This window comes from Pigmentiphaga litoralis (genome assembly GCF_013408655.1).
GTDB classification, from domain to species: Bacteria; Pseudomonadota; Gammaproteobacteria; order Burkholderiales; family Burkholderiaceae_B; genus Pigmentiphaga; species Pigmentiphaga litoralis_A.
The window spans coordinates 747,741-978,426 of record NZ_JACCBP010000002.1 but is presented as its reverse complement, the minus strand read 5'-3'; the positions used below and the strand labels follow the sequence as shown (position 1 = coordinate 978,426).

The window sequence follows — 230,686 nt, the reverse complement described above, 5'->3', positions numbered from 1 at the left end:
ACCAGGTCGTGCCGGTCAGCGCCGGATAGCCCTGCTCGGTAAAGGTCGGCAGTTGCGGAAAGTCGTCCGCGCGCTTGTCGGACGTGATCGCCAGCGCGCGCAGCTTGCCCGACTGGATGTAGGGCGTGGTGGTGCCGAAGGACATGAATGCCGCGGTGATATGCCCCGCCAGCAAGTCCGTCATGGCGGGGTTGCCGCCCTTGTAGTTGATGGTGACCATCTTGATGCCGGCCGTGGAGGCGAAGGCATCGCCGATCATGTAGCCGTGCGTGCCTTGGCCGGGTGATCCCCAGCTGATCTTGCCCGGGTTGGCCTTGGCGTAATCGACAAAACCCTTCAAGTCCCTGTAGGGCGAGTCCGGGGCCACTACCAGCACCGTGGGCGGACCGCCCAGAAAGGCAATGTGCGTGAAGTCCTTGATGGGATCGAAGGTGTTGTCGTTCACCATCGGCGCCACCACGTGCGACCCGATGCCCGACACCACCAGCGTGTAGCCATCAGGATCGGCCTTGGCCACCATTTGAGAGCCGATCACGCCCGCCACGCCCGACCGGTTCTCGACCACGAAGGTCTGCTTGAAGACCTCGGACAGACGTCGCGACACGATGCGCCCCAGCGTGTCCGACCCGCCGCCCGGGGCGTAGGGGACGATGACACGGACGGGCTTGGTGGGCCACGGCGGCTGGAGCGGCGGGGATGGCGGTGACTGCGCCGCTGCCATGCAAGCCGCGCTACAGGCGGCCACGGCGAATGCCAGCTTCGCACGGGAAGCAAGGGCCCAACGTTTCATCATGTCGTCTCCTGAGCCTGACACCCGCCTTGAAAAGCGGTGCGCCGGCCCGTCTGATTCGCCGTTCCTATATACGGAACGCCGTTCCTTGTTGTGAATTCAGCTTAGACGGCTAATGAAGTGACTGTCAATGCACGCAATCGAGGGCAAGTACGGTATCGTCCAAGTCTCGCAAATGCTCACAGCAATCAACACGACAGGAATCCTCGTGAATCGGTCACGCATCATCGTGACGGCGCTGCTGCTGGCCGCCCTTGGGGCGCTGCTGCCGCTTGCCGTTGCTGCTTACGCGTCGTGGGCGCGTGCGGTATCGCAGGAACAGAGCCTGCTCGATGGCTATGCGGCCCGGGCGCTGCGGAATGTGACCAACACGCTGGACCAGGGCCGGCGGGCGGTGACCGAAATGGAAAGCTGGCGCGGCACGCCCTGCTCCGCCGAGCACGTCGAACAGATGCGGCGTATCGCCATCAATTCCCGCTACACCGAACAGGTGGGCTATCTGGACAACGGGCAACCGCGATGCTCGTCCTGGGGCGTGTTCGCCAACGCCCCCGGCACGCCACGCGTTCAAGCTCCCGACGCCGAGCTTCCCGACGGCTTTCGCATCACGTTGCGGACCTATCCTGGAATCACGGGCGGCGACCCCGTCACGGTTCTGCAACGAAACAATATCTATGTCCTGATCAACACCAGCCGCCTTTCCGATGTCATCGTCGACGACCGTGTACAACTGGGCGTCGCCTACGGCGGCAAGGTCGTCAGTACACTGCGCGCCGCTGACACCGACTTCATTGCGGCCGTTGCGGCATCGACCACGCCCATCAACGACAGCCGCTACCTGTATGCCGTCGCCCGGCAAGACGCCTGGACCGCCGTGGTGCTGGAACCCCACGGCAACCTGCGCACCAGCCTGCTCAAGGAACTGCTGTGGCTGCTGCCTATCGGCATCATCATCAGCTGCGTGATCGTGGCGCTCGTCATCCGCCTGCTGCGCAAACGCCTGTCGCCGCTGGCCGAGCTGACCATCGCGGTCCAGCAACGCGAATTCGTGGTGTTTTATCAACCGATCATCAACCTGACGACAGGTGCCTGCATTGGAGCCGAAGCGCTCGTGCGCTGGCGCCGCCCCGACGGCACCATGGTGCCGCCGGACCTGTTCATTCCGCTGGCCGAAGAAAGCGGCCTGATCCTGCCGATCACGGATCAGGTTGTCGAAACCTGCGTGCGCGATCTGCGCGAACTGCTGGTAGTCGACCGATCGTTGCATGTCGCCATCAACTTGAGCGCGAAGGACATCACCACGGGACGCTTCTTGAGCGTGGTGCAGAAGGCGCTGGAAGGCACCGGTATCCACAATGAGCAGATCTGGCTGGAGGCGACTGAACGCGGCTTTATCGATATCGAGGCTGCCAGCACGAACCTGGCCAAGGCCCGCGCGCTGGGGTTCGGCATCGCCATTGACGATTTCGGAACGGGCTATTCCAGCCTGCAGTATCTGGAGCGGCTACCCACGGATGCACTCAAGATCGACAAGTGTTTTATTGCAGCGATCGGCCGGACCGTCGCGACGAGTTCGGTCATCTCGCACATTATCGACATGGCCAAGACGGTGGGCCTGAAGGTGGTGGCGGAAGGGGTGGAGACCGAAGCGCAGGCGGAGTACCTGAAGGCGCACGGCGTCGAGTTCGCGCAGGGGTGGCTGTATGCGAAGGCGATGCCGGTGGAGGATTTTCTGGCGTTCGTGCGGGTGGAGGCCTGGCGGGAGGTGAAGGGGGCGTAAGTTGCGTCTTCACACCGCAGGCGTCGGCAAGTCGAACGGCGCGGGGCATGCCCGCGCCGTCGTCGGTTCCAGATCAGAACTGATGCCGCAACGACGCTCCCCCCGCCACCGTCCGGGTTGCCTTGCCGAACTCGCCATACACATTCATGCCCAGCGACCATTTTTTGGCGAACGTGAAGTCCGCGCCCGCCGACACCCGGGCATGGTTCACGGCCGAAATCACTGCCGAGTGCGTGAAGTCGCCCGCCGCGAATCCGCTGAACGACGACCGCAGGTCCGGATTGCTTGACCGGTTGTGCACCCATGCCGCGGTCGTGCGCAAGGCCAGCGCCGTGTTGCCGTTGAACGCAAAGGTCTTGTCGACCGACATGCCCAACTCGGTCCGCACGTAATTGACCGACCGGCGTTCGTAGTCCAGCGCCAGGCCCGCCGCGTTGGCGCTGGTGGCGGTTTCGCTGTAGCCCGGCGTGATGACGCGCTGCAGTTGCAGGGCGGCGTACGGCGTGGCTGCGAACGTGGCGCTGCCCAGGCGGTAGCCCGTTTCCAGGCGGGTGGACAGGCTGTGTGCGTCGAACGACGCGCCATAGGACGACTGGGTGGCCGCCAGGGAGCGATCGGTTTTCATGCGGTACAGCGAGTACGACGCGGCGGCCGAAGCGTAGGCTGCGCCTGATCGGGTGATGCCGTAGCCGCCCAGTTGCAGCGCGTTGCTGCGCGCGCTGAATTGGTCGGACACGTTGGTGCGGCCTATGCTGCTGCCCAGCGCCAGCCCGACCGTGGTGTCGGCCGTGACCTTGCGGTCGTGGCCCAACGCGAGCCCCAGGCTGTTGGCGGACAGGTCGCCCGTGCTGCGCGAGGCGTCCAGTCCCATGCGGGTGTTGTCGCCGTAGACCTGCGCCCAGGTGGTGTTGCGTTCGTCCAGCCAGGTGCCATCGGCCCCCGCTTGCGCCTGCGGCCGGGCCGATGCGATCCGGCTGCCGGGTGCATCGCCGGCCTGCTGGAGCAGGACGCGGTTGAATGCCGTGGCCATGCGCTCGGCCGATACCGATACGGTCGATGCCGCGGCGCCGCTGACGTTCCAGTAGGCCTGGCTGAGCTGCGCGACGGTGGGCACGTCGACCAGCCGTGCGACCAGGGTGCGGAAGGTGGTGGCGCCCTGCGTTTGCGCTTGTGCGATCACGGCGCCAATCCGGTGGCCGTCGGCGTTCAGGCCTGCCGGATTGAAGTCTGCGGTGGACGACAGGGCGAGTTCACCGCCGGTCTGCAGGACAGCGAACTTCATGATGGCGGTGTCACCCCCCATCGCCAGACCTGACGTATCCACGCCGCCGGAGGCCTTCAGGAAGGTACCCAGGGCCATTTTGCCCGGGGCAATCAGGCCGGCGTTGGCCAATGACGGCCGCAGGCTGCCCAGCAGCGTGGCGGATCCGCTGACCTCGAAGCTGTCGACGCGGGCATTGGCATGGTCCACCTGCAAGGCCATCGTGCCGCTGGCCGACTGCGCAAGCGAACCGGTAATGCGGGTGACCGACCCGGCGGCGTTGCCGCTGGTCAGCACACCGTCATTGCGCAGCGTGCCGATGCCCAGATCCAGCGATGCCCCGGCGATCAACGTGCCGGTGCCTGTGTTGTGCACCAGGTTGCTGCCGTCGCTGGACAGCTTGATATTGCCTATCATCGTGCCGCTGTTGGTGATGGAGGTGTCGCCCGACAAGGTCCGCACGGCCATGCCGGCGGCGCCGTCGACCGTGCCGATGGTGCCGTTGTTGTGCACTTCGTTGAGAGGGCTTTCGAAGTCCAGCGCAGCGCCACCCACGCCGCCTATGGCCGAGACGCCAGCGGCGATCTCAACGATGGGATCGGTCGAGGATCCCGCCTTGATCGCACTGGCGCCCGCACCCGACACCAGGATGTTGGCGTTCTGGCTAATGTGCACGACACCGCTGGTGCCCTTGTTGCCGTTGTAGAACGTGGTGGTCGTGCCGTTGGTGATCGATCCCCCGCCACCACGTACCGACTGAGCCACCACGCCGTGGGCTCCGGCGCCGGTGGTGGTGATGGGCGCGTTGATCTTGATGGTTACGTCGCCAGAGTTGCCGTAGCCGTAGGTGAGCGCCGATGCAGTCACGGCATTGCCCGTGGACAGCACCGCCCCGCCACCGCCGCCCACGCTTTGCGCAAGAATGCCGAAGGCATTGATGCCCGACGTGGTGATGCTGGCGTTGCTGCTGACATATACCGTACTGGCGTTCGACCCTTGAGACGAGCCGCCCAGTGTCCCGGTCGATGTCGCGTAGGCCAGCCCGCCGCCCCCGCCGATGCTTTGCGCCACGATGCCGACAGACCCGTTGCCCTTGGTAGTGATGGTGGCGGCATTCGAGACAACGATCGCCGAGGCGCTGCCGCCGCTGGTCTCTCCCAATTTGACGTTGCTGACCCGTGTCAGGCTTGCGCCGCCGCCGCCCGCGATGCTTTGGGCCACGATGGCAGGCGACAGGTCTGCGTCGGTGGACACGCTGCCTGCCGACGTGGTGACCGTGACGGCGCCGCCTTTGCCGGAGCTGCCGAAGGCACTGCCCAGCCGCATGTCGCCGGTGAAGCCCCCCGCGCTGGCCGTGGACGCAGAAGACAATCCGCCCCCGCCCCCGATACTTTGCGCCAGCAATCCGATCGACTGCGCACCCCAGGTCTGGACCGCCTGCGCGCTGTTCAGGATGACGGTGCCGCCGTCGCCACCGGATCCGCCGGTTGCGCCCAGGGTGCCATTGAGGGCGCCGGCGCTGGCCGTTTTGGATCCCGTGCTGGCAAGTCCCGCCACGCCGCCTCCGCCGCCAATCGATTGCGCGACCACGCCCTGGGCGTTGATGCCGAAGGTCGACAACGAGGCGTCCGCCTTGTCCAGGCTGCCTTTGTTCAGGTTCACGGTGACGGCGTTGGCCGTGCCACCCGAGCCGCCGGAGCCGCCCACGTTCAGGCCTGCGCTGAGCGACTGGCGTGCGTCGCTTGTGGACACGGTGCTGCCGCTGGCGCCGCCGCCGCCGGCAATCGACTGCGCCAGGATGCCGGTCGACAGGTCGCCGTGGGTTTGCACGACAACAGCCGAACTGACCGTGACCGCGCTGGAATAGCCGCCATTGCCCGCGGTGCCGCCCAGACTGGCTGCCAGCGCGGTGCCGCCGTTGCCGCCGTTGGAATCGGCCGCCGTGTTCGCACTGCCGCCGATGCCGCCGCCCCCGCCGATCGATTGCGCGACGATGCCCTGCGAGTGAGTGCCCCGGGTCAGGATGCCCGCCCCGGTCAGGTCAACCGTGACTTTCAATGCCGGACCGCCGGTCGCGCCCGCGCCACCCAGGGCCAGGCTGAGGGCATTGTTGCCACCCGACTTTGCCGTGCTGCTGGCTGAGGTGGCCCGTCCGCCACCGCCCCCGATCGACTGGGCAAGAATGCCCGCGGCGTCGCTGCCGTCGGTCACGACGGATGCCGTGTACAGCAGGGTGCCTTTGGCGTCATTCACGGCGGCCCCGGTCTTGGCCGTCCCGGTCACGGTCACGTCGTTGCCGTAGCCGCCACCATGCCCCGCGCCGCCCAACGACAACGCCAATGCGGGTGTGCTGCCGCTGTCATTGCCCAGTTCCGTGGTCGACGTGGCCGACGCGCCCGAGCCCCCGCCACCGCCGATCGATTGCGCCAGGATGCCGGTCGCGCTGTTGCCATGCGTGACGACGGCATTGCTGAATTTGACCGTGACCAGTCCGCCGTTGCCACCCGACGCGCCGTTGCCACCGACGCCCAGGGAGACGGCCACGTCGTCATTGGATGCGCTGCTGGCGCTGGACCCCCCTGCGCCCCCGCCGCCGCCAATCGACTGCGCCAGGATGCCGTCGGCGCCAAAGCCTTTGGTGTCGATGGTGCCCGCGTGCGTGACCTTGACCGTGCCGCCGTCCAGCCAGCCCCCGCCTCCGGCGCCGCCCACGGCCATCGATACCGACGCCTTGCCGCCGTCTGCCGACGTACTGCTGGCCGATCCCGCCAGGCCGCCACCGCCTGCGACCGACTGGGCCAGGATGCCGTACGCCAATGCGCCCGTGGTGCTCAGGGCTGCCTTCGTATCGGTGTCCACGGTGACAGCACCGCCCGCCCCGCCACTGCCGCCTGTGCCGCCCAGGGCCAGGCTGACCGCATAGGCGCCGCTGTTGGCATTGGTGCTGCTCGACCCGCCGATGCCGCCCCCGCCCCCGATCGATTGCGCGATCAGGGCCGTGGCCTGGTCGCCGTGGGTCGTGATGCTCCCGACCTGGGAAACAGCCACCGTGCCGCCGGCGCCGCCGCCGCCGCCACTGCCGCCCAGTCCGGCCGACACCGCCACACCTTTGGCCGCGGTGGCCGAATTGGACCCGCCGGAGCCGCTGGACGCGGAATTGCTGCCCCCGTCATCACTCTTGCCCGCGGTGGCCGCCGTGGTGACCGACCCGCCCGCGCCGCCGCCGCCGCCCACGGATTGCGCCAGCACGCCGTACGACTGCGCACCAAACGTTTCGATGGTGCTGACGTTGCCGCTGGCGCAATGGCTGCCGGAGACCGTGGCGCAGACCTGCACCGCCCCGCCCGCGCCACCGCCCGTGCCGGCGCCGCCCAGCCCCAGCGCCGCCGACACGGACCCGCCATCACCCGTGGTGGACGAAGCCGACCCGCCGTTGCCGCCGCCCCCGCCCACCGACTGCGCAAAGATGCCGGCTGAACCGTGACCATAGGTCGTCAGGCTGCCTGCCGACGTGCTGACCTGCACGACCCCGGCCGCGCCCGCGCCGCCGCCCAGTCCACCCAATGACAGGGCAATGCTGGCTTTGCCCGCATCGGCATTCGCGCTGCTGGCGCCGCCATTGCCGCCGCCGCCGCCCACCGACTGGGCAAAGATCGCTGCCGACTGCGCCCCCGTGTCGGGCGCAGTCAGGGTGCCGGTGCGAATGCTGCCGCTGTTGCTGACCGTGACGTCGCCGCTATGGTTGCCGCCACCCCCCGCACCGCCCAGGCTCAGGCCCGCCGCGTAGCCGCCATCGGATCCCGCACCCGAGGCCTTGCCGCCATCCGACGCCGTGCCGGCGGCGGCCGAGTTGCTGGAATTGGACGGGCCCGACGTGCTGGATACCGCGCCCGTGGACGCATGCGTGCCGCCCGACGACTCGGCTTCTTCGGCCGACGCCGCCTTGGCCGCACTGGACGCCGCGCCGCCATTGCCCCCGCCCCCACCGACCGATTGCGCGAACACGCCTGCCGAGTGGCTGCCCGCGGTCGTGATGAGGTTGGTATTGATCACGTTGACCGCGCCGCCCGAACCGCCCCCGCCCCCGGTGCCGCCCAGGCCGACCGACACGGCCGCCTTGCCGCCGGCTTCCGACGTGCTGTGGGCCGACCCGCCATTGCCGCCCCCGCCGCCGATCGATTGCGCAATGACCCCCATGGACTGCGAGCCCAGCGTGCCGATATCGCCATCGTTGCGCACGGTCACTTGCGCCGCACCGCCGCCGGTCGCGCCCGAGCCACCCAGGCTGAGCGAGGCTGACGCATTGGCGCCGCTGGCGTTCGAACTGGTCGACCCGCCGTTGCCGCCGCCACCGCCGACCGACTGCGCAAACACGCCGTTCGACAGGTCACCGCTGGTGCGTACCGTGCCGCTGGTCGACACCGCAACCGCGTTGCCGGTGCCACCCATTCCGCCCGCGCCGCCGATACTCAGGGATGCCCCCGCACCGTTGTCACTCTTCTTTTCGGATGATCCTGCGCTATCGCTCTGCGTGAATTTCTTGGCCACTGTCAGTGTGGCGTTGCCGACTGTCTTGCCGACATAGCCGCTGAAGGCGGCCGCCCCCGCTTCCAGGACGGCGCCCGGTGCGCCTGCCGACGAGGTCGAGGCCGATCCGCCGCTGCCGCCACCCCCGCCAATGGCTTGGGCCACGATGGCAGTGGATTGCGCGCCATGGGTCGTCAACGTGTCATGCGTCGCCACGACCACCACCCCGGCGTTGCCACCGCCCGCGCCAAAACCGCCGATGGCCACCGCGCCGGCGTACTTGTTGCTGGTGGAACTGGCGCTGGAAGCCCCCCCGTTGCCGCCCCCGCCGCCGATCGATTGCGCCACGATGGCAGCGGACTGATCGCCCCAGGTGGTGACGCTACCGGGGCCGGGCATGGCCGTCGCCGCGCCCGTGGACGGCGCCTTGTCCGTACGCCCTTCCTTGTAGCCGCTGGTGATGAAATGACTGGCCGCGGCCGTCAGGTCCGTCCCGTAGGCGGTCCGCAGGTCGGAGTAATTGGCCAGGTATTGTGCGGCGTTGAAGCCATCGGGCGTGCGCCCTTCGTTGATGCCGGTGCTGACGTAATGGCTGAGGCCGGCTGCCGCATCGGCGCCGTAGGCCCGGATCAGGTCCGAATAGCTGGCGATGTATTCCAGGCCGTCAAAGCCGACCGCGACCGATCCGCCATTGCTGCCCGCACCGCCACCCCCGCCCACTGCCACCGACATCGACGCCGTGCCGGACACGGCATGGGCCATGGCCGATCCGCCATTGCCGCCGCTGCCGCCGATACTCTGCGCCAGGATGCCGATGGACTGATCGCTGTTGGAGGCCCCGGCCGCCGCAGCGGCCAGCGTGGTCTGCGTGCCGGTCGTGATGTTGCCGGTGGACAGCACCTGCACGGCCGACGCGTTGCCGCCTGCCGCGCCCTTGCCGCCCAGCGCCACGGACGCCGACGTGCTGCTGCCGGGTGCGGCCGAGGCGCTGAAGGCGGCGCTGTTGCCGCCGTTGCCGCCTCCGCCGCCCACAGATTGCGCAATGATGCCGAGCGACCGCGCGCCATCGGTCTGTACCGAGCCGCGATTGATGACGGTGACGGCCTGGCCTGCCTGACCCGTGCCCGCCGTGCCCCCCATGGTCGACGACGCACCCACCGACACCTTCGATTCCGGATTGCCGAGCGCAAGGCTGGCCGACATGGCCGATCCGCCATTGCCGCCGTTCCCGCCAATGGACTGCGCGACGATGCCGGTGGACTGATCCGCCCCGGTCCGGATGCCGCCCGTGGACGACACCTGTACCGTGCCGGCGGCGCTGCCCGTGCCCCCGGGGCCGCCCAAGGACAGGCCCAGGGCGACGATCGAACTGGCCGACAAGGACGCGCTGAAGCCGCCCGACCCGCCACTGCCCCCGATCGATTGCGCCAGGATGGCGGGCGACAAGGTGCCCCCGGTATCCAGGTTCTGGGCCGAGTCCACGACGACCGCGCCGCCGCGTCCCCCTGCGCCGCCCGCACCGCCCAGGCTGACCGCAGGCGCTGCCGCCAGGCCCGTGGCGGCCGCCACCGTCCACCCGCCCGTGCCCCCGCTGCCGCCAATGGACTGTGCAATCAGCGCCGATGACTGCGTGCCTGTCGTGGCAATGGTCTTGCTGCCTGTCGTGCTGACATTCACGACGTTGGCCGTACCGCCCTTGCCACCACCCCCACCCACCGATGCCGACATGCCGGCCACGCCGCCCAGGGCCGCCGACACCGCAAATCCGCCCGTGCCCCCGTTGCCGCCGATGCTTTGTGCGACCACCCCCGGGGACATGTCCCCGCTGACCTTCATTTCGCCCGAATTGACCGCGGTGACCGTGGACGCCGTGCCGCCGTTGCCGCCACCGCCGCCAATCGCGACCGACACGGCGCCACCGATAGAGGCCACGCCCGCCGCCGCAAAGCCACCCGACCCGCCGCCGCCGCCGATCGATTGCGCCAGGATGCCGGGCGCGTTGCCGGTTGGCGCATCGACAGAGATCGTCGCGTGGTTGTTGACAGAGACCGTTCCGCCGGCCGCGCCCGCGCCGCCGGCACCGCCCACGCCAATGCTGATCCCCAGAAAATCGCTGATCGATGCGGCATAGGCATAGCCGCCAGATCCGCCGCCACCCCCGATGGATTGCACCTGCAACGCCGCCGCGCCGCCGCCTTGCGTCGTCAGCGCGCCATAGTTGTTCACGGTCACGGTGCCGGCGTTGTTGCCCGAACCACCCGACCCGCCGATGGCCGCCGCGGCCGCGCCCATATAGCCCGCCGTCTTGGCGACCGAATAGCCCCCATGACCGCCGCCCCCGCCGATGGACTGGGCAAGAATGGCACTGGCGCCATAGCCGGTCGTGGTGATCGCGGCCGCGCCAAAAGTCGGGTCGTACAGGTTGCTGAAGTTGACGATCTGCACACTGCCGCCGGCGCCGCCGGTCGCGCCCGATCCGCCCACCGACACCGACGCGGAATAGCCGGTGGTCGCGGATACGGACACCGCCGCGCCGCCGTTGCCGCCGCCGCCGCCAATGGACTGCGCGGCGATGCCTTGCGAGCCGTCGCCGGCAGTGGTGATGCTGCCGCCCGGGTTGTAAATGGACACGGCGCCGCCGTGGGTGCCCGACCCGCCCGATCCGCCTACCGATACCGAGGCGGATGAGCCCACCGCCGCCAGGCTCAGGTCCATGCTGCTGCCGCCGCTGCCGCCCCCACCGCCGATCGACTGCACCAGCAAGCCCTGCGAATAGTTGCCCGTGGTGTGGATCGTGCCGCCATTGGTTCCGGCAAACACGGCGCCACCTGCGCCGCCCGCGCCCCCCTTGCCACCAAAGCCCATGGCCAGCGAGCCCAGCAGGCTGCCCGACAAGGCCGTGGCATACCCCCCGGCGCCGCCGCCACCGCCAATCGACTGGGCGACGATGCCGGGCGATGCCAGGCCGGCAGTCAGGATGTCCGAGTTGGGCGACCGTGCGGCCAGCGCAGGCTCGCCACTGCACGCGCTGAAGCCTGATGAATAGCCGCTGTAGGAATTGCAGTTGACGCCAACCGCGCCGCCCGATCCCCCGCCCCCGCCCGAGGCGCCAAAGGCCATTGCCCCCGACGCGCCCAGGATGGCGGTGGAAAACGCGACGGCGCCGCCGCCTGCGCCACCGCCGCCGCCGATCGATTGGGCCATGATGCCGGCCGACGCGATTTCAGCTGTCTTGATGTCGGCGGTATTGCTGACGATCACCCGGCCGCCCGTTCCGCCGGCCCCGCCTTCGCCGCCCAGCGCCAACGCCGACGTATTGCCGAAGATCGAATTGGTGTGCCCCCGGGCCTTGGCATACCCGCCGATGCCGCCTCCCCCGCCGATCGACTGGGCCAGGATGCCCACCGCGCCGCCCGCCGTCTCGTCACTGGCCGCCTCCGACGTGCACGCCAGGCCGGTGCAGACATCGCCGGTATTAATGACCGAGACGTGGCCGCCATTGCCGCCGTCGCCGCCGCTACCGCCGATGGCCGTGGTGTGTTTGCCCGACGATACCGCCATGCCGCCGCTGCCGCCCCCGCCGCCAATGGACTGGGTGAAGACGCCGATGCTCGACTCGCCATACACCTTGATCGACCCGCTGTTGGTAGCCGACGCGTTGTCGCCATGCCCCGCGGTGCCGCCCGCCGCGCCCAGCGCATTCAGGCCCGCGGCGGCGCCTGCATTGCCGCCGCCCCCACCCACGGACTGCACAGCCAGACCGATGCCCCCCGCCGGGGTGGCGGCGCCGGCCGACCCCACCTGCAGGGCGCCGCTGTTGTTGGCCCAGGTCCATCCCCCGTTGCCGCCGTAGCCGCCGCCCCCGCCATAGCCCTTGGTGTTGGTGCCCGCATCTCCACCGAATCCGCCAATCCCCTGGACCGCGATCGCGATGCCGCCCGCGGTCGTGATGTTGCCCGTGTTCGTGACCTTCGCTGCGCCACCCGTGCCGCCTGGCAATCCGCTGCCGCCCTTGGCCTTGCCGTTTGGCGCCGTGCCTCCTTCGCCGCCCTGGCCGCCCGCGCTCTGGGCGACGATCCCGAAGGCCGACGCTCCGCCCGTCACGTTGAACGACACATGATTGGTCACGGTCACCTCGCCCGCGTTGCCGGCAGCGCCGCCATCCCCGGCGCTGTAGTTGTCCCGGGCCCGCGTGTTGTCACCGCCCGCGCCGCCGTTGCCGCCATGGCTCAGGGCCACAATGCCGGTATTGGTGACCGTATAGCCCGCTGCCGGGGCAGTGGTGCCCGGGTTGACGACCAGGGTCACGTTGCCACCGGCTCCGCCAGCCATGCCGTAGAAGTCGCCTTTGCCGCATTCGCCTTGCGGATCGCCGCTGCCTCCGGCCCCGCCCGTGCCGCCGGTGCTGCCCGCCACGACGATCGTGCCGTTGAACGGATGGGTCGTCGGCGAATAGGTCACCGTCTGGTTGACCGTGCTGCCATTGGCGCCCGCGCTGCCCGGAATCGGGCCGTGATGGCACTTGCCGCCATGGCCGTCCGCATTCTGGCCCGCCGTCCCGGCCGCGCCGAACAGATAGGTGCTGCGGGTCGGCACGTAGTAATTCTGGCCGGTCGTGACGGATGTCGCACTGGCATCGAACGACGCCGTGCCCAAGGCCAGGCCCACCGCCCCCAGGGGCAGCAGTGCCGCCGCCAGCAGGCGTGCCCGTTTGCGCGCCGCGCCGCCACTGCTTTTGCCCGAGGCGCGCGCCAGTTCCGAGACGGCCTGCCACACGCCAAGGCTCACATTCCAGACAACACGGTAGGCATGGTTCATAAACGTCTCGGCAACTGAAGATAGGGAGGCTTGCACCCTACGCAACCGCTTCCGGCGTGTATGTCCCCAGAACAGGTGACATGGCAGTATTCGCAACAGCCCGGATAATCTTGCTCATCCTTATGTAGTTCCCTCGGGCATAATCGCGACGGCGGGTCATCGCCACTGGAACCCACCATGACGTCCCCCGACTCCCTGCCCTTCATCCACGTTGCCTTGGTAGAAGACGACATTTTCTTTTCGGATGCGCTGGTATCCGCATTGAACACGTCGCATGAAATCCGCTTGACCGGCTTGGCCCGGACGCGCGACGAAGGCTTACGCCTGCTCGACGGTCCGGCGGCCGATGTGCTGTTGGTCGACCTGGGGTTGCCCGACGGATCCGGCATCGACGTGATCCACGCCGCGGCGGGCAAGTGGCCAGACTGCGGCATCATGGTCAGCACCGTTTTCGGCGACGAAGCCCACGTGCTGCGATCCATCGAAGCCGGTGCGTCAGGCTACCTGCTCAAGGGCAACTCGCCGCAGAACATGGCCGATGCCATCCGCAGCCTGCAAAGCGGCGGCAGCCCGGTCAGCCCGCTGATCGCCCGGCAGATCCTGAGGCGGTTCCGGGGGCAGGATGCCGTGGCGCCGGTCCGAACCCCGGCCGTCCCGCTGCCGGCATCGGTGTTGCCGTATCCGCCCCCCGCCGCGGTCCCGGCCATGCCCTACCCCACGCTGTCCACACGTGAACACGAAGTGCTGGAGCTGATCACCAAGGGCTTCACCTACGGCGAGATCGCCGGGCTGATGCAGATTTCCAACCACACCGTCACCACCTTCGTGCGCCGTGTGTACGCCAAACTCAAGGTCAAATCCAAGGCCGAAGCGATCTACGAAGGGTACGCACAGGGCCTGCTCGGCGGCGCGGCGGGCAAGGCAAGCCGGCAAACGGCCGAATGACGCGCCTTGCCCTGCTGGCCGCGTGTTGCATCGTCGTGGCGCTGGGCCTGGGCAGCTTCGTGTCAGCGCAGGATCCGGCCGCCCCGCCGGGCAGCCTGCACCTGACCCAGGCCCAGAGACTGGATCAGCCCAGCACGGGATTTTCCCCGGCGCCCTACACCATCGACCCCGATCCGCGTTCGCCGGATGCGCCCGGCGGATCCTGGACCGACGTCAGCCTGCCCCACGCATCGCCCTATCTGCGCCTGAAACGCGCCATGCGGCCCAGCGAAAGCCTCACGCCCACCACACTCACCTGGTATCGCCTGCAGACGGGTCAGTTGGCCCAGATCAGCGGGCCGCGCTACCTGTACATTCCCCGATGGAAAGCCGCCGGACGCATCGCCGTGTATGCGGACGCGCGCCTGCTGTACCAATCCAACTCCAACCTGTACTCGACCCCGTCGAATGAACCCCTCTGGATCCCGCTGGACAACTACGGCGACGCGTCCCCGCCCACGACCGTCACCATCCGCATCCAGCACCTGCGCGGCCTGGACAGCGCCCTGTCCACGGTCTGGGTCGGCACCGCCGACGCGCTGAGCTGGCGCTACCAATGGCGCAGCTGGCTGCAGAACCGCCTGCCCCTGACCAGCAGCGCCGCCTTCCTGGCGATTGGCGTCTTCGTGCTGTTCGTGTGGCGGCGGCACCGGTCCGAAACGCTTTACCTGCTGTTCACTCTGACGTCGATCGCCGTCTACATCCGCTCGCTGCGTTACTACGTCGGCCCCGACTGGGTACCGCTGGACGACGCCTGGTTCAACTGGGCCGACGTCAATGCACGCTTCGTCATCATCTATCTGGCGCACCGGATCCTGGAACAACTGCACGGGCGAACCCGCCCCTGGTTGCAGCGCACCCTGATCGCATTCACCGCCGCCAGCAGCCTGCTGACCCTGCCCTTCTTTCTGTCGATGCCGCACGCAGGCATCGTCGCGCCCCTGATCTACCCGCCGCTGCTGGTCCTGGCGCTGCTCGTCTTCGGCATCGGCATGGGGGACGCCAGAAAGCGTCACTCGAAACGCGCCATGCTGGTGGCCGGCTGGGGCCTGCTTGGCGTCGTCTTTGGCGTGCATGACTGGATGATGCAGAACAACCTGGTCAACATCGAACACCTGCTGCTCGGGTCCTTCGTCAACGTCGGCGCGTGCCTGATCCTGATGTACCTGGTGTTCGAACGCTACATGGTCGCCATCGACGATGTCGCCCAGGCCAACGCGCGGCTCGAAAGCCGGCTGCACATCCGCGAAGCGGAGCTGACCGCCAGCCATCAACGCCTGCGCGACATCGAACAACGCGAAATGCTGAACGAAGAACGGCGCCGCATGACGCAAGACATGCACGACGGCCTGGGCGCCTCGTTGATCAGCGCATTGGGATCGGTGGAACGCGGGCAGCTGGATTCGTCCGACGTTGCCGAGATCCTGAAAGACTGCGTCGAAGACCTGAAGCTGTCGATCGATTCGCTGGAACCTGTCGAAGCCGACCTGCTGCTGTTGCTCGGCACCCTGCGCTTTCGCATCGGGCCTCGGCTCGACAACATGGGCATTGCGCTGCGCTGGGAAGTGAAGGACGTGCGCCCGCTGGATTGGCTGGAGCCCAGGATGTCGCTGCACATTCTGCGGATCCTGCAAGAGGCGTTCACCAATATCATCAAGCATGCCCACGCCACCGAGATTCGGGTGGTGACGGCCGAAACTGCGGATGGCGTCACGCTATCGATCATCGACAACGGGGTGGGCTTCGCGCTGGAGCCGGCACGCCTGGCGGGCGGCCGGGGATTGCAGAATCAGCTGCGGCGGGCCGAGGCGATCGGCGGGCGTGTCGAGTGGACGCCGGCGGATCGCGGAACGTGTTTTGTGTTGTGGTTGCCGACGGCGCGGGGATAATTTACTCATCCATCGCTAGTCCGGTCGGGCATAATCGCGGCAGCGGGTCCTCACACCGCAGGAACCCCAATGATGAACCGCCTCGCCGTGCTCGCAGCCCTGTTGATCGTCGCGGCGCTGGGTCTGGATAGATATGCGTCGGCGCCTGACCCGTTTTTGGAGCCAGGCAGTCTGAATGTGCGGCAAGCGCAGAAGCTGGACCAGCCCAGCATCGGGTTTTCGCCGGCACCTTACACGATTGACCCCCGTGCCGATCCGGGCGTCGCGATCGCACCCACTACGATTGAGCCGGACGTTCGTCTATCCGATTCGCTTCCAGCAGATGCCCCTCCTGGCGGTTGGACCGACGTCAACCTTCCCCATGCCTCCCCGTACTCGCGCTTGAAGCCGGCTCCGAGGCCCAATGAAAACCTCGCCTCCACCACCATCACCTGGTACCGCCTGCAGACCGCCCCGTTCACCCCGATCAAAGGCCCGCGCTACCTTTACATTCCCCGCTGGAAAGCCGCCGGTCGCATCGCCATCTACGCCGATTCGCGCCTGCTGTACCAATCCGACTTCAATCTGTCGACCCCACTGAATGCCCCCATCTGGATCCCGCTGGACAACTTCGGCGACGCATCACCCCCCGACACCGTCACCCTCCGCATCCAGCACCTGCGCAACCTCGACAGCGCCCTGTCCACTGTGTGGGTGGGTACTGCGGACGCCCTAAGGTGGCGCTATCAATGGCGCAACTGGCTGCAGAACCGCCTGCCGCTTGCCAGCAGCGTAGCCTTCTTGGCGATGGGTATCTTCGTGCTGTTCGTGTGGCGACGGAACCGGTCCGAAAAGCTGTATTTGCTGTTCGCCCTGATGTCGGTCGCCGTCTATGTCCGCTCGCTGCGCTACTACGTCGGCTCCGACTGGATTCCCCTGGACGACGCCTGGTTCACCTGGGCCGACGTCACCGCCCGCTTTGTCGTCGTTTTTCTGGCCCACCTGATCCTGGTGGAGTTGCATGGCCGACCCCGCCCCTTGTTGCAACGCACGTTGATCGTGACGACCGTTGCGAGCAGCTTGCTGACCCTGCCGTTCGTTCTAGCGATGCCTTACGTGGGCATTGTCGGACCCTTGATCTACCTGCCGTTGCTGCTGCTGGGGCTGCTTGTCTTCGGCACCGGCATATGGGACGCCAGATCGGGGCATTCCAACCCCGGCATGCTCGTCGCCGCCTGGGGCCTGCTGGGCGTCACGTTAGGCGTGCACGACTGGCTCATGCATAACAACCTTGTCGACATCGATCACTTGCTGCTTGGCGCCTTCGTCAACGTCGGAGCCTGTTTGATCCTGATGTATCTGGTGCTCCAACGCTATATGGCCGCAATCGACAACGTCGTCGAAGTCGATACCAGCGATGGCCAGCCGCGCCTGCGCGTCATCGAACAACGCGGATCGCCGAGCGATGGACGCCGCAGGAAGCGGGAGATGCGCCCTGGCCTGGACGCAGCCCGGACCAGCGCGGTGGGGCCGGTGGAATGCGGGCAACTGGATTCGGCGGATGTTGCCGACATCCTGAAGGAATGCGTCGAAGACCTGAAGCTATCGATCGATTCATCGGAGTCGGTAGACGCCGATCTGCTGCTGTTGCTCGACACACTGCGCTTTCGTCTCGGCCCCCGATTGGACAAGCTAGGCATTGCCTTGCGGTGGGAAGTGAAGGACGTGGGTTCACGGGATCGCCTGGCGCCGCGCGTGTCGCTGCATATTCTGCGGATCCTGCTAGAGGCGTTCACCAACATCATCAAGCATGCTCACGCCACCGAGATTTGTGTGGCGACAGCCGAGACCGCAGATGGCATCAGGCTGACCATCATCGACAACGGGGTGGGGTTCGCGCTGGCGCCAGCACGGCAGTCTGGCGGGAGCGGGCTGCAGAATCAGCTGCGGCGGGCTAAGGCGATCGGGGCGCGTGTCAGGTGGACGTCAGCGGGTCGGGGCACGTGTTTCTTATTGTGGTTGCCGACAGTGCGATAGTGGCCTGCAGGGTGACAACACGCCAAAATGGCGTTTCTTGTTATTAATGTCATCAGCGGCACCGTATGGCCCTGCTACAGGTCGACACTGACGAACGAACATTCGTTAGCCGCTCGCAAAGGTTTGAATGCTTCCATCCCAGGCTCCAGAAGCCACCAAGTTAATCGTCGGTACCCGTTCAGCCTGGCTGGCGGCCCGACTCACCGTCGACTTCAATGATCAGCAGTGGGTCGTGTACGGCTACACCGACGCGTCCAAGCTGGGCGACAGCCGGAAGTTCGCGGCCATGACGCTCAAGGATCGCAAGCAGCATCAACGTGACGCAGCCAAAAAGCTGCTGCCGGGGCTGCAAGGCGCCCTGGACATCGCCGCCGGGCGCCTGCAGGCATTCCTGGGGGCTGCCGACGCCGAAGGCCTGCTGGACCTGGCCGACGATCTGGAAGAGCACCTTGCCGACGGCGTCAACCTGGTAGACCTTCCCAGGATTCTTGAGCACGCCCTGTCGTCTCTGCGCGTCGAAAAAACGCGCGAGGCCATGGGCAACGCCATCCGCCAGGCCGTCCGGCTCGAAGACTATCCCGAATCCTTCCGCGCGCACGGGCGCAAACGCCGGCTGATTGCCGTGCTCGGCCCGACCAATTCCGGCAAAACCTACGACGCATTCAAACGCCTGGCGAAAGCCGACAGCGGCGTCTACCTCGGCCCGCTGCGGCTGCTGGCGCTGGAAGCGTTCAACCGCCTCAACGATGAATTCAAGGTGCCGACGTCCCTGCTGACCGGTGAAGACCGGCGCGATGTCGCGCGCTCCCGGGTGACGGCATCCACCATCGAAATGTTGAACCCCGATCGACAGGTCGACGTCGCCGTCATCGACGAAATCCAGATGCTGCTCGACCCCGACCGAGGATGGGCCTGGACCCAGGCCGTCATTGGCGCGAATGCCGGCGAAGTCTGGCTGCTCGGCGCGCTGTCCGCAGAGGCGGCCGTCAGGGCACTGGCATCCCGGCTCGGCCTGGAACTCGAAGTCCACTACAAAGAACGCAAACACCCGCTGACCGTCGCGCAGAACGCGCTGGCCGGCGACCCCATTGCGGGCCTGCGGCAAGCCCGTAAAGGCGACGCATGGGTCGTGTTTTCCAGGCGCAATGCCCTGACGCTGCGCGACGACTTCCTGGCGCGCGGCATGTCCGTCGCCTGCGTCTACGGGATGCTGAGCCCCGAAGTGCGTGAGCGCGAAGCCCAGCGCTTCGCCGACGGCGACGCCGACATCCTGGTCGCCACCGACGCCATCGGCATGGGCCTGAACCTGCCCATCCAGCGCGTCGTCTTCACGTCCGTCACCAAGTTCAACGGCGAAGACGTCCAGCGGCTCGACGTCGCCATGCTCCAGCAGATCGGCGGACGGGCCGGCCGCTACGGTCACCAGCCTCTGTCCAAGGGCAAGCAAACCAAGGACGGCATCGTCGTCGGCCTGACCCCCAACGAACATCGTGTCGTCGTCGAACTGATGCAGGCCCAGCAACCGCCCCTGCCCGCCCGCGGCTTCCTGATCGCGCCCAGCCAGGCCTATCTGGAACGGCTGTCCAAACTGGCCAATACGGAACGCCTCGAAGCCCTGCTCGCCGCCTACGAGCAGCACGCCGACCAGGGCGACGGCTTCTTCCGCGCCCACGTCCCGCAAGAAATGCTGGACCGCGCGTCCCTGCTCGATGCCATGCAAAATTTAACGCTGCAGACCAAGCACCTGCTGGCGATGGTGCCCTTGAGCTCGCAGCATGAGGTCCTGGGCGCGACGTGGACGGACTGGGTCCGCAAGGTCAATCGCGACGTGCCGGTCGGGCTGGAGTTTTTAAGGGGCTATCCGGAAAATGCCGCGCTGGACAAGGCGGAGATGGCCGTGCAGCAGTTGTGGGCGTACCTGTGGCTGTCGTATCGGCTGCCGGACAGCTTTCCGATGGCGGAGGACGCGCGGGAATTGCTGGAGCCGTGGGTGGAGGCGGTCGACTTGCACTTGCGCGGGCATGCGCGGCAGGGGGCGGCTCGGACGGCGGGTAAGGCGGCGTGGTATCGGCCTGCGCCGGTTCGGCGGCGGTTTTAACGCGTCGCCGCCTCTGGCGTCGGCAATGCAGGAACGGCAATGAAGGAACGGGCCATTCTTTTCAGCGGACCCATGGTTCGCGCGCTGCTGGCCGGCGCCAAGACACAGACGCGCCGCGTGGTAAAGCCGCAGCCGACGGGGTTCGTGAGTGAATGTGGTGTGCGGCTGCCGGACGGAACGCCTGATACCCGCATGTCGATCAACGATAGCGACCACCCGGCAGGACGAGTCATCACCTGCCCGTATGGCGTACCGGGAGATAGACTAAGGGTGCGCGAAACCTTTTTCGCCTACGGCCGCTGGGAAACACGCTACAGCAAGACACTGCAGCGCGACGAATGGCGCTTCGTCGACATGACGATCGAGACCGGCCGGTCCTACCACTACGCGGCGAGCGGTAATGACTTTCCGCTGTCGACGAGGCGCGATGCCGCGCCGGGCTGGCATAAGCGATCGGCGCTGTTCATGCCGCGCATGGCAAGCCGGATCACGTTGGAAATCGTCGCGACTCGCATCGAGCGGTTGAATGACTGTAGCGAGCAGGATGCCGTGGCCGAGGGGATCGGTGCAGATGCTGAGGTGTCAGGGGCCGGCCGCGAGGCGTTGGGAATAGGCGCCACTAGTGACAAGGAGGCTTCAGCAAGGGGCGCGGCAATCAATGCTGGCGGGCCGTCAGTCATCTTGGCTTACCGTAACGTTTGGGAGTCGATCAACGGCGCTGGCAGTTGGTCGTTGAATCCGTGGGTATGGGTCGTGGCGTTTCGCCAACTGGACCGGTGAGCCTTAAAGCCAGCCCCCGCCAGAAAACAAAAAAGCCCGCGTAGGCGGGCTTCATTGAACGCCAGAAACTGGCGATGGTACTGGCGGAGAGGGTGGGATTCGAACCCACGGTACGTTTGCACGTACGCCTGATTTCGAGTCAGGTACATTCGACCACTCTGCCACCTCTCCGTGCATCTTTCGACGCTCGCAACGGCCCGAGTGGTTGGGCAATCGCGACAGTCAAAAAGTATATCAGGAATTTCGTGGCAAGTGTTGGATGTGCCCCTCCGCGGGTGCCGACTACGTTATTTTTTTGAAGATCGTGACGCCCAGGACCAGGAAGATCACGAACAGGATCAGCGCGGCGAAGAACAGGAACTTGGCGATGGCGGCGGAACCCGCTGCGATGCCCGTGAAACCGAAAATACCGGCGATGATCGAAATGACTAAGAAGATGATGGCCCACTTCAACATGGCGTGCTCCTTCGGGTGATGAACGGGGTGTGTATGTGCCAGCAAAGCTTACACGCCCCCCAAAACCGTGTGTAACTTCTACGTTACGGGCGCGCAGCCACCTGAAGGCGTTCCAGGCCCCCCATGTATGGGCGCAAGGCCTCTGGAATCACGATCGAGCCGTCGGCCTGCTGATAATTCTCCAGCACAGCTACCAAAGCGCGCCCTACAGCAAGGCCGGAGCCGTTCAGCGTGTGCAGCAGTTCGGGCTTGCCCTTGCCGGCGCGGAAGCGCGCCTGCAGGCGGCGGGCCTGGAAGGCTTCACAATTGGAGACGGACGAAATCTCGCGATACGTATTTTGGGCAGGAAGCCACACTTCCAGGTCGTAGGTCTTGCTGGATCCGAAACCCATGTCGCCGGTGCACAGCAGCATGACGCGGTACGGCAGGCCAAGCAACTGCAGGACCTTTTCGGCGTGGCCGGCCATGGCTTCGAGCGCGTCGTACGACGTGTCGGGGTGAACGATCTGGACCATTTCGACCTTGTCGAACTGGTGCTGGCGGATCAGGCCTTTGGTGTCGCGGCCGCTGCTGCCGGCTTCGGAACGGAAGCACGGGGTGTGAGCGGTCAATTTGATCGGCAGGTCTTCGACCGGGACGATTTCGCCGCGGACGGTGTTGGTCAGGGTGATTTCCGACGTGGAGATCAGGTACAGGTCTTCGCGCGGGATGGCGTTGCCGTGTTCGTCCAGCGATTCGCCACCCTTGGTGACCCAGAACATATCGTCCTTGAACTTGGGCAATTGGCCGGTGCCGATCAGGGTGGCGGTGTTGACGATGTACGGGGTATAGCACTCGGTATAGCCGTGCTGCTCGGTCTGCAGGTCCAGCATGAACTGGGCGAGCGCGCGATGCAGCTTGGCGATGGGGCCGCGCATCAGGGTGAAGCGCGAGCCGGACAGTTTGACGGCGGTTTCGAAGTCGAGGCCCAGGGGTTCGCCCAGGGCGACGTGGTCTTTCGCTTCAAAGCCGAGCGGCGCGGGGTCGGCGCCGGTGGGGCTCCAGCGGCGCACTTCGACGTTGCCGTCTTCCGAATCGCCGGTCGGCACACTGGCGTGCGGGACGTTGGGCACGGCCAGCAACAGGTCCTGCAGGTCGCGCTGGATGATGGCGAGTTCGTCTTCCAGCGTCTTCAACCGCGCGGGCAGCGCTTGCGATTCGGCCATCAGCGCCGACGCGTCTTCGCCCTTGGATTTGGCCATACCGATCTGCTTGGCAAGCGCGTTGCGGCTGGCCTGCACGGTTTCGGTCTCGGTCTGGACTGCCTTGCGACGCGACTCCAGCGCATTGAAGCTGTCGATGTCGAGCGCGTAGCCCCGGTCATTGAGACGGGCGGCGACCGCCTGGATGTCTTTGCGCAGCAGGGCGATATCAAGCATGGGAAATGGGAGGTCTATATAGGAAGGTTGGATGCGGCAGGAAGGGGATGTTGAGTCCCCTGCCGTCAATCTTGCGATTTTACCGTTCAATCCGGCCGGATGCCCCTGACTAGGACGAATCGACCCATCCTAGCCGGCCAAGACGGCAGACTCGCCTTGGCAAAGTGACCTGGAGGACCGGGCGCAAATAATCGAACGGACCCAGGCGAGCTGCCCTGCCGGGCTCGGCCGACCTAACTCCGCCCCCCCTTGCCCGTCGGCGCCGCTCGTCGTTCCGGCTGGCCGGGCCCGGCCCTTCTGCGCCGCCCGTGGTCCCGACCGCCCGCCCCCTTTCCCTTCCTGCGTTGCTAGTGCGCGTGGTCAGCCGCGGCCATCGCCTTCAAGATAACTTCCTTGTTTCCCGATGCCGCCCTGCTACCCTCGCCGGACGACGACCACGCCGACGCCTTCGACGACGCGCCGCGCAACGGCGTCGCCCCGTACACCACCTTGCCGCCCACCAGCGTCATCACCGACCGGATCGCGTGGATCTGGTTGGCCGGCACCCGCAGGTACGACGCATCCAGCACCGCCACATCCGCCAGCATGCCGGGCTTGATCGCACCGCGGCGTTGTTCGTCGAACGAGATCCACGCAGCGTTGGCCGTGTACAGCTTCAAGGCCTCTTCGCGCGACAACTGCAGATCGGCCCGGCGTTGCACCATGCCGCCCACCGACCGGCCCGTCACGTGGTACTCGATGGCCCGCCAGACGTTGATCATGCCAATGCGCGTCGAGTCGGTGCCGCCCGCGACCATCATCCCCTTGTCCAGCGCCAGCCGGGTGGGGGGCGATGCCTCGGCAACCGCCTGGCCATTGGTGTCCTTGATGACCTGGGCTTCGAAGTACGGACCCATCTGCACTGAATACGAAATGCCCAGGCGGCGCATGCGGTCCAGCGTGGCGGCGGTGCCGGTGTTGATGTGGGTGATGGTCCAGCGCAAGTCGTTCAGCGGCGTCTTTTGCGCGACCTTTTCGAACTCGTTCAGGATCAGGTTGGCGGAGTCGTCGGTGTAGGCGTGGATTTCCAGCGGATAGCGGTTTTCGGCCGCCCAGGTAGCGACCTTGAATAGTTCGTCGCGCGCAACCTGCGGGGGTGAAAAGCCCGGCGCCTGGCGCACGCCGTCATTCATCCCGCCGACCACGGATTCGCCCAGGCCGACGAATCGCAGCATGTCGTCGCCCGATCGGGGCGGAATGTAGGCGAGCGTGGTCTTGAACCATTCCAGTTCGTTGTCGCGCTGGAAGGACGATGCGCGCCAGCCGACCCGCACGGTCAATGCCTTGTCTTGCCACAAGGCGTACAAGGGGTTGAAGGCGTTGCGGTCCCCGGCGGCCGGATCGATCAGGCCCGTGACGCCCAGGTGATTCATTTCCGAGAAGAACGCGCGCAGGCTATCCCGATAGTCGGTGGCCGACCGGGCGCCGATGCGCGCGAACAGCGCCGAAAACGGGCCGATGCCGCCCAGCAGCTTGCCGGTTGCCTTGCCCTGCGCGTCGCGTTCCACCGTCACGCCCGCCGGGACCTGGCCGTTGTTGTCCAGCTGGAGGACTTCGATGCCCTTGGCGTTGAGCAGCGCGTAGTCATACAGGTATTGCACGTAGGCCGGATTGTCGGGCAGTTGCGCGGTCAGGTCCGCCACGGTGGGCGCGCGGTGTTCGTCGAACTGGTCAGGGTGCCAGGCGCCGGTCACGGCCACCCACTTGCCCGCGCCGCGCGTGTTGGCTTCCTGCTTCAGCGATGCCAGTGCATCTGCCAGGGTGGTCTTGTCGTACCAGTAGCTTTCGAAGGTGAAGCTTTGCCCGCCGCGGATGGCGTGGATGTGGCTGTCGATCAGCCCCGGCACCACGGTGCGGCCGCCGACGTCGATGACTTCGGTGCGCGGACCTTTCAGTTTCAGGATGTCGGCACGGCTGCCCACAGCGGCAATGTCGGTGCCGCGAATGGCCAAGGCGGCGGCCGTGGGCCGGGCCGGGTCCATGGTCAGGACTTCGGCGTTGACAAGGATGCGGTCGGCCGGATCCGCGGCAAACGCCGGCACACCGAACAGGCAGGACAGAACAAGGGCGCCAGCGCGCGCGCGGAAAATAAAGGGGTGGTCCATGGTGTCTCGATCTCATGGCAGCGGGCGGCAGGTCGGATCGAAGGTGTCCGATTCCAGGCCGCCCGCTGGGGGACTAGGGGATGCCTATCTTGTCAGCACGCCCCGAACGCCAGAAGATGCCAATATTTGCTCAGCGATCGCTGCCAGGAATCACCTTGAAACTGCATCACCTGCGGGACGTCATTGCCGTGGCCGAAGCCGGCAGCCTGCGCGCCGCCTCGCGCAAGTCGGGCTTGTCGCAATCGACGATGACCAAGAGCATTCAATACCTGGAAAAGGAAATCGGCGCGCCGATCTTTGAACGACAGCAACGCGGCACCGTCCTGACCCCGCTGGGCGCCCTGTTCGTGCAACGGGCTCGCGTCGCCACTGGCGAACTGAGCCGCGCCCGCGAAGAGATCCAGCAGCACCTGGGTGGTGGGGATGGCCGGGTCGTGGCCTGCCTGTCCACCGTGCCGCACATGGCCCTGCTGCCCGAGGTGCTGCCGCAATTCCTGGAACGCTATCCGCGCGTGCAGTTATCGGTGGTGGAAGGCCTGGGTTTCAGCGCCGCAGAAACCGCCATGCGCGACGGCGAGATCGATTTTTATATTGGCCTGGGCCCCAGCCATTCCCTGCCCGGCGAGTTCGTGCTGGAAAAGCTGTTCGACAACGAACGCTGCGTGGTCTGCCGCAAGGGGCATCCGCAGGCCGAGGCCACCTCGTTGAAAGCGCTGATGGACGACCGCTGGTCCATGAGCAGCCCAGCCTTTGACGACGAAGAATTCGCCGCTCTCTTCCAGCGGCACGGTTTGCCGGTGCCGGCGTCGCGGACTTTTGGCGGCAGCATTCTGGGGCAGATCGTGTTCGTGCTGCACGCGGACATCCTGGCGATCGTGCCGCGCCAGTGGCTGGCGTTCGCGCCGCTGCAAGGCTGGATACAGGAAGTGCCGATCAAGGAAAAGATAGGCGCGCCGGCGATTGTGATGGTCCGGCGTGCCTCGTTGCCGTTGACGCCGGCGGCGGAATATTTTTGTGATCTGGTGCGGCGGGCAAGCCGGCATATGCCGGAGCAGCTGACGACGATGCCAGCGTTGGAAACGCGGGTCGGCTAGCAGTTAGCAGCGGCTGCGGCAGCCGCTGCGGTGGAGCCTGAATCAGGCGCGAGCTTCGCAAGACCAAGCCGCGATGTGACTGCATCCGGCGTCAATCGTCGCCCGCGTCCTCATCCATCTGCCGCAACCGCGCCAGCTTGTCCGCAATCTTCAGTTCCAAGCCTCTAGGCACCGGCTGATACCACCCCGGTTCCGGCATGCCTTCCGGCAAGTACGTCTCCCCCGCTGCATACGCTTCGGGCTCGTCGTGCGCATACCGGTACTCGTGCCCATACCCCAGTTCCTTCATCAACTTGGTCGGCGCGTTGCGCAGGTGCACGGGCACTTCGCGCGACTTGTCTTTCTTGATGGAGGCGCGGGCCTGGTTGTAGGCCATGTAGCCGGCGTTGCTCTTGGGCGCGATCGACAGGTAGATCACGGCCTGGGCCAGGGCCAATTCGCCTTCGGGCGAGCCGAGCCGCTCGAAGGTGGACGCGGCGTCATTGGCGATCTGCATGGCGCGCGGGTCGGCCAGGCCGATGTCTTCCCACGCCATCCGCACGATGCGGCGGGACAAATACTTGGCGTCGGCGCCGCCGTCCAGCATGCGGGTCAGCCAGTACAAGGCGGCATCGGGATGCGAGCCGCGTACGGACTTGTGCAGGGCCGAGATCTGGTCGTAGAAGTTGTCGCCCCCCTTGTCGAAGCGGCGGGCGTTCAGGGTCAGCGCGTTCTGCAGGAAGTCCGGGGTGACCAGATCGACGCCGGCCGCCCGGGCTGCGGTATCGGTCTGTTCGACCAGGTTCAGCAGGCGACGGGCATCCCCGTCGGCATAGCCGACCAGCGTGTCGATGGCAGCGTCTTCCAGCTTCAGGTGCGTCAACACCTTGTCTTGCGCGCGCTGCACGAGCAGGCGCAGTTCGTCGTCGGTCAGCACCTGCAGCACGTACACCTGCGCGCGAGACAGCAAGGCCGAGTTGACTTCGAAGGATGGGTTTTCGGTGGTCGCGCCAATGAAGGTGACGAGGCCGGATTCGACAAAGGGCAGCAGGCCGTCCTGCTGGCTTTTGTTGAAGCGGTGGATTTCGTCAACGAACAGGATGGTCTTTTTGCCGAGCGCGAGGTTGTGCTCGGCCCGTTCCATGGACGCGCGGATTTCCTTCACGCCGGAAAACACGGCCGACAAGGCGATGAATTCGTAGCCGAAGGCGGTGGCGGTCAGGCGCGCCAGCGTGGTCTTGCCGACGCCGGGCGGGCCCCACAGGATCATCGAATGCGGCTTGCCGGATTCAAAGGCCAGCCGCAGGGGCTTGCCCGGGCCGATCAGGTGCGACTGCCCGATCACCTCGTCCAGGGTGGAAGGCCGAAGCGCTTCGGCCAGGGGCGCGGTGGGCGCGGCGTCGAACAGGTCAGCCATGATGGTCAGCGGTCAGGGGCAATAGCAATGGATGGCGAAAGAGGGTCAATGATCGGCGTTTACCGAACGTGAAGGAAATCCAACGTCGGCAGGCTGCCGCCCATCAACGCGGCGCAGCTTGCCCGGGCTGCTGATTCATCTGGACCACATCCACGCCCTTGGGCGCCACGAAGCGGAAGCTGTCGGCGGACACGGCCGGGTTGCGGACCATGTTGGCGAACGTCACCTGGGTGGTCTGGCCGAAGGCGTCAAGCAGTTCAAGCTGGGCGGGCAAGCCATCACGAAAACCGATGTCGACGCGCGAAAACCCGGCGTCGGGCGACTTGGGGGTGGCGCGCAGCCATTCGACGCCCTCTTTCGCGGGCATCGGGGCGACGTTGAAGGATTGTTCCAGCGAACCCGATCCGAACAGGATGGAAGCCGGTGACGATCCGATCGCCTCACCCACGGCGCGCACGGTGACCTGCATCAGGTCGGGGTCATACTGATACAACTGCTTGCCATCCGAGACGATCAACTGCTCGTAGGGCTTCACGACCTGCCACTTGAACTTGCCCGGCCGCTGGAAGGAAAACGTGCCGGACTGGTTGGGCGCGCCCTGCCCCGTCGTGGCCTTGGTGGTCTGGGTAAAGCTGCCGGTGGCCGACTGGGTGCCGCTGACAAACGCGCGCAACTGCTCGGCGGCGGTGGCCGCCCACGCGCCGGCGGGCAGCATCAGGGCGCTGACCAGCAGGGGCAGCGCGGCCTTGCGCAGCGCCGGAAACCGCATGAAGGGGAAAGAAGCGGTAGCGGTCATAGACATCTCCATAAAAAAACGGCGCCGTAGCACCGCGTCCAACATCCGAAGGATTCGTGCGCGGCCTGCGAAGCGCTCGGGCGCTCGGCAGGCCGGACACAACGCCGGGCTTATTCGCCCTGCGTGGCAGGCACGAGGATCTCGCGGTTGCCGTTGGACTGCATGGAAGACACGATACCCGACTGTTCCATCTGTTCCAGCAGGCGCGCGGCACGGTTGTAACCGATACGCAAATGGCGCTGCACCAGCGAGATCGACGCGCGGCGGTGCTTGAGCACCACCTCGCAAGCCTGGTCATACATGGGGTCGGATTCCGCATCCGCCATCCCGGTGACGCTGCTGACGCCGTCGCCGGTGTCGCCTTCGCCTGAGCCATCCAGAATGCCGTCTTCGTAGTTCGGTTCGCCCTGCAGCTTGAGCTGCTCGACTACCCGGTGGACTTCCTCGTCGGTCACGAAGGCGCCGTGAACACGCGTTGGCAGACCGGAACCGGGCGGCATGTAGAGCATGTCGCCCTGGCCCAGCAGGGCTTCGGCGCCCATCTGATCCAGAATGGTCCGCGAGTCGATCTTGGACGACACCTGGAACGAGATCCGGGTGGGAATGTTGGCCTTGATCAGACCGGTAATCACGTCCACGCTGGGGCGCTGCGTGGCCAGGATCAGGTGGATGCCCGACGCCCGCGCCTTTTGCGCCAGACGGGCGATCAGTTCTTCGATCTTCTTGCCGACCACCATCATCAGGTCGGCCAGTTCGTCGATGACCACGACGACCATGGGCAGCGGCTTGAGCGGTTCAGGCGCGTCGGGCGTCAGCGAGAACGGATTCGGGATCGGCGCTTCCTTGCGGATGCCTTCAGCAATCTTGGCGTTGTAGCCCGCCATGTTCCGCACGCCCAGCTTGCTCATCAGGCGATAGCGCTTGTCCATCTCGCCCACACACCAGTTGAGTGCGTTGGCGGCCTGGCGCATGTCGGTCACGACCGGCGCCAGCAGATGGGGGATGCCCTCATAGACGCTCATTTCCAGCATCTTCGGGTCGATCAGGATCATCCGGACCTGGGTCGGATCGGCCTTGTACAGCAGCGACAGAATCATCGCGTTGATACCGACGGACTTGCCCGAACCGGTCGTGCCGGCCACCAGCAAGTGCGGCATCTTGGCCAGATCGGCCACCACCGGCTTGCCGGCAATGTCCTTGCCCAGCGCCATCGTCAGGTAGGACGCATTGTCGTGGAAGGCCTGCGACCCCAGGATTTCCGACAGCTTGACGGTCTGGCGGCGCATGTTCGGCAGTTCCAGGCCCATCAGGTTCTTGCCAGGAATGGTTTCCACCACCCGCACGCTGACCAGGCTCAATGAGCGCGCCAGGTCTTTCGCCAGGTTCAGGATCTGGCTGCCCTTGACGCCCACCGCCGGCTCGATTTCGTAGCGGGTCACGACCGGGCCGGCCTGCGCCGCCACAACCGATACCTGCACGCCAAAGTCGGCCAGCTTCTTTTCGATCAGGCGCGACGTGAATTCCAGGGTTTCGCTCGACACCGTTTCCTGCACGGGCGGCGGGGGATCGAGCAGGCTCAGCGCCGGCAGATCGCCACTGGCGCTTTCGTTGCGGTGGTCGACAAACAGCGTCTGCTGCTTTTCCTTTTCCACGCGCGGCGATTTCGGCACCACCGTCACGGCAGGTTCGATACGCACGGGCTGTTCGTGGACCAGCTTTTCCTGCTTGGCCACGACCACTTCGGTACGGGCTTGCAGGGCGACTTCACCGGCGCGGCGGTCTTCACGGGCCTGGACGGCGACCTTGGTGCGGCGGATGCTGGATTCGAGCAGGAAGCCGACGCGTTCGGCCAGGGCCAGCCACGAAAAGCCGAAGAACAGGCTGGCGCCGATGGCAAAACACACCAGCAGCAACAAGGTGGCGCCGGTATAGCCAAAGGCGTTGGCGGCGTAGCGAGCGATCGCTTCGCCGATCATGCCGCCGCTGCCGTGCGGCAAGGACGCACCAAAGGACTTGAGGCGCAGCGCTTCCAGTCCGACCGAGCCGAGCAGCATCGCGCCAAAACCGAAACCCTGTTCCCACTTCACGCGGACCGGGGCATCGCTTTCATTGGGGGTCTTGAGCAGGTGATTGGCCAGCCGCAGGTAACTGGCATAGACGCGTTGCAGCAGCAAGACGACCATCCACCAGGCGGACACGCCCAACAGGAACAAGGACAGATCCGCCAGCCAGGCGCCAAAGCGCCCGCCGCTGTTGAACACGCGGTCGGTGTTGACCGCGTGGGACCAGCCGGGATCGGCCGTGTGATAGGTAGCGAGGACCAGCGTCAGGTAGACCGCGAGCGCGGCGAACAGGATCCAGCGTGCCTCGCGAAACAGTCGAGACAGGCGACCCGGCAGCGCGCCGGTACTGGTGCTGGGGGGAGGAGACTTGCGGGAATTCCCGGCAGTTGCGGTACGAGCCATGGCGGTGATTATATGTGCGACGCAGCATGCCCGACGGAGCGGGCGCTATCGTCGTGATAGATAAACTCAAGCACAGTGCAACAAACCGCTACTTATAATCGATCTTTCCATTGCAATGCCTTGAATGTTCGGTTCGTGGTCCAATTTGAACGGAACAGACAGGAAAAAGACGTCAACTATGAACGAAACCAAACACGCTAAAGTCCTCATCCTCGGGTCGGGCCCCGCCGGTTACACCGCGGCCGTCTACGCGGCGCGCGCCAATCTGTCGCCGGTGCTGGTCACCGGAATGGAGCAAGGCGGCCAACTGATGACCACGACCGAGGTGGACAACTGGCCGGCCGACGTCAATGGCGTGCAGGGTCCTGAACTGATGCAGCGCTTTCTGGAGCATGCGGAACGGTTCAAGACCGAAATGGTGTTCGACCACATCCACACGGTCAAGCTGGATGCGCGCCCGTTCACCCTGGTGGGTGATTCGGGTACGTACACCACGGACGCGCTCATCATTGCCACGGGCGCCTCGGCAAAGTACCTGGGCTTGCCGTCCGAAGAAGCCTTCAAGGGCCGCGGCGTGTCGGGTTGCGCCACCTGCGACGGTTTCTTCTACAAGCAGCAGGACGTGGCGGTGATCGGCGGCGGCAACACCGCGGTCGAAGAAGCCCTGTATCTGGCCAACATCTGCCGCACCGTGACGCTGGTGCATCGCCGCGACAAGTTCCGCGCAGAGCCGATCCTGATCGACCGCCTGAACGAGAAGGCGGCCGAAGGCAAGATCATCTTCAAGCTGCACAGCGAGCTGGACGAAGTGCTGGGTGACACCACCGGCGTGACCGGCGCGCGCATCCGCAACAACCAGGCGGGCACGACCGAAGACTTGGCGCTGACCGGCGTCTTTATCGCGATCGGCCACCATCCGAACACCAGCATTTTCGAAGGCCAGCTGGAAATGAAAGACGGCTACATCATCACCCGTAGCGGTCTGCACGGATTGGCCACGATGACGTCCGTGCCCGGCGTGTTCGCCGCGGGCGACGTGCAGGACAACATCTACCGCCAGGCCATCACCAGCGCCGGCACGGGCTGCATGGCCGCGCTGGACGCCCAACGCTGGCTGGACGGCGAGGCGGTCTAAGCCGCGTTGTTTGCCCTGAACCCGGAGTTCGACCATGGCCACGAAACCTGGCCGCAAAAGCCTGGCTGACCTCAAGTCCCTGAAACAGGAGCTTGAGGAACAGCGGCGCGTGGACGAAGCCCGTGCGCGCGAAGCAGCGCGGGCGGCCGAGGAGGCCCGGAAGGCCGCGGCCGAATTCCGCAGCCTGGTCGGTGCGGTCAAACCGCTGAAGCTGGCGCCGCGGGTGGAAAAGCCCGTGGCGGCGCCCGCGCCCTTCCCGTTCAAGCGCTGGGAAGACGACAAGCAGGTGCTGAAGGAGTCAATCTCTGACGAGTACGGCGCCGACTGGCTGATCGAGACGGACGAGACGCTGTCCTACCGTCGCCAGGGTCTGGGCCACGACGTGGTGCGCAAGCTGCGCCGCGGGCAGTGGACGATCCAGTCGCAGCTGGACCTGCATGGCTACCGGGTGGACGAGGCGCGTGAAGCCCTGGCGGAATTTTTGCGCGGCTGCGTGAAGATGGAATTTCGCTGCGTGCGTGTGATTCACGGCAAGGGCTTGGGGTCCGTCAATCGGACCCCGGTGCTGAAAGAGAAGGTGCGGCGCTGGCTGGTGCAGAAGGAAGAGGTGCTGGCCTTTGTCGAAGCGCCGCCGAACGACGGCGGAGCGGGTGTCGTGCTGGTGTTGTTGAAGGGCGCTCGGGTGTGATGGCTGGGGCATGCCGGCTTTGGCCCTTTTTGCTGGTGTTGGCCCTTCCTGCCGGGATGCTTTGAGCCCGTCAGTCCCATAAGCAACATTCCAGGCTTGACCGACCGAAGGTGAACCTCCGCCCTGGATGGTTCTTTGGTCTTCCGGAGCTGCCATGCCCTGTGCGGCTTTTTTCCGCGCGGCTTTGTTTACGTCATCGTCATCAGGCTAGCATTGCCGCCGGCTGCGGCCGTGTTCGTGCTGACGGCGCGTTCCATCACCAACGATTCCAATGGCACCGACGGTGCGTCTTCCGTGATCGCGTAGACGGGCACGATGGCGCCGTCGCGCGCGGCCATGCGGGCCAGCAAGGTCAGCAGCGAGGTGTCGGTGCCCTGATGGATCGCTGATGCGATCGGCGGGCTGCCTGCGTCTTCAGCCCCTTCTTTTTGCAGCGTGATGTGAGCACGCACTTCCGGCGGCAGGCTCTGGTGCAGGCTGGCGGCGTTTGGGCTGCCTGCGTCCCAGACGGCTCGGGATCCGACTGCCAGTACGGAAACAGTTATTGCCAGGAGCGCAGTTGGTTCCATTGCGACGCACAGCACCGCTACGCGCGGCACAAGGCGATAGGTGTTGCGTTCGCCGGTCGGGCCGGCGAGGACGAACATGGCATCCATTGGCAGGTCGAGTGGCGTGGGCGTCCCGAAGCCTTGTTGAGCGCACCAGTGCCCGAGCGCGGCGGCAGGGCCTGACGCGACGGCGCTGCGACGCTCTGCGCGTGGTTCGGCGGCCTTGGGCGACGTGGCGTCCGCCTCTTCCTTAACCAGCCCCTGCAACGCCAGATCGATCGCGTTATCCGGCCTGTCCGCCAGCAGGCGCAGCAGGTACAGCGGTCCGCCCGCCTTGGGGCCGGTGCCCGACAGCCCTTCCCCGCCGAACGGCTGCACGCCCACCACCGCGCCCACCATGTTCCGGTTCACATAAAGATTGCCGACATGCGCCTGCCGCGCCACTTGCGCGATCGTCTCGTCGATGCGGGTATGCAGGCCCATGGTCAGCCCGTAGCCGGTCGCGGCGATGTCCCGCAGGACGGCATCCAGGTCCTCGCGCCGATAGCGGATGACGTGCAGCACCGGGCCGAACACCTCCTGCTTCAGTTCGCGCAAGGACGGCAGGGTGATCAGGGTGGGCGGGATGAAGGTGCCCTGCTCCATCGCGGCTTCCCGGGCGACGGCGTCGCCCCAGGCGGCCTGCACCACTTCGAACCCCTTGGCGCGCATGGCGTCGATGTGGTTCTGGATCGTGTCGCGGGCGCGGACATCGATCACGGGGCCGACGTCGGTGTGCAGCCTGGCGGGATTGCCCAGGCGCAACTCTTTCATGGCGCCTGTCAGCATGCCGATCAGGCGATCCGCCACGTCGTGCTGCACATACAGCACCCGCAATGCCGAGCACCGCTGCCCCGCGCTGTCGAAGGCGGACTGCACGATGTCCTGCACGGCCTGCTCGGCCAGGGCGGATGAATCCACGATCATCGCGTTTTGCCCGCCGGTCTCTGCCACCAGGGGAATGGGTTTGCCGCTGGCGCCCAGGCGGGTGGCCAAACTGCGCTGCAACTGCCGGGCGACGGCGGTCGACCCGGTAAACATCACAGCTTGCACGCGCGGATCGTCCACCAGCAAGGGGCCGAGCGCCTGGCCCGAGCCGGGCAGCATCTGCAACGCGGCGCGCGGAATGCCGGCATCCCACAACACGCGGACGGCTTCTGCCGCGATCAACGAAGTTTGTTCGGCCGGCTTGGCCAGCACGGTATTGCCCGCGGCCAGCGCCGCGGCGATCTGGCCGGTAAAGATGGCCAGGGGGAAATTCCACGGGCTGATGCAGACCACGGGTCCCAAAGGCCGGTGCGTGGCATTGTCGAACGTGGTGCTGACCTGCCAGGCGTAATAGCGCAGGAAGTCGACGGCTTCGCGCACTTCGGCGACGGCGGCGGCGTAGGTCTTGCCGGCCTCGCGCACCAGGATGCCGATCAGTCGTTCAGTGTCGGACTGCAGAGCGTCGGCTGCGCGTTCGAGGGCGAAGGCGCGTTCGATGGGCGGGACACTGGCCCAGGTCGGGGCGAAGTTGGCGGCGGCGGCCAAGGCGGCGTCGACGTCGGCGGGTGTTGCGTGGCGGACCTTGCCGACAAGGTCGTGATGATCGGCGGGGTTGATGACGTCGACGACGGATGCAGGCATATCACTCATGCCGCGTCGCGTATCGTCGGCGACTTGATCGAGGTCATCCACAAAGGTGCTTTCCAGGCTGCCTTTTGCCGGGTGCCGCGATGGCGCTGCCTCGTCATTCGCGTCATGTGATGCCAACATGGGTCCGGCGCATAGCGCATCAGCCGCGTGCTGGCGCAGCGTGCCAGCCAGATGCGCCAAGGTGTCATCGTTGGCGAGGTCGATACCCCGGGAATTGGCGCGCGCATGGCCGTACAGATGCGCAGGCAGCGGAATAACGGGGTGCGGCAACCCGGTGCGGCCCTCCTCCACCGTCATGGCGTCCACCTGCGCCACCGGGTCCTGCACCAGCGCGTCCAACGGAATGGACGGGTCCGCCACCTGATTCACGAACGACGAGTTCGCGCCGTTTTCCAGCAGGCGGCGCACCAGGTAGGCCAGCAGCGTTTCATGCGTGCCGACGGGCGCATAGATGCGGCAGGGTCGGGCCAGGGTGTCCGGCCCGGTGCCGACCACCTGGTCGTACAGGGATTCACCCATGCCGTGCAGGCACTGGAATTCGTATTGCCCGGGCTTCCAGGCTGCAGGATCTGCCAGCTCGTAAATGGCCGCCAGGGTATGCGCGTTGTGCGTGGCGAACTGCGGATAGATCTGGTCCGGCGCGGCCAGCAGCTTGCGGGCGCAGGCGATGTACGACAGGTCGGTATAGGGCTTGCGGGTGTACACGGGATAGTCGTCCAGCCCGTCGATCTGCGCGCGTTTGATTTCGCTGTCCCAATAGGCGCCCTTGACCAGCCGGACCATCAACCGGCGGCCGCTGCGACGGGCCAGGTCGACCAAGTAGTCCACTACGGCCGGGCATCGCTTCTGATAGGCCTGGATGACAAAGCCAATGCCCTGCCAGCCGCGCAACGACGGCTCGGCGCACAAGCGTTCCAGCAAGTCCAGCGACAGTTCCAGACGGTCGGCTTCTTCGGCGTCGATATTCAGGCCGATGTCGTACTGGCATGCCACTTCGGCCAGCTGCAGCACCGACGGATAGAGTTCGTCGTGCACCCGGTCGATCTGCGCGCGGCTGTAGCGCGGATGCAAGGCCGACAGCTTGATCGAAATGCCGGGTCCTTCCTGGATGCCGCGCCCGGCCGATGCCTTGCCGATCGCATGGATCGCCTGCGCGTAGTCCGCGAAGTAGCGGGCAGCGTCGGACGAGGTCAGTGCGGCCTCGCCCAACATGTCGTAGGAATAGCGGTAGCCGGCAGCCTCTCGATGACGGGCGTTGCGCAGCGCCTCGCCAATCGTCTCGCCGGTCACAAATTGCTCGCCCATCAGGCGCATTGCCACGTCCACGCCCTTGCGGATCAAGGGTTCGCCACCTTTGCGCATGACGTTGCTCAGCGTCGATCCCATCCCCGCTTCGTTATGCGTGGCGACCAGCTTGCCGGTCAGCATCAGACCCCAGGCCGCGGCGTTCACGAATACCGACGGGCTTTGGCCGACGTGGTCCTTCCAGTTGCCGCCGCGGACCTTGTCGCGGATCAGCGCGTCACGCGTGGCGCTGTCGGGAATACGCAGCAGCGCCTCGGCCAGGCACATCAGCGCCACCCCTTCTTGAGAGGACAGGGAAAATTCCTGCAGCAGCCCCTGCACGAGACCTGACTTGCCCGGCGCGGCGGGCTGGTCTCGCAGACCTTGGGCAATGCGGCGCGCCAGGGTCGTGATGCGTTCGGCAGACACCGGGCTAACGCGGGCAGCCGCCAGCAAAGGCGGCACGGCCTCGGGTTCGCTCAGGCGCCACGCCCGGGTGATGGCCTTGCGCAGCGAAGATCGGCGCGGCAAGGGCGTGATCGCATCGCTGCCGGCGGTATCGAGCGGGCCGCTGTCCGCAGCACGCGCGGCGATGGCAGGGGAAGCGATGGACTCGCCGGCATGCGCAGCATCGGCAGCGTCGATGCCTGGGTGGGTTGTGGCGGCGGCTGGGGCAAGCGGGGTGACAGACATCGCGGAGGTTCCGATCAAGGTGGGTCGTGGACTTTCGACAATGATGCCGGCCCTGCCGCTGAGTTATTTGCTATATTTTGGCGTCAAACTAGCGAAACATCATGCCGCCCGACAGCCAAGACCTCGACAAGACCGACCTGCAGATTCTGGCGCTGCTGCAGCAGGACGGTCGCATTGCCAACACCCGGCTGGCCGAGGCCGTGCACTTGTCCCCAACCGCCGTGCTGGCTCGCGTTCAGCGCCTGACCAAAGACAATCTGATATTGGGATACGAAGCGCGGCTCAACCCTCGCAAGTTGCGCGCCGGGCTGCTGGTGTTCGTGGAAGTGCTGCTGGATCGCACGACGCCCAACGTCTTCGACGAGTTCAAAGCCGCGGTGCAGGTGCGTACGGAAATCATGGAATGCCACATGGTGGCCGGGGGATTCGACTACCTGCTCAAGACCCGGCACGCCGACATGGACGGCTACCGCGACTTTGCCGGCAGGGTGTTATGGCAACTGCCCGGGGTGCGGGAGACGCGCAGCTACGCGGTGATGGAAGAAGTGAAACATTCGACCCACCTGGATCTGGCGCCGGCACGGCTGCAGCTCTGACGCAGGTGCGAGTCAAAGCGGTTGCGGTTGCGGTTGCGGTTGCAGTTTCAGTTGCCGTCGCTGCTGCCGTCGTCCCCTTGCCACGCGACGGCAATCAATGGCGGAGAAAAACTTCCTTCACGCTACCGGTTCGCCCGCCTCGTACACCAGAATCGCGGCCGCCAGATCCTCCAGCGCGGTGCCCACCGCCTTGTAAACAGTGATCTCGTCGTCGTGCTCGCGGCCGGGATGCGCGCCGCGGCACAGATCTTCCAGCGTCGCCCGCACGCCCTCTGGCGCAAACACCCCTGCAGCGATCGGCGACAGCACATCCCCGGCCTTGTCCAGCGCTTCACGCGTGTCCACGAACACCGACGTATCGGCAAACGTCGCGTCATCGCTCTCGCGCATCTGCGGCGTGAACCCGCCGATCAGATCCACATGGACACCGGGCTGCAGCCAGGCCCGACGCACCAGGGGCGCTTGCGACAAGGTGGCGCACGTGACGATGTCGGCGCGGCGCACGCCGGCTTCCAGGTCATCGATGGCCGTCGCCCTGAACCCGTCAGCGCGCAAACGCGCCGCCAGCGCCTCGGCCTTGTCCGCCCGGACATTCCAGACGTCGATCTCTGCAATGTCCCGGACCGCTGCATAGGCTGGCGCCAGCGCCGCGGCCACCTTGCCGGCGCCCACGATCAGCAGCCTGCGCGAATCCGCCCGCGCCAGCGACCGCGCGGCCAGTGCCGACGCCGCCGCCGTGCGCCGCACGGTGATCGCATCGCCATCGATCAACGCAACGGGCACGCCCGTGCGCGCATCGAACAGGGTATAGGTGGAATGCAGGCCCTGCAGGCCCCGTTCGCCATTGCCCGGAAAGATCGTGACATGCTTGATCCCCAGGTACCTGCCCGGCTGCCAGGCGGGCATGATCAGCAGACTGCCGGCATCGGGCGGCGTGTCGGACAGAATGTGGAAATGGCGGCGCGGAACAGTCACGTCCGCGCGGAACATGTCGTCCAGCGCGGCAATCAGTGCGGGGAATGGCAGGCGGCCAATCGTGGCCGCGCTATCCAGGATCTTCATGCGGTGTCCTTGCAAATAAGACGCTGCGGCAGGCGCCCCGTTACGGAGCCGTCGTGTCAGGCCATGTGCGGGTAGCGATAATCGGTCGCGGGAACCCAAGTCTCCTTGATCGTGCGGGGGGACGTCCAGCGTTGCAGGTTAAGGACAGACCCGGCCTTGTCATTGGTGCCGCTGCGCCGCGCGCCGCCAAAGGGCTGCTGCCCCACCACGGCGCCCGTCGGCTTGTCGTTGATGTAGAAGTTGCCGGCGCTGGCGCGCAGGTGGGCGCTCGCATACGCGATCGCCTGGCGGTCGGTGGCAAAGACGGCGCCCGTCAATGCATACGGGCTGGTGTCGTCCACCTCGGCAACCATGGTTTCCCAGGCCGTGTCGGGATAGACAATCAACGACAGCACCGGCCCGAAGATTTCTTCGCGCATCGTGACCGCCTTGGGATCGGACACCTCGATCACGGTGGGGGCAATGAAGTAGCCGTCACGGTCATTGCACTGGCCACCGGCCAGCACCTGGTGGCCCGCGGTCTGCGCGCCGGCAATGTAGCCCGACACCCGATCGAAGGCCTTAAGGTCGATGACCGCACCCATGAAGTTACCGAAATCCTCGACATCTCCCATCCGCAGCGTGGCCAGGTCGTCCAGCAAGCGTTCCTTGATCCGCGGCCACAAGGAGGCCGGCAGATAAGCGCGCGACGCCGCACTGCACTTCTGGCCTTGATATTCGAAGGCGCCGCGCAGCAGGGCCACGGCAACCGCCTCTGCGTCGGCCGACGCATGCGCCAGGATGAAGTCCTTGCCGCCGGTTTCTCCCACCAGCCTGGGATAGCTGCGGTACTGCGGCAGTCGGCGCGCCACCTGTTGCCATAGGGCATCGAAGACCTCGGTCGATCCCGTGAAGTGCAGACCGGCAAAGTCCCGGGACGCCAGCACCGTGTCGGACACGGCAGCCGCCGAGCCTGGAACGAAGTTGATGACGCCCGGCGGCAAGCCGGCTGCCTCGAGCAGTTCCATGAACAGATAGTTGCTGAGCGACGCGGTAAAGGCGGGCTTCCAGATCACCGTGTTGCCCAGCAAGGCCGGGGCGCAAGGCAGGTTGCCCGCGATCGCCGTGAAGTTGAATGGCGTGACGGCGTAGACAAACCCTTCCAGCGGCCGGTAGTCCAATGCGTTGCGCATGCCGTCGGGCGAATGCGGCTGATGGGCAAGCAAGGTCCGGGCAAAGGCAACGTTGAACCGCAGGAAGTCGATCAGCTCGCACGCGGAATCGATCTCGGCCTGGACCACGGTCTTGCTCTGGCCGAGCATGGTCGCCGCGTTGAGCCGTTGCCGCCACGGGCCCGCGAGCAGGTCGGCCGCCCGCAGGAAGATCGCGGCCCGGCTTTCGAAATCCATGGCCGCCCACGCACGCTGGGCGGTGGTGGCGGCCACGATCGCCTGGGCAATGTCGCCCACGTCGGCCTGGCTGACCGCCGCCAGCTGGCGGCGATGCGCATGGGGCGCATGCAGGGGCAGTGTCCCGCCTCCCGCATGCCGGCGGCCGTTGATGACCAGGGGGATATCGATGACCTGCCCGGCGTGCGCATCCAGGGCAGCGCGGATGTCGGTGCGTTCGGGGGAGCCGGCTGCATAGGACAGCATGGGTTCGTTGCGCAAAGAGGTGGAGATCATGTCAGCTACCGAATCAGGAAGGTCACCGGCCGGGAATCACGGGCGGCAGATAGGTGAAGGTCGGCATGAGCAGCGCCGCGGCCAGGATGACGATGGGGGTATGGATGAAGAACTGGAGCGAGGTGTAGCCCACCAGGTCTTTGGAGCGCAGCTTGAGGATCCCCAGCAAGGGCAACATCCAGAACGGATTGATGAAGTTCGGCAGCGTCTCGGAAATGTTGTAGACCATGACGGTCCAGCCCAGATGCGCTTCCAGCTGATTGGCGGCGGTCATGATGTAGGGCGCTTCGATCACCCACTTGCCCCCTGCTGACGGAATGAAGAAGCCCAGCAGCGCCGAGTACACGCTGACCAGGACCGAAAACACGCCGGAATCATTCGCCACGTTCACGAACCAATGGGCGATCTGGTCGGACAGCGTCACGCCTTGCGCATTGGCGACTTTGGTCAGCATGTACCCGATGCCGCCATAGAACGGGAATTGCAGCAGCACCCCACCCACGCTGGGCATGGCCCGCACGAAGCTGTCCAGGAAACTGCGCGGCCGCCAGTGCAGCAACAGTCCCAGCATCAGGAACACGAAGTTGTAGGTGTTGAGCTGCGACATCGTGATCAGCGGATTGCCGCTGCGAAACGCGTTGTACAGCCAGCCCGCGCCCAGCAGCACCACTACGATGGTCAGGATGGGGCTGTACTCGAAGTAGTCGCCCTTGCGCTGCCGCGTCAGCACTGGCGGCTGGTCATCGTCCAGATCCACGCCCAGGTCGGCGGCGGTACGCGTGGCATCCCGCCCGGGGGCGGTCCAGTAGCAGATCAGCGCCGACAGCACCGTGACCAGGACGATGACTACCAGGTTCTGCCAGGTCAGGATGGTCTGGTCGAAACCGATCACACCCGTGATGGGCAGCAGCGACGACGGGATGCTGGACACCGTCGCCTGCAGCTGCGCAGCCGATGAACTCATGCCCAGCGTAAAGCCGCAGCCCATGCCCAGGTAGGCGGCCGCCCCCGCAGCGCGGTAGTCGAGCGACAGGTCGGTGCGCCGCGCCATTTCGCGCACCAGCAGCCCGCAGAAGATCAGGCTCAGGCCCCAGTTGACCAATGACAGCAGAATGCTCAGCACACCGATGAATACGATGGCGCCGCGCGACGTGGACGGAACCCGGGCAATCCGGCGCAGCAGCGCGGCGACCGGGCGCGACATGGCCAGGACATAACCGGTGATGGCGACCATGACCATCTGCATGGTGAACGGGATGATGCTCCAGAAACCGTCACCGAACGCCTTGCTGACCGCCATCGGATCGCCGCTGTGGAATGCGGCGCCCAAGGCGACGGCCAGGCAGGCAACCACCACGAACACGTAGGCATCGGGGAACCACTTTTCGGCCCAGGACACGATGACTTGCGATACGCGCGCCATGAGGCGGGTGTCGGGCGTCGGCGATTCCGGCCGGATCTGCGAATGAGTCATACCATTTCCCGTGTTGAATGCTGAAGGGTGAGAGAAGTCGCAAAGCAGGAAAGACGTGAAACAGGCGGCGCCATGACGCTACGGCGATCGCCGCAAGGTGACGGGTGTCAAAGGCACCGCAATGCAGGTCAGGCAGCGGTCCGGAGGCCCGTCGTAGGGCGCCAGATGCGCGACCTTGCCGTCGACGACGGACATGATGCAGCTCTCGCATTGCCCTACGCGGCAGCCGCTGGGCAAGGGAACGCCGGCACGGTCGGCCGCGTCGAGCAAAGTGCCCATCGCGGGTGCCCAGTCGAAATGGACGGAGGGCGTGGAAGGCAGGGTGTCGGACCCTTGCGCCAAGGCGTCCGCGGACACGTGCACACCCGGACCGGTGCCGGGCCCGGCGTTCGCTTCCTCGATCCCGACCCGCTGGGGTGCAAGCGTGCGCGGGATGGTGACCTCGGACGAAAAGGTCTCGTCGAAAATGTCGAAGTCCGGCATGCCATGCGCGCACAAGGCCTGCCTGACCTCGGTCAGGAAACCCGGCGCGCCGCACAGGTAGGCCAAGGGGCGGCGTGCGACCAACTGGGTCGACAGGCGCTCCAGATTGGCCAGGACCGGGCCGTGAACAAACATAAGCTCGACATTGCCGATCGATGCGGCCAGGGCGGCCAGCGTGTCCGCAAACGGATGCGGCGAGCCGGGCCGCGCGCCATGCACCAGCAGGACGGGCGGCGTCGACAGGCCATCGGCCTTGCGCTGGGCCAGGGCCTCCAGATAGCCCAGAAACGGTGTAATGCCGATGCCGCCGGCCACCAGCACGATCGGGCGCGTCGTCTCCGTTGGAATGGTGAAGACGCCGGCGGGCGGTGACAGGTGCAGCGTGACGCCCAGGTCCGCCCTGTGCAGGCGCGACGACACGCGGCCAGGGGCCTCGCCGGGCGTCAACGCCAGCCTGACGGCAATGGCCAGGCGATCTGGCCGATGGTTCGGGCCGACCAGCGAATAGGCGCGCCGGCAGTCCATGTCGGGCAGCGTCACGATGACGTGCTGGCCGGGCAGAAAGTCCGGCAGGGGCTTGCCATCGACCGGCACGAGTTCGAGGCGCTGCACGTCGTCGGTCACCTGAGTGCGCTCGACAAGCTGGAACGCACGCATGCCGGTCCAGTGGCCGCGATTCGCCTCGGGGTCCGCTTCGATGCGGCAGAGCGTGGCGCGCAGGGGCACGCTGCCACTGACCGGATCGCGTTCGTCGTCATCCAGCACGGCGTTGATGTTGGCGCTTGAGGTGCCCCAGGCGGCGCCATCCGCCAGCCCGAGTGCCTCGCAGCCCTGCCACCAGCCGAATTCGGCAACGGCCACCTGGTCATGCAGCGTGCGGGCTATCAACGCCTTCAGCCGCGTCGCGCCCTTGCGCGTGACGACCCGCACCCACGCGCCGTCGTCGATGCCAAGGCGGTCGGCCAGGCCCGCGCCGATCTGCACGCGCGGCATGGGGGACTTGCGACGCAACGACGCAATGTGACGGTGCGAGGAATGCACATACCAGCCGCTTTTGGCCGTGGTCAGCACGACTGGAAACGCCGGGTCGCTGCCCGGGTGCTGCGCGGGCTCGACAAACATGGGTAAGGGCGGCTGACCGATGTCCTGCAGCGCACTGGAGTGCAATTCGACACGGCGCGACGCCGTGGCAAAACCTGCGACCGTGCCATCAGGCGACATTACCGCGTACTTGCGGGTGTCAAAGGGCTGCGGGAAGCGCCGCCCTTCCGGCTGCGCACGCAGATCGTCGACACCAATGCCCAAGGGCGCCAGCTGGTGATTCCAGCCTGCTTCGATGTCGCCGCCAAAGAACGCGTCCTCCATGTCCATGCGGGTCGCCAGCGCCATGACGATGTCGTAATCGGCACGCGACTCGCCGGGCGGCTCGACCATGCGGGGACGCAGCTGCACGTGTTCGACGGCTTGCTGGGAGATTTCGAACCCCAGCTTCAGGGCCTCGCGTTCCCACGGCAGGTTGGCCGGCAGGACGATGTCGGCCTGGTCCGCCGTGGGGTTCATGAACACATCCACATGCACATGAAAGTCCAGCGCGCGCAGCATCCGCGCGTTGCGTTCCGCGTCGGCCTGGGTCACCAGCAGATTGCTGCCGAAGCTGACAAGCGTCCGCACCCGATAGGGTTGTGCGTGCAGGACGGCCTTGGCCAGGTCCCGGGCGGTGATCCATCCCAGGCGGGGTGGCCCGAGCGGCAGGTCGTGCAAGCCAAGCGCCTTGGCGCGCTGCGATGCCGGCAGCAGCGATTCGTACTCATTGACCAGACGGTAAGGCGGCGAACGCGTCCACAGATTGCCGCCCTCGCGGTCACAGGCGCCGGTCAATGCGTACAGCGTGCCGATGGCGCGTTCGGTTTGCGTCGCGTTGGTGTGCTGCCCGACGCCGGTCCACGCGTGATAGGCCAACCGGGGAGCGCCCATGAACACCGTGTTGAACTGCGCGATGCGGTCTTCGGCGATCCAGGTCAGTTGCGCAACCCGTTCCACGGTGTAGTCGGCGACATGCTGGCGCAAGGCGGACAATACGGTCCGGTAGCGGCGGCGCTGGCCGGTGGAGGACAGGTACTCGCCCTCGGCAAACAAGGCAACGTCGGGCGGCGTGGGGCGTGCGGGGTCGAATGCGATCCACTGGCCCGATGCGGTCGACATGAGGAAGGCGTTGGCAGCCGTTCCGGCGGCGGCGCTTGGCTGGGCGGAGGTTGTGGTTGACGTCGTGGCTGACGTCGCAGATACCGAAGTCCGCACCGCGATCGCCGAGGCGTCCACATCCTTGACCCGCAACAGGTCGCCGGTCTCGGCATCGACTAGGAGCGGCGCATTGGTCCAGTCGCGCACGAAGTCGGCATCGTAGCTGCCGGTTTCGAGCAGATGCCGGATCGCCCCCAGCGCCAGCGCGGCATCCGCACCCGGCCGCACGGGCAGCCATAAGTCGGCCTGCTGGCCGGAACCATCCTGCTTCGGATCAATTACGACGACCTTGGCGCCCCGCTGCCTGGCGGCGGCAATACGCGAGGCCTGTGCCAGCCAGGTGCGGGCCGGATTGAAGCCCCAGAGCACGATCACGTCGGCATGGTCGAGGTCGGGAACGCCGATGCCGCGTCCAAAGGTCAGGGCGTGCGCGTAGTCCTTGTGCCAGCCGCAGACTTCCACCGCGTACAGCAGGTTGGGGCTGCCAAAACAGCGGATGAAGCGCTCCACCCAATCGATGCTGTCGACCATGGGCGTGCCGCTGGGCGTCGTGACTGCAAATGCCACGGACTCCGCGCCGTCCTGGTCGCGGGCCGCCAGCAACCGGCTCGCGATCTCGTCCAGGGCGGCATCCCAGGTCATCGGCTCCCATTGCGGGTGGGCGGCGCCACGGGGCGTCGTCCGGCGCATTGGATGCGTCAGCCGCAGCGGACTCCCGACCAATTCCGGGGCGGCGCGCCCCTTGGCACAGAGCGCACCGCCCGTCGGATGATCGGGCGCGGGCGAGACCCTGACCAGGCGTCCGTCGACCACGTCATTGATCGAACCGCAGCGGGATCGGCAAAGCGTGCAATAGCCAGAAAAGGTGGTCGTTGTCATGTAGCGCGTGACACATTACTAGGTCAAGGCGCACATAGTAGCGCGTTACTGCTGCGTGACAACAGGGGTTTACGAGAATGATCGGGCTACGCTTTGTTGGGGGCAGTGGCGTGCGGAAGCTAGAAGCACCAGCGACCGCAACAATTACACGTCGAGTAGCGCGCTACTCAGTAAGCGCTTACGACGTTCCCGCCAGCGCAGACCGGAACAAGGGTTTCCACGCCAGGATATGCCGGCTGATGAGGTCACCGATCTGCTGTACGTCCTGCCGAATGGCCAGATCGATCATCTGGTAGTGCTCCTGCACGGACGCCTTCTGCCGTTGCACGCCCTCTTCCGAATCGATGCCGTACAGGCGCATGTCATCGCGCAATTGCATGACCATCCGCGTCATCAAGGGATTGCCTGCCTGGGACACCAGCGCTTCGTGAAACGCCTGATCGCTGGCAATGTAGCCGGCGACATCGCCCTGCTCCACCGCCACGGCCACCGCGTCCGCCAGTGCGCGCACGGGCTGCGGGTCCTTCAATCCGACGCGTGCCAGGGTCTCCAGCGCAAAACGCTCAACCAGTTCACGCATGGTGAAAAGGTCGTCCAGGGCCTGCAGCGACAACTGCTCCACCCTGAAACCCCGATTGCGCATGGGCGACATCAGCCCGTTGCGGCTCAACTCAAGCAAGGCCTCGCGAACTGGCGTCGTCGAGACGCCCAGTTCCGCGGCCAGACCCGGGACGGTATAGACCGACCCGGGCGCCTTGCGTCCCGTAATGATTTCGGAGCGTACCTGCCGGACCACCTGTTCACGCAGGTTGAAGGACTTTGGCGCCTGACTCGACTGCATAGATCTCCCTTGTTCCGCTCGCACTTGCGCGTACCGGCGAAAGGGGTACGGCGTGCGGGTCGCGTCCACGGCACCCAGCCGGTGCTGCGGAGTGAGGACGGCCATGCGGGTGCGTGAATCAGGCGGAATTATCACCGGGAACGGTGCATGAGGGGGAGGAACGACGGGAAACGGCGCCTGCGGCCCGGGGGGTTTGAGGCAGACGCACGCAGGCAAGCCGGCATGGCCGGCATGGTCGGCCTGCCGCTTACCGCTTGCTGCTCACCGCAAGGAACGACAGGTCACGGCGATCAGACCGCCGCTTCGCCCGTTTCGCCGGTGCGGATGCGGATGACCTGCTCGACCGGGCTGACGAAGATCTTGCCGTCGCCGATCTTGCCGGTGCGTGCAATGCGGATGATGGCGTCGACAGCCTGGTCGACCAGTTCGTCGGCAATGACGAGTTCGACGCGGATCTTGGGCAGGAAGTCGACGACGTATTCCGCGCCGCGATACAGCTCGGTATGCCCTTTCTGGCGACCGAAGCCTTTGACTTCGGTCACCGTCAGACCATTGACGCCCACCTGGGCAAGCGCTTCACGGACTTCGTCGAGTTTGAACGGCTTGATGATGGCGGTGACTTGTTTCATGGCAGAACCCCTGGGTTACTCAAACACTTCGTTGAATCGGTTGGTGATCGGATAGCGCCAGTCGCGCCCGAAGGCCCGGTGCGTGACACGGATGCCGACCGGCGACTGGCGGCGCTTGTATTCGTTGATGCGGATCAGGCGCGTGACGCGCTGGACATCGGCGGTGGCGTAGCCGGCCTGCACGATCTCGGCGCCCGACCGGTTCTCTTCCATGTACATCTGCATGATCGCGTCCAGCACGTCGTACGGCGGCAGGCTGTCCTGGTCGGTCTGGTCAGGGCGCAGCTCGGCGGACGGCGGCCGGGTGATGATGCGGTCGGGAATCACGTCCGATACCGTATTACGCCAGCGGCACAGGCGATACACCAGCGTCTTTGCGATGTCCTTGATGACGGCGAAGCCGCCCGCCATGTCACCGTACAACGTGCAGTAGCCCGTGGCGAGTTCAGACTTGTTGCCTGTCGTGAGCACGATGGACCCGAACTTGTTAGACAGCGCCATCAGCAGCGTGCCGCGCACCCGCGCCTGGATGTTCTCTTCGGTAGCGTCGACCGCGCGGCCTTCAAATTCGCCAGCCAGCGTCTTTTCGAACGCATCGACCATCGGCGCAATGGGATGTTCGTCGTAGCGCACGCCCAGGCGTTCGGCCATGTCGCGGGCGTCGGTCCAGGAAATGTCGGCCGTGTACCGCGACGGCATCATGACCGCCCGGACCTTGTCGGCGCCCAGCGCGTCCACCGCCACGGCCAGCACCAGGGCCGAATCGATGCCGCCCGACAGCCCGATCAGCGCACCCGGAAAGCCGTTCTTGCCCAGGTAGTCGCGCACGCCCAGCACCAGGGCGCCGTACACCAGGGCTTCTTCGCACAGCGGTTCGGGATAGGGCTGGCGCACCGGTTCGGCGCCATTGAACTCGACAATTTCCAGGATTTCGTCAAAGGCCGGGAGTTGCGCGGCCACGGCGCCCTGGGTGTCGAGCACGAAGGACGCCCCGTCGAACACCAGCTCGTCCTGCCCGCCGACCAGGTTGGCGTACACCAGCGACAAGCCGGTTTCGGACACGTGTTCCCGCATCGTTTCGACGCGCGTCATGTGTTTGGTCAGATGGAAGGGCGAGGCATTGGGCACCAGCAGCACTTCGGCGCCCAGGTCGGCGGCGGCTTCGGGCGCGCGCGAAAACCAGGTGTCTTCGCAGATGTTGATGCCAAAACGGATGCCTTTGACGTCGAATGCGAAGGGCTGCACGCCGGGCGTGAAGTACCGCTGTTCGTCGAACACCTTGTAGTTCGGCAGTTCGTGCTTGCGGTAGGCGCCCATGCAGTGGCCGTCGATCAGCACGCTGGCCGAGTTGTAGACCTTGCCGTCTTCGAGTTCGGGGTGGCCGACGATCACGTGCAGGCCAGTCAGGGTAGCGAGTTCATGGCGCAATTGCCCCAGGAAGTCGTGCGAGCGCTTCAGGAAATCCGGGCGCAGCAGCAGGTCTTCGGGCGGGTATCCGCACAAGGACAATTCAGGCGTGAGCAGGATGTCCGCGCCGCGGGCGTGCGCGCGCTCGGCCATCGCGACGATGCGCGCGATATTGCCGGCGAAATCGCCGACCGTGCAGTTGATTTGTGCAATCGCGACTTTGACTGTCATCGCCCTGAGATCCGACCGTGGTTGACGCCGCCGATTATCGCACGCGCCCTAGGCGGCCGATGCCTTGAACGGGGTGTGAGATTCGAGTTCGTCCAGATACCGCCCCATGCCCTTGGTTTCACGCTCCAGGAAGTCGGCGATCGCCTCGGCAAAGCGCTCGTCGGCAATCCAGTGGGCGGACCAGGTCGGGGTCGGCAACAGGCCGCGCGACATTTTGTGTTCGCCCTGCGCGCCGCCTTCAAAGGTCTGCACGCCATGCTGGATGCAGAATTCGATGGCTTGCAGATAACAGGTCTCGAAATGCAGGCCCGACACGAATTCGGTGCTGCCCCAGTAGCGGCCATACAGCACGCCGTCGCCCAGGATGTTCAGCGCCGACGCGATGGGCGCGCCTTCGCGCTCGGCCAGGATCAGCAGCACGGACTCGGGCATCTGCGCCAGCAGGGTCTGGAAGAATTCGGGATTCAGGTAGGGCGACGACCAGTGGTTTTCATACGTGCTGGCGTAACAGCGATAGAAAAAATCCAGGTCGGCCTGGGTGATCGCGGCGCCCTGCACGTGGCGGAAGGTCACGCCGGCGTCGGCCACGCGCCGGCGATCCTGGCGGATCTTCTTGCGCTTGTCGTGATTCATTCCGGCCAGGAAGGTCTCGAAGCTGTCGTAGCTGGCGTTGTGCCAGTGGAACTGGACGCCTTCGCGCAGCAGATAGCCGGCGGCGCGCAGGGCGATCACGTCGTCTGCGTCCGGAAACAGCACGTGAAGCGACGAAATGCCGTACTTCTGGGTCAGGGTGATCGCGCCATGGGCCAAGGCTTCGCGGCTGGCGGCGTCGCGGGCCATCAGCCGCGGCCCGCGCACGGGCGTAAAGGGCACGGCCGACAGCAGCTTGGGGTAATAGTCGATGCCATGGCGCTCGAAGGCTTCGGCCCAGGCGTGGTCGAACACGTACTCGCCCCGCGAATGCCCCTTGAGGTAGAGCGGCATGGCGCCTGCCAGTCCGTCCCCTTCGCCGTTGCCATCGCGCAGCAACAGATACTGCGGCTGCCAGCCGGTCTTGCGCACCGCGCACCGGGTGGTGTGCATGGCGTGCAGGAAGGCGTGGCTGACGAAGGGATTGCCCTGCGTCAGGGCGTCCCATGCCTCGGGATCCACCCCTTCCAGGGAATCCACGACCTCAATCTTGATATCCGCCAAGGGTCCTCCGGGGGATGGGTGTGCCAGGCTCAGGTGACGTGCAGGGCGCCGGGCAACCCTATTGTAGATCCAGGGACAATCCGGCGACGATCGGCCGGATCTCGCGCCAGCGGCGCCGAGACACGGGAATCCGTTCGGCCGTGCCGTGCAACAGGAGTTCCCAGTAGGCATCGGCCGCCGGATCATGCTCGCCTGCGGCCACCCGCCGTGCGCCGGCAATCGCGTGCCGGGCGACCAGGGCCGCGCGATGCGCCTGGACGAATTGGTCCGGATGGTCGTTGAGGAGACTGGTCAGCGGCTGTTCCGTCAGGTATTCCGCATCACGGGTGCGGATCAGTACGTATTTGAGTTCGGCGCGCAGGTAAAGGATGTCGTGGATGGCGACGGCGTCGCGGCCGCTTTGGGGGACGATGGGGAGGAAAGGCGCATGACACCTCACGGCGGCAATGCGCAGCGCGGCTTCCAGCTGGTCGGCGCGGACCGGCCGGCGCAGCGTGGCCGCCACGTCCAGCGTTCCGACGTCGTTCAGGGCATCGTTGCCCGGGCCGATCAGGATGATCTGGGGCGCAGCGGGCCGCTTGCGGAATTCTTCGGCAAAGGCCAGGCCACTGCCATCCGGCAGCACGAGGTCGAGCAGCACGATGTGCGGCGCGGTCTGCAACCCCAACGTATCCAGCACGTCCCGGGCGCTGCGGCCGTCGTCGGCTTCGGCTACGATCTGCACCGGAAAACGCCGATGCAGCGCGCGCAACTGCGTGCGCAGCCGCCGCCGGGCCGCCGGATCGCGATCCACGATCAGCAGCCTGGGGGCGCCCGTGCCTGCCTGGGCTGAAGACGATGCTCGCACTGTCGACTCAGGTAGTGTCATAACCCGCTTTATAATCCGCCCCATGTCCCAAACCACCGACCCCCGCCCCCAAGACCAGTTCGCCAAAAAAGCGGAAGCCTGGTCCGCCCGTTTCTCCGAACCCGTGTCGGACCTCGTCAAAAGGTACACCGCGTCGGTGGACTTCGACAAACGCCTTGCGCATGTCGACATCCAGGGCTCGCTGGCCCACGCCGAGATGCTGCACGCCGTCAAGCTGATCAGCCAGGAAGACCTGGACGCGATCCGCGGCGGCATGGCCTCCATCCTGACGGAAATCGACGCCGGCCGTTTTGAATGGCTGCTTGATCTTGAAGACGTCCACCTGAACATCGAACGCCGCCTGACCGAACTGGTCGGCGACGCGGGCAAGCGCCTGCACACCGGCCGGTCGCGCAACGACCAGGTCGCCACGGACATCCGCCTCTGGCTGCGCGGCGAGATCGACACCCAGGTCGACCTGCTGCACCAACTGCGCTTTGCGCTGGCCACGATCGCGCTGGAACACGCCGACACCATCATGCCGGGCTTCACGCACCTGCAGGTCGCCCAGCCTGTCACCTTTGGCCACCACCTGCTGGCCTATGCCGAAATGTTCGGCCGTGACGCCGAACGCCTGATCGATTGCCGCAAGCGCGTGAACCGCCTGCCGCTGGGCGCCGCCGCGCTTGCCGGCACGTCCTACCCGATCGACCGCGAACGCGTGGCCCGCACCCTGGGCTTCGACGGCGTGGCCCGCAACTCGCTCGACGCCGTGTCGGACCGCGATTTCGCGATCGAATTCTGCGCGGCCGGCGCGCTGATCATGACGCACGTCTCGCGCCTGTCCGAAGAACTGGTGCTGTGGATGAGCCCGCGCGTTGGCTTCATCGACCTGGCCGACCGCTTCTGCACCGGCAGCTCGATCATGCCGCAAAAGAAGAATCCCGATGTGCCCGAGTTGGCGCGCGGCAAGACGGGCCGGGTCAACGGCAATCTGGTCGCCCTGCTGACCCTGATGAAAGGCCAGCCCCTGGCCTACAACAAAGACAACCAGGAAGACAAGGAAGGCCTGTTCGACACCGCTGACACCGTACGCGACACGCTGCGCATCTTCGTGGACATGGCTGCCGGCATCAAGGTCCAGAAAGACGCGATGCGCGCCGCCGCGCTGCAGGGCTTTTCGACGGCGACCGACCTGGCAGACTACCTGGTCAAGAAGGGCCTGCCCTTCCGCGACGCCCACGAAGCCGTTGCCCTGGCCGTGCGTGCCTGCGTGGACCGCAAGTGCGACCTGGCCGACCTGACGGTCGAAGAACTGCGGGTGTTCCATCCGTCGATCGATGAGGACATCCACGCAGTGCTGACGCTGGAAGGCTCGGTGGCATCGCGCTCGCACATCGGCGGCACCGCGCCGGTTCGTGTGCGGGAAGAAGCGCAACGCGTATTGGACGAGACGCGGAAGTAAGACGGTCGCGCGCTGCACAAGGCGCGAAAGTGATTTCGACGCGCGCTGGACACAGCGCGCAGGTCGAGTTGTCTGACTGGCCCTCAAGTGCGATTTTTTTGGCGCATTTGGGGGCCTTTGTTCATGGCGGCTCATAGCCGGGCTCCCACGTGCAAGCCACACCCTGGCGCGCATCCCGCTGCTGTTTCGACGACCTCGGTTGCGCCACGTCGCCAGACGATGCGCCCTGGCGGCACGTGCGGCACGACGGCCAGCACGACGCCCCCTCTTCCCACAAAGACGACATCGATCGCATGGCGCATGCCGAAGGTATGCACGGCGGCGCACGGCGTGACCCGCAGGGCTTCCTGCGGTTTCAATGGCGGTTGGCCGAGCAAGCCTACCAGCCGCGTTCGAAACGTGCGGGCGTGCCGCCAGTGCACGTGCTGCGCCGGCTCTGGTGGTGGCATCAGCGACTGCTTGTCTTGCGGATCGTTCGCGTGCATAGCCCTATCTTGCCGATCCCTGGTGGACCGCACTCGGCTCGGTTCGCTGCTCATTGCGACAACTCCAGCAACTTGATGCCGATCGGAAAAGCGATGACCACGAAGGTGCATGGGAAGATGAATGCGATCAGCGGAAACAGCATCTTGACCGGTGCTTCCATGGCGAGTTTTTCGGCGCGCAGGAAACGGTCGCTGCGTTGCTGATCCGCCTGCGCCCGCAGGATCTGCGCCAGGTTCATGCCGAGCGTGTCGGCCTGGATCAGCGTGCCCACCAGCGCCGTGACGGCTGACGCGTTGACGCGTGTGGCGAAGTCCCGCAGGGCCTGGGCGCGTGGCACGCCAGTGCGGATGTCGCCGAGCACCCGCTGCAACTCGTCGCGCAATGGGCCCGGCGGACCTTTGCGCACGGCCTGCTGCAGGGCGCCGGACAAGTTGAGCCCGGCCTCCACGCACAGGGTCGTCATGTCCAGCATGAAGGGCAAAGCACGCAGCAGCGCCCGCTGCCTCAAGGCGATGCACTCGCGCAGCCAGAGCCGCGGCCAGATCCATCCCAGCCCGCTCGCGGCCGCAATCATCAACGCGCCAGTCAACCCGGGCGTTCCGGCCGTCACCCCATGCAGCAGGGTGAGGAGCCCCGCGACGGCAATTGCGATGAGCCACTGCGCGGCCAGGATGTGTTTCGCGGCCAATGCCTGGTCCAGGCCCGCGGCGATGAGCCGCTTGTCGAGGGCGCGCCGATACCGCCACGACAGCGTCGGCGCGGTGTAATGCGCAGCCGCCGCGATCAGCCACCAGGTCGCGCGGAATGCAGGCGGCGGCTGATCGCGCCCCCGCGCACCGGCGGGCGGCGTGTCGGCAACGAACCGATAGGCCAGCCAGACCAACAGCGTGACGCTGACGCCCGCAGCCAATGCAGCGCCCAACGCCGCGACGTTGAAGGTGTCAGGGCTGACGAAAGTCCGGAGGGCGGAAGCTTCATCGAAGTTCATGTTTTGGGGGCTCAATCTCGGTGTGCGCATCAGGGTCCGTGCACCGGTGTTCGGTGTGGTCGCTCTTATTGCGGTGTTTGTGTGGCGGCGTTTGTGTGGCGGTGTTTATGGGCCGGTGGTCATGGGTCGGTGCTCACACATCGATGCCCACGATGCGGCGAATCAACCAGAGACCGGCAAGTTCCAGCATCACAATGACTGCGAGGACAGCGCCGCCCGTCGCGGTGGTCCACAACTGCCGCATCGCGTCGGGCTCGAGTTGGTAGAGCACTGCAATCAACAAAGGTGGCAGGCCGCCGACCACGCGTGCCTGCAGCCGCCCCTGCGCGGTCATGACCTGGATCCGTCCTTCAATCTGCAGGCGCGCGCGCAAAGTGCCGGCGATGCGCGACAAGGTCTCGGCCAGATTGCCGCCGGTGTCGGCCGCGATCCGCAAGGCCGCGACCACCAGATGGGCGGCTTCCGTGGGCACACGTGCATCCAGATGCGCCAGGGCCTCATCAAGCGAGACCCCAAAGCGCTGTTCCCGCAGCATCAGGCCGAACTCCTGAGCGAGCGGCGAGCGGCCCTCGGCCACCACCTGCGTCAGCCCTGACTGCAGACTGGCGCCGGCGCCCAAGGCGCCAGCCAGGGCCAGCAGCGCGTCGGGCAATTGGCTGTCGAAGCGCTGCAGGCGGCGCCGTTTGAGCCAGCGCACCGCATGACGCGGCACCCATAGCCAGGCGGCCCCCGCCACGAGACCCACCGTCACGCTTTGAAGCAGCAGGCCGCTGACCACCGCGGCTGCGCCCGCCAGCAGCAGGTTCACGCCCCACAAACGCTCGGTGTCGAAGAAGAGGAAGAGTTCGCTCATGTCGATGCGCGCCGTCTCGGTGAACAACGCCCGATACCGTTTGAGGGCGTCGGCGACGGCAAGCTGCATGCCCCAGGCCGCGATCGCGGTGCCCAGCATCACCAGGAGCGCGATGATCACGACGTTCATGTGCCGGCTCCGCGTGATGAATCGGACGATGGGTTGGTGGACCCGCTCTTGCCTTCACCGACGGCCGTGCGGCCGCAGAACAGTGATGGATCCAGCGTGATGCCCGCGCTGCGCCAGGCGTCGTAGAAGGTCGGCATCAATTCGCAGCCGACGAACTCGCCTGTCTCGGTGCCATCGCTGCGGACGGCCCGGCGTTCGAAACGGAACAGCTCCTGCAACTGGATCTTGCCGCTCTCCATGCCGCTGACCTCCACGATGGCCGTGATCCGCCGCCGGCCCGCCGGACTGCGGCTCTGCTGCACGATGATGTCCACGGCCGACGCAATCTGCTCTCGAATCGCGCCCAGTGGCAGGTCCATGCCGGCCATGAGCACCAGGGTTTCCAGCCGCGACAGGGCGTCGCGCGGCGTGTTGGCGTGCAGGGTCGTCAGCGACCCTTCGTGCCCCGTGTTCATCGCCTGCAGCATGTCGAGCGCTTCCGAACCTCGGCATTCGCCGATCACGATGCGGTCCGGCCGCATGCGCAGGGCATTGCGCACCAGATCGCGGATGGCCACGGCGCCCCGGCCTTCCAGGTTGGCGGGTCGGGCTTCGAGCGACACGAGATGTTCGTGGTCAAGCCGCAGTTCGGCCGCATCTTCGATGGTGATCACGCGCTCGCCGGGCGGAATGAAGTTCGACAGAATGTTCAGCAAGGTCGTCTTGCCCGACCCCGTCCCGCCGGACACCACGACGTTCTTGCGATGCGTCACGCACGACTGCAGGAAGGCGGCCATCGACCGGTCCAGCGATTCCCCGGCCACCAGATCCTGCATGGTCAGCCGACGCGCCGGAAACTTCCGGATCGTCAGCGACGGGCCCTTGAGCGCCAGCGGCGGGATGATGGCGTTGACGCGCGAGCCGTCACGCAGCCGCGCATCGACCATGGGCGAGCTTTCGTCGATCCGCCGCCCGATCGGCGCAACGATCCGTTCGATCACGCCCAGCACCGACTGATCGCTGCTGAAGCCGCTGGGATGGCGGCGCAACTGACCGCCCTGCTCCACCCAGATCTCATCATGGCGATTGACCATGATCTCGGACACGGTGGCATCGGCCAGGAGGCATTCCAGTGGGCCGAGCCCCAACGCTTCATCCACGACCTGTCGCCTCAGCTGATCGCGGTCAAGCGCGTCGGGAATATCGGACTCGGCAATGAGCGCGCTCAATACGCTGTCGGCTTCCTTGCGAAGCATGGCATCGCTCATGCCAGCCAGGTCGCGGCGGCGCAGATCCAAGGCGTCAAGCAAGCCGCTATGCAGGCGCCGGCGCCACTCCCCTTCGGACGGGTGGGGACGCACTGCCGGTTCGGCCTGGGCAGGTGCTGCGGGCGCATAGGCCTCCTGCCGCGGCTCGGCCGCAATGGCCGCCGCCATCGGCAAGACCCGCAAGACCTTGAGCATTGCCGCGCCGATGAACACCTCGTCGGTTTCGGCCAACGGTCCGTACTGGACCACCCGCTTGCCATTGACGGTCGTGCCGCCAAACGAGCCCAGGTCTTCAATGAAGACGCCTTCCGGATGGTGCACAAGCCGGGCATGCACCCTCGCTACCCGCCAATTGCGCAGCCGCACGGCGCACGCATCGCTGCGCCCCACCAGCGCGGGCGCGGCCACGTCCAGGCGGCGCGGCTGGCTGTCTTCGTCCAGAATCTCGATCTGCAACATCATTGGGGCTCCGTAAAAAAAACGTCCGGGTGGACAGGAATGAGCAAGCGCCGTTCGGGCATGGCGGCATCGACCAGAGCATCCGCGCGGCGCACCCGCTCACGCAGATCCGGATTGCCCGCCGTGACCACCCGCGGCGTGACGAAGATGACCAGCTCGGTATCAGCGCGCTGCGTGCGGGTCGACCGGAACAAGGCGCCAAGCAGCGGCAGACGCGCGAGCCCTGGCACACTGCTGACCTCTTGTGCCTGTTCAAGCGACAGGAAGCCGCTGAGGACGAGTGTCTCGTTGGGGCGCACATTGAATTCGGTGGACGTGCGGCGCACTTTCAACGCCGGACCACCCGTCCCGGTGACAGACGGATCCACCGTGCTGACTTCGACATCGATGACCGACCGCACGGTGCCGGTCCGATCCACACGCGGCGTAATCTGCAGAGTGACGCCATAGGGCTTGAAGGCAGTGTTGCTGGCGCCATTGCGATCGGTGGTCGAGTACGGGACTTCGCCACCGGCAAGAAACCGCGCCGTGGATCCGCTGCGTGCCGACAATTGCGGCTCCGCCAGGATCAGCGCATCGCCCTTCCTGGCCATGGCATTGAGCCGCGACGACAGCAAGGCGTTGGCCCCCAGATAGCCTGCGGGTGCGCTGGTCGGGAACGGCAATGCGATTGCGTTGCCGCCCGGGCGAATCGATTCGCCGGCCGACGCGGCATCGGCTGCGGCCCGAAAGCGGCTGCCCACCGCGGCGTCCCATGCCACGCCGGCCGTCAGCCCGCCCGTGGTCGCGGCGTCCCACCGCACGCCAAGTTCTTCCATCGTGGAACGCGGCAGCTCGACCACCTTCACGTCCATCATGATCATGCGTTCCCACCCGACCTGCTCGGTAAAGTCGACGATCTGCGGATACCGTTTGGCCAGCACGGCGATCTTGGCCTGGTCCGCATCGGACAGGTCGTCCCCTTCGATGATGACCTTGTCGCCCACGACCACGCTGCGGGCATTCGGAATCCGCGCGAGGAATGCGGCAAGTTCCTGCTGGACCCGCCGCGCCTGCGTGGCGACGACCGAAATGCGCAGCCGCCGCGCGACACCGTCTGCGTTCCACACGACGAGCGAGGACTCGCCGGGGGCGTTGCCGAACAGGATCACTTCCTTGTCGTCGCCAGTCGCGGCATGAATGACGCGGCCGTTGCCGACAGCAATGCGGGCCACTCCAGGGGTGGGCAGGACGAAGGTTTCACCGACGAAGAGCTCCATGTCTTCGGATTCGATCTGTGCAGATTGGGCGGGTTGAGCTGGCTGGGCCGGCGTTGCGAACCGCGCGATCGGCATGGAGGGTGATCCCAGGACATCGACTGCCGGGATGAGTAGGCCTATTCGCAGGATCGCGCCTGGCAGCAGGCGCATGCAGTGTGCAAGCAACGCGGTCATGGCGTGACCTCGCGGCTCAACGCAGAGGGACGAGTGGCCTGGTCTGACGTTTCTCGCACGGATTCACCGCCACTGGTTGCGGCCCAGGGCATGACGGGCAGCGCCGTACCGCCCGCTGGCGGCCTGGCAGTCGCGTCGATGCCCGGTCCGCCTTCCATCGCTCCCGGTACCGGGTCAGACCACGCTTCACCCAGTTTGGGAATCGTGCGTGGCGTGCGGTCGCCGTAGATGATCGGCACCTGCGCGCGTTTCGGTGGCGCGCGGTCGGGGGCCGGTTCCTGCAGGCCCAGCAACTTTCCCAGGTCGCCCAGGTAGGCGGACGAAACGGCCTTGCTTTCCGCCGCGCCGCGCAGCATGGCCGTGACGGTGCCGTTCTGGCGCGCTGCGATGAGCTTGACGGCCTCTTCGGGTGAGGCGTCCAGCGTGACGGTCGAGAAGGATCGTCCCGTCTCATTCGTCGGGGTCGAGGCGGATCCGCCGCTATCCGCTTCGACCTGCCGGCCAGTGGCCAGCACCTTCATGCCTTGTAGCAGCGGCACGGTGACGGGCTTGCCGCGATGGTCGAACGACACGTACAGATCGATCAGGTCACCCGGCTGCAACAGGCCCGACACGGACGACATATCATCGACGGGCAAGGTCACCGCACGGCGTCCGGCGGCCAGTTTGTCCGCCAGGCTGCGCGCCCGCGCCGCTTCCACATGCGCCCACAGAATCGGTTCGCCTCGCCGGACCGGATGGGACAGCGACGCCGAGAGGACAGCCTCGGCGTGCTCTGGCGTCAAGGCACTGTCCGACGTCCACTCGCCCGGCATGTCGCGCACCGCGATGCTTGCATGCGTCAGGCGCGCGCCTGCGGGCAGGTCTTCTGCGGCAACCAGCACAGCGACCTGCGGCTTGCGCGCGCCAGCCTCGACCTGATCGATCCGCGCCTGGACATAGCGCTGGCTCAGCCACGCCGCGATCGCCCCTGCCGACAACGCGACAGCGAGCATGCCCCACTTCTTTTCGATACGGAAACGCGCCATGCGAGGCTCACAAAGGTAAGGACAAGGTGGTGGTGAATCGGTGATGAAAGCCGCGCAGTGCGTCCAGCAGCAGTGCGAGCAGACCGCCCTGCTCGCCGAACAGTCCGGCGCCCCAGATGCCGCCGAGCAGCACACTGACGATCACGAGGTACTCGACAGCGGACTGGCCGCGGGCGTGTGAAGGACGACCACGGTCGGCATGCCGGAAGGTCAGAAATCCTTGCATGGCAGCTCCGAGGAAAAAGACGAACGAGAAGGCGCAAAAAAGGCGCTGGCCAAAGGGGCACGCGGCAAAGGTGCAACGAGATGGAGCACGGCCCCGCTGCCACCGTCCCGCGAGACAACGACCAGCTCCAGGCGCACGCCTGCGCGTTGCCAGTGATGGATGGACGTGGATGTCGATCCGGGCTGACGCACCCAGCCCTCGCGGTCCAGTGCCATATAGAAGTCGCCGAGTGTCGAGGCGGCGGGCGCGGTGAATGTCAGCACCTGGTGGATATGGCAACGGGTGCCGTCCACCGCGCGCGTGTCGAGGACCCGCATGCCACCTGGCGGTACCCATCGTGGCAAGGCGGGCAACGCAGGGGCGACCGGCGTGACGCCGTCCGCGTTCAACCGCATCGGACTGCCGACGATCGTGCCGTGCGTGCTGTGGGTGCTGTGGATGCCGTGGGTGCTGTTGATGCCGTTGATGCTGTTTTTGCCGTCGGTGCTATTCATGCTGTCCGAGCCGTACGTCCCGGCGCGGCCCGCATCCTGCAGATGCACCGACCACCACATGGCGTGATCCCTGCCGGACATCAGGAGTCCACCCGGCACCGTCATCAACGTGGGCGAGCCACGCATCTGTGCGGACAATCTTGCGGCCACGGCAGGTAGCGCGCCGCGAGAACGGAAAGTACGGGTCACGATCAGACGGCCATCGCGCCAGAAGCGGGTCGGCGCAGATACGTCATCGCCGACGGCGAAGGAGAACGGCATTGTCTCGTCGGCTGCCTGCGGCATGGCAGCGGCACTGTTGACGGCCGCCGTGATTTCGCGTTCGTCGGACGGCACTGCGTCGGACGTCACTGCTGCGGACGCCACTGCCGCGGACGCCACTGCCGCCCACGCAACTGCCGCCCACGCAATGACGCCGCAACATGCGCCGGCCACCCTCCGTGTGCGTGCTCCCAGGCAGCCGTTTGCCTTGAATCGGGGGAAGTCCGTCGACGACTGGCAGACAGCAGCCGCCATGCCATTACCGGCAAAGCCGACGCTCAATTGGCCCATGACGCGGTCTCCTTTCTACCGATGCGGTCAGAGGGCACCAGCGTCTCCCACGGCGTCAACCAATCGAACTGCGGCAGCGGCCGTCCCCAAGGGCGATCGATGCGGGCCAGCTGCTGCGTGACCTCGCGGCCCACACGCGTTGACTGACCGGCAGACGCGGCCCAGGTCAGCGGTGCGCGCTCAAGGCGTTTGGTCACATCACGATCGCTTGCGGCGTGCCCGGCATCAGTCAGGATCGCGGTGTGTCGATTCAGGCGGACGGCCATCGACTCCCAGGCGGTGAGCCCCGGCCCTGGTCCCGTCCCAGGTTCCAACCCAGACACGTCCTGGCCGCGAGACCGCCCCAGCGCAGGCATCACCCGCACCGTCGCGACAGTGATCCCGCGATCGCGCCGCAGCACTTCTTGCCGAAGACTGGCCGACTGCATGTCCTGCTGCCCGACCTGCATGCCGGCGTGGCCCGCACGCTCGCTGACCCCGACGCGCACCGATGCTGCGGCAGCGCCCGACGTGGCGTCACCCAACATGGGTTCACCCTGCCGGGTTTGCCAGCGATGCCGGGATCCGGTGAAAAAGCGGTCGCGCACATCCTGCGCCAGGTCGTTGCCTGCCGGGGGCGCATCACGCGTCAACAGCATTGCCGCATAGCGACCGGCCATCGATGCACGCAGCGCCACGTCCTGCACCCGGTCGGTTGCGGCCACGACATGCCACAGCACGCCAAGCACCAGCACCCCGACCACGGCCTCGGCCATCGCCTGCCCGGACTGCGACAGCGCAGCATGGCCACCACCACGTTGCTTCGACTGTTCACTGACGCACGTCATCATCGGCCTCCTTGCAGACGGCGCGCCCGCGCACGTTCGTCATCACGGATCGGGGTGAGCCGGGCATGCCAATACGGCTGGAACAGACTGGCCATTTCGTGCCGGCCATCCGTACGGGGCGCGGGCCGTTCGTAAAAGGTCTCGGCCGCGGCAATGGCTGCAACGACGCTGCCTGCAGCGGGTGACGCCATCCGCATGGCGCCAGCTCCGGACAACGTGACGTCGCCATCACTTGAGGGGGACGGCGCCGCGGAATGCACGGGCCGAACTACCCGCACGGCAAATCGCAAACGTTGCGCATCGCCTGGCTGCCCTGCTCCGGCGATTTCCGCGAACGACGGCAGACCCCGCCCCGGCCAGGACGCCTGTCCCGATACGGCCAGCGAACTGGCATAGGGATTCGTCATCACGTTCAACAAGTCCCAGGTGCGGATGCGCTGGACCCATCGCCAAAAGGATTCTTCGCTGAAATTTTCGGGCGGCTGGTCCACGTATTCGATGTCGTTGTCCGCGGGCGAGCCGCCCGCTTTCACCATGCCGTAGCCCATGGGGTACTCGCGGTAGTAGCAGCCGATCCACTTGTTGGAGCGCAGCGCATGGTAGGAATGTGTGTCGAGGGCGCGCCAGGTGTCCAGGCCCCGCAATACGGTCGACCCGCGCCGCCGCAGTTCGTGGCGCGCCAACGGACACCGCTTGTCAAAGCCGAGCAGACTGCGATCGACATCATTGCGCGGTGCCAGAAACCCATACGGTTCGACACTGGCTTCAACAAGCGACTTGAGGCGTTCGCGCGCTTGCCCGCCATAACGCAGCACATAGCCCGGCAAGGTGTCGGACAACAACGCCGGGTCCAGCACGGCGGGCGTCTGATGATCATTGGCTGCAACGACCGCGCGCATGGCCTCCAGGCGGGTCTGCGCGATCGACTGCTGCACGGCGACCTGCGCGCGCACCAGCACGTCATGCACGACACGGTCGTGTTCCGCATAGGCGAGCGCCAGGCCGCCACTGCCCCACCGGGCCTGCGCACCGATACGACCGCCGAGCCCCCGGGCGCTCAGGTAGGCCGCCGCCTGACGGGGACCGAAGAACCCCGCGATCAGACTGGCGGGCGGATTGCTGCGGGCGACGCGCCGGCCCTGCGCATCACCGAATTGCGCCCACGCGGCCAGCGTGACAAGGTGAGCCATGGCCACCTGATGCGCGACAAGCGCCCGGTTCGTCAACCCGAGGAAGTTGAGCGCCCTCGCCTGCACGAGCGCGCCGCTGTACGCCGCCGCGTCGACGGCGTGGGTCAGCCGCGTCTTGTCCTGGATGGCCTGCCCGCTGTTGAACAGCTGGAGGAGACCCGCCGCGCCCGCTGCCAGCAGAAACAGGGCTAGCACGAGCGCCTGACCCTGCATGACGGGCAAGGCGCGAGCTGACGCAACTGGCATCCGCAAGCCATCCCGCCGACGGGCAGCCGGTGCGTGTTCGACTGACGGCGCTCGCCAAGCCGATCGGGACGGCATGGCCCACGACATATCCAGGACGAATGACGCGGTCATGATCGTGGCTTACTTGGACCCGGAGCCGGCCAGGGCCGAATTGCCGGTAAACGACTTGAGCGATCGCGCGGCCGCCTGCGCCTTGGCGGTCGCGGCCGCCGTCTGCGCCGACTTGGATTCGGTCGAGCCATCCTCGCCCGCGATCTCGCGCACCATGGCCGCGGTCTGCGAACGCACGACCTGCCCGAACAGCTGGTACACGGCGATCGCCGCGACGGAAATGAGCGCGACGATGATGATGTATTCGGTCATCCCCTGGCCGCGCATGGCCCGCGGCTGTGCCGCAATGTGTGTGGTCGACATGGTGCTCCCTCCGGATCGGGCCCCGCCGGCGAGATGCCGCGGATGGCCTGGAGAGATGCAGTGTGCGCAGCGGCGGCGCGGCCAACAATTGGCGCTACCCGCGACGGACAGAAGGGTCCGTTGGACAGGAATGTCCGAGGATGCACAAGCCGGTCATGGCCTGTCGTTTACACTCCCGGCACTGTCCACGCACCAGATGAACGAGCCGCCGTGAAGCTGTTTTCCAACAAAGATCTGACGTGGGGCGCCCTGGGTGTGGCGCTCCTTTTGATGTTCATCGCGTCGAATGCGTTTCGGGGCTCGTTGCCCGAGGGCGATTTTTCGGCGCGCGTGCCCATGCTGCTGCAGTTCCTGGGCGCGTTCCTGGCGTCCGCGATGTTCGCGGCGCTGGTGGTCGTGGTGATCTGGCTGTTCCGCCGTTTCAATAACCGGACGTACGAGACACCGCGCCGCGACTACGCGCTGGCCGTGGCGTTCATGCTGCTGGTTACGTTCAAGCGGGTGGATGCCGCCCCGCTGCCGGTGCAGGTGCCCGTGGCGGCACCGGCAGACGTGGTGCGGATGGCGGCAGACCGCTAGGCCCTACAGGCCGATCGCGTCGCGGCCGCGATTCAGGTAGCCGGTCAGCGAAAACAAATCGACGTTGCCGCCGGACACGATCACACCCACGCGCTTGCCTTGGGCCGCCAGCCTGCCGGACAGCAATGCCGTGGCGCCCAGCGCGCCGGTCGGCTCGATCACCATCTTCATGCGTTCCATCAGGAACAGGGTCCAGTGGACTAGTTCGTCGTCGGGTACGGCCATGACGTCATCGACTTCCGACAGGATCAGCGGGAAGGTGATGGCGCCGGCGCTTTCGGTCCGCGCGCCGTCAGCGATGGTGTCGGGGTTCTTGCAGGTCTGCAGGGTCTTGAGCTTGAAGCCCCGCGTGACGTCGTCCCCCGCCGCCGGCTCGACGCCGATGACCTTGATGCCGGGCGACATGGCCTTGGCGGCAATGGCCGATCCGGACAGCAGCCCGCCGCCGCCACACGGCACCAGCAGGTAGTCCAGCGAGCCGACGTCCTGCAGCAATTCCAATGCAGCCGTGCCCTGGCCGGCAATGATGTGCGGGTGGTCGAAGGGCGGGATGGTCACCAGGCCGTCCTTGCTGGCGACTTCTGCTGCCACGGCTTCGCGGCTGTCGGTGGCGCGGTTGTAGGTGACGACGCGCGCGCCGTAGCCCTTCGTGGCCTGCAGCTTGACCTGCGGTGCATCGGTCGGCATGACGATGGTGGCCGGAATGCCCAGCAGCTTGCCGGCAAGCGCGACGGCCTGGGCGTGGTTGCCTGACGAAAAGGCCACGACGCCGCGCCGCTTGGCGTCATCGTCCAGACGCGACAGCGCGTTGAACGCGCCGCGAAATTTGAACGCACCCATCCGCTGATAGTTCTCGCACTTGAAAAAGACCGACGCGCCCGTCAGGGCATCGACCGTGCCGGAGGTCAGGACCGGGGTCCGGTGGGCGTGGCCGTTCAGGATCTGCGCGGCGGATTCGATATCGGAGAACGTGACGGACATACTGCGTGGCCTCGACAAGAGATGGAAAGTGGGCCGGTGCGATGGGTGGGCACCTGGCCAGAAGTGTCCAGGCCGGGGGTGGACAGGCCGGAACACACCAGACAGTATACGAAGCACCCGCCCAACCCGACCGTGCGCGCCCCAAGCCGACTCCTCGCGCAGCGTTCCACGGCACGGCCCTTGCATGGGCCATCCCTTCACCTGCCATCCAAGGATCCGCATGACCGCCGTAACCATCCAGGACATCGTCTACACCACGTCCCATGAACCCGCCTTGGCGGGACGCCTGTACCGCCCCGCCGCAAGCGGGCCGGTGCCCCTGCTGGTCGACATTCACGGCGGCGCCTGGAACAAGGGCGACCGGCTCAACAATCATGTCATGCACCACTATCTGGCCGAGCACGGCATTGCCACGTTTGCGCTGGATTTCCGACTGGCGCCCACGACCCAGTACCCCGGCGCGGTCCGCGATGTGAACCAGGGGATCCGCTGGGTCAAGGCGCATGCCGAGGAACTGGGGACACGGGCGGATTGGGTCGGCGGACTGGGCACGTCAAGTGGCGGCCATCTGTTGATGCTCAATACCCTGATACCGGATCACGCGGATCACGCCATGCCGGACGCGGGCGCCGATGCCAAGGTCAACTACGCGGTGGTGTGCTGGGGCATTCTGGATCCGCTGGCCCGCTATCGGATGGCCCAGGAAAAGAACCTGACCCAACTGATCTCGGCGCATCACGATTTCTGGCCGGACGAGGACGCCATGACGCGCGCGAATCCGCAATTGATCCTGGAACGCGGCGAGCACGCGCACCTGCCGCCCGCAATGATCATTCAGGGCATCGGTGACCAGAATGTCGAGCATGCGCGAGCCGATCTGTTTGCCGATGCCTACAGCAAGGCGGGTGGCGAGATCGCGGTCCACAAGTTCGATGACGTCCATATGTTCGTCACATCCACCCCCAATACCGACAATTCGCGGCAGGCTTTGGAACGGATTCGGGACTTCGTGTTGTCCCAGACCACACGCGCCCATTAATTCTCACATCTTCAAACGATGTGTTGCCGCTTCCGGTTGAGCACGCCTGTAACATTTGCCGTCAGTACCCGACGCAAAGACTCACAACAGGAGCGCCACCCATGAAGACATCCACCGTTAGCAAGCTCGTCCTGGTTGCCGCCATCACTGCGTTCACCGCAGGTTGCGCGAACCAGCAGCAAAATAATGCCGCGATCGGCGCAGGCGGCGGCGCCGCTGCCGGCGCAGGCCTTGGCGCGCTCTTCGGCGGCGGCAAGGGCGCGGCAATCGGTGCAGGCGTTGGCGCCGTGGCCGGTGGCCTGGTGGGCTACAACTGGAGCAAGGTCAAGCAGGACGTCGAGCAATCGGGCGCCAAGGACCTGGGCATCGACGTAGCCGAGCAGCCCGACGGCACGCTGAAGGTCAACATCCCGAGCGGCGTGTCGTTCGACACCAGCAGCTTTGCGTTGAAGCCTGCCCTGCTGCCCGTGCTGGATAGCGTGGCCCGCACGATGCAGCAAAGCCCCGAGCTGCGCGCTCGCGCCGTCGGTCACACCGACAACACCGGGCAGATGGCCTACAACCAGACCCTGTCGCAGAACCGCGCCACGGCCGTGACCAGCTACCTGGCCGGCAAGGGCGTGGCCAATGCGCGCCTGAGTTCGGAAGGCCGTGCATCGAATGACCCGGTGGCCGACAACGCCACGGCAGAAGGCCGCGCCGCCAACCGCCGTATCGAGATCTTCCTGTACGCCACGAAGAACTAAGACGCAGCAAATCGGAGGCCGGAATCCGTCCCTGCCCGTCGCAATTGCGGACGGCATGGGTTCGGTTCCAGCCTTAACGAAGACGCCAGCCATTTCCCACGAATGGCTGGCGTTTTTTTTTCGTCCGGCGTGTCCGTTGCCGGTGCTCCCATGCCGCCATGTGCAACCGCAATTCGTCATGTGCAATGCAGCAAAAATTGCGTACATCTTCGTAGATGACAACCCCCAAGACACAGGAAAGTCCCATAGGGACTACCTGCAGCGGGCTTCCCCTAGTTCCATGCGACTACGCTGCGGCGCACAATCGACTGACGGTTTCAGCTTCGAAATCGTGGCAGTGCAACCGCTGGAGGCAGCCATGCAGGACACCACGACCGATTTCTCTCATGTGAAGCCAGGCGATACGCCCTACCGCGGCGAAGGCTTGCGCGACTTCTTCCAATATCGCGATCTGGGCATTGCCGCCGCGACACACGGCAAGGTCATCGCGCACCTGGTCAGGGCGCATTCCGCACCGGAGAAAGGCACGGGGTGGCACCGTCATGAGGCGGATTTTCAAATCGTGATCATGCTGAAGGGCTGGGCCAAGTTCATGTACGACGACAAGGAGACGCTGGTCGAGGCCGGCGACTGCGTGCATCAACGTCCGGGGCTTGTGCATTACCTGTTCGATTATTCGCCTGACATGGAATACCTGGAGATCGTCGGGCCCGCCGACTTCAAGAGCATCGATGCCCCCGCGCCGTGTGCGGTTCCGGCGCCCACGCCCTGGGATACGCCGGCGGACACCCAGAAGGTCGACCGAGCGGCCTGAGCGGCCTGAGCTGACGGAGTCACGCCTGCGCCGTCATGATCGCGGTCTGCCGGTCAGAACTCCATGTCCAGCAGGTCGACCTCTTCAGGCTCCAGCTTGGCGGCGTCGACCCATTCCTGCACTTCGGGAAGCGCCATGACCGTCTCGCAGTACGCCGTGCATGCCGGAGACAGCGGCACGTCGTAGGTCATGAAGCGGGTGACGACCGGCGCGTACATGGCCTCGGCGGCGGTGCGGTGGCTGCCGAACAGATAGGGGCCGCCGTAGGTGTCAAGGCAGCTTTCCCAGATGGCCGTGATGCGGTCGATGTCGGCTTGCGCGCGTGCCCAGATCTTGAAGCCGGGGAAGTGGCCTTTCAGGTTCATGGGCAGGGCGGCGCGCAGGGCGCCGAAGCCGGAATGCATCTCGCCGCAGATGGCGCGGCAGTGCGCGCGCGCCGCGCCGTCAGACGGGAGCAGGCCGGCTTTGGGTTTGATCTCGTTCAGGTATTCGCCGATGGCCAGCGTGTCCCAGACCTTGATCTTGCCGTGCTGCAGGCAAGGCACAAGCATGGACGGCGCAAGCAGCAGGATCTCGGCGCGCATGGCGGGGTCGTCGAGGGCGATGACCACTTCGTCGAAGGGCAGTTTGGCGAAGCGGGCAAGCAACCAGCCGCGCATGGACCAGGACGAATAGGTCTTGCTGCTGATGGTAAGCGTCGTCTGGCTCATGGCGGTCTCCACCTTGCGGAATCAGGACTGCGGAAATGCGGAACGCGGAAATGCAGAACGCGGAAATGCAGGCGTGCGGCAGTCCCATCCCGTGCAAGTTGCGGGCCACCTTGCATCAGGCGTCGCACGCTCCGCCGCGCACCATCCGCCGCACACGATCCTGCATTACCGAATCAACACGCAGCCCGCTCGCTCATGGCCCGCAACTTGCACTACAGCTCCACGCGCATTCGCGACACGCCACACCGATGGAGCTCTCATGCTGTATCAGGCTTACCAGACGCAGTCGGACCTGCTCGCGCCCCTGCGAGCCATGGCGGAATTGACCGGGGTGGCGCTGGCCTATCCGCAGTTGCAGGAAAGCCAGACCCTGCGCGCGATCAGCGCATGGTGCGATGTCATCGCGCAGGCGCAGCTGACGCATGTGCGCCCGCCCTTCGGCATCGAGTCGGTAATGGTGGAGGGGCGGCCGGCAGCCATTGTCGAAGACATGGCGCAGACGCTGCCCTTCGGTTCGCTGCTGCACCTGTCCAAGCCTGGCGTGACAGGGCAGCCCCGGGTGCTGATCGTGGCGCCGATGTCGGGGCATTTCGCGACCTTGCTGCGCGAAACCGCGCGCACGATGCTGGCCGACCATGACGTCTACATCACCGATTGGCATAACGCCCGCGACGTGCCGCAGGCGGCCGGGCGATTCGGGATGGACGAATACATGGATCACCTGATTGCCTTCCTGGAAACGATCGGGCCGGGCGCGCATGTGGTGGCGATCTGCCAGCCTTGCGTCGCGGCGCTGGCGGCGGTGGCCGTGATGGCGGAGGACGATCATGCCGCCATGCCGCGCAGCCTGACGTTGATGGCCGGGCCGGTGGACTGCCGGATCAACCCGACCGCCGTAAATGTTCTGGCCACCAGCAAGCCGATGTCGTGGTTCGAAAACAACCTGATCGCCACGGTGCCGTGGCGGTACCCGGGTTCGGGGCGGCGGGTGTATCCCGGCTTCCTGCAATTGACGGCGTTCATGCAGATGAACCGCGATCGGCACGTGCAGTCCTTCATCGGTCTGTACAACGATTTGGTCAATGGCGAACACGAACGCGCGGAGGTGACGCGGGCGTTCTATGGCGAGTACTTTGCGGTGCTGGACCTGACTGCCGAGTTTTACCTGGAGACCATTCGGGATGTGTTCCAGGACTACGCCCTGCCGCGGGGCGAGCTGATGTGGCATGGTCGCAAGGTCGATCCGTCGGCCATTCGCCGCACCGCTCTGCTGACGGTGGAAGGTGAGCGGGACGACATCTGCGCGATCGGGCAGACGATGGCGGCGCAGGAATTGTGTTCCAGCATCCGCCCGTACATGAAGTCGCATCATATCCAGACGGGCGTCGGCCACTACGGCGTCTTCAGCGGCAAACGCTGGAACCAGCAGATCTATCCCATCGTCAGAGAGTCCATTCAGATGAGCAGCTGATTGGCCGCGCGACGCCGTCAACGGTCACGCCGGCCCGGCGGGATACGGGCGCCCTGCCTGCCGGCTGCCCGCCGGCTGCCCGCCCACCTGCCGCAGCGAGCGCCGTTGATCCGCCCTACTCCGGCGAAATGCCCGCCTGGCTCGTGATCCCGCGATACACCGACACGCTGCTGTTCAACAGCGTCAGGAAATCCGCCGGCGACGCCGTCTTGGCGACGTTGAACCCGGCCGCATCCAGCCGCGACCGCATGTCGGCTGATTCCAGCGACTTGCCAATGGCAGCACGAAGGGTTTCCACCACCGGTGCCGGCATGCCCGCCGGGCCCAGCACGCCCACCCAGGTGTCCGGCATCGCATAGCCAGGCACGCCGGCTTCCGTCATGGTGGGCGTGGATGGCGCAGCCGGGGCGCGCTGGTTTTCCAGCACGGCCAGCAATTTCAACTTTCCCGACTTTACAAAAGGCATGACGTTGGACAGCACCAGGATGCCCACCGGCACCTGCCCGCCGACCACGTCGGTCAGCGCCAGCGAGCCGCCTTTGTACGGCACGTGCACCATGTCGATCTTGGTGACGGCCTTTAGCAGTTCGCCGCCCAGATGCTGCGACGTACCGACGCCCGCGGTGCCGTACGACAACTTTCCCGGGTGGCTGCGGGCATAGGCGATCAGGCCTTGCACGTCATCGACCGGCAAGGACGCATTCACGACCAGCGCCTGGGGCGCGGTGCCGACGATCGCGATCGGGGTGAAGTCCTTGATCGGATCGTAGGTGATGGCCTTGGCAAAGAATGGCAGGGTGTTGTGCGGCGGCCCGAGTTGCACCAGCAGCGTGTAGCCGTCGGGCTGCGAACGGGCGACCATTTCGGAACCGATCATGCTGTTGGCGCCGATGCGGTTGTCGACGATCACCGGCTGCCCGGTGGTGGCCGACAGTTGCTGGCCCAGGGACCGGCCGACCGTATCGGCTGCGCCCCCGACGGCGAAGGGCACGATCAGCCGGATTGGCTTGTTGGGAAAATCCTGGGCGATCACGGCGGCCGGTAGCAGGACGAGCGCGGCCAGCGCCTTGCGTAGCAAAAGCATGGGTGTTTCCTCGGTGGAATCCACATCCGCCGCCTTGGCGCCCGGGTCGGGGTCGCGTGGCGATCTGGTGGCCGCGGCGTCGGCGACGCCGCGATGAAACGTGCTGCGGGCCGTCAGGCCGGCGACAGCGGGAAGCGCTCCGCGTAGGTGATTTCGTCGACCTGGTTTTCGTTGATCCAGTCGGCCAGCTCGTCATGGCGCGGCATCCACACGCCTTCATGCGACGTGATGTAGGCCAACGTTTCATCGAGCATGGCGCTGATCAGCGGGCGGCCGCCGAAGTGGCCGTGCACCGTGATGTTCATGAAGGCATCCGGCTCGTTGTTGTGCAGGTAGTCGAACGTGTCCTTGTAGCACTGGAAGAAATCGCGCGGCGCGGCGCGCAGCACGCGGTTGTCGGCAAAGTCGCTGTGCGGAATGGCCACCATGCCGCCCCCGCCGTTGGGCAGGCGGCACGGCAGGTCCAGATAGTTGTAGTCGCCGTGCCAGAGCATGCCGGCGTCGGCCAGCAGGTCGGTGGTGCGCTCGGTGGTCGCGATGGTGGAACTGAGCCAGCCGCGCGGCTTCACGCCCGACACGTCTTCCAGAATGCCCAGGCTGCGCGCGATCAAGGCGCGTTCTTCGGTCTCGTTCAGGCCGGGCAGCACTTCGTCTTGCGCATAGTTGTGGCCGGCCAGCTCGAAGCCGTTGGCCACGATGCGCTGGATCACGCCGGGGAACAGCTCGGCGACGCGCGCGTTGACGCAAAACGTGGCGGGCAGCTTGCGCTGGCGGGCGATGCGCATCAGGCGGTCGGCGCCGGCGCGGGCGCCGTATTCCGACCAGGTGATGCCGGCCAGGTCCTTGGTGCCGGGCCGCGGCGGGCTGGTCATGGGCGAGTACGGCGGCGCCTTGCCTTCCGACCAGCTTTCCACCAGGAAAGTCAGGACCACCACGGTACGGACGCCTTCAGGCCAGATCGTTTTCAAGCGGGTCATGCGGATTCCTTGTCGACAGCACCCCAAGCCGGTGCGATGTAGCGGACTATCGCGCAGCCGTCCGCTTAATACAATTTGAATGAATCGAACTAAACTTCAGGAAATCTGAATCCACGACCAAGCGTCGTCACGCCATGCCCTCGTCCCCGCTCAAGATCGCCGCGTTGCGCCAGTTCCTGATCGCCGCCGCCCGCGGCAGCTTCCGCGCGGCGGCGCTGGAAACGCACCGGTCCCAGGCCGCCATCACTCTGGCCATGCAACAGCTGGAAGACGAGCTGGGCGGCGCACTGTTCGAACGCGGGCATCAGGCCAGGCTGACACCGCTGGGCACGTCCGTGCTGCCCTTGCTGACGGAATTGGTGGCCGTGCACGACCGGGTGCAGGAAGAAGTGCGGCAACTGGCCAGTGGCGAGCACGGCACCCTGGCGCTGGCAGTCATGCCGTCGCTGGCAGAAGAATGGCTGCCCCGGGTGCTGCGCGAGTTTGCAACTGGCCACCCGGGCGTGCGCTACCGGGTGGCGGACGTGTCGTCGCCGCAGGTGGGGCCACTGGTTGCCAGTGGCGAGGCCGAGATCGGCGTGACGGGTCTGATCGGCGAGGACGCCAAGCTGGACCGCGTGGCGGTGGCGCGGGACAGCTTTGGCGTGGTCTGCCGGCCGGACCACTGGATCGCCCGGCGCGGCAAGGCCCTGCCCTGGAAAGCCCTGGGCGACGAGACCCTGATTGCCAACACGACCTTTCATGCGCTTCAGGGTCATGGCCTGGAACGCTGGCTGGACAACCCCTATATGGTCATCGCCAACCGCACGTCGTTGATCGCGACGGTGCGGGGCGGGCTGGGGATCACGGTGCTGCCGACCCTGGCGCGCCCGGCGCCGGAACATGGCCTGGCCTTCGTGCCACTGACTACGCCGCGCGTGCCTCGCGTGATCGGCATCGTGACCCGCGCGGGCCGGACGCTGTCGCCCGCGGCGGCGGCCATGCACCAAGCGATGCGCACGTCTCTGGCCGCATTCGCGCTGGCGCAGGGGGCGCAACTGGCGTGAAGGGCGGCGTCGCCCTTGATCCAGCCCGGCGGTGAGATGGCTGCGGAAGGCGTCCGGTGCACCCGCGGCGACTCCCAGGCTCAAGCACACACTCACTCGCACCGTCTTCCTAACGCCATTGCCACCCGGAGTCGACCCCGTCATCGCCCCTTCCGCCAAATGGACGAGTCTCGTAAGCCGCCGTATGGCGCACGCGCAACGTTCCCGTGGCGATCCTGCGCGACCGTGGGACGCGCCCCACCAAGCCGCCGCGGGCCTACTACAATGGGTCCCCTCCGAACGTCATCGCCCGTGTCCATGACCTTTTTGCGGAAAAGCCTGTTCGCTTTTCTCATCCTTGCCGGCTTCGCCCTGGGTGGCTGCAACGTTGCGCGCGCCGAAAAGATGCGTTTCTCGTTCGGTTCCGACACGCCGCGCTGCAATGACGCGACCTGTGCCACGTGGATCAACGCCCGCGGCGTCATCACCAACGAAACCCCCGCCGACTTCATCGCTTTCATCGACCGCAACGCACTGCGGGCCAAGACCGTGCGCTTCGATTCGCCGGGCGGTGACCTGGTGGCGGGCATGCGGCTGGGCGAGGTCATCCGCGTCAAGAAGTTCGACACCGAAGCCATCACCTGTGCGTCGGCCTGCGCCTACGCCTTTCTGGGGGGCGTGCAGCGGCGGTTCGCCAGCAAGCAGACACGCTTTGGCGTGCACCGTTTCTACCGCAGCAAGCCACGCAATCCCACCCTGCGCCACTATTCGGGCGAAGACCTGGACACGCCGCAGCGCCTGATGGCCGGGCTGATGCTGTACGCCATGAAGATGGGCGTGGACCTGCGCCTGCTGGCCATGGCAACCGAGGCGGGCCCGGGGGAAATGCGCTGGATCGATGCCGAGGAAGCGCGGACCCTGAACGTGACCTACACGCCGTACACGTGGGACCGCTGGGAGATCAAGCCGCTGGGCAAGGGCATCATCGCGATTTCGCAGAACCAGGACAAGAATGCGTCGATGCAAATCGCGTGCACGAAAAGCGAAGGCGCCTACTTCCTGATTCGCGACGAACGGGAAAACGCCGGCTGGTTCCGCCAGTGCCAAGCCACGCGCGGCAATGGCCACCCTATTTTGGGCACGCTGGTGAGCGACCAGGATGTGGTCACCCGGACCAGCCAGGACAAGGCCACGATTGCGTTTTTTATCGATCCGCGCAAGGTGACCTTCGGCAATGCCACGGTGTTTGCGGACCCCAACACCTACGGGCCGTCGTGCATCGCGCCGTTCGACAAGTACGTGGGGGCGACGGCGGGCCTGAAGGAAGCGGCGCAACTGGCGCTGCGCAACTGCGTGGAATGACGGGCCCGCCGCGTCGTCAACCCGGCGCGCCAGCCAGAGACTGACGCGGCATGGTCCGCAGCCAACCGGCTCCCGGCCTAGGCCCGGAACAGCTCGTGCACCTGCGCACGCAGCCACATGTTGCCGGCGTCCTTGTGAAAGCGCCGCGGCCAGAACTGATGCACTTCGATCGTGGGCGCCTTGATCGGCACGTCCACGATCCGTATCCGCGCATGCCGCACGCATACGTCTGCAAGATCGCGCGGCACCGTGGCGATCAGGTCCGACCCTTCAATGATGGGCAGCAGGCTGGTGAAGTGGGACGTCTCCAACTGCACCCGCCGCGTCAGGCCACGCTGCTGCAGGAATTCTTCGAACAGGTGTTCCCGCCCTGGCCGCACGGCCGCGTGGGGCGCGGCCAGGTACTGCTTGAGCGTCATGGTCGCGCCGATCGTGGGGTGATCGTCGCGGATGATGCACACGAAGGTATTGCGGAACAGGCGCTGCTGGAACAGGCCCGCCTTGTGCAGGTCCGGAAAGTAGCCGATCGCCAGTTCCGCTTCGCCGGATTCCAGCGCTTCGGCCGCCGCGTGCCGCGGCATGGCCAGGGTCCGGATGTTCAGGCGCGCCCCGGATTCGGTGAATCGGGTCAGCAGCTTGGGCAGGAAATTGATCTCGCCGATGTCGGGCGTGATGATCGTGAAGGTCCGTTCGCTGGTGGCCGGATCGAAGGTATGGGCCTGCAGGATTTCGCTGCGCACAGTGTCCATGACGCGGTGCACGGCGGGGGCCAGCGCGGTGGCGCGCGGGGTGGGCCGCATCTGCGACCCGGTGCGCACGAACAGCGCGTCATCGAACAGGCTGCGCAGGCGCGCCACGGCCGCGCTCATGGCGGGCTGGCTCAGGTCCAGGGCCTCGGCGGCGCGGGTCACGCTGCGGTGTTCGATCATCGCGTCGAAGACACGCAGCAGGTTCAGGTCGATCGTTCGGATATCCATCCCGCCAGTATCTCCGCAAACACTATCCACGCGGTGGATTTTAACTATCCGGCAAATCGTCTGGATGGATGGGCCGCGCGCTCGTAGACTGCTCCTCAGAATAACGAGGAGACACGTCATGACCCGGCTTACCCTGGATCAGGCCAACCAGATCATTACCGCGGCGCTGCAGCAATCCGCCGCCAGCGGCTACAAGCCCATGGCGGTCGTCGTGCTGGACGACGCCGGGCACCTGAAGGCTGCCCAGCGCCAGGACGGCGCCAGCATGTTCCGCATCGACGTGGCCACGGGCAAGGCCTGGGCCGCCGTCGGCATGGACGCATCCAGCCGTACCCTCGCCCAGCGCGCCAAAGACAACCCCAACTTTTTCGTGACGCTGGCATCGACGGCGCAAGGCCGCTTCCTGCCGCAGACGGGGGCCGTGCTGATCCGCGATGCCGACGGTGCGATCCTTGGGGCGGTGGGCGCGAGCGGCGGCACCGGGGATGAAGACGAGGCGATCTGCATCGCCGGCGTACACGCGGCAGGCCTGGTTCATGGTTGAGCGTGACGGCGCGGGCGCGATAGCGGCTGGCGCGTCGATGCCGGCAGCGACACAGGCCAGTGCCGCCCTGCCGGTCTCGCCCGGCACAGCGTCAACCGCCGGCATGTCGTCCGTCCTGGCGCCGTCAGGCACCCTGCGCTGCACCTGCGGCATCGACATCCACGCACACATCGTGCCGGGCCACTTCCCGTCCTACCTGGGCAGCAAGGTGCCGGCATCGTGGCCCAGCATGGCCGACGCGCCGCCGCAGCGGGGCCTGTGCCATCGCCACGTGATGATCGCGGGCAAGACCTATCGCACGGTGTCGGAGCAATGCTGGAGCGTGCCGCGCCGCCTGTCCGACCTCGCCGATATGGGGCTGCAGCATCAGGCCATCTCGCCCATGCCGGAATTGCTGTCGTACTGGATGGACGCGACCGACGCCCAGCCACTGCTGCGTTTCCTGAACGAACAGATTGCCGAGATGTGCGCGGCATCGGAAGGGGTGCTGCTGGGCCTGGGCGCCGTGCCCTTGCAGGACGTGGACCTGGCCATCCAGGAACTGCATTACGTGATCGAGACCCTGGGCTTTGCCGGCGTCGAGATCGGCAGCAATATCAATGGCATCGCGATCGGCGACCCGCGGTTCCTTCCGTTCTTTGAAGCCTGCGTGGCGCTGGATGCCGCCGTGCTGGTGCACGCCATCAAGCCCGCCGGCATGGACCGCCTGATCGGCCCGCCGCCCCTGCAACAGGTGCTGGCCTATCCGACCGAGGTCGGCCTGGCCGCGGCCTCGGTGATCACCGGCGGGCTGATGCAGCGCCTGCCGTCCTTGCGGCTGGCATTCAGCCATGGCGGCGGCACGCTGGCCACACTGCTGCCCCGCTTGCAGCAAGGCTGGCAGGTGTTTCCCGGCCTGCGCGACAGCATTCCCGAATCGCCCTTGGCGCAAGCGCGCAAGCTGTTCTACGACACGCTGGTGTTCGATGAAGACATGCTGAAGCACCTGGTGGCGCGCTTTGGCAGCAGCCAGTTGATGCTGGGCACCGACTACCCCTTCAATTTCCACGACCGCACGCCGCTCGACAGCCTGGCTCGCGCCGGCCTGGATATGGCCGCGGCCGAACAGGTCACGGCAGGCAATGCGAAGCGCTTTTTGGCGCGCGCGTTTGCCGTGCCGTCCTGATTGCCCTAAATGTTTCGATAACGAGAACGGAGACCCTGATGGCTTCCCCCACGATCCAGTCGCTGCGCAGTGTTGCGCTGAATGTGCCCGACCTGCAGCGCGCCGAAACCTTCTACACCCAGGTCTGGCACCTGACCGTGGCCGACCGCACCGACACCGCGATCTACCTGCGCGGCACCGGTCCGGACCACCACATCCTGGCCTTGCACCAGGGCGGCGAAAAGGCCGAGATCCGGCAGGTGACCCTGCGGGCGCATGACGAGGCCGCGCTGCAGGCGATCCAGGATGCCGCGGTCCAGGCAGGCGGCAGCATCGCCGTGCCGGTGAACGCGATCAGCGAACCTGGCGGCGGCACGGGCCTGACCGTGCGCGATCCCGATGGACGCATGATCCAGGTGGTGGCCAACGACACACGCCATGCCGATACGGCCGAGGCCAAGGACCGCCCGATCCGGCTGGCCCACGCCGTCTTCAACAGCCACGACGTGGCGGCTTCGCAGGCGTTCTTTGAACAGGCCTTCGGCTTCCGTCTGTCGGACCGCACGAAGATCATGGCTTTCATGAATTGCAATCGCGATCACCACAGCATTGCGCTGGGCGACGCCGACAACGACGCGCTCAATCACATCGCCTTTGTGATGCCCGACCTGGAGTCGGTGATGCGCGGCGGCGGCCGGATGAAGGACGCCGGGCACGTGATCGAGTGGGGTCCTGGCCGCCACGGTCCGGGCAACAACGCCTTCAGTTATTTCGTGGGCCCGTTTGGCGAGGTGATCGAGTACACCGCCGAGGTCCAGCAGATCGATGATGACTACAAGGTGGGCGGCCCCGGCGACTGGAGCTGGCCCGCCGGCCGCATCGACCATTGGGGCATTTCGGCGCCGCCCAGCGCCAACCTGAAGGCTGCCCAGCGTGCGCTGTTCTTTGTGAAGCCGCCCGAGTCGGCGCCTGCCTGACGGACTGCCGGCACACAGGTTTTTCACCGCTCCTTCATTGCCTTGCCCGACCCCGCGCGCCGTCCCCCGCGCGCGGGTACGCCACCCGCTTACCTTTTTTCTTCGGATCTGCCATGCAATTGACGACCTTTATCCAATCGGGCGCGCCCCGCCTCGGCCTTGTGGATGGCGACGCCGTCATCGACCTGAACGCCGCCGTGCCCACGGTGCCGGCCGATCTGCGCCAGGCGCTGCTGGCCGGCATCGACCTGCACGCCGCGGGCGAACAGGCCCTGGCATCCCCCGCGCCGCGCCTGCCCATGGCGGGCCTGACCCTGGCCCCCATCGTGCCCGAACCCGGCAAGATCATCTGCCTGGGCCTGAACTACTTCGACCACGCCAAGGAAGGCGGCCGCGACAAACCCGACTACCCCTGGTTCTTCTTGCGCGGCGCAAGCTCGCTGATCGCCCATGGCGCGGACGGCATCCTGCCCAAGGTGTCGGAACGCTTCGATTACGAAGCCGAACTGGCCCTCGTGATCGGCCGCCGCGTGCCGCGCCATGTGTCGCAAGACGCCGCGCCCGACTACGTGTTCGGGTATGCCTGCTTCAACGACATGTCGGTGCGGGACTACCAGAAGCGCACGCCGCAATGGACCATCGGCAAGAACTTTGACGGCACGGGCGGCTTCGGCCCCGTGCTGGTCACGGCCGATGCCCTGCCCCGCGCCGCCGTCGGCCTGAAGATCGAAGGCCGCCTGAATGGCGAGGTCATGCAGCAGGCCAACACCGCGGACATGATCTGGGGCGTGGCCGAAACGATTGCCCTGCTGAGCGAGGTCATGACGCTGGAACCTGGCGACGTGATCATCATGGGCACCCCGGCGGGCGTGGGCCAGGCGCGCAAGCCGCCGGTCTGGATGCGCGCGGGCGATACCTTCGAAGTGGAAATCGAAGGCATCGGCACCCTGTCCAACCCGATCCGCGCCGAGGCCTGACATGACCACAGGCATGGATCAACCCATGGATCATGGCACCCATCAAGGCATGGGCCAAAGCACGGACCGAGGCTTGAACCCAGGCACGGACCCATCCTTGAATGCCGGTGTCGACACAGGCTCAACCCCCCGGACGGCTGACCCATCGACCGCGTTATACGACGTCGCCATCGTGGGCTTCGGCCCGTCGGGCGCGGTCGCGGCCGGGCTGCTGGGCGGCCAGGGCCTGACCGTGCATGTGTGCGATCGTCAGCACACGGTGTATGACAAGCCGCGCGCCATTGCCATCGATCACGAAATCCTGCGGGTGTTCCAGCAACTGGGCATCGTGGACGCCATTGCGGCGTACGTCGAACCCTTTACGCCATCGGAATACTTTGGCGTGGATGGCCAGCTGATCAAACGCCTGACCATGATCGAACCGCCCTACCCGCTGGGCTACACGCCGTCCAACGTGTTTTCGCAGCCGCCGGTGGAACAGGCGCTGCGCGACCACGTGCGCAGCCTGCCGAACGTGACCGTGGCCCTGGGCGCCAGCGTGACCGCCGTCACGCAGGATGACGCCGCAGTGACCCTGTCGGTCACCCACGACGACGGCCGGACCGACACGGTGCGCGCCCGCTATGTGGTGGCCTGCGATGGCGCGTCCAGCTTCGTGCGCGAACAGGTCGGCATCACGCTGGAAGACCTGCAGTTCGACGAGCCCTGGCTGGTGGTGGACGTGCTGGCCAATGAACGCGGCCTGGCCAAGCTGCCGACAACCAGCGTGCAGTATTGCGAAGCCGAACGGCCCTGCACGATCGTGATCGGCCCCGGCAACCATCGCCGGTGGGAAATCTCGTTGAAGGAAGGCGAAGACCCGGTCAAGGTGACGCAGCCCGAGGAAACCTGGAAGCTGCTGTCGCGCTGGATCACCCCCGACGACGGCGAATTGTGGCGCCAGGCCAGCTACCGCTTTCATGCGCTGGTGGCCGATCGCTGGCGCGCGGGCCGGGTGTTCGTGGCGGGCGACGCCGCCCACCAGCAGCCGCCTTTCCTGGGCCAGGGCATGTGCCAGGGGGTGCGCGACGTGGCCAACCTGAGCTGGAAGCTGGGCGCGGTGCTGCGGGGCGACGTGCAAGGCGGCGCGGCCGACCGCCTGCTGGACAGCTACGGCGACGAACGCAAGGCGCACGTGCAGGAACTGACATCGCGCATCAAGGCGATCGGTGCGGTGATCTGCGAACGCGATATCGACAAAGCGCGGGCGCGGGATGCGCATCTGCTGGAAGAAAGCGGCGGCGTGGTGCGCGACACCCCGCGCCAGGACGTGATTCCGCCGCTGGGCACCGGCCTGCTCGCCCCAGCCGCCAATCCGGCGCGCGGCACCCTGTTCCCGCAGCCCTGGTTGCGGCAGGACGGCCAGGACGTGCGGCTGGACGCGGTCGCCGGCAACGGCTGGTTGCTGGTGCTTGGCGCCGGCTACGACGGCCCGGCCCCGTCCACGCAGGGCATTCCCGGACTGCGGGTGCTGCGGCTCGATGACACGCTTCCCGAAAAGGAAGGCGTCGCGGCCGCCTGGTTCGAGCGGCATGGCAGCACCGCGGCGCTGGTGCGGCCGGACCGCTATGTGTACGGCACGGCGGCGTCTGGCCAGGCGCTGGCCGATCTGACCCGCAGGCTCGCGGACACCCTGGCCTGACAACCGCAAGAACGGCAACCCCGACACGCAAGACACCCCACATACCCACAAGAAGAACTGGAGACCCGCATGAACCGTAGAGACCTCATCAAAGTCCTGGCGCTGAGCGCGCTGGCCCCCTTGCCGATCGCGACCGCGTTCGCCCAGGCCTGGCCCGACAAGCCCATCAAAATGGTGCTGTCGCAGCCCCCGGGTTCCGGACCGGACAACATCGCCCGCCTGCTGTCCGAGCGCCTGTACGCCAAGTGGAACCAGGCCATCGTGATCGAGAACAAGCCGGGCGGCCAGAACACCGTGGGCGCCCAGGCGGCGGCCCGCGCGCCGGCCGACGGCTACACCTTCTACTTTGCGACAACGGCCGCGCTGGTCACCAACCGCTTCCTGTTCAAGACCCTGCCCTACGACCCGGAAAAGGACTTCGTGCCGGTCTCGTTCATTGCGCGCAGCCCCTTCGGCGTGCTGGTCCGGGCCGATTCGCCGATCCGCACGATCGACGAATTGATCGCCAAGTCCAAGGCCACGCCCGGCACCTTCTCGCTCGGCAACGAAGGTCCGCGCACGTTTGGCGGCATGATTGCGCGGCTGTTCAATTCGCGGTCCAACGCCCAGGCCAACCTGGTGCCCTACGTGTCGGTGGGCGTGTCCACCCAGAACCTGATGGGCGGGCATGTGGACGCCATCGTGGCCGACGTTGCGTCGACCGCGCAGCTGGCCAAGCAGGGCCGCCTGCGCCTGCTGGCCACCACCGCCGACAAGCGCCTGGCCGATTGGCCCCAGGTGCCGACCCTGGCCGAAAGCCTGCCGGGCTTCGACATGGTGGGCTGGTTTGCCGTCGTGGCGCCCGCCGGGACGCCGCAGGCGGTGGTGGATCGCGTGAACCGCGACATCGACGCGCTGCTGGCCGATCCGGACGTTGCCGCCAAGATCGCCACCGTCGGGCCGATTGCCGCGCCCGGTTACAGCCCGGCCCAGACGGGCGCGTTCCTGAAGGCCGAAACGGCGCGCTGGGCCACCATCACCAAAGAGATCGACATTCTTCCGGAATAGACCTTCCCTGTTCTGCGCCTGAAAGGCGCGATCCGCTGCGGCCTTCGGGCCGCCATTGACCCGCGACGCCTGGCGTTCGCGGGTCTTTTTTTGCTCCGTACAGCCTCGTTACAGGGTTGAGTCCGGCATGCAACAACCTGGGGCAATAGTGGCCGGATTCATCCTTAAGGCGTAGCTAAGGTCAGCCAAAAGGGGTAACTTCTGTTGGCTTGTGTCCCGCGCTCAGTGCGCGCTCACACCTTTCATTACCCCGTTGCACTCATGAATTCGCCCTCTACCGAATCTTCGCTGTTGTCGCTGAGCCAGCTGGCGGCGATGGTGGCCGCGCGGCGCACCCTGATCATTGCCACCGTGGTGGTCGTGGTGGGCGCGACCGCCGCCATCACTGCGTCGCTTCCGCGCCAGTGGACGGCCTCGTCCGACATCTACGTCGACTATCGCGAGAATGACCCGATCAACGGTCGCAACTTCTCGGCGATGCTGGACGACAGCTACATGCAGACCCAGATCGACATGATCAAGAGCCAGGTGGTCGCGCAGCAGGTGGTGGATAGCCTCAACCTGACGCAATCCGCGCGATACAAGGAAGCCGTGCAGAAGCTGGGCGAAGCCCGCGCGCACGACGATCTGATCGACAACCTGAACAAGAACACCGACGTCATCAACAAGCGCGGCAGCCGCGTGCTGGAAGTGGCGTACACCGCCGCCACACCGGAGATGGCGCGCGACTATTCGGCTGCCGTGGTCAACGCGTTTATCGGGCTGACGCAGCAGATCGCCAGCCGCGCCGCCCGTTCGCGCACCGAGCAGTACAGCGCGCAACTGGAACAGCTGCGCAAGGAAGCCGACGCGATCCAGGAAAACATCACGCGCTACCAGCGCGAGACCGGCCTGCTCAAGGCCACCGACAACGACGATATCGACACCCGCCGCCTGAACCAGCTGTCGCTGCAGCTGGCGGACGTGCGCGCGCAGCAGCAGGCGGCGCAAGCCCGCAGCGAAGCCACGCGCCAACTGGTCCAGCGCGGCATCCGGCCCGATGACATCCCCGAGGTCGGCCAGTTCGGCCCGATCCAGGAATTGCGCGGCAAGCTCAATGACGTCGAACGCCGCCTGACCGAAGCGCAGTCCACGCTGGGCGACCGGCACCCCACGGTGATCGGCCTGGTGTCAGAACGGCAGGAACTGCGCGCGCGGCTGGACCGCTCGTCGCGCGCCGCCATGGACAGCCAGGGCGGCGACACGGCCCGCCTCAGCATGCAGGAAGCGGCGCTGAACCGCGACATCGAAGCGCAGCGCGACCGCGTGCTCAAACAGATGCAGGGCCGCGACCGGCTGGTGTCCTATGAACGCCAGCTGGCCAGCGTGCAGCAGATCTATAACGCCGCGCTGCAGAAATATGACGGCCTGCTCATGGCCAGCAACATCACCCTGCCCAACCTGGCGGTGCTGCGCGCGGCCGAACTGCCCAGCGCGCCGTCGGGCCCGAAGGTGCGACGCAACCTGATTTCCGGCCTGCTGGTGGGCGTGGCCGCCGGGCTGTTCATGGCCCTGATGCTGGAACTGTTCAACCGCCGGGTCCGCACACGCGACGACCTGCTGAAAGGACTGCCGCTGCCACTGATCGGCACCATAGGCCGCCGCGGGGCCCTGGCATGAGCGCCCTTCCCGGCAACCTGGGCAACGTGACGGCGGCGCCTGCGTCCGGCGGCGACCGCATCGGCGACCGTTTCGTGCAATCGGGCCTGCTGACGCCCGACCAGGCGGCGCGGGTCGTGCAGTTGCAGGACTCCGATGGGCTGCGTTTCGGCGAAGCGGCCGTCAAGCTCGGCTTCATCACCGACAAGCAGGTCCAGGCCGTCCTGTCCAAGCAGTTCCACTATCCGGTCGCGGCAGAACGCAGCGGCATTTCGGCCGACCTGGCGATCGCCCACGCGCCATTCAGCGCCGAAGCCGAAGCCATCCGCCAGATCCGCGCCGAACTGTCGATCCGGCTGGCCGGGACCGGCACGATCTCGCTGGCGGTCGTCAGCCCGAACGAGGGCGAAGGCAAAAGCTATCTGGCGGCCAGCCTGGCCATTGCCTTTGCCCAGGCCGGCATGCGCACGCTGCTGATCAACGCCGACATGCGCGACACGGGCCGCGACAAGCTGTTCACCCGAACTGGCGACGTGGGCCTGTCCACGCTGCTGGCCGGACGCGCCGCGCCCACCGCCGGTCTGCCGGTGGAAAACTTTCCGCTGCTGAACGTGCTGGATTCCGGCCCGCCACCGCCCAACCCGATCGAAATGCTGCACGACGGCGCGCTGACCAAGCTGCTGGCGGCGCTGCCGGGCTTTGACGTCGTCATCGTGGACACGCCCTCGGCCGGCAAGTCGTCCGATGCGCAGGTGATCGCGCAGCAGATCGGCTTTTGCCTGATGCTGGGCCGCAAGGACCACACGCGTCTGGCCGACCTGGCCGCGACGCAGGACAAGATGCGCACCGCGGGCGCGCAGATCGTCGGCACCATCTACAACGAATTCAAGGGCGGCCGCGCGCGCGGCGGCTGGTTCAGGCGGCGCCGCGGCTAGCGCGCCGCGCCCGGAAATCCCATGACACCCGCGCTGTCACCCGCCATTCCCGAGCGTATCAACCGCCGCCTGTCGATGGCGCTGGTGTCGCTCAGCCTGATCTTTTCGCTGGTGGCGTTCACGCTCAGCGTGGGGGAAACCGGACCGGCCGCGACCCATGAGCTGGCCGAAGGCTCGTCGCTGCGGCAGATCCAGTTCGGGTCGATCTTCCTGGCCGCCATCTGGCTGGCCTGGCAGCACCGCCAGTGGACCTGGATGCACCTGAAGCACGCCAACCCCTTCCTGATCGCGGTGGTGGTGTATTGCTTTGCCAGCATGCTGTGGTCGGTCGCGCCCCTGGTGTCCATCAAACGCACCGCCCTGCTGGTGGGCCTGCTGCTAATCGGGCTGGCCACCGCGCCGCCCGTGGGCGACACGCGGCTGTGCTCGCGCGCCATGATGTTCACGATCACCGGCATTGCCGCGATTTCGGCCGTGGTAGCGCTGGCCCTGCCCAATGTCGGCGTCGACTTCCAGCTGGGCGGCGCCTGGCGCGGCATCCTCTGGCAAAAGAACGTGCTGGGCTCGATCACCGGCTTTGGCGTGATCCTGTGGCTGCGCGAATGCCTGACCCGCGACATGCCGCTGCCCCGCTGCCTTGCCGGACTGGTCCTGTGCTTTTTCGTGCTGGTCATGTCCAAGAGCACCACCTCGCTGATCGTGACGGTACTGGGCTGCGGCATCTACCTGGCGCTGCGCCGCAAGTATCTGGCGGGCCGGTACACGCAGGTAGTGATCAGCATGGCGCTGATCCTGACCGTGATGCTGCTGCTGCACTTCGGCTATGTGATCACCGGGCACCTGCCGACCTGGGATGACCTGGTCGGACCGATCACCGGCGCGCTCAACAAGAGTTCGGACTTTACCGGCCGCGGCGAGATCTGGAAGCTGGTGCTGCTCAGTGTCGAACGCCATCCCATCTGGGGCATCGGCTACGGCGGTTTCTGGCTGGGGGATGGCAGCGCCTCCCAGTACATCAAGGACCTGCTCGCCTGGATGCCCGCGACCGGGCACCAGGGCTATATCGACATCCTGAACGAACTTGGCGCGGTCGGCCTGGGGCTGACCATTGCCGCGCTGCTCTGGCACTTCTACCAGCTGGGGCGCCTGGCTTTCATCGATCGCGAAGAAGCGGCCATCCACTTTTCGCTGATCGTACTGGTCATCGTCAGCAACTTTTCCGAAAGCCAGTTGCTGGCCGACGTGGCGTTCCAGAACATCTACTTCTTTTATTCCTCGCTGAACGTATCGGCGATTCTTGATCTGCATCGCAAGGGGGCCCTGCCCGCTGCGGCGCGCGGAGGGTTGGCCCATGCATAGACTTGCCGCCTTGCTCCTGGCACTGGCGCCCCTTGCGCCCTTGTGCGCCACGGCCCAGACGCCTCCCCTGCCGTCTGCCTTTACCCCTGGCGACAACGGCGCCGAGTACTTTCCGTTCGTGATCGATGAAGACCTGCTGGGCGGTGCGCCCGACCGGTCGGCCTTGAATACGCCGATCACCGCGGCGTCCCGCATCGTCGTCAACAACGGCCACTTCCATGCCGTCGGACGGGATGGCCGTCCAGGCACGAATGACGACGTGCGCACACGGCTGTACGGCGTCAACCTGAGTTTCGGCAGCAACTTTCCGGCGTTGGATGATGCGCCGCGTCTGGCCAAACGGCTGCGCAAGCTGGGCTTCAATGCGGTGCGCCTGCATCACATGGACAGCTTTCCGACCGACGACACCACCGCGCCGGGCAGCATCCTGACCACCGGTCCGTTCCCGACCTTCAACACCGAGGCCATGGCGCGGCTCAAGCGCTTTATTGGCGCGCTTGCCGCCGAAGGCATCTACGTCAACCTGAACCTGCATGTGGGCTACCGCTTCCGGCCCGATGTCGATCAATTGCCGGTCCCGCAGGGCCCGCCGGGCGTCGCCCCCATCGGCAATCCGCTGCACGTGTACATGCCCCGCATGATCGCGCTGCAGGAAAGCTATGCGCGCGGCCTGATCCGCGGCCTGGACCTGCGCGGCAATCCTGCCCTGGCGATGGTGGAGATCAACAACGAATCGTCCTTGCTGGCGGCCTGGCAGTGGCGGCAGTGGGAATGGGTCGTGCCGGGCGGCTATGCCGAAACACTGACATCGCTGTGGCAGGCCTGGCTGACCAACCACTATGGGTCGACCGCCAAGGCCTGCGCGGTCTGGCAGGTCTGCGCCAACCCGACGGCCCCCGTGCCCTTGCTGACGCCTACCGATGCCGACATTCCGCAAGACGCGATCGGCCGCCTGCGCGTGCGCGTGGGCGAAAAATGGCGGAAGGTGTCGTCGCAGTGGCTCGGCAGTGATGCCACCGCCACGCCGCCCAGCGGCCGCATGCTGCGCCTGCAGGACTTCCTGCAATTCCTGGCCGATACCGACAGCCGCTACCTGAACCGGATGCGCGCGGTGGTCAAGGCCGAAACCGACGCGCGGGTGCCGGTCACGGGCACGCAGATGGCCTATGGCGGCGCGCTCAATTTCGACTCGCACGCGGCGATGGACTATATCGACGAACACATCTACGTCGGCCATCCGGAATTCCCGTCGCGAGGCTACACCCCGCGCGACTGGCGCATGCGCAATGTGGCGCCGTCGGGCGGCGTGGAACTGCGCCGCCTGCTGGCGATGTCGTACCGGCGCGATCGCACCAAACCATTCGTGGTGAGCGAGTACAGCCAGCCCTTCCCGCAGCCGCGCGGCGCCGAAACCATTCCGGTGCTGGCCACCATCGCCGCGCTGCAGGATTGGGACGGTCTCTTCTACTTTGACTACACCTACACGCACGACGGCCTGAAGGCGCCGGCCAACTTTTCCTTGAGCGGTGACTGGGGCAAGTACGCGCTGACCGGCCCCAGCGCGCAGGTCTTTCGTCAACCGAATGTGGCGGCCCTGCCCGACCGCATCGCGCTGCCCCTGCCGATCTCGTCGCGCCGGGCGATTGCCGCGTCCACCGCCTTCGATGCGCTGGATGCCGACATCGCCACCCGGCTTGGCGTGATGCCCGAACTGGCGTTCCGCACGCAGGTCGCCATCGACACGACACCCAATGCATCGAGCCGCTTCGTGGCGCCGGCACCGGCCGCGGCGGCCACGCCCGACGACAGCATCGGCTTCGATGCGGCCGAGCATCTGTTCACGGTGCGGCACGACCGGGTCTGGGGGGTGTTCGGCGACGCGGGCGGCAAGCGCGTCGAAGGCCAGGGCCTGCTGGCGGAATTTCCGGGCAAGGCCGGCCAGCACACCAGCTTCTGGATCACGCCGCTGGATGGCGCCCCTTTGTCACGCGCGCGCAGCTGGCTGGTCACCCTGGGCACATGGACGACGGGCACGCAGCCCGGTTCGATGCCCGCCCGGCCCAAGGAAGTCGTGGCCTACAAGCGGGACAGCAGCTGGCTGACGCTGGAGCCGGACCCCACCACGCCCGACCAGCCCTCGGGCGCGACGGAAACGGCCGCACCCGCCTGGCAGGCGCGCAGTCCGCTGCGGCTGAGCTGGGTATCGAAAGACGGCATGCCGACCGTGTATCCGCTGGACGGCGCCGGCCGCCGGCAAGCCCCGCTGGCCGCGCCCGCCGTGCGGCGGCTGGGTGACCAGGTCACGGTGGACCTGCACGCGACCGCGCCGACGGCGAGTCTCTGGTACGAAATCGTCATGCCGGCGGTGACGGGATCCCTGGCCCAGCCTGCCGCGCGCACGGCCGCCATGCCTCCTTCCGATGGAGCGTCGCGCACCCGATGAACGCCGCGTCTTTCCCCGCAGCCCGGCATGCAACGCATCGTGCCAGCGGATCGGATCCGTCCGCTTCGTCGGCCGATCACGCTGCGCGCGCGGGGGTGGGCCCATCCGCACCCGGCGAGGACACGGTGTCCGTGTGCATCTGCACCTATCGCCGCCGCGAAAAGCTGTCGTTGCTGCTGGGCGACCTGCTGCGTCAGCGGCGACTGCCCGACCAGATCGTTGTCGTTGACAACGATCACCATGGAAGCGCGCGGGATGTGGTCGAGGCGTTCCGGGCGCGCCTTACCCGCGCGTCCAGCGCCGGCGGCATCGACGTGGTCTATGCCGTGCAGCCCGAAAAGAACATCGCGATCACCCGCAACGCCACGGTCGCCCACGCCACCTCGTACTGGCTGGCCATGGCCGACGACGACGAACGCGCACCCGAAGACTGGATCGCCAACCTGCTGCGCACCGCGCGGTCCACGCAAGCCGATGGCGTGCTCGGGCCTTGCCTGCCCCTGATTCCCGACACCGCTCCGGACTGGATCCGGCGTGCCGGCTTCTACGACTGGGTACGCTTCCCGACCGGCACGCCCGTGCCGACCAACGCATTCCGTGCAGGCAATCTGATCGTCCGCCGCGACGCGATCCTGGCCATGCAGCCGATGTTCGATCCGGCCTTTGGCCTGACCGGCGGGGAAGACGGCGATCTGCTCATGCGCATGCAAGGCGCCGGCTTTCGTTTTGTCTGGTGCGATGACGCCGCCGTCACCGAAATCGTCGAACCTGCCCGTCTGCACCTGGGCTGGATCCTGAAACGCGCGCGGCGCGGCGGACAGGATTTTGCGCGGCATGTCATGGGCGGCAAGCTTGGCCCGGCCACACCGGCCCGGCTGACCGTGTTTTTTTCAAGAGCCGTCCTGCAGATGCTGCTGGGGGGTGTCCTGGCCGTGCTGACCTTGCCGCTTGGCCGCCATCGCGCCGTGCATTGGTTGGCCCGCGCGTATGCCAACTATGGCAAGCTGACCGCGCTCTGGGGCGGCCGTGACCTGGAATATGCGTGACGCCATGATCCCTTTCTTGCACCTGTTCTTTTTCCTGCTGGCCCTGCCGGTCGTGCTGGCCTGTCTGTACCTGGGGCTGATGACGCTGCTGTCGGCAAGGGTGCCCGTGCCGCCCCGGTCGTCACGCACCCTGCGCTTCGACATCCTGGTGCCCGCCCACAATGAAACGGCGGTGATCGAACGGACCGTGCGCAGCCTGCGCCGCGTCGACTGGCCCGCCGATCAGTTTCGTGTGGTGGTCATCGCCGACAACTGCGACGACGACACGGCCGCGCTGGCCCATGCCGCCGGCGCCCACGTGCTGGTGCGCCGCGACCTGGAACGGCGCGGCAAAGGCTACGCCCTGGCGCACGGCATTGCGCACAGCGCCGCCACCGGCCGCGCCGATGCCGTCGCCGTGGTCGATGCCGATACCGAGGTCTCGCCCAATCTGCTCGAAGCCTACGCGTCGCGCATCGAGCAAGGCGCCGAAGCCATCCAGGCCAATTACGGCGTGCTCAATCCTGACGACTCGTGGCGCACCCGCATGCTCACGATCGCCTACGGCGCATTCCACGCCGTGCGGTCGCGCGCCCGGGAACGCCTGCGCGTGTCCTGCGGCCTGCGCGGCAACGGCATGTGCCTGACCCATGCCCTGCTGGCCCGCCACCCCTTCGCCGTCTTTTCGATGACCGAAGACCTGGAATACGGCATCCAGCTGGGCGAAGCCGGCATCCGGGTGTTTTATGCCGACGAAGCCGCGGCCGATGCCGAACTGGTGTCGTCGGAACAGGCGTCCCGCTCGCAGCGGCAACGGTGGGAAGGCGGCCGCTTCACGGTGGTGCGCAAGTACGCCGGCCATCTGCTCAAGCTGGGCCTGACCCGTCCGGATCGCGTGACCTTCGAACTGGGCTGCGACCTGTTGCTGCTGCCCCTGGGCTACGTCGGCCTGCAGATCGGGGTGCTGCTGGTGCTGTCGGGCATCGCCGCGTGGTTCCTGCCGGCCATGGACGGCTGGTTCCTGCTGTCGCTGGCGTTGCTGCTGGTCCTGATCCTGCACGTGCTGCGCGGCTGGCAGCTGACGCCGCTCGGCCCGCGCGCCTTGCTGGACCTGGCCCGCGTGCCCTTCTTCGTGATGTGGAAGCTGATCGTGCTGGTGCGCAATAAGAGCAACACGGCCTGGGTCAAGACGATGCGCGACAAACCCATGAAGGACAGGCCCTGAATGGCGCACGGCGACACCCGCCCGCAGCCTGGACACCCGGCTGATGGCTCCGCAGGCGGTTCTGGCAGCGGTTCCGCCACGGTGGCCGGCCGCCTTCGGTCCAGCCGCCTGGGCCGCAAGCTGGACCACAAGCTGGTCAAGTTGTTTGGCAGTTCCATCATCGACCAGGCCATGCTGTCGGCGGCCAACTTCGTGGTCGGCCTGATCCTGATCCGCTATACCCCCGAAGCGCAGTACGGCTATTACGTGCTGGCCTTCAACGCCATGATGCTGGCGACCACGCTGCAAGGCACCTTTGTCGGCACGCCCCTGGTCATCCATCTGCCCCAGCTGTCGAATGACGAACGCCGTTCATGGATCGGCAGCCTGCTGCGCGACCAGATACGTTGGGGAGCCATCGGCAGCGTCGTCACCATTGCCTTTGCCGCGGTCGCGTGGAGCATGGGCTGGCTGGACCGCGAAGCCGGACCCGTGCTGCTGGCCGGCCTGGCGCTGATTGCGTGCGCCCTGTATCGCGAATACTTCCGCGCGGTCCTGATGATGTACCAGCGCACGGTGCCCGTGCTGGGCGCCGACGCCGTGTATGTGGTCTGCCTGATCGCAGGCGGCGCGCTGGCCACGCGATTCCCGGCCGCCGCCGTCACGGCCTTGCTGACTGCCGCCGCGTCGGCCCTGATCGGCGCCGCCTTGCTGCGCCGTGTGCTGCGACCCGAATTCGATCCACACGCCGCGCCTGGCCGCCTGGCAGGCATCGCCAAGATGGGTGCGATGGCGGCTGCGGGTGGCGTCATTTACTGGCTGTTCACCCAGGGCTACAGCTTCCTGGCGGCCGCTACCTTGAACGTGACCGATGTGGCCGCCCTGGCCGCCTCCCGCCTGCTGCTGATGCCGATCAATCTGCTGTCGTCGGGCGTGCAGCGGCAACTGGTGCCCATTGCGTCCAACTGGGTGCACGAGCATGGCGTGGCCAGCACCTTGCGCAAACTCATTTTGTTTTCGGCGGGCATCGGGGCGCTGACCCTGGTCTACGGCATCGTGGTCTGGGTGCTGCGCGACTGGATCTTCCTGGACCTGATGCGCAAACGGTTTGAAGACCGCGACACGCTGCTGCTGATGTGGATCGCCATCTTCCTGGTGATGGTGGTGCGCGATCCGCTCAATCAACTGCTGGTGCTGCGTCAGCGCTTCCGCATCCTGATGGCCGTGTCGCTGGTCTGCGCGGTGATCTCGCTCAGCATCAGCTATGTCGGCATGGTGCAGCTGGGCACGCGCGGCGCGCTGATCGGCATCCTGACCGGTGAACTGCTCAATCTGGTGGCCGTGCTGTGGCTGGCGCGCGTCGAGTCGCGCACCGACACGCACGGCAAGGCTGCGGACGGCAAGGCTGTGCACGGCAAGGCCCCGGTGAGCGCGGCCCCGCGATGATCCCTTCCCTCATTTTTTCCAGCGCCGCCGCCGGCGCGCACCGTTAGGCTGACCCGTCATGGAAATGCTGTCCATCCAATACCTGCGCGGCATCGCGGCCATGATGGTCGTGGGCGTGCACCTGTATCCGCAACTTGAACGCATGGGCTACGACGACTACTGGCCGCACTGGCTGGCAAGCGGCGTGGACATCTTCTTTGCGTTGAGCGGCTTCCTGATGTGGATCACCACGCGCGGCAAGAACGTGACCGTGCTGGAGTTCTACCGACGCCGCGTCGTGCGGATCGTGCCGTTGTACTGGGTGCTGACCACCGTTGCCGTGGCCGTGATGCTGATCGCCCCGCACCTGATGCAGAGCACGCAGTTCAACCTGATGCACGTGATCGCGTCCTACCTGTTCATTTCGACGCCGAACCCGGCAGGGCATATGGAACCGGTGCTGACGGTGGGTTGGACGCTGAATTACGAGATGCTGTATTACGTGATTTTCGGGCTGGCGCTGGTGCTGACGACCGCCTGGCGGTTCGGGGCGACGGCGCTGGTGTTCGTGGCGCTGATCGCCGCGGGCTGGCTGTTCCCGAGCAGCAATCCGATGTGGACGTCGTACACGTCGAACATTACGTTGGAGTTCCTGCTGGGGATGGGGATCGGCTGGTGGTACGCCCGCGATCCGCGCAGCGGGTCGGCGGCGCTGGGATGGGTGCTGGTGCTGGGCGGGCTGGCGGCGATCGTGTTGCTGTCGTTCATTGCGCCGACGTTGACGCGGCCGGTGCAGCAGGGGATCCCGGCGGCGGCGATCGTGATCGGGGCGATCATGCTGGAGCGGTATGAGTCGTTGCCGAGGTTGCCGCTGTTGCATCGGCTGGGGGACGCGTCGTATTCGATTTATCTGTCTCACACGATTGTGTTGTCGGCGTTGAGTCAGGGGTGGCGGAAGGTGGGGCTGGATGCGCTGCCGTTCGGGAAGACGGCGTTTTGTGTGGTGGGGGTGGTGGCCGTGAGTGTGGTGGGATTGGCGATGTTCCGGTGGTTGGAACAGCCGTTGATCGAGGTGTTCAAGAAGAAACGGGTGCCCGTCCAGGCGCATGCTGGGGAGCGGGTGCCTTCGCATTGAGGTTGCTTGTTGAGTGCTTGACGGCCGATTCTTGCGCGGCTTTTGGGTTCTTGAATACGGTTCTTGCGCGGCCGCCGTGGGTAGTTGAGTTGGGGGTCAGAGCTTGCTGAGGCCCGGCCTTCGCCGGTCCTCCGGGCTGGGAAGCCAAATCGGGGCGGACGCGCAAACTCGCGGCATCGACTGTCCCCCGGACAGTCGATAAGCGTGCCGCTCAAACAAGCGCGCCCTTACCTCCCCGATTCAGCTTCCCAGCCCGGCGCAAGCAATTCCCCCCAACCCAACTACCCACGCCGTCCTGATTTGGAACAGGACTCTTTGCGTTTGGGGGCGTCTTGGTGCGGGCGTTTCCTGCCTGGCACGACCGTGTAAGGCCAAAGCGGCACGCGAGGACAGGGATGGCGTCCGGGTTCCAAACCAGCAACTCTTCCGCCCCCAAACTCACGTCACTCAATATCCTTCCCACCCACCCCCGAAGCGGTGAACACCCCAAGCAAGCCGAAGAAGATTCCAAGCACAGGGATGGAGCGGGGAGTCCCATTGCAGGGCTTTGCTAAGCCCAGGCCCGGCGTAGGCCGGGACCCAGCGAGCTCGGCCCTGCAATGGGACTCCCCGCTCCGTCCGGGCTCCAAGCCAGCAACTCTTCCGATACCACCCACCTAACTAACCCCGATCCGATCCTTAAACAACCTCCACAACCGCTTATGCCGCCTCCCCCGCGCCCGAGGCTCCGACCAATCAATCATGCTGTCGTTCATGTCGTAATCCCCCCGCTGCGCCTCCGGCACATCCCCGCGTTCCACGGTGGCAATCAACTCCGGTAGCCGGCGATAGAACTCCTCGCTCCGGTACGGGGGGTGCAGGGACCACATGCCGGGGGACTCGCCCAGAAAATCGATACGCCACAGGTGATGGGCCTTCAGGACCTCGCCCAGGATCACCTCCGCTTCGCGCGCGTCGGGCGGGTTGCCGAGCAGGCGGGATTTGCAGCGGCTCAGGAAATTGGGGGCCAGCAGGGGCAGGACGCCGAGGGTGTCACGCAGGCGTTGCAGATCGATCATGAAGATGCGCGTGCTGACTTCCTTGAACCGGTAGGCGGGGCCGCCGGCCATGTCGACGCGGGCGTGTTCGCCGCTGTGGCCGCGCACGGCGCCGTCGCTGCGGGCGGGGCCGGGAAAGGGGCCGACGAACAAGGTGTCGGGGCGCGCGGCGAACAGGGCCAGGGCTTCGCTCACCCAGGTCGAACTGCCGCCGCCAAACAGCATGTCGCCGTCGAAATGGACCACGTAGCGCGCGTCGGCGTGCAGCAGGCCAAAGAAGTAGGCGTAGAACGGGCCGCCGTCCCAGGCCTTGACGGGAATGTCATCCAGGCCAAAAAACGCCTGCGCCACCTGCTTGCGGGCGGCCGGGCTGTAGTCGACCAGCACCGTGCGCAGTTGCGGGTAGCGCTCGCCAAAGCGGGTCAGCAGCGCCTGCAGGTCCGTCATGTACTGATCGAAATTGCTGCCTCGGTAGCGGCCGGACCGGCTGCGGTGCGTGTCCACCGTCACCACGATGTGGTCGACCATCGGCCCCCACACCCGGATCTGATGGTCCAGCAGATGTTCGACGTGCCGGTAATCCATCGCGTACATGTTGATCTGCACCGCGATACGGTTCGGATAGTCCATGCCTTGCACTCCTGGGTTCATGACGTGGCCCGCAGGCCGGCTTCCAGCGGCGTCCACCGCAGGCCCAACACGGTCTCGGCCGCGTCGGGCACCAGCGCGATGTCCTGCTGCCACAAGGCCAGCATCGACGGGCTCAACACGGCCGGGGTGTGGCGCAGGCCCAGCTTGCCGCCTATCTTTTCCAGGACCTTGAGCGGGATGGCTGCCCGGCGTTCGATGGACAGCCGGCGCGGCGTGATGCGTTTGACCGGCACGGCGCCCAGCGCGCGGCCGTACTGCACGAAATAGTCGTTCCAGCGGGGGGCGTCGCGCATCGCGAGGTTGAAGGCGCGGCCGGCGGCTTGTGGACGGCGCAGTGCGGCTTCCACGGCGGCCACCACATCATCGATATAGACCAGGTTGCTGCAGCCGTCCCCTGCCAGACCCAGGTCGCCAATACGTCGGGCCCGCAGCAGTTCGGCGATGCGGATCGACCACTGCGTGCTGCCGGGTCCGTAGATGCAGCCGGGCCGCAGCATGACGGCGCCGGGCAGATCGCCCAGCAGTTGTTCGGTCTCGACCTTGGCGCTCGAATACGGGCCGACGTCGCCCAGCAACGGGTGCGATTCATCGACCTTGCCGAGCGCGGATCCGTACACGGCCATGGAACTGAAGTGCACCACCGGGCGCGTTGGGCCAGGGGCATCGAGCAGCGCCTGCCGCAACGCGCGGGCACTGGCCACCATGACCTCGGCGGACGCGGCCACGCAATTCACGACGGCGTCGGCCTCGCGCACCGCGGCGCCCAATGCCGACGCATCGGCGGCGTCGAAGGTGACGTTGCGTGCGCCGGACAGGGACACCGGGCGGCGCGTCGCGGCGATCGGTGTGGCCCAGTCCGCCGCGGCCAGCCGCGCCACGATCTTGCGGCCGACAAAGCCGTTGGCGCCAAGTATCAATACGTTCAGTGTCATAAGCGATCCGGGGCGGGCACGCGTCAGGCGGCGCGCAGGGCGTGGGTCAGGTGATCGGCCATGCGCAGCGCGAACGCCACGATGGTCAGGGTCGGGTTGGCCTGGCTGGACGTCGGGAAGACGGCCGAGCCGGCCACATACAGGTTGTCGAGTTCGTGCACGCGGCCATCGGCATTCACGACGCTGGTGGCCGGGTCGGCGCCCATGCGGGCCGTGCCGATGTGGTGGCCGCCGTACGCACCGTAGCGTGTCATTTCGGCTTCGACCTCGGCCGGCGCATAGTCCAGCGTGCCGACGCCCGACGCACGGATATCGTCGGCCAGCAGCGCCAGCGCGCATTGCACGGTCTCGACATCCCGCGGCGTATAGCGCCAGTCGACCGACAGCGTGCGCATGCCCAGCACGTCGCGCGTGTCGGTCAGCGTCACGCGGCTGTCGCGATGCGGGATCTGCTCGGCATGAAAGTCGATGCTGTACCGGTGCGCCTTGGGGTGCACGATGATCGACGGAAACTTGCGCGACGCCAGCGTGCGGTCGCGGCCCCAGTGCCACAGGAATCCGATCACGCCAGGAATGTCGAGCAGCACGTTGCGCAAGTGGGCCAGCCAGGTGCCGAGGCCCGTCTTTTCATCGCCATACAGCCGCTTGGCGTACTCGTACGGCACCATGAATTTGGCCAGGCACAGCAAGGACAGGATGCCGGTGCGGTGGCGCGGGTCGGTCATGCGCGGGTGGTGCAGGCGGGCCACGAAGTTGCCGATCCGGCGCTTGCGTTGCACGCCGGGCAGCAGCGCCAGCCGGCGCCGGCAATAGATGCCTTCGTCGCTCACGTCGTAGCCATGCCAGGCATGTCGCCCCGGGGCCAGCTGCAGGCTGCCGATGGTGCCCGCCACATGGCACATGTAATAGCGGCCGACGTTGTCGTGCGTGTTGCCGATGCCCTGGCCGCTTGCACCCGGGCTGTTCAGCAGCAGGCGCACGGTTTCGAGTCCGCCCACGGCCAGCACGTAGCGGCGCGCCTGCACGGGCACGGTCACGCCGCTCAGGGTCCGCACGGTCAGGCCCGTGACCGACGTGCCCGCGTCATTCACTTCGATGGCCGTGACGTTGGCGTGCAGCACCATCCGCACGGTGGGTGCGATCGCCAGCCGGCGCCGATAACGCCAGCCGAAGTTGGTCGGACAGCTGAAGCGTTCCAGGGTGTCGGTCGAATAGTTCTGGCTCTCGAAGCCCTCCATCATGGGCGTGAGCGGCCTATGAAACGTCTCGCCGGCGCGGTACAGAAAGTCGCCCGCTTCGCACAGGGCGTTGGCTTGCGGGTAGTAGGCGGCGACCTCGTCGAACGGCACGGGCCAGGCTTCGCTGCCGATGTAGTCGCGGGCTTCGAAGTCGATCGGATCGAAGGGCATGCAGCGGCCGCCCCAGACCGTGGTCGATCCCCCCAGGCGCCGCATGCGATAGCGGTGGATGGGGCTGTGCATCTTTTCGTCAGCGACCTCGCCGCTGTACAGCGCTTGCGTGGCCTCGTCTTCCTCGTCGCCGCCGCTTTCCAGCAGCAGCACGGTCAACCCGCTGTCGGCCAGCGCCAGCGCCATCGAGATACCCGCGGCGCCCGCACCCACGATGCAGATGTCGGCGCTCAGGGGCGTGCCCGACAGCAGGTCGCGCGCGTCGATGATCATGGATGGCCCCGTATCAGGATGGGCCGGATCGCATCCGGGCGGATCGTCAGTCGTAGCACAGCGTTGTCTCCACATATCTTGGCGGCGCGCAGTCCGGGCTGCGCAGCAGCCGCTCGGGCTGGCCTGCGCCGCCGTTTTCCGTCATCAGGGTCAGGCCCACGCGCACCACGGTGCTGGTCGAGCTCGGATAGTTGCGGCCTTCAACCTTGTCCTGCCAGCCGTCCACGGTCAGCTTCATGTTGCGGGTGACCGCCCATTCCACGCGCGGGCCGAACCGCAGCGCCTCGCTGCTGCCATCATTGATGGCGGCCAGCCGCGTGTTCTTCTGGTTTTCGCGGACCACATTGAAGGACAGCCACAGCTTGTCGGTGTATTGCCAGCGGATCGACGCGCGCGCGCCGGTCAGCGTCGAATACAGAATGCCGGGATCTTCTTCGTTCGCGTAAGGCCGGTGCCAGACGGCCACGTCGAACCGCGTCTTGGGCGAGTACTGCCAGGCGGCCTTGGCGTCCACCGTGATCAGACTGGTGTTGCGGTCGGTCAGGGTCTCGTAGCTGCGCTGCCGGTAGCCGATCCGGCTCGACAGCATGGTCTTGGCGCTATAGACCCACTGGGCATCCACAAAGGCTTCGCGATCCGCATAGCGGTTGTCGACCTGGGCGATCAGGCCCGGGGTCCGATCGATGTAGTCGACTCGCGACTGCATCAATCCCGCCTGCACGTAGCTTGCCCCCCAACCGCTATAACGCGCGGCCACCTGCACCCGATTTTCGTTGCGGTTGTACAGCGTCGCGTTGAGCGGATATTCATACCGCAGCGAATTGCGCGACACGCTCAGTTGCGGCAAGGTCAGCGATTCCGTCACGCGCAGCCCGACGTCGGCAAACACGTTGCGGCTGTCCACCAGATCGCGATCGGGCGCGCTCAAGGACAGGAAACGGTTCAGGCGTTCTTCCTGGCCCAATCCGACCGATCCTTGGAACAGCCTGCCTGCCCGCCACTGAAAGGCTGTGTCCAGGCGCTTGGGTTGATGCGTCAGCTGGGGATGCCGGTCGTACACTGCGCTGCCAAAGCTGCCCGACGCCACGAACCGGGTGCGATCCGACAGCAGCGGCACGATGACCGCGCCGCTGATCTCATTGAGCCGGACGGTGTCGGGCCCGTAGAAGCCGCGCTCTGCGTCGGACACGCGGAACGGGTTGCTCAGGCGCTGCAGGGAACTGTCGGCTTTCAGCACGTAATCGATGAACTCGGGAAAGTCGGCGGCGGCAGCGGGCGGGATGACGCCAAGCGCGCACACGCAGGCCGGCCCCGCCAGCCACCGGGCGCGACGCATCGTCATACGAGAGCCGCCGCGTACCGGGGCAATCGATCAGAAAATGCGCTCGTCCACATGGATCACGTCCCCCGGCTGCACGGGGTCGGTCAGCCTGACGCGCATCTTGCGGGTCTCCCCGGTCGTGGCGTCCTTGCGGCTGATGTCGATGCGGCGATCGGACGCGCGGGCGTTGAGCCCGCCCGCCAATGCCAGCGCACGCATCACATCCAGTCCGGCTTCCATCGGGTAAGCACCGGACTTGCCAACTTCGCCATAGACAAAGAAGCGCGCCACCTGGGGGAGGTAGACGATGTCGCCCGGCTGCAAGGCCATGTCCTGGATCTGCAGCGACGGCAACTGCCGGTTGCCGATGGCGATCTGCAGACGCTGCTGCGCCGCATCGGGCGTGGCGCCCCGCCGCAGCACCACGGCATGGTCTTCGGCCAGGTCCTTGGGCCCGCCGGCCACGGCCAGCAGTTCCAGCAGGGTCATCTGTCCTTCAAGGGGATACCGGCCCGGCCGGGCGATCTCGCCAAGCAGCGACACCATGCGGCTGCGCACACGGACCACTTCGACGGCGATCTGCGGGTCGCGCAAGTAACCCTGCGTCTTCATCTGTTCGGCAATCCGCTGGCCGACCTGGGTGGGCGACAGCGTGGCCACGGCCACCGGGCCGATGAAGGGCACGACGATCCGGCCATCCACGTCCACCGTCACCTGCACCGACAGTTCCGGCCGGCCGTATACCGTCATATAGAGGGTGTCGCCCGGGCCGACCGTGGCGACAGCGCCGCCTTCGACTTCGGACATGGACATGGTGGAAGGGGCCAGGCGGCCGGGATGCAGCGTGGTCTGCGCCACGGCCGGAACGGCGGCACACAACATGGCGGCCCACAACATGGCGGCACACCACGTGACCGCGCACAACGTGGCGCCACGCAGGGCGGCCCCCAGGGTATTCCGGCGCAACGTCATCCTGCTTGCCAACACATGTTCTCCTGTATCGCCGTCATTCAGGCGGCGCCTGTAGATTGTTGGCAACCCGGGCGGCAATGGAAAGGCCGACAGGCCTCAGTTGCACCGATACAACGCACGGTTGTGGCATTGCTGCATAACCCGCGGTTAAGTCCCGAAAAAGGGGTGTAACCGAAGGATGCATACTGCAATTGTACCGTAAGCTATTTGGATGAATTGACAGGTTGACGGCGCGAAATTTGTCTCGCCAACAGCGACTGTCGCAGCCGAATTTCATCCCTTAGCTTGCGCCCACCGCACACGTGAAACCCACTCCCTCCCAGCCTGCCGGCAGCATCCGCCTGTTCGATCTCAATGTTCGTCCAGTGACCCTCAAGCAGGCGGTCGACCTGCTTGCTGCGTGGATCACCGAACGGCATAGCCGTGGGGGCGTCGTGGTCACGCCCAACGTCGATCACATCGTGCGGATGGCCAAGGCGGCGCCCGAATTCCGTGAAAGTTATGCCTCGGCCGAATTCATTTTTGCCGACGGCATGCCCGTCGTCTGGGCCAGCCGCCTGCTGGGCCGGCCGCTGCCGGAACGGGTCACCGGCGCCGATCTGTTCGTCGCGCTGTGCAACGAGGCCACAAGCCGCAATTGGCGGGTATCGGTCATTGGCGGTATTCCCGGAACTGAAAAAACGCTTGAAGACCGATTCCGGGATTACTACCCCGGCATCGACATCCAGGTGCATTGCCCGTCCATGAGCTTCGACCCGCTGGGCCCCGAAGGCCAGGCCGCGGCGGACCTGCAGCGCGCCCGCGCCCCCCACCTGCTGTTCGTCTGCCTGGGCATGCCCAAGCAGGAAGTCTGGTCCCTGCATTACGGCCCGACGCTGCCGGGCAGCCTGATCCTGTGCGTGGGCGCGGCCATGGAATTCGGCATCGGCCTGCAGCGCCGCGCGCCGCGCTTCGTGCAGAAGGCCGGCATGGAGTGGGCCTGGCGCCTGCTCTCCAATCCCAAACGCTTCTGGCGCCGTTACCTGGTCGACGATCCGCGATTCGCCCGCATGTGCTGGCGCGAATGGCGGCAGAACGCACGGCCATGAGGCCCGCTTTCCCGTCGTTTCCCTGTCTTACCATCTGTTGACCACGCCATGACCCACAGAGAAAAACACACGCAGCATCAGCGCCTGTTCTTCTACATGGTTGGCGTCGGCGCGGCCGTCGTCGCCCTGTTCGGCTACTTCGCGGCGGCCGCTTTCGAACGCTATCCGCTTGCCGACCTGGACCTCATGAAGGCCGCGATCATCGCGGTGTCCACCTGTGTCCTGTTCTACCAGTTCGACCAATTGCTCAGTACACGTGAAATGAGCTACATGCTCGGCCGCGCCAGCCTGCGCTGGGTGCAGGTGGTGATGGTGGTGCTGCTGGCCTATGTGCTGCTTCCCGAACCCGACCGCGACCACATGCGCGAAGTCATGCAGCTGTGGGCCATCGGCACCTGGCCGCTGATCCTGGGCGCGCTCGCCCTGATGCGCCTGAGCGCCGTGCGCCTGTACAGCGGCGCCGATGCGCGCCGCGCAATCTTCATCCAGCCCGGCCGCCAGTCGCGCACGCTGGCCCTGCGGCTGGCGCGCTCGCCCATGCTCGGCATTCGCATCGACGGCTATTTCGGCCGCCCCTACAAGGGTGAACAAGGCGCCGTCAAACGGCTGGGCGGACTCGATGAACTCGACAACTATCTGCGCACGACGCCCTGTCAGGTCGTGTTCCTGGGCACGGGTCTGATCACCGACCCGCAGGCCACGCCCATCATGGACCGCCTGGGCGACACCACCGCTGCGATCTACTTCGTGCCCGAATCGCCGCGCGAAAGCCCCTTCCAGATCAACGTGGCGGACATTGCCGGCGTGCCCCTGCTGGCCCTGCACGAAACCGAAATCCTGGGCATGTCGCGGGTTCTCAAACGTGCGTTTGACGTCGTGGTCGCCCTGGGCATGCTGCTGGTCTTCGGGCTGCCGATGATCCTGATCGCGATCGGCATCAAGCGCACGTCGCCGGGCCCGGTGTTCTTTCGCCAGATCCGTTACGGTCAGGACGGCAAGCCGATCAGCATCTACAAGTTCCGGTCCATGCACGTCCACCTGCCCGAAGCCGCCAAGGTGCAGCAGGCCACGCGGGGCGACCCGCGCATCACGCCGCTGGGGCGCTTCATCCGCAAGACGTCACTGGACGAACTGCCGCAGATCCTGAACGTGCTCGATGGCAGCATGAGCCTGGTCGGCCCGCGGCCCCATGCGGCGGAACACAACGAACTGTACCGACAGCAGATCAAGGGCTACATGCTGCGGCATACCGTCAAGCCGGGCATTACCGGCTGGGCGCAGGTCAATGGCCTGCGCGGCGAAACGGACACGCTGGACAAGATGATGCAGCGAGTCGAACACGACCGGTACTACATCCAGAACTGGTCGCTGTGGCTGGACATCAAGATCATTGCGCGCACTGCCCTGCTGGTGGTGCGGGACCGCAGCGCGTTCTAGTTTCCAGGAAAGGCTGCGGCGGCCACGGCCTCCGCAGTGCGGCGTCATCGCACGTCATGATGCGGCACGCGGCGTCATTCCACCGCGCCGCGCCACCTACTCCAGCGTGATGCCCGCTGCCTTGATCACCGGCGCCCACTTGGCGTCTTCGTCTTTCAGGAAGCGCGAGAACTCGGCCGGCCCCATCGCGGCGGGCGTCAGGCCCTGTTCGATCAGCTTGGCTTTCAGGTCAGGCGACGCCATCACGGTCTGAATGGTCGTGACCAGTTTGGTGACGACGGCAGGCGGCATGCCGGCCGGCCCGGATATCCCGAACCACGCTTCGCCGACCGTACCGGGCACCACCTCATTCATGGTCGGCACGTCGGGCAGGTCAGGCAAACGCTTCGCCCCACTGACGGCCAGGATGCGCACCTTGCCCGACTTGGCCTGCGCCGCCGCAACGCCCGGATTGTTGAAAATCGCATCCAGTTGCCCGCCAAGCAGATCGTTGATGGCCGCGCCCGTGCCCTTGTACGGCACATGCGTCATCTTGAGATTGGCTTTCTGCTTGAGCAGTTCGCCCGTCAGGAAGCCTGCGGACCCCACGCCTGCCGACCCGTAGTTGTAGGTGCCGTTGGCGTTCTGCGCGAGGGTGACGAATTCCTTGAAGCTTTTGGCCGGATGGTCGCTGCGCACGACCAGGCCATTCGCAAATGTGCCGATCATGACCATGTGTGTGAAGTCATCGATCGGCCGGTACGACACCTTCTGGCCCAGCAACGGGCCGGTGGTGATGGCCGCGCCGTTGGTCAACACCAGGAAGTAGCCCTTGGGGTCGGCCTTGGCGCCCGCGTCGGTGCCAAGAATGGACCCCGCCCCGCCCTTGTTTTCGATAAAGACGGTCTGGCCCAGCGCCTCGCTCAGGCTGCTGGCGACCAGGCGGGCCACCACGTCGCTGGTGCCGCCCGGCGCGAACGGCACGATCAGCTTGATCGGGTGATCCGGATACGCCCCCTGTGCCCAGGCCGATGCGGCGGGCAGTGCGGTGGCGGCAAGCCCGACTGCGCAGGCCATCGTTGCGCCCTTGCCCACGCGGATCGCGCGTCGGGCTGGCCCCTGTCCATCGTTCAAACGTAAGCGCATGACTTTGTCCGGATAATGTTCAGCCAAGCTTGATATTCCGGCACCGGCGGCGTCAGCGTCAAGCCCCAATGTCATATCGACCGGACAATAGGAGCGGCGCGCGGCCACCGCCGCCGACCCTTGACATTGTCCGGACGATTCACCTAAGGTGAAGTGGCCAACGCGGTCCATCCGGGCCGCGCGCGCGCGTCTGACGGAGCCCGAGCATGGTTATCGCCGTATCGAACGAGACTGCCCGCACGCAGTCCGCCGCGCTTGTCCAGGCCGGCCTCATTCCGGCCTATCGCATCGAGTACATCGGCGCCAAACCCGACCGTGGCGGCGCCGGGCGGCCCCAGGCCTTCACGGTGGAAATGAGCCCGAACAAGAAGGTCGGCGCGCATTACCACACGGTGTCGCAATACCAGGTGATCCTGCGGGGCGACGGCCACATCGGCAGCCACCCGGTATCGACCTATTCCGTCCACTACACCGACCCCTACACCACCTACGGGCCGCTGGTGGCCGGACCCGACGCGCTGCACTACATGACGCTGCGCGCGGCAGGCGATCCGGGGCCGCAATACCTGGCTAAACCCGGGGTGAAGGAAGCGATCCGCCCGTCGCGGCGGCGGTTCCTGCTGAGCACCGACATCCGCTCGTCCACGCCCGACGAAGCGGCGGCATTGACGGCGCCGCACATCGAGATGCTGCTGGAGCCGAACGACGACGGCGTGGCCTCCACGATGTATCGCCTCGGGCCGAACATGACGGCGCGCGGCCCCGATCCGTCATTGGGCGGCGGGCATTACTTCATGGTGATCGGCGGCGCCCTGGACTACGACGGGGAACGGCTCGACATCGACTCCACCCTGTTCGTCGAAGCCGACGATCCGGCACTGATGTTGCGCGCGGGCGATGCCGGTGCGGACGTCCTTTTTCTGCAGTTCCCCAAACCATGACGATCCGGCGCATGCACTGCATGAAGTGCAATTACGTGTTCGACGAAACGATGGGGGATCCGGAAGACGGCATCGTCGCGGGCACCCATTGGGAAGACATTCCGGACGCGTGGGCCTGCCCGAATTGCTCGGCCGGGAAAGAGGAATTCCGCGAGGAAACCTGAAGCCGGGCAGCACGGGCCTGGCGTTCAGCCCGCCACTTCAGCCCGCCGGGAACAGCCGGCTCGCCTCCACCGGCGAGCCGAACAGCCACCCCTGCCCCAACGCATCGGCATCGATGTCCGCCACGATGCGCGCCTGCGCATCGGTTTCGATGCCTTCGATCACCAGCCCCAGCGACAGCGTGCGGGCCATCGCCACCATCTGCGGCATCAGGCTTTGCGCCGCGCCGTCTTCCAGCGCCAGCGTAAAACTGCGGTCGATCTTGATCATGTCCACCTGCAATTGGGCAAGGTAGGACAGGCTCGAATAATCGGTGCCGAAGTCGTCGATATACACCGCGTGCCCGGCCTTGCGCAGCGTCTGGATGCCGCGGCCGATGGCCTCGCGATCCGCGGTGGACCGCTCGGTCAGCTCGAAGCCGATCGCGCCGGGCGACACGCCCGCGGCATGCAATTCCTGCCGCACAAAGGCCGCAAAGGTCGGGTCCAGCACGTCCCTGGCGGACACGTTCACCGTAACGCGAAAGCCCGGGCGCGCGCGCAGTCCGTCGGCCAGTTCCGCCAGCACCCGCCGCAGCACGAAGCGCGTCACTTCCGAGATGAACCCTTCTTCTTCGGCCACGGCAATGAACACATCGGGGCTGATGGCGTCGCCCCGGTTGTCGCGCCACCGGATCAGGGATTCGGCGCCCACCCGCTGGCGGTCGGCCAGCCGCACGATGGGCTGATACACGATTGTCAGTTCGTTGTTGCGCAGCGCGGCGCGCAGCCGGCGCGACAAGGACCGCGACCGCGCGATCGCCGACACCAGCCCGACACCTCCCCCCAGTCCGCCAAACAATCCGAACAGGCCAAAGGCCATCACCAGCGGCGATCGCCGGGCGCTGGGCCGATCGCGCAGCGCCGCCACGATGCAGCCCGTGTGCGCGGTCGAACAGCGCACTTCGAAGCGCCGGCCGTCCAGCAGCACGGGTTCGCCCGCCACCAGGGGCCGCGAGGCCAGGCCGGCGGGCGGCATGTTCGAAATGAATACGTCGCGGCGGGTGTCGTACTCGGCGACCACCGTGTAGTCCAGGCGGGGATCGATCTTGTCCACGAACGCGTCGCGGTTCAGCACGACCGATGCATCACCTTCTTCGATCACCATGCCCCGCACACCGGGCATGCCGATCAGCGGCGTGTCGACCAGCACGCGCCGGCCGCGGCTGGTTTCATAATCCGGCCGGGCGCGATCGGTTGGCACCGCCAGCTTGCCCAGGGTCGAACTGCACAGCATTTCGTGGTCGTGCATGCGCACGGCGCTTTTGACGTTGCGGGATTCGATGACGATGCGGCGCAGCCAGGCCAGGTCGTCGTCGCTGCAGGGCGCGGCAGGCGATTGCCGGATGCGTGTCAGCGCCTGGACGATGTCGTCGCCCACCGCATCCGACCGTTCGATATACAGCTGAGCCAGACGGCCCGTGTCGTCTTCGATCTGGTCATGCAACGTGGCGACACCGGCCCACAGGCCCACCCCCAGCCCGATCGCCATGCAGGCAAGGACGCCTGACGTTGCGAAAGTAAGGGGTTGTGATGTCATCGGAAGAAAGTGGCTCGGCCGTAGAGGCGGTCAGGATACACCGTGGTGGCGCGCAACCCACACTGTGAGAATTTATGAATAAGTTCTCGGGCGGTTTTGGGTATAAAGCCGTCTGGGTGCGTGGGCTTACTACCAAGTATTAGTCCAGCGGACCTGCATGGGTCGCGTCACCCCTCACCTCATTGCTGCGTTGGCCAGCCCCGGGATTCGGGCCATGGCCTGGAGAAGTCATGCTTCCGGTCAACTATCATCCCGCGCTGGTCGTCCTGTCCATCTGCGTGGCCATCCTGGCGTCCTACACCGCGCTGGGCATGGCCAACCGCGTTCGCGCGACCGTCGGCATCGCCCGCCGGATCTGGCTGACAGGCGGCGCGCTTGCCATGGGCCTGGGCATCTGGTCGATGCACTTCATCGGCATGCTGGCGTTCAGCCTGCCCATCTCGCTGGGGTACGACGTCGGCCTGACCACGCTGTCGGTCGTGATCGCGATCGTGTCATCGGCGTTCGCCCTGAACGTGGCGAGCCAGCCGCAGTTGTCGGCCGCCAAGCTGTGCGGGGCCGCCGTGCTGATGGGCGCGGGCATTGCCGCGATGCATTACGTGGGCATGGGTGCGATGCGCATGGACCCCGGCATCTCGTATGACACGTCCGTCGTCACGCTGTCGATCGTGATTGCCATTGTCGCGTCGGGCGCGGCCCTGTGGATCGCGCGCCGCACCGACCAGGATTCCTTGCGCGAACGCCTGCTGCGCCTGGGCGCCGGCGTCATCATGGGACTGGCGATCGTCGGCATGCACTACACGGGCATGGCGGCCGCCAGCTTTCCGCTGGGCACCGTGTGCCTGGCCGCGGGCAGCGGCATGTCGGCCTCGTGGCTCGCGCTGCTGGTCACCACCGTCACGCTGGGCGTGCTGGCCATCGCGCTGGTCGCGGCCCTGCTCGATGCCCGCATGCAGCAGCGCACGGCCGCGCTGTCGTTCTCGCTGGAAGCGGCCAACGAAGAATTGATCCGCCTCGCCCTGCATGACACGCTGACCGGCCTGCCCAACCGCATCCTGCTGCAGGAACACGTCAAGCGGTCGGTCGAACAGGGCCAGCGCGGCCGCGGCATCTTCGCCGTCATGTTCGTGGACCTGGATGGATTCAAGGCGATCAATGATGCCTATGGCCACCACACCGGCGACGCGCTGCTGGTGGCGGTCGCGCAGCGCCTGCGCAGCGAATTGCGCGCGGAAGACAGCATCGCCCGGCTCGGCGGTGACGAATTCGTGGTACTGGCGTCGGCGACCGATCCGCAAGACGCGGCCCAATTGGCGCAGCGCCTGATCGACGTGGTGTCGGCGCCGGTCGCGCTGTCGGAACATCTGCTGCTGGTCACGGCCAGCATCGGCATCGCCATGTTCCCGGGCGACGGCGATTCGGGCGCCAGCCTGATGACGAACGCCGACGCGGCCATGTACCACGCCAAGAGTCTGGGCCGCGCGGGCTACTGCTTTTTCGAACCGTCGATGAACGCCAATGCGCGCGAACAGTTGCGCTTGCTGCACGACCTGCGATCGGCCGTCGCCAACAACGAATTCGAGCTGTACTACCAACCCAAGTTCGAGGCGCCGGCTGGCCCGGTCACGGGCGCCGAAGCGCTGCTGCGCTGGCACCATCCGGAACGGGGCCTGGTGCCGCCGGCCCAGTTCATTCCGATGGCGGAAAAGACGGGCCTGATCCTGACGATCGATGCCTGGGTGATCAACGAGGCGTGCCGGCAGCTGCGCGCCTGGTGCGACGCCGGCCATTCGTCATGGAACATGGCGGTCAATCTGTCGGCGCTGCAATTCCAGCATGCCGGCCTGGTCGACCTGGTGCGCGACGCCCTGACGCGGCATGGGGTGGCCCCAGAACGCCTGACGCTGGAGATTACCGAGTCGATCGCGATGCGCGACGCCGAAGCCAGCATGGACGTGCTGAACCGGCTGGTCGCCCTGGGCGTGTCGATTTCGATCGACGACTTTGGCACGGGCTACTCCAGTCTCATGTATCTGAAGCGCCTGCCGGCCACCGAACTCAAGATCGACCAGGGCTTCGTCAGCCAGCTCGAACATGATGGTGACGACGCGGCCATCATCTCGGCCATCGTTGCGCTGGGCCACAAGCTGGGCCTGAACATCGTGGCCGAAGGGGTCGAGACGCCCGAACAACAGGACTTCCTGACCCGGTTGGGCTGCAATTCCCTGCAGGGTTTCCTGCTGGGCCATCCGTTGCCTGCGGCGCAGTTCGTCACCGCCAACGCCCACATACACGAAGCGGCCGCCTGACATCCGGCAGCCGCTTCACTGTGCAAGAAGGGGGCTGGCGCCCCCTTTTTCATGCCCGCCGAGACCTTAGCGGGTCACGACGTTGCCTGGGCCGGACGCGGCCAGGCGGCTGTGATTGCCGGCATGGCGTCCTTGCGGCACGGTCTGCGCAGGCACGGGATAGGTCGCGTCGTCGAATGCAATCCCTTCGGCGCGGGCTTGCGCCAGCTCGGCACGGACAGCTTCGCGGGTCACCGCGGGATTGCTTGCCGTAGCGGGACGGGCAAACGGGCCGGGGTACTGCGCATCGGCAACGATCAGCCCGGCTTGACGGGCACGCACCAGCTCGGCCTGCACTTGGGCATGGGTCGTGTTGCTTTCCAGCGAGAAGGGGCCGGGGTAGTTGGCGTCGGTAACGACGTTGCTGTCGGCGAAGGCGTTGGCGCCTGTGACGGACAGGGCAAGAAGCAGTGCGGCGGTCGTGGTCTTCATGATCATTCCTTTATTTCTGACCGGCGGGGCGGGGCTCGTTGGCGGCGCGTGCCGGCGTCCTGAAGTGGACGGTGGCTGAAGTGCTCATAGGTCATGAGCGAGTGACGCCACTGTATTAGCGTTCGCCGTCGGGATAAACACCTACGGATCGACATCACTATTCATTCATGACAAACAATCCCTATTCCTGCGTCGGCTACGGACGACCAACCGCCGCCGCGCCCTTGGTCCATCGTGCTCATCGATCGCGGGCAGTTGTTGCGCCGGCTGCTACCGCTTCCCGACCCTGCCTTGCTTCATGCCCGCATTCGGACTGCATCTTCGGCTCAACCAATGCGCCGTCCGCCGGCACCTGCCTGACCCGTTCCAGGATGGGCATAGCGGTTGCATCGTGCGTCCGGCGGTCGCTGATGGATGCGGCCTTGACGACAGGAGTTGGCAACGATGCGTATTGCCCAGGTCGCGCCCTTGTACGAGAGCGTTCCGCCGATTGCGTATGGCGCCACCGAAAGAGTGGTGTCCTACCTGACGGAAGCCCTGGTCGCGGCCGGTCATGACGTGACCCTGTTCGCCACCGGCGACTCGCGCACGCAAGCGAAGCGGGTGGCGACGTGCGAACGCGGCCTGTGGCGCGACGCGTCCGTGTGGGACACGCAATGCCATCACGTGCGGCAACTGGAAACCGTTGCGCAGATGGCCGACCAGTTCGACATCGTGCACTTCCACGGCGAGCCCATGCATCTGCCGGTGTCCAGGCGCTTGCCCTGCCGGCACGTGACCACGATGCACGGCCTGCTGCTTCCCCCGGATCACGGCCCGCTGTACGCGATGTTTTCGGATGCGCCGCTGGTGTCGATCAGCGACGACCAACGCACGCCGCTGCCATCGGCCAATTGGCAAGCCACGATCCATCACGGCATGCCGCCCGACGTGCTGCCCTTCAACGCCGCAGGAGGCGACTACCTGGTCTTCCTGGGCCGGATGATGCCGTCCAAACGCCCCGACCTGGCCATCGAGATCGCACGCCGCGCGGGCCTGCCGCTGAAGATGGCGGCCAAGGTGCATCCGGGTGAACAGGCCTATTTCCGGGACGAGATCGAGCCGCTCCTGGCACGGCATGGCGACGTCGTCGAGTACCTGGGCGAAGTCGGCGGCGAGGCACGCTACGCCATGCTGGCCAACGCGCGGGCCCTGCTGTTTCCGGTGGACTGGCCCGAGCCGTTCGGCATGGTGCTGATCGAGGCCATGTCCTGCGGCACGCCAGTGATCGCCTTTCGACGCGGAGCGGTGCCCGAGGTGGTCGACGACGGCGTCAGTGGACTGATCGTGGACGACGTCAACCAGGCGGTCAGCGCGGTGGAACGGATCGGCCGGCTGGACCGCGCCGGCTGCCGCCGCGCGTTCGAACGCCGCTTCACGGCCGACCGCATGGCCAATGACTACCTGACGGTGTATCGCCGTTTGCTGGAGGAGACCTGACCATGCGGATTGCGCAAGTCGCGACGCTGTATGAAACCGTGCCGCCGCAAGCCTATGGCGGCATCGAACGCGTGGTGTCCTATCTGACGGAAGAACTGGTGCGGCAGGGGCACGACGTGACGCTGTTTGCGTGCGGCGGGTCGCGCACGCACGCCAAGCTCATTGAATGCTGCCCGTGCGCGGTGCGTCTGGTTGAAGACACGGCCGATCCGCAGGCCTTCCACTTTGCGATGCTGGAAGACGTGGTGCGGCAGTCCGGCAACTTCGACCTGGCGCATTTCCACGTGGACTACCAGCACTTTCCCTTCTCGCGCCGGCTGGACTGCGCGCACCTGACGACCCTGCATTGGCGCCTGGATATTCCCGGCCTGCCGCTGCTGTATCGCGCCTTTGCCGACGTGCCGGTGGTGTCGATTTCGGAGGCGCAGCGCACGCCCCTGCCCTGGCTCAACTGGCAAGGCACCGTGCATCACGGACTGCCCACCGACCTGCTCACGGCGGGCGACGCCAGCGGCGGCTATCTGGCTTTTCTGGGCCGCATCGCGCCGTCCAAACGGCCCGATCTGGCCATCGAGATCGCGCGGCGCGCCAACGTGCCGCTGCACATCGGCGCCAAGATCGACAACGGCGATCTGCACTACTTCGAGCGCGACATTCGCCACCTGTTCAACGACCCCATCGTGCACTACCGCGGCGAACTGAACGAGGTGCAGAAGCACACGTTTCTGGGCGCCGCGCGTGCCCTGATCTTTCCGATCGACTGGCCCGAACCCTTCGGACTGGTCATGGCCGAAGCGCTGGCCTGCGGCACGCCGGTGATTGCCTTTCGTCGCGGGTCGGTGCCCGAAGTCATCGAGCATGGCGTGACCGGCTTCATTGTGGACACCGTGGACGAAGCGGTCGACGCGGTGCGCCGCCTGCCCGAGATCGACCGCCGGGCGTGCCGCGCCGCGTTCGAGGCGCGCTTCACGGCGCCCCGCATGGTGGCCGACTACCTGCCGATCTACGACCGGCTGTGCAAGGCGTCACGCCCGCGGCAGCCCCAGCCCCAGCCGGCCTGCGCGGACCTCATTTCCTAGGAGTGCATCATGCGATTCATGGCGCTTGCCACCGACTACGACAACACCCTTGCCTTTGATGGCCAGGTCGCCGATGCCACCTGGGACGCGCTCGACCGCCTGTGCGAGTCGGGCCGTCAGGTCTTCCTGGTCAGCGGACGCGAGCTGGATGACCTGCTGGCGATCTGTCCACGCATCGATCTGTTTACTCGGGTGGTGGCCGAGAACGGCGGCGTGCTGTACGACCCGGCAACCCGCGAACGCCGCCTGCTCGCCCCGGCCCCGCCACCGGAATTTGTCGAGGCCATGCGCGCCAAGGGCGTCCGGCATCTGGGCGTCAGCGAGACATTGGTCGCCACCATGAAACCGTATGACCGCGAAGCACTGGACGCCATCCGTGAACTGGGGCTGGACCTGCATGTGGTCTTCAATGGCGACGCCGTCATGGTGTTGGCGCCGGGCGTGACCAAGGGCACCGGGCTGACCGCGGCACTGGACGACACCGGCCTGTCGCCGCATAACGTGGTGGCCGTGGGCGATGCCGAAAACGACCACCATTTGCTGGCCCTGTGCGAGATGGCCGTGGCCGTCAACAATGCCTTGCCCATGCTGAAAAAGAACGCCGACTGGGTAACCGACGGCGAGCATGGCCAGGGCGTGATCGAGCTGGTGGGCGCGCTGCTGGAAGACGACCTGGCCAGCCAGGGACAGGGACGGGGACAAGGAAGGGAGCAAGGACAAGGACAAGGACAAGGACAAGGACAGCCGCGGCATGGCCTGCTCGTCGGCCAGGCCGGCGGCGACCCCTTTACCCTGCCCCCTTACGGCACCGTGGCGCTGGCCTGCGGCCCGTCCGGCAGCGGCAAATCCACGCTGACCACGGCTTTGATCGAACGGTTGGTCGAAGCGGACTACCAGGTCTGCATCCTTGATCCGGAAGGCGACTACGGCGGCTTCGAAGGCGCGGTGACCGTCGGGGACACTGATCATGCGCCGCCTGCCGACCAGGTGCTGGAACTGCTGGCGCAGCCCCGGCAAAGTGTCATCGTCAACTTGTTGCGGGTGCCGCTGGCCGACCGGCCGCATTACTTCGCCACCCTGCTGCCCCGCCTGCTGGCGCTGCGGGCCAAGACCGGCAGGCCGCACTGGCTGGTATTCGAAGAAGCGCACCACCTGTTTCCCACCGACTGGTCGCCTGCCGAACAGGCGCTGCCCGTCTCGCTGGAAACGGCCTTGGCGACCACGGTGCAACCCGATCAGCTTGCCAGGGCCTTCCTGGACCAGGTCACGACCGTGCTGGCGGTAGGCGCCAACCCGGCCGAGAGCCTGGCCGCATTCCACCGGGCGCGCAACAGTGCGGGCGCGTTACCGGGCGCGGAAGGGCCGACGCTGGAGCCGGGGCAGATGTGGGTGTGTCCCGTCGACGAGACCGGCGCCGCCAGCACCGCGGCGGATGCCGGCGCGGAGGACTCGCACGCGGCGGATGCAGGCGCGGACCGGTCACATACGGCGGAGGCCGGCACCGACCGGTCGCACGTGGCGCCCGTGGTGGTCGACATCGAACCGGGGCGCACGCACCGGCGGCGCCACGTTCGTAAGTATGCTGAAGGATTGCTGATTCCCGAACGCAGCTTCTTTTTCCGGGGGCCGGAGAACAAGCTGAATCTGCGCGCCCACAACCTGGTGCTGTTCGTGGAATTGGGCGATGGGGTGGACGACGATACCTGGACGTGGCACCTGCAGCGCGGCGACTACGCGCGCTGGTTCGAAGACGTCATTGGCGACAGCGACCTGGCGGGTGCGGCAAGGCAAGTGGAAGCAGATACCGCGCCTGACCCCACAACGAGCCGGGCGCGCATCCGCGACGCCATCGAGTCACGATACACGCAGCCCGAGAATCCCAATCTGCCGGTGATCGGCCATCATGGGGAATCGGGCGGCGGGTAATACGGCCGGTCAGCCTTCCACGCGCACCGTGATCGGCGTCAGGCCTGCTATCGTGCCGTGCATGACCTGGCCTGGCTTGACCGCGCCAACACCTTCGGGCGTGCCGGTCATGATCACGTCACCCGGTTCCAGCGTCTCGTACTGCGACAGGTAGGCAATCGATTCGGCCACCGACCAGATCAGCATGTCGATGTCGGAGCTCTGCTTGATCTGGCCGTCCACCGTGACCGCAATGGCGGCTTTGTCCGGATGGCCGATCTCGCTAACTCGCGAAACCGGGCTGATCGGCGCCGACTTGGAAAACGACTTGCCGAATTCCCAGGGGCGGCCCTTGTCGCGCGCGTCCAGCTGCAGGTCGCGGCGCGTCATGTCCAGGCCCACGGCGTAGCCATACACATGCTCCAGCGCCTGGTCGATGGCGATGTCCTTGCCGCCCGTGCCGATCACCGCCACCAGTTCGATTTCATGATGGAAGTTGCTGGTCTGGGGCGGATAGGGAATGGTGATCTCGGTCTCGCCCGCCTGCACGACGGCGTTGGCCGGCTTCATGAAAAAGAAAGGCTTCTCACGATCCGGATCGCGGCCCATTTCACGGGCATGCGCGGCGTAGTTGCGGCCCACGCAGAACACACGGTTGACGGGAAACTGATCGTCGCTGCCGACGATGTCGAGCGCAACCTGAGCAGGTTGGGCAATGGCGTAAGGCATTCGTTGGTCCTTGTGAAATTAGAGATCGATGCCGCGATAAACCCAGTCGATCTCGAAGGTGCTGCCCTTCGGGCGCTTCGTCACGATACTGTTGCGGACATCCCGCGCGCCACCACCCGCATGGCAGAAGCCGCAGAAAAAACGGGATGACAGCTGGATGCGGCCAGTGCGCAGGTAGCGTTCGTTTTCGTAGGCGACCAGGGCCGCGTCCACGTCCGGCGTCGTGGTGACCTTCCTGGCCAGTACCACCGCATCCTCCATCGCCATGCAGGCGCCCTGCGCCAGATACTGCAGGGTCGGGTGCGCCGCGTCGCCCAGCAGGGTGGCGCGGCCTAGCGACCAGCCCGGCGTGGGGTCGCGATCCTGCAGCACCCAGTGCCGGTCCTTGCGCACAAAGCCCAGCATTTTCTGCACCGACGGAATGCAGTGACTGAAGATGGCCTCCATTTCTTCGGGGCCGATCGTCTCGGCGCGCCCCGTGCGCATGGCCTCGTTCTCGACCACCGCCACGTTGTTCATGACCTTGCCGCCGCGCAGGCGGTACTGCACCAAGTGCAAATCGGGGCCGACCCACATCACCACATCGTCAGCATGCGTCGCATCTTCGATCTCTTCGATCGGCACCACGCCGCGATACGCGACCTGCCCCGCCACCCGAGGCGCACCGTCATTCAGGATGCTGGCGCGCACCCGCGACTTCAGGCCATCCGCGCCGATCAACGCCGCCCCGCGATACTGGCTGCCGTCTTCACAGACCACATCGACACCGGTCGCGTCCTGCGTGAAGCTGGCCACGCCGCGCGACGTCTCGATGCTGACGCCCGGCAACGCGCGCGCGGCGTCCAGCAGCATCTGATGCAGATCGCTGCGATGGATCACGCTATAGGGGTAGCCGTAACGTTCCTGGAACGCGTCGCCCAGTTCGATGCGGGTCAGTTCCTTCCCGTCGATGGCGTCGATCATGACCAGATTATTCGGGTAGAAGGCGACTTCCTTCAGTTTGTCCGCGATGCCCAGTTCGACCAGGATGCGGTAGGCATTCGGCCCCAGCTGCAGGCCGTAGCCGATCTCGCCCAGTTCGGCGGCGCGCTCCAGCACCCGCACGGCGCGGCCCGCGCGTCCCAGCGCCAGCGCGGTGGCAATCCCGCCAATCCCGCCGCCCGCAACAAGGATCTCGTCCGATGCCGGTGTAGAGCTGCTTCCCATCATTGTCTCGCTATCGTTATGGTTGTCGACTTCCGCCAGTCCCGTGCACTGTAGGCGCGGCGGCCTCATCGAACAATCCAATAGATTCGATAACCTCAATTCGACAATTCAATACTGCACGGGGCAGTCAGACGGATGGGCACGGTGTTGCCAAGGCGCGGCGTGCCGCGCACGCCGCGGGTTATCCCTTGGCCGGCTACACCGGGACGGGCAGCGCCGACTCGGTTTCCTCGACCGCATCGATCAGGCTCTGCCCGGGGGCGACCCGGGTAAACCGGACCGGCTCCCGGGTCAGCGCGATCCGCCCCTGGTCCAGGCGGGCCACGGTGTAGCTGGACGTGGCCAGGTCGCCCGCCTGCGGGAAGTCTTCACGGAAATGCGCCCCCCGGCTGTCTTCGCGGACCAGCGCCGCTTCGACGATGACCTGGCTGACACTGATCAGATTGCGCAGATTCAGCCAGTCATGCCAGGTCAGGTTGTAGGCCAGGGTGCCCGCCGGAATGCCGCTGGCCGCCAGTTCGGCCGACAGCGCGGCCAGCTGCGCGCGGGCGCGCGTCAAGCCGGCCGCGTCGCGCAAGATGCCCACGTCGTCCCACATGCAGGCGTACAGCGACTCGCGCAGCGCATCGAGATCGCCCGGCGGCAGCGTGGTCGGACGCAGCGTGGCCGCCACCGCCGATCCGATCGCAACGTCATCGGGCTCCCTGAAACCGGCCGTGCGCACATAGGCCGCCATGGTGTCGCCCGCGATCCCGCCGAACACGGTGGAATTGGCCACGCCGTTGCCGCCCAGCCGGTTCGCGCCGTGCACGCCGCCGGTATCTTCCCCCGCCGCGAACAGGCCAGGCAGGCCGGTCGTGCAGTCCGGCTGGAAGACCACGCCGCCCATCATGTAGTGCGCGGTCGGCACGACTTCCACCAGGCCGCCGGCCAGGTCAAAGCCACAATCGGCGCAGCGCTCCACCATGCCCTTGAACTGCTTGCGCACCGACGCCGCGCCCAGGTGATGCATCTGGATATAGACCCCGCCATGCGGCGACGTGCGGCCCGCGCGCATCTCGGCATAGATGCCCCGCGACACGATGTCGCGCGTTGCCCGTTCCTTGCGTGGGTCGTAATGCTGCATGAAGCGTTCGTGCTGGCCATTGAGCAGATAGCCCCCGGCCCCGCGCAGGCCTTCTTCGATCACCGTGCCCGTCATGCGCGTGCCACGGCCAGCCAACAGACCGGTCGGATGGAACTGCACCATTTCCATGTCGCGCAGCGGCAGCCCGGCACGCAGCGCCATGGCCATGCCGTCACAACTCTTGTCGCCCGACGGCGTGTGGTAGCGGTACATGGTCGGCCCGCCGCCGGTGGCCAACAGCACGGCCTTGGCCTGCACCAGCGTAAAGTCTCCGGTCCGCATGTCCAGCATCAGCACGCCCGCCAGCGCCGACCCATCAGCGGTCCTGATCAGTTCGACCGCGCGATGCTCTTCCAGCCGGTGGATGCCGCGCCGCCAGACCTGCTCGGCCAGCCGGTTGATGATCTCGATGCCGGTCAGGTCGCCCTTGTGCACCGTGCGGTCGAAGGTCTGCCCGGCAAACGCCTTCTGGTGCACGCTGCCATCGGCATTGCGGTCAAAGAAGCAGCCCAGTTCGTTTTCCAGTTCATGGATGCGCACCACTGCCTGCTCCACCAGGGTCCAGGCCAGGTCCTGATTGGCCAGCCACTTGCTGCCTTCGATGGTGTCCATGAAATGCCGGGGCACCGAATCGCCCGGCGCCAGCGCGACGTTGTAGCCGCCCTGCACCATGCGGGTACAGCCGCATTTGCCCAGCAGGCCTTTGACCGCAATGGTGATGTGCGCGTCCGGATTGCGTTGATGCGCATGGAGGGCCGCGAACAGGCCCGCGCCGCCCGAGCCCAGGATCAGGATGTCGGTCTGCTGCCGCGTGACGGTGGTCATGGCCGGGCTCCTGTGGGGGTGGCGGCGCCGGTGCCTTGACCTATGCCCAGCTCGGCCAGCACGCGATCGCGCTGCTGGTCGACGTCGTGCCGCACGCTGTCGTACAGACTGCCGCCATGGCTGTCCATCGCGACCCGCAGCGGGCCGAAGTGGCGGATGCGAAAGCGCCATAAGGACTCAGGGTTCAGGTCATCCATGTCGACATCTTCGATCTGTTCGATCCAGGTCGTTTCCAGCGCGGCCGTGCCGCCGACTATCGCCAGATAGGCGCCGCCCAGCTCGCGAAAGGCATCGAGCGAGCCTTCCCGCAAGCCCCCCTTCCCCACCACCAGCCGCACACCGTACTCGGTCATCAACGGCCGCGTGAAGCGCTCCATGCGGTCGGACGTGGTGGTGCCGATGCAGATCGCTTCATAGCCCGCGGGGTGGCGGTCGGACACCGGCACCTTCCTGACATTGGGCGCGGTATGGATGACCGCATGGCCATGCAGGTCCATGCGGGTCTTGCGTCCGCGATCGAACAGGTGGATCTGCGTGGCATCGCGGATGCCGTACAGGGTGTCTTCCAGGGTGACCGTGTCGTTCACTTTCAATTGCCTGACGGCGGCTTCGTCGATCGGCATGTGCAGGGTGTGATGGGTCATGATCAGAATCCGTAACGCACGCCGTCGGGCGTGAAGGTGGCCCGTGCACGCCGCGCGGAATGGCACTGCATGTTGACGGCAACCGGGTTCATCGTGATGTGGGTCGCGGCCAGTTCGATGTGCACGGCAAACGCCGTTGCGTCACCGCCAAGACCTTGCGGCCCGACGCCCAGATGATTGACGGCGGCCGACAAGGCCTGTTCCAGCGCCGCGCCGTCCGGGTCGGCGCAGGCCGATCCCAAGGGCCGCGTCGCCGCGCGTTTGGCCAGCGCCACGCACAGGTCCGATGTGCCCCCCACGCCGACGCCCACGATGGTGGGTGGACAGGTCTTGCCCCCCGCGGCAATCACGCAGTCGACCACGAAACGCTTGATGGCCTCGACGCCTTCGGCCGGCACCGCCATCTTCAGAAAGGAATTGTTTTCCGACCCGCTGCCTTTCGGGACCATGGCGAGCGACCAGGTGTCGGGGGCATCGTCGTAATCGATGTGGATCACGGGGACTTCGGCGCCGCAGGACGTGTGCTCGTTCCTGCGGGTCAGGGGATGCACGACCGATGAGCGCAGCGGATGTTCGCGCGTCGCCCGCGCGCAGCCGCGGCGGATGGCCTCTTTCAAGGCTTGCCCATCCACGGCCACGCCCCGCCCGATCGACACGGTGTAGATCGGGATGCCGGTGTCCTGGCACAGCAGATTGTCGTTGTCTTCCGCGACCGCAATGTTGGTGGTCATGGTGCGCAGGATCTCGCGCGCGCCGGGCATCGTTTCCGCGCGCTCCAGCGTGGCAAGGCCCTCCTTGATGTCGGGCGGCAGGATCTTGAGCGCGCGGATGTACAGGGTCTTGGCCGCGTCTTCGGCGGCGAGCAGGTCGATGTGCATGAAGCGTCCAGTCAATGAATAGGGGGCACGGTGCGGCGTCGCGTCATGGCCGGACACTCAGCGGACCACCAGCTTCTGGTCCTTGACGATGGCGGCCCACATCGTCGATTCCTGGGCGACCGCGCTGCTCATCTCGGCAGGCGAATCGCCTACCGCCACCATGCCTTGCGCGGCCAGCTTGTCTTTGACGTCCGGGTCGTCCAGCACCTGCCGCGTGTCACGGTTGATCCGGTCGATGACGGCGGCGGGCGTGCCGGTGGGCGCGGCCAGTCCGAACCAGCCTTCGACATTCACGCCGGCGAGCCCGGCTTCGGCGGCGGTCGGCACGTCAGGCAGCAAGGCGGACCGCTGCGTCCCGGTCACCGCCAGCGCGCGGATCTTGCCGGCCTTGACGAAGCTGCTCAGCGCCGCGATGTTGCCCACGGCCGCCTGGATCTGGCCCGCGATCATGTCGGCATAGGCCAGCGTCTCGCCCTTGTAGGGAACGTGCGTCCAGGAAACGCCCGCCGCCTTGCCGAACGCTTCGGCGGCCATATGCGTCTGGCTGCCCACGCCGGCCGATCCGAAGTTCACCTTGCCTGGCCGTTCCTTGATATACGCAATCAGTTCTTGCAAGGTTTTGGGCGGCAGCTTGGGATCGATCACCACCAGCATCGGTCCGCTGGCGGCCTTGGTGATCATGGTGAAGTCCTTCACCGCATACGACAGCTGCGGATAGATATGCGGGTTGACGGTAAAGATGCTGCCCGACGCCATCAGCAGCACGTAGCCGTCGGCCGGCGCCTTGACGACCGCCTCGGCCCCGATCACGCCACCCGCGCCCGGCCGGTTCTCGACCACCACCGTCTGCTTCCATTTTTCGCCCAGCTTCTGGCCCAGCACGCGCGCGACGATGTCGGTCGATCCGCCTGCCGGGAACGGCACGATCACGCGCACCTGCTGGCGGGGCCAGTCCTCGGCATGGCTGGTGGCGGGCAAGGCACAGATCAGGGCGGTCAGGGAAATGGCGACGGTGTGAATGGCAAGCATGTCTTCCTCCGGTGGGACCGGCGCCGGCTCGTTGGACGGCGCGCGTTGTCAGTGATGCGGTGGCGGGTGGTCGGTGCTCCGTGCGGATGAGGGGTCAGACGTTCAGCGATACGGCCAGCATCAGGCCGGTGCACAGGCTCGCGCCCAGGCCGATGGCGATCCAGTCCTTGCGCAGTCCGCGCATCGTGCCAAATTCGATCAAAAGCAGGCGCACGCCGCCCATCAGGTGCAGCGACAGCAGGACGACCAGCCCCCATTCGGCCAGCTTGAACCACGGCGAGTCCGTCCAGCGCAGGAAGCCTTCCAGCGCCGCTTCGCCATGCAGGGCCTGGCCCAGCGCCCAGAAATGGACCGGCAGGAAGGCGGCCAGCGCCAGTCCCGACACGCGGTGCACCAGGAAGGCCCAATAGGCGGCGTGCTGCCTCGCCCGGGCGTCGATGGACTGCGTCATGGCGTGATTCGATCGGACCGTCATGGCGTGCCCCCTGCCGTCACCGCCCACACCGCACGCAGCCCGGCCACCAGCACCAGCAGGCCGAACGCCGCCGCGGCCAGTTGCACGCCGCGGCCCCGCCAGCGCCACCATTCTTCTGCAATCTTGAGTACGCCGATGGGCACATGCACGGCCGACGCCAGCACGAACACGCCGTAAAACAGCCCCCACGCCACATTGCCCCGCGTGCGGCCCAGAATCTCGGCGCCGGTCAACCCGTTGCGAACCGCAACGATGATGACGGCAATGTGCACCACCACGCACAGCGCCAGCACCATCGCGCTCAGGCGTTGCAGCATCCACAGCCGGGCCTGCAGCGTGGGCGAGGTCGTTGACGATGTCATCGATACGGTCGACCCGGTCATCACAGCTCACCCTTCATGGCCGCCCGCCCCACCCTGCGCTTCAGGCCCGCGATACTGGTTGTGGGTGACAACTGCTTGGGACACCGTTCGGTGCAGGATCCTTGCGTATGGCAACTATGGCACCCGGCGTCACCCGCCACCGCACGCAAGCGCGCCTGGCCCGCCACGTCGCGCTCGTCGTTGACCAGCGTCCATGCACGGTTGAGAGCGGCCGGCCCCAGATATTCCGGACGCCACTGCACGACGTCGCACGAGGCATAACAGACCCCGCAGCCGATGCACTCGATGCCCGCATCGGCGGCGCGCCGCTCGGGCGTGTCCGGCGCCACCACGGCAAACGGGTCGTGCCGCGTGCGCTCGCCGTCGAAGGCGCCTTTTGCGCTCGCCCACTTGTCGAAAAAGGCGGTCATATCCGTCACCAGGTCCTTCACGACCGGCAGGTTCGCCAGCGGCGCGATGTCGAGCCGTCCGTCCATCGCCACCTTGGACACATGGGTGCGGCAGGTCCAGCGCGCGCGGCCGTTGACCGTCATCGCGCACGACCCGCACATGCCGACGCGACAGGCGTAGCGATAGCTCAGATCGGGTTGCAGGTGACGCTGCACGTAGGTCACGACATCGAGCACGGTCTGGCTGTCATGGCGGGGAACGTCGTAGACCGTGACGCCCGCCGCGTGGGACGCCGCGTCGCCGCGCCAGATGGAAACCTTCAGCACTTCCATGGATCCTGCCTCGCTCGTTGGCGGAAAGTGCAGTCATTGTTGAGGATTGAAGCATCAAAAAAAAGCGAGTAATTTTGAAGCCGAGACAAAGAAAAAATCCGATAACAATCACAACCGGAGACCTTCCATGGCGTCCATCCGCACGCTGCGCATCTTCCTGTCCGTGGCGCGCCACGGCACCTTCGTGGCAGCGGGGGACGAGATCGGACTGACCCCGGCTGCCGTCGGCCTGCAGATCCGCGCACTCGAAGCCGACCTCAACTGCCAGCTGTTCGACCGCACCGCGCGGGCCGCCGTCCTCAATCCCCATGGGCGCCGACTGTTGCCCGACATCGAAGACGTGGTGCGCCGCTACGAAGCGCTGGCCATGGCTGACGCCAGCGACGACCTGGCCGGCACCGCGGTCATGGGCGCACTGGTCTCGGCATTGATGGGCGACTTTGCCAACGCCTTGTGGGATATCAAACGCAAGCATCGCCGGCTCGACGTGCGGCTGTTTGCGGGGCTGTCGGCAGACTTCACGCGGCGGGTCGAAGCGGGCGAACTGGACGCCGCCGTCGTCACGCAATCACCCCGGCCCTTGCCGGTCAGCCTGATCTGGACGCCGCTCTACAGCGAACCGATGGTGCTGATCGCACCGCGATCACCGCATTTCGTGCTGGCGGATTGCGCAGCCGACATCCTGCGCACAGCGCCTTTCATCCGCTTCGATCGCAGCACCTGGACAGGCGCGCTGGTGGACACCGTGCTGGCCGAAGTCGGCGTGCAGGTCACGGAAAGCATGGAATTGAACAGTGTCGAAGCCATCATCGAACTGGTGCGGCATGGCTTTGGCGTATCGATCGTGCCGCAACTGGCGAACGTGGCGTGGCGGCAGGATCCGGAACTGCACATCGTGCCGCTGGACGGCATCGGCATCCGGCGGCACGTGGGTCTGGTCGAGCGCAAGCACCATGCACGCATCAACTTCACGACGGCAGTGAAGAGCTATTTCGCGAAGCCGGAAGCCGAGCCCGTTGCCCGGCTCGCAAGCTGACGGAACCGTACGGGAAGCTCAGCCGCGCCGGATCGTCGGCGCCGCCAGCCCTTCCATCATCACGTTGATGCACGCCGGCTTGCCGCTGCCGACGGCTTCCTGCACGGCCGCGTCCATCATGGCCGGATCCGTCACGTTCACGCCATGCCCGCCGAACGCGGCGGCAACCTGGTCATACCGGGTCGGCAGCAGTTCGCAGCCTATCGTGCGATCGCGGCCGTAGTCGCGCACCTGGATCTGGTATTCGGCATTCCAGCGCGCATCGTTGCCAACGACAACGACCATGGGCAGGCCGCAGCGCACCGCCGTATCGAACTCGGCGGCGTGAAAGCCGAAGGTGCCGTCCCCCAGCACGGCGACAACGGGTGCGCCGGGCACCGCCACGCGCGCCGCAACCGCGAACGGCAATGCCGATCCGATGGACCCGGCAATACCATTGATGACACGATGCGATGCCGACAGGCAGGCCTGCGCCCACTGCCCGATCTCGCCGCCATCCACCACCAGGACCGCGTCGGGGTGGCTGTCGAGCAGCGTCTGCAAGGGACGAAAGGCCGCCGCCGGATGCACACGGTCGGGCACGCCCGCCGTCGCGGTGGCCCACGCCGCTGGCCGATACGCGATAGCGGCGGCGACCGCTTGCCGCCAGTCGGCAGCCTTGTCATCGGCGCGAAGGTTTTGCGAGCCACTGCCCTGCGCACGACCGTCCCCGGCACCACCGCCCGTTGCAGACGCCCCGTCAATCGCTGCGGCCTGCACGGTGCTTCCGGCGTCTGCCTGCGCCACGGCAGCCATCAATCCTTGCGCACCCGACACGGCATCGCCGGCGCATGTCGCCCGCAGCCGATCGCCAAAGGCAGCCCGGCTGCGGGCCAACTCGTTGTCATCCGCATCGATCTGCATGACCGTCACATCGGCAGCCAAGGCAGGCGCCTGACCGAACTTCAGCGTGAAGTCCAGGCGCTTGCCCAGCAGCAACACACAATCGGCCTGCGCCAGCATCTCGGCAAACGCGCCCAGGCACGGATCACCCACCCCGCGCGGGCTCTCCATGCCCACCACAGGCACCCCCGTTGACGCAGCCAGCGCCGCCGACACCGCGCGGCCCGGCCGCGTCAGCAATGCCGGGCCAGTCAGGATCAACGGCCGCCGGGCCGACCGCAGGCGCGACAGCATGTCCCCAAGCACGTCCGGATCGGGAACGACCGGCGACGCCCGCCAGGCCCCCTCGGGCACCGCGCGCGGCGACCCCACCGAAGCGTCCAGCACATCTGTCGGCAGGCTGACATGCACCGGCCCCGGCCGGCCCGACAAGGCCGTCGAAAACGCCCGCGCCATGTCCTCGGCAAGTCCGTCCGTGGTCTGCGCCGTCCACGACGCCTTGGTCAGCGGCGCAGCCAGATCCGCCTGCGCCATCTCCTGGAACGCGCCCTTGCCCAGCTGGTTGAGCGGCGCATGGCCCGACAGCAACACCACCGGCGATTCGGCCTGCGCCGCCGTGTACAGCGCGCCAACCGCGTTCGCATGCCCCGGCCCGCCCGTCACCAGCGCCACCCCCACCTTGCCCGTCAACCGCGCCCACGCATCGGCCATGTGCACCGCCGCCGCTTCGTGCCGCGTGTGGATGAGCCGGATCCCCGCGTCCTTGCAGGCGTCGAAGATCGGCATGATGTGGTTGCCGGACAGCGTAAAGATCGTGTCGACGCCGGCGTCGGCCAGGGACCGGACCAGCAGGTCCGCACCGCGGGATGTAGTCGTGGGCATGATGGCTCCAGAAGGAATGACCGCCATCATGGCCGACTCGCCACGCCCTGCAAAGCCAATAAAGCTGGGGGCGAGCGAAAAGAAAACTTTGCGTGGGTCAGCGCTTCGGCCCGTTGTCGTCTCTTCGAAGTGGAAGCAGCCGCTCGATGACTTGATCGGTAATCGGCTGCAGGGCATGCACGGACCACGCAATATGTATCGGGCGCTCAGGCAGCGGAATGGCCACCTCAAGGATTCTCAGCGTACCGCCGCGCACGTGCCGCTGCGCGACCTGTTGCGGCATGACGGACAGCAATTGCGTGCCTGGCAGCACGCTGGCGATGGCGTCGTAGGTCCGTGCTGCCATCCGGCACACCGGAGGCTGTACGGCGTGCTGAAGCCAGTAGTGGTCAAACTCCGCCCGAGATGGGGTGCCGGCCGCCGGCGCAACAAAGGGATGCCTTGCCAGATCGTCGACGGTCAACGGGTGATCATGCCCCAGCGCCTTCGTGCGACCCGATACAAACACATTGCGATCCATGTAGAAGCGCCGGTAGAGAATGTCAGGCAGGTGCTCTGCGGGCGGCGTCAGGATGGCAATGTCCAGCGCCCCGCGTTGCAACAACGCGCTGAGGGTGGGGCTGTCATCTTCTTGCAAGTCGATCTCGACGTTGCCGAGCAGTTCCGGGGGGGCGTGCAGCAGACGCGGCATCACAGAACCCAACGCACGTGGGATGCATCCCACTCTCAGTTTCCAGGCAGCTTTGTCGGTCAGATCACCAAGCCGGGCAATGTCGGACGTTACCCGGCGTGCCACCTGCTCAACCAGCGCGCCCGCGGCAGTCACCCTGCTACCTTTTGCGGTTCTCTCGAAAAGGACTTGTCCCAGACGTTCTTCCGCTTCGCGAAGCAAGCGGGACAAGGCCGGCTGAGAGGTGTGAAGAATCGCTGCTGCGCGATGCAACGATCCTGCTTCGGCGGTGGCAAGCACTGCTTTCAGGTGCCGTACATCAAGGTGTTTAGCCATGGGTCGCTTAATTGCCAGATACGGTTTTGATATCACGCTATCCCACATCCATATCGTTTTCAAGTCGCACAGATCTGCGTAGGCTGTCCCGCACACCAACGGAGACACCACATGAAAGTCAAAGCCGTCGAATGTCTGCCCGTCCATCCGGGATGGCGCAAAAACCTGATCTTCATCCGCATCGAACTGGAAGATGGCACGGTGGGCTGGGGAGAAAGCTATAGCCAGTACGACCGTGACGAAGCCGTCGCCGCGCAAGCACGCGAACTGCTTCGCTACCTGGTCGGCAGAGACGTTTTCAACATCCGCTACTTCTGCCAAGTCGCCTTCGACGACTACGCCCAACGCAGGTCTTCACTGGAATTCTGGAGCGCGTTGTCGGGCATCGAAATGGCGATGTGGGATGCTGTAGGAAAGGTGGTCGGACAGCCGGTCTACCGCCTGCTGGGCGGCAAGACGCGTGACAAGGTCCGCGTCTATGCCAACGGCTGGGGCTACAAGCTGAAGACGCCCGATGACTACGCCCGCGCCGCGGAAAAAGTCGTTGCCGAAGGCCACACCGCCTTGAAGTTCGATCCGCTGCCGCGGCCGTGGCGCACCTACATACCAAGCCAGCACATCCGGCATGCTGTGGAGGTGGTGCGCGCCGTGCGCGACGCAGTCGGTCAGGATGTCGAAATCCTGCTCGATCTGCACCGTCGGCTTGCACCGGTCCATGCCATCGAGTTGGCCAAGCGCCTGGAGGTGTTCGAACCCTACTGGATCGAAGAACCGTGCCAGAAGGAAAACATGGACGCGATACGTGAAGTTCGCCATGCCACCACGATCCCGATCGTGACGGGTGAGGCGCTTTACGGCCGGGGTGACTTCAGACAGGTGTTTCGCGACCGCGCCGCCGACATCATCAATCCTGATGTGTCGAATTGCGGAGGCATTCTTGAGCTGCTGTTGATCGCCGCGCAGGCGGAGTCTGAAATGATTGCGGTGTCGCCTCACAACTACAACTCGACCCTGCTTTCGCTGTCTGCGACGGTGCATGCCTCAGCCTGCATGCCCAACTTCACGATCACTGAATATTTCGTCCCGTTTGAGCAATTCTCCGCCAGCGTGTCGAAACAGGCCCTCACCCCCGTCAATGGGTACATCACCGTCCCGGACGCGCCGGGTCTGGGTCTGGATATCGACGAAGCGGTGTTGCGCGCGCTGCCGGCCAAGCCTTATCCGACGCGGAGCCTGCGCCACAGCGAAGACGACGAGCAAGCCACTTTCTGATCGGACCGGCAGATAACAACGAGGAGACACTCATGAAACGCCGCGACTTTCTTGGTTTCACACTGATTGCAGGAGCTATGGCGACCGGCTCGGTACGTGCCGCCGAGTGGCCCGACCGGCCACTGCGTTTCATCACTACGTCAGCGGCGGGTTCGCCGCTCGACAGCATGATGCGGGTACTCGGCAAAGAACTTGGCGACCTGGTCGGGCAGACCGTTGTCGTTGAGAACCGCAGTGGGGGCACAGGCGCCGTAGGGATGAACCTGGCGCAGAATGCGCCGGCAGACGGACTGACCATCGTGTCCGCAACAGGATCTACCTCCTTCCTCATGGCGGAGAAAGACAGCCGCTTCAAGCCGGACGACTTCATCTTTCTTCGGGCCTTGCAAACGGAGCCCTCAAGCATCGCGGTACTGAAGGACAGTCCTTATCGGACCATGAAGGATCTGGTCGACGCCATGAAACGTGATCCCAAGGCCGTCAACATCGGCGGGTTCGCGAGCGCCGGGTTTCATCAATATGTGCTCTATCGTCTGCAACAGAAGGCTGGTTTTTCCGCTACCTGGGTGCCGTTCCAAGGCGGCAATCAAGCCTTGCTGGCGCTGATGGGAGGCCATCTGAATGCCGCCGTGATCACGCCCAGCACGGCAAGCGCGCAAGTCCGCAGCGGCGACGTTCGACTGCTCGGCATCAGCAGTGCAGAGCGAAGTGCATTCTTCAAAGAGATTCCCACGTTCCGCGAGCAGGGATACGACGTCGTAGAGACACTGTGGCGAGGTGTCATGGTGGTCAAGGGAACGCCGCAACCCATCGTGGACAAACTGGTCAGGTCGCTGGAAGCGGTGGAAAAGCGTCCCGCCTGGCAAGCATTCATGGAAGAGAACCGGCAAGACACGCTACCGCTTGCGCAACCGGAGTTGCAGGCGTTCATTGCGAAAGAAGTTGCCGATCGACGCCGGTTTCTTGAGGCGCTGCCAAGGTGATGCAATGAGACTGCTGTGTTCTGATGAGGCACGCAAAGAACTGATTTCGGCCGGATTGCTGGACCGGCCCGGCAACACGGTGCTACTGCTGGGGATGGCGGAAGCGTCGGCTGCCCAGGCCGCACTTGTCACGCGAGACGTGTTTGGCGCATCCACCGATAGTCGACTCGAACCGCATACGGCTGAATTCTTTGATGCGCTTGCCCACGCGCCTGCCCTGCAATGGGTGCACACCTACGCATCCGGACTTGATCGCCCCATCTACCGTGCATTGCAATCCCGGGGAGTCACCGTCACGAACAGTGCCGGATCCAATGCGGCCACTGTTGCGCAGACCGCCTTAGGCGGCTTCCTGTACTTCGCACGGGCGCTTCATGTCGCCCGTGCGCAGCAGGACGCGCGTACCTGGCGGTCCTTGAAACACAAGGATATTCGCGCTCTGGATCGTCTGGACGCCTTGATCGTCGGTTGGGGCGAAATCGGCAAAACGCTGGGCCGATACCTGGACGCACTGGGCGTGCACTGTCGTGTGCTTCGACAGCACGGCGAGCAGGTGTCGGAGGGGTGGCCCACCGCCACGTACGCGGCGTTCGATACCTGGGTTGCCGATGCAGACTGGGTCTTCTTCGTTTGCCCGTTGTCGGAATCGACGCGCCGGCTGTTCCATCAAGGCACGATCGCCCACCTGAAGGCGGAGCGCCCTTTGAACGTGGTGAACGTCTCGCGCGGTGCAGTCATCGATAATGCCGCGCTTCAGACTGCCCACGACGCTGGTCTGGTAAGACACGCCTATCTGGACGTGTTCGAAACGGAACCGCTAGCCACGGATGATCCGCTCTGGAAGGTCGACGATTTCCTGCTCAGCCCGCACATGGCCGGGACGGCCGACGGCAATCGGGCAGCAGTCATCCAACGCTTCCTGAAGCAACTCGCCGAGCGAAACAGTGCGCCCGACCGCACGCACCGCGCTGATACATAACTTCCTGCTTATGTTTGAAACATAAGCGTTGCCTTATCTATCCAGGTCTTCGCTGCGTTTCAGTTGCAGGATGACAGGTGCCCAGCGCTTCTTGCGGCGGTTCTGGGTCTGGCGGTAGTAGTGGCAGGCCACCACGACCGGGGCGATTGCGGCGAGTACGGTAAACGTTTGCAGATCCATCTCAGTCTCCTTGCCAATCGTTGCCTGATCGTGACGGATCGGTGAGATTGCGGCAATACGACGTCAAATGGACAGGTGGCGGATGGACGAATGGCCCGGACTGTGGCTGGCGTTGTCACGACAACGTCATACACAGCACGGGCCATCCCGCCAAGGCAAGGGCTCCGCCCTCACCCTGGAAACCTCAGCAACGCAAGATCACCACTCGGTGCCGTAGTGGCGATACACCGACTTGGCATAGTCTTCGTTGTATTCCGGCGCCGCGGTCGACGTGTCGTAGCGCGGTGCGTTTTCCAGCTGTGCCTGATCCAGCGGCACGACGTAGCCGTCCAGGTCGGTGCTGTATTCCAGCACGTTCCAGGGCAGCGGATAACGATCGGTGCCGATGCCCAGGAAGCCGCCGAATTCCAGCACGGCATAACGAACCTGGCCGGTGCGCTTTTCGATCATCACGTGGTCGATCGAACCTAGCTTTTCTCCCACCTTGTTGTAAACGGTGGTGCCTTCGACACGGTCCGACGAGATCAGGGTATTGGGGGAATTGAGTTCTGCCATGATGGTTCTCCTTGCGTCTGCAATGGGACGGGTATGCGGCGGGACGCCGCATGATGCCTGGTCAGGCACTCCCTTACTGCTCAGCACGGAACATGCCCGGCTAGAACCCGCTTTCCCGGATGATGGCGCTGCCCAGCGTGCGCAGCCAGTCGGCGGCAATCGCATAGGGTTGACCATGAATGACCACGTCGACCAGCGCGGTACGGGGATGGGGCAGCGGCTCGGCCAGGCGCAGTCTTACACGGTACAGGGCATGCTGCACTTCGCGTTTGTTATTGGTGCTGACCCGGATCGGTCCGCCATGGGCAGCGTCGAGCATGTCGTCGGGCAAGGCCAGCGTGCGCGTCGTATCGATGCCGATAACCGTGGCGCGCAGGGGTTCGAACGTACTGCCCACGTACACACTGGCCGTGTCGTTCAAGGCCAGGTGGCGCAGCGCGTCCTGGCTGACGAAGGCATCGGCGACCCAGGTGTGGGCGTCGACCAGCGTGCCCAGGGCCTGCGTGGGATTGACCCATGCGCCGGACTGCACCAGCGGATCCAGATCGGCCAGGGTGCCCGCGAAGGGCGCGATCAGTTCCAGCCGCCGCATCTCTTCGGTGGCGCTGACGCGTTCGGCCATTTCCTGGCGCAACCGGCTGCTCAGCAGGCCGCGTTGCGCCGCGTCGGCTTCGGTGGCGTCGGCACGGCGCAGCTGCGCCCACAGCGTGGCGGTGGCCGCGTCGGACCGTTCGCCTCGCGCGGTGGTGTCCGGCGATTCCAGGGTGAGCAGCACATCGCCCGCCGCGACCGGGCCGGGCGCGCGCACCTGCGACACGCGGGCCGGAAACGGCGCATAGACCGCCAGGGTCTTTTCGGCGTGCGTCCATCCGGGTGCCCGGACGCCATGCGGCAGGGGCAACGCCAGGAACAGGATGCCAATCATGAGCACGCTCAAGGCGATCAGTTTGCGGCTGACACGGATCTCGCTGCGGCGGCGCGCCCAGACTTTCATTTCGGACCAGATTGGCATGACGATGAACCAGCAGATCTCGACAAGGAACAGGAAGATGCCGAGCGCCTTGAAGAAGTAAAGGTAGACGGCAACGGCAATGCCCAGGAACACCACGGCACGCACGACCCACACCGTCAGGGCAAAGGCGGTCAGGGCCATCTGCAGGCGCGGGGACAGCACCTCGGGGGCGGGCTCATCCCAGCCCAGCAGGCGGCGGCGAACGAAGGTGCGGCCGAATGCCGAACTGCGGGCATGCAGGTTGGGCAGGTCCAGCAGGTCCGACAGCACGAAGTAGCCATCGAAGCGCATGAAGGGGCTCGCGTTGACCCCGAGCGTCAGGATCCACGACGTGGTCGCCAGAAAGAACAGCGCGGACCGGATGACGCCGTCTTCGGTAATGCTCCAGCCCAGGGTGGCCAGAAGCGCCAGGCCCATTTCGGCCATCATGCCGGCCGATACGATGGCCAGCCGCTGGCGATGGTTGGTCAGCTTCCACGACTCGGACGTATCGGTGTAGAGCATCGGGAACATGACGACCAGCGAGACGCCCATGTGCGCGACCCGGACGCCATAACGCGTGGCGGTAAAGGCGTGGCCAAGTTCGTGCAGCACTTTGGCAAAGGCCAGGGCCGCCATGTAGGCCAGCACGCCCGCGGGCGTGAAGCTGTCCTGCACGCTGGCCAGGAAGCTGTCCCACTGCTGCGACGCCAGGATCAGGCCGAGCAGGCCCAGGGTCAGAAGCGTGAACAGGAACGTGCGCGTGTAGACAAAGGACACGTAGGGCAGCGCGTTGGCCAGCAGCCGATCGGGGCGCACCAGCGGGATACGGATATACAGGTAGTGATGCAGCAGCCACTTCAAGCCAAATTGCCGGCGGGTGGCCGATACGGACGCCAGGTGTTCGGCCGCGCGGGCCGTCTCGGTGCGGACCAGGTAGTTCTGGCGCAGAAAGGCGAGCAAGGCGTCGAGCGCGTCCTTGCCGGGCCGCAGCAAGGTTTCCTGATGCACGGCGGACAGCACCGCGTCGCCATCGGGTTGCCAGCGCGACAGCATTTCGAATTCAAGCCAGCCAATGCGGTAGAAGCGGTTGGCGACCGCGTCCTGGATCATCCAGGCCGGCGAGCCGTCGCGGTTGTCGCTGGCCGGCAGCAGAGACAGATCCTGCCGCAGGTCCGGCAGCGGTTCAGCAGGAGTCACAGCCCGGTCCATTGCCGCAGCGCGGCCAGCGGACGGCGCAGCAGGTAGTAGACGACCGGCACTCGATGGCCGTAGATCTTGGCCGTGCCCTTCAGGCCGATGCGGGCCACGTCCTTGCCGGCATCGCCGATCGCGCCGCGCAGCCGGTACGACGCGACGTTGTCGGGCGACAGCACGGCCTGGTAGCTGGTCTCGGTCAGGGTGGCGTCGACCGGTGATAGCGGCGCCACATGCAGGAACAGCCGGATCGGCGCGCCTTCATCGAGCGAGATGGCATCGGCGGCGGGCAGGTAGACCAGCACCCCGGTATCTTGCGGGTCGGCGATCTGCATGACCCGTTCGCCCGTGACCACCGGCCTGCCCTGCCAATCGTTGGTGTCACCGAATACGGCAATGCCATCGCGCGGCGCGACCACATCGATGCGCTTCAGTTGTTCTTCGACGGCATGCAGCTCGGCGCGCCGTTCGGCGATCTTGCCCTGCAGCGCCGTGACCTCGCTGCGCGCCTTGCCATCGTCGAACGCGCGTTGCTGCGCGGACAGCAGTTCCGCGGCGGCGACTTCCAGCGCGCGGGCCGTGACTTCGCGGCGGTTGCGCAGCGTGGTGTCGTCGAGGGAGAACAGCAAGGCGCCGGCCTTGACGCGCTGGTTGGCCTGGACCTCGAAGGACTTGATGACACCGTCCAGAGGTGCGGCTACTGCGATCGCTTTCAAAGCGACCAGTTCACCGGGCGCCAGGGCGCTCTGACGGACCGGCACGCACATCAACGCGATCAGCAGCGCAGCCGCCAGCCAGACTTTGGGTCCGCGTGGCACCCTGACCCCGATGGGCGATTTGCGGACCCGGGTCAGCGCCCAGGCGCAATACGACCAGCACGCCTGCAGCCGGTCAAAGATCGCCAGCTCGGTCTCGTTCGGCGCGTTCTCGAACACGAAGAGGCAGACGCCCAGGCGTTCGCCATCTTTCACCAGCGGCACGACCACCAGATGCGCCGGCCACCATTCTTCCCAGCCATCGATCAGGGCGGGGGTGAGCGCAGGCAAGGCGGGCGTGTCGGCCGACGCCGCGGGGTCTGACATCGGGGCTGGCATCGCCTCCAGATCGACGACCTGGACGGTATCCGGCAAGTCCTTGGCGATCGCGCGCACCAGGCGCCGCGTCCAGACCGTGAACGGGCTGTCTTCCGACAACGCCGCCAGGCCCGACACGGCGACCAGGTCGGCGCCGGTGGCGCCAAAGCGCCAGAACGAGGCCTGGCGGTAAGGCAGCACCTGCCACGTCTCATTGACGATGGTGAAGCTCAAGGCATCGACGGTGCGGGCCTTGCGGCAGCTGTCTTCCGCCTGCCACAACGCAGAAACAGCGGTCATTTAAGTCCTGCGAATCGCGCCGTGCCGCTCATGCCCGCGAGCAGGCCGGGGTGGACGGCCGTGAACTGGCCTTCGATCTCGATGGTCTGCGCGGACACATCCACGCGCGCGCCCAGCGCCGACACCTTGGCGGCATAGGTGACCCCGGTCTCGTCGACCGCGACGTCGAACGGCGTGCCGACCTTGAGGGTCTTGAGCCAGCGCGACGGGGCATTCAGCCGAATTTTGAGCGGGCCGTTGCTGATGATTTCGGCCATGGGCGTGCCGATGTTTACGCCCTGATACTGGCGCACGAAAATCTTGGCGACCCGGCCCGCGAACGGCGCGACGACCGCGCACTGCGCGTTCTGGACCTGCGCCAGTTCGACCTGACCGACCGTGCGATCCACGGCGGCAGCGGCCAGGTTGACCTCGACGTCCCCGGCGGCCTGCAGGCCCTGCAGACGCACCTTGGCTTCGTAGGTTTCGCGCGCGGCCTTCAATTCCGCCGCGGCGATCTTGGCGCGCGCGTCGTTCTCGCTGCAGTCGAACGTGGCCAGCGTGCGGCCTTGGGGAAAGGTGCTGCCCAGCGTCAGCCCCAGGGTCTTGATGCGCCCGTTCATGGGCGCGGCCAGGGTCGTTTCCTTGTCAGGCGAGATCATGACCCGCACGATGTTCGGGTCCATGGCTTCGGGCGCCGGCGTCTGGGCCGATGCGGTTGCGGTCATCAGGCCGCAGGCCAGCACGAGCGCAGAATAACGAAGGCCATTCATTTCACGTCTCCGGAAATACGCAGGGGCTGAACGCTGGCCGTCAACGGGTGCTGCGGCGCCATTGACATGGCGTCGGCGGGGGCGGGGGCGGGGGCGGGGGCCACCGACACGGCGACCGGCGCCGCTTCCAGCGCGGCCACCAGCTTCGGCGCATTCGCGGCCATGGCGGCATCGACCACACCGCCCAGCGCGCGCTGCGTGACTTCGCCAACCACCGCGGCGTAGGTGAACACGCGGGGCGCCGCGCCTTCGGCATCCGTCAGGCGCATCGATACCGTCGCGGTCCGGGTCCCCACCTGACCGCCCTGCACCGTGACGGTCAGGCGCAGTGTTTGGGGCGTGCCGGTGCTGCGCGCCAGCACTTCGTGGCGGATCAACGCGTCCGTTCCCACCTGCGCCAAGGCGGCGCGGTCCATGCCTGCGGGCGCCTCGTCGATCGACACGGGCAGGGGCTGCATCGCGCCGCCGACCGGCTGCGACGACTGGAACGTGGTCTGTTCCCACTCGGCCGTGGTGCGTGCAATCGACTGCGCCAGCGTGGTCACATCAAGGCCGGCAATCTGCTCGGGCAACACATCCAGGCCGATCGAGTTGTACAGGCGGCCCCAGGCCGACTGCGCGTTCGAATAGCTTGCGAACTGTTGATACGTGGTCAGCAGGTCGCGTGCTTCCGCACGGATCACTTCCAGTTCCGAGTCCACGCGGGTGGTCGCGGCAGCCTTCGCATAGTTGAGCAGACGTGCATCGACACGCGCCGACTCGCGCGCCAGGCGCAGGTCATTGGCGGCCAGCGCGTAACGCTGCACACCGATCCGGACCTGCGTCAGGATCGCCATGCCCAGCGCCATGCGGCGGTAGTCGTCGGTCTTGTTCTGCGCTTCATGGGCGCGCTGCAAGGCTGGCAGCGAGGCCAGGCGGAACAGGTTCCACGACACGCTGATGCCCGAATCGATCCACGAATTGTTGTACAGGAAACGGTTCGAGTCGTATTGGGCGTTCAGGAAATCGAACTGGATGCCGGGCATGGCCAGGATCATCGCGGCTTTGATGTCGTTGGCCGTGACGCGCTTGCGATACCACTCTTCCATCAGTTCCGGACGACGCTGCAAGGCCATTTCTTCCAGTGCACTGACGTTCGTCGGCACGGGTGGCAAGGTCGGCTCGGCCATGTCGGCCAGGGTGTAGGTCGTGCCCGGCGGCAGTGTCATCAACGCCGCCAGTTCCGCGCGCGACAGCTCCAGTTCCTGCCGGCGGACCGACAGCAGGCTGACGGCATCGAGCAGCGCGCGTTGGTACGCCAGCGCGGTCGGTTGCGGCAGCAGGCCCTGCTGTTCGGCCTGGCGCGAACGCTTGAGCGCGGCTTCGACGCGGGTCATCAGGTCATCGACACGCGCGATCAGCTTCTGCGCACCCAGCGCGCGCCAGTAGGCGTTGCGGGTGTCCTGCAGTACGTTCTGGATGACCTTGCGCTCGCGCTCCTTGGCCATCAGGTACTGGTCCGCCTTCTGCTTGGTGCGGTAGTACGAGACGCCAAAGTCCAGCATGTTCCAGGACAGCTCCACATTGGCTTGCGTGTGGTTGCGTTCCTGCGATGTCGACGGCGACAGCGTCTCTTCGCGGCTCACGATGCCGATCGACCGGCCGCCCGAATCGTTGCTGCGCGACGCGTACCCGGCCCCGACCAGCAGGCGCGGCATCATGTCCCAGCGCGACACGTCCTGCAGGCCTTGCGCCAGCGCCGTTTCCATCAGCTTCAGGCGGTAGTCGAGGTTGTACTTCAGCGCGCGCGCGGCGGCTTCCTCGAACGTGATGGGCTCGAGGATAGGCTCCTGGTCGGCGTACATGCCGGCCCGGTCGGCCGCGACGCGGTCCTTGACCTGCGACTCGGTGAAGGGCGTCGGGTTCATCGACGAGCAGCCAGCCAGCGCAACGGATACCGCCGCAAGGACGCTGAGTTTCAGTGCATTCATGGTCATCATTCTTGGTGAGTCGAAGGCGTGGGGGCCGGTGTGCGCAGCGCAAGTTGCGCGGCAGGCACCGGGTCGGCGGCGCGGACGGGGCTGATGCTCCGACTTGCGCGCTTGAGTTGATCGGCAAAGCCCGCGGCGCCGGTGCGCCTGGCTTCAGGGGCCGGCGCCTGGCGTTCGGCGGCGGCCGGGGGTGGCGCAGCCTCGCGGCTGTCCTGCGCGGACGGAATCAGGTCCAACGCGAAAAGGCTGTTGTTCGGCAACAGGTTGTCGGCCGACAAGGAGACGCGTCCATCCCGTCCCAAGGTGCGGCTGCGCAACCAGGCCTGTTCGCGTTCCGCTTCGTTGACGGCATGCCGCACGAAGATGGACGCATCCTGGCCCAGGCCCTGCCCGCGCGACACGATGTCGGTACTGCCGCCATCGATCGCGTTGACGTCGATGCCCGACGCCTGCATGTCGGTGCCCGCCCGCAGCGCCTGCTCGCGTTCCACCGTCACTTCGACATAGACGATCGGATGGATGGGCAGCGGCAGGTTGATGACGCGGTTATCGCTCCAATACTCCTGCCACACACCCGGCGGCTCGGTCGTGAAGCGCGTTCCCATCACACTCGACCGGACGGCGTTGTCGGCGATCTGGATCGGCGCGGGCGATTCCGGCAAGGGCAGGACGGGTGCGGGAGCCGCTGGTTGCGTCGGTGTCGGCTGCGCAGGCTCGGCCGGCGTCACTGGCGTGACCGGTGTCACCGGCGTGACCACGACGGGCGTCGTTCCGGTCACCGTGATGGTCAGCGTGGCGGCCGCCGTGCCGCCGTTGCCATCGCTGACGGCATAGCTGAACACGTCGGCTCCCTGCGCACCGGGAGACAACTGCGCGGCGGCAGGCTGATTCGCCGCATAGGTGTAGCTGCCATCCGGCTGCAAGGTCAGCGTGCCAAAGACGCCCACCAGCGGCTGGCCGACCTGGGCGCGGCCGACCGCGTCGGCGTTCGCCGCCGTGCCGGCTGCGACACCCACGACCTGCAGCGTGCCGCCATCGGTGTCGGTGTCGCGGCCCGCCTGGTCGGCGCCCTGGATCACGCCCTGCCCTGCCGGGACCACCACGGTCTCGCCATTGCGCACGGCGCCCGTGTCGGCGTTGGCCACCGGCGCGTCATTGGCGCCAGTGACCGTAATCGTCAGCGTGCTGAAGCCCGTGCCGCCATTGCCATCGCTGATGGCATAGCTGAAGGTGTCGGTGGCGGTCTGACCCGCGCCCAGGGCGTCGGCCGCAGCTTGGTCGGCCGTGTAGCGATAGCTGCCGTCGGCGTTCAACGTCAAGGTGCCCAATGTGCCCACCAACGCAGTCCCGATGTTGGCGGACCCGACGGCAGCCTGGCTGGCTGCGGTTCCGGTCGTGACACCCGTGACGATGAGGGTGTCCCCATCGACATCGGTGTCAGTGCCGACCTTGCCCAGGATCACGCCGTTGCCAGCGCCAACCACCAGCGTGGCGTTTTCGTTCACGCTGCCCGTATCTGGCGTTGCCACTGGAGCCGGGTTGGTCACCGTGAAGTCAAAGCGCTGCGACGTGCTGGCGCCCTGGCTGTCCGTGGCCGTAACCACGACTGCGTGGATGCCACCCGTTCCGCCCTGGCTGGCATCGTGCGCCAAGGTGCCGGAAATCTGCCCGGTCGTGGCGTTGATCGTCAGGCCCGCCGGCAAGCCGGTCGCGGTATAGGTAAAGGTGTTGTTGCGGTCGATGTCGGTAAACGCTGCTGCCGTTGGCAAGGTCACTGCCGTGCTGTCGGCCCGCACGACCGCAGGCAAAACGCCAACGGAGGTGGGTGCATCGTTGGTCCCATTCACCGTGATCGTCAGCGTGCTGAACGCCGTTCCGCCATTGCCATCACTGATGGCATAGCTGAAGGTGTCGGTGGCGGTCTGCCCTGCGCCCAGTGCGTCGGCCGCGGCTTGGTCGGCCGTGTAGCGGTAGCTGCCGTCGGCATTCAGGGTCAAGGTGCCCAGTGTGCCCACCAACGCAGTTCCGGTGTTGGCGGACCCGACGGCAGCCTGGTTGGCTGCGGTTCCGGTCGTGACACCTGTGACGATCAGGGTGTCCCCATCGACATCTGTGTCGGTGCCGACCGTACCCAGGATCACGCCGTTGCCAGCGCCAACCACCAGCGTGGCGTTTTCGTTCACGCTGCCCACGTCAGGCGTTGCCACCGGAGCCGGGTTGGTCACCGTGAAGTCGAAGCGCTGCGACGTGCTTGCGCCTTGGTTGTCCGTGGCCGTGACCACGACCGCGTGGATGCCACCCGTTCCGCCCTGGCTGGCGTCGTGCGCCAAGGCGCCAGAAATCAGCCCGGTCATGGCGTTGATCGTCAGGCCCGCCGGCAAGCCGGTCGCGGTGTAGGTAAAGGTGTTGTTGCGGTCGATGTCGGTAAACGCTGCTGCCGTTGGCAAGGTCACTGTCGTGCTGTCGGCTCGCACGACCGAAGGCAATGTCCCCACGTTGCTTGGCGCATCGTTCGCGCCCGTCACCGTGATCGTCAGCGTGCTGAAGGCCGTGCCGCCGTTGCCATCGCTGATCGCATAGCTGAAGGTGTCGGTAGCGGTCTGCCCTGCGCCCAGTGCGTCGGCCGCCGGTTGGTCTGCCGTGTAGCGATAGCTGCCGTCCGCATTCAGCGTCAGCGTACCGAATGCGCCCACTAGCGCGCTGCCAGTGTGGGCGGATCCGACCGCAGCCTGGCTGCCGGCCGTGCCGGTCGTCACACCCGTGACCGCCAGGGTGTCCCCATCGATATCGGTGTCCGTGCCGACCTTGCCGACCGTACCCATGATGACGCCGTTGGCCGGGCCAACCACCAGCGTGGCGTTTTCGTTCACGCTGCCCACGTCAGGCGTTGCCACCGGAGCCGGGTTGGTCACCGTGAAGTCGAAGCGCTGCGACACGCTGGCGCCTTGGTTGTCCGTGGCCGTGACCACCACCGCGTGGATGCCACCGGTTCCGCCCTGGCTGGCTTGATGATCCAGCGTGCCCGAGATGACACCCGTTGCCGCATCGATGGCGAGCCCGGCGGGCAGGCCGGTCGCACTGTAGGTAAAGGTGTTGTTGCGATCGACGTCCGCAAAGGCTGCGGCCGTCGGCAGGCTGACCGCCGTGCTGTCGGCACGCACCACTGCTGGCAAGCTGCCGACCGCGGTCGGGGCATCGTTGCTGCCCGTGACCGTAATCGTCAGCGTGCTGAAGGCCGTTCCGCCGTTGCCGTCGCTGATGGCGTAGCTGAAGGTATCCGTTGCGGTCTGACCTGCGCCCAACGCGTCGGCCGCAGGCTGGTCTGCCGTGTAGCGGTAGCTGCCATCGGCGTTCAAGGTCAGGGTGCCAAGCGTGCCGACCAGCGGCGTACCCGTGTTGGCCGCACCCACGCCACCCACGGACGCTGACGTGCCAGCGCTGACGCCGATAACCGTCAAGGCATCGCCATCCACGTCGGTATCCGTACCCACCGAGCCAAGGATGACGCCATTGCCGGCGCCAACGACCAGGGTCGCGTTTTCGCCGACAGTGCCCACATCCGGTGTTGCCACTGGCGCGGGGTTGATGACCGTGAAGTCGAAGCGCTGCGTGACCGCTGCGCCCTGGCTATCGGTTGCGGTAATCGTGACAGCATGGACGCCGCCAGTTCCGCCCTGGCTGGCCTGATGATCCAGCGTGCCAGCAATGACGCCGGTTGCGGTATCGATGGTCAGCCCGGCGGGCAAGCCGCTCGCGCTATAGGTAAAGGTAGTGTTGCGATCCACATCCGCAAAGGCTGCGGCGGTGGGCAGGTTGACGCTCGTGCTATCAGCACGCACCACCGGGGGCAAGGTGCCCGCCGCGGTCGGGGCATCGTTGCTGCCCGTGACCGTAATCGTCAGCGTGCTGAAGGCCGTGCCGCCGTTGCCGTCACTGATCGCATAGCTGAACGTGTCCGTCGCGGTCTGCCCTGCGCCCAACGCATCGGCCGCTGCCTGATCCGCGACGTAGCGGTAGCTGCCATCGGCATTCAAGGTCAGGGTGCCGAGCGTGCCGACCAGCGCCGTGCCGGTATTGGCGGCGCCGACCGCGGACAGCGTGGAGGCCGTGCCGGTCGTCACACCCGTCACGACAAGAGTGTCGCCATCGACGTCGGTGTCGGGACCCACTGCGCCCAGGATCACGCCATTGCCGGCACCCACGACCAGCGTGGCGTTCTCGCCCACGCTGCCCACATCCGGTGTCGCCACCGGCGCGGGGTTGATGACCGTGAAGTCGAAGCGCTGCGTGATCGTTGCGCCCTGGCTATCCGTCGCCGTGACGACCACCGCATGGACGCCGCCCGTCCCACCCTGGCTGGCCTGATGGTCCAGCGTGCCCGCGATGATTCCCGTGGCCGCGTCGATCGTCAGCCCGGCAGGCAAGCCCGTCGCGCTGTAGGTAAAGGTGTTGTTGGCGTCGATGTCTGCAAAGGCTGCAGCCGTCGGCAGGTTGACGGACGTGCTGTCCGCGCGCACCACCGGCGGCAGGCTGCCGACGGCGGTCGGGGCATCGTTGCTGCCCGTGACCGTGATCGTCAGCGTGCTGAAGGCCGTCCCGCCGTTGCCGTCGCTGATCGTATAGCTGAAGGTATCGGCGGCGGTCTGCCCTGCGCCCAGGGCATCGGCTGCGGCCTGGTCCGCCACGTAGCGATAGCTGCCGTCGGCATTCAGGGTCAAGGTGCCCAGGGTGCCCACCAGGGCAGTCCCGGTGTTGGCGGAGCCCACTGCCGCCAGACTGCCGGCCGTGCCCGTCGTCACACCCGTCACCGCCAACGTGTCGCCGTCCACATCGGTATCGGTGCCGATCGCGCCGCGAATGACGCCATTGCCTGCGCCCACTACCAACGTGGCGTTCTCGGCCACGGTATTGACATCCGGTGTGGCAACCGGCGCAGGGTTGGTGACCGTGAAATCGAAGCGCTGCGTGACCGCCGCGCCCTGGCTGTCGGTCGCTGTGACCACGACCCCGTGGACGCCGCCCGTGCCACCCTGGCTGGCCTGGTGGTCCAGCGTGCCCGTGATGGCGCCCGTGGCAGCATCGATGACCAAGCCTGCGGGCAAGCCGGCTGCGCTGTAGGTAAAGCGATTGTTGGCATCCGTATCGGTGAATGCGCCAGCCGTCGGCACGTTGACCAAAGTGCTATCGGCCTGGACAACCGGTGGCAGGCTGCCCACCGCAATCGGCGCATCGTTCACGCCCGTCACCGTGATCGTCAGCGTGCTGAAGGCCGTTCCGCCATTGCCATCGCTGATCGCATAACTGAAGGTGTCGGCTGCGGTCTGACCGGCGCCCAGCGCCTCGGCCGCCGCCTGGTCCGCCACGTAGCGATAACTGCCGTCGGCGTTCAAGGTCAGCGTACCCAGGGTGCCGACCAGCGTGCTGCCGGTGTGCGCCGTGCCCACCGCGGCAACCGATGCCGCCGTCCCGGTCGTGACGCCTGTGACGACCAGCGTATCGCCGTCCACATCGCTATCGGTACCCACCGTACCCAGCATGACGCCGTTGCCCGCGGCCACGATCAAGGTGGCGTTCTCGTTCACGCTGCCCGTGTCGGGCGCCGCGACCGGCGCGGGATTGGTCACCGTAAAGTCGAAGCGCTGGCTGACGGCCGCGCCCTGGCTGTCGGTCGCGGTAACCGTGACGGCATGAACACCGCCGGTTCCGCCCTGGCTCGCATCGCGTGCCAGCGTGCCCGAAATGACGCCGGTCGACGCATCGATCGTCAGACCGGCTGGCAGCCCGGTTGCGGTATAGCTGAAGGTGTTGTTGCGATCCAGGTCCGCGAATCCGGTGGCCGTCGGCACGGCAACCACCGTGCTGTCGGCCTGCGTGACTGGCGGCAGGCTGCTGACCGCGGTCGGCGCGTCATTCGCGCCCGTGACCGTAATCGTCAGCGTGCTGAAGGCCGTGCCGCCATTGCCGTCACTGATCGCATAGCTGAAGGTGTCGGTGGCGGTCTGGCCTGCGCCCAAGGCATCGGCCGCGGCCTGGTCCGCCACGTAGCGGTAGCTGCCGTCGGCGTTCAACGTCAGCGTGCCCAGCGCGCCAACCAGTGCCGTTCCCGTGTTGGCCGTACCCACGCCACCCACGGATGCCGCCGTGCCGGTGCTGACGCCGACAACAGTCAGCGCATCGCCGTCCACATCGGTATCGGTGCCGACCGTGCCACCGGTGCCGACCGCGCCACGAATGACGCCGTTACCGGCGCCCACAACCAGCGTGGCATTCTCGGTCAAGCTGCCGGTGTCCGGTGTTGCCACCGGTGCCGGATTGGTGACCGTGAAGGCAAAGCGCTGCGTCACGCTTGCGCCCTGGCTGTCGGTTGCCGTGACCGCAACGGTATGGACGCCGCCGGTGCCGCCCTGGCTGGCCTGATGATCCAGCGTGCCCGAGATCACCCCGGTCGCCGTGTTGATCGTCAGCCCGGCAGGCAAGCCGGCCGCGCTGTAGGTAAAGCTGTTGTTCTGATCAACGTCCGCAAACCCGGCTGCCGTGGGCACCGCCACCACCGTACTGTCGGCCTGCGTGACCGGCGGCAAGGCGCCCACCGGGGTCGGCGCGTCATTGATACCGGTAACCGTAATCGTCAGCGTGGTGAAGGCAGTACCGCCCTTGCCATCGCTGATCGCATAGCTGAAGGTGTCCGTTGCCGTCTGGCCCGCGGCCAGCGCTTCCGCTCCGGCCTGATCCGCCGCATAGGTGTAGCTGCCATCGGCGTTCAGTGTGAGGGTGCCCAGCGCACCCACCAGGGCGGACCCGGCAGATGCGGTGCCGACCCCGGCCACGGTCATTGCCGTGCCGGTCGTCACGCCGATCACCGACAGCGTATCGCCGTCCAGATCCGTGTCCGTGCCGCTGCTGACCGCGCCCTGGATCACGCCACGTGCCGCCGTCGTCGTCAGCACTGCATTTTCGGTCACCGCCCCGGTATCGGGGTTGGCCACCGGAATGTCATTGACGCCAGTGATGGCGATCACGCTGGTCACGGCGCTGCTGCGCGCCGCGCCCGCGCCATCCGAATCGGCGTCCACGACGGTCCAGGAAATCGTGCGCGTGGCCGACGTCCGGGTGGGCGTCTCGCTGGTCGATGCGTAGGTGACCGTGCGCAATGCGTCGCGGTACTGCGCCAGCGTGGCGGTCCCGGTCAGCGTCAGCACGCCGGTGGCCCCATCGTAGCTGCCGGTGATTCCCGATTGGTTGACGAACGCAAGGACATCGCCTGCGGTCAATCCGGCTGCAATGCTGACGGTCGCGCCGGTCAACTGGGTATCGTCGGCGTCAGACACCGTCAGTGTGCTGTCGATGACGGCAGCGGCCTGGTTTTCGGTGTAGTTGAGCGTGGCGCCTGCCGTCAGCACCGGCGCGTCTTGCGCTGGCGTCACGGTCAGGCTGGTGGTGCGCACCGCGCTGGTCGTGGCGGCCGCATCCGATCCGGCGTCCGTGACCGTCCAGCGAATGCCGCGCGTGGCGGCCGTGCCATTGACGGTGGGATCGTCGCTCGACGACAAGAACGTGACCGACCGCAGCGCGGCCTGGTATTGCGCCAGCGTCGCGGTGCCGGTCAGGCTGAGCACACCGGTCGTGCTGTCATAGCTGCCGGCAATGCCCGACTGGTTGACGAAGACAAGCGTATCGCCTGCCGTCAGGCCGGTGGCGATCGCGACCGACGCCGCGCTGATCTGCGTGTCGTCCAGGTCGGACACCGTCAGATTGCCATCGAGCACCACGGCGGAGCCGTTTTCGATAAACACCGGCGCAGGCAAGGTGCCGCCCAAGACGGGAATGTCGTTGCTCGGGGTCAGCGTCAGGGTACTGGTCACGACGGTGCTGCTGGCCGTCCCGGTAGCATCCGAATCGGCATCGCGGACTTGCCAGCTGACCGTGCGCGCGGCCGACGTCACGGTCGGATCGTCCGACGTCGACGTATAGGTCACCGACCGCAGCGCCGCCTGGTACTGCGCCAGGGTGGCCGTGCCGGTCAGGGTCAGCACGCCATTGGCGTTGCTTGCGGCCGTGATGCCGTTCTGCGCGGTAAATCCCAGGATATCGCCGGCGGTATAGCCACCGCTGATGGTGATGGTGGCGCCGCTCAACTGCGTATCGTCGGCGTCCGATGCCACGGTTACGGTCGCGTCGATCACCTGCGCCGCTGCGTTCTCGGCATAGGTCGTGGACCCGCCCGCCGTCACGACGGGCGCGTCCTGCGTCGCAGTGATCGTGATGCCCTTGGTGGCAGCGCCAATGGCCGCGCCCACGCCGTCGGAATTGGCATCCGTCAGGCGATAGGTGATCACTCGGCTGGGCTTGCTGCCGTTGTCGGTCGGGTCGTCACTGCCATTGCGGTAGGTCAGGCTGCGCAGCACCGTCTGGTAGTTCGCCAGGGTGTCGGTGCCGGTCAGCGTCAGCACGCCCGTCGCCGCGTTGAAGCTTCCGGCAATGTTGCTGCCCGCCACCACCACCGCCAGCTCATCCGACGCCAGCGCGCCGGTGGTGATGGCAATCGTGCCGCCAGTGATCAGCGTATCGTCGGCATCGCCGACCGTCAGGCCCGTATCGACCGCAATGGCCGACCCGTTTTCCGTGAACGCCGCCGACCCGGCTTGGGGTGTCAGCACCGGCGCATCATTGACGGCCGTCAGGGTGATGGTGCTTGTGACCACGGCGCTGCTGGCCACGCCGGCATCGTCCGAATTTGCGTCGCGCACCTGCCAGCTGACCGTGCGGGTGGCCGATGTGGCCGTCGGGTCTTCCGATGTCGAGGCATAACCGACAGACCGCAAGGCGGCTTGATATTGCGCCAGCGTGGCGGAGCCGGTCAGCGTCAGCACGCCAGTGGTGTTGCTGGCGATGGTGATGCCGTTCTGCGGCGTGAAGCTCAGCACGTCGCCCGCGGTATAGCCGCCACTGATCGTGATGGTGGCGCCGCTCAGCTGCGTATCGTCGGCATCGGACACCACCACCAGGGTCGCGTCGACGGCCTGCGCGGCCGCGTTTTCGGTGTAGGTCAGCGATCCGCCCGCGGTCAGTACCGGCGCGTCCTGCGCAGGGTTGACCGTGACGCTGGTCGAGCGCGTCGTGCTGGCGGCGCCCGCCCCGTCGGAGTTCGCATCGGTCACCGTCCAGGTGATGCCGCGCGTGGTGGCCGTGGCGTTGGCCGTGGGATCGTCGCTGGACGACACAAAGGTGATCGTGCGCAGCGCTGCCTGGTATTGCGCGAGCGTGGCCGTGCCGGTCAGGCTGAGCAGGCCCGTGGCTGCGTCGTAGCTGCCGCTGATGCCGGACTGGTTGACGAACGCAAGCACATCGCCCGCGGTCAGGCCCGACGAGATGCGCACCGATGCCGATGCGATCTGCGTGTCATCGAGGTCGGTCAGGGTCAGTCCACTGTCCACCACGACGGCCGTGCCGTTTTCCGCGAAGGTCACGGTCGGCAGCGTACCGCCCAATACGGGAGCGTCGTTGCCTGCCGTCACGTTGAGCGTGCTCGTCACGGCCGAGCTGGTCGCGACACCTGCATTGTCGGAGTTGGCATCGCGGACCTGCCAGCTGACGGTGCGGGATGCCGAGCTTGCGGTCGGGTCGTCCGAGGTGGACGAGAAGGTAACCGACCGCAGCGCCTGCGTATATTGCGCCAGGGTGGCGGTGCCGGTCAGCGTCAACACGCCGTTGGCATTGCTGGCCACCGTGATGCCGTTCTGCGCTGCAAAGCCCAAGGTATCGCCGGCTGTGTAACCCGCGCTGATCGTGATGGTTGCGCCGCTCAACTGGGTGTCGTCGGCGTCGGAAACGACCGTGACCGCGCCGTCGATAACCTGCGCGACGGCGTTCTCCACATAAGTGGACGTGCCACCGGCGCTGAGCACCGGGGCGTCCTGCGCAGGCACCACTGTCAGAGTGGTGTTGCGCGACACACTGCTTGCAGCGGCCGCATCGGAACCCGCGTCCGTGACTGTCCAGCCGATGCCGCGCGTCGTTGCGGTGGCATTCACGGTCGGGTCGTCGCTGGTGGATGAAAACACCACCGACCGCAACGCCGCTTGGTACTGGGCGACCGTAGCCGCGCCGGTCAGGCTGAGCACGCCGGTCGCACTGTCGTAAGCGCCGCTGATGCCCGACTGGTTGACGAAAGCAAGCACATCGCCCGCGGTGAAGCCGGATGTGATCCTGACGGAGGCAGACGCCATCTGCGTGTCGTCGACATCACTGATCGTCAGGTTGCCATCAAGCACCACCGCCGTGCCGTTCTCGGTAAAGCTTGGCGCAGGCAGGGTTCCACCAAGCACCGGTGCATCGTTCACCGCAGTCAGGCTGATCGTGCTGGTCACGACACTGCTGCTTGCGACGCCGGCGCTGTCCGAGTTCGCGTCACGCACCTGCCAGCTGACGGTGCGGGTAGACGACGTGGCCTTCGGGTCTTCCGACGTGGACGCGTAGCGCACCGACCGCAACGCAGCCTGGTATTGCGCCAGCGTTGCATTGCCCGTCAGCGTCAGCACCCCATTGGTGTTGCTGGCGGCCGTGATGCCGTTCTGGGTGGTGAAGCTCAACACGTCGCCAGCGGTAAAGCCGCTGCTGATCGTGATGGTGGCGCCGCTCAATTGCGTATCGTCGGCATCCGACACCACCGTCACGGCGCCATCAATGACCTGCGACGCGGCGTTTTCGGTATAGGCCAGGGTGCCGCCCGCGCTGATGACCGGCGCGTCCTGCAGTGGCGTCACGGTCAGGCTGGTCGTGCGGGTCGAGCTGGTCGCCGCCGCGGCGTCCGACCCGGCATCGGTCACCGTCCAATTGATGGCGCGCGTCGCGGCGGTGCCATTCACGGTCGGATCATCGCTGCTGGTGGTGAACGTGACGGACCGCAAGGCGGCCTGGTACTCGGCCAACGTGGCTGTACCGGTCAGGCTCAGTACGCCTGTTCCCGTGTTGTAGGTCCCATTGATGCCGGCCTGATTCACATACACCAGGGTGTCGCCCGCCTGGAAACCGGTTCCGATCGACACCGTGGCCGACGCGATCTGCGTGTCGTCCACATCGCTGACGGTCAGCCCGCCGTCGAGCACCACGGCCGACCCGTTCTCGGTAAAGCTGGCGGTCGGCAAGGTGCCGCCGAGCACAGGCGCATCGTTCACCGCGGCCACGGCGATCGTGCCGTTCAATGCCGCCGTCAACGCGCCGGTCGCCGACGTCGCGCCCTTGCTGTTGCCCCCGTCATTCAAGGTAATCGTCAGGGCACGGCCGGTCTGCGTGCCATTCACGGTCGGGTCGTCACTCGTCGAGCTGTAACGCAACTGCGCCAGCAAGGCGTTGACTGCCGCCGGAGTGGCCGCGTTCGACGTGAAGGTCAGCACCAGATTGGCGGCCGACCCGCCAGTGATCGTGGCGAACGCCGTGCCGGCGTACGACACCGTGCTGCCCGACACGCCGATCTGGCCGGCGCCCGCGCCCTGGTTCGCGACCGACAGCACATCGCCCGTCTGGTAGCCACTGAAGGCCACCGTCAGCGATCCGATGTTGGCGCCGCTGTTGTAGAAGTTCGTGACCGCATCCGGATCGGACACCGCAATGGGGCCGCCGAGCAAGGCGACTGCCGTCCCTTGTTCGGCATAACCGGTGCCGCCCACCGAGCCTGCCGTCATGACCGGCGCATCGTTGTCGCGCACGATCGTGACCAGCACGGTCTGCGTCTGCGTCGTGCCCGCGCCGCCATCGTTGATGGCCAGCGTCAGCGTGCGCGTCAGGGTCGGCGCATCCGACGAATTCGCAAAGTTCAGTGCACTGATGACCGCCTGAGCGACGTCACGCGTCGTCGTGGCATTGAAGCCGATGGTCAGTGTGTTTCCGGCGCCGCCCGTGATCGATCCCACCGTGACCCAGGCACTGCCGTTGTAGTACTCGACCGTGGCGCCGTTGCGCTGCACCGCGCCAAAGACGGCCGGCACGCTGCTGCCCAGCGAAACGGTGTCCTGCCCGGCCACCAGTCCCGACACGGTCAGGCTGCCGCCCGCAAAGTTGGCGCTGTCCACATCGGCCAGCACCACCGCCCCGTCGATGATCGCGGCGGACTGGTTGATGGCGTTTTCAAAGAACGTGACCGGATCGAGACCCGAGATCACCGGCTGATCATTTGAAGGCACCACAACGATCGTCGCGGTCGCCACATTGCCGACCAGCTTGCCGGTCGACGCGGCCGTGTCCTCAAAGCCCGCATCGGTCACCTGCACAGTGACGGTGCGATTGCCGGCCGTGGGGTTGTCGCTGTCGTTGACGTAGGCCAGTCCGCGCACCAGGGTCTGCACGGCCGCTGTCGTGGCCACACCCGTCACGGGCGCGACGGTAAAGGTACCGGTCGCCGCCACATAGGTGATCGTGTAGGCGCCGCCGGTGTCCGTCACGGTCTGGTCGGCGTTCAGCGCAAAGCTGCGTCCGCCCAGCACGATACGCTCGCTGGCGCCATCGACCACACCCGACACGACCAGGCTCAGGCCGACCAGATTGGTGTTGTCCGCATCGGTCACCAGCGTGCCGGCCACGAACGGCAGGGCCACATGCGCCGCGTTGGACGGTTCGGTCCACGTGTACGTTACGTCGGCACCCGCCGCCGCACCATTCAGGTCGACGACCGGCGCGTCGTTGACCGGGGCGATCGTCAGGCGGCCCACGATCGGCGCGCTGTTGAGCGAGCCCGGGCCGCCCGCATTGCCGCCCGTCTGCTGGTTGTTGCCGTCGCTGACGATCACGCTGTAGTCGCGGGTGGTGCGCGTGCCGTTGACGGTCGGGTTGTCGCTGGTGCTGCGATAGGTGATGGCGTCAACCAGTTGGCCCACCTGGGCCAGGGTCGTGCCGGACCCAAGCGTGATGACCAGGTCGGCGCTCGATCCGCCCGACAGGCTCACACCGGTGGGCAGCGCCCCGCCAGGCAGGCTGGCCAGATCCACCGACAGCGTGTCGCCGGTGACGTAGCCCGACGCGTCGGTGATGCGCACCGTGATGCTGCCCTGACCGAAGATCGTGCTGTTCAGGCCCGACGACGTCGCCAGGTCCAGGTCGGTGATCGCCGAACCGGCGGTGACCAACTTGATCGGATCGACCGACACACCGCTGCCGGTGGTCGCGTTTTCGGATTGGGTCGGGGACGACGCGGTGCCGGTCAGCACCGGCGCATCGTTCTGGCGCGTGACCGTCGTACCCAGCGCGACGGCAGTGGACCAATGTCCGGTTGCGCCCAGGCTGCCTGAGATGTCGCTGCTGGCCGTCGTCGTGACGGCGCTGTCGGACACATACACCGTCAGGCCGCCCGGCGTGCCGTTGTAGTTGGCAACGTTCGGCAGGAAGCGCAGGCTGGCCGTGGTCGACAGCAGCAGGGCCGACCCATCGGCTGGCGCAGACGCGCCGCTGCCTATCGTGACCCAGCCCGAGCCGGCGTTGTCGTTGTATTGCCAGACCCCTTCGGCCGCGGCATTGGCCGCGTTGCCAACAATGGCGATACCTCCGAAAGCCGTTGCGGCATTGCCACCGCCCGTGATGTTGGCGCCGCCCGTACCCTGGTTGTCGGTGACGTCGCTATAGCCGAAGCCCAACCCTGCCACCGTCGCACCCGACGGATTGGCCGCGTCCTCGAGGGTGGCGGTCAGGCTCGTGTTGCTGGCCGTGGGCCGATCGTTGACGTTTGCAACGGTCGTGCCGATGGTGCGAGGCGCTGTCGTGTCGCTCCACGCGCCTGTCGCCGTCGTGCCGCCGTTTGCGGTCAGAGACTTGGTGTCAGAGGCGCTCGTGCTCGTCGAGACAGTGGAGCTGCCATCGGCTGCGACGACGCGCAGCGCGCCTGGCGTGCCGAAGAAGTTGTTCGCCGGCACGAAGCGGATATCGCGGCTCGAGGAAAACACCAGCGCATTGGTGGCGCTCAGCCCCGTTGTCGGAATCGTGATCCAGCCGCCCGAGCCATCCGATACCTGCCATGCGCCCTGCGCGGCGGTGTACGACGTCGACCCGATGATCGCAAGGTACGAGAATGCCGTGGACGTGTTGCCACCGCTGACCGCAGTCGTCGCGTTGCTGGCCCCCGACTGATTGTCGGTGGCGTCGCTGTAGCCCAGGGCCAGCGTGCTGAGGGTGACGCCGGCGCCAGGCACCTCTTCGGTGCCGGCCGGCAGGGTCACGTTGGTGCTGATCGTCGGCCGGTCGTTGGCCGACGTGATGGCGATGTCCAGGCGGCTGTTCGCGACCTGGTTGTTGCCGGCCACGCCATCCAGCGATGTGTCGGTGGTGCTGATCGAAATGCTGGCGATGCCGGCAGCGCCTTGCAGATTGGCCGTGGGTGCGAAGGTCAGCGTGCGCAGTGCGGTGTTGACGTCAGTCTTGCTACCCGTCAGGGTGATCGACGCACCCGAAAGGCTGCCGGTCACACCTGTGGTGCTGCTGCGGGCAAGCGTGCCGTTGGTCGCCGTCAACACCACCGTCATGGTCGAACCGAAGTCGTCCGCATCGGTGATCTGGATGTACTGGTTCGAGCCGTCGCGCACGGCGGTCGCGCCGGCATCCTCGACCACGGTGAACGAAGCCGGCAAGACATTGACCGGCGCATCGTTGGTCGACGACGCGCGCACATCAAAGCTGCCGATCGCCACGTTGTACAGCGCTGCCGCCGTTGCCGTTGGCGTGTTCACCGGATCGGCCGCGAACGTGTCCGTGGCCGGCACGGCAGGGAGGCCAGTCTGCTGGTTGACCGCGCCGCCATTGGCCCCGCTCGTCAGGACACCGTTCCCATCCCGCAGGCGGTCATCGGCCAGCACCTGCACGCGGTAGGCCGCATCGCGGTCGCCGGTCAGGGCCACCGTCAAACCTGCCAGGGCCGTATTCACCGCCGCCACGGTGCCGCGCACCACCAGCGGCGCACCCACCCCACCGTAAGTCGTATCGACCGTTGCGCCACCGGCCACCGCAAACGTGATGCCCGTGTAATCGGTGATCGGCGCACCAGCGGTATCCGTCAGGCGAACCGTGACCTGGATGAAATCCGTCTCGCCAGGCTGCACACCCGCCGAGTTGCCGTTGAAGTCGTTCGCGTCGCCCACCGATACGCCGGTCAATGCCTGCGCCGTGCCGTTGCCTGTCACGGCGACCGGCGCGCCAGGCACGGTGACCGATGCCTGGTCGTTCACTGCCGCCAGGTCGAGCGCCACGGTGCGGATGACGGGCGCATTGGCCACGCTGCCGCTTCCGACATCGCTGCCCACCGCTGCCTGGCCTTCGGTCAGCGTGACGGTCAGCGTATCGGTGCCGTTGAATTGCGACTTGCCGGTGTAGGTGAAGCCAGCGTCGAGCCGCGACTGGATATCCGCCGCGGTGCCCACCAGTGTGACCGTGGCCGTGCCGCTACCCGTGATCGTTACCCCTGTCTGGGCGCCCACGTCCAGCACGCCGTCGGTCACCGACAGCGTCAACGTCACCGGCAGCTTGAAGGCGTTCGACTCGGCGTCGCCAACCTGGATGCCATTGCCGCCGCCCGCGCTGAAGGTGAACGCAGTGTCTTCGGAAGGCGTCTGCGCACCGGGAACGACCACCGTCTGCAGATCATTGACGTTCGACGCCCACACCACCACCGCCTTCGCGCCAATGTTCGGATGGTCGGCCGGCACTGCCGCGCCGTACCAGTCGTATTCCGTGGACGGGACGACCGTCGGGTTGCCCGGCGGCGTCTGCGTCTGGTTCAGCGCGCCGCCGTTGGCCTTGACCTGCACGCCGGCCGTACCGGCATCGGTGTCGACCAATGCGCCGCTCGCCACGTCCCGCACGCGATCGTCGGCCAGCACTTCGACCTGATAGATCGCATCCCGGTCGTTGGCGAACGTGACCGTCAGTCCGGACAGCGCACCGTTGACCTGCGCCCGCGTGCCGCGAAGCGTCAGCAGCGCATGGTCGCCATTCTGCGTGCCATCGACCGTGGCGCCGGCGCCCGTGCCGTAACCCAGCGTGACGTCGGCGTACGCCGCCTGATTGAAGGCCACGCCCGCTTCAGTCAGCAGCCGCACGGTGACCTGGATGAAATCGGTCTCCACCGGCGCGAGCGACACCAGGTCGGCATCCGCCACGCTAAAGCCCGCCACCGGATTGTTCGCGGGCGTCAGGCTGTCGATCACGACCGGCCCGGTCGGCGCGGTCACGACCGGTGCGTCGTTGGTCGGCTGGACATAGATCCAGAAGGCGTTGCCGGCCTGTTCCTTGTCGCCGTCGGCAATGGTGAACTGGAAGCTGTCGTCGGGCGTGCCGGGGTAGCCCGTGCTGCTTGGCTCCGTGCCGTCATGGATGTAATAGATGCGGCCGCTGGCAATGTCCTGCTGCGTGAAGGACGAGCCGACCCCGATGGTCGCGAAGGTCACGCCGTTATCGGTCGAATAGGCGATGCGGCCTTGCGCCGGCGCGGTGGTGATGCGGTATTGCACCTGCATGGCCGACGAGTCCGGATCGTAGGCCTGCAGCATGGCGGGCGTCAGCTGGACGAAGTCGCCTTCTTCCACGACGGTCAGCGGATTGTTGGCCGGCGCGCCGCCGATGTTGTTGGGCGAGCGGCCTGCCGTGGTCGGATCGGTCTGCGTCGGATCGCGGGCGATTTCTGGCGCATCGTTGATGCCCGTCACCGCTATCGAAACCGTACCCACCGTGCTTTCCGTGCCGCGGTTGTCGCGGGCCACGACCGCGAAGCTGTCGGCGTTGGCTTCGGAACCGTCATGCACATAGCGCAGGCCGGACGTGCTGCCCGAGCCCGTCACCAGGCTGGCCGCGAACAGGCGTTGCCCCGTCACGTCGGCGGCGGTCACGGCGCGCCACGTGCCGTTGTCATTCCATTGCAGTTCGCCATGCGTCGGCAAGGCTGTCACTCGAAAGCGCAGCGGGTCCGATCCGCCCGCGCCGTTGTTCAGCGCGAAGCTGTCATCGGCCCCACCGAAGGTGACGTTTTCAAGATAGCTTTCGGCGCTGGTCGCGTCGTCGGGATCGCCAAAGCTCAGCTGCCCGGTGGTGATGTTGGTCGTCCCGCCTTCCGGCATCACGATGTCGGCGCCACCGGTTGCCGTGGGCAAATCGTTGACCGGCGTGACATAGAAGCGGAACACGACGTTGTCGGCGATCAGCGGCGCGCCGGTCGAACCGCCGCCGGCGGAAATCTTGAAGGCGACGCTCGACTCGAAGTCTTCGCCGCCATCGTGCGTGAACGTCACGATGCCGTCGTTCAGATCCTGCTGCGTGAAGGTGCCGTAGGTCGCCAGTTGCACGCCATTCTTGGCAATGACGCCGGCGGCATCCATGCTGGTGATGGTGTAGACGACCTGCGACGGCGCCACGCCGGTGGCCGTGTAGTTGAGCATGATCGGCGTTGAAGGATTGCCGTCGTCGCCGCGCAGCACCACGCTGCCGCCTTCGGATAATTGGCCGATCGGCGTGCCCGTCGTTGGATCCGTACCCGCGTATGCGGTCGTCAGGGTGCTGGCAGGCGCCGGTGTCGGCGCCACCGTGCCGCCCGGACCGGTGTAGACCGGCGTGGTCTGGACCAGGTTGACGGTAAATGCAAAGGTCGTGAACGCGGCGTTCGACGCGGCGCTGTCATAGATCCCGCCGGCCCGCTCGAACTGCGCACCCGCGCCGGTCCAATGCAGCGCCACGGCGTTGTCCCGCACCTGGAAGCGGAACTGGTCCGACGGATTCACATCGTTGCGCGTGGCGGTCTGCAGATACTGCACGCGACCGTTGCGAACGTCATCCATCGTGAAGGTGGACCCGACATCCAGCTGCGCATTATTGAGCAGGATCAATCCGCTGGCCGGCAGCTGGGTCAGCACGAAGCTGAGCTGCGAATCGCCCGAATCCACGTCCAGCGCCTGCACCATCGACGACGTCAGCGTAACGCGATAATCGTCGGCCGAAGACGCCGTGTTATCGGCCCCGAGCGCGGTCACGGTCGCCTGGCGGGTACTCGACGCCACCCAGGTCGGATCGTCGTCGACCGCGCGCACATTGATGGTGACGGTGCCGTTGGCCGTGGCCGGCACGCCCGTGCCGCCGCCCGCATCCGTGACCGAGACGTTGAAGCCATCGGCAGGCGGCTGGCCGCCAGGACCATCCACGCCGTCGTTGGAGTAGGTCAGGCCCGATCGATTGGCATACGCGATCACGAAGCCCGCACCGGTCAGATCGGCGGCAGTCAGGTCGCGGTTGATCGTCGACGACACGCCATTGATCGTGGCCGTGCCCGAAAAATGCAAGGTGCCGTGCGTCGGCAATGAGGTGATCGCGATCGACAGCGCCGCGTCGTCGCCGGGGTCCCCACCGCCCGTTGCGGTGATGAAGTCGCCCACCACCGAGCGCGGCACGCCGCCGTCGGTCGCGTTGCGCGGCTGCCCTTCGAACACGCTGCCGCTGCCGCCGACGGTCGGCGCCTGGTTCACGGGCGCGATCGTCAGGGTCACCGTTGCGGTATCCGAATTGGCCTGCGGCGTCGCGCCATCGTTCACGGACACGCTGAAGCTGTCCGCCGTGTTCTGCGTCGCGCCCGTGGCCGTGTGCGTATAGGTCAGCCGGTTCGCCACCACATCGGCCTGCGTGAACACCGAGCCCACGCCCAGACGCGTGCCCGACAGGCTCAGGAAACCTTGCGTCGTCGCGGCGGTCAGGCGATACACGATCTGCGCATTCATCTGCGTGCCGGCGGCCACTTCGGGGTCAACCGGCAACAGCGCGGACGAAATGACGGTGCTGCCGATTTCATTGACCGACTGGTTGCCATCCGCAACCAATACCGGATCGTTCGACGGCGTGACCGTCACGTCGATGGTCTTGGACGTGCTGAGTGGCGTCGCTTCGCCATCGGTCACGCGGACGGTCAGGCTGGTCATTGCCGCCGTGGCGCCCAGTTCGACATCCGCAGCGGTAAAGGTGATCTGGTTGATCCAGCTGTTCAGATTCGCGGCCGTGCCGGTCAGGCGATAGCCGCCTGCAATCACGGTGCCCTGCCCGCTCGCGTCGCCAAGGCTGCCCTTGGTCGTATCGGCGATCGTCACGTCAACCGACAGCGTGGTCGAACCCAGGCCATCGTCGGCCACCGTCCAGCCGCTCAGCGTCGTGGTCGACGCACTGACGCCGCCCGGATTGAGCACGCTCGGTTCGACCACACGCACGCCTGTGGTTGGCGCAGTGACCGACGGCGCGGCCAACAGGTCGGCAAAGCTGGTGGCCCGGATGGCCGTGGTCTCGACGGCGCCCGTGTCGAATTCAAGCGTCCAGTTGCCGCCACGCGATGCGGCGCCGGTTGCGTCCGTGGACGCGGCGACATCCGCGCCAGTGGCCCGCGACAAGGCCTCCAGAAAGGCCGCGCCCGATCCGCCCTCGGCAATCGAGCAGCCATACAGCAGGATGTCGGCATCCGTGGTGAGATGGCTGCCAATGTCGGCCAGACGCGTGGCCTCGCCCGGCAAGGACGCCAGGTTCAACGCCGCGCCGCCCAGTTGCAGTTCGCCTTCGGAACCATGCGAAATGATGTGGATGGCATCGACCGGCGCACCGCTGGACACCGTCTCGGCGATCTGTTCGAGCGCATTGCGGCTGGCGTCCAGCATCACCACGTCGACATCGGGCCGCACGTTGGCGACGATCTGTTCCCACCCCGTCACGGCCGGATCGACAAACACGATTTCCCGGCGCGGCGACGCCGCCTCATCCGACGGCGTGCGTGCGGCATCCTGCGCGGGGGTCCGGTCCGGCGACTGGGTCGACCGTGCCTGCGTGTCCGTCGGCGTGTCCTTGTGTCCGCTGTCTGCGTCCTGCGGCTTGTCGGCCGCGACCGCGCCGGCACCGTCGAAAAGGGTCCGGGCTTCCAATGCCAGCAACTGGGTCCTTGGCGCAAACGCCGCATTCGACGAGGGTGAACGGGGGTGTGCAGGCAGGACGCGAGGCTGGGTCATGTAGCGGATCTTGGTAGCAGGATGTCGCACGGACCGGCAGGAATCCTGTCCGCGAATTGCGTGTCGATTACGGAAGAAGGACTACAGAAAGTTACTTAGTCCAAATGGCGGAAGCGACTATAAGGCACACGCCACGACAGGCTTTCGCTGTTACATACCGGTGTTGCGACATTCGCAATTTCACGACTTTGGGCGTCAGCTTCTTGACTCATCCATAAGAATTCTCACCGATAACTCTGAATTCATTACAAGGTTTGCCCGACTCTGTCGGGAAGCTGAAAAAAAGAACGCCCACCGGGCACGAGGCGGGCGGGCGTTAATTGCACGACGGATTCCTGACTGGCTACTTCCGATTTTTCCTACAGTTTTTCTCAACGCTCAATGGAAAGAAGTATCCGTCCCGAGAATCACGCCGGCCATTAGCGTCGACACAGGTCTTACGCACTTTGTGGCGGCGGCGTGTCCGATGCGGAACGGCACGCGGTCAGTGACCCGAGCCAGTTTCGGTACAGTGTGGCCTTGCGCGCGACGCGCCGCGTCGCTGTCTTGCCACTCGTCCACCACCGCTCATGAATCCGACCTCCCCCTCCGCGACACCTCCTGCCGGCTTTACCGTGCAGGCCTTTGGCTGGCTCGCCCTGATCATGCTGACCGTCGGCATCATCGCGATCTCGATCGGCATCTACGCCGACGACCCCAGCAACGGCTACGCCTACGCCCTGAACGGCGCCACCCTCCCGGCCGCCTTTGTCATCTACCCGACCGCCTGGCGCGTCGGCGCCAGCATCGCCGTGCTTGCCGGCTTCATCACCTACCTGATCATGCGCCGCCGCATCCAGCGCGGCGATCCCTTCCTGTCCCCCCGCGCCCGCTCCGCCATCATGCTGCTCGTCGCCACCGGCACGCTGTACGGCCTCGTCAGCACGATGAATTTCGATACGGTGGAAGAGACGGCCAAACCGATCGTGACGTCGATGGCGAGGTAGCCAACCCGTCAAGCCGCTGCGCTTGGAGACCCCTTATCCAGATATCGCGCAGACATGACGTAATCACTGGCATTCCACACAGAGGTCAAGCGCTATGCCAACACTTAAGCCTGGGACAATCCCGCCCACTCCGGAAGAAGACGCGGCGATCGAGGAGGCCTTGGTCAACGATGCCGATTCTTATGTCATGACCGACGCCGAGTGGCAGCATGCGAGCCAGAAAGCACGCATTGGCCGGCCGAAAGCGGAAACCACCAAAGAGCGCATCACCATCCGGCTTTCCGCAGACGTGCTTGCGAAGTTCCGGGCAACGGGACCTGGATGGCAAACGCGCATCAATACGGCGCTGGAATCCTGGCTTGCAGGCCGCTAAACCGCCCTGGAAGGAAAAGCCTGCCGTCACCGCCCCGCAGCGATCGCCAGCGTCATCCGTGACACGCAGCACAGCCGGCCGGCCTCATCGGTGATATCGACCTGCCACATTGGCAGGTCTTTGCCGGCATGCCATGCCAAGCCGGCTTCGCGTCAACGCTCGTAGTTACCCACTCACACCCCATCCACGCGTAACGGTGCCCCCCACCTCGGGTAACTCCCCGTTTGTACGAACGTACAAGAATACGTACGATCGTACAAAATCTACCGGCACCACCCATGGTCATCGACACCAAATCCCCTCCCCGCAGCAAACGCGCGCGCCCCCGGCCCGTGAACGAAGAGATGCCTGACCGCCGCCGCGACATCATGCATGCCGCCGAACGCCTGTTCTCGCGGCATGGGTATCACGGCGTCTCGATCCGCAACATTGCCGACGAAGCGGGCGTGCCGCTGGCGCTGGTGGGCTACTACTACGGCCCCAAGCTCAGCCTGTACGAAGAGGTCTTTCGCCAGCGCGCCGGCTACATCCAGGAACGGCTGGCGGCGCTCGATACGGTCTGGACGGGCGCATCGCAGGGCGAAGTGCTGGAGCGACTGGTGCGAGCCTTTGTCACGCCAGCCCTGAAGGTGGCCAGCACGCCCGACGGCTATCAGTTCATGCGGCTGATCGCCCGCAACCTGACCGAGCAGGGCGAGGAAAACGCGCGGCCGGTCCAGGAACTGTTCGATCCGGTGGCGCGCGCCTACATCGACGCGTTCATGAAAGCGATCCCGGGCCTTGCGCGCAAGCAGGCCGTCTGGTGCTACCAGTTCGCGCTGGGCGCCCTGATGCATCACATCACCGATAACCGCGCCGAGCGGCTGTCGCAGGGCGAGGTTTCGGCCGGCAATACCCAGTTCGACGCGTCCTGCGATTTCCTGTGCCGCTTCCTGTGGGCAGGCATTCATCACGCCTGCCAGGCCCGCTGACCGCGCACCACCACAACAAATTCACATCCCCCGGATGGAGACACCATGAAGACCTCAATCACTTCCGCAGTGCTCGGATTCAGCATGGCACTGGCCTTGGCAATAACCAGTACGCCCGCCGCGGCGCAGACGAAGATCACGGTCGGCTACACGGCCGTGTCCGAATTCCTTCCCATGTTCGTGGCCAAGGAACGCGGCCTGTTCGCCAAGCGCGGACTGGACGTGACGCCGCAGCAACTGGCCTACAGCAGCGTCATGCCGGCAGCCTTGCAGTCCGGATCGGTGCAGATTGCCGGCGCCGCGTCGCCCGTGCTGCTGCTGGCCAATGACAATGGCATGAAGCTGGTTGGCGTGGCAGGCACCAGCGTGCATCAGCGGGAATCGAATGCGATCGGCTTGGTGGTCAAGGCCAACGGTCCGATCAAGACACCGGCCGACTTCGTGGGCAAGAAAGTGGGCGTCCCGGGCCTGAACGCCGCGCTCCACATCCTGACCCGCAAGTGGCTGGATGACCGGGGCGTGGACACCAGACGTGTCACCTTCGTGGAAGCCCCCTTTCCGCAGATGGGCGATCTGCTGCGCGGCGGATCCATCGACGCGGCGATTACCGCCGACCCGTTCCTGGGCCGCATCGTGCAGAGCGGCGTGGGCGCGATGCTGTTCCCGGTGGCGGCGGATCTGCCCGCCGGTTTTTCCAACATGCTGTACATGACGACGGATGCCTGGGAAGCCAAGAACGGCGAGATCGTGAAGAACTTCCGACTGGCCTTGCAGGAAGCGATTGTCTACGCCCAGGCCCATCCGGAAGACGCGCGCGCGGACATGGGCAAGTACATCAAGCTGCCGCCGCAAGTGCTGGCCGCGCTGGCGGTGCCGAGCTTTGACGCCTCGCTCAAGGCCAGCCAGCTGACCTTCTGGGCCGACACCATGAGCCAGCAACAGATGCTGCGCGCCGTGCCCAAGCTGGACACGATGGTGGCGAAATGAACGCGCGGATCATGGACCCGGCAGTGACCTCGGCGCCACTGATCCGCTTCGACAACGTGGCGCTCGACCTGGGCGGCCGGCGCATCATCAACGGCCTGGACCTGGAACTGGGGCGCGGCGAATTCGTGTGCGTGGTCGGGCCGTCGGGCTGTGGCAAGACCACATTGCTGCGGCTGTTGACCGGCCTGGTGCAGCCCACGTCAGGCGCCATCTTCCGCGAGAACACGCGCATCGACGGGCCGGCCCGCGACGTGGCCATCGTGTTCCAGGACTATGGGCGCGCGCTGCTGCCGTGGCGCACGGTGGCCGGCAATGTATCGCTGGCACTGGAGGCCGCGGGCGTGCCCCGCTCGCAACGGCCATCGGTCATTCAGCCCTTGCTGCAGAAGGTCGGTCTGGCCGCGCATGCCGACAAGTACCCGGCGGAATTGTCGGGCGGCATGCAGCAGCGCCTGCAGATCGCGCGGTGTCTTGCGCAGCAGCCCAGCGTGCTGCTGATGGACGAACCCTTCGGTGCGCTTGACGCCATGACGCGTCAGTCGCTGCAAGACGAATTGCTGGACCTGGTGCGCCAGACCGGCACCACCGTCCTCTTCATCACGCACGATCTGGAAGAAGCCATCTACTTGGGTGACCGCGTGCTGGCCCTGCGCGCGAATCCGGGCAGTGCCAGCAGCCTGGCGCAAAGCATTCCGGTCGACCTTCCGCGGCCTCGCGATCAGTTGTCGACCCGTGAACATCCGGAGTTCCTCCGCTTGCGGCGCTATCTGTTCGACTTCATCCAGGAACCGCACGCATGACGTCGGCCAAGCCCTCCGCCATCCCGCGCTGGCGCGGCATCCTGCTGCCGGTCGCCCTGCTGGCGTTCGCCGAAATCACGATGCGAATGGCCGATGTGCAAAGCGATACGCTGGCCCGCCCGACCGATGTGCTGGCCGCCTTGTGGCGCGCCATGCAGGACGGCAGCCTGCTGGCCGGCACCGCGCAAACGCTGGGCAACGCCCTGGCCGGCCTGGCGATCGGCGGCGGTATCGGCCTGCTGGCCGGGCTGTGGTTCGGCGCGGCGCCGCGTGCCGGACGCATGGCCGGCCTGACCATCGACGTGCTGCGGCCGTTGCCGTCGGTCGCCCTGATTCCGATCGCGATGATGGTGTTCGGCTTCGGGCATGGCCTCGAAAGTTCGGTGGTTGCCTTCACCTGCATCTGGCCGATGCTGGCGTTTGCGCAAGACGGCGTATCGCGTGTCGAACCGCGCCTGTTCGAGGTCTCGCGCATCCTTGGCCTGGGCACCGTGGCGCGCGCCTGGAAGGTCATCCTGCCCGCGGCCCTGCCCCGCATCTTCGTGGGCCTTCGGCTCAGCATGGGGATCGCATTGACCATTGCGGTCACGGTCGAGATCGTCGCCAATCCCATGGGACTGGGCTATGCGTTGGCCATGGCGCAACAAGGCCTGGACCCGGCCCTGATGCTGGCTCTGGTGCTCTGGATCGGCATCCTGGGCTGGGGCCTGAACGCGGTGCTGCTGGCGATGCAGTCGCGGCTGTTCGCCCACCGGGGAGCCGCAGCATGAGCCGCGCCCTGTCGTCCTGGCGCGCCGACCGGCTGGGGGGCATCGCCGTATTGGGTGCGCTGGTGGCGCTATGGGCCGGGGTCACCACGGCAGGCTGGGTGTCCCCGGTGTTCCTGCCGTCACCCTCTGCCACCTGGACCGCATTGCGCACGGGCATGCAGGACGGCGCATTGCTGACCGCCACCCTGGCCACGATCGAACGCATGCTGATCGGCTGGCTGCTGGCCTCGGTGATCGGCATCGTGGTCGGCACCGCGATCGGCGTGTCGCCGGCCCTGCGCGGCTGGGTGCAACCGCTGCTCGAATTCATCCGCCCCTTGCCAGCGTCCGCCGTGATGCCGGTCGCGATGGCCTTGCTCGGACTGTCGCCCGGCATGGTGCTGAGCGTGATCGCGTTCGGGTCGGTCTGGCCCGTCATGCTCGCGACGGTGCACGGCCTGTCGTCGGTCGATCCCCGCTTGAAGGAAGTGTCGCGCGTGCTGGGCCTGTCGCGATCGGCCTTCATCGTCAAGATCGGCTGGCCCCACACCTTGCCCGACGTGCTGACCGGCATGCGCCTGTCGCTGACGATTGCGCTGGTGCTGGCCATCGTGGGCGAAATGCTGGCGTCGCAGGAAGGCCTGGGCTCCAACATCCTGAGCGCCGCGCGGTCTTTCCGGTCGCCCGAGATGTTTGCCGGCGTGGTCCTGCTGGGCCTGATCGGATGCGTCAGCAATGCCCTGCTTTCTGTTGCGGAACGGTCGCTCGGGCAACGCGCCAGCGCACGGTGATGCAGTCCTTCCCAATGATTGATTGATTCAAACAACGAGACCGCCATGACACGCCGCCTGATCGACCTGTCGATTTACCTCGAAAACGATGTTCTGTCCGACCCGCCCGCCCTGGCGCCCAAGATCACCTACGAAAACCACAAGGAAAGCGTTGCCGGCTTTCAACGCCTGCTGCCGGGCCTGAAGGCCGAGGACCTGCCCGATGGCGAAGCGGCGGCGGCCGAATGGGTGACGCTGACCACGCACAGCGGCACGCACCTGGATGCGCCCTACCACTTCCATTCCACGATGAACCAGGGCGAACGCGCCATCAGCATCGACGAAGTGGACCTGAACTGGTGCTTCCAGCCTGCCGTCAAACTGGACTTTCGTCACTTCCCCGACGGCTATGTCGTGACCGCCAGCGACGTCGAAGCGGAACTGGCGCGTATCGGCCACACCTTGAGTCCCCTTGAAATCGTGCTGGTGAACACGCGCGCCGGCTCCCGCTATGGCCACCCCGACTACGTGGATGTCGGGTGCGGCATGGGCTACGAAGCCACCATGTATCTGCTGGAGCGCGGCGTGCGACTGACCGGCACCGACGCATGGAGCTGGGACGCGCCGTTTTCCTACACGTCGCGCAAGTACCTGGAAACGGGCGACAAGTCGCTGATCTGGGAAGGCCACAAGGCCGGCCGCGACATCGGCTACTGCCACCTGGAAAAGCTGCACAACCTGGAAGCCCTGCCGGCCAATGGATTCTTCGTGAGCTGCTTCCCGCACAAGGTTCGCGCGGCGTCTGCCGGATGGACCCGCGCGGTCGCGATCTTTGACGACCGGCTGTTCATGGCCGCTTGACCGGCCCGCCCCGCTACGCAACAAACAAAGTTGTCATTAACAACTATCTGGTTTACGGAGACATCTATCGTGCCCCTGCTCGCCCCCCGCTTCCTGCTCACCTGCCTGGCCCTGTGCGCCAGCGCATCGGCCGTTGCCGCCTATCCCGACAAGCCCATCCGGCTGGTCGTGCCCTATGTGGCCGGATCGCCCGCCGACAATGCCGCCCGCCGCCTGGGCGAAGGCCTGACACAGCGTCTGGGCCAGACCGTCATCGTCGAAAACAAGGCCGGCGCCAACGGCATGATCGGCAGCGAACAGGTCGCCCGCGCGGCCGCCGACGGCTACACGATCATGATCGGGAACATGGACACCCACGCCCTGAATCCGCTGCTCTACAAGACGATGCGGTACGACCCGGTGCGGGACTTTGAACCGGTTTCGCTGCTCGGCATGCTCAGCACGATCCTGGTCGCGAGGCCGGGCGCCACGTTCAGCGACGGTCCGTCGCTGATCGCGCAGGCCAAACGGGAACCCGGCAAGCTGACCTATGGCAGCTGGGGCCTGGGCAGCGTCGCACATCTGTGGGGCGGGCTGGCCGAAGACCTGGCCGGCATCCAGTTGCTGCACGTGCCCTTCCAGGGCACGCCGGCGGCCCTGAACGCGCTGCTCGGCAGCCAGATTGACCTGCTGTTTGCGCCGCCGTCGGTGGCCGTCGCCAACGCCAAGACAGGCAAGCTCAAGATCATCGGATCCACCGCGGCCAAACGCCTGGCTGCCTATCCGGACGTCCCGACCCTGGCCGAGCAGGGCTTTGCGAACTATGAAGGCACGACCTGGTTCGGCATCTTTGCGCCCGCCAAAACGCCGGTGGATCGACTGGACCTGCTGAACAAGGAGATCCGCGCGGTGCTGGCCAGCCCGGCCATGATGGAGACGGCCGCGACGCTGACCATGGACGTGCGCGGCGGCGACCGCCAGCAGCTGGCCACGGTGATGCAGGAAAGCCGCGCCAAGTGGGGCCGCATCATCCAGGAAAAGAACATTTCGTTGACCGAATAAACGATCGGCGACAAGACCCCGGCTGCCCTGGCGCGCAGCCCGCTTCACCCGACAAAGGATCCTGATGAAACTTGCCACACTCAAGGACGGCAGCCGCGATGGCCGGCTGGCCGTCGTCTCCCGTGACCTGGCCTGGGCGGTATACCCCGGCGAGCCCCGCACGATGCAGGCCGCGCTGGAACGATGGGACGACGTGGAAGCCACCCTGACGGCGCTGTACGACCAGCTCAATGCCGGCAACGCGGCCGACGCCTTCGCCTTCGACCCGCACAACGCCATGGCGCCGCTGCCTCGCGCCTATCAATGGCTGGATGGATCGGCCTATACGAACCATGGCCAGTGGATGGAACGCGCCTTCAACCTGACACCGATAGACACCACGCTGCCCCTGATGTACCAGGGCGGGTCCGACGATTTGCTGGGCCCGCACGACGACGTGCCCTTTCGCGACGACGCACACGGTATCGACTGCGAAGCCGAAGTCGTTGTCGTTGTCGACGATGTGCCCTTTGGCGCCAAGGCGGCGGATGCCGCCGCGCATATCCGCCTGGTCATGCTGGCCAACGACTGGAGCCTGCGGGGCCTGCAGCCGCGCGAAATGAAGACCGGCTTCGGTTTCATCCATGCCAAGCCGTCCACGTCGTTCGCCCCGGTGGCCGTCACGCTGGACGAACTGGGCGAGCACTGGCACGACGACCGCCTCCATCTGCCCCTGGCCGTCGACATCAATGACCGGCGCATCGGCCAGCCCAACGCGGGGGAAATGAGCGTGGGCTTTGGCCGGCTGCTTGAGCACGCCGCCTTCACGCGCCGCCTGCGCGCCGGCACCCTGATCGGATCCGGCACGGTGTCGGATGCGGCCGACGGCGCCGGGTCTGCCGCCTTGGCCGAGGTGCGCGCCATCGAACAGGTCACGCAGGGCCAGATCCGCACGCCCTTCCTGACCTTTGGCGATCGCGTGCGGATGGACATGCAACGGGACGGCGCGTCGATCTTCGGCGTCATCGATCAGCAGGTGGTCAGCGCGCTCGGGTAATATTGCGACCGCCGTCCGCACAAACCGGACGCCGCGCGGTTTGTGCGCGAACGAAGCCTACCAAGGACGTTGTCGTTGCCCCGAGTCAGGTCGTCCCGTCGTCCCTTGTCATTGCGGCTCCTGCTGATCCTGCTGATCGGCGCGGGGCTGCTGCCGCTGGCGCTGCTCGGCATCTGGGGCATCAAGGCTGTCGTCAACCAGCACCACGCCGATCTGGAACGCGCGACGCTGGACATGTCCCGCGCCCTTGCGTCCGCCGTCGATGCCGAAATCGAAAGCACCGTCGCCGCGCTGATCACCCTTTCCTACCATCCCGCACTGACGGCCGACCGGCTTGAAGAGTTCTATGGCGTGACGCGCGATGCGGTGCGCGCGCGGCCGTACTGGCGATCGGTGATCCTGACCGATGGCGCGGGCCGCATCCTTTTCCGGTCCAGCATGCCCTTCGGTTCGAACGGCGTGCGGCTGACGGACCCCGAGAGCCTGGAACAGGTGCTCAAGGAAAAGCGGCCCATGGTGGGACAGGTCCGTGAAGGACAATTCGGCGGCTTGGCCCTGCCCGTGCGCGTGCCGGTCATGACGGGCGGCCAGGTCCAGTACGTGGTGTCGGCGGCCTTGCTGCCCGACCGTATCCACGAAATCCTGGCGCGCCAGGACATCCCCAACGGGTGGGTGATCACGGTGGCCGACCCCCACAATCAGCGCCTGGCCCGTGCGCCGGAACACAGCGCCTTTGTCGGCAAGCCGGTCACGCCATCCCTGGTCAATCTGATGGCGGGCGTCGACACCGCCGGCAACGGCACGGCATTGAATGGCGACGGCGTCGAGTCGGTCGCGGGGATCACCAAGCTGCCCCGCTGGGGGATCTCGGTGATCGTCGGCGCGCCCACGTCCTTGCTGGACCGCGCCTTGTGGACCGCCCTGGCCATGTACGCGGCCGCGCTGGCGCTGTCCCTGTTCGCCTGTCTGCAGGCGGCGCGAGCGATCTCGCGCCGGATCATTGCGGGAATCAACGATCTGCAACAGCAGGCCGGCGACCTGGGCCAGGGCCGGCCGGTCCGCGCGCACCCGTGCGGCATCCTGGAAATCGACCAGCTGGCCACCTCGCTGCAAGCCGCGTCGGTGGACCGGCTGGCGGTCGAACAGCAACGCGAAGCGCTGCTCGGCAACCTCAACCGGTCACTGGGATCCTTGCGCGTGGCGCTCGACCAGGCCCAGCAAGCCGCGCGCGCCAAGGACCACTTCCTGGCCGTGCTCGGCCATGAACTGCGCAACCCGCTCGCCCCGATCGTCTCCACCCTGGACCTGATGGACCTGCGCGGCGGCGACGTCTATCAACGCGAGCGGCAGATCCTGCGCCGCCAGGCCACCCACCTGCACCGGCTGGTCGACGACCTGCTCGACGTGTCGCGCATCGTGCAGGGCAAGCTGTCCTTGAACACCCAGCCCGTGCTGCTGAACGCGCTGGTGGCGCGAGCCCACGAATCCATCCTGGCGACCGTGCCAAAACGGTCCGCGCCGCTGACGCTGGTCCTGCCGCCGCACGACGTCTGGGTGCAAGGCGACGAAGCCCGCCTGCAGCAACTGGTGGTGAACCTGCTCGGCAACGCCGTGCGGCATTCGCCCGATGCGCCCGTGCAGGTTCGAGTCGATGGCAGCGGATCCACCGCAACCATCGTCGTCGCCGATGCCGGCACCGGCCTGAGCGCCGACGTGCTGGAAAAGATCTTCACGCCCTTCTACCAGGCCCCCCAGTCGATTGCACGATCGACCGGCGGCCTGGGCCTGGGCCTGACCATTGCCCGCAGCATCGTCGACATGCACGGCGGCACCATCACCGCGCACAGCGCCGGCCTTGGCCAGGGCTGTGAATTTCGCGTCGACCTGCCCCTGGGCCGCGAAGCCATCGCCGCCGCCCCGTCCGTGCCCTGGTCGGCGCCGCGCCAGGCCGCGCGCATCCTGGTCGTCGACGACAACATCGACGCCGCCGCCACCATTGCCGAGGCCCTTGCCGTGTCCGGCCACGACGTGCGCGTCGCCCACTCCGCCACGGCGGCCCTGGCCATGGCCGCCGACTTTGCTCCCGCCATCGCCGTGCTCGACATCGGCCTGCCGGACATGGACGGCTTTACCCTGGCCCGCCGCCTGCGGGCCAGCGGCCTGCCCAGCGACCTGATCTTGATCGCCATTACCGGCTACGGCCAGCTGGAAGATCGCCAGCGCGCCATGCAGGCCGGGTTCGATCTGCACCTGACCAAGCCGGTGGCGATCGGTGCGCTGCTGGACGGGATCGAGACAATAAGAGCGGCGCGAGCGGCGTAAGCGCGTGAACTGGCGCCGGGACATTTACGACCTTGCATGCCGTGACCGGGCCTCGTGATCTACGCGCGCAACCCGACCGGCTTGTCTTCCAGTTCGCCGATGCGCCGGGACGCGTCCTGCAAGCGCGGCACGACCCCGAGCACCGTTTCCCTTTCCTTTTCGGTGCTTGGCGACAGCAGCAACAGACTCCCTACGACCTGGCCGGCCACGGTCAACACCGGCACCGCCAGCGCAAGCACCTTGGCGTTGCGCCGGCCGACGGTGGCGGCATAACCCTGCTTGCGGATCGCGGCCAGTGCGCCCCGAAAACTTTTCCAGTCCTCTCCCAGCCCCGCCTCTCGGATCTCGGCCGCCTTGGCCAGATAGAGCGCGCGAATCTGATGCGGCGCCAGGTACGCCAGGATGGCCTGCGACCCCGCGCCCTGAAACAGCGGCAGCACTGATCCCCGCCCCCGGTAGATCGGCATCTTTTCCTTGTTGTAGACAATCTCGTCCGCGCCGACCTGATGCGTGCACAGCACGCGGTCTTTGAACAGCGTGCACAACAGCAGCGTGCGGTTCTGGCACAGATCCGCCAAGTCCGCCATGACGACCTTGCCTGCGTTCAGCAAGGGGTCGGAGTTCTGCAGCAGGCGTTCGAGCTCGATGACGCGTGGGCCCAGGGCATAGCGCCCCTTGCCCCGCTGCACCAGAAAGCCGCGCTCACCCAATTCCTGCAGATAGCGATAGGCCGTCGACCGGCCCACGCCCAGGTGCTCGGCAACGCCGTCGATCTGAATAACAGTGGCGTCGGGCGAGAACAGATCAAAGATGTCGAGCATCCGGGATAGCGCGCTGCCACCGCCGCTCGAGTCGGCCGGGCCGGACAGTGCGTCCACCGGGTCCGGTGTGTCTGAAGTCGTGGCATTGCGTGGGGACATCGTAAGCCGCTGTGAGGACGAAGGCGCAATGATCGCACAAGGGTTCGTCCGAAAACCACCTTCTCATGCGAAAAATAATTTTTCTTTCCTTGTAGGAATTAATTTATTCCGATATTGTTGGAAAACCTAATGGAGGCGACATGACCCAAAGCAGACAGGAAGTCCTGAACGACTACGAGGAATACAAGGCGCAAGGCCGCATCTGGGGACAAGTGCCGGTCGAACGCATCACGAAGATCAAATTCCCGCGCACGCCAAAAGCTGTCATCGACCGCTACCTGGCCCTGCCGGACCTGACCACGACCGTGTCCGATCTGCTGGACGGATTCGGCGTGCAAAGCGTCATTGCAGCGTCCTATATCAAACCGCTGATCGACGGAAAAAAGATCGTCGGCAATGCCGTCACGCTGCGTTCGATTCCGGAACGCAAGACTCCCACCCAGGGCTACATCGACAAAGAGCCGATCAAGATGTCGACGCGCGAGATCTACTATCTGTCGGAACCGGGCGATGTGCTGGTCGCGGACTTTGCCGGCAATCTGGACATCTCGAACATGGGCGGCCAGTCGGCCCTGGTCGCCAAGACCCACGGGTTTGTCGGTGCGATCGTGAACGGCGCCGTGCGCGACCTGCCCGCGATCCGCGAGATCGACTATCCGGTCTGGGCCGCGGGCGTCACGCCGATCACTGGCAAATTCCGCATGGAAGCGATGGAGATCAATGGACCGGTACGGGTGCATGACGTGGTCGTGTATCCCGGCGACCTGATCGTGGCAGACGACTCCGGCATTTGTGTCGTGCCCGCCGAATTGGTGGAACCGCTGATCGACGAAGCGGAACGTGTCGGCGGCGCGGAGGATCACATGCGCGCCCTGATCGAATCCAAGGCACCGATCTCCGAATTGCGCCCGTTTTTCCGCAAGCGGTACGACTAGACCTGCTCTAGCAGGCAAGAGGGCGTACGCGCCCTGCTTCACCCTTCAGGAGACACGCATGATCTCAGCGACACCTATGCTGGGCGCGCTTGCTCACGGCGCCCTGCCCTCGCTGGCCGCGATGGTGTGGGCAGCCGTGCTGCCCACCGCCGCCGTTGCCCAGCCCTATCCTTCTTCCGCCATCAAGCTGGTCGTGCCGTTTGCGCCGGCTGGCGGCACCGACGCCGTGGCCCGTGCCGTCGCACAATCGCTGTCCCGGCAACTGGGCCAGACCGTCGTGGTAGAAAACCGGCCTGGCGCGGCGGGCGCCCTGGGCACCATGAACGTGGTACGCGCCAAGCCCGACGGCTACACCCTGCTGCTCGGGAGCAACGGCCCGATCGCTGTCAGCCCGGGGCTCGACCCCAAGCTGCAATACGACCCCGCGCGAGACCTGGTCGCCGTGGCAGGGATTGCCGCAGTCCCCTTTTTGCTCGCGGCCAACAAAGACCTGCCCGCCAACTCGGTCAGCGAATTGCTGACCTTGGCGCGTAACAAGCCTGGCACGATCAACTTCGCGTCGCCTGGCACCGGCACGACCAACCACCTAGTGGGCGAACTGCTCAATACCCTGGCCAAGGTCAATATGGTCCACATTCCGTATAAGGGCGCGGCGCCCGCCATGAACGACGTGGCCGGCGGCACCGTGCAGTTCATGTCGGGCGATATCAGCACCTTGCTTCCGATGATCCAGGGCGGGCGCTTGAAAGCCCTGGCAGTCACGGGGGCAGCGCGCAGCCCGTTGCTGGCATCGGTGCCGACCGTGGCCGAAAGTGGCGTTCCAGGATTCGAGGCCAACGGGTGGTTCGGCCTGTTTGCGCCAAAATACACGCCCAGGGACGTGGTGACCAAGCTGTCGGACGCGGTCAGGCAGGCTCTGGTCGACCCGGACGTGGCGGACCGGATTGCGACGTTGGGCGGCAGCACGATGCCGATGTCGACCGAGACCTTTACCGACTTTTCCGCCAGCGAGCGGGCGAAGTGGAAAAAGGTGATCGACGCCAATCAGATCAAGCCTTCCGAGTAAGCCTGGGCTGTCGATTCCCCTAACCCCGAAACTTCCCGGCAAACGCCAACGCCGACAGCGGCTGGCGTGGGCTGGGCGTTTCGCGTTGTCGCAGCGATTCGGACAACTGGGCGATATCGCCCGGCTTGCCGATCACGACACCTGCCTGGATGGCATAGGCGGGCGGCACGTCCAGTGTGGCGCGGATCTTGTCGCGTTCGATCCCCGCAATGCCATGGGTGGACCAGCCCGACAGGCTGGCCTGCAAGGCCAGATGGGCCCAGGCCGCGCCTGCATCGAACGCGTGCGTGGCCAGGTCCTGGTCTTCGGTCTTGCCGGGTGGCGTGAAGCGCGTCTGCGACAGGATGAACACGATGGCCGAGGCGCTTTGCGCCCACGCGCGATTGAAGTCGTTGACCAGACCCAGGTACAGATCCCAGTCGGACGTCCCGCGGCGCGCGTACAGGAAGCGCCAGGGTTGCGAGTTGAACGCGGACGGTGCCCACCGAGCCGCCTCCAGGAAGGTCAGCAGCGTCCCTTCGGCAATCGGCTCACCGGAAAAGGCGCGCGGCGACCAACGGGCGACGAATTGCGGATCGACTGGAAAATCGGCCTGGCGGGAATTGGGAATGGACATAAGCGCGCTCCTGTTCGTTGAGCCAATCAGTTAATGATAATCGGCTTATACGATTATCGAATGACCATAAATGTTTTTTGTTCTTGCACTATCGAAATTTACTTTCACGCATTTCGGTCTCTGCAATTCGAACTGTGCGGATTAATAATCCCACACCGATACTCAAACACCCCGTCACAAAATGGCCTTGCGAAATAAAGGCGGAATGGCAAATCCATAATGATGCCGTTCCAGGTGCTGCGCCAATGCCATGCACGTGCGGTCCGACCCGAACCGCCCGATGAGTTGCGCGCCCACGGGCAGTCCGGCCCCCGACACGCCAATCGGCGCCGTCGTGCTGGGCAGGTACGACGCTGACGCCAGCCCCAGCCAGAAATAATCATTGGCAGAAGGTTCGTCCTTGCCATTCACCGTCACCTGCCGCGCATGCTTGGGCGTGTCCCCCACCAGGGTGAACGCCGGGGTCGAAGCGACCGGACACAGGACCGCGTCGTACCGGCTGAAAAAGTCCCGCCACGCCTGGATAAGCCCATGCCGGCGCTGCTCGAATCCGACCCAGTCTCGGTGCGTCAGCACATTGCCGCGCAAGAACAGCGCGCGGTAGCTGCGGTCAGCCGGGTCCAGGCCGGAAGCGGCCGCGATGTTGGCGTCCCAATCGGCATCGCTCTGGCGGCCACTGGTCGCCGCCCTGAGCAGGTGCACATAGATCTCGTAGGCATCCCGGCTGTCGAACGCCGGCCGGGCCGTTTCGTCCACGTCCACGCCGGATCGCCGCAGGCTGTCGGCGGCGGCGTGCAAGGCGTCGCTGACGGACGCATCCACCGGAAAGGCCGGGTCGTCCGCCCATAGGGCGACTCGATAACGATCGGCCAGGCGCGGGCCGGGCGGGTCCAGATCCAGACGCCACCCGGCACCTGCTTCGGGGTCGGGTCCGGCCATGACGTCCAGCGCCAAGGCCAGATCTCCCGCACTGCGGGCCAGCGGTCCATAGACCGTGATGTCGGACGGCGCCACGCTGCCGGGCTTGGCGTGGCCGCGGCCGGGCACCAGGCCAAATGACGGCTTGTGCCCCCAGACGCCGCAATAATGCGCAGGCATGCGGATCGATCCGCCGATATCGCTGCCGATCTCCAGCGCACTGAAGCCCGACGCGAGCGCAGCCGCCGATCCGCCTGACGATCCCCCGGGCGTGCGTGTGACGTCCCAGGGGTTGCGCGTCGTCCCGTAGACAGGGTGAATCGTCTGCCAATCCGCCAGGTTGGGCGGCACGTTGGTCTTGCCCAGCACGATCGCGCCGGCGGCCTGCAGGCGCTCGACCGTCAGGGCGTCCCGCGCCGCGATGTTGCCGCCCAAGGCCGCCAGCCCGAAGGTCGACGGCAGCCCCTGCACATCGAACGAATCCTTCACCGTGATCGGCACGCCATGCAGCGGCCCCCATGACACCCCGTTTGCCCTGGCCGCGTCCGCCGCTTCGGCGCGCCGCCGGGCGATGTCGGCCTGCAGCACCACCACCGCATTGATGGCCGGGTTGTGCTGCGCGATCCGCGCCAGAAAGACGTCCACGACCGCCCGCGATGACGTTTCGCGGTCGTGGATCTTCCTGGCCAGCCCAACCGCCGACGCATAAACGATTTCATTCGACATTATGCAAACTCGAAAAACAGATATGGTTATGTGAATATGCAAACTCGAAATCTGCATAACGATTGAACGATTATGCAAAACTGCCGGTGATATAGTCCAAATATCAAAATCAGTATAAAGCCGTCAAAATGACTTTACCGAAACAGTTTCTGCATATATTAATAACCAGTTCATTCCTTTCGCTGGTTCCCACGCTGACCCAGGGCCAGACAATCACGGTCAAACTGGCGGCCGCACAGAACTCGCTGGGATCCCTGCCCCTGGTGATCGCCGAACAGAAAGGCTTTTTTGCCGAAGAAGGCCTCAAAGTCGAAACCATCGACTTCAAGGGTGGCGCACCTGCCGTCCAGGCCTTGGCCGCGGGCAGTGTCGACGCCTGCATCTGCGCTGCCGACCACGCCGTGCGTTTGCGCAGCCGTGGTCAGGGCGGCCTGGTGCTGGTCGCCTTGACCGAATACCACGGCTACGGTCTGGTCACGCTGGCGTCGTCACCCGCCAAGACCCTGGCCGACCTGCGCAGCAAGCCGGTGGGCATCACGTCGGCGGGCAGCCTGACCGACAACACGATCCGCTACTTCATCAACGAGGCGGGCTTCCATCCCGATCGCGACTTTCAGCTGATCGGGGTGGGCACGGGCGGTCCGATGCGCGCCGCGATCGAAAGCGGATCAGTGGCCGCCGGCATGCTGACGACACCCGACGTGCAGGCCGCCCTGGCGTCCGACGGCAAGTTCCGGCTGGTGCAGGACTATCGCCGCCTGCAGTACCCGGCGCTTGATCTGGTCGCGGTCGAAAAATGGACCAAGGCCAACCCCGAGACGGCACGCAAGCTGGTGCGCGCCGTGGTCCGCGCCGAACGCCTGGTGCAGACCGACCCCGCCGCGGTCGTTGCGGGCGTCAACCAGATGTTCCCGGCACTCAAGCCCGAACTGCGCAAGGTGCTGGCCGAAGAAGCGCCCAAGCTGGCGTCGCCCGACGGCAAGATGGCGCGCGGCGGCTACGACCTGATGGTCAAGATGATGAAGACGGGCGACCTCACCCTGAAGGCGCCGACCTACGAGTCGGTGACCGCGGGCGACTTCCTGCCGAAAGACTGAACGGATCGACGCCCATGAAAAGCATTCTTGCCGACGCCCTGCCGCTCGCGCAGACGGCGCGTGCCGATACGGCCCCGCAGACACAGATCGCTGCGCGCAAGCCCGGTGCGCTGACCGCCGCGCGTCGCCTGCTGGTGCAGCAGATCGCCCTGCTGCTGGTCATTCTTGCCGTCTGGGAAGCCGCCGGCGCCTGGCTGGTCGATCCGTTCTGGAGCAGCCGCCCCAGCCTGATCGCCGAACGCCTGTGGATACTGGCCGGCACGGGTGACCTCTGGATCCACCTGAGCACGACCATTTCCGAAGCCGGCATCGGCCTGGCCATGGGCTGCGGCGTCGGCATTGCACTGGGCCTGCTCATGGCGCGCTTCGACCGCGCCACGCGGGTGGCCGAGCCCCTGTTCATGGGCCTGTACAGCCTGCCCCGCGTCGCGCTCGCGCCGCTGTTCGTGCTGTGGTTCGGCATCGGTCTGCTGGCCAAGGTGATGATGTCGTTTTCGATGGTGGTGTTTGTTTTCGTGCTGAATGTGCTCGAAGGCATCCGGTCGCTGGATCGGGACCCGATCGACCTGCTTCGCACCATGCGCGCCAGCCCCTGGTACATCGCGCGGCGCGTGCTACTCCCCGCCGTGCTGCCCTGGATCGCGGCCGCTTTCCGGATCGCTGTCGGCCTGTCCCTGATCGGTGCGGTGGTCGGCGAACTGATCGGGTCGAGCAGCGGCCTGGGCTGGTACATCGAAAAATCGGCGGGCCAGCTCGACACCACGGGGGTGTTTGCCGGAATCATCAGCCTGCTGATCGTTGCGATGGTCGCCAATCTGCTGGTGACTCTGGTGTTCCGCAAACTGACGGGGTGGCGGCAATGACCGGTCAGGCCACACTGGACCGCGTCGTGGCCACCCACCCCGCGGCCGCGCCCACGCTGCAGGTCGATGACCTGTCCGTCGTCTTCCATGGCGCCGCGGGCCAGGTCATTGCCATCGACCGCATGACGCTGACCGTCCAGCCGGGCGAATTCGTCGCCATCGTCGGCCCCAGCGGCTGCGGCAAATCCACGCTGCTGCGTGTGGCATCGGGCCTGGCGCCGGCCCACTCGGGCAACATCCGCGTGAACGGCGCGGTGGTGGACGGCCCGCCCCCGGGAGTCGGCTTCATGTTCCAGCGCGACACGCTGTTGCCCTGGGCCACCGTCAGACAGAACATTGCAGTCGGCTGCGAACTGTCGGGCCTGGCGCCGTCAAAACACGCCGCCCGCATCGACGAACTGATCGACCTTGTGCACCTGCAGGGCTTTCACCATCACTACCCGGCGGCGCTGTCGGGCGGCATGCGCCAGCGGGTGTCATTGGCGCGGCTGCTGGCTTACGAGCCCGATGTCTACCTGATGGACGAGCCCTTCGGCGCGCTTGATTACCAGACCAAGATCGTGATGGGCCGAGAACTGCTGCGCATCTGGGAAGCCCATCGCAAGTCCATCGTGTTCGTCACTCATGACATCGAAGAAGCCGTTGCCCTGGCCGATCGTGTCGTGGTGATGAGCCCCCGACCGGGACGCATCGTGGCCGAACACGTCATCGACCTGCCCCGCCCGCGTGACCCCCGAACCCTGCGTGGCGATGTGCGCTTCGGCGCTTACTGCCGCGATATCTGGGCCGCCCTCGCCATCGACGAGCGCTGACCCTTCCTCCCCATTCACCTGCCGCGCGCCGGCCGCGCCAAGGACACCTCATGAAACTTCGCTTCGGCGCTCACCCTTCCAACCTGACCCTGACCGCGATCACCCATCACGCGCCCTTGCAGCAATCGCTGCGCGATGCGGGCCACGATCCCGAATTCCTCTGGTATCCCGAAGGGCGACTGATGCAAGACCTGGCCGCGTCCGGCAAGGTCAACGTGATCGGCACCGGCACCACCCGCGCCGTTGTCGCGCAGGCCGAAGGGCTGCAGATCGCCTACATCGGCGCCTCCACGCAGCGCCGCAGCTGGTCCGCCATCCTGGTGCCGGAAGGCTCCCCCATCAAGACAGCCAGCGACCTGGCGGGCAAACGCATCGGGCTGATCGAAGGGTCGTTCCAGACCTACTTCCTGCTGGCCGCCCTGGACAAGGTCGGCCTGAACTACGAGTCGGTGGATCACCGCAACCTCAAGCCCGGCGAATCCCAGGCCGCACTGCGCGCGGGCGACATCGACGCGTGGGTCGCCATGGACCCGTATCTGACCACGGCGTTTTCGGCGGGTGGACTGACCAAGGTCGCGGAATGCGACGGCGTGATTTCGAACCGGTCGGTGTTCTGGGTACTGCAGGACGTGGTCGATGCCGGACCCGAGGTGGTGCAAACGGTGTTCGATGCCCTGGCCGCTACCGATGCGTGGATCGGCGCCGACCCGGCCCGCGCAGGTGCTTTGTTTGCCAAATGCATCGGCAACGGGCTGTCTGCCGACGAGTGGGCCAAGGGCATCGCCAAACGGGAATGGGGCATCCATCTGCCCGATGCCGAACTGATCCAGGAACAGCAGACCGAAGCCGACCTGCTGGCGAAACACGCCCTGCTGTCCCGGCGCATCAACGTCAATGACGCCGTGCTTCCTTTCGCGCTGCACGCCCGCGCCGCCACGGTCTGAGGAATCTACCATGACATCTGCTTCACACCCATCCCCCGCTGCCACAACGTCCCGCGCCGAATTCTTCTGGCGTATCCCGACCCATGGCGATGGCCGTTCGGTCGCCTCGTCTTCCTGGAACCGGGGCGAATGGAAGTCCGCCAGCGCACGATCGATCGCACCGGGTCAACGCGACGGCGCGCCCGACGCCTATGGCTACATCGACTACATGGCGCAGGTGGCCAAGGCCTGCGAGCTGGCCGGCTTTGACGGCGCCCTGGTGCCCTCGTCGCTGGTCAGCGACGAACCGCTGATGGTGGCCGCTGCCCTCGCCCGCGAAACCCGCACCCTGCGCTTCATGACCGCCTTCCAGCCCGGCTTCATCACCCCGGCATACGCCGCCAAGATGGGCGCAACCCTGCAGCGCATCAGCGGCGGCCGGCTTGAATGGAATGTGATCACCGGCGGCAGCGCGCCCGCGCAACTGGCCTATGGCGACGTGCTGCCCCATGACGACCGGTACGTGCGCACCGGCGAATGGCTGGACGTGATCGACGGCTTCTGGAAAGGCTCGCCCTACGACCATAAAAGCAGCCTGTACGAAGTGCGGGGTGGTGGCCTGACCGCTCCGCTGTCCAACACGCGCAAGCCCGGCATCTACTTTTCGGGCGCATCCGAGCCCGCCCTGCAAGTGGCGGCCCGCCATGCCGACTACTACCTGATGTGGCTCGAACCGCTCGAACAGATGCAGGCCACCATGACCCGCCTGAACCGGATGGCCGCCGAACACGGGCGCACACCGGGCTACGGCCTGCGCGTCGACGTGTTTGCCCGCGAGACCGAAGAGGAAGCCTGGGCCGAGGCCCGCCGGCTGTGGGACGGCTTTGACCCCACCGCGCCCAAGAAGGCCAATCCCATGACCAGCGTCGGCGGCGGCGATTCCGTTGGCGCGCAACGTCAGGCCGCCCTGCGCAATCCGGAAGCCAGCCGTTTCGAGGACTACCTGATCGGCCCCAACCTGTGGTCAGGCCTGGGCGTGATCCGCCCTGGCCCCACCATCGGCATCTTCGGCAGCTATCAACAAGTGGCCGATCGCCTGGTGGAGTATGTCGACGCGGGCTTCGGCAACTTCATCCTGGCCGCCAATCCCCACCTGGAAGAAGCCCTTCGTATTGGCGAAGAAGTGCTGCCTCGCGTGCGCGCCGCGCTGGCGCAACGCAAGGCCAGCTAGCCCTTTTCGCACCGGCCAGGTTCTGTCGGCGAGGCCGGCATGCGCTCTTTGCGGGAGCGCATGCCGGCCTCGTTCAGCTTAAATTTAGAATGATCATTCTAAACTCGCATACAGAAGAGCCAAGAGGTGGCCACATTGAGACGAAACACACAGGCAGCGGAAGGCGTGACGACCACGCCGACGAACGTTGAAGCAACGAAAGCCGACGCGCGGCGCAACCAGGTATTGGATGCGGCGGCGGAATGCTTTCGCCGGGACGGCTTTCGTGGCACCAGCATTCAGCGCATTTCGACCGCCGCAGGCATGAGCCCGGGCCACATCTATCACTACTTTGACAACAAGGAAGCGATCGTGGATGGCATCGTGCGACGCCACATGGACGAGCGGCTGGCCATTGCCGACCGCATCGTACCGGCGTCCGTGACGGTGGGCGTGCTGCAGGCCGCGGCGGACCTGTTCGACGACGCGATGCAGTTGCGGCTGGGGCACGAGCGCGCGTCGCTCGCGCTGGAGGTTCTGGCCGAGGGCATTCGCAATCCCGCCATTGGCGCCGTGCTGCAGCAGGCCGATGCCCATGCCGTGACACGCGTGTTCAACCGGCTCAAGGATTCGCCAGAACTGCGGCCCATGACAGAGGCCGAGCTCAAGGCGCGGCTGTCCGTCATCCACACCTTGCTCGACGGATTGACGGTGCGCACCGCGGTCGACCCCGCCATGGACATGGCTGCGATCGCGCCGGTCATGGCCGAGGTCGTCCGCTTCGTTCTCCAGGGCCTTGCCGCGCCCGACCCGGAATCGCCGACTTTGGCGGCTCCGCCCGTTTGACCCGGGCAAGAACCGCGCATGTGCTTCTTGCCCTTACCAGGATGACGCAAGAAGCCAACGATGTCCGACTATTCCCTTCCCAACGCCTTGCCGCAGGTTTCGCGGCGCACCGTGCTGTTCGGCGGCGCCGCGCTGCTTGGCAGCTATCTTGCCGGCACCTCGCTGCCGTCGTTTGCCTTGGCAGCCTCCGCGCAAAAGCCCGCTGCCGATGACGCACAACTGACTCGCTTCATGCGGCTGTCGAACCTGCTGGTCAATCACCGGCTCGACCCGCGCGTGGGCGCGCGCATCCTTCAGACCGCCGCCGCCGACCACGCCGACCTGCCGGCGCTGACCGACGCGCTGATCGGCATTGCCGAGCGCAAGCAGGCCACGATCGTTGAAGACTTCTTTGATGACATCCCCGACGGCAAGGCCAAGGATCTGGCGCACTGGATCATCTTTGCCTGGTACTCGGGCGTGTCATCGGCCAAGCCCACCGCCAGGGTGTTCACCTTCGAGCAGGCGCTGACCTTCCAGACCACGATCGATGTCGTCACCATCCCGTCGTATGGCATCTCTGGCCCCAATCAATGGCGTCAGGTCACCGTGCCGCTGAGCCCCCTGCCTCGCTTCTGAGCGCCTTCTTCCGGAATCTCCCATGACCCCCACCTCTTCCGCCGATGTCATCATCGTCGGCACCGGCGTCGTCGGCATCGTCATTGCCGAAGAACTGCTGGATGCCGGCGTCTCGGTCCTGATGCTTGAAGCCGGGCCTCGCGTCTCGCGCGCGCAGATCGTCGAAAACTTCCGCAACCTGCCGCTGGGACTGAAGGGCAGCGCGTCGTCGTCCTACCCGCCGCGGCCCTGGGCGCCGCACCCGATGCCGCCCACCGGCAACCCCGACGACACGTACCTGCAACTGACCGGGCCGGACTCCTACGACCAGACCTTCATCCGCTATGCCGGCGGATCGACCTGGCACTGGGCCGGCACCTGCTGGCGCATGACACCCGATGACCTGCGTCTGCATTCGCTGTATGGCGTGGGCCGCGACTGGGCGTTCGACTACGACACGCTCGAGCCCTATTACGTCCGCACCGAATACAAGCTTGGCATCTGCGGCCCGTCGGACCCGGCGCTGCAGTGGCCGCCCCGGCGCTCCAAGCCCTACCCGATGGGACCGCTGCCCTTCAGCCCCGGCGAGCAGCGCTTTACCGAGGTCGTGAAGACGCTGGGCTACACCAACATCCCGACCGCGCAGGCCCGCAACAGCGGCGTGCCCTACGACGAACGGCCGGCCTGTTGTGGCAACAACAACTGCGTGCCCGTGTGCCCGATCGGCGCCAAATACGACGGCGCCACCGCGCTGGCCCGGCTCGAAGCCAAGGGTGCGGTCATCCTGAGCGACGCCGTGGCCTACCGGGTGGAAACCAATGCGCGCCAACAAGTTGAAGCCGTCCACTACTTCGACCAGAACAAGGTCAGCCATCGCGTGACCGGCAAGCACTTCGTGCTGGCCTGCAACGGGCTCGAAAATCCCAAGCTGTTGCTGATGTCCGCCGACGACCGCAATCCCAATGGCGTCGCAAACCGCTCGGACCAGGTCGGCCGCAACATGATGGACCACCCGCAACTGGGCCTGTCGGTCAGCTTGTCGGAACCGTACTGGTCGGGCGTCGGCCCCGTGGTCAACAGCGGCATCATGGAGACGTCGCAAGGCGCCTTCCGCAGCGAACATGCCGGTGCGTATTTCCGCTTCAACAACTTTGCCCGCAACCGGTTCGTGACGTTCAACGCGCTCAAGACCGGCCTGGTCGGCAAGGCCCTGGATCAGGAAATCCGCCGCCAGACGGCCTGCACTGCCGACATCATCCTGGCCCACGAAATGCTGCCGCATGCCGACAACCGACTGACGCTGTCCGGCAAGAAGGATTGGCTGGGCCTGCCCAAGCCGTCCATCCATTACGACGTGGGCGACTACGTGCGCAAGTCGGCCGAGCAGTACTCGCTGCCCATCGGCCGCAAGATCGCCGCCGCGATGGGCGCAACCGACGTCAAGCTCACTCCCAAATTCAACCAGAGCAAACACATCATGGGCGGCACGATCATGGGCAACGACCCCGCCAATTCGGTGGTCGATGCCGACTGCCGCTCGCACGACCACGCCAACCTGTTCTTGCCGGGCGGCGGCGCGATGCCCAGCACGGCCTGCGGCAACAGCACCATCACCATGGTGGCCCTGGCCTTCAAGGCCGCCGATGCGTTGGTCAAACAGGCGAAGGGGGCATGATGCGACGTTCGTACACACGGCTGTCGGGATCCGGCATCTCGCTCATGGCGGCACTGGTGCTGATGACGGCAACGATGGCGACCCACGCCGCGGCCCCCACTGCTTCTGCCGACCAGGCGATGATCGATCGCGGCCGCTACCTTGCGACCGCGTCGGACTGCATCGCCTGCCACACCACGCACCACGGCAAGCCGATGGCCGGTGGCCTCGTCATGTCGTCGCCCGTGGGCGACATCGTCTCGACCAATATCACGCCCTCCAGGACCCACGGCATCGGCACCTACACGGAACAGCAGTTCTCGAACGCCGTGCGCAAGGGCGTGCGGGCCGACGGCGCGCACCTCTACCCTGCGATGCCCTATCCGTCGTACGCGGTCATGACGGACGACGACATCCACGCGATGTACGTCTATTTCATGCACGGCGTGGACGCGGTCGACAAGGAAACGGCGCCCACCACCCTGCCGTTTCCCATGAACTTGCGCTTCCTGATGACCGGCTGGAACCTGCTGTTCGTGCCCGACGCGCCGCTCGTTGCCGATCCGGACAAGTCAGAAGCATGGAACCGTGGCCGCTACCTGACCTTGGGCGCCGCGCACTGCAGCACCTGCCACACGCCGCGCGGCTTCATGATGCAGGAGCAGTTGGGCAAGAGTCTGGGCGGTGCGCAAGTGGGCCCCTGGTACGCACCGAACATCACGCCCGACAAGGCCACCGGTATCGGCACGTGGTCGCAGGAAGACCTGGTAACCTACCTGCGCACCGGCCGCGTCGAAGGCAAGGCACAGGCGGCCGGCAGCATGGCCGAAGCCATCTCGTTCAGCTTCAGCAAGCTGACGGATGACGACCTGAACGCCATCGCGACGTATGTGCGGGACGTGCCGGCGGTGCGGACGGGAGCGGCGTCGACGTCTGCGGCATCGGCGTCGGCGTCGGCGTCGGCGGCATCAGCGTCGGCGGCATCAGCATCGCCGTCTGCGCCCGCGGGCAAGGCGGACGGTGCGCCCGTCGCCACGCGTTTCGACCGGGGCACGGCCAGCAATGACCTGCCGGACTTCCGCGGCGAAGGCTACGTCAACGGCCTGCATGGCCGCAGCCCAGGCGGACAGCTGTTTTCGGCCAACTGCGCGTCCTGCCACGGCTACAACGCGCAAGGCACGCAAGACGGCTACTACCCCAGCCTGTTCAGCAACTCCGCCACCGCGGGCGCCAATCCCAGCAACCTCATCGCCACCATCCTGTACGGCGTGGATCGCAACACCCCGGCGGGCCACGTGTTCATGCCCCCCTTCGGCAGCCACCCCAACGCCGTCACGTCATTGAACAACGACGAAGTCGCCCTGCTGGCCAACTACGTCTTCGAGCACCATGGCGACGCCTCGCTGAAGGTGTCTGCGCAAGATGTTCAGCAGATCCGCGAAGGCGGCCCCCGCTCCAACCTGGTGACCCTGGCCCGCATTGGCATGGCGGCAGGTTTCCTGGTGGTCGTGCTGCTGGTAATGGTGGGGATGGGGATGCGGCGGCGACGCAGTCGGTCAGCACGCTGATTGTTGACGGCATCCACTGACCGCATCCGGTCCATTCAATCGTGGCGCGCTGGAGGCAACCCGGACGCCACGACCCCCAGCGTGACCGCCGACGCCTTGGCCGTGTAGGTGCCTACGCGGCCAAGTACCTGCCGGGTCCATGCCATCATGCGCCTAGGCGCCAGGGCGTTGAGTGTCATGCGCTTCCCCTTGTTTCCGACTACCGGATACGGCTATTTGTTTGCGGCGATCGCCGCCACGACGTCGACCTCGAACATCATTCCCGGCCTGGCCAATTGCACGACGTTCAGGAAGGTATGGGGCGGGAGGGGGAAGCCGGCAAACGTCTCGCGGCGGCACGTGCCCATTTCTTCACGGTAGCGGACGTCGGTCACGTAGCTGGTGACCTTGACGATATCGCCGAGGGTGGCGCCATTCGCAGCCAGTGCCGCTTTGACTTTCGACCAGGCGAACCGGCACTGCTCAAGAAAGTTGTCGACGTGCCGGACAGTGCCCTTGTCTGGATCTTCCGAGCCTATGCCCGCAAGGTAGATCGTCTTTGCGGGGCCGGTGACCGTCACGGCTTCCGAGAACGCGCCTTTGGCGAATTCGCTGTAATTGAAGTTCTTCTTTTCGAAGGTCTGCGCACACGCGGCATTGCTGACCAGCACCGCGGCGCTGACGGCATACATCAAAGACTTCAAGGTTCTCGACACAAACACCTCCAGGCACCGATGCATCGGTGGATCGCATGCAAAAAAAGAGGGGGCCATGCGCTGAAACAGTGCGCACGACGCCGCCTCATCCACCCAATGCATATTCCATGCCTTGGAGCCATACGAAACCTTTACCGGGCAGGTAAAGCCGAACACGCTCAACCTTGAGCGGTATCCCCATTCGGAAGGCTCCGTGTGGTGCGCTTTGCACCGACTTGCACCGCAGCTATCGGGTTGCGGCTTCCAACGATCGGATATCGGCGCCGTTGCGGTCAAACTCGATAGCAACCTGCTCACGCAGCGCCTTCGATGGCTTGAACTGCGCCGTTACGCCGCGCGCCGACATGGCGTTCCGGTACGCATCACTCGCCACCACGGTCGCGACCGCATCGTTGATCTTGTCCACCAAGGCGGGCGGCGCGGTACGCGGCGCAAACATCGCCAGCCAGCTCAGGGTCGTGAAGCCGTCGTAGCCCAGTTCGCGCGCGGTCGGCAGATCGGGCCGCAGCGGCGTGCGTTGGGTATCGGTCACGGCCAGGGGAATGACGCGCGGATCGTTCAGATACGGTGAACCCGTGGCCAGCGCCACGATCGCAGTGGGTATCTGGCCGCCCACCAGGTCCTGCAACGCCGGATTGCCGCTTTTATACGGGATGTGGTTAAGACGGATCTGGGCCTGACGCTGGAAGCGTTCAACGGCCAGGTGCTGGATGCCGCCCACGCCGTTCGTGCCGTAGTTGACTGACCCAGGCTTTGCCTTGGACGCCGCCACGACCTGGTCCAAGGTCTTGTACCCCGCCTGCGCGTTGGCAAAGAACACATAGGGATAGGTGCCCACCATCGCGACTGGCTGCAGATCCCGTAAGGTGTCGTAAGGCATTTCCTTGTTGAAGTGCGGCATGGACACCATCACGCCATCGTCCACGCACAGCAGGGTGTAGCCGTCGCCTTGCGCGCGCGCAACCATGGCAGCGCCGATGACGCCCGCGGCACCTGCCCGGTTGTCGACCACAACCGTCTGCCCCCACAACTTGCCCAGCCCTTCAGCCAGCGACCGGGCCGCGATATCCACCACGCCGCCGGGTCCGTAAGGCACGACCAGCGTGACCGGCCGGTCGGGGAATGCGCCTGTCGTTGCCGCGCCGGCCGGCGGCAAGACGGACGCGATCACGGCCAGGGTCACGGCCAACGCTTTGGCGGCGTACTTGCGCAGGCCACGCAGGCCGGCGGGGATCGAAGGCATCGGACATCTCCTGGACAGGGCCCATGCGGACGGGGGGCGCCGGCCGATGAGTCAGCCGATGCGCCGGAATCGTGCATCGCTGTGCGCCTTGCTTGTGTGGAATGCATATTCCATGCCGTCATGCCTGCACAACCCGCACGCTGGGCACGCCCACCGAGCATGCTCAAACTTGAGCGCGCCACTTGGATTCATGCACCGTGTTGCGCTGCCTGTGCACCGACGCGCACCGCGCTGTCGTGGTCGCCACCGAGGTGGCCTGCACCGTCGTGGGCTGCACCCGGGTGACCGGCACCGCCTTGTGCCGTGCTCCCTGCCATCGCCACCATGGCCATGCCGCCCAGGATCAGCGCGATGCCTGCCAGCCGCACCCAGTTCACCGGTCGCATCGGCAGTCCCATCCAGCCGTAATGGTCGATCAGCATCGACACGATCACTTGCCCGGCCACGACGGCCACGATGAAGGTGCCCGCGCCCAACCGGGGCGTCAGCATCAGCGCGGCAGTGACGTAGATCACGCCTGCCACCCCGCCCAGCCACCCCCACGCCGGCGCCTGCAGCGCCGCCGCAAGGTTGGGCGCGGGCACGCGCAGCGCCAGCAGGACCGGCACAACCATCAGCATGCTGACTGTGAGTGAGGCGACGGTGGCCCAGAGCGGATGACCCAGCGCCCGCCCGACCATGGCATTGCTGGCCGCCTGGAACGGGATCGCGGCGCCTGCAAGCAGGGCAATGCCCATGGGAATGGCACTGGAGAAGGAAAGGCCGAACATGAAGCACTCCTGTATCTGATCCTGAAGGACCCTGGGACTCGGGAACATGGGCACCTGGGCAACCCACGGCACTCAAGACGCCGATCGCACTGATCGCACCGAACGCACCGAACGCATCCAAGGCCCCCCGGACACCCAAGCCCACATCGTGCGTCATACGATTCTTTAATGGAAATTCGTAATTGGACGCGGCATTATTCGTGGCATGGATGACCTACGACGCATCGATTTGAACCTCCTGCTCGCGCTGCACGCGCTGCTGGCGGAAAAACACGTGACCCGCGCCGCGGTGCGACTGCATCGCAGCCAGCCCGCGGTCAGCCATGCCCTGGCCCAGCTGCGCATCATCTTCAAGGACCCGTTGCTGCAACGACGCGGCACCTACATGGGGTTGACGCCCCGCGCGCTCGAGCTGGTTCGGCCGCTGGACGACGCGCTTCGCGGCTTGAGCCTGCTGCTGCACCCTCGCGGCTTCGATCCCGCAAGCGCCACCCGCCGTTTCCGCATGGCGGCGTCCGACTTTGGCGCGCATGTCATCCTGCCCAAACTGATGCGGCGGCTGCGTGCGGAGGCTCCGGGGATCGACCTGGCCATCACCCAGGGCAGCCGTGGCGCGATGGTGGCGCAGTTGCTGGACGGCGAGGTCGATCTGGCCGTGGGCGTGTTTCCGGATGTCCCGGCGGACATCACGCTGCGCACGCTATTTGAAGAACATTTCGTCAGCGTGGCCGACCGGACAACGCTGCCGCCGTCGGGCGACCTGCCGCTGGACGCCTGGCTGGCGCGGCCGCACGTGGTGGTGTCGATGCGGCCCGATGCCGACAATGACGTCGAAGACGCCCTGGCCGCGCAAGGCCTGCGGCGGCGCGTTGCACTGGTGCTGCCGCACTGGCGCGCGTCGACCGAGGTCTTGGTGGGAACGGACCTGGTCTTGACGGTGGCGAGCCGGACCCTGGACCGAGGGCCCCGCAGCCGCAACCGCAGCCTGAAAACCTTTGCTCCGCCGCTGCCGCTGCCCGTCTTTGCCTTTCAGCAAGCCTGGCTGACCCAGCGCGATGCCGAACCTGCCCAGGTGTGGCTGCGCAACCTGGTGCGGGAATGCAGTCAACCCTGAACCCATCGCAGGGTTCGGCAGCCTGACAACACCCTCTGTCAAGAAAAGCAAAGTTGGCCCGTGCCTGCCCCGTGCGTATTAATGCGAATGTAAATTACTCGCATTCACGCGTACGGCGGCGTCTTCGCACGCCGGTACTCGCCATCCCTCTTTTGCTTTCCGGAGTGTTCTGTCATGCCCGCAAGTTTCCCGGTCACCCGTATCCACCCGCTTGCGCTGGCGATCAGCATGGCTCTGGTGTCCCTGCAGTCCGTCGCGCAGACGCAGCCCAAGGAAATGTCGGAAGTGCAGGTGCTCGGGACGGCCGAAGAAGAATTGAAGCAGGCGCCGGGCGTGTCGGTCATCACACAGGAAGACCTGGAAAAGCGCCCGCCCGCGAATGACCTGTCGGAACTGATCCGCACGATGCCGGGCGTGAACCTGACGGGCAACAGCTCATCGGGTCAGTATGGCAACAACCGCCAGATCGACCTGCGCGGCATGGGCCCCGAAAATACCCTCATCCTGATCGACGGCATCCCGGTCAGTTCGCGCAATTCCACCCGCATGGGCCGCAGCGGCGAACGCAACACGCGCGGTGACAGCAACTGGGTCCCGGCCGAAGCGATTGAACGCATTGAAGTGTTGCGCGGTCCGGCTGCCGCCCGTTACGGTTCGGGCGCCGCGGGCGGCGTGGTGAACATCATCACGAAGCCGCCAACCGACACGTACGCCGGGTCGGTCACGGTGTATTCGCTGTTCCCGGAACACAGCGCCGAAGGCGGATCGAAGCGGCTCGGCTTCAACCTGAGTGGCCCATTGGCCGACAAGCTGTCGTTCCGCCTGTTCGGGAACATTGCCAAGACGGAAGCGGACAGCCTTGCGCTGAACCAGCAGTTCGCCACCGGCATCACACCGCCCGCCGGCCGCGAAGGCGTGCGCAATCGGGACATCAACGCGCTGGTGCGTTGGGCGCTGACGGAAAAGCAGTCCATCGACTTCAACGTCGGCATGAGCCGCCAGGGCAATATCTACGCAGGCGATCGCGCGGTCAGCACCGATGGCACGCCCGAAGCCACGCAACTGGCCCAGGCCGGCGCCGAAACCAACACGCTGTACCGCCGCACCGCGTCGGTCACCCATCGCGGCGACTGGGGCGCCGGCCATCGTTCCCGCCTGACTTTTTCGTACGAAGGCACCGACAACACCCGCTTCAACGAAGGCCTGGCCGGCGGTCCGGAAGGCAGCATCCAGGCCGCCTTGCAGAAGTCGACATCTGAACTCAATAATTACCTGGTCAACGGCGAATACAGCATGCCGTCGCAACTGTTCGGCACCAGTCAGGTGGTGACCTTCGGCTTCGATCACCGGACCGAAAAGCTGAACGATCCGTACGGCAATTCGCAAAACGACAACACCGGCCAACTGGTCAATGCCGCGAGCCGCAACGGCAAAGCCGAAGCGTCACTGACCGGCCTGTTTGCGGAAGACAACATTGCACTGACCGACAAGCTGACGCTGACCCCGGGCCTGCGTTTCGATCACCACGACAACTTTGGTTCCAACTGGAGCCCGAGCCTGAACACGTCCTACCAGCTGACGAACGAGATCACCCTGAAAGGCGGCATTGCGCGCGCCTTCAAGGCGCCCAACCTGTACCAGTCGAACCCGAATTATCTGTACTTCACCATGGGCCAGGGATGCCCGGTCAACTACACGAACCAGGGTCTTGGCTGCTACATCCTGGGCAATGCCGACTTGAATCCGGAGACCAGCATCAACAAGGAAATCGGGATTGCCTACACCAGCCGCGGCTGGGTGTCGGGACTGACCTACTTCCACAACTACTACAACAACAAGATCGCGGCAGACATGTTCGACCAGGGACCACCGATCGTGATCGGCGTCCCGGGCAGTGCCGCGCAAGCCTTCCAGTGGTTCAACGCCGGCAAGGCTATTGTGCAGGGCCTTGAAGGCACGCTGACCGTGCCGCTGATCGGTGAACAGGGCAACGTCCTGAAGCTGATCAACAACGGCACCTATATGATCGAGAACGAGCAGAAGTCCACCGGACAGCCGCTATCGATGATCCCTCGCTACACCGTCAATTCGACGCTGGACTGGACCGTGAACGACAAGGTCTCGGCACAGGTCTACGCCACCTTCTACGGCAAGCAGAAAGCCCGGACCTTGGGCCAGGCCGGCGGCGCGGCGACCGGGTTGGCCTTGAGCGATCGCGGATCGTATTCGCTGGTGGGCCTGAGCGCCGGCTACAAGTTCAGCAAGTCGCTGTCGCTGCGCGCCGGCATCAACAACCTCTTCGACAAACGCCTTTTTCGCCAGAACAACAGCAGCGGTGCCGGCGCCAACACGTACAACGAACCTGGCCGCTCGCTGTATGTCACGATGACCGCGTCGTTCTGATGCAGACGCCCTGCTGCCCATGACGCGTGACACCTCAGCCGGCGCGGGCACGGCGCATCCCGCCATCGCCTACCCCGATTTTTTCCATCGGGAAATGACGCCCACCTGGTTGCGCGCCGCAACGATCGCATTGGGCCGCCGCACCGCGCCCGCCACTGACCCTTACGTCTGGATGGAACTGGGGTGCGGCGCCGGCATGGGCGCCCTGCTCACCGCCGCCGCGCATCCCGACGGCCGCTTTATTGGCGTGGACATCGACCCGCAGCACGTGGCGGTGGCGCGCGAACGTGCAGCCGCCAGTGGCGTCGACAACATCGAGTTCCTTCACGCAGACGTGGCCGACATGGCCCGTGCAACTGAAGACGCCTATCCCCGGTGCGACTTCATCGTGCTGCACGGCGTATACGCCTGGGTCACGCCAGACACGCGCGCGGCGATCCGCCAGGTGATCCACCGCTGGCTGAAACCGGGCGGCCTGGTGTACCTGGCGTACATGAGCCACCCCGGCGCGTCGGGCCTGGCCGCAGCGCAGCGGTTGTTGCGGCTGTCGGCGGGTCTGCGCCAGGGCGTCGCGCTGCTTCGCCAACTGGAAAAATCAGGCGCCGGCTACTTCGTGGCCACGCCCGACATGGCCCGCCAGCTTGCCCATCTGGAACACGAAGACGACGCCTACCTTGCCCATGAGTTCACCAGCGCCGACTGGCAGCCGCTGCACGTTGCCGACGTCATGCAGGACTTGGGCAAGAGCGGCTGCACCTACGTGGGCAGCGCGACACTGATCGAAAACATCGATGCCATTTCGATTCCCGCGCGCGTGCAACCCCTGCTGCGCGACGTGCGCGACCCCGCCATGGCAGAAACCCTGCGCGACCTTGCCCGCAATCAAAGCCTGCGGCGTGATATCTATCAGCGTACTGACGATGGACAAGATCATCGACTGTCGGCCGACGCCCACCGCGCCAACCTGCTCGCCCAGGCCATCGCTGCACTGCCCGGCGCGCCCGTGCGCGGCCCGCTGCAACTCGACACGCGCATCGGCGCGATCGAAGCGCCTGATGCGTGGTTCACCCCGCTGCTGCAAGCCCTGTCGCGAGGCCCGGCAACCTACGCCAGCATCGCCCGGCTCGCGCCCTACTCGACACAGCCCGGCTTTCTGAACCAGGCTTTCCTGACACTGTTCTGGGCCGGTTGCGCCCATCCGACGCGGACTGCCGCACACACCGGTCCGAACGGCCCACCACTGACCCTTCCGCCGGATCCCACCGATCTGACCACCGCCAGGCGTGTCAACGCATGGCTGTCTCAACAGCAGGGCCCCCGCCGATGGCTGCTCGCCCCCGCGCTGGCCACCGCACTGGAAGTCCCGGCCTGGCAAGCCGCCGTCGCCAGCACATTACTTCGTCAGCCCACCCTGCGCGGCGCGGCTCTGGCGTCCCGGCACCCCGCCATCGACCCGGCAACGCTCGCCGCCTTCGAGGCGACCGTCCTGCCGCGCTGGATCCAGTACGGCGTCGTCCCCACCGAACACCCGTCTTCTCACGCAACGGAAAACGCAGTACCTTGACCTGCGCGACCTGAACCTCCGCACGCTCCGCGGCCGGCCGTGGTCAAAATGATCGTACAGCCGCGCGGGCCCTGGTGGTCTTTTCCCCAGCCAACATCGGACCGGCATATTTCAAGGAAGTCGCCGGCGTGCTTGGCGCAGGGGGTCCGCCGGATATGGCAGCCCTGAAAGGCGTGATGCAGCGGCACGGGCTCGAATTGGCGATGTAAGCAGCCGTGGCAGTCGCAGGCCGCCCTTCCCCGCGCCGCCTGCGCATTCCGCTCTGCGCACGTAGCGTCGCGTTACGACTGGCGTGGTGTCTGCGCCACCTGGCGGATAGGCAGCGCAATCCCGTGAAGTAAATTGGTGGCATACGAACTTGCCCGGCCTGCACCATGAACGACGCGTCACACTGGTCCACCCGCACCATCAAACTCGACGACGGCCACTTGCTGCACGAGTGCAGCATCCAGAGCCAGACGGGTGTGACGCATTGCAGCGGCATCATTTCCGACCGTCGCGGCCGCTTCACCCGACGCTTTGCCGCAACCGGCCGTTCGGCCTTTGAAGCCGAGCTGGAACTGTCCATGATCGCGCACGCCACGCTGGACAGGGGTGATGCCGAGTTCTACCCGGATCGCTGCGACTGACGGCTTCCACGTCTGCCGCCGACGCGGCACGAAAAAAAACCCGCGCAGCCTGTGCTGTGCGGGTTTTTTTATTGACGGTCTTTGGAACCTGCTGACCGCCAAGACTGAATTCCTGGCGGACAGGGTGGGATTCGAACCCACGATACGTTTTCACATATACACGCGTTCCAGGCGTGCGCCTTCAACCGCTCGGCCACCTGTCCATGCCGGCAGCTCGGACGTATCCCAGCCGCTAACAGCCGCGCAGTATATCAGATCCCCGCAAGACGATCACGCGTGAGTTTTTTCGACGCACCACGCGTGGACGGGATTACACCTGCGGATAGGTGGGCACCATCGCTGCGCACGCACTGGCGCGAGCCATGCACGAAACAATGCAGCCTGGAAAAGGCAGCGAATCACAATCTGGGGAAGTTGCCTGAAACGGCAGGGACAGCGAGGGGTGACGACAGCAGAGGAGATCAAACAACAGCAGGAAAATTATTGCACCGGCGGCCGATCTACTTATGGATCGGCCGCTCGGGCGTTTTGCTCTTCTAGTGACTGCAGGGGTTTGTCTCCTCCACTGCATAACGATATTCTGCGCCTGGATTGTGCGACTTACACTAGGTGTTGACCCCTATGTTGGTGCGAAATGCACCATCCTTTTGGGTGAAACCGCACCAGAGCTGTGCATAGTATCGCAAAAATCAGAGTGCTTTGCCAAGCTGGTCCAAAATGGCGGGATTTTCGAGGGTGGAAACATCCTGCGTGACCTCCTCCCCTTTTGCCACTACGCGCAGCAGGCGGCGCATGATCTTGCCCGACCGCGTCTTGGGCAGGTTGTCCCCGAAACGAATGTCTTTTGGCTTGGCGATCGGGCCGATTTCACGGGCCACCCAGGCGCGCAGGTCCTTGGCGATCTCGGCGGCTTCAGCATCGTCCGGGCGGGCTTTCTTCAGCACCACAAAGGCCACGATGGCCTCACCGGTCAGATCGTCCGGACGGCCCACGACGGCGGCTTCGGCCACCAGCGGGTGCGACACCAGGGCGGATTCCACTTCCATGGTGCCCAGGCGATGGCCCGACACATTCAGCACGTCGTCCACGCGGCCCATGATCCAGAAGTAGCCGTCGGTATCCCGGTTGGCGCTGTCGCCGGCGAGGTAGTACGTGCCGCCCAGTTCTTCGGGGTAGTAGCTTTTCTTGAAGCGCTCCGGGTCGCCCCAGATGTTGCGGATCATCGCGGGCCACGGGCGCTTGATCACCAGGAAGCCGCCCTTGCCCAGTTCGACGTCACCGCCCGTCTCGTCGACGATGGCGGCCATGATGCCGGGCAGCGGTGTGGTGCATGAGCCGGGCTTGAGCGGCGTCACGCCAGGCAGTGGCGTAATCATGTGGCCACCGGTTTCGGTCTGCCACCAGGTATCCACGATCGGGCAGCGTTCGCCGCCAACGTTCTTGTAGTACCACATCCATGCTTCCGGGTTGATCGGCTCGCCGACCGATCCGATCACGCGCAGGCTGGACAGGTCGTATTTCTGGGGATGGTGTTCGGGGCTGCCTTCGGCGGCCTTGACCAGCGAGCGGATCGCGGTGGGCGCCGTATAGAAGATGCTGACCTTGTGCTTCTGGATCATGTCCCAGAACCGGCCGGCATTCGGGAAGGTCGGCACGCCTTCAAACACGACTTGCGTCGCGCCGGCGGCCAACGGGCCATACGCAATGTACGAGTGCCCGGTGATCCAGCCGACGTCGGCCGTGCACCAGTACACGTCGTCGGGCTTCAGGTCGAAGGTCCACTTGACGGTCAGGTGCGCCCACAGCAAAAAACCGGCCGACGAATGCTGCACGCCCTTGGGTTTGCCGGTCGAGCCTGACGTATACAGGATGAACAGCGGGTGTTCGGCGTTGACGATGACGGGCTCGCACGTATCGGACTGGCCGGCTTCGACATCATGCATCCAGACGTCGCGCCCTTCTTCCCAGTTGCCGGCCACATCGGCGCGCTTGTAGACGACAACATTGCGAATCGCTTCGCAGCCGCCCAGCCCAAACGCTTCTTCCACCGCGGGCTTGAGCGGGATGGTCTTGCCACCGCGCTGCTGCGCGTCGGCGGTGATCACCAGCGTCGCGCCCACATCGACGATCCGTTCCTGCAGGCTTTTTGCGGAAAAGCCGCCGAACACGACCGAATGCGTGATGCCCAGGCGGGCGCAGGCCTGCATGGCCACGACGGCTTCCACCGACATCGGCATGTAGATGATGGACCGGTCACCGGTCTTGTAGCCCAGCGCCTTGAGCCCGTTGGCGAAGCGGCACACCCGGGCCAGCAGGTCGCGGTAGGTGACCTGGGTGGTCTTGCCGTCGTCGCTTTCGAAGATGATGGCGACCTTGTCGCCGCGGCCGTTGTCCACGTGCACGTCAAGGCAGTTGGCCGACACATTCAATTCGCCGTCGTCGAACCACTTGTAGAAAGGGGCGTTGCTTTCGTCCAGGGTGCGCGTGAATGGCTTGGCCCACTGGATATGTTCGCGCGCCAGGCGTGCCCAGAAGCCTTCGAAATCGCGCTCTGCCTCGTCGCACAGGGCCTGGTAGCCTTCCGGCCCGGAAACGTTCGCCTGGGCGACGAAATCTTTGCTGGGCGGGAACACCCGCGTTTCTGTCAGAACTGAATCGAGGTTGGCCATCGCCGCGTGTCCTTGTAGTCGTTGTTGGAAGTGCGGTCGCTATTTTGCGACGCGACACCGTCCTGCCGAAACGGTGTTAGCCATAGGTTACAGAAACCAGGTGGGCTCCGTTCGCTGCGGCGCAGCATCCGCAAGCACCGTACAATCCCGCGCGGTAACCCAATTTCCTCAACAGGCAACCCATGTCAGACCCCAGCAAGCCCCGCACCGAATTCAGCCCGCCCCGCGCGCTGCGCCCCTTGCCCAACCTGATCTTCATGAGCCGGTGGCTGCAGCTGCCGCTTTACCTTGGGCTGATCGTGGCCCAGGGCGTCTATGTCTTCCACTTCTGGGTGGAACTCGTCCACCTGATCGAAGCCGCGTTTGGCAACCAGCACGCGATCGAATTGCTGGCGCAGGCAGTCATGCCCTTCGTTCCCGGCCAGGTCCCCGTGCCGGTGCCGACGGTATTGAACGAGACGACCATCATGCTGGTCGTATTGGGCCTGATCGACGTCGTGATGATTTCCAACCTGCTGATCATGGTGATCGTGGGCGGTTACGAGACCTTCGTGTCGCGTCTGCACCTGGAAAACCACCCGGACCAGCCAGAATGGCTGTCGCACGTGAACGCGTCGGTTCTGAAGGTCAAGCTGGGTACGGCCATCATCGGCATTTCGTCCATCCACCTGCTCAAGACCTTTATCAACGCGGCGCATTACGACAGCAAGACGCTGATCGCCCAGACCAGCATCCATATTGCCTTTCTGCTGTCGGCGCTGGCCATCGCATACACCGACCGCCTGATGGCGCCCACCCACGAACGTATCCAGAATGGCGGCCACTGACGCACCGCGTTCGCCCCTCCTCTTTTTGTATCGACCCGGAGAGTTTGCATGACTACCGTCATCAAGGAAGAAGACCTGATTCAATCGATCGCCGACGCTGTGCAGTTCATCAGCTACTACCACCCGGTCGATTACATCCGCCATCTGGCGCGCGCCTACGAGCGCGAGGAAAGCCCCGCCGCCAAGGACGCGATCGCCCAGATCCTGACCAATTCGCGCATGTGCGCCGAAGGCAAGCGCCCGATCTGCCAGGACACCGGCATCGTCAACGTGTTCCTGAAAGTGGGCATGGACGTGCGCTTCGACAGCAAGTTCTCGCTGCAGGACCTCTGTGATCAGGGGGTGCGCCGCGGCTATCTGCATCCGGATAACCTGCTGCGCGCCTCCGTGCTCGCCGACCCGCAATTTGCCCGCAAGAACACCGGCGACAACACGCCCTGTGTGGTCAACGTCGAACTGGTCCCTGGCAACGTCGTTGACGTGCAGGTGGCGGCCAAGGGCGGCGGCTCGGAAAACAAGTCCAAGTTTGCGATGCTGAACCCGAGCGATTCCGTGGTGGACTGGGTCCTGAAGACCGTGCCGCTGATGGGCGCCGGCTGGTGCCCGCCCGGCATGCTGGGCATCGGCATTGGCGGCACCGCCGAAAAGGCGATGCTGATGGCCAAGCAGTCGCTGATGGAAGACATCGACATGTACGAGCTGCTGCAACGCGGCCCGAACAGCAAGCTGGAAGAAATGCGGATCGAGCTGTACACCAAGGTGAACGCCCTGGGTATCGGCGCGCAGGGCCTGGGTGGCCTGACAACCGTGCTGGACGTCAAGATCAGCATGTTCCCGACGCACGCCGCGTCCAAGCCGATTGCCATGATCCCGAACTGTGCGGCCACGCGCCACGCGCACTTCACGCTGGATGGCTCGGGCGTCGCCCGCCTGGATCCGCCGTCGCTGGAAGAATGGCCTGACGTGAACTGGGCGCCCGACTACAACAAGTCGGCCCGGGTCGACCTGGACACGCTGACCAAGGAAGAAGTCGCCGCGTGGAAGCCAGGCCAGACCTTGCTGCTGTCAGGCAAGATGCTGACCGGCCGCGATGCCGCGCACAAGCGCATCCAGGAAATGCTGGCCAAGGGTGAATCGCTGCCCGTGGACTTTACCAACCGCGTCATCTATTACGTGGGCCCGGTGGACCCGGTGCGTGAAGAAGTCGTCGGACCCGCCGGCCCGACCACGGCAACCCGCATGGACAAGTTCACCGATATGATGCTGGAGCAGACGGGCCTGATCTCGATGATCGGCAAGGCCGAACGCGGCCCGGTCGCCATCGAATCGATCCGCAAGCACAAGTCGGCCTACCTGATGGCCGTGGGTGGCTCGGCTTACCTGGTGTCGAAGGCGATCCGCAGCGCCAAGGTCGTCGGTTTTGCCGACCTGGGCATGGAAGCGATCTACGAATTCGACGTGAAGGACATGCCGGTGACGGTGGCGGTGGATTCGACGGGCACGTCGGTGCACGAGACGGGCCCCAAGACCTGGTCGGCCAAGATCGCCGGTATTCCGGTGGAAATCGCGTAAGTCAGGGTGATCAGGGCAAAAGCGGCGTGCGGGATGCGCCGATTCTTGCCTGGGGTGAAAAGGGACAGCTTAGGCTGTCCCTTTTTATTGGTCGGCGGAGCCCAAGGCACGTGCGCTTCTGGCGAGCGGCCCGGCGACTGCAGGCCGCTTTGCTCCCTGCAGTGAGCAAGCGCATCACCGTCGTGCTCAGGCCACCTGCCCTGCCTGCGCCACCCGCAGCGCTTCGCCACGCCGCATGTCGATGCGGGTCAGCACCAGCAGACCGATCACGAAGAACACGCCGGTAATCAGGATGCCCAGGCGGTGATTGCCGTCCGTGATCCACGTGACCATGCCGTAGGTCAGCGGCCCGATGATGGCGGCCAGCCGTGTGGCAAACGTCCATAGCGCAAAGAACTCGCCCAGGCGCGTGGCCGGCGCCAAAGCGCCTGTCATGGCCCGCCCGGCGCTCTGGCTCGACCCCATACACAGGCCGGCCAAGGCGGCTGCCGCCCAGAAACCGCCGGGCGTCTGCGCAAAATAGGCGGTCAGGACCATGGCGATCCAGCCGACCAGGGTGGCGGCCAGGGCAGCCCGGTGGCCGATGCGGTCCTGCACGAAACCGAAGCTGAAGGCGCCAGCCGCCGCCGTGATGTTCACCAGGAAGACCAGCATCATGATCTGGGCCTGCTGGAACTTCATGACCTGCTCGGCGTAGACGGCGGCCAGGGTGATCACCACCGCGATGCCCGCCTGATAGAACACGCCGCAAATCAGCAGATTGCGGAAGTCGGGAAAGGCTTTGGTGGCGCGCCAGGAGGCACCCAGCTGCCGCATCACGCCCATGAAGCCCAGCGACTTGCCCGCGGCGGAGGGCGGCACGCCCAATGCGCCGGCGGTCGCAGCGGCTGCGTCGGGTGAAGTTGCCGTGCGCGTTGCCGTGGCGGTGGCGCTGTTGGCCACCGCCCCGCCCCGCTGCGGCGCGGACCGCTCTTTCAGAAAAACGAACACCGGCACGGCTGCGATCGCGAAGATCCCGGCCGTCAGCAGCATCGTCAGCGGCACGAAATGGGTGGCCGTCTCGCCTGCCGCCTGCGACCGCGTGACGATCAGCAGCGACAGCCCCAAGGTCAGCATGCCGCCGAAATAACCAAAGCTCCAGCCCCAGCCCGATACGCGCCCCAGCGCCTCGGGCCTGGCCAGTTCGGGCAAAAAGGCTGCAATGACCGACTCGCCAATACTGAAGCACACGTTGGAGACGATCACCGCCGCCACGGCCAGCCACAACCCGCCCGGCCCGACCAGCGCCAGGGACGCCGTCGCCGCGATGCAGCCCACACTGCTGACGGCCAACAGCCGCTTCTTGGCGCCCCGCGAGTCGGCCCAGGCACCCAGGCCCGGCATGGCCAGCATGACGATCAGGTAGGACACCGACAGGGTGCCGGTCCAGGCCAGCGTCGCCCACGACGCATTGCCGGCCACGACGCCAACAAAATAGGCGTTGAAGACGGCCGTCAGTACCACCGTGGTGTAGCCGGAGTTGGCAAAGTCATAGAGTGACCACGCAAAGACTTCACGCGGGCGCACGCCAGGATTGAGCGCACCGCGAAGGCGCGAAGAGGTCGGGGTCGAATTCATGGGCAGACGATACCGCAGCGCCACCGGCGGCGTCACCCGGGCAAGCGGCATCGAGTACCGACGCCACGCCGTGGCGCGACACACGCCTGGTGAACGGTCTTGGAAAACGCGCCCTTGCAACAAAACCAAGCCACAAAAAAACGAGCCCCGGAAACACACGACGGGTGTTTCCGGGGCTCGTTCCATACAGCGCACTCGGTCAAATGCAGCGCACTCGGTCAAATGCAGCGCACTCGGTCAAACGCAGCAGCTGTTGCACCGGGCTGACAGCCTGGAAAGCCGCCAGCGGCGCATCAGCGGGCCATTACACGCTCAGTGCGGCGATGCCTGCCTTGGCGATCTGTGCGTCTTCGTTCGACTTGACGCCCGACACGCCGACGGCGCCGATGGTCTGGCCTTCAACAATGATCGGCACGCCGCCTTCGAGCAGACCGTCCAGCGGCGCTGACAGGAATGCGGTGCGGCCGTTGTTGACGATGTCTTCGTAGATCTTGGTTTCGCGCTGGCCGAGGGCGGCCGTGCGGGCCTTGGCCGGTCCGATCAGCGACGAGATCGGCGCGGCGCCGTCCAGGCGTTGCAGATTCAGCAGGTGGCCGCCGTCGTCGACGATGGCGATGGTGACGGCCCACTTGTTCGCCAGCGCTTCGGCTTCGGCGGCAGCGGCGATCTTCTTCACATCATCGGAGGTCAGGACGTGCTTGGTCTTCATGGAAAATCCTTGTTGGGTAGGCTCGGTCGCCGCGTCGCAGCAGTGAGGCGCAATTGTAAGCCCTGCTTACGCAGCTCTTTTGAACCTTCAACGCATAAGTGCATTGACCTACTCGACAGCAGCCGGTATCTTAGCCACTCTTTTGGACGATTGACTTACTTTTGGTCACCCCTGATACGGCATGACACATACCTCCTTCGTCCTGGCCCTGTGCCGCAAGCCCCTGATCATCGCCGCGCTTGCCATTGTTTCGGGCCTCACGGGCTGCGCTACCGTCGCCCCCGGCGCCAGCGATGACGGCATCATGACCACCGCCGCATTGCGCGCCCGCCTGCAACATCCGCAGGCCGCCCGCGCCACCACCAACAAACCGCTCCCCCGTTATCCGAACACCGCCTGGCAGGACCCATTCGCTGCCGCAGCCGAAGGCATGCTGGGCCTGCCGGACACCGATATCGATCCCCGCACTACCGCGCGCGACCCGGCCATGATCCTGTCCGGCCAGTGGCACGCGCCCGACAGCCTGCTGGCGCCGACGTCGGAACTGGCGTCACAAGCCCTGGGTTATCTGGGGATCCGGTACCGGATGGGCGGCTCGTCACCCGACACGGGCTTTGACTGCAGCGGCCTGGTGTCTTACGTGGCTCGCCAGGTGCTGGGCTTCAATCTGCCCCGCAAGTCCGAAGAAATCAGCCGCATGGGCCAGAACATCGAACCGTCCGAGCTGCAACCTGGCGACCTGGTGTTCTACAACACCCTGCGCCGCCAGTACTCGCATGTTGGCATCTATCTGGGGGAAGGACGGTTCGTCCATTCCCCGTCAGCCGGTGGCGTCGTCCGTGTCGAACGGATGGACATGGCCTACTGGAAGGCGCGCTTCAATGGCGCGCGCCGGATCGCCGCGACCGTGGCATCTGTACCCTGACCTCGGCGGGGGCGGCGTCGGCACGGGCACATGGCTCGTTGCCCGCCGCGCCACACAACCCGCACGTTTCCAGCGCCTGCTGCATCGCACACACCGACCGCCGGCACGCCACGACGCGAATGCCTGAGCGTTGTGCCGCCTGCCGGAAGGCCTTCATGACGTTGTGACCGAGGAAGTCGGTCAACAGGATCAGGACCTCGGTGCCCGAAGGCAACTGCAACGTCTTTTTCTGATGGGACGGGTCGCGGCCACTGATGTGGTGCGTGATCGCGATATTGTGTCCTTTGAGCAGGTCGGGAATGTTCCCGAGCCGGTCTGCCCCGACGATGACAGCGCTGAGCGTCATGATGCCTCCGATGATTGATACGAGCCAGAACAGATGATAATGATTCTCGTTATAGAGTCAACATGAATGAGACGAGTTCTCATTTGATTATCAAATCGACTTCGTACAAGGGATAGGAGAATCAGAAATCTGGCCGGCTTGCCAAGGAAGAAGCATCGCCCGGCGCGTTTCCGGGCGGCGAGGTCAGGACGGAGAATGTCAGAGCGGACAACACCGGACGGACGAAAAAAGCCGGCGCCGTCCGCAGGCCGAAAGATCAGCCTGGCGCGGGCCGCAGCGCTTCCTGCACCACTTCACGCGTCAGCGCCGGCGCCAGCAATTCCACGAACGTATAGACGTAATCGCGCAGGAAGATGCCCGACTTCATGCCGATCCGGCTGGTGTGCACACCAAAAAGGCGTCCCACCGGGATGCCGACCAGGTTGATATCGCGCTTGGCGTCGTAGGCCACGCCCGCAATGATCCCGATGCCCATATTCAATTCCACGTAGGTCTTGATGACGTCGGCGTCGATGGCTTCGAGCACGAAGTCGGGGTGCACGTCTTGCGAACTGAAAGCCTGGTCGATCGCGACCCGGCCGGCAAAGGCGCGGTCATAGGTGATCACCGGGTACTGGGCCAGCTGTTCCAGCGTCAGTTTCCTGGACTGGGCGGGTGTCAGCTGGGCCAGCGGATGGTCCTTGGGCACCACCACCACGTGTTCCCACGTATAGCAGGGCAAGGTGACCATGCCGGGCGTCAACGCCAGGGCTTCGGTGGCCACGGCCAGGTCGGCCTGTTCGTTCAACACCATTTCGGCAAGCTGCCCCGGGCTGCCCTGGATCAAGGACAGATGCACCTTGGGAAACAGCTGGCGGAATGCTGGGATGACGATGGGCAGCGCGTAGCGCGCCTGGGTGTGCGTGCAGGCAATGGTCAGGCCGCCTTCGTCGCGGCGGGCGAATTCATCACTGACTTTCTTGAGGTTGTCGACTTCGCGCATGATGCGGTCGACGATCTGCGAGACGGCCTGGCCCGGCTTGGTCAGACCCTTGATGCGCTTGCCATGGCGCTCGAAAATCTTGACCCCCAATTCGTCTTCCAGCTCGATGATGGCCTTGGAGACGCCCGGCTGCGAGGTGTAGAGCATGCGCGCCGCTTCGGTCAGATTGAAGTCGCGGCGGACCGTTTCGCGGACGAATTTGAATTGCTGGAGGTTCATGGGTGGTGTGTTCTTATGAAGATCAGCGGGCTATGCCCAGTTGACTAAGATCATAAGGTAATAAGCACCAGCCACTTAATTCAATTTGGCTATATGCAAAGTCCGGCTGCGCAGAAGGCAGTCGGGAGATGGGCAGGAGACGGGCAGGAAGCTCGCAAGAAGCGGCCACGACCCGGCCAGGATCAGGCCGCGGCCGCCTTCGGTGCCCGCAGGCGCATCCGGAAAAACATCAGGATGGCTGTCAGCAGCGCGACCGTGCCATGCAGCGCAATCAACGCCACGAACACATCCACGCGCCCGTTGTTGACCCAGGCCTTGGCCAGGTTGACCATGTTCAGATAGAACAGGGCCACCAGCAGCGCGATCACCACGTCGCCCGACCGGCCCAGGCGCGGGTTCACCGCCCCCAGCGGAATCGCCAGCATGGCCAGGTTGATGGCGAGCAGCGGCAGGCTGACGCGCCACAGCAGTTCGCCGCGCGCTTTCAGGTCGGGGTCTTGCAGCAGGTCCATCGTGGGACGTGACTTGGTGGACGGATCGTCGGACGAAGCTTCGTTCTTGCGTTCCATGCGGACGCCGTACTTTTCAAAGCTCATGAGCCGGAATTCCGGCGACCCGGGCATCAGCTCATAGCGATGCCCCGACGACAGCACCATGAAGCGGTCGCCGTTGGCTTCCTCTTCGATCGTGCCGGTGCCGGACGTCAGCACGTTCAGGCGGCCATTTTCGATCCAGCGCACGAACACGTTGCCGACCTTGTCGGCCAGGTCGGTGGCCGACTCGACAAAGAACACCCGGTCGACACCGTTCGATTCCAGGAACTGGCCCGGCGTGATCTTGGCGACGTCGGACCGTGCTTCATAGCGGTCGCGGTAGTCGTTGATCTGGCGATAGGCCCACGGCGACGCGAACATGGTGAAGGCAGCCACCACCAGGGCGGTCGGGATGGCAAAACGCAGGATGGGCTTGAACCAGTCGAGCAGGCTGAGGCCGCTGGCGAACCAGACCACCATTTCGGACTCGCGATAGTTGCGGGTCACGGTGGTCAGCACGGCAATGAAGGCCGACACGGCAATTATCGTCGGCATCGAATTGATCGACGAGAACGCCGCGATGCCCATCACCACGTCCGCACCGATGCGCCCGGCCGCGGCTTCGCCGAGCAGGCGCACCATGAGCACACTGATCCACACCACGACGAGCGTCGAGAACACGACGCTGCCGTGGCTGGTGAGTTCGTCTTTGACGGAGCGCTGGAAAAGGGACAATGGAATGCTTTGTGCGACGGATCCGCATCTGCGGGATAATTGGGAATCTCGCGACTACATATAGGAAGAATCGCGCATGGACTTTAGCACACAGACCTCGTCACCCGAGAAGATCAAAACGGCCGCGCTGGTCGTCGGCGTATTCGCCGACGGCGTGCTGACACCGGCCGCCGACGTGGTCGACCGGGCGCTTGCGGGCGCCATTCGCGACGTGGTCAAGAATGAATTCAAGGGGCGCGCCGGCGAGACCCTGGTGCTGCGCAGCCTGACCGGCGTTGCCGCCCAGCGCGTGGTCCTGGTGGGCCTCGGCCCGCAGGCCGGCTACACCGCCAAGGTGCTGTCCAGCAGCTACCGCGCGGCCTTGCAGGCCGTCGTGACCACTGGCGCCACCGAAGCCGTGCTGACCCTGGCCGCGCTGCCGATCGAAGGCTGCGACGTGCGCACGCGCGCCCGCCTGCTGGCGATCGCCGCGGGCGACGTCACCTACCGCTATGACGGCACCTTCGGCAAGCGCGAGCCGGTCGTCCGCCCCAAGCTGGCCAAGCTGCTGCTGGCCGTGGACAAGGCCGACGCCAAGGAAGCCGAGGCCGGCATGGCCCAGGGCCGCGCCATTGCCAATGGCATGACGGTCGCCAAGGACCTGGGCAACCTGCCCCCGAACATCTGCACCCCCACCTATCTGGGCGACACCGCCAAGAAGATGGGCCGCGCGCTCAAGTTCCGCGTCGAAGTCCTGGATCGCCGCCAGATCGAAGCGCTGAACATGGGATCGTTCCTGTCGGTCGCGCGCAGTTCGTACGAAGCGCCCAAGTTCATCGTGATGCGCTACGAAGGCAGCAAGCTGGCGCCCGCACCCGCCAAGGTGCCACGTGGCAAGGCCGCAGCCGCTGCGGCCGCTGCCGCAGGTGGCGCGGCCGGCAGCGCCAACGCCCCGGTCGTGCTGGTCGGCAAGGGCATTACCTTTGACTCGGGCGGCATTTCGATCAAGCCGGCATCGGGCATGGACGAAATGAAGTACGACATGTGCGGCGCGGCCAGCGTGTTCGGCACGATGAGCGCCGTGGCCGAAATGCAGCTGCCGATCGACGTGATCGGTGTGGTCCCGGCATGCGAAAACATGCCGAGCGGCCGCGCGAACAAGCCGGGCGATGTGGTCACCAGCATGTCGGGCCAGACCATCGAAATCCTGAACACCGACGCCGAAGGCCGGCTGATCCTGTGCGACGCGCTCACCTACGTCGAGCGCTTCAAGCCGTCGTGCGTGATCGACATCGCCACGCTGACCGGCGCATGCGTTACGGCGCTGGGTCACGTCAACACCGGCCTGTTCACCAAGGACGACGCGCTGGCAGACGCCCTGACGGCGGTATCGCGCCAGGCCATGGACCCGGTGTGGCGCCTGCCGATGGACGATGAATACCAGGACCAGCTCAAGTCGAACTTTGCCGACATGGCCAATATTGGCGGGCCTCCGGGCGGCGCGGTCACGGCGGCGTGCTTCCTGTCGCGCTATACCAAGGCCTATCGCTGGGCCCACCTGGACATCGCCGGCACGGCATGGCGCAGCGGCAAGGACAAGGGCGCCACGGGCCGCCCGGTCCCGCTGCTGTCGCAATTCCTGATCAGCCTGGTGTGATGCGCCGGGCGCCCTCCCCCGCCCCGACGGTTGCGGCATGACCGAGATCGACTTTGCGTTCGGTGCGCCCGACCGCCTGCGGACGGCCTGCCAGGTTGCGGTCAAACGCGTCCAGGCAGGCCAGAAGCTGGTGGTGTATTGCCGCGACACCAACCGGCTGGGCCAGTTCGACCGGCTGCTGTGGGCCTTCGACGACCTGGCCTTCGTGCCGCATGTGGCCTTCGACGATCCGCTGGCGGCACAGACGCCGGTGGTGCTGACCTCGTCGGACGCCGAAACCCCGCACCATGAATGGCTCCTCAACCTCGACGACAGCTGGCCGCCGATCTACACCCGGTTTCGCCGGGTGATCGAGATCGTGTCGAACGACGCGTCCGAGCGCGAGGCAGCCCGCGCCCGCTGGCGCTTCTATCAAGAATGCGGCCACCAGATCGTCAAGCACGATCTGGCGACCCAGGAATTGCCCTGATATGTCTATCGACCCCCTGATTTCCCGCGACGACCCGAGCATTCCGGTGCTGACCGAAGTGATCGAGGTGCCTGCCACGGCGCCGGCCACCGAGGCCGGGGCCCCTGCCCCGACGACAGCGCCCGCCCCGCCACTGCCGCTGATCCAGCAGGCCGTCGATGTGCCGCGCAGCGGCGGTTTCGTCGACGAGACCCTGTTCAACGACATGCGCACCGCGCTGCTCGAAGACGTGCACCGCCGCATCGAACCCATTCTGCGGGCGCGCATGCAGCAGCACATCGCCGCCGCCGTCGACCGCGTGATGGACGACGTGGCCGACCAGTTGCGCGATGAAATCTCCCGCATGCTGGACGAAGGCCTGAACAAGGAACTGATCCGCCAGACCGCCGTCGTCGAGCAGCAACGCCCCCGTCCGCGAGCCGACGACCCCCTGCCCTGAGCGCCCCACCGCTGCGCCCGATCGCCTAAAATGGTCGGTTGACTCTGGCGCCCCGAACATCGGCGCGCGCCCTGACCTGCTTTTCCCGGAATGTTGATGACCCAAGCTGACACGACCCCTCCTATCGCGACCGACGAACTCCCCAAGAGCTTCGAGCCCGCGCCGATCGAAGCCCGCTGGTACCCGGAATGGGAAAAGCGTGGCGACTTCGCGGGCGGGGTCCACGTCAAGTCGGACAAGAATGCCGAGGCCTTCGCGATCCAGTTGCCGCCGCCGAACGTGACCGGCACGCTGCACATGGGTCACGCCTTCAACCAGACCATCATGGATGGCCTGACCCGCTACCACCGCATGCGCGGCTACGACACCGTGTGGGTGCCGGGCACCGACCATGCCGGTATCGCCACGCAGATCGTGGTCGAACGCCAGCTGGACGCACAAAAGGTCAGCCGTCACGACCTGGGCCGCGACGCCTTCATCAAGAAGGTGTGGGAATGGAAGGAATATTCGGGCGGCACGATCACCGGGCAGATGCGCCGGCTGGGCACGTCCCCCGACTGGAACCGCGAATACTTCACCATGAGCGACGACATGTCGCGCGGCGTGACCGAGACCTTTGCGCGTCTGTATGAGCAGGGCCTGATCTACCGCGGCAAGCGTCTGGTGAACTGGGACCCGAAGCTGGGCACCGCCGTCAGCGACCTGGAAGTGATCAGCGAGGAAGAAGATGGCCACATGTGGCACATCCGTTATCCGCTGGCCGACTCCGATGAATCGGTGGTGGTCGCCACGACCCGTCCGGAAACGATGCTGGGCGACGTGGCCGTCATGGTCCACCCGGAAGACGAACGGTATGCCGCGCTGATCGGCCGCCAGGTCCGCCTCCCGCTGACCGACCGCCTGATCCCGGTGATCGCCGACGACTACGTGGACCGCGAATTCGGCACCGGCGTGGTCAAGGTGACGCCTGCGCACGACTTCAACGACTACGCCGTTGGCCAGCGCCACGGCCTGCCGATGATTTCGGTGCTGACGCTCGACGCGATGATCAACGACGAAGCGCCTGAAGCGTATCGAGGCCTGGAACGCTTCGAGGCGCGCAAGCGCATCGTGGCCGACCTGGAAGCGCTGGGCCTGCTGGTCGAAGTCAAGAAACACAAGCTGATGGTGCCGCGCGGCGACCGGACCAACTCGGTCATCGAACCCATGCTGACCGATCAGTGGTTCGTGGCAATGAGCAAGCCGGCGCCCGAAGGCACGATCCATCCAGGCAAGTCGATTACCGACGTCGCGCTGGAAGTCGTGGCCAATGGCCGCGTCAAGTTCTATCCCGAAAACTGGACCACCACGTACAACCAGTGGCTGAACAACATCCAGGACTGGTGCATTTCACGGCAGCTCTGGTGGGGCCACCAGATCCCGGCCTGGTATGCCGAGGACGGCCAGATCTTCGTGGCCCGGTCCGAAGCCGACGCCCAGGCGCAAGCGCTGGCGGCCGGCGTGACCGGTCCGCTGACCCGCGATCCTGACGTGCTGGATACGTGGTTCTCGTCGGCCCTGGTGCCGTTCACGACCATGGGCTGGCCCGAGCAGACGCCGGACATGTCCAAGTACCTGCCGTCGTCGGTGCTGGTCACGGGTTTCGACATCATCTTCTTCTGGATCGCCCGGATGGTGATGATGACGACCCACTTCACCGGCCAGGTGCCGTTCCGCCATGTGTATGTGCACGGCCTGATCCGCGATGCGGAAGGCCAGAAGATGAGCAAGTCCAAGGGCAACACCCTGGACCCGGTGGACCTGATCGACGGCATTGCGCTGGACGGCCTGCTGGCCAAGCGCACCACCGGCCTGATGAATCCGAAGCAGGCCGAGAGCATCGCCAAGAAAACGAAAAAGGAATTCCCGGAAGGCATTCCGGCGTTTGGCGCCGATGCGCTGCGCTTCACCATGGCCGCGTACGCGACCCTGGGCCGCAACATCAACTTCGACCTGAAGCGCTGCGAAGGCTATCGCAACTTCTGCAACAAGCTCTGGAACGCCACACGTTTCGTGCTGATGAACGTGGAAGGCAAGGACTGCGGGCTGGACGAGTCGGCCGACATCGAGCTGTCGGTGTACGACAACTGGATCATCAGCCAGCTGCAGCGCACCGAAGCCGACATTGCCCGCGGCTTTGAAGACTACCGCTTCGACAACATTTCGACGTCGCTGTACCGCTTCGTGTGGGACGAATACTGCGACTGGTATCTGGAACTGGCCAAGGTCCAGCTGCAACGCGGCACCGATGCGCAGCAGCGCGGCACGCGCCGCACGCTGATCCGCGTGCTGGAAACCGTGCTGCGCCTGGCGCACCCGATCATCCCCTTCATTACCGAAGAACTGTGGCAGAAGGTGTCGGTCGTCGCCGGCAAGCGCAGCGCGGATGTCGCCACGTCGATTGGCGTGCAGCCCTACCCGGTGTCGCAGCCCGAAAAGATCGACGAAGCCGCCGAAGCCGCCATGGCGGAACTGAAGGCGCAGATCGATGCCGTGCGTGCCCTGCGCGGCGAAATGAACGTGCCGCCGTCGCAGAAAGCCCCGCTGAACGTGACCGGCGACCGCGCGACGCTGGAGCGCAACGGCCCGTACCTGGCTGCGCTGGCCCGGTTGAGTGAAGTCAACGTCATGGACACCCTGCCCGACGTGGGTGCGCCGGTGCAGGTGGTCGGCCAGGCGCGCCTGATGCTGCATATCGAGATCGATGTGGCCGCGGAGCAGGCACGCCTGGACAAGGAAATCGCGCGGCTGGAAGGCGAGATTGCCAAGACAACGGCCAAGCTGAGCAACGAGAGCTTTGTTGCCCGGGCGCCGGCCGCGGTGGTGGACCAGGAAAAAGCCCGGATGGCCCAGTTCAACGACACACTGGCCAAGGTTCGGGAACAGCGTCAGCGCCTGAAGTAAGGCGGCTGGCCAGGAACCACGAAACGGGTGCATCGCGAAGGCGGTCACCCGTTTTTTTATCTGTTGGCTTCAGGCTGAAGGAACACACATGAAGACAGTGACGATCTTTGGGGCGGGCGCCGTGGGTGGCAATGTGGCCGTCCACCTGGCCTCGGCAGGCGTGGCCGAGGTGTCGGTAGTGGCGCGCGGCGCCCACCTGGCGGCGATACGCGAGCGGGGCCTGACCCTGATCCAGAAGGATCAACGCACCACGGTGCGGCCGGAGGTGGCCACCGACAACCCGGCCGACCTGCCGCCGCAGGACCTGATCATCGTGACGCTGAAGGCGACGTCCTTGCCCGACGCGGCCCCGGCGCTGGCCGCGCTGCGCGCGCCGGGTGCGCCCGTGCTGTTCCTGATCAATGGCATTCCCTGGTGGTGGTCCCACGGCCTGCCGGCTGGGCATCCGGCAACGACCGTGCCGCTCGATCTGATCGACCCGGCCCGGGCGCTGCGCGACGGCCTGGGCGCCGACGCCGTCCTGGGTGGCGTGATCTATTCGCCCAACGAGGTGACGGCCCCCGGCGAGATCACCAACCGTGGCCACAGCCGCTTCCTGCTGGGCGAACCGGACGGCAGCCTGTCGCCCCGGCTCACGTCGGTGGTCGATCTGTTTGCTTGCGCCGGCATCGAAGTGGCCGCCCGGACCGACCTGCGCCGCGACATCTTCAGCAAGCTGGTGCTGAACGTGTCGGTCAATCCGATCTGCGCGCTGACCGGGCTCACGGCGCGGGAACGCCTGCTGGAACCCGGCATCCGGGACCTGTCGCGGGCGTTGATCAACGAAGTGATTGCCGTGTCGCACGCGTCGGGCTTCCCGGTGGACGCCGATCTGGATGTGGAAGCGCTGCTCGATCCGGCCAAGGTGCCCGATGCCCGGCCGTCCATGTTGCAGGACGTGCTGGCCGGGCGGCCCATGGAAGTGGATGCGCTGCTGGGTCAGTTGCAGGTGCTGGCGCGTGACAGGCAGGTGGCCACGCCGGCGCTGGATGGGGTGCTGCCGTTGTTGCAGGGGTTGAACCGGCGGGTGACGCAACCGTAGCTCGCTGCATCGCGCAGCGTCTCGGGTCAGGTGCGGTACTCGGGCGCCATCCGGTCCAGGTACCGTATCGAGGCTTTCCAGTCCCGCTGATTGGCATCGACAATGCCTTTGCGCTCGATCTGGAGCGCGGCGTGCTCGGCCACCTCATCGGGCACGATGACGAGGTTGTCGAGACCCGCCGAGAGCGCGGCCACCTGCGACGCGCACGCCATTTCCATGAAGTGATGCTTGTAGAAGGCTTCGGGAACATTGCGCCCGGCGATCAGCAGCCCGTGGTTACGCAGCACCATCACGAACTTGTCGCCCAGCGAATCGCGCAACGCGCCTCGGCCGTCGACGTTGAATTCAAACCCGTTCGAGTCGTGATAAGCCACCCGATTGAAGAATCGCGTCGAATGCTGCGATATCGGCAGCAGTCCCCAACGCTGCGCGCTGACCGCGATATTGGCCGGGGTGTGGGTATGAAAGACCGCCTGGACATCGTGGCGCGTTTCAAGAATGCCTGCATGAATGACCAGTCCGCCCGTGCTGACCTGCCCTTCGCCCGACAGCTTGGTGCCGGCGAGGTCGTACTTGAGCAGTGACGACGCGGTGACTTCATCGAAGAAGAGATGTTCGCTCTTGATGAGGTATTGGTCGGGCGCATCGGGCACGCGCGCCGACAGATGGTTGTACGTCAGATCCGTGATGCCCGCCAAGGCCATCAGGCGATAGCAGGCAGACAACTCGACCCGCGCCTGCCATTCGGCGGCACTACAGTCGGCAAGGGGGGCTGGACAGAAGAAAAGCTCATTACGCTGGACATCGTCGGCTCTCTCGGTAGGCATCATGAAACGCTCGGGACCGCAGGAAAGTAGCTATTGTCTGACAATATTAGAGTAGTATTAACGAACATTTTCTGCATCTTCATCCGTTCTACGCTCCCTTTCTGCCAATTGCAACGTTCCGCCACGTACGGAACGGCACCTGCCTGACTGCTCCCCCCGTCTTTTGCCCGACCCGCCAGGGTCACAAAACAAGGTGATGCCATGTCCAGCTTTGCAATATGGGGTCGAGCCGCGCTGTGCGCCGCGGCGCTGACCGCGATGTCTCCGGTGGCATCGTCCGCCGATTCGCCCTATCCCCACCACGCCATCCGCTTTCTGATCAACCAGCCTCCTGGCGGCGCGACCGACCAGTTTGCCCGGATGGTCGCCTCCAAGCTGGCGGAAAGCCTGGGCCAGAACGTCATTGCCGAAAATCGCGGCGGCGCGGGTGGCATCATTGCTGCCGATGCGTTGATGAAGTCGCCGCCCGACGGCTACACGCTGCTGTTCGGCAGCAGTTCCCTGGCCACGCTGGTGCCGCTGATCTATAAAAACCTGCCGTACAAGCCGGATGACATGCAGCCTGTGGGCGCCCTGGCCAGCTACGCCATGTTTCTGCTGGTCAATCCCGCGTTGCCGGTGACATCGGTCAGCGAGCTGATTGCGCTGGCCAAGGAAAAACCGGGCACGCTCAGCTTTGCGTCCGGCGGCAATGGCGCTACCGGCCACCTTGCCGGCGAGCGTCTGCGCAGCATGGCGAATATCGACGTCACCCACATCCCCTACAAAGGCAATGTGCTCGGCCAGCAGGACGTCATGGCCGGCAGGGTGTCCTTCATGTTCGATTTTCATCCGACGTCCATCGCGGCCGTCCAGGCCGGTCGGCTGCGCATGCTGGCCTCGACGGGCAAAGAACGCTCGCTGCTGACGCCCGACGTGCCGACGCTGGATGAAAGCGGTCTGCCAGGCTTCAACATCGTGTCCTGGTACGCTGTGTTCGCACCGCCCGGCACGCCGCGCCCGATCGTCGACGCGTTGAATCGCGCCCTGATCGCCATGACCCGCACGCCCGACATGCAAGCCAAGCTGCGGGCGCAGGCGTTCGAAGCGATGGAGCTGACGCCGGAGGAAATCACGGCGCGCATTCAAGCGGAGATGGCGATGCTTGCGCCTATCGTGAAGCAGGCGGGCATCACCGCCAATTGAACCTGGAGTCAACATGCAGACAGTGACCGTGTTCGGTGCGGGCGCCGTGGGCGGCAACGTCGCGGTCAAGCTCGCCACGTCCGGCGTGGCCAAGGTATCGGTCGTGGCACGAGGTGAGCACCTGAAAGCCATCCAGACCCGGGGCCTGACCCTGGTCCGCGACGGCACCCGGACCACGGCGCATGTCGAGCACGCCACCGACGACGCTTCCGAACTGCCTCCGCAAGACCTGGTGATCGTGACCTTGAAGGCCACCGCCCTGTCCGGCGCGGCCGAAGCACTGGCCAGACTGCGCGCCCCCGGCGCGCCTGTCCTGTTCCTGACCAACGGCATTCCCTGGTGGTGGGCCCATGGCCTGCCGGCGGCCCATCCGTCGTCCGGCGCGTCGCTCGATCTGCTGGACCCGTCACGCACGTTGCGCGACAGGCTGGGCGCCGAGTCGGTGCTGGGGGGCGTGATCTATTCCCCGAATGAAGTGATCGAACCCGGCGTGATCGTCAACCGAGCGCGCAATCACTACGTGCTTGGTGAGCCCGACGGCAGCCTGTCGGCGCGCCTGGAGGCCGTGCGGGCGCTGTTCGCCGCCGCGGGTATCGAGGTCGCCACCCACACCGAGTTGCGCCGCGAAATCTTCGGCAAGCTGATCCTGAATGCGTCGGGCAACCCCGTTGCTGCCCTGACCCGGCTCACCACCCGGGAACGGCTTGAAGACACCGACCTGCGCGACCTGTCCGCGCGCATCATCGACGAAGTCATGGCGGTCGGCGTGGCGCTCGACTGTCCCCTGGACCCGGATGTGGACATCGATGAGCAACTGGACCCGGCGCGCGTCAAGGGCTTGCGGCCGTCCATGTTGCAAGACGCGTTGGCGGGAAGGACGATGGAAGTCGACGCCATGCTCGGACAAATCCAGGTATTCGCGCGTCACGCAGGGCTGCCCACTCCGACGCTGGACGTGGTGCTCGCCCTGGTGCGTGGGCTCAACCAGCACCTGGCGCAGTCCAGGACGTAGCACCTTTTTACGTGCATGGGTATGCAAAGAGGCACCTTGCCCTCTTGTGCGGCGGGTCTCAGGCCCTATATACGTACCCGGCGTTATATAAATCCCATGACGCCCCTTGAGCCGCCATTACCCAGCTATTGCCGAGGTGCCGCGTTTGGGAGCAGACTCGCTGTCTGAACCCTCGCCCCTCGGTTCTGTCGTATTGACAGTTCGTCCAGCAACCACTTCAAGAGATTGCCATGACCCGAAAGACCCCTATTGAACGCTACCGGAACATCGGAATCAGCGCCCACATCGATGCCGGCAAGACCACCACGACCGAGCGCATCCTGTTCTACACCGGGGTCAATCACAAAATTGGCGAAGTGCATGATGGCGCCGCCACCATGGACTGGATGGAACAGGAGCAGGAACGCGGCATCACCATCACGTCGGCTGCCACGACCGCCTTCTGGCGCGGCATGGCGGGCAACTATCCCGAACATCGCATCAACATCATCGACACCCCGGGGCACGTGGACTTCACGATTGAAGTCGAACGTTCCATGCGCGTGCTCGACGGCGCCGTGATGGTCTATGACTCGGTGGGCGGCGTGCAGCCCCAATCGGAAACCGTATGGCGGCAGGCGAACAAGTACGCCGTGCCACGGATCGCGTTCGTCAACAAGATGGACCGGACCGGTGCGGACTTTTTTCGCGTGCAGCGCCAGATCGGCGACCGCCTGAAGGGCCGCGCCGTACCGCTGCAGATTCCCGTGGGCGCCGAAGACCACTTCGAAGGCGTGATCGACCTCGTCAAGATGAAAGCCATCATCTGGAATGACGCCGACAAGGGCGTGACGTTCGAGTATCGCGACATCCCCGAAGACCTGCAGGCGACCGCCGAAGAGTGGCGCGAGACCATGGTGTCCGAAGCGGCCGAGGCCACCGAAGAACTCATGGACAAGTACCTGAACGGCGAGACGCTGACGGAAGAGGAAATCAAGCACGGCATCCGCCTGCGGACCGTGGCGAACCAGATCGTCCCGATGTTGTGCGGCAGCGCGTTCAAGAACAAGGGCGTGCAGGCCATGCTGGATGCCGTCATCGACTACCTGCCGTCGCCGGTGGACGTGCCCGCCATCAAGGGCATGGACGAAGACGACAAGGAAATCGAACGCCATCCGGCCGACGACGAGAAGTTCTCCGCGCTTGCGTTCAAGATCATGACCGACCCGTTCGTGGGCCAGCTGATCTTTTTCCGCGTGTACTCGGGCATCGTCAAGACCGGCGACACCGTCTACAACCCGCTCAAGGGCAAGAAGGAACGCCTGGGCCGCATCGTGCAGATGCATGCGAACGAACGGCTCGAGATCAAGGAAGTGCACGCCGGCGACATCGCGGCAGCGGTTGGCCTGAAGGACGTCACGACGGGCGACACGCTGAGCGATCCCGACAGCGTCATCATCCTGGAACGCATGATCTTCCCCGAGCCCGTGATTTCGCAGGCCGTGGAACCGAAGACCCAGGTCGACCAGGAAAAGATGGGCATTGCACTGAACCGGCTGGCCCAGGAAGACCCGTCGTTCCGCGTGCATACCGACGAGGAATCCGGCCAGACCATCATTTCCGGGATGGGCGAGCTGCACCTGGAAATCCTGGTTGACCGGATGAAGCGCGAGTTCAACGTCGAAGCCACCGTCGGCAAGCCGCAGGTGGCCTATCGCGAGGCGATCCGGTCCAAGGTGTCGGATGTCGAGGGCAAGTTCGTCAAACAGTCGGGCGGTCGCGGTCAGTACGGTCACGTGGTGCTGACGCTCGAACCCCAGCCGCAAGGCAAGGGCTACGAGTTCGTCGACCAGATCAAGGGCGGCGTGGTGCCGCGCGAGTACATCCCGGCGGTCGACAAGGGCATCCAGGAATCCTTGAAGGCCGGCGTGCTGGCGGGCTACCCCGTGGTCGACATCAAGGCGACGCTGACCTTCGGTTCGTACCATGACGTGGACTCGAACGAAAACGCGTTCCGGATGGCCGGGTCGATGGCGTTCAAGGAAGGCATGAAGCGCGCGACGCCCGTGCTGCTCGAGCCGATGATGAGTGTCGAAGTGGAAACGCCCGAGGACTTCATGGGCAACGTGATGGGCGACCTGTCGTCGCGCCGCGGGATGGTGCAAGGCATGGAAGACATCGCGGGCGGCGGCGGCAAGCTGGTGCGCGCCGAAGTGCCGCTGGCCGAGATGTTCGGATATTCGACCGGCCTGCGGTCGCTGACCCAGGGCCGTGCCACGTACACAATGGAGTTCAAGCATTACGCGGAAGCCCCGCGCAATGTCGTCGAACAGGTGGTCGGGCAGCGGCAGTCGCGTTGATGGCGCGTCGGTAGTTGGTTGAGAAAAACGGATCCTTCGGGATCCGTTTTTTTTCGTACGCTTCGTGCTACGATCCCGCACAAATAATAATAGTTCTCATTCAATAGCGGGGTACGGGGTTGTGATGCAGCAGGGTGTGGTGGGGGTGGTCAGACGAGTCGGGGCAGCGGGCATGGCGGTGGGGATGCTGGGGGTTCCCGGGATGGGGATAGCGCAGAGCGAACTGCCGGCCAAGGCAATGGCCCCGCCGCTGGCAATGGCGCCCGCGATGGCGATGGCGATGGCGGCGCCGCCGTCGACGCCCGCCCCGGCCACCTTGCCGGCCATCAACGTGCAAGCCGGCAGCGCTGCCGAAGAACGCGCCGCGTTCAATCCGGTGACACCGCCGCAGGTCAACAAGTCCACCTTCGGTTTGAACGAAACGCCGCAGTCGATCACCGTCGTGCCGCGGGCAGTGCTGGACAGCCAGCAAGCGCAGTCCCTGGCGGACGCGCTGCGCAACGTGCCGGGAGTGGTGGCGCAAACCTTTGGCCGGCGCGGATGGGATGACCTGATCATTCGCGGCCAGGTCGCGTCCGACGCCCTCTTCCTGGACGGCCTGCGTACGGGCGCCAACAACCGCGTGGCCGAAGAACTGTACGGCATTGATCGCGTTGAAGTGGTCAAGGGGCCGGCATCACTGCTGTATGGTCAGGTGCTGCCCGGTGGCCTGGTCAACATGGTCAGCAAGCGGCCGCAGGCCAGTGCCTTTGCCGATGCCGACCTGACCGTGGGCAGCTATGGTCTGCGCCAGGGAACGATCGATCTGGGCCGTCCACTGTCCGAGAATGGCAAGGCGGCCTTCCGGCTCAATGGGCTCGTCATGAACAGCGACGACCCGACCGACGCCGTGTATTTCCGCACCCGTCACATTGCGCCGTCCTTGTCGTTCGACCTGGGTCCACGCACTGACTTCACCCTGCTCGCCAGCTATCAGGAACGCGAGTATCTGCGCCAGCAAGGCCTGCCGCTGTCGGGGTCGGTCTATCCGAACGTCAATGGCCGCCTCCCGCTGGATCGTTTTACCGCCGAGCCGGGCCAGAAGCCCTACCGCGCCTACCAGTCGCGGGTGGGCTATGCGCTGACCCATCGTTTCGATTCCGGCTGGACACTGCGGCAGACCGTGCGCCGCCAGGACTACACGATGTCGGGCCAGTTCGTGACCAATACGTCGCTGGCGGCCAACAGCACCAGCCTGCGCCGCGGCGCGACGGACCAGGCCTTCAACGGGGCCACCAGCGGCATCGACACGCATGTCCAGCGCGTGTTCGCCACACGGTTCGGCACGCACGAACTTACCCTGGGCAACGATTACATCCACACCGAAGAAGCCACGCTGCAAAAGACCTGCACGGTGGCCAATCTGAACGTCTACAACCCGGTCTATGGCAGCCCCGTGGTCTGCCCCGCCACCTATCGCACCGACAACGTGACCACGATCCGGTCGCTAGGGGTGTATGCCCGCGACCAGGTCAGATTCGGTGAGCGCTGGACCGTCGTGTCCGGCCTGCGGCGGGACCAGACCGCCACCTACACGACGAACAACCTGAATGGCGGCTACCAATCGAACCCTGCCTCCAAGACGACGGGATCCGCTGCGGTAATGGTCGAAGTGGCGCGCGGCGTGCGGCCGTATGTCAGCTACGCCACGTCGTTTTACCCGAACACCGGGACCGATGTGCAGGCGCGACTCTTCGCCCCGGAAAGCGGGCGTCAGTGGGAAGCCGGGGTCAAAGTGGATCTGGACGATGGCGCCACCGCCGTGACGCTGGCCGCCTTCGACCTGCGCCGCCGTAACGTGCTGCAGGCCGACCCGCTCAACACTGGCTACAACCTTGCCATTGGCGAGCAGCGGACACGTGGCGCCGAGCTGGGCCTAGCGTCCGACCTGCGTAATGGCCTGAGTCTGTTTGGCGGCTACGCATTTACCGCAGGGGAGATCACCGAGGACGGCGCCGGCGCGGCGGCCACCACCGTCGGCCAGCCCCTGAACAACGTGGCGCGTCATCACCTGACGGTGTCCGGACGATACCGGTTCAGCAATGCCTTGCGCGGATGGGAGCTGAATGCGGGCGTGCGTGGCGAAGCGAAACGTTATGCGTATGGCTACGAATTGCCGGGGTATATGGTGGGAGACGTCGGTGTCGGCTACACGGCCGATGCGTGGCGGGCGGCGTTGACGATCCGGAACGTGCTGGATCAACGCTATTACGCGGGCGGTCTGGCGGCGGCAGTGGCAGCGGGAAATCCACGGACGGTCATGCTGACCGTGGGATACCGGTATCGGTAGGTTCGCCCGGAAGAAACAATGGCCGGCTTCTTTCATGGAAGCCGGCCATTGTCGTTTGCTGAACCCCGTGTGCCGATCAGGCGCCGGGGGTGGCGGAAAGCCGCGCCGCTTACCGCCGCTTCAGAAAGTGCGTGTACACGCCCTCGCCGTTATCGGTCTGCGCCAGCAGCGCATTGCCCGTCTGTTTGGCAAACGCCTGGAAGTCGCGGGTTGACGACGTGTCGGTCGCGATGACCTTCAGCACCTGACCACTGGTCAGCGTCGCCAACGCCTTCTTCGCCCGCAGGATGGGCAAGGGGCATTTCAGCCCCTTGGCATCCACTTCCAGGTCGAACGACAGGTCCCCATCACTCATGTCCAATCTCCTGAACGCTTACAGCCGCGATTCAACCCAGGCTTGAACGCCAGCCAGGGCCGCTTCCAGACCCGATGGATCGGTGCCACCGGCCATGGCCATGTCGGGACGGCCACCGCCCTTGCCGCCGACCTGCTGCGCCACGAAGTTGACCAGTTCGCCCGCCTTGACCTTGCCCGACGCGTCGGCCGTCACCCCTGCCACCAGACTCACCTTCGAGCCTTCGACCGCGGCCAGCACGATCGCGGCCGAGTGCAGCTTGTCTTTCAGCTTGTCGACGGTCTCGCGCAGCGACTTCGGATCCACGCCGTTCAGCACCGCGGCCAGGACCTTCACGCCCTTGACGTCGACAGCGCCCGCAGCCAGATCGGCACCGGCGCTGGTCGCGAGCTTGCTCTTGAGCTGCGCCAGTTCCTTTTCCAGCTGACGCACCTGGTCCTGGACCTGCCCCAGCCGCGCGGGCACTTCGCCCGGCTGGACCTTGAGGGTGTTGGCCGCCGAGTTCAAGGTTGCGTTCAGGTGCTGCACGAACGCCAGCGAGTTGTCGCCGGTGATCGCCTCGACCCGGCGAATGCCCGCGGCCACGCCCGTCTCGGCCACGATCTTGAACAGGCCGATGTCGCCCGTGCGCGCCACGTGCGTGCCGCCGCACAGTTCGCGCGAAAAGCCGATGTCCAGCACGCGCACTTCGTCGCCGTACTTTTCACCAAACAACGCGACCGCGCCGTCCTTGACCGCCTCGTCGTACGACACCATCTTGGTCGTGACCGGCGTGTTGGCCAGCACTTCCTTGTTCACGATGGCTTCGACCCGGGCGATCTCGTCCGACGTCATGGGCGCATCATGCGCAAAGTCGAAACGCGTCTTGTCCGGATCGACCAGCGAGCCTTTCTGCTGCACATGGTCGCCCAGCACGATACGCAGCGCCTTGTGCAGCAAGTGCGTCGACGAGTGGTTGCGGCCCGTGCGCGCACGGCGCTCGGCATCCACTTCCGACTTGACCGTTTCGCCCAGCTCCAGCCGGCCGCTTTCCAGCTTGCCGTGGTGGCCGAACACTTCGGACTGCACCTTCAGGGTGTCGTCGACGATGAACTTGCCCTGGCTGGCATAGAGCACGCCCGAATCGCCCACCTGCCCGCCCGACTCGGCATAGAACGGCGAATGGTCGAGCACGACCACGGCCGACTGACCCGCTTCGATAGCCTTGACCGGGGTGCCATCCACGTACAGCGCGGTCACGCGGCCTTCACCCAGCAGTTCGGAATAGCCCACGAACACGGTCTTGGCGCCGTCATACGACAGGCCGGCCGACTGCTTGAACTTGCCCGCGGCCCGCGCCTGATCGCGCTGGCGCTTCATGGCGACTTCGAAGCCGGCCATGTCCACGTCGATCTCGCGTTCGCGGCAGATGTCGGCGGTCAGGTCGGTCGGGAATCCGTAGGTGTCATATAGCGTGAACAGCGTGTCGCCATCCAGCGCCTGCCCCGGCTTGAGCCCGGCCAGTGCGACGTCCAGGATCTTCATGCCGTTTTCCAGCGTTTCGCCAAAACGTTCTTCTTCCTGGCGCAGCACCTGTTCCACGCGCGACTGGTTGGCCACGAGTTCCGGATAGGCCTCGCCCATCTCGATCACCAGGTCCTTGACCAGGCGGTAGAAGAACGGCTTCTTTTGCCCGAGGTTGTAGCCATGGCGCAGTGCGCGGCGGATGATCCGGCGCAGCACATAGCCGCGGCCTTCACTGCCAGGAATGACGCCGTCAACGATCAGGAATGAACATGCGCGGATGTGATCGGCGATCACCTTCAGCGAGTTTTCGTTCAGGTCCGTGCAACCCGTCTCGCGCGCGGCGGCCTTGATCAGGTTCTGGAACAGATCGATTTCGTAATTGGAATGCACGTGCTGCAGCACGGCGGCAATCCGCTCCAGGCCCATGCCGGTATCCACGCAAGGCTTGGGCAGCGGCGTCAGGGTGCCGGCTGCGTCCCGCTCGAACTGCATGAACACCAGATTCCAGATCTCGATATAGCGATCGCCGTCTTCTTCAGGCGATCCGGGCGGGCCACCCCAGATGTCCGGACCGTGGTCATAGAAGATTTCCGTACACGGACCACACGGACCCGTGTCACCCATCTGCCAGAAATTGTCCGACGCGTACCGCGCGCCCTTGTTGTCGCCTATGCGGATGATGCGCTCGACCGGCACGCCGATCTCGTCACGCCAGAGCGCGTACGCCTCATCGTCTTCCTGATAGACGGTCACCCACAGCTTTTCCTTGGGCAGGCCATACACGCCCGTCAGCAACTGCCAGGCGTACTGGATCGCTTCGCGCTTGAAATAGTCGCCAAAGCTGAAGTTGCCCAGCATTTCGAAGAAGGTGTGGTGGCGCGCCGTGTAGCCGACGTTTTCCAGGTCATTGTGCTTGCCGCCCGCCCGCACGCTGCGCTGCGACGACGTTGCGCGCTTGTAGCTGCGGGTTTCGGTGCCCAGGAACAGGTCCTTGAACTGCACCATGCCGGAGTTCGTGAACAACAGCGTCGGGTCGTTCCCGGGAACCAGGGACGACGACGGGACAATCGTGTGCCCCTGGGATTCGAAAAATTGCAGGAATTTCTGACGGATCTCGGCGGATTTCATCGCAGCGCTCATGGGCGGGGATGAATCGCAAAAGACCGCAGTTTGCATCCCCAGGGGTAAGAATCGAACCTCTGATTATAGAGGGTCGCGCGCCCACAAGGGGTCGCGCGGGCGCGCCAGCGTCATTCGTTGGCGAAAACGCTGATGGGCAAAGGCGGATTGGCAGGTCGGCCGCGTCGGCAGGCGGTTCTGCGGCCGGTTAGGCGGCCGTACGGATCAGCGCGGGAAGGCCGTGCGGATCTTCTGGTCGGTCTTGTACTGAGACAAGGCGTAGACCGCCCAGATCGCCGCAGGAATCCAGCCAATGACCGTGATCTGCAGGATCAGGCAGATGATGCCGGCAAACGGGCGGCCGATCGTGAAAAACAGCAGCCAGGGCAACAGCAGGGCAATGACCAAACGCATGGAAAAGAACCTTTTAGCTAGGACAAAACTGTCCATGTGACGGCCGTACAGGCTACCCCGCCGCGTTAGGCTGTGTAAAGCCGGGTGGTCCGGCGGATCGCGGCAAGTTTTTTGCCGCTGACGTGGGGAGATAAGAATGAAAACTGCGGGGCATGGAATTGAGTTGGCTCGTAGCGGTCGGTGGGCGACCACTATCGCGGCGGCGTTAATGGCGGCGGGATGCGGCGGCGGCAGTGACGACGCGCCCGCCACGACAACTGCTGCGGCGGTGTCGACGGAGAAGCCAGTGGAACAGCCCATTCTGACAATGCCGACGTCGACGTATACGGGGATGTACGCGCAGGCATTTCAGCGGATCAACGAGGCGCGGATCGCGGCTGGGGTGAGTGCGTTGAAGCAGAGTGTAGAACTGGATCGGGCTGCACAGGCGCATGCGGAGTATTTGGCTTACCACAACCTCACAGGGCATTATCAAAGCTCACTAGACGCTTTATTTACGGGCACTAACCATGTCGATCGCGCACTGGCGCAGAAATACAAGAACACGGTGACGGTCGAAGTAGTCTCAACAGCGGCAAGGGACTATTCCGGCGCGAATCACGTCGATCTTCACTTGAACTCCGTTTACCATCTGCTCGGTGCATTGCTACCAAACGCTAACGAGATCGGCATTGGCGTTAGCTGGCCTTCCGCTATTGGGCAGGTCAGTCTCAGCATCACAACAGGCACCACCGACTCACGCCTGATGCCGGTCAAATATCCGATCGTGTGGCCCGCCGACAAAGCCATTAACACCGCCAGGCAATTCGTTCCCGCGATCGAAAGACCCAACCCGCTGCCGGATATAGCCACGAACTTTTCCGTTACCGTAGGATCACCAGTGATGTATTGCCGTCGGCTCGATTTGAAGGCGCCCCTGACTGTCACCAGCGCCAAATTAGTTGATCGCCTGACCCAAGCCCCCCAACCCGTGTATGTATTGAGACATGGCACTGCCTCGGTGAGTGGAGCGATTCGCGCAGACGTTCTGTTAGACCCGAACCCTGCCGACATCAGCAAACAGTGCATCTTCCTTATACCTAAGACACCGCTCGACGTGCGGCGAACCTACGACGTAACCGTCACATCAATCGAGCAAGGCGTCAGCTCGGAAACAACCTGGGCTTTCGTGACTGGCGATTGAGGCGTATTCGCTAATGTCTGCTTGTCGGACCAAAGTCAGCCGCTTGAAGACTCGAAGTAGCAATTGGACCAAAAACTGTCACGCTGCAGGGTCCAGTGTTTGGGGGACGCATTCCTTCCCCCAAACGCGACGAAGTCCGACCATTTAAATTCCGCATTGCCTCCTGCGCTGCCACTCGCGCTTCCGCAACCACGCCTGGCTATAAAAACGCCCTCAGGGGAAAGCAGCACCTCGAAAGGTCCATGCATGCAACGTGGAGCCGCTGCAGTTGCGGCGCATGAGTCGTACCACACCCAGTTGGCTGTGAACCGAACTTGCAGCTTTTCCGGGCTGAAGACAAACATGAGCTGCTCAAAGGCACCTTGATTCTGGTTGCCCGGCATCTCTAAAACCACTCCCTCCATCGCTGCCAGCAACGCTGCGATCGACGTAGGAGCTCGCATATCCTCGATGACTCTGCTCGACGCCGGAGGCGCCGCAACAATCTCCGGCATCACCCGCGCTGCCGTCCCTGTCACATGCGTCGAGTCCATCGCAGGTCGACTCCATTGCGGAGACGCGAGTTGGGCGGCGGCCGGGAGGGCGCTCAGGGCGACAGTGATCGCTGCGGCGATGGCTAGCTTGGTCATGGCAATGTCCTCAGTACTTGCAGTAAAGATGCGCGAGCGCGGTGGTTTGCGCGGAGAGGGGCGTGCCGTCGTAGTCGACAAGCTGCACTTCCCAGTGACCGCCCAGGTCGCGAGCGCGGCGGGTAAAGGCGGAGGCTTTGGATGACTCCAGTTGCGGGATCAGGTAGATCAGCGGCACGCCGGTACCGGTGCCCAGGGGGCCGCAGGCGGGCTTGGGCACGATGGCGGCGTGGCTGACCAGCACGGTCGAGACCAGCACGTAGCTCGACAGCAGGTCGTCGACGCGGCCCCAGACGCCGAGGCGGCACAAGAGGCCGGTGCCGCTGGCGGTGTCGGTGGCGATCGCACCATTGGGGGTGCAGGCGTTGCCGGTGGCGGCCAGCGAGGCCAGGGCGCGCCATGTGCCCTGGCTGCAGACTGCCAGTCCGCCGGACGCGGTGCGTGCGTACTCGGCTGACGAGCCGGCGGCGGTTGAGACGCTGCTCTGGCAGGCCTGGTCAGGAACGGCCAGGTCGCGCAGGCCCAGGCGGCGGGTGGACACACCTCCCTGGGCGACGAGGTCCTGGCCGTCGACGGTCAGTGCCAGGCCCCGGCTGGTAATCAGCAGCATTTGCCCCGCGTTGACGCGCAGGGTCGGGGTGGCGTCCGCGACATCAAAGAGGGTGCCGCGCCGTGTCGAGAGTCCGGTGTCGGCATGGACGCGTTGGCTGGTGACGATGCCGGTGACGGGGTCGATCCTGACGCTGTCGCCCTGGTCGGACAGGAACGCGCCGGTTTTCGCATTGAGCTTGCCTGCGCAGCGCAGCGTGATCGATCCGTCGGGGTTGGCGGCGACGCAGGTTTGTCCGTCGGGCGCACGCAAGGCCAGCGTGTTGTCGATGGTGACCTTGCCTTTGACGCTCAGATCTCCGCGCAGGTCCGGGTCGCGGCGGTCGCGCAGGCGGACAAATTCGTTGAAGAGTGTGGTGTCCAGGCTGGCGAGCACGCCGACAATGCCGGGCACGGCGCCCAGCGGATTGGGCAATGAGAAGGCGGTGCCCCGGATGACGGCGGGCTGTTCGGGATAGACGGCGCCGCCATGCCCCGCGGTTGCCATCATGACTTGCGCGATCAGATCCGTGTTGGGTGCGGGCGATCCGGGCAGTTGCACGGGGGTGGTCGTGAAGGCCAGTGCGTCCAGCCGGCAGCCGGTGCCCGGGCAGGTGCCGGTGGTCACGATGCGGGTGGCAACGTTTTGATTAAGTGGGGTGAGGTCGGGGAAGCCGCCTTGCAACAGACCCAGTGCGCGCAATTCCGACAGCTTCGGCGCATAGGGGTTGGCGACGGTGGGTAGGTCGGCGGCGCCGGGCGTCGAGCTCAATCTGTCGTAGTGGCGCACCAGGTAGGTGTCCATCGCGCTTTTGACGGCGAGCAGGTAGGAGCCTGTGGCTTCGGCAGCGGCGTCGTGGACGCCTTGCAGAAGTTTGCCCACGGACAGCACCGTGACGATGCTCAGGATGCTTGCGGTGATGGCGAGTTCGATCAGCGTGAACCCACGCTGCCAGGATCGCCGGAACGCTGCGCGCCGAATCATCGCCGTTCCTATCGCGCGGTGAACACGAAGCGGTTGCTGTCGCCGCCCGTGCACAGGGCTTCGGCGCCGGTGGCATCGTAGATGCCGATCGCACCGCCTACGGCAGGTTCCTTGACCGTGGTGCCGTTGATCTGGATGCGTTCGGACACGCGTTGCAGCACGGCAGCCAGGCCGGGGCACGCGGCTTCGTTGACGCGGGTGAAGGTCAGCGTGAAGGCATCGCCTGCCGCCGTGATGCCGCCGGGGCTCAGCACCAGCATGCCGTCCGTTGCGCCCAGGCCATGACGCACGGTGGCATTGGCGCCCTGCCCTTCGACCGTCAGCACACTGCTGCTTCGCAACCCGTTGGCGAGCTGGGCCATGCCGATACCGGTGTAGGGCGTTGGCCCCAGCCCCTGGGTGGCCGACTTGCTGCGCGCGACGAAGCGCTGCAGTTCCTGGCCGACGCTGGGCACCTTGTTTTCGATGATGTAGCCGTTGATGGCGGGAATGCCAAGGATTGCGGCGATCAGGATGATGGCAGCCACGATGGCGATTTCGACCAGGGTGAAGCCTTGCTGACGGCGCAGTGTGCGGAAGGAAGGAACGCAAAATAGTGACATGGAAGGTCTCATCGACTGGAGTAGAAACGGGTCATCGCCATACGCATTTCGTTGACGACGGCGAAGTGCCAGAAAAGAATGCTGAACAGTACGGAGACAGCCACCAGCAACATGGCCCACCGCGCAACGGCGGCCTTGCGGGCAACGTCGTGCACGGCGCGGGTTTCGACGCGGGACCGTGCGCGCAGCAAGGCGTCATCCATGCCGCGCGTGGCGATCAGGTCGGTCAGGAACCACAGCGTTTCGCGATCGACGACACCGGTATCGAAGGTCGCACTGCCGACCTGACCGTCGTCGATGCGGGCGATCATCTGTTCGATGTGCCATCGCTGCCACGCGTTGGCGCCGATGGCCTGCACCTCGAGCACCTCGCGCAAGCCGGGGCTGACGTTGCCCCGCTTCTTGACCAGGGTGGCAAGCGACGCCAGGAACCGGATGCCCTGGAAGTCCCGGTACAGGCGCCAGATCAGGTGCTCGTCCAGCCACCGGCGCACCGGGCCGACCAGGTTTGGCAGTGACCATGCGATCAGCCACAGCAGCCCTGCGCTGGTGATCGCCAGCCCCAGCGCCCAGGCTTCGATGAAGTCCGACAGGCCATACAGCCGTGCCGCCTGCGTGCCCACGAAGTCCGCCGGCAGCATGCCGAAGGCCTGCTTCAGCCGGGGCACCGTGAAGGCCGGGATGGCCAGGACGGTGGCGACCATCACCAGCATGGCCACCACGCCGACCGCGGCGGTCCGGATGAAGGTGCTCTGCGCCAGTTCGACGACACGCGTCACGGCAGCCACGTCACGCAATGTCTGTTCGAGCGCGCCGGCACCGCCGCGCTGCCCCATGCGGATCAGCACCAGATCGTCGTCGGGCAAGGTGCCGCGAAACGTCTCGTACAGGTCGCCGCCGACTTCCTGATGCAGGTCGGCCCAGTGGTGCGACAGGATGCCCCGGCGGTGCCGCAGGCCATAGCGATCGGCATCGCTGCGGAAGACGTCGCGCAAGGTCTTGCGCCCGCCCGTGCCTTCCATGACATCGGCCAGGTAGTCGTAGTAGTCGGCGCGGTCCTTGCGGAACGAAAGGGCCGCCAGACGCGCCGGGGACAAGGCCTGTCGCAAACGGGTCAGCAGCGTCATGACTTGGTCCCTGCTGCGATCCGGCCCGCCGTGGCTGCCGCCCGCCGGCTGGCGAACGCCGTGATCGGCCGGCGGGCCACCGCCACGGCCGACCGCGCGCGGCGCGCCTGATGCGACCGCTGCAGGGCCACCGTCTCGAAACTCATGAAGCGCGGTTCGATGTCACGGGGATCGACTTCGCCGACCGAGGCCTTGTAGACGGCACACTCCATTGCCGTCTTGCCGGTCATGTCGGGACTGGTAAAGGGCGCAGTCCGGTGCGACAGAAAGTGCGCACGCAGGCCCAGCGCATCGCCTTTGCGGATCAGGCGCAGCACCGCTTCGTCCGTCGTGGGCTCGATCATCTCTGCCACCACCGTGCGGCCGCTGATCCCGCTCAATTCAGGCAACAGCTCGGTCCGGCAGTGCGTGCAGCCTTCCGGATTCCGGGCCCGCAACGCGGCGATGTCGATGCCATACAGACGGACCAGGCGTTCGGCATAGCGCTGCCAGTGGCCAGACGCGTCGTCGTCTTCGAACAGCGATGAAAACGGCAGCCGGCAATGCGGGCACAAGGTCGGCAGCAGCGTCTGGTAGACGAGCAACTTCAGGATGCCCGGCGTGGCGAGCAGGTCGCGCGAGATCCCGATGAAGTCCGAGGCCAGACGGTCGGGAATCAGAATGGCCGAGCCGGCGTGGGTCGTCGTGTAGAGGTTGCTGCCGGAGCTGGCCAGGTCCATGAAGGCACGGCCGGTTTCATGGTCACGAATTTCGCCGATCAGCAGGTCGTTCATGGCGGACCGCTTGATGGTCTTGAGCTTGGCATCGAACTCGCCACTGCCGCCCCCATCGAGCGTGCGCGTCACGGTGTTCTGCAGCGCGTTCGGGATCAGGTATTCGACCGGATCTTCCAGCGTGATGACCTTGCGGGTCTTGGGCACCATCGACATCATGGTTGCAATGGTCGTGGACTTGCCCGACCCCACCACTCCTGCCAACACGACCGCGCCGCCTTCGGACAGCAGCGCGCGATCAATCAGCGCGATCTGGCTGGGCAGATAGCCCAGCGACGCGAAGCCATCGAGCCGCATCTCGGCATCCAGATGCAGGATGCGCAAGGTCACGGACGGCCCGCAGTCGGCTGACAGGGACGCCCATCGCAACATGTAGCCGCGATCATCGACTTCGTGATGAATGCGTCCTTGTTGCTCGATCGCCGGATCGAACACCGCGCCGTTGCCCCCCTGGATGTCCATGTAGGCGACCGCAAGCACTTCCATCAGCGTGGCGGTCTGCATGCGCTGGAATCGGTACGGCGTGACGTACTTGCCGCCGACCGTGTACTTGATTTCCGACTCGGGCTCGAGCAGCCGAATATTGATGTGCAGGTCGCTGGCAGCATGTCGTACGCCCCAGGCCACGATGTCGTGGAAAGCCGCGGCCATCGAGCTCTTGAGCGGATCCAGCAGTACCCGCCGCCGGTTGCGCAGGGTGTCGCCGGTGATCTGCTCGCGCGCGATCGACAGCAGCAAGGTGGCAGGAACCACGATGCGGGAGGCCTGCGCCAACGGCCGTGGGCGACGTCGCACCATCCGTTCAATCTCTTCGATGTGCTCGCTGTCGGCATACTCTTCGACTGTCAGGATGGCGACCGACCCGTCTTCAAATTCGACGGGGCACAACTTGTTGACCAGCGTGCCGATATCGAACTCGGACCGAAGGGCGCGGCGGAATGCCGGCGACAGGCGCGCCAGGGCGTCTCGGCTGTCGATGCGGATCGGTGGCGCCGGGGTCGTCAGTGGCGTTGTCGGCGCCATGGTCATCGCGGCTGTCGAAGGCGCAAGCGCATCGGACGTCGGCTCGGCCAATTGCGTCGGTGTCGCTCCCAGCGACAACGGGGTGTATCGGGGTTTCCGGCCAAACAGGTTCATGGCGTTCTCTGCAAAGTCATGGAAGGAAGGGGATTCAGTGCGCAAGGGAATTCACCGGGGAAGGGCCATCGCCCCCAGGGGCAGCGTCATGACCGTTCCCGGAGCCGCCGGCGCCGTCCCGGCCACGTAACACACCACTCGCGGCGCGCGTTCTCCGGACCGCGTCAGATGCACGCAGAGGTCATCGATCCTGGCCAGCTGGAACGCGGCGGCTGCCGCGGAGGCATTGCGTGCCTGCGCCTGGCCCTGCCGGAAATGCAGCCGTTCTCCGTTCATCAGCACATCGGCCTGCAGCGCGCCGGCCGTGCCATAGATGGCTGCGACCGTGATGCGATCGGGCCGTTTGACCGGCGCTGCCGTCGTGCTGGCTGCGGGCCGCCCAGCCTTTGCTCGCTCCGCATCGAGCGCGCGTTCGGCGTCGAGGCGCAACATGTCGCGGACCAGGTTCAGCTCTGTCTGACCCAGCGCGCTGCCGGTGGGAAGAACCGCGCCAGCCAGCAAACCCAGCAGACCAAGCCAGGCCGCGACGCCACCACGACCAACGACATCACCACCCTCAACGAAGTGCATACAAAGTCCCTTGCAGGCTGGCCATCCAGCGGCTGCGGTTAAGTGCGGGTTCAGCGGTTTCGTGGAGGCGGGCATCCAGCAGGCGCCACGCCACCTGACCGGACAGCGATGCCGGCACCAGGGCCAGCGATCGCAACGGCCCATCCAGCGTCAAGGACCGTTCATGGACGGAGGGCATCCCGGGTAAAGCCGGCATCGGCACACCAAAGCCGTCGACTGGCGGCTCGATCCGCAAGGGTGCAGGCTCGCCGATTGCAATGGCCGCGAAAGCCGGCAGCACGGTCTGCAAGTGGCTGAAGGTGCCGGCATCGTGGGTCGACAGCGGCTGCAGGCGATCAATGGCAAGCGGCTCCACGCCGTCCGACAGCACGAACGATGCGGTGACGCCATCGAGCGGATGCCAGCTTTCGGTCCACCCCGACGGCCGGGCCGCAAGGAACGTGGCATTGGTCGCGTTGCGGCGTTGCCGTTCGTACTGCGCCCCGCACTGCCAGCCGGCGTCGGCGTGCGGCTGACATTGCGCACCGCGCAATTGCCAGCCGCCAATGTCCATGGGGAGGCCCGCGACGGCTGCCAGCACGGCCGATACCCCGTCATCGGTATGCACCCGCGTCCGGGATGCCAACCGCGTCAACGCATCACGCCAGGCTGCCTCGGGGGAGACGCTGGACGTGGTGGATGGCAGGGGCTCCGTGCCGGATCGCCACGAACGGACCAGGTCCCACCCTGCCCGCCCTCCGATCGTCAGCGCGCACGCCGCCAGCGCCACGATGACCGGCTTGGGCACTGCCCAGCCCACCGGCTTCAAGCTGATGGCCGCGGACAACTGCGCGCCGAGCAGCGTCAGGTCGAACGGCTCGGCGGGCGACGCGGGAACCTGGCCGTGCACGGTCAGCGCCGCGCCATGCCGATCCATCAAGGCCTGCAAGGCAGAATGCGCATCCGCCGGCGTCGTGTAGACGCGGTCCGTTTGCGTCAGCACTTTGCCCTGGTGCGCCGCGACCAGCCACGTGCGGCCATCGGGCAGGTCCACGCAGCAAGCGTGCAGTCCACGTGCGTGCCCGTGCGCGAAGGCCAGCGCCGCGCAGTACCGCGTCATGCCGCGGGCAGGCCGGTCGCCCCGTGGAAAGCGCAGGACACCGACAGCTTCCGCCCGCTCGCCGCCATGGGCATAGTGCGTGGCGCGGTGCTCGCGGGCTTTCTTCCTGGCCCGCGCGGTCAGTTCGCTGCCGAGGATGGTGTGCCAGCGCAGGCCCAACACCAGTTCGGCTGCATGCCCGGGCAGCGCAACCACGGCGTAGTCGCTCGACATCAGAAGCCCTCCTCGACCTGCGCCGTGACGATCACCACCGTCGTGGCGCGCTGCTTCGTCGCCTTGCCCGACCCGCCAAAGAGGAGTGAAGCGTCCTCGTCGATACGCCTGCGGTCGTACTGCGCATGGCTGCGGTCGAAGCCGGAAATGACGACAGGCTGCCCCGGCCGCAGCTCGACCTGCTGGACCGTTCCCATGCCTTCGATGGTCTTCTGCTGCAGCTGGACCTGATTGCTCGATGACCCGAAGGTCAGTGTCTTGAGTGGCTGCGCGACGGTGTTGTCGTAGGCGATCGACAGCAGGATCTGGCCGTCGTCCTGCGCATCGGGGATCAGCGTCAGGAAAGACCCGACCGTCTCTTCCTTTTGCGTGACCGAGGGCGCGGTTGACGTCCCGGCCGACGAAGCGACGGTGGTCACCTGCACCTGATCGATATAGCTGAAGGTGGTGCGCACGGCATGCGTGACGGGCCGGCGGTTCAACGTCTGCAGCGGCACCGATGTGCGCCTTACGATGGTGCCGATCTCGCTGATGGCCTTGATCACCAGCGCCGTCCCTTCCCACTCGCGGCGGCCCGAGGCCATCGACGACCCAGCTCCAGCCACACTCGACACCAGCGACGTCAGTGGCGACAGCCGCAAGGCCGCCTCGGTCCGTGCATACAGCACGTTCCAGTCGATGCCCTGTTCATTGCTGTTGTTGGAGACGACATCGATCTCTTCGAACACCAGCCGCACGCGCCGCGTCAGTGCCTTGTTTTCGCGGTCCAGATAGGTCGCGACACGGTCAAGCGCATCACGCGTGTCGGTCACCACCACCAGCCCCGATGCGTCGCCGTTGGCAACGACCACGCCCGCACGGGTCAGGAAAGGTTCGAGCTTGGCCTTGACCGCATCGATGGGCGAACCACCTTCGCTTTCGATCCGCGTCCCGGACGTGCTTTCAAAAGCGCCGCCCGATGTCTTGCCGCTGCGCCCCAGGCTGGCGGACGCCGACGACTTGAGCGTCAGCGCGCGCACGTTGAACACCCGTGTTTCAGTGCGGAAGAAACGGATCACCGAATCTTCGTACTTCCAGTACACGCCCAGGCGATGCGCAGCCAGGTCGAGCAACCTCGGCAAAGGATGGGCACCGATGGGAACCGCCACGGTCGGCGCGATGGCGTGCGCCGCCGCTGCGGAAGCCGATGGGGTAGCCGTGCCGGAGGCCGATGACCCGGCGCTGCTGGCCAGCCGCGGCGAAAACCCCTCGGCGGGCAACAAGGCTTCGGGCGAAATCCTGACCTGGATGCCGGTGGCCAGAAATACCTGCTCGCCCAAGGTGACCAGATCGACCCGGCCACCGGGAAACATCAACGAGGTCTGCACCTCGCCGCGCAAGGCGGCCGGCAAGGTAACCTCGCGCGCCACGGGCTGCGGCGCGCCGGCAAGCCAGGGCCGGTCAACGTCTTGTTGAGCACGCCGGGCGCTTGCCGCCGCCAGCTTCGCATCGAAGCCGGCACGCAACGCGGTCACGTCAGCCGCGGCGCTGGCGGCCTGCACGTCGACCTGCTGACCCAGCCGAACATGCGCGCATCCGGACAGCACGGAGGCCGCCACCAGCGGCAGCACACGAAAAGACATTGCATTCATCGCGCGCTCGCCATGGTTGCCGTGCGATTGCACGCTTCCGCCAACGGTATGACCCGCAGAACCTGATTCGAATAGAAGCAGGGCTGCAGCGGCCGGGTCGACAGTTCGGTCGAAGCCAGCAGATCGCGCACGGCGCTTTTGAAATCGCTGCCAAACGATGCCGTGCCAGCCAGCGGAATATCGACATCCACGGTCCAGTGCTGCGCATCGAACGACCACCCGGCAAGCCTGGCCCAGCGCGTCAGCACCGCGCGCATGGTGGGATCCGAACTTGCCGCATCAAAGGCTGCCGACGGCCGCACGGAAGCCGACGCCGCAAGCGAAACGGGAACGCCTGGCCGCGCCATCGCCGCCTGGCCCATGGCGGAGGCCGTCCGCATACCCGCCGTATCGCTGGCGGCGCTGCGGGCACTGCGCGCGGCGCCGGACGTCGTGGAAGGCACGCCACGGGGGTTCACCGAAGACACCGGCGCCGTGCCGCGCCCGTGACCCGGCAGCGCCGCCGACGCGTCTTGCGGCGCTCGCGCATCCGTCACGGCCCACGCCGCGTCGTCGCCGGCATCGAACGCAGGCCCGCGTCCGGCAATGCCGCCCCGGCCTTCCGGTGCATCGCCTTCATACCGCGCAGCCGAGACCACGCTGCCGATACGCATGACCCACGCGTTGGCCGTGCCCGCCACGACGACATAGCCCCCACGGACCGTGCTTGGCGCCAGCTGCTCGCCGCCGTCGGCGACGCGGAAAATGGCAGGCACGGTCTGGCCTGACTTGAACTGCACGAAGGTGGATTGCCCGTCGTCAAAGACCTGCACCGGCGCAACGCGGCGGTCGCCCGACACGCGATACGCAAAGTCGTACAGGGCCGGCGCGGCGGCTTGCGCAAGCGCGGGCGACACGGGTAACAAAGGGACAAAAAGACTGGCAAAAACGAAGCGCGCGACCATGGACATTCCTTGCGATGACAGCGCCATCGCAAGGGCAATGCGATAGCATGGAGCCATCGTGCCCGACCGCCGCAACCGCCCGGAAGCGGGTCAATTACTTACCTTGGACCTCGTTTTATCCTAGGTTCCCAGCACTGGAATTTGCGCCCATGCGACTTCGTATCCTGTCCGATTTGCACCATGAAACCTTTGGTGGCGAACGCCCGATTCCGTCTGCCGACGCCGATGTTGTCGTGCTCGCCGGCGACATCCACACCCAATGCAACGGCCTGGCATGGGCCGCGCGGCGCTTCCCGAATACGCCCATCATCTACGTCGCGGGGAACCATGAGTACTACCATGCCCATCTGCAGGAACTGGAGGCGCAACTGCGCGAAGACGCCCGCCGGCTGGGCATCCACTTTCTGGAAAAAAATGCGGTGATCCTTGACGGCGTGCGCTTTCTTGGCACGACCCTGTGGACCGACTTTGACCTGTACGGACCGCAGGGCGCGGTGGCCGCCGCACACATGGCGACCCAGGTGATGCCGGACTTCCGGATCATCGAGACCGACGAGGGCGACTACACACCCGCACTGAGCGTGGAGCGTCACAAGCAATCCCGACAATGGTTGCAGATGCAACTGGATACGCCGTTCGATGGCACGACCGTGGTCGTCACGCACCATGCGCCCAGTGCCCTCTCGGTGCCAGAGCAGTTCCAGGGCGACACCTTGTCACCGGCGTTTTCATCGAACCTGGATGCCATGGTCGAGCAGGCGGATCTGTGGATCCACGGCCATACACACACGTGTTTCGATTACCCCATCGGACGTGGCCGGGTGATCGCCAATCCCGGCGGATACCCCAATGAAAACGCCGCATTCGATGCGGCGTTGGTCGTGGACATCCCGGCGGCCCAATAGGCCTTACGTAAATCCGGGCCCCATCAGATCGATGCGATCCGTGCAGAAGGCATCGACGCCCCACTGCAACAGTTCGCGTGCGCGCTCCGGTTCATTGACCGTGTAGCAGAACAGCCCATATCCGGCGGCCTTCACGCGCGCTGCAAGGTCGGGCGTCAGATGCCGGTGATTGCAATGCAGGGCAATCGCATCGACGGCCGTCATTTGCGCCTGCCAATCTGCCGGCACATGCGACAGCAACAACGCACGCGGAATGTCCGGCGCCGTGCGCCGAGCCGCCAACAGGGAGTTCACGGAAAACGACGACATCAGGGGCTTCAGCGCCAGGTCATGAACCCCGGCAAACATCGCCTGCGTGATTCGCCCGACGATCTCGCCGGTCGCGACATCAGCCCCCGGTGAAGGCTTGATCTCGACATTCATCCACACGCCCTGCTGACGCAGCCACGCGACGGCATCGACATAACGCGGGACGCGCGCCAATGAAAAACGCGGGGCCAGCCAGCTCCCCGCGTCTTTCATTGTCAACTCGTCCGACGGCAGATCGGCCACCCGGCCCGACCCCGCTACCGTGCGCCCCAGCACATCGTCATGCATCAGCACCGGTACGTCGTCACCGGCCAGCATCACGTCGAACTCGACCGCGACATGCCCATGAAAAACGGCGGCATCCATGCCCACGAGCGTGTTCTCGGGAGCCAGAATGCCGCCGCCGCGATGGGCCACCACCCGCGGATAGTGCCAGCCCCGAGGGGCCGGTCCATGCACGGGCGGGACCATCGTCATTGCGCCATCACTATCACTTGCTGCTGCGTGCGGCCGGCTTCTTGGTCGCCGCGGCCGTGGCCGGTCCGGGCGGGTTCATCAGCAGCGAAGCACGCGACACGCCATCATCCAGACCTTGCTTTGGCGGCTTCTTGCCGCTCCAGACATCGTCCAGTTCCTCGTCCAGCACGCGGCTGACGGCGTAGTAGTTGTTCAGGCGGAAGCCGCGCGTGTACTGCGCCGGCACGGCCGCCATTTCACGCACGACGCTTTCGGCGCCCGGGATGCTCTTGTAGTACGAGACGTCGGACGCGCGATAGGCCGCCTCGGTCAGCGGCAGGAAGCCGGTCTTCTGGCTCCAGTCCGCCGCCACGACCGGCGAGGCCAGGTACGCGATGAATTGCGCAACGGCCTTCTGTTCAGCCGCCGAATGACCCGACAGGGCCCACAACGACGAGCCGCCCACGAACGGGTTGCTTGGCTTGGTGGCTTCTTCGTCGTAGTAAGGCAGCGGGGCCACGCCGTACGAGAACTTGGCATCGGCCTGCACCTTGGCCAGCGCGCCAGTACCGGTGGTCAGGATCGCGCATTCGCCGGACGCGAACTGCGCGTCGGCCTGGTCGCCTTCGCTGCGCACCGGGAACAGCTTGCTGCGCACCCAGCTCATCATCAGCGCCAGATGGCGCACGTGCAGCAGGTCGTTGGCCAGCAGGACCGCACCGTTCGAGCCGTCCAGGCCGTTGTTCTTGGACGCGTACGGCGTGTTGTGCAGCGCCGACAGGTTCTCAAGGTGGATCCAGGTCTGCGAGCTGGTGGCGTACGG

At 65.8% G+C, this 230,686-nt stretch carries 172 protein-coding genes and 2 tRNA genes (2 of these 174 only partly in view); 84 read left to right on the top strand and 90 right to left on the bottom strand.

The window, feature by feature from the left end; translation table 11 throughout:
- Nucleotides 1-793, bottom strand: partial view of a tripartite tricarboxylate transporter substrate binding protein gene (locus HD883_RS24315; protein ID WP_179589632.1) — the 5' portion only. 221 nt of this gene lie to the left of the window's left edge; only the first 793 of its 1,014 coding nucleotides appear in the window; it begins with the start codon at nucleotides 791-793; its stop codon lies off the left edge, out of view.
- 205 nt (nucleotides 794-998) lie between these two features.
- Here HD883_RS24315 and HD883_RS24310 point away from each other — a divergent pair, with 205 nt between their 5' ends.
- Complete coding sequence (locus HD883_RS24310) at nucleotides 999-2,570, top strand: EAL domain-containing protein (RefSeq protein WP_179589630.1); 1,572 nt, start codon at nucleotides 999-1,001, stop codon at nucleotides 2,568-2,570.
- Between the two features lie 73 nt (nucleotides 2,571-2,643).
- Here HD883_RS24310 and HD883_RS24305 read toward each other — a convergent pair whose 3' ends face one another.
- The gene (locus HD883_RS24305; RefSeq protein WP_179589628.1) at nucleotides 2,644-13,176 is read right to left on the bottom strand and encodes an ESPR-type extended signal peptide-containing protein; all 10,533 of its coding nucleotides are present in this window, start codon (nucleotides 13,174-13,176) and stop codon (nucleotides 2,644-2,646) included.
- Between the two features lie 177 nt (nucleotides 13,177-13,353).
- Between HD883_RS24305 and HD883_RS24300 the strand changes: the two genes are divergently transcribed.
- The 5 genes from HD883_RS24300 to HD883_RS24280 all read left to right on the top strand — a co-directional run bounded on the left by HD883_RS24300 (nucleotide 13,354) and on the right by HD883_RS24280 (nucleotide 20,943).
- Nucleotides 13,354-14,121, top strand: coding sequence for a response regulator transcription factor (locus tag HD883_RS24300; protein ID WP_373563459.1), 768 nt, complete (start codon nucleotides 13,354-13,356; stop codon nucleotides 14,119-14,121).
- The gene (locus HD883_RS24295) at nucleotides 14,118-16,049 is read left to right on the top strand and encodes a sensor histidine kinase (RefSeq protein WP_179589626.1); all 1,932 of its coding nucleotides are present in this window, start codon (nucleotides 14,118-14,120) and stop codon (nucleotides 16,047-16,049) included. The genes HD883_RS24300 and HD883_RS24295 overlap by 4 nt, the downstream gene beginning before the upstream one ends.
- Before the next feature lie 69 nt (nucleotides 16,050-16,118).
- The gene (locus tag HD883_RS24290; protein WP_179589624.1) at nucleotides 16,119-18,065 is read left to right on the top strand and encodes a sensor histidine kinase; all 1,947 of its coding nucleotides are present in this window, start codon (nucleotides 16,119-16,121) and stop codon (nucleotides 18,063-18,065) included.
- Between the two features lie 127 nt (nucleotides 18,066-18,192).
- The gene (locus HD883_RS24285; protein WP_179589622.1) at nucleotides 18,193-20,163 is read left to right on the top strand and encodes a helicase-related protein; all 1,971 of its coding nucleotides are present in this window, start codon (nucleotides 18,193-18,195) and stop codon (nucleotides 20,161-20,163) included.
- A 39-nt stretch (nucleotides 20,164-20,202) separates the two neighbouring features.
- Nucleotides 20,203-20,943: a hypothetical protein gene (locus HD883_RS24280; protein ID WP_179589620.1), complete on the top strand. Its 741-nt coding sequence runs from the start codon at nucleotides 20,203-20,205 to the stop codon at nucleotides 20,941-20,943.
- An 81-nt stretch (nucleotides 20,944-21,024) separates the two neighbouring features.
- Here the strand turns inward: HD883_RS24280 and HD883_RS24275 are convergent.
- The 4 genes from HD883_RS24275 to HD883_RS24260 form a co-directional block, all read right to left on the bottom strand.
- Nucleotides 21,025-21,114, bottom strand: a tRNA-Ser gene (locus tag HD883_RS24275).
- Between the two features lie 111 nt (nucleotides 21,115-21,225).
- The gene (locus tag HD883_RS24270; RefSeq protein WP_179589618.1) at nucleotides 21,226-21,399 is read right to left on the bottom strand and encodes a DUF1328 domain-containing protein; all 174 of its coding nucleotides are present in this window, start codon (nucleotides 21,397-21,399) and stop codon (nucleotides 21,226-21,228) included.
- Nucleotides 21,400-21,482: 83 nt separating this feature from the next.
- The gene (gene serS, locus HD883_RS24265; RefSeq protein ID WP_179589616.1) at nucleotides 21,483-22,817 is read right to left on the bottom strand and encodes a serine--tRNA ligase; all 1,335 of its coding nucleotides are present in this window, start codon (nucleotides 22,815-22,817) and stop codon (nucleotides 21,483-21,485) included.
- A gap of 347 nt (nucleotides 22,818-23,164) precedes the next feature.
- A complete protein-coding gene (locus HD883_RS24260; protein ID WP_179589614.1) occupies nucleotides 23,165-24,961 on the bottom strand; it encodes an amidohydrolase in 1,797 nt (598 codons plus the stop codon).
- Between the two features lie 155 nt (nucleotides 24,962-25,116).
- Between HD883_RS24260 and HD883_RS24255 the strand changes: the two genes are divergently transcribed.
- Nucleotides 25,117-26,055, top strand: coding sequence for a LysR substrate-binding domain-containing protein (locus HD883_RS24255; protein WP_179589612.1), 939 nt, complete (start codon nucleotides 25,117-25,119; stop codon nucleotides 26,053-26,055).
- 91 nt (nucleotides 26,056-26,146) lie between these two features.
- On the opposite strand, the gene HD883_RS24250 is transcribed toward HD883_RS24255, so the two are convergent.
- The 3 genes from HD883_RS24250 to HD883_RS24240 form a co-directional block, all read right to left on the bottom strand.
- A complete protein-coding gene (locus HD883_RS24250) occupies nucleotides 26,147-27,451 on the bottom strand; it encodes a replication-associated recombination protein A (protein WP_179589610.1) in 1,305 nt (434 codons plus the stop codon).
- 103 nt (nucleotides 27,452-27,554) lie between these two features.
- Nucleotides 27,555-28,220 (bottom strand): outer membrane lipoprotein chaperone LolA, encoded by a 666-nt coding sequence (lolA, locus tag HD883_RS24245; protein ID WP_179589876.1) that lies wholly within the window; start codon nucleotides 28,218-28,220, stop codon nucleotides 27,555-27,557.
- 137 nt (nucleotides 28,221-28,357) lie between these two features.
- Nucleotides 28,358-30,712: a DNA translocase FtsK gene (locus HD883_RS24240; protein ID WP_179589608.1), complete on the bottom strand. Its 2,355-nt coding sequence runs from the start codon at nucleotides 30,710-30,712 to the stop codon at nucleotides 28,358-28,360.
- Nucleotides 30,713-30,890: 178 nt separating this feature from the next.
- Here HD883_RS24240 and trxB point away from each other — a divergent pair, with 178 nt between their 5' ends.
- The gene (gene trxB / locus HD883_RS24235) at nucleotides 30,891-31,847 is read left to right on the top strand and encodes a thioredoxin-disulfide reductase (RefSeq protein ID WP_179589604.1); all 957 of its coding nucleotides are present in this window, start codon (nucleotides 30,891-30,893) and stop codon (nucleotides 31,845-31,847) included.
- A 34-nt stretch (nucleotides 31,848-31,881) separates the two neighbouring features.
- Nucleotides 31,882-32,535, top strand: coding sequence for a Smr/MutS family protein (locus HD883_RS24230; protein WP_179589602.1), 654 nt, complete (start codon nucleotides 31,882-31,884; stop codon nucleotides 32,533-32,535).
- A gap of 188 nt (nucleotides 32,536-32,723) precedes the next feature.
- On the opposite strand, the gene putA is transcribed toward HD883_RS24230, so the two are convergent.
- Nucleotides 32,724-36,737: a bifunctional proline dehydrogenase/L-glutamate gamma-semialdehyde dehydrogenase PutA gene (putA, locus tag HD883_RS24225; RefSeq protein WP_179589600.1), complete on the bottom strand. Its 4,014-nt coding sequence runs from the start codon at nucleotides 36,735-36,737 to the stop codon at nucleotides 32,724-32,726.
- 101 nt (nucleotides 36,738-36,838) lie between these two features.
- Between putA and HD883_RS24220 the strand changes: the two genes are divergently transcribed.
- Nucleotides 36,839-37,333 carry an Lrp/AsnC ligand binding domain-containing protein gene (locus HD883_RS24220; RefSeq protein WP_179589598.1) on the top strand — a complete coding sequence of 165 codons (495 nt, stop codon included), beginning with the start codon at nucleotides 36,839-36,841 and terminating at the stop codon, nucleotides 37,331-37,333.
- Nucleotides 37,334-37,450: 117 nt separating this feature from the next.
- On the opposite strand, the gene HD883_RS24215 is transcribed toward HD883_RS24220, so the two are convergent.
- The 9 genes from HD883_RS24215 to HD883_RS24175 all read right to left on the bottom strand — a co-directional run bounded on the left by HD883_RS24215 (nucleotide 37,451) and on the right by HD883_RS24175 (nucleotide 50,285).
- A complete protein-coding gene (locus tag HD883_RS24215; protein WP_179589596.1) occupies nucleotides 37,451-38,395 on the bottom strand; it encodes an ornithine cyclodeaminase family protein in 945 nt (314 codons plus the stop codon).
- A 56-nt stretch (nucleotides 38,396-38,451) separates the two neighbouring features.
- Complete coding sequence (pruA, locus tag HD883_RS24210) at nucleotides 38,452-40,059, bottom strand: L-glutamate gamma-semialdehyde dehydrogenase (RefSeq protein WP_179589595.1); 1,608 nt, start codon at nucleotides 40,057-40,059, stop codon at nucleotides 38,452-38,454.
- A 22-nt stretch (nucleotides 40,060-40,081) separates the two neighbouring features.
- Complete coding sequence (locus tag HD883_RS24205) at nucleotides 40,082-41,533, bottom strand: short-chain fatty acid transporter (RefSeq protein ID WP_179589593.1); 1,452 nt, start codon at nucleotides 41,531-41,533, stop codon at nucleotides 40,082-40,084.
- A gap of 78 nt (nucleotides 41,534-41,611) precedes the next feature.
- Nucleotides 41,612-45,136 (bottom strand): molybdopterin-dependent oxidoreductase, encoded by a 3,525-nt coding sequence (locus HD883_RS24200; protein ID WP_179589591.1) that lies wholly within the window; start codon nucleotides 45,134-45,136, stop codon nucleotides 41,612-41,614.
- Between the two features lie 178 nt (nucleotides 45,137-45,314).
- Nucleotides 45,315-45,977: a GntR family transcriptional regulator gene (locus tag HD883_RS24195; protein WP_179589589.1), complete on the bottom strand. Its 663-nt coding sequence runs from the start codon at nucleotides 45,975-45,977 to the stop codon at nucleotides 45,315-45,317.
- A gap of 290 nt (nucleotides 45,978-46,267) precedes the next feature.
- Nucleotides 46,268-46,606 (bottom strand): P-II family nitrogen regulator, encoded by a 339-nt coding sequence (locus tag HD883_RS24190; protein ID WP_179589587.1) that lies wholly within the window; start codon nucleotides 46,604-46,606, stop codon nucleotides 46,268-46,270.
- A gap of 15 nt (nucleotides 46,607-46,621) precedes the next feature.
- A complete protein-coding gene (locus HD883_RS24185) occupies nucleotides 46,622-48,244 on the bottom strand; it encodes an NAD+ synthase (protein ID WP_179589585.1) in 1,623 nt (540 codons plus the stop codon).
- Nucleotides 48,245-48,292: 48 nt separating this feature from the next.
- Nucleotides 48,293-49,438, bottom strand: coding sequence for a GNAT family N-acetyltransferase (locus HD883_RS24180; protein WP_257022622.1), 1,146 nt, complete (start codon nucleotides 49,436-49,438; stop codon nucleotides 48,293-48,295).
- A 58-nt stretch (nucleotides 49,439-49,496) separates the two neighbouring features.
- Nucleotides 49,497-50,285 carry a LytR/AlgR family response regulator transcription factor gene (locus HD883_RS24175; protein ID WP_179589581.1) on the bottom strand — a complete coding sequence of 263 codons (789 nt, stop codon included), beginning with the start codon at nucleotides 50,283-50,285 and terminating at the stop codon, nucleotides 49,497-49,499.
- 43 nt (nucleotides 50,286-50,328) lie between these two features.
- Here HD883_RS24175 and argH point away from each other — a divergent pair, with 43 nt between their 5' ends.
- Entirely contained in the window at nucleotides 50,329-51,750 is a 1,422-nt protein-coding gene (gene argH, locus HD883_RS24170) for an argininosuccinate lyase (RefSeq protein ID WP_179589579.1), read from the top strand.
- 131 nt (nucleotides 51,751-51,881) lie between these two features.
- Here argH and HD883_RS24165 read toward each other — a convergent pair whose 3' ends face one another.
- The 11 genes from HD883_RS24165 to HD883_RS24115 form a co-directional block, all read right to left on the bottom strand.
- Nucleotides 51,882-52,235, bottom strand: coding sequence for a DUF192 domain-containing protein (locus tag HD883_RS24165; RefSeq protein WP_257022620.1), 354 nt, complete (start codon nucleotides 52,233-52,235; stop codon nucleotides 51,882-51,884).
- Between the two features lie 50 nt (nucleotides 52,236-52,285).
- Nucleotides 52,286-53,224: a type II secretion system F family protein gene (locus HD883_RS24160; protein WP_179589577.1), complete on the bottom strand. Its 939-nt coding sequence runs from the start codon at nucleotides 53,222-53,224 to the stop codon at nucleotides 52,286-52,288.
- Nucleotides 53,225-53,357: 133 nt separating this feature from the next.
- Nucleotides 53,358-54,206: a type II secretion system F family protein gene (locus HD883_RS24155; protein ID WP_257022619.1), complete on the bottom strand. Its 849-nt coding sequence runs from the start codon at nucleotides 54,204-54,206 to the stop codon at nucleotides 53,358-53,360.
- The gene (locus HD883_RS24150) at nucleotides 54,203-55,912 is read right to left on the bottom strand and encodes an ATPase, T2SS/T4P/T4SS family (protein WP_179589864.1); all 1,710 of its coding nucleotides are present in this window, start codon (nucleotides 55,910-55,912) and stop codon (nucleotides 54,203-54,205) included. Before HD883_RS24150 ends, HD883_RS24155 begins: the two co-directional genes overlap by 4 nt.
- Nucleotides 55,912-57,171, bottom strand: coding sequence for a type II and III secretion system protein family protein (locus tag HD883_RS24145; protein WP_179589575.1), 1,260 nt, complete (start codon nucleotides 57,169-57,171; stop codon nucleotides 55,912-55,914). Before HD883_RS24145 ends, HD883_RS24150 begins: the two co-directional genes overlap by 1 nt.
- Nucleotides 57,172-57,341: 170 nt before the next feature.
- Nucleotides 57,342-58,373: a Flp pilus assembly protein CpaB gene (gene cpaB, locus HD883_RS24140; protein WP_179589573.1), complete on the bottom strand. Its 1,032-nt coding sequence runs from the start codon at nucleotides 58,371-58,373 to the stop codon at nucleotides 57,342-57,344.
- A 7-nt stretch (nucleotides 58,374-58,380) separates the two neighbouring features.
- Nucleotides 58,381-58,599, bottom strand: a complete 219-nt coding sequence (locus HD883_RS24135; protein ID WP_179589571.1) for a hypothetical protein — start codon at nucleotides 58,597-58,599, stop codon at nucleotides 58,381-58,383.
- Nucleotides 58,584-59,429, bottom strand: coding sequence for a hypothetical protein (locus tag HD883_RS24130; protein ID WP_179589569.1), 846 nt, complete (start codon nucleotides 59,427-59,429; stop codon nucleotides 58,584-58,586). The genes HD883_RS24135 and HD883_RS24130 overlap by 16 nt, the downstream gene beginning before the upstream one ends.
- Before the next feature lie 203 nt (nucleotides 59,430-59,632).
- The gene (locus HD883_RS24125; RefSeq protein WP_179589567.1) at nucleotides 59,633-60,472 is read right to left on the bottom strand and encodes a hypothetical protein; all 840 of its coding nucleotides are present in this window, start codon (nucleotides 60,470-60,472) and stop codon (nucleotides 59,633-59,635) included.
- The gene (locus HD883_RS24120) at nucleotides 60,472-61,857 is read right to left on the bottom strand and encodes a hypothetical protein (RefSeq protein WP_179589565.1); all 1,386 of its coding nucleotides are present in this window, start codon (nucleotides 61,855-61,857) and stop codon (nucleotides 60,472-60,474) included. Before HD883_RS24120 ends, HD883_RS24125 begins: the two co-directional genes overlap by 1 nt.
- A gap of 171 nt (nucleotides 61,858-62,028) precedes the next feature.
- Nucleotides 62,029-62,322 carry a Flp family type IVb pilin gene (locus HD883_RS24115; protein WP_179589563.1) on the bottom strand — a complete coding sequence of 98 codons (294 nt, stop codon included), beginning with the start codon at nucleotides 62,320-62,322 and terminating at the stop codon, nucleotides 62,029-62,031.
- A gap of 210 nt (nucleotides 62,323-62,532) precedes the next feature.
- On the opposite strand from HD883_RS24115, the gene HD883_RS24110 reads away from it, so the two are divergent.
- Nucleotides 62,533-62,901: a hypothetical protein gene (locus tag HD883_RS24110; protein ID WP_179589561.1), complete on the top strand. Its 369-nt coding sequence runs from the start codon at nucleotides 62,533-62,535 to the stop codon at nucleotides 62,899-62,901.
- A 3-nt stretch (nucleotides 62,902-62,904) separates the two neighbouring features.
- On the opposite strand, the gene HD883_RS24105 is transcribed toward HD883_RS24110, so the two are convergent.
- Nucleotides 62,905-63,882 carry a threo-3-hydroxy-L-aspartate ammonia-lyase gene (locus HD883_RS24105; protein ID WP_179589559.1) on the bottom strand — a complete coding sequence of 326 codons (978 nt, stop codon included), beginning with the start codon at nucleotides 63,880-63,882 and terminating at the stop codon, nucleotides 62,905-62,907.
- 220 nt (nucleotides 63,883-64,102) lie between these two features.
- Here HD883_RS24105 and HD883_RS24100 point away from each other — a divergent pair, with 220 nt between their 5' ends.
- From HD883_RS24100 to HD883_RS24090, 3 genes are all read left to right on the top strand, one after another.
- Nucleotides 64,103-64,921, top strand: a complete 819-nt coding sequence (locus tag HD883_RS24100) for an alpha/beta hydrolase (RefSeq protein WP_179589557.1) — start codon at nucleotides 64,103-64,105, stop codon at nucleotides 64,919-64,921.
- A 101-nt stretch (nucleotides 64,922-65,022) separates the two neighbouring features.
- Nucleotides 65,023-65,667, top strand: a complete 645-nt coding sequence (locus HD883_RS24095; RefSeq protein ID WP_179589555.1) for an OmpA family protein — start codon at nucleotides 65,023-65,025, stop codon at nucleotides 65,665-65,667.
- A gap of 358 nt (nucleotides 65,668-66,025) precedes the next feature.
- Nucleotides 66,026-66,481 carry a cupin domain-containing protein gene (locus HD883_RS24090; protein ID WP_179589553.1) on the top strand — a complete coding sequence of 152 codons (456 nt, stop codon included), beginning with the start codon at nucleotides 66,026-66,028 and terminating at the stop codon, nucleotides 66,479-66,481.
- 53 nt (nucleotides 66,482-66,534) lie between these two features.
- Here HD883_RS24090 and HD883_RS24085 read toward each other — a convergent pair whose 3' ends face one another.
- Nucleotides 66,535-67,191 carry a glutathione S-transferase family protein gene (locus HD883_RS24085; protein WP_179589551.1) on the bottom strand — a complete coding sequence of 219 codons (657 nt, stop codon included), beginning with the start codon at nucleotides 67,189-67,191 and terminating at the stop codon, nucleotides 66,535-66,537.
- Nucleotides 67,192-67,450: 259 nt separating this feature from the next.
- Here HD883_RS24085 and HD883_RS24080 point away from each other — a divergent pair, with 259 nt between their 5' ends.
- Nucleotides 67,451-68,662, top strand: a complete 1,212-nt coding sequence (locus HD883_RS24080) for a polyhydroxyalkanoate depolymerase (protein WP_179589549.1) — start codon at nucleotides 67,451-67,453, stop codon at nucleotides 68,660-68,662.
- 115 nt (nucleotides 68,663-68,777) lie between these two features.
- Here the strand turns inward: HD883_RS24080 and HD883_RS24075 are convergent, their stop codons facing one another.
- Both HD883_RS24075 and HD883_RS24070 read right to left on the bottom strand, forming a co-directional pair.
- The gene (locus HD883_RS24075) at nucleotides 68,778-69,746 is read right to left on the bottom strand and encodes a Bug family tripartite tricarboxylate transporter substrate binding protein (RefSeq protein WP_179589547.1); all 969 of its coding nucleotides are present in this window, start codon (nucleotides 69,744-69,746) and stop codon (nucleotides 68,778-68,780) included.
- A gap of 113 nt (nucleotides 69,747-69,859) precedes the next feature.
- Nucleotides 69,860-70,723, bottom strand: a complete 864-nt coding sequence (locus HD883_RS24070) for a polysaccharide deacetylase family protein (protein WP_179589545.1) — start codon at nucleotides 70,721-70,723, stop codon at nucleotides 69,860-69,862.
- Between the two features lie 134 nt (nucleotides 70,724-70,857).
- Here HD883_RS24070 and HD883_RS24065 point away from each other — a divergent pair, with 134 nt between their 5' ends.
- Both HD883_RS24065 and HD883_RS24060 read left to right on the top strand, forming a co-directional pair.
- The gene (locus HD883_RS24065; RefSeq protein ID WP_179589543.1) at nucleotides 70,858-71,769 is read left to right on the top strand and encodes a LysR family transcriptional regulator; all 912 of its coding nucleotides are present in this window, start codon (nucleotides 70,858-70,860) and stop codon (nucleotides 71,767-71,769) included.
- Nucleotides 71,770-72,060: 291 nt separating this feature from the next.
- Nucleotides 72,061-73,110, top strand: coding sequence for a hypothetical protein (locus HD883_RS24060; protein ID WP_179589541.1), 1,050 nt, complete (start codon nucleotides 72,061-72,063; stop codon nucleotides 73,108-73,110).
- A gap of 77 nt (nucleotides 73,111-73,187) precedes the next feature.
- Here the strand turns inward: HD883_RS24060 and HD883_RS24055 are convergent, their stop codons facing one another.
- On the bottom strand, nucleotides 73,188-74,087 hold the full coding sequence (locus HD883_RS24055; protein ID WP_179589539.1) for a LysR family transcriptional regulator: 900 nt from the start codon (nucleotides 74,085-74,087) through the stop codon (nucleotides 73,188-73,190).
- A gap of 118 nt (nucleotides 74,088-74,205) precedes the next feature.
- Here HD883_RS24055 and HD883_RS24050 point away from each other — a divergent pair, with 118 nt between their 5' ends.
- From HD883_RS24050 to HD883_RS23985, 14 genes are all read left to right on the top strand, one after another.
- Nucleotides 74,206-74,631 (top strand): GlcG/HbpS family heme-binding protein, encoded by a 426-nt coding sequence (locus HD883_RS24050; RefSeq protein ID WP_179589537.1) that lies wholly within the window; start codon nucleotides 74,206-74,208, stop codon nucleotides 74,629-74,631.
- Nucleotides 74,624-75,796 carry an amidohydrolase family protein gene (locus HD883_RS24045; RefSeq protein WP_257022618.1) on the top strand — a complete coding sequence of 391 codons (1,173 nt, stop codon included), beginning with the start codon at nucleotides 74,624-74,626 and terminating at the stop codon, nucleotides 75,794-75,796. The genes HD883_RS24050 and HD883_RS24045 overlap by 8 nt, the downstream gene beginning before the upstream one ends.
- Before the next feature lie 38 nt (nucleotides 75,797-75,834).
- On the top strand, nucleotides 75,835-76,752 hold the full coding sequence (locus HD883_RS24040; protein ID WP_179589535.1) for a VOC family protein: 918 nt from the start codon (nucleotides 75,835-75,837) through the stop codon (nucleotides 76,750-76,752).
- Between the two features lie 113 nt (nucleotides 76,753-76,865).
- Nucleotides 76,866-77,729, top strand: coding sequence for a fumarylacetoacetate hydrolase family protein (locus tag HD883_RS24035; protein WP_179589533.1), 864 nt, complete (start codon nucleotides 76,866-76,868; stop codon nucleotides 77,727-77,729).
- A gap of 73 nt (nucleotides 77,730-77,802) precedes the next feature.
- Nucleotides 77,803-79,410: a bifunctional 3-(3-hydroxy-phenyl)propionate/3-hydroxycinnamic acid hydroxylase gene (locus HD883_RS24030; protein ID WP_306455943.1), complete on the top strand. Its 1,608-nt coding sequence runs from the start codon at nucleotides 77,803-77,805 to the stop codon at nucleotides 79,408-79,410.
- A gap of 69 nt (nucleotides 79,411-79,479) precedes the next feature.
- Nucleotides 79,480-80,457 carry a Bug family tripartite tricarboxylate transporter substrate binding protein gene (locus HD883_RS24025; protein WP_179589531.1) on the top strand — a complete coding sequence of 326 codons (978 nt, stop codon included), beginning with the start codon at nucleotides 79,480-79,482 and terminating at the stop codon, nucleotides 80,455-80,457.
- Nucleotides 80,458-80,718: 261 nt separating this feature from the next.
- On the top strand, nucleotides 80,719-82,116 hold the full coding sequence (locus HD883_RS24020) for a GumC family protein (protein WP_179589529.1): 1,398 nt from the start codon (nucleotides 80,719-80,721) through the stop codon (nucleotides 82,114-82,116).
- The gene (locus tag HD883_RS24015) at nucleotides 82,113-83,030 is read left to right on the top strand and encodes a polysaccharide biosynthesis tyrosine autokinase (RefSeq protein ID WP_179589527.1); all 918 of its coding nucleotides are present in this window, start codon (nucleotides 82,113-82,115) and stop codon (nucleotides 83,028-83,030) included. The genes HD883_RS24020 and HD883_RS24015 overlap by 4 nt, the downstream gene beginning before the upstream one ends.
- Before the next feature lie 21 nt (nucleotides 83,031-83,051).
- A complete protein-coding gene (locus HD883_RS24010) occupies nucleotides 83,052-84,389 on the top strand; it encodes an O-antigen ligase family protein (protein WP_179589525.1) in 1,338 nt (445 codons plus the stop codon).
- The gene (locus tag HD883_RS24005) at nucleotides 84,382-86,832 is read left to right on the top strand and encodes a cellulase family glycosylhydrolase (protein ID WP_179589523.1); all 2,451 of its coding nucleotides are present in this window, start codon (nucleotides 84,382-84,384) and stop codon (nucleotides 86,830-86,832) included. The genes HD883_RS24010 and HD883_RS24005 overlap by 8 nt, the downstream gene beginning before the upstream one ends.
- Complete coding sequence (locus tag HD883_RS24000; RefSeq protein ID WP_179589521.1) at nucleotides 86,829-87,878, top strand: glycosyltransferase family 2 protein; 1,050 nt, start codon at nucleotides 86,829-86,831, stop codon at nucleotides 87,876-87,878. The genes HD883_RS24005 and HD883_RS24000 overlap by 4 nt, the downstream gene beginning before the upstream one ends.
- A 4-nt stretch (nucleotides 87,879-87,882) precedes the next feature.
- On the top strand, nucleotides 87,883-89,082 hold the full coding sequence (locus tag HD883_RS23995) for a glycosyltransferase family 2 protein (protein WP_179589519.1): 1,200 nt from the start codon (nucleotides 87,883-87,885) through the stop codon (nucleotides 89,080-89,082).
- Nucleotides 89,083-90,507, top strand: a complete 1,425-nt coding sequence (locus tag HD883_RS23990; protein ID WP_179589517.1) for a lipopolysaccharide biosynthesis protein — start codon at nucleotides 89,083-89,085, stop codon at nucleotides 90,505-90,507. It abuts the gene before it with no gap.
- Between the two features lie 58 nt (nucleotides 90,508-90,565).
- Nucleotides 90,566-91,621: an acyltransferase family protein gene (locus HD883_RS23985; protein WP_179589515.1), complete on the top strand. Its 1,056-nt coding sequence runs from the start codon at nucleotides 90,566-90,568 to the stop codon at nucleotides 91,619-91,621.
- A gap of 656 nt (nucleotides 91,622-92,277) precedes the next feature.
- Here HD883_RS23985 and HD883_RS23980 read toward each other — a convergent pair.
- From HD883_RS23980 to HD883_RS23960, 5 genes are read right to left on the bottom strand one after another with little or no spacing between them, the layout of a single operon-like run.
- A complete protein-coding gene (locus HD883_RS23980) occupies nucleotides 92,278-93,288 on the bottom strand; it encodes a glycosyltransferase family A protein (RefSeq protein ID WP_179589513.1) in 1,011 nt (336 codons plus the stop codon).
- Nucleotides 93,289-93,305: 17 nt separating this feature from the next.
- The gene (locus HD883_RS23975; RefSeq protein WP_179589511.1) at nucleotides 93,306-94,241 is read right to left on the bottom strand and encodes an NAD-dependent epimerase/dehydratase family protein; all 936 of its coding nucleotides are present in this window, start codon (nucleotides 94,239-94,241) and stop codon (nucleotides 93,306-93,308) included.
- A gap of 23 nt (nucleotides 94,242-94,264) precedes the next feature.
- Nucleotides 94,265-95,923, bottom strand: a complete 1,659-nt coding sequence (locus HD883_RS23970) for an FAD-dependent oxidoreductase (RefSeq protein ID WP_179589509.1) — start codon at nucleotides 95,921-95,923, stop codon at nucleotides 94,265-94,267.
- Nucleotides 95,924-95,969: 46 nt separating this feature from the next.
- Complete coding sequence (locus HD883_RS23965; RefSeq protein WP_179589507.1) at nucleotides 95,970-97,265, bottom strand: hypothetical protein; 1,296 nt, start codon at nucleotides 97,263-97,265, stop codon at nucleotides 95,970-95,972.
- 30 nt (nucleotides 97,266-97,295) lie between these two features.
- Nucleotides 97,296-98,216 carry an SLBB domain-containing protein gene (locus HD883_RS23960; RefSeq protein ID WP_179589505.1) on the bottom strand — a complete coding sequence of 307 codons (921 nt, stop codon included), beginning with the start codon at nucleotides 98,214-98,216 and terminating at the stop codon, nucleotides 97,296-97,298.
- Nucleotides 98,217-98,518: 302 nt separating this feature from the next.
- Here HD883_RS23960 and HD883_RS23955 point away from each other — a divergent pair, with 302 nt between their 5' ends.
- Complete coding sequence (locus HD883_RS23955; RefSeq protein WP_179589503.1) at nucleotides 98,519-99,304, top strand: WecB/TagA/CpsF family glycosyltransferase; 786 nt, start codon at nucleotides 98,519-98,521, stop codon at nucleotides 99,302-99,304.
- Nucleotides 99,305-99,352: 48 nt separating this feature from the next.
- On the top strand, nucleotides 99,353-100,741 hold the full coding sequence (locus HD883_RS23950) for an undecaprenyl-phosphate glucose phosphotransferase (protein WP_179589501.1): 1,389 nt from the start codon (nucleotides 99,353-99,355) through the stop codon (nucleotides 100,739-100,741).
- A 96-nt stretch (nucleotides 100,742-100,837) separates the two neighbouring features.
- On the opposite strand, the gene HD883_RS23945 is transcribed toward HD883_RS23950, so the two are convergent.
- Nucleotides 100,838-101,866 carry a Bug family tripartite tricarboxylate transporter substrate binding protein gene (locus HD883_RS23945; RefSeq protein WP_179589499.1) on the bottom strand — a complete coding sequence of 343 codons (1,029 nt, stop codon included), beginning with the start codon at nucleotides 101,864-101,866 and terminating at the stop codon, nucleotides 100,838-100,840.
- A 206-nt stretch (nucleotides 101,867-102,072) separates the two neighbouring features.
- Between HD883_RS23945 and HD883_RS23940 the strand changes: the two genes are divergently transcribed.
- Both HD883_RS23940 and HD883_RS23935 read left to right on the top strand, forming a co-directional pair.
- Entirely contained in the window at nucleotides 102,073-102,807 is a 735-nt protein-coding gene (locus HD883_RS23940) for a hypothetical protein (protein ID WP_179589497.1), read from the top strand.
- Between the two features lie 11 nt (nucleotides 102,808-102,818).
- Nucleotides 102,819-102,971: a rubredoxin gene (locus HD883_RS23935; RefSeq protein ID WP_306455942.1), complete on the top strand. Its 153-nt coding sequence runs from the start codon at nucleotides 102,819-102,821 to the stop codon at nucleotides 102,969-102,971.
- Nucleotides 102,972-103,008: 37 nt separating this feature from the next.
- Here the strand turns inward: HD883_RS23935 and HD883_RS23930 are convergent, their stop codons facing one another.
- Entirely contained in the window at nucleotides 103,009-104,499 is a 1,491-nt protein-coding gene (locus HD883_RS23930) for an EAL domain-containing protein (RefSeq protein ID WP_179589493.1), read from the bottom strand.
- A gap of 278 nt (nucleotides 104,500-104,777) precedes the next feature.
- Between HD883_RS23930 and HD883_RS23925 the strand changes: the two genes are divergently transcribed.
- A complete protein-coding gene (locus HD883_RS23925; RefSeq protein ID WP_179589491.1) occupies nucleotides 104,778-106,856 on the top strand; it encodes a putative bifunctional diguanylate cyclase/phosphodiesterase in 2,079 nt (692 codons plus the stop codon).
- Nucleotides 106,857-106,922: 66 nt separating this feature from the next.
- On the opposite strand, the gene HD883_RS23920 is transcribed toward HD883_RS23925, so the two are convergent.
- Nucleotides 106,923-107,327 carry a DUF4148 domain-containing protein gene (locus HD883_RS23920; protein ID WP_179589489.1) on the bottom strand — a complete coding sequence of 135 codons (405 nt, stop codon included), beginning with the start codon at nucleotides 107,325-107,327 and terminating at the stop codon, nucleotides 106,923-106,925.
- 444 nt (nucleotides 107,328-107,771) lie between these two features.
- Between HD883_RS23920 and HD883_RS23915 the strand changes: the two genes are divergently transcribed.
- From HD883_RS23915 to HD883_RS23905, 3 genes are read left to right on the top strand one after another with little or no spacing between them, the layout of a single operon-like run.
- Nucleotides 107,772-108,806 carry a glycosyltransferase family 4 protein gene (locus HD883_RS23915; RefSeq protein ID WP_179589487.1) on the top strand — a complete coding sequence of 345 codons (1,035 nt, stop codon included), beginning with the start codon at nucleotides 107,772-107,774 and terminating at the stop codon, nucleotides 108,804-108,806.
- A 2-nt stretch (nucleotides 108,807-108,808) separates the two neighbouring features.
- The gene (locus HD883_RS23910; RefSeq protein WP_179589485.1) at nucleotides 108,809-109,885 is read left to right on the top strand and encodes a glycosyltransferase family 4 protein; all 1,077 of its coding nucleotides are present in this window, start codon (nucleotides 108,809-108,811) and stop codon (nucleotides 109,883-109,885) included.
- A gap of 9 nt (nucleotides 109,886-109,894) precedes the next feature.
- Nucleotides 109,895-111,811: an HAD-IIB family hydrolase gene (locus tag HD883_RS23905; protein ID WP_179589483.1), complete on the top strand. Its 1,917-nt coding sequence runs from the start codon at nucleotides 109,895-109,897 to the stop codon at nucleotides 111,809-111,811.
- A gap of 9 nt (nucleotides 111,812-111,820) precedes the next feature.
- Here HD883_RS23905 and HD883_RS23900 read toward each other — a convergent pair whose 3' ends face one another.
- The 9 genes from HD883_RS23900 to HD883_RS23860 form a co-directional block, all read right to left on the bottom strand.
- The gene (locus tag HD883_RS23900; RefSeq protein WP_179589481.1) at nucleotides 111,821-112,519 is read right to left on the bottom strand and encodes a fumarylacetoacetate hydrolase family protein; all 699 of its coding nucleotides are present in this window, start codon (nucleotides 112,517-112,519) and stop codon (nucleotides 111,821-111,823) included.
- An 18-nt stretch (nucleotides 112,520-112,537) separates the two neighbouring features.
- Complete coding sequence (locus HD883_RS23895; protein WP_179589479.1) at nucleotides 112,538-113,728, bottom strand: FAD-dependent monooxygenase; 1,191 nt, start codon at nucleotides 113,726-113,728, stop codon at nucleotides 112,538-112,540.
- A gap of 193 nt (nucleotides 113,729-113,921) precedes the next feature.
- Nucleotides 113,922-115,676: an L-aspartate oxidase gene (locus HD883_RS23890; RefSeq protein ID WP_179589478.1), complete on the bottom strand. Its 1,755-nt coding sequence runs from the start codon at nucleotides 115,674-115,676 to the stop codon at nucleotides 113,922-113,924.
- Nucleotides 115,673-116,320: a fumarate hydratase C-terminal domain-containing protein gene (locus HD883_RS23885; protein ID WP_179589476.1), complete on the bottom strand. Its 648-nt coding sequence runs from the start codon at nucleotides 116,318-116,320 to the stop codon at nucleotides 115,673-115,675. Before HD883_RS23885 ends, HD883_RS23890 begins: the two co-directional genes overlap by 4 nt.
- A 2-nt stretch (nucleotides 116,321-116,322) precedes the next feature.
- Nucleotides 116,323-117,198, bottom strand: coding sequence for a fumarate hydratase (locus HD883_RS23880; protein WP_179589474.1), 876 nt, complete (start codon nucleotides 117,196-117,198; stop codon nucleotides 116,323-116,325).
- Between the two features lie 57 nt (nucleotides 117,199-117,255).
- Entirely contained in the window at nucleotides 117,256-118,227 is a 972-nt protein-coding gene (locus HD883_RS23875; protein WP_179589472.1) for a Bug family tripartite tricarboxylate transporter substrate binding protein, read from the bottom strand.
- 94 nt (nucleotides 118,228-118,321) lie between these two features.
- Nucleotides 118,322-118,678, bottom strand: a complete 357-nt coding sequence (sdhC, locus tag HD883_RS23870; RefSeq protein ID WP_179589470.1) for a succinate dehydrogenase, cytochrome b556 subunit — start codon at nucleotides 118,676-118,678, stop codon at nucleotides 118,322-118,324.
- Nucleotides 118,679-118,698: 20 nt separating this feature from the next.
- A complete protein-coding gene (locus HD883_RS23865) occupies nucleotides 118,699-119,085 on the bottom strand; it encodes a succinate dehydrogenase (RefSeq protein ID WP_257022617.1) in 387 nt (128 codons plus the stop codon).
- The gene (locus tag HD883_RS23860; protein ID WP_179589468.1) at nucleotides 119,085-119,807 is read right to left on the bottom strand and encodes a succinate dehydrogenase/fumarate reductase iron-sulfur subunit; all 723 of its coding nucleotides are present in this window, start codon (nucleotides 119,805-119,807) and stop codon (nucleotides 119,085-119,087) included. The genes HD883_RS23865 and HD883_RS23860 overlap by 1 nt, the downstream gene beginning before the upstream one ends.
- Before the next feature lie 127 nt (nucleotides 119,808-119,934).
- Here HD883_RS23860 and HD883_RS23855 point away from each other — a divergent pair, with 127 nt between their 5' ends.
- Nucleotides 119,935-120,843 (top strand): LysR family transcriptional regulator, encoded by a 909-nt coding sequence (locus HD883_RS23855; RefSeq protein WP_179589466.1) that lies wholly within the window; start codon nucleotides 119,935-119,937, stop codon nucleotides 120,841-120,843.
- A gap of 18 nt (nucleotides 120,844-120,861) precedes the next feature.
- On the opposite strand, the gene HD883_RS23850 is transcribed toward HD883_RS23855, so the two are convergent.
- Nucleotides 120,862-122,607: a thiamine pyrophosphate-binding protein gene (locus HD883_RS23850; RefSeq protein WP_179589464.1), complete on the bottom strand. Its 1,746-nt coding sequence runs from the start codon at nucleotides 122,605-122,607 to the stop codon at nucleotides 120,862-120,864.
- 97 nt (nucleotides 122,608-122,704) lie between these two features.
- Complete coding sequence (locus HD883_RS23845; protein ID WP_179589462.1) at nucleotides 122,705-123,613, bottom strand: LysR family transcriptional regulator; 909 nt, start codon at nucleotides 123,611-123,613, stop codon at nucleotides 122,705-122,707.
- A gap of 111 nt (nucleotides 123,614-123,724) precedes the next feature.
- Here HD883_RS23845 and HD883_RS23840 point away from each other — a divergent pair, with 111 nt between their 5' ends.
- Genes HD883_RS23840 through HD883_RS23830 form a run of 3 tightly spaced genes read left to right on the top strand, consistent with a single transcriptional unit; the run spans nucleotide 123,725 to nucleotide 126,847 of the window.
- The gene (locus HD883_RS23840; protein ID WP_179589460.1) at nucleotides 123,725-124,885 is read left to right on the top strand and encodes a mandelate racemase/muconate lactonizing enzyme family protein; all 1,161 of its coding nucleotides are present in this window, start codon (nucleotides 123,725-123,727) and stop codon (nucleotides 124,883-124,885) included.
- Nucleotides 124,886-124,917: 32 nt separating this feature from the next.
- Nucleotides 124,918-125,868: a Bug family tripartite tricarboxylate transporter substrate binding protein gene (locus tag HD883_RS23835; RefSeq protein ID WP_179589458.1), complete on the top strand. Its 951-nt coding sequence runs from the start codon at nucleotides 124,918-124,920 to the stop codon at nucleotides 125,866-125,868.
- 4 nt (nucleotides 125,869-125,872) lie between these two features.
- On the top strand, nucleotides 125,873-126,847 hold the full coding sequence (locus HD883_RS23830; RefSeq protein ID WP_179589456.1) for an NAD(P)-dependent oxidoreductase: 975 nt from the start codon (nucleotides 125,873-125,875) through the stop codon (nucleotides 126,845-126,847).
- 33 nt (nucleotides 126,848-126,880) lie between these two features.
- Here the strand turns inward: HD883_RS23830 and HD883_RS23825 are convergent, their stop codons facing one another.
- The 7 genes from HD883_RS23825 to HD883_RS23795 form a co-directional block, all read right to left on the bottom strand.
- Nucleotides 126,881-127,027, bottom strand: coding sequence for a hypothetical protein (locus HD883_RS23825; protein WP_179589454.1), 147 nt, complete (start codon nucleotides 127,025-127,027; stop codon nucleotides 126,881-126,883).
- Nucleotides 127,028-127,225: 198 nt separating this feature from the next.
- Nucleotides 127,226-127,582, bottom strand: coding sequence for a PRC-barrel domain-containing protein (locus tag HD883_RS23820; RefSeq protein ID WP_179589452.1), 357 nt, complete (start codon nucleotides 127,580-127,582; stop codon nucleotides 127,226-127,228).
- Nucleotides 127,583-127,682: 100 nt separating this feature from the next.
- Entirely contained in the window at nucleotides 127,683-129,773 is a 2,091-nt protein-coding gene (locus tag HD883_RS23815; RefSeq protein ID WP_373563457.1) for an HlyD family efflux transporter periplasmic adaptor subunit, read from the bottom strand.
- Complete coding sequence (locus HD883_RS23810) at nucleotides 129,770-131,143, bottom strand: efflux RND transporter periplasmic adaptor subunit (protein ID WP_179589448.1); 1,374 nt, start codon at nucleotides 131,141-131,143, stop codon at nucleotides 129,770-129,772. The genes HD883_RS23815 and HD883_RS23810 overlap by 4 nt, the downstream gene beginning before the upstream one ends.
- Nucleotides 131,140-131,895, bottom strand: a complete 756-nt coding sequence (locus HD883_RS23805) for an efflux RND transporter periplasmic adaptor subunit (protein WP_179589446.1) — start codon at nucleotides 131,893-131,895, stop codon at nucleotides 131,140-131,142. Before HD883_RS23805 ends, HD883_RS23810 begins: the two co-directional genes overlap by 4 nt.
- Nucleotides 131,892-133,865: a TolC family protein gene (locus HD883_RS23800; protein ID WP_218863585.1), complete on the bottom strand. Its 1,974-nt coding sequence runs from the start codon at nucleotides 133,863-133,865 to the stop codon at nucleotides 131,892-131,894. Before HD883_RS23800 ends, HD883_RS23805 begins: the two co-directional genes overlap by 4 nt.
- Before the next feature lie 5 nt (nucleotides 133,866-133,870).
- Nucleotides 133,871-153,859 (bottom strand): VCBS domain-containing protein, encoded by a 19,989-nt coding sequence (locus HD883_RS23795; RefSeq protein ID WP_179589444.1) that lies wholly within the window; start codon nucleotides 153,857-153,859, stop codon nucleotides 133,871-133,873.
- A 569-nt stretch (nucleotides 153,860-154,428) separates the two neighbouring features.
- Here HD883_RS23795 and HD883_RS23790 point away from each other — a divergent pair.
- The 11 genes from HD883_RS23790 to HD883_RS23740 all read left to right on the top strand — a co-directional run bounded on the left by HD883_RS23790 (nucleotide 154,429) and on the right by HD883_RS23740 (nucleotide 164,755).
- Complete coding sequence (locus tag HD883_RS23790) at nucleotides 154,429-154,845, top strand: hypothetical protein (protein ID WP_179589442.1); 417 nt, start codon at nucleotides 154,429-154,431, stop codon at nucleotides 154,843-154,845.
- 94 nt (nucleotides 154,846-154,939) lie between these two features.
- Nucleotides 154,940-155,218: a BrnA antitoxin family protein gene (locus HD883_RS23785; RefSeq protein ID WP_179589440.1), complete on the top strand. Its 279-nt coding sequence runs from the start codon at nucleotides 154,940-154,942 to the stop codon at nucleotides 155,216-155,218.
- 278 nt (nucleotides 155,219-155,496) lie between these two features.
- A complete protein-coding gene (locus HD883_RS23780) occupies nucleotides 155,497-156,189 on the top strand; it encodes a TetR/AcrR family transcriptional regulator (protein WP_179589438.1) in 693 nt (230 codons plus the stop codon).
- 45 nt (nucleotides 156,190-156,234) lie between these two features.
- Complete coding sequence (locus HD883_RS23775; RefSeq protein ID WP_179589436.1) at nucleotides 156,235-157,176, top strand: ABC transporter substrate-binding protein; 942 nt, start codon at nucleotides 156,235-156,237, stop codon at nucleotides 157,174-157,176.
- Nucleotides 157,173-157,976, top strand: coding sequence for an ABC transporter ATP-binding protein (locus HD883_RS23770; RefSeq protein WP_179589434.1), 804 nt, complete (start codon nucleotides 157,173-157,175; stop codon nucleotides 157,974-157,976). The genes HD883_RS23775 and HD883_RS23770 overlap by 4 nt, the downstream gene beginning before the upstream one ends.
- Nucleotides 157,973-158,746: an ABC transporter permease gene (locus HD883_RS23765; protein WP_179589432.1), complete on the top strand. Its 774-nt coding sequence runs from the start codon at nucleotides 157,973-157,975 to the stop codon at nucleotides 158,744-158,746. Before HD883_RS23770 ends, HD883_RS23765 begins: the two co-directional genes overlap by 4 nt.
- Entirely contained in the window at nucleotides 158,743-159,516 is a 774-nt protein-coding gene (locus HD883_RS23760; RefSeq protein WP_179589430.1) for an ABC transporter permease, read from the top strand. The genes HD883_RS23765 and HD883_RS23760 overlap by 4 nt, the downstream gene beginning before the upstream one ends.
- Before the next feature lie 45 nt (nucleotides 159,517-159,561).
- On the top strand, nucleotides 159,562-160,356 hold the full coding sequence (locus tag HD883_RS23755) for a cyclase family protein (RefSeq protein ID WP_179589428.1): 795 nt from the start codon (nucleotides 159,562-159,564) through the stop codon (nucleotides 160,354-160,356).
- A gap of 69 nt (nucleotides 160,357-160,425) precedes the next feature.
- Nucleotides 160,426-161,397 (top strand): Bug family tripartite tricarboxylate transporter substrate binding protein, encoded by a 972-nt coding sequence (locus HD883_RS23750; RefSeq protein WP_179589426.1) that lies wholly within the window; start codon nucleotides 160,426-160,428, stop codon nucleotides 161,395-161,397.
- A gap of 64 nt (nucleotides 161,398-161,461) precedes the next feature.
- Nucleotides 161,462-162,433: a fumarylacetoacetate hydrolase family protein gene (locus HD883_RS23745; RefSeq protein ID WP_179589424.1), complete on the top strand. Its 972-nt coding sequence runs from the start codon at nucleotides 161,462-161,464 to the stop codon at nucleotides 162,431-162,433.
- A 75-nt stretch (nucleotides 162,434-162,508) separates the two neighbouring features.
- Entirely contained in the window at nucleotides 162,509-164,755 is a 2,247-nt protein-coding gene (locus HD883_RS23740; RefSeq protein ID WP_179589416.1) for a hybrid sensor histidine kinase/response regulator, read from the top strand.
- Between the two features lie 59 nt (nucleotides 164,756-164,814).
- Here the strand turns inward: HD883_RS23740 and HD883_RS23735 are convergent, their stop codons facing one another.
- A complete protein-coding gene (locus HD883_RS23735; protein WP_179589415.1) occupies nucleotides 164,815-165,675 on the bottom strand; it encodes an IclR family transcriptional regulator in 861 nt (286 codons plus the stop codon).
- A 140-nt stretch (nucleotides 165,676-165,815) separates the two neighbouring features.
- Between HD883_RS23735 and HD883_RS23730 the strand changes: the two genes are divergently transcribed.
- Together HD883_RS23730 and HD883_RS23725 are read left to right on the top strand one after the other, a co-directional pair.
- A complete protein-coding gene (locus HD883_RS23730) occupies nucleotides 165,816-166,610 on the top strand; it encodes an RraA family protein (protein WP_179589414.1) in 795 nt (264 codons plus the stop codon).
- A 58-nt stretch (nucleotides 166,611-166,668) separates the two neighbouring features.
- Nucleotides 166,669-167,676, top strand: coding sequence for a Bug family tripartite tricarboxylate transporter substrate binding protein (locus tag HD883_RS23725; RefSeq protein WP_257022615.1), 1,008 nt, complete (start codon nucleotides 166,669-166,671; stop codon nucleotides 167,674-167,676).
- A gap of 19 nt (nucleotides 167,677-167,695) precedes the next feature.
- On the opposite strand, the gene HD883_RS23720 is transcribed toward HD883_RS23725, so the two are convergent.
- Together HD883_RS23720 and HD883_RS23715 are read right to left on the bottom strand one after the other, a co-directional pair.
- Nucleotides 167,696-168,292: a nitroreductase family protein gene (locus HD883_RS23720; protein ID WP_179589413.1), complete on the bottom strand. Its 597-nt coding sequence runs from the start codon at nucleotides 168,290-168,292 to the stop codon at nucleotides 167,696-167,698.
- Nucleotides 168,293-168,466: 174 nt separating this feature from the next.
- The gene (locus HD883_RS23715) at nucleotides 168,467-169,936 is read right to left on the bottom strand and encodes an amidase (RefSeq protein ID WP_179589412.1); all 1,470 of its coding nucleotides are present in this window, start codon (nucleotides 169,934-169,936) and stop codon (nucleotides 168,467-168,469) included.
- Nucleotides 169,937-170,064: 128 nt separating this feature from the next.
- Here HD883_RS23715 and HD883_RS23710 point away from each other — a divergent pair, with 128 nt between their 5' ends.
- The 9 genes from HD883_RS23710 (at nucleotide 170,065) to HD883_RS23670 (ending at nucleotide 179,506) form a co-directional block, all read left to right on the top strand.
- On the top strand, nucleotides 170,065-171,033 hold the full coding sequence (locus tag HD883_RS23710; RefSeq protein ID WP_179589411.1) for an ABC transporter substrate-binding protein: 969 nt from the start codon (nucleotides 170,065-170,067) through the stop codon (nucleotides 171,031-171,033).
- A 14-nt stretch (nucleotides 171,034-171,047) separates the two neighbouring features.
- A complete protein-coding gene (locus tag HD883_RS23705; RefSeq protein ID WP_218863583.1) occupies nucleotides 171,048-171,896 on the top strand; it encodes an ABC transporter permease in 849 nt (282 codons plus the stop codon).
- Nucleotides 171,893-172,708: an ABC transporter ATP-binding protein gene (locus tag HD883_RS23700; RefSeq protein WP_179589410.1), complete on the top strand. Its 816-nt coding sequence runs from the start codon at nucleotides 171,893-171,895 to the stop codon at nucleotides 172,706-172,708. Before HD883_RS23705 ends, HD883_RS23700 begins: the two co-directional genes overlap by 4 nt.
- A 50-nt stretch (nucleotides 172,709-172,758) precedes the next feature.
- Nucleotides 172,759-173,652 (top strand): ABC transporter substrate-binding protein, encoded by an 894-nt coding sequence (locus HD883_RS23695; RefSeq protein WP_179589409.1) that lies wholly within the window; start codon nucleotides 172,759-172,761, stop codon nucleotides 173,650-173,652.
- A gap of 10 nt (nucleotides 173,653-173,662) precedes the next feature.
- Entirely contained in the window at nucleotides 173,663-174,862 is a 1,200-nt protein-coding gene (locus tag HD883_RS23690) for an LLM class flavin-dependent oxidoreductase (protein ID WP_179589408.1), read from the top strand.
- Between the two features lie 135 nt (nucleotides 174,863-174,997).
- Entirely contained in the window at nucleotides 174,998-175,687 is a 690-nt protein-coding gene (locus tag HD883_RS23685) for a TetR/AcrR family transcriptional regulator (protein WP_179589407.1), read from the top strand.
- A 60-nt stretch (nucleotides 175,688-175,747) separates the two neighbouring features.
- A complete protein-coding gene (locus tag HD883_RS23680) occupies nucleotides 175,748-176,305 on the top strand; it encodes a sugar dehydrogenase complex small subunit (RefSeq protein ID WP_179589406.1) in 558 nt (185 codons plus the stop codon).
- A 22-nt stretch (nucleotides 176,306-176,327) separates the two neighbouring features.
- On the top strand, nucleotides 176,328-177,959 hold the full coding sequence (locus HD883_RS23675; RefSeq protein ID WP_179589405.1) for a GMC family oxidoreductase: 1,632 nt from the start codon (nucleotides 176,328-176,330) through the stop codon (nucleotides 177,957-177,959).
- Entirely contained in the window at nucleotides 177,956-179,506 is a 1,551-nt protein-coding gene (locus HD883_RS23670) for a c-type cytochrome (protein ID WP_179589404.1), read from the top strand. The genes HD883_RS23675 and HD883_RS23670 overlap by 4 nt, the downstream gene beginning before the upstream one ends.
- A 35-nt stretch (nucleotides 179,507-179,541) precedes the next feature.
- Here the strand turns inward: HD883_RS23670 and HD883_RS23665 are convergent, their stop codons facing one another.
- From HD883_RS23665 to HD883_RS23650, 4 genes are all read right to left on the bottom strand, one after another.
- A complete protein-coding gene (locus tag HD883_RS23665) occupies nucleotides 179,542-179,685 on the bottom strand; it encodes a hypothetical protein (RefSeq protein WP_179589403.1) in 144 nt (47 codons plus the stop codon).
- A gap of 33 nt (nucleotides 179,686-179,718) precedes the next feature.
- Nucleotides 179,719-180,357 (bottom strand): RidA family protein, encoded by a 639-nt coding sequence (locus HD883_RS23660; RefSeq protein ID WP_179589402.1) that lies wholly within the window; start codon nucleotides 180,355-180,357, stop codon nucleotides 179,719-179,721.
- A gap of 70 nt (nucleotides 180,358-180,427) precedes the next feature.
- Nucleotides 180,428-181,444, bottom strand: a complete 1,017-nt coding sequence (locus HD883_RS23655; protein WP_179589401.1) for a Bug family tripartite tricarboxylate transporter substrate binding protein — start codon at nucleotides 181,442-181,444, stop codon at nucleotides 180,428-180,430.
- A gap of 188 nt (nucleotides 181,445-181,632) precedes the next feature.
- Entirely contained in the window at nucleotides 181,633-182,214 is a 582-nt protein-coding gene (locus HD883_RS23650; RefSeq protein WP_179589400.1) for a DMT family transporter, read from the bottom strand.
- A gap of 205 nt (nucleotides 182,215-182,419) precedes the next feature.
- Here HD883_RS23650 and HD883_RS23645 point away from each other — a divergent pair, with 205 nt between their 5' ends.
- The 4 genes from HD883_RS23645 to HD883_RS23630 all read left to right on the top strand — a co-directional run bounded on the left by HD883_RS23645 (nucleotide 182,420) and on the right by HD883_RS23630 (nucleotide 187,924).
- Nucleotides 182,420-183,328, top strand: a complete 909-nt coding sequence (locus HD883_RS23645; RefSeq protein WP_179589399.1) for a LysR family transcriptional regulator — start codon at nucleotides 182,420-182,422, stop codon at nucleotides 183,326-183,328.
- 174 nt (nucleotides 183,329-183,502) lie between these two features.
- Nucleotides 183,503-185,731 (top strand): FepA family TonB-dependent siderophore receptor, encoded by a 2,229-nt coding sequence (locus HD883_RS23640; protein ID WP_179589398.1) that lies wholly within the window; start codon nucleotides 183,503-183,505, stop codon nucleotides 185,729-185,731.
- A gap of 19 nt (nucleotides 185,732-185,750) precedes the next feature.
- Nucleotides 185,751-187,295 carry a class I SAM-dependent methyltransferase gene (locus HD883_RS23635; RefSeq protein WP_179589397.1) on the top strand — a complete coding sequence of 515 codons (1,545 nt, stop codon included), beginning with the start codon at nucleotides 185,751-185,753 and terminating at the stop codon, nucleotides 187,293-187,295.
- A 374-nt stretch (nucleotides 187,296-187,669) separates the two neighbouring features.
- The gene (locus HD883_RS23630; protein WP_179589396.1) at nucleotides 187,670-187,924 is read left to right on the top strand and encodes a hypothetical protein; all 255 of its coding nucleotides are present in this window, start codon (nucleotides 187,670-187,672) and stop codon (nucleotides 187,922-187,924) included.
- Nucleotides 187,925-188,037: 113 nt separating this feature from the next.
- On the opposite strand, the gene HD883_RS23625 is transcribed toward HD883_RS23630, so the two are convergent.
- Together HD883_RS23625 and acs are read right to left on the bottom strand one after the other, a co-directional pair.
- Nucleotides 188,038-188,127 (bottom strand) — tRNA-Ser (locus HD883_RS23625).
- Nucleotides 188,128-188,613: 486 nt separating this feature from the next.
- Complete coding sequence (gene acs, locus HD883_RS23620) at nucleotides 188,614-190,593, bottom strand: acetate--CoA ligase (RefSeq protein ID WP_179589395.1); 1,980 nt, start codon at nucleotides 190,591-190,593, stop codon at nucleotides 188,614-188,616.
- A gap of 182 nt (nucleotides 190,594-190,775) precedes the next feature.
- Between acs and HD883_RS23615 the strand changes: the two genes are divergently transcribed.
- Together HD883_RS23615 and HD883_RS23610 are read left to right on the top strand one after the other, a co-directional pair.
- Entirely contained in the window at nucleotides 190,776-191,420 is a 645-nt protein-coding gene (locus HD883_RS23615) for a YqhA family protein (RefSeq protein WP_179589394.1), read from the top strand.
- 48 nt (nucleotides 191,421-191,468) lie between these two features.
- Nucleotides 191,469-192,992 (top strand): fumarate hydratase, encoded by a 1,524-nt coding sequence (locus tag HD883_RS23610; RefSeq protein WP_179589393.1) that lies wholly within the window; start codon nucleotides 191,469-191,471, stop codon nucleotides 192,990-192,992.
- Between the two features lie 186 nt (nucleotides 192,993-193,178).
- On the opposite strand, the gene HD883_RS23605 is transcribed toward HD883_RS23610, so the two are convergent.
- Nucleotides 193,179-194,627, bottom strand: coding sequence for an MFS transporter (locus HD883_RS23605; protein WP_373563473.1), 1,449 nt, complete (start codon nucleotides 194,625-194,627; stop codon nucleotides 193,179-193,181).
- A gap of 286 nt (nucleotides 194,628-194,913) precedes the next feature.
- Nucleotides 194,914-195,318, bottom strand: coding sequence for a heme-binding protein (locus tag HD883_RS23600; protein WP_179589392.1), 405 nt, complete (start codon nucleotides 195,316-195,318; stop codon nucleotides 194,914-194,916).
- Between the two features lie 487 nt (nucleotides 195,319-195,805).
- Between HD883_RS23600 and HD883_RS28050 the strand changes: the two genes are divergently transcribed.
- Nucleotides 195,806-196,243: a C40 family peptidase gene (locus tag HD883_RS28050; protein WP_373563472.1), complete on the top strand. Its 438-nt coding sequence runs from the start codon at nucleotides 195,806-195,808 to the stop codon at nucleotides 196,241-196,243.
- Here the strand turns inward: HD883_RS28050 and HD883_RS23590 are convergent.
- The 3 genes from HD883_RS23590 to lptF all read right to left on the bottom strand — a co-directional run bounded on the left by HD883_RS23590 (nucleotide 196,197) and on the right by lptF (nucleotide 199,058).
- Entirely contained in the window at nucleotides 196,197-196,589 is a 393-nt protein-coding gene (locus tag HD883_RS23590; protein WP_179589391.1) for a DUF2325 domain-containing protein, read from the bottom strand. The genes HD883_RS28050 and HD883_RS23590 overlap by 47 nt on opposite strands.
- A 256-nt stretch (nucleotides 196,590-196,845) precedes the next feature.
- Nucleotides 196,846-197,790, bottom strand: coding sequence for a CysB family HTH-type transcriptional regulator (locus HD883_RS23585; RefSeq protein ID WP_179589390.1), 945 nt, complete (start codon nucleotides 197,788-197,790; stop codon nucleotides 196,846-196,848).
- 182 nt (nucleotides 197,791-197,972) lie between these two features.
- Nucleotides 197,973-199,058, bottom strand: coding sequence for an LPS export ABC transporter permease LptF (gene lptF / locus HD883_RS23580; RefSeq protein WP_179589389.1), 1,086 nt, complete (start codon nucleotides 199,056-199,058; stop codon nucleotides 197,973-197,975).
- A gap of 76 nt (nucleotides 199,059-199,134) precedes the next feature.
- Here lptF and HD883_RS23575 point away from each other — a divergent pair, with 76 nt between their 5' ends.
- From HD883_RS23575 to HD883_RS23555, 5 genes are all read left to right on the top strand, one after another.
- Complete coding sequence (locus HD883_RS23575) at nucleotides 199,135-200,694, top strand: leucyl aminopeptidase (protein ID WP_179589388.1); 1,560 nt, start codon at nucleotides 199,135-199,137, stop codon at nucleotides 200,692-200,694.
- Nucleotides 200,695-200,731: 37 nt separating this feature from the next.
- Nucleotides 200,732-201,163 carry a DNA polymerase III subunit chi gene (locus HD883_RS23570; RefSeq protein WP_179589387.1) on the top strand — a complete coding sequence of 144 codons (432 nt, stop codon included), beginning with the start codon at nucleotides 200,732-200,734 and terminating at the stop codon, nucleotides 201,161-201,163.
- 1 nt (nucleotide 201,164) lies between these two features.
- Nucleotides 201,165-201,602: a hypothetical protein gene (locus HD883_RS23565; RefSeq protein ID WP_179589386.1), complete on the top strand. Its 438-nt coding sequence runs from the start codon at nucleotides 201,165-201,167 to the stop codon at nucleotides 201,600-201,602.
- A 96-nt stretch (nucleotides 201,603-201,698) separates the two neighbouring features.
- Nucleotides 201,699-204,545 carry a valine--tRNA ligase gene (locus HD883_RS23560; protein ID WP_179589385.1) on the top strand — a complete coding sequence of 949 codons (2,847 nt, stop codon included), beginning with the start codon at nucleotides 201,699-201,701 and terminating at the stop codon, nucleotides 204,543-204,545.
- A gap of 88 nt (nucleotides 204,546-204,633) precedes the next feature.
- Complete coding sequence (locus HD883_RS23555) at nucleotides 204,634-205,626, top strand: ketopantoate reductase family protein (protein ID WP_179589384.1); 993 nt, start codon at nucleotides 204,634-204,636, stop codon at nucleotides 205,624-205,626.
- A gap of 26 nt (nucleotides 205,627-205,652) precedes the next feature.
- On the opposite strand, the gene HD883_RS23550 is transcribed toward HD883_RS23555, so the two are convergent.
- A complete protein-coding gene (locus HD883_RS23550) occupies nucleotides 205,653-206,453 on the bottom strand; it encodes a class II aldolase/adducin family protein (RefSeq protein ID WP_179589383.1) in 801 nt (266 codons plus the stop codon).
- Nucleotides 206,454-206,654: 201 nt separating this feature from the next.
- Here HD883_RS23550 and HD883_RS23545 point away from each other — a divergent pair, with 201 nt between their 5' ends.
- The 4 genes from HD883_RS23545 (at nucleotide 206,655) to HD883_RS23530 (ending at nucleotide 213,318) form a co-directional block, all read left to right on the top strand.
- The gene (locus HD883_RS23545; protein WP_179589382.1) at nucleotides 206,655-207,638 is read left to right on the top strand and encodes a Bug family tripartite tricarboxylate transporter substrate binding protein; all 984 of its coding nucleotides are present in this window, start codon (nucleotides 206,655-206,657) and stop codon (nucleotides 207,636-207,638) included.
- A gap of 13 nt (nucleotides 207,639-207,651) precedes the next feature.
- Complete coding sequence (locus tag HD883_RS23540; RefSeq protein WP_179589381.1) at nucleotides 207,652-208,650, top strand: ketopantoate reductase family protein; 999 nt, start codon at nucleotides 207,652-207,654, stop codon at nucleotides 208,648-208,650.
- A 230-nt stretch (nucleotides 208,651-208,880) separates the two neighbouring features.
- Entirely contained in the window at nucleotides 208,881-210,989 is a 2,109-nt protein-coding gene (gene fusA, locus HD883_RS23535) for an elongation factor G (protein ID WP_179589380.1), read from the top strand.
- A 238-nt stretch (nucleotides 210,990-211,227) separates the two neighbouring features.
- Nucleotides 211,228-213,318, top strand: a complete 2,091-nt coding sequence (locus HD883_RS23530) for a TonB-dependent siderophore receptor (protein WP_218863643.1) — start codon at nucleotides 211,228-211,230, stop codon at nucleotides 213,316-213,318.
- Between the two features lie 109 nt (nucleotides 213,319-213,427).
- Here HD883_RS23530 and HD883_RS23525 read toward each other — a convergent pair whose 3' ends face one another.
- The 3 genes from HD883_RS23525 to HD883_RS23515 all read right to left on the bottom strand — a co-directional run bounded on the left by HD883_RS23525 (nucleotide 213,428) and on the right by HD883_RS23515 (nucleotide 216,712).
- Nucleotides 213,428-213,673 (bottom strand): sulfurtransferase TusA family protein, encoded by a 246-nt coding sequence (locus HD883_RS23525; protein ID WP_179589379.1) that lies wholly within the window; start codon nucleotides 213,671-213,673, stop codon nucleotides 213,428-213,430.
- Between the two features lie 18 nt (nucleotides 213,674-213,691).
- Nucleotides 213,692-216,307: an alanine--tRNA ligase gene (gene alaS / locus HD883_RS23520; RefSeq protein WP_179589378.1), complete on the bottom strand. Its 2,616-nt coding sequence runs from the start codon at nucleotides 216,305-216,307 to the stop codon at nucleotides 213,692-213,694.
- 216 nt (nucleotides 216,308-216,523) lie between these two features.
- On the bottom strand, nucleotides 216,524-216,712 hold the full coding sequence (locus HD883_RS23515) for a YqaE/Pmp3 family membrane protein (RefSeq protein WP_179589377.1): 189 nt from the start codon (nucleotides 216,710-216,712) through the stop codon (nucleotides 216,524-216,526).
- A gap of 136 nt (nucleotides 216,713-216,848) precedes the next feature.
- Between HD883_RS23515 and HD883_RS23510 the strand changes: the two genes are divergently transcribed.
- Nucleotides 216,849-217,895, top strand: a complete 1,047-nt coding sequence (locus HD883_RS23510) for a CAP domain-containing protein (protein ID WP_179589376.1) — start codon at nucleotides 216,849-216,851, stop codon at nucleotides 217,893-217,895.
- A gap of 35 nt (nucleotides 217,896-217,930) precedes the next feature.
- On the opposite strand, the gene HD883_RS23505 is transcribed toward HD883_RS23510, so the two are convergent.
- From HD883_RS23505 to HD883_RS23465, 9 genes are read right to left on the bottom strand one after another with little or no spacing between them, the layout of a single operon-like run.
- The gene (locus HD883_RS23505; protein WP_179589375.1) at nucleotides 217,931-218,524 is read right to left on the bottom strand and encodes a hypothetical protein; all 594 of its coding nucleotides are present in this window, start codon (nucleotides 218,522-218,524) and stop codon (nucleotides 217,931-217,933) included.
- A 10-nt stretch (nucleotides 218,525-218,534) separates the two neighbouring features.
- Nucleotides 218,535-220,097, bottom strand: a complete 1,563-nt coding sequence (locus tag HD883_RS23500) for a type II secretion system protein (protein ID WP_179589374.1) — start codon at nucleotides 220,095-220,097, stop codon at nucleotides 218,535-218,537.
- An 8-nt stretch (nucleotides 220,098-220,105) separates the two neighbouring features.
- Complete coding sequence (locus tag HD883_RS23495) at nucleotides 220,106-220,699, bottom strand: type 4 pilus major pilin (protein ID WP_179589373.1); 594 nt, start codon at nucleotides 220,697-220,699, stop codon at nucleotides 220,106-220,108.
- Between the two features lie 8 nt (nucleotides 220,700-220,707).
- Nucleotides 220,708-221,826 carry a general secretion pathway protein gene (locus HD883_RS23490; RefSeq protein WP_179589372.1) on the bottom strand — a complete coding sequence of 373 codons (1,119 nt, stop codon included), beginning with the start codon at nucleotides 221,824-221,826 and terminating at the stop codon, nucleotides 220,708-220,710.
- Nucleotides 221,823-223,781, bottom strand: a complete 1,959-nt coding sequence (locus HD883_RS23485; protein WP_257022612.1) for a GspE/PulE family protein — start codon at nucleotides 223,779-223,781, stop codon at nucleotides 221,823-221,825. The genes HD883_RS23490 and HD883_RS23485 overlap by 4 nt, the downstream gene beginning before the upstream one ends.
- 6 nt (nucleotides 223,782-223,787) lie before the next feature.
- Nucleotides 223,788-224,306, bottom strand: coding sequence for a hypothetical protein (locus HD883_RS23480; protein WP_179589371.1), 519 nt, complete (start codon nucleotides 224,304-224,306; stop codon nucleotides 223,788-223,790).
- Entirely contained in the window at nucleotides 224,293-225,618 is a 1,326-nt protein-coding gene (pilO2, locus tag HD883_RS23475) for a type 4b pilus protein PilO2 (protein ID WP_179589370.1), read from the bottom strand. Before pilO2 ends, HD883_RS23480 begins: the two co-directional genes overlap by 14 nt.
- Nucleotides 225,618-227,249, bottom strand: coding sequence for a hypothetical protein (locus tag HD883_RS23470; protein WP_179589369.1), 1,632 nt, complete (start codon nucleotides 227,247-227,249; stop codon nucleotides 225,618-225,620). The genes pilO2 and HD883_RS23470 overlap by 1 nt, the downstream gene beginning before the upstream one ends.
- Entirely contained in the window at nucleotides 227,246-228,193 is a 948-nt protein-coding gene (locus HD883_RS23465) for a TrbG/VirB9 family P-type conjugative transfer protein (protein WP_179589368.1), read from the bottom strand. Before HD883_RS23465 ends, HD883_RS23470 begins: the two co-directional genes overlap by 4 nt.
- A gap of 149 nt (nucleotides 228,194-228,342) precedes the next feature.
- Here HD883_RS23465 and HD883_RS23460 point away from each other — a divergent pair, with 149 nt between their 5' ends.
- On the top strand, nucleotides 228,343-229,098 hold the full coding sequence (locus tag HD883_RS23460) for a metallophosphoesterase family protein (protein WP_179589367.1): 756 nt from the start codon (nucleotides 228,343-228,345) through the stop codon (nucleotides 229,096-229,098).
- 3 nt (nucleotides 229,099-229,101) lie between these two features.
- On the opposite strand, the gene ugpQ is transcribed toward HD883_RS23460, so the two are convergent.
- Entirely contained in the window at nucleotides 229,102-229,884 is a 783-nt protein-coding gene (ugpQ, locus tag HD883_RS23455; RefSeq protein WP_257022611.1) for a glycerophosphodiester phosphodiesterase, read from the bottom strand.
- 13 nt (nucleotides 229,885-229,897) lie between these two features.
- On the bottom strand, nucleotides 229,898-230,686 hold the 3' portion of the coding sequence (locus HD883_RS23450; protein WP_179589366.1) for an extracellular solute-binding protein. 768 nt of this gene lie beyond the right edge of the window; only the last 789 of its 1,557 coding nucleotides appear in the window; its start codon lies off the right edge, out of view — the gene reads right to left on this strand; the stop codon is at nucleotides 229,898-229,900.

Excerpts from the sequence above, each read along its gene's own strand:
- HD883_RS24305 (WP_179589628.1), bottom strand. The coding sequence starts at position 13,176 with ATGAACCATGCCTACCGTGTTGTCTGGAATGTGAGCCTTGGCGTGTGG.
- HD883_RS24300 (WP_373563459.1), top strand. The coding sequence starts at position 13,354 with ATGACGTCCCCCGACTCCCTGCCCTTCATCCACGTTGCCTTGGTAGAA.
- HD883_RS24295 (WP_179589626.1), top strand. The coding sequence starts at position 14,118 with ATGACGCGCCTTGCCCTGCTGGCCGCGTGTTGCATCGTCGTGGCGCTG.
- HD883_RS24290 (WP_179589624.1), top strand. The coding sequence starts at position 16,119 with ATGATGAACCGCCTCGCCGTGCTCGCAGCCCTGTTGATCGTCGCGGCG.
- HD883_RS24285 (WP_179589622.1), top strand. The coding sequence starts at position 18,193 with ATGCTTCCATCCCAGGCTCCAGAAGCCACCAAGTTAATCGTCGGTACC.
- HD883_RS24280 (WP_179589620.1), top strand. The coding sequence starts at position 20,203 with ATGAAGGAACGGGCCATTCTTTTCAGCGGACCCATGGTTCGCGCGCTG.
- HD883_RS24270 (WP_179589618.1), bottom strand. The coding sequence starts at position 21,399 with ATGTTGAAGTGGGCCATCATCTTCTTAGTCATTTCGATCATCGCCGGT.
- serS (WP_179589616.1), bottom strand. The coding sequence starts at position 22,817 with ATGCTTGATATCGCCCTGCTGCGCAAAGACATCCAGGCGGTCGCCGCC.
- HD883_RS24260 (WP_179589614.1), bottom strand. The coding sequence starts at position 24,961 with ATGGACCACCCCTTTATTTTCCGCGCGCGCGCTGGCGCCCTTGTTCTG.
- HD883_RS24250 (WP_179589610.1), bottom strand. The coding sequence starts at position 27,451 with ATGGCTGACCTGTTCGACGCCGCGCCCACCGCGCCCCTGGCCGAAGCG.
- lolA (WP_179589876.1), bottom strand. The coding sequence starts at position 28,220 with ATGCGGTTTCCGGCGCTGCGCAAGGCCGCGCTGCCCCTGCTGGTCAGC.
- HD883_RS24240 (WP_179589608.1), bottom strand. The coding sequence starts at position 30,712 with ATGGCTCGTACCGCAACTGCCGGGAATTCCCGCAAGTCTCCTCCCCCC.
- trxB (WP_179589604.1), top strand. The coding sequence starts at position 30,891 with ATGAACGAAACCAAACACGCTAAAGTCCTCATCCTCGGGTCGGGCCCC.
- HD883_RS24230 (WP_179589602.1), top strand. The coding sequence starts at position 31,882 with ATGGCCACGAAACCTGGCCGCAAAAGCCTGGCTGACCTCAAGTCCCTG.
- putA (WP_179589600.1), bottom strand. The coding sequence starts at position 36,737 with ATGTCTGTCACCCCGCTTGCCCCAGCCGCCGCCACAACCCACCCAGGC.
- HD883_RS24220 (WP_179589598.1), top strand. The coding sequence starts at position 36,839 with ATGCCGCCCGACAGCCAAGACCTCGACAAGACCGACCTGCAGATTCTG.
- HD883_RS24215 (WP_179589596.1), bottom strand. The coding sequence starts at position 38,395 with ATGAAGATCCTGGATAGCGCGGCCACGATTGGCCGCCTGCCATTCCCC.
- pruA (WP_179589595.1), bottom strand. The coding sequence starts at position 40,059 with ATGATCTCCACCTCTTTGCGCAACGAACCCATGCTGTCCTATGCAGCC.
- HD883_RS24205 (WP_179589593.1), bottom strand. The coding sequence starts at position 41,533 with ATGACTCATTCGCAGATCCGGCCGGAATCGCCGACGCCCGACACCCGC.
- HD883_RS24200 (WP_179589591.1), bottom strand. The coding sequence starts at position 45,136 with ATGACAACGACCACCTTTTCTGGCTATTGCACGCTTTGCCGATCCCGC.
- HD883_RS24195 (WP_179589589.1), bottom strand. The coding sequence starts at position 45,977 with ATGCAGTCGAGTCAGGCGCCAAAGTCCTTCAACCTGCGTGAACAGGTG.
- HD883_RS24190 (WP_179589587.1), bottom strand. The coding sequence starts at position 46,606 with ATGAAACAAGTCACCGCCATCATCAAGCCGTTCAAACTCGACGAAGTC.
- HD883_RS24185 (WP_179589585.1), bottom strand. The coding sequence starts at position 48,244 with ATGACAGTCAAAGTCGCGATTGCACAAATCAACTGCACGGTCGGCGAT.
- argH (WP_179589579.1), top strand. The coding sequence starts at position 50,329 with ATGTCCCAAACCACCGACCCCCGCCCCCAAGACCAGTTCGCCAAAAAA.
- HD883_RS24165 (WP_257022620.1), bottom strand. The coding sequence starts at position 52,235 with ATGCACGCGAACGATCCGCAAGACAAGCAGTCGCTGATGCCACCACCA.
- HD883_RS24160 (WP_179589577.1), bottom strand. The coding sequence starts at position 53,224 with ATGAACTTCGATGAAGCTTCCGCCCTCCGGACTTTCGTCAGCCCTGAC.
- HD883_RS24155 (WP_257022619.1), bottom strand. The coding sequence starts at position 54,206 with ATGAACGTCGTGATCATCGCGCTCCTGGTGATGCTGGGCACCGCGATC.
- HD883_RS24150 (WP_179589864.1), bottom strand. The coding sequence starts at position 55,912 with ATGTTGCAGATCGAGATTCTGGACGAAGACAGCCAGCCGCGCCGCCTG.
- HD883_RS24145 (WP_179589575.1), bottom strand. The coding sequence starts at position 57,171 with ATGGAGCTCTTCGTCGGTGAAACCTTCGTCCTGCCCACCCCTGGAGTG.
- cpaB (WP_179589573.1), bottom strand. The coding sequence starts at position 58,373 with ATGGCGCGTTTCCGTATCGAAAAGAAGTGGGGCATGCTCGCTGTCGCG.
- HD883_RS24135 (WP_179589571.1), bottom strand. The coding sequence starts at position 58,599 with ATGCAAGGATTTCTGACCTTCCGGCATGCCGACCGTGGTCGTCCTTCA.
- HD883_RS24125 (WP_179589567.1), bottom strand. The coding sequence starts at position 60,472 with ATGACGTGCGTCAGTGAACAGTCGAAGCAACGTGGTGGTGGCCATGCT.
- HD883_RS24115 (WP_179589563.1), bottom strand. The coding sequence starts at position 62,322 with ATGTCGACCACACACATTGCGGCACAGCCGCGGGCCATGCGCGGCCAG.
- HD883_RS24105 (WP_179589559.1), bottom strand. The coding sequence starts at position 63,882 with ATGTCCGTCACGTTCTCCGATATCGAATCCGCCGCGCAGATCCTGAAC.
- HD883_RS24100 (WP_179589557.1), top strand. The coding sequence starts at position 64,103 with ATGACCGCCGTAACCATCCAGGACATCGTCTACACCACGTCCCATGAA.
- HD883_RS24095 (WP_179589555.1), top strand. The coding sequence starts at position 65,023 with ATGAAGACATCCACCGTTAGCAAGCTCGTCCTGGTTGCCGCCATCACT.
- HD883_RS24090 (WP_179589553.1), top strand. The coding sequence starts at position 66,026 with ATGCAGGACACCACGACCGATTTCTCTCATGTGAAGCCAGGCGATACG.
- HD883_RS24085 (WP_179589551.1), bottom strand. The coding sequence starts at position 67,191 with ATGAGCCAGACGACGCTTACCATCAGCAGCAAGACCTATTCGTCCTGG.
- HD883_RS24080 (WP_179589549.1), top strand. The coding sequence starts at position 67,451 with ATGCTGTATCAGGCTTACCAGACGCAGTCGGACCTGCTCGCGCCCCTG.
- HD883_RS24075 (WP_179589547.1), bottom strand. The coding sequence starts at position 69,746 with ATGCTTTTGCTACGCAAGGCGCTGGCCGCGCTCGTCCTGCTACCGGCC.
- HD883_RS24070 (WP_179589545.1), bottom strand. The coding sequence starts at position 70,723 with ATGACCCGCTTGAAAACGATCTGGCCTGAAGGCGTCCGTACCGTGGTG.
- HD883_RS24065 (WP_179589543.1), top strand. The coding sequence starts at position 70,858 with ATGCCCTCGTCCCCGCTCAAGATCGCCGCGTTGCGCCAGTTCCTGATC.
- HD883_RS24055 (WP_179589539.1), bottom strand. The coding sequence starts at position 74,087 with ATGGATATCCGAACGATCGACCTGAACCTGCTGCGTGTCTTCGACGCG.
- HD883_RS24050 (WP_179589537.1), top strand. The coding sequence starts at position 74,206 with ATGACCCGGCTTACCCTGGATCAGGCCAACCAGATCATTACCGCGGCG.
- HD883_RS24045 (WP_257022618.1), top strand. The coding sequence starts at position 74,624 with ATGGTTGAGCGTGACGGCGCGGGCGCGATAGCGGCTGGCGCGTCGATG.
- HD883_RS24040 (WP_179589535.1), top strand. The coding sequence starts at position 75,835 with ATGGCTTCCCCCACGATCCAGTCGCTGCGCAGTGTTGCGCTGAATGTG.
- HD883_RS24035 (WP_179589533.1), top strand. The coding sequence starts at position 76,866 with ATGCAATTGACGACCTTTATCCAATCGGGCGCGCCCCGCCTCGGCCTT.
- HD883_RS24025 (WP_179589531.1), top strand. The coding sequence starts at position 79,480 with ATGAACCGTAGAGACCTCATCAAAGTCCTGGCGCTGAGCGCGCTGGCC.
- HD883_RS24020 (WP_179589529.1), top strand. The coding sequence starts at position 80,719 with ATGAATTCGCCCTCTACCGAATCTTCGCTGTTGTCGCTGAGCCAGCTG.
- HD883_RS24015 (WP_179589527.1), top strand. The coding sequence starts at position 82,113 with ATGAGCGCCCTTCCCGGCAACCTGGGCAACGTGACGGCGGCGCCTGCG.
- HD883_RS24010 (WP_179589525.1), top strand. The coding sequence starts at position 83,052 with ATGACACCCGCGCTGTCACCCGCCATTCCCGAGCGTATCAACCGCCGC.
- HD883_RS24005 (WP_179589523.1), top strand. The coding sequence starts at position 84,382 with ATGCATAGACTTGCCGCCTTGCTCCTGGCACTGGCGCCCCTTGCGCCC.
- HD883_RS24000 (WP_179589521.1), top strand. The coding sequence starts at position 86,829 with ATGAACGCCGCGTCTTTCCCCGCAGCCCGGCATGCAACGCATCGTGCC.
- HD883_RS23995 (WP_179589519.1), top strand. The coding sequence starts at position 87,883 with ATGATCCCTTTCTTGCACCTGTTCTTTTTCCTGCTGGCCCTGCCGGTC.
- HD883_RS23990 (WP_179589517.1), top strand. The coding sequence starts at position 89,083 with ATGGCGCACGGCGACACCCGCCCGCAGCCTGGACACCCGGCTGATGGC.
- HD883_RS23985 (WP_179589515.1), top strand. The coding sequence starts at position 90,566 with ATGGAAATGCTGTCCATCCAATACCTGCGCGGCATCGCGGCCATGATG.
- HD883_RS23980 (WP_179589513.1), bottom strand. The coding sequence starts at position 93,288 with ATGGACTATCCGAACCGTATCGCGGTGCAGATCAACATGTACGCGATG.
- HD883_RS23975 (WP_179589511.1), bottom strand. The coding sequence starts at position 94,241 with ATGACACTGAACGTATTGATACTTGGCGCCAACGGCTTTGTCGGCCGC.
- HD883_RS23970 (WP_179589509.1), bottom strand. The coding sequence starts at position 95,923 with ATGATCATCGACGCGCGCGACCTGCTGTCGGGCACGCCCCTGAGCGCC.
- HD883_RS23965 (WP_179589507.1), bottom strand. The coding sequence starts at position 97,265 with ATGACGATGCGTCGCGCCCGGTGGCTGGCGGGGCCGGCCTGCGTGTGC.
- HD883_RS23960 (WP_179589505.1), bottom strand. The coding sequence starts at position 98,216 with ATGACGTTGCGCCGGAATACCCTGGGGGCCGCCCTGCGTGGCGCCACG.
- HD883_RS23950 (WP_179589501.1), top strand. The coding sequence starts at position 99,353 with ATGACCCACAGAGAAAAACACACGCAGCATCAGCGCCTGTTCTTCTAC.
- HD883_RS23945 (WP_179589499.1), bottom strand. The coding sequence starts at position 101,866 with ATGCGCTTACGTTTGAACGATGGACAGGGGCCAGCCCGACGCGCGATC.
- HD883_RS23940 (WP_179589497.1), top strand. The coding sequence starts at position 102,073 with ATGGTTATCGCCGTATCGAACGAGACTGCCCGCACGCAGTCCGCCGCG.
- HD883_RS23935 (WP_306455942.1), top strand. The coding sequence starts at position 102,819 with ATGCACTGCATGAAGTGCAATTACGTGTTCGACGAAACGATGGGGGAT.
- HD883_RS23930 (WP_179589493.1), bottom strand. The coding sequence starts at position 104,499 with ATGGCGATCGGGCTGGGGGTGGGCCTGTGGGCCGGTGTCGCCACGTTG.
- HD883_RS23925 (WP_179589491.1), top strand. The coding sequence starts at position 104,778 with ATGCTTCCGGTCAACTATCATCCCGCGCTGGTCGTCCTGTCCATCTGC.
- HD883_RS23920 (WP_179589489.1), bottom strand. The coding sequence starts at position 107,327 with ATGAAGACCACGACCGCCGCACTGCTTCTTGCCCTGTCCGTCACAGGC.
- HD883_RS23915 (WP_179589487.1), top strand. The coding sequence starts at position 107,772 with ATGCGTATTGCCCAGGTCGCGCCCTTGTACGAGAGCGTTCCGCCGATT.
- HD883_RS23910 (WP_179589485.1), top strand. The coding sequence starts at position 108,809 with ATGCGGATTGCGCAAGTCGCGACGCTGTATGAAACCGTGCCGCCGCAA.
- HD883_RS23905 (WP_179589483.1), top strand. The coding sequence starts at position 109,895 with ATGCGATTCATGGCGCTTGCCACCGACTACGACAACACCCTTGCCTTT.
- HD883_RS23900 (WP_179589481.1), bottom strand. The coding sequence starts at position 112,519 with ATGCCTTACGCCATTGCCCAACCTGCTCAGGTTGCGCTCGACATCGTC.
- HD883_RS23895 (WP_179589479.1), bottom strand. The coding sequence starts at position 113,728 with ATGATGGGAAGCAGCTCTACACCGGCATCGGACGAGATCCTTGTTGCG.
- HD883_RS23890 (WP_179589478.1), bottom strand. The coding sequence starts at position 115,676 with ATGACCACCGTCACGCGGCAGCAGACCGACATCCTGATCCTGGGCTCG.
- HD883_RS23885 (WP_179589476.1), bottom strand. The coding sequence starts at position 116,320 with ATGACCCATCACACCCTGCACATGCCGATCGACGAAGCCGCCGTCAGG.
- HD883_RS23880 (WP_179589474.1), bottom strand. The coding sequence starts at position 117,198 with ATGCACATCGACCTGCTCGCCGCCGAAGACGCGGCCAAGACCCTGTAC.
- HD883_RS23875 (WP_179589472.1), bottom strand. The coding sequence starts at position 118,227 with ATGCTTGCCATTCACACCGTCGCCATTTCCCTGACCGCCCTGATCTGT.
- sdhC (WP_179589470.1), bottom strand. The coding sequence starts at position 118,678 with ATGACGCAGTCCATCGACGCCCGGGCGAGGCAGCACGCCGCCTATTGG.
- HD883_RS23865 (WP_257022617.1), bottom strand. The coding sequence starts at position 119,085 with ATGACCGGGTCGACCGTATCGATGACATCGTCAACGACCTCGCCCACG.
- HD883_RS23860 (WP_179589468.1), bottom strand. The coding sequence starts at position 119,807 with ATGGAAGTGCTGAAGGTTTCCATCTGGCGCGGCGACGCGGCGTCCCAC.
- HD883_RS23855 (WP_179589466.1), top strand. The coding sequence starts at position 119,935 with ATGGCGTCCATCCGCACGCTGCGCATCTTCCTGTCCGTGGCGCGCCAC.
- HD883_RS23850 (WP_179589464.1), bottom strand. The coding sequence starts at position 122,607 with ATGCCCACGACTACATCCCGCGGTGCGGACCTGCTGGTCCGGTCCCTG.
- HD883_RS23845 (WP_179589462.1), bottom strand. The coding sequence starts at position 123,613 with ATGGCTAAACACCTTGATGTACGGCACCTGAAAGCAGTGCTTGCCACC.
- HD883_RS23840 (WP_179589460.1), top strand. The coding sequence starts at position 123,725 with ATGAAAGTCAAAGCCGTCGAATGTCTGCCCGTCCATCCGGGATGGCGC.
- HD883_RS23835 (WP_179589458.1), top strand. The coding sequence starts at position 124,918 with ATGAAACGCCGCGACTTTCTTGGTTTCACACTGATTGCAGGAGCTATG.
- HD883_RS23830 (WP_179589456.1), top strand. The coding sequence starts at position 125,873 with ATGAGACTGCTGTGTTCTGATGAGGCACGCAAAGAACTGATTTCGGCC.
- HD883_RS23825 (WP_179589454.1), bottom strand. The coding sequence starts at position 127,027 with ATGGATCTGCAAACGTTTACCGTACTCGCCGCAATCGCCCCGGTCGTG.
- HD883_RS23820 (WP_179589452.1), bottom strand. The coding sequence starts at position 127,582 with ATGGCAGAACTCAATTCCCCCAATACCCTGATCTCGTCGGACCGTGTC.
- HD883_RS23810 (WP_179589448.1), bottom strand. The coding sequence starts at position 131,143 with ATGACCGCTGTTTCTGCGTTGTGGCAGGCGGAAGACAGCTGCCGCAAG.
- HD883_RS23805 (WP_179589446.1), bottom strand. The coding sequence starts at position 131,895 with ATGAATGGCCTTCGTTATTCTGCGCTCGTGCTGGCCTGCGGCCTGATG.
- HD883_RS23800 (WP_218863585.1), bottom strand. The coding sequence starts at position 133,865 with ATGAATGCACTGAAACTCAGCGTCCTTGCGGCGGTATCCGTTGCGCTG.
- HD883_RS23795 (WP_179589444.1), bottom strand. The coding sequence starts at position 153,859 with ATGACCCAGCCTCGCGTCCTGCCTGCACACCCCCGTTCACCCTCGTCG.
- HD883_RS23790 (WP_179589442.1), top strand. The coding sequence starts at position 154,429 with ATGAATCCGACCTCCCCCTCCGCGACACCTCCTGCCGGCTTTACCGTG.
- HD883_RS23785 (WP_179589440.1), top strand. The coding sequence starts at position 154,940 with ATGCCAACACTTAAGCCTGGGACAATCCCGCCCACTCCGGAAGAAGAC.
- HD883_RS23780 (WP_179589438.1), top strand. The coding sequence starts at position 155,497 with ATGGTCATCGACACCAAATCCCCTCCCCGCAGCAAACGCGCGCGCCCC.
- HD883_RS23775 (WP_179589436.1), top strand. The coding sequence starts at position 156,235 with ATGAAGACCTCAATCACTTCCGCAGTGCTCGGATTCAGCATGGCACTG.
- HD883_RS23770 (WP_179589434.1), top strand. The coding sequence starts at position 157,173 with ATGAACGCGCGGATCATGGACCCGGCAGTGACCTCGGCGCCACTGATC.
- HD883_RS23765 (WP_179589432.1), top strand. The coding sequence starts at position 157,973 with ATGACGTCGGCCAAGCCCTCCGCCATCCCGCGCTGGCGCGGCATCCTG.
- HD883_RS23760 (WP_179589430.1), top strand. The coding sequence starts at position 158,743 with ATGAGCCGCGCCCTGTCGTCCTGGCGCGCCGACCGGCTGGGGGGCATC.
- HD883_RS23755 (WP_179589428.1), top strand. The coding sequence starts at position 159,562 with ATGACACGCCGCCTGATCGACCTGTCGATTTACCTCGAAAACGATGTT.
- HD883_RS23745 (WP_179589424.1), top strand. The coding sequence starts at position 161,462 with ATGAAACTTGCCACACTCAAGGACGGCAGCCGCGATGGCCGGCTGGCC.
- HD883_RS23735 (WP_179589415.1), bottom strand. The coding sequence starts at position 165,675 with ATGTCCCCACGCAATGCCACGACTTCAGACACACCGGACCCGGTGGAC.
- HD883_RS23730 (WP_179589414.1), top strand. The coding sequence starts at position 165,816 with ATGACCCAAAGCAGACAGGAAGTCCTGAACGACTACGAGGAATACAAG.
- HD883_RS23725 (WP_257022615.1), top strand. The coding sequence starts at position 166,669 with ATGATCTCAGCGACACCTATGCTGGGCGCGCTTGCTCACGGCGCCCTG.
- HD883_RS23720 (WP_179589413.1), bottom strand. The coding sequence starts at position 168,292 with ATGTCCATTCCCAATTCCCGCCAGGCCGATTTTCCAGTCGATCCGCAA.
- HD883_RS23715 (WP_179589412.1), bottom strand. The coding sequence starts at position 169,936 with ATGTCGAATGAAATCGTTTATGCGTCGGCGGTTGGGCTGGCCAGGAAG.
- HD883_RS23710 (WP_179589411.1), top strand. The coding sequence starts at position 170,065 with ATGACTTTACCGAAACAGTTTCTGCATATATTAATAACCAGTTCATTC.
- HD883_RS23705 (WP_218863583.1), top strand. The coding sequence starts at position 171,048 with ATGAAAAGCATTCTTGCCGACGCCCTGCCGCTCGCGCAGACGGCGCGT.
- HD883_RS23700 (WP_179589410.1), top strand. The coding sequence starts at position 171,893 with ATGACCGGTCAGGCCACACTGGACCGCGTCGTGGCCACCCACCCCGCG.
- HD883_RS23695 (WP_179589409.1), top strand. The coding sequence starts at position 172,759 with ATGAAACTTCGCTTCGGCGCTCACCCTTCCAACCTGACCCTGACCGCG.
- HD883_RS23690 (WP_179589408.1), top strand. The coding sequence starts at position 173,663 with ATGACATCTGCTTCACACCCATCCCCCGCTGCCACAACGTCCCGCGCC.
- HD883_RS23680 (WP_179589406.1), top strand. The coding sequence starts at position 175,748 with ATGTCCGACTATTCCCTTCCCAACGCCTTGCCGCAGGTTTCGCGGCGC.
- HD883_RS23675 (WP_179589405.1), top strand. The coding sequence starts at position 176,328 with ATGACCCCCACCTCTTCCGCCGATGTCATCATCGTCGGCACCGGCGTC.
- HD883_RS23670 (WP_179589404.1), top strand. The coding sequence starts at position 177,956 with ATGATGCGACGTTCGTACACACGGCTGTCGGGATCCGGCATCTCGCTC.
- HD883_RS23665 (WP_179589403.1), bottom strand. The coding sequence starts at position 179,685 with ATGACACTCAACGCCCTGGCGCCTAGGCGCATGATGGCATGGACCCGG.
- HD883_RS23655 (WP_179589401.1), bottom strand. The coding sequence starts at position 181,444 with ATGCCTTCGATCCCCGCCGGCCTGCGTGGCCTGCGCAAGTACGCCGCC.
- HD883_RS23650 (WP_179589400.1), bottom strand. The coding sequence starts at position 182,214 with ATGTTCGGCCTTTCCTTCTCCAGTGCCATTCCCATGGGCATTGCCCTG.
- HD883_RS23645 (WP_179589399.1), top strand. The coding sequence starts at position 182,420 with ATGGATGACCTACGACGCATCGATTTGAACCTCCTGCTCGCGCTGCAC.
- HD883_RS23640 (WP_179589398.1), top strand. The coding sequence starts at position 183,503 with ATGCCCGCAAGTTTCCCGGTCACCCGTATCCACCCGCTTGCGCTGGCG.
- HD883_RS23635 (WP_179589397.1), top strand. The coding sequence starts at position 185,751 with ATGACGCGTGACACCTCAGCCGGCGCGGGCACGGCGCATCCCGCCATC.
- HD883_RS23630 (WP_179589396.1), top strand. The coding sequence starts at position 187,670 with ATGAACGACGCGTCACACTGGTCCACCCGCACCATCAAACTCGACGAC.
- acs (WP_179589395.1), bottom strand. The coding sequence starts at position 190,593 with ATGGCCAACCTCGATTCAGTTCTGACAGAAACGCGGGTGTTCCCGCCC.
- HD883_RS23615 (WP_179589394.1), top strand. The coding sequence starts at position 190,776 with ATGTCAGACCCCAGCAAGCCCCGCACCGAATTCAGCCCGCCCCGCGCG.
- HD883_RS23610 (WP_179589393.1), top strand. The coding sequence starts at position 191,469 with ATGACTACCGTCATCAAGGAAGAAGACCTGATTCAATCGATCGCCGAC.
- HD883_RS23600 (WP_179589392.1), bottom strand. The coding sequence starts at position 195,318 with ATGAAGACCAAGCACGTCCTGACCTCCGATGATGTGAAGAAGATCGCC.
- HD883_RS28050 (WP_373563472.1), top strand. The coding sequence starts at position 195,806 with ATGATCCTGTCCGGCCAGTGGCACGCGCCCGACAGCCTGCTGGCGCCG.
- HD883_RS23590 (WP_179589391.1), bottom strand. The coding sequence starts at position 196,589 with ATGACGCTCAGCGCTGTCATCGTCGGGGCAGACCGGCTCGGGAACATT.
- HD883_RS23585 (WP_179589390.1), bottom strand. The coding sequence starts at position 197,790 with ATGAACCTCCAGCAATTCAAATTCGTCCGCGAAACGGTCCGCCGCGAC.
- HD883_RS23575 (WP_179589388.1), top strand. The coding sequence starts at position 199,135 with ATGGACTTTAGCACACAGACCTCGTCACCCGAGAAGATCAAAACGGCC.
- HD883_RS23570 (WP_179589387.1), top strand. The coding sequence starts at position 200,732 with ATGACCGAGATCGACTTTGCGTTCGGTGCGCCCGACCGCCTGCGGACG.
- HD883_RS23565 (WP_179589386.1), top strand. The coding sequence starts at position 201,165 with ATGTCTATCGACCCCCTGATTTCCCGCGACGACCCGAGCATTCCGGTG.
- HD883_RS23560 (WP_179589385.1), top strand. The coding sequence starts at position 201,699 with ATGACCCAAGCTGACACGACCCCTCCTATCGCGACCGACGAACTCCCC.
- HD883_RS23555 (WP_179589384.1), top strand. The coding sequence starts at position 204,634 with ATGAAGACAGTGACGATCTTTGGGGCGGGCGCCGTGGGTGGCAATGTG.
- HD883_RS23550 (WP_179589383.1), bottom strand. The coding sequence starts at position 206,453 with ATGCCTACCGAGAGAGCCGACGATGTCCAGCGTAATGAGCTTTTCTTC.
- HD883_RS23545 (WP_179589382.1), top strand. The coding sequence starts at position 206,655 with ATGTCCAGCTTTGCAATATGGGGTCGAGCCGCGCTGTGCGCCGCGGCG.
- HD883_RS23540 (WP_179589381.1), top strand. The coding sequence starts at position 207,652 with ATGCAGACAGTGACCGTGTTCGGTGCGGGCGCCGTGGGCGGCAACGTC.
- fusA (WP_179589380.1), top strand. The coding sequence starts at position 208,881 with ATGACCCGAAAGACCCCTATTGAACGCTACCGGAACATCGGAATCAGC.
- HD883_RS23530 (WP_218863643.1), top strand. The coding sequence starts at position 211,228 with ATGGCCCCGCCGCTGGCAATGGCGCCCGCGATGGCGATGGCGATGGCG.
- HD883_RS23525 (WP_179589379.1), bottom strand. The coding sequence starts at position 213,673 with ATGAGTGATGGGGACCTGTCGTTCGACCTGGAAGTGGATGCCAAGGGG.
- alaS (WP_179589378.1), bottom strand. The coding sequence starts at position 216,307 with ATGAAATCCGCCGAGATCCGTCAGAAATTCCTGCAATTTTTCGAATCC.
- HD883_RS23515 (WP_179589377.1), bottom strand. The coding sequence starts at position 216,712 with ATGCGTTTGGTCATTGCCCTGCTGTTGCCCTGGCTGCTGTTTTTCACG.
- HD883_RS23510 (WP_179589376.1), top strand. The coding sequence starts at position 216,849 with ATGAAAACTGCGGGGCATGGAATTGAGTTGGCTCGTAGCGGTCGGTGG.
- HD883_RS23505 (WP_179589375.1), bottom strand. The coding sequence starts at position 218,524 with ATGACCAAGCTAGCCATCGCCGCAGCGATCACTGTCGCCCTGAGCGCC.
- HD883_RS23500 (WP_179589374.1), bottom strand. The coding sequence starts at position 220,097 with ATGATTCGGCGCGCAGCGTTCCGGCGATCCTGGCAGCGTGGGTTCACG.
- HD883_RS23495 (WP_179589373.1), bottom strand. The coding sequence starts at position 220,699 with ATGTCACTATTTTGCGTTCCTTCCTTCCGCACACTGCGCCGTCAGCAA.
- HD883_RS23490 (WP_179589372.1), bottom strand. The coding sequence starts at position 221,826 with ATGACGCTGCTGACCCGTTTGCGACAGGCCTTGTCCCCGGCGCGTCTG.
- HD883_RS23480 (WP_179589371.1), bottom strand. The coding sequence starts at position 224,306 with ATGCACTTCGTTGAGGGTGGTGATGTCGTTGGTCGTGGTGGCGTCGCG.
- pilO2 (WP_179589370.1), bottom strand. The coding sequence starts at position 225,618 with ATGTCGAGCGACTACGCCGTGGTTGCGCTGCCCGGGCATGCAGCCGAA.
- HD883_RS23470 (WP_179589369.1), bottom strand. The coding sequence starts at position 227,249 with ATGAATGCAATGTCTTTTCGTGTGCTGCCGCTGGTGGCGGCCTCCGTG.
- HD883_RS23465 (WP_179589368.1), bottom strand. The coding sequence starts at position 228,193 with ATGGTCGCGCGCTTCGTTTTTGCCAGTCTTTTTGTCCCTTTGTTACCC.
- HD883_RS23460 (WP_179589367.1), top strand. The coding sequence starts at position 228,343 with ATGCGACTTCGTATCCTGTCCGATTTGCACCATGAAACCTTTGGTGGC.
- ugpQ (WP_257022611.1), bottom strand. The coding sequence starts at position 229,884 with ATGACGATGGTCCCGCCCGTGCATGGACCGGCCCCTCGGGGCTGGCAC.